This is a genomic window from Mycobacterium colombiense CECT 3035, assembly GCF_002105755.1.
GTDB lineage: Bacteria > Actinomycetota > Actinomycetes > Mycobacteriales > Mycobacteriaceae > Mycobacterium > Mycobacterium colombiense.
On sequence record NZ_CP020821.1, the window covers coordinates 2005900 to 2236585 of the forward strand.

Annotated in this window: 185 protein-coding genes, 1 tRNA gene and 11 pseudogenes (2 of these 197 running past the window's edge); 93 read left to right on the plus strand and 104 right to left on the minus strand. The window is 66.1% G+C overall.

Annotated features, from left to right (window positions below; genetic code table 11):
* Positions 1-808, minus strand: the 5' portion of a protein-coding gene (locus B9D87_RS09250) for an ABC transporter ATP-binding protein (RefSeq protein ID WP_007770347.1). It extends 1235 nt beyond the left edge of the window; only the first 808 of its 2043 coding nucleotides appear in the window; the start codon lies at positions 806-808; its stop codon lies off the left edge, out of view.
* A 109-nt stretch (positions 809-917) separates the two neighbouring features.
* Here B9D87_RS09250 and B9D87_RS09255 point away from each other — a divergent pair, with 109 nt between their 5' ends.
* From B9D87_RS09255 to B9D87_RS09265, 3 genes and pseudogenes are all read left to right on the plus strand, one after another.
* A complete protein-coding gene (locus B9D87_RS09255) occupies positions 918-1406 on the plus strand; it encodes a MarR family winged helix-turn-helix transcriptional regulator (RefSeq protein ID WP_007770346.1) in 489 nt (162 codons plus the stop codon).
* Between the two features lie 132 nt (positions 1407-1538).
* Positions 1539-3982: pseudogene (locus tag B9D87_RS09260) on the plus strand (ATP-binding cassette domain-containing protein).
* Positions 3983-4081: 99 nt separating this feature from the next.
* The gene (locus B9D87_RS09265) at positions 4082-6034 is read left to right on the plus strand and encodes an acyl-CoA dehydrogenase family protein (protein WP_007770344.1); all 1953 of its coding nucleotides are present in this window, start codon (positions 4082-4084) and stop codon (positions 6032-6034) included.
* Here B9D87_RS09265 and B9D87_RS09270 read toward each other — a convergent pair.
* Both B9D87_RS09270 and B9D87_RS09275 read right to left on the minus strand, forming a co-directional pair.
* The gene (locus B9D87_RS09270) at positions 6024-7433 is read right to left on the minus strand and encodes a nitrate/nitrite transporter (RefSeq protein WP_007770343.1); all 1410 of its coding nucleotides are present in this window, start codon (positions 7431-7433) and stop codon (positions 6024-6026) included. The two genes, B9D87_RS09265 and B9D87_RS09270, sit on opposite strands and share 11 nt — an antisense overlap.
* Positions 7434-7758: 325 nt before the next feature.
* Positions 7759-8226 (minus strand): LppP/LprE family lipoprotein, encoded by a 468-nt coding sequence (locus tag B9D87_RS09275; RefSeq protein ID WP_040630140.1) that lies wholly within the window; start codon positions 8224-8226, stop codon positions 7759-7761.
* A gap of 329 nt (positions 8227-8555) precedes the next feature.
* On the opposite strand from B9D87_RS09275, the gene B9D87_RS09280 reads away from it, so the two are divergent.
* From B9D87_RS09280 to B9D87_RS09295, 4 genes are all read left to right on the plus strand, one after another.
* The gene (locus B9D87_RS09280) at positions 8556-12797 is read left to right on the plus strand and encodes a bifunctional nitrate reductase/sulfite reductase flavoprotein subunit alpha (RefSeq protein ID WP_007770341.1); all 4242 of its coding nucleotides are present in this window, start codon (positions 8556-8558) and stop codon (positions 12795-12797) included.
* A gap of 110 nt (positions 12798-12907) precedes the next feature.
* Entirely contained in the window at positions 12908-13138 is a 231-nt protein-coding gene (locus B9D87_RS09285) for a hypothetical protein (RefSeq protein ID WP_007770340.1), read from the plus strand.
* Positions 13139-13313: 175 nt separating this feature from the next.
* Positions 13314-14657 (plus strand): MBL fold metallo-hydrolase, encoded by a 1344-nt coding sequence (locus B9D87_RS09290; RefSeq protein WP_007770338.1) that lies wholly within the window; start codon positions 13314-13316, stop codon positions 14655-14657.
* 94 nt (positions 14658-14751) lie between these two features.
* The gene (locus B9D87_RS09295; RefSeq protein WP_007770336.1) at positions 14752-15333 is read left to right on the plus strand and encodes a rhodanese-like domain-containing protein; all 582 of its coding nucleotides are present in this window, start codon (positions 14752-14754) and stop codon (positions 15331-15333) included.
* A 23-nt stretch (positions 15334-15356) separates the two neighbouring features.
* Here B9D87_RS09295 and B9D87_RS09300 read toward each other — a convergent pair whose 3' ends face one another.
* The 11 genes and pseudogenes from B9D87_RS09300 to B9D87_RS09350 form a co-directional block, all read right to left on the minus strand.
* Positions 15357-15854: a CAP domain-containing protein gene (locus B9D87_RS09300; protein ID WP_007770335.1), complete on the minus strand. Its 498-nt coding sequence runs from the start codon at positions 15852-15854 to the stop codon at positions 15357-15359.
* A gap of 14 nt (positions 15855-15868) precedes the next feature.
* Positions 15869-16480 carry a hypothetical protein gene (locus B9D87_RS09305; RefSeq protein ID WP_007770334.1) on the minus strand — a complete coding sequence of 204 codons (612 nt, stop codon included), beginning with the start codon at positions 16478-16480 and terminating at the stop codon, positions 15869-15871.
* Entirely contained in the window at positions 16477-17148 is a 672-nt protein-coding gene (locus tag B9D87_RS09310; protein WP_007770333.1) for an Rv1363c family protein, read from the minus strand. Before B9D87_RS09310 ends, B9D87_RS09305 begins: the two co-directional genes overlap by 4 nt.
* A gap of 15 nt (positions 17149-17163) precedes the next feature.
* Positions 17164-18635: pseudogene (locus tag B9D87_RS09315) on the minus strand (MCE family protein).
* Positions 18636-19757: an MCE family protein gene (locus tag B9D87_RS09320; RefSeq protein WP_007770331.1), complete on the minus strand. Its 1122-nt coding sequence runs from the start codon at positions 19755-19757 to the stop codon at positions 18636-18638.
* Positions 19754-21102: pseudogene (locus tag B9D87_RS09325) on the minus strand (MCE family protein). The gene B9D87_RS09320 and the pseudogene B9D87_RS09325 overlap by 4 nt, the downstream one beginning before the upstream one ends.
* The gene (locus B9D87_RS09330) at positions 21099-22283 is read right to left on the minus strand and encodes an MCE family protein (protein ID WP_148664693.1); all 1185 of its coding nucleotides are present in this window, start codon (positions 22281-22283) and stop codon (positions 21099-21101) included. Before B9D87_RS09330 ends, B9D87_RS09325 begins: the two are co-directional and overlap by 4 nt.
* Complete coding sequence (locus B9D87_RS09335) at positions 22280-23308, minus strand: MCE family protein (protein ID WP_007770324.1); 1029 nt, start codon at positions 23306-23308, stop codon at positions 22280-22282. Before B9D87_RS09335 ends, B9D87_RS09330 begins: the two co-directional genes overlap by 4 nt.
* Positions 23305-24572 (minus strand): annotated as a pseudogene (locus B9D87_RS09340) (MCE family protein). Before B9D87_RS09340 ends, B9D87_RS09335 begins: the two are co-directional and overlap by 4 nt.
* Positions 24573-24576: 4 nt before the next feature.
* Positions 24577-25425, minus strand: a complete 849-nt coding sequence (locus B9D87_RS09345) for an ABC transporter permease (RefSeq protein ID WP_007770322.1) — start codon at positions 25423-25425, stop codon at positions 24577-24579.
* Entirely contained in the window at positions 25422-26162 is a 741-nt protein-coding gene (locus B9D87_RS09350; protein WP_068272349.1) for an MlaE family ABC transporter permease, read from the minus strand. The genes B9D87_RS09345 and B9D87_RS09350 overlap by 4 nt, the downstream gene beginning before the upstream one ends.
* A 596-nt stretch (positions 26163-26758) precedes the next feature.
* Between B9D87_RS09350 and stf0 the strand changes: the two genes are divergently transcribed.
* The 3 genes from stf0 (at position 26759) to B9D87_RS09360 (ending at position 28975) form a co-directional block, all read left to right on the plus strand.
* Entirely contained in the window at positions 26759-27562 is an 804-nt protein-coding gene (gene stf0, locus B9D87_RS09355; protein WP_007770319.1) for a trehalose 2-sulfotransferase, read from the plus strand.
* A gap of 136 nt (positions 27563-27698) precedes the next feature.
* Complete coding sequence (locus B9D87_RS27005) at positions 27699-27851, plus strand: hypothetical protein (protein ID WP_167540306.1); 153 nt, start codon at positions 27699-27701, stop codon at positions 27849-27851.
* Entirely contained in the window at positions 27845-28975 is a 1131-nt protein-coding gene (locus tag B9D87_RS09360; protein WP_040630128.1) for a YeiH family protein, read from the plus strand. The genes B9D87_RS27005 and B9D87_RS09360 overlap by 7 nt, the downstream gene beginning before the upstream one ends.
* A gap of 62 nt (positions 28976-29037) precedes the next feature.
* Here the strand turns inward: B9D87_RS09360 and B9D87_RS09365 are convergent, their stop codons facing one another.
* Together B9D87_RS09365 and B9D87_RS09370 are read right to left on the minus strand one after the other, a co-directional pair.
* Positions 29038-31050 (minus strand): family 2A encapsulin nanocompartment cargo protein cysteine desulfurase, encoded by a 2013-nt coding sequence (locus B9D87_RS09365; RefSeq protein ID WP_007770314.1) that lies wholly within the window; start codon positions 31048-31050, stop codon positions 29038-29040.
* Positions 31037-31960, minus strand: a complete 924-nt coding sequence (locus B9D87_RS09370) for a family 2A encapsulin nanocompartment shell protein (RefSeq protein ID WP_007770313.1) — start codon at positions 31958-31960, stop codon at positions 31037-31039. Before B9D87_RS09370 ends, B9D87_RS09365 begins: the two co-directional genes overlap by 14 nt.
* Positions 31961-32325: 365 nt before the next feature.
* Here B9D87_RS09370 and B9D87_RS09375 point away from each other — a divergent pair, with 365 nt between their 5' ends.
* The 6 genes from B9D87_RS09375 to B9D87_RS09400 all read left to right on the plus strand — a co-directional run bounded on the left by B9D87_RS09375 (position 32326) and on the right by B9D87_RS09400 (position 39063).
* On the plus strand, positions 32326-33612 hold the full coding sequence (locus B9D87_RS09375) for a thioester domain-containing protein (RefSeq protein WP_007770312.1): 1287 nt from the start codon (positions 32326-32328) through the stop codon (positions 33610-33612).
* A complete protein-coding gene (gene cysK / locus B9D87_RS09380; RefSeq protein ID WP_007770311.1) occupies positions 33613-34545 on the plus strand; it encodes a cysteine synthase A in 933 nt (310 codons plus the stop codon). It abuts the gene before it with no gap.
* Positions 34546-34547: 2 nt separating this feature from the next.
* The gene (gene cysE, locus B9D87_RS09385) at positions 34548-35231 is read left to right on the plus strand and encodes a serine O-acetyltransferase (RefSeq protein ID WP_007770309.1); all 684 of its coding nucleotides are present in this window, start codon (positions 34548-34550) and stop codon (positions 35229-35231) included.
* A 213-nt stretch (positions 35232-35444) separates the two neighbouring features.
* The gene (locus tag B9D87_RS09390; RefSeq protein ID WP_007770306.1) at positions 35445-36560 is read left to right on the plus strand and encodes an LLM class flavin-dependent oxidoreductase; all 1116 of its coding nucleotides are present in this window, start codon (positions 35445-35447) and stop codon (positions 36558-36560) included.
* On the plus strand, positions 36557-37681 hold the full coding sequence (locus B9D87_RS09395) for an LLM class flavin-dependent oxidoreductase (protein ID WP_007770304.1): 1125 nt from the start codon (positions 36557-36559) through the stop codon (positions 37679-37681). The genes B9D87_RS09390 and B9D87_RS09395 overlap by 4 nt, the downstream gene beginning before the upstream one ends.
* The gene (locus tag B9D87_RS09400; protein ID WP_040629732.1) at positions 37678-39063 is read left to right on the plus strand and encodes an NtaA/DmoA family FMN-dependent monooxygenase; all 1386 of its coding nucleotides are present in this window, start codon (positions 37678-37680) and stop codon (positions 39061-39063) included. The genes B9D87_RS09395 and B9D87_RS09400 overlap by 4 nt, the downstream gene beginning before the upstream one ends.
* 29 nt (positions 39064-39092) lie before the next feature.
* Here B9D87_RS09400 and B9D87_RS09405 read toward each other — a convergent pair.
* Positions 39093-39165: transfer RNA gene (locus B9D87_RS09405), tRNA-Asn, on the minus strand.
* Between the two features lie 147 nt (positions 39166-39312).
* On the opposite strand from B9D87_RS09405, the gene B9D87_RS09410 reads away from it, so the two are divergent.
* Positions 39313-39591: a hypothetical protein gene (locus B9D87_RS09410; protein WP_007770301.1), complete on the plus strand. Its 279-nt coding sequence runs from the start codon at positions 39313-39315 to the stop codon at positions 39589-39591.
* Here the strand turns inward: B9D87_RS09410 and dnaG are convergent.
* The 3 genes from dnaG to B9D87_RS09425 form a co-directional block, all read right to left on the minus strand.
* The gene (dnaG, locus tag B9D87_RS09415) at positions 39575-41530 is read right to left on the minus strand and encodes a DNA primase (protein WP_007770300.1); all 1956 of its coding nucleotides are present in this window, start codon (positions 41528-41530) and stop codon (positions 39575-39577) included. The two genes, B9D87_RS09410 and dnaG, sit on opposite strands and share 17 nt — an antisense overlap.
* A 29-nt stretch (positions 41531-41559) precedes the next feature.
* Positions 41560-42177 carry a superoxide dismutase[Cu-Zn] gene (gene sodC, locus B9D87_RS09420; RefSeq protein ID WP_007770299.1) on the minus strand — a complete coding sequence of 206 codons (618 nt, stop codon included), beginning with the start codon at positions 42175-42177 and terminating at the stop codon, positions 41560-41562.
* A 66-nt stretch (positions 42178-42243) separates the two neighbouring features.
* Positions 42244-43521 carry a deoxyguanosinetriphosphate triphosphohydrolase gene (locus B9D87_RS09425; RefSeq protein WP_007770298.1) on the minus strand — a complete coding sequence of 426 codons (1278 nt, stop codon included), beginning with the start codon at positions 43519-43521 and terminating at the stop codon, positions 42244-42246.
* Positions 43522-43665: 144 nt separating this feature from the next.
* Here B9D87_RS09425 and B9D87_RS09430 point away from each other — a divergent pair, with 144 nt between their 5' ends.
* Entirely contained in the window at positions 43666-45657 is a 1992-nt protein-coding gene (locus B9D87_RS09430; RefSeq protein WP_007770297.1) for a TPM domain-containing protein, read from the plus strand.
* 175 nt (positions 45658-45832) lie between these two features.
* On the opposite strand, the pseudogene B9D87_RS27930 reads toward B9D87_RS09430, so the two are convergent.
* The 3 genes and pseudogenes from B9D87_RS27930 to B9D87_RS09445 all read right to left on the minus strand — a co-directional run.
* Positions 45833-45992 (minus strand): annotated as a pseudogene (locus B9D87_RS27930) (hypothetical protein); the annotation flags it as partial.
* Between the two features lie 517 nt (positions 45993-46509).
* Entirely contained in the window at positions 46510-47736 is a 1227-nt protein-coding gene (locus tag B9D87_RS09440; protein WP_007770295.1) for a PPE family protein, read from the minus strand.
* A gap of 251 nt (positions 47737-47987) precedes the next feature.
* Complete coding sequence (locus B9D87_RS09445) at positions 47988-49379, minus strand: glycine--tRNA ligase (RefSeq protein ID WP_007770290.1); 1392 nt, start codon at positions 49377-49379, stop codon at positions 47988-47990.
* Positions 49380-49570: 191 nt separating this feature from the next.
* On the opposite strand from B9D87_RS09445, the gene B9D87_RS09450 reads away from it, so the two are divergent.
* Together B9D87_RS09450 and B9D87_RS09455 are read left to right on the plus strand one after the other, a co-directional pair.
* Positions 49571-49999, plus strand: coding sequence for an ArsR/SmtB family transcription factor (locus B9D87_RS09450; RefSeq protein WP_099047328.1), 429 nt, complete (start codon positions 49571-49573; stop codon positions 49997-49999).
* Entirely contained in the window at positions 49996-50391 is a 396-nt protein-coding gene (locus B9D87_RS09455; RefSeq protein ID WP_007770286.1) for a Fur family transcriptional regulator, read from the plus strand. Before B9D87_RS09450 ends, B9D87_RS09455 begins: the two co-directional genes overlap by 4 nt.
* A 4-nt stretch (positions 50392-50395) precedes the next feature.
* Here B9D87_RS09455 and B9D87_RS09460 read toward each other — a convergent pair whose 3' ends face one another.
* From B9D87_RS09460 to recO, 3 genes and pseudogenes are all read right to left on the minus strand, one after another.
* Complete coding sequence (locus B9D87_RS09460) at positions 50396-50824, minus strand: hypothetical protein (protein WP_007770284.1); 429 nt, start codon at positions 50822-50824, stop codon at positions 50396-50398.
* Positions 50824-51668 (minus strand): annotated as a pseudogene (locus tag B9D87_RS09465) (decaprenyl diphosphate synthase). The gene B9D87_RS09460 and the pseudogene B9D87_RS09465 overlap by 1 nt, the downstream one beginning before the upstream one ends.
* A gap of 64 nt (positions 51669-51732) precedes the next feature.
* Positions 51733-52530: a DNA repair protein RecO gene (gene recO / locus B9D87_RS09470; protein WP_007770280.1), complete on the minus strand. Its 798-nt coding sequence runs from the start codon at positions 52528-52530 to the stop codon at positions 51733-51735.
* A 61-nt stretch (positions 52531-52591) separates the two neighbouring features.
* On the opposite strand from recO, the gene B9D87_RS09475 reads away from it, so the two are divergent.
* Together B9D87_RS09475 and B9D87_RS09480 are read left to right on the plus strand one after the other, a co-directional pair.
* Positions 52592-54070 (plus strand): amidase, encoded by a 1479-nt coding sequence (locus tag B9D87_RS09475; protein ID WP_040629731.1) that lies wholly within the window; start codon positions 52592-52594, stop codon positions 54068-54070.
* Between the two features lie 28 nt (positions 54071-54098).
* Positions 54099-55556, plus strand: a complete 1458-nt coding sequence (locus tag B9D87_RS09480) for an aminotransferase class I/II-fold pyridoxal phosphate-dependent enzyme (RefSeq protein WP_007770277.1) — start codon at positions 54099-54101, stop codon at positions 55554-55556.
* A gap of 88 nt (positions 55557-55644) precedes the next feature.
* Here the strand turns inward: B9D87_RS09480 and era are convergent, their stop codons facing one another.
* Genes era through hrcA form a run of 8 tightly spaced genes read right to left on the minus strand, consistent with a single transcriptional unit; the run spans position 55645 to position 63896 of the window.
* Positions 55645-56544, minus strand: coding sequence for a GTPase Era (era, locus tag B9D87_RS09485; protein ID WP_007770275.1), 900 nt, complete (start codon positions 56542-56544; stop codon positions 55645-55647).
* Positions 56537-57847, minus strand: coding sequence for a hemolysin family protein (locus tag B9D87_RS09490; protein ID WP_007770267.1), 1311 nt, complete (start codon positions 57845-57847; stop codon positions 56537-56539). The genes era and B9D87_RS09490 overlap by 8 nt, the downstream gene beginning before the upstream one ends.
* 12 nt (positions 57848-57859) lie before the next feature.
* A complete protein-coding gene (locus B9D87_RS09495; protein ID WP_007770265.1) occupies positions 57860-59128 on the minus strand; it encodes a hypothetical protein in 1269 nt (422 codons plus the stop codon).
* Positions 59125-59658, minus strand: coding sequence for an rRNA maturation RNase YbeY (ybeY, locus tag B9D87_RS09500; RefSeq protein ID WP_007770263.1), 534 nt, complete (start codon positions 59656-59658; stop codon positions 59125-59127). Before ybeY ends, B9D87_RS09495 begins: the two co-directional genes overlap by 4 nt.
* A gap of 20 nt (positions 59659-59678) precedes the next feature.
* Positions 59679-60737, minus strand: coding sequence for a PhoH family protein (locus tag B9D87_RS09505; protein ID WP_040629730.1), 1059 nt, complete (start codon positions 60735-60737; stop codon positions 59679-59681).
* A gap of 56 nt (positions 60738-60793) precedes the next feature.
* A complete protein-coding gene (locus B9D87_RS09510) occupies positions 60794-61642 on the minus strand; it encodes a 16S rRNA (uracil(1498)-N(3))-methyltransferase (RefSeq protein WP_007770260.1) in 849 nt (282 codons plus the stop codon).
* Positions 61643-61658: 16 nt separating this feature from the next.
* A complete protein-coding gene (gene dnaJ / locus B9D87_RS09515; protein ID WP_007770259.1) occupies positions 61659-62807 on the minus strand; it encodes a molecular chaperone DnaJ in 1149 nt (382 codons plus the stop codon).
* Between the two features lie 57 nt (positions 62808-62864).
* Entirely contained in the window at positions 62865-63896 is a 1032-nt protein-coding gene (hrcA, locus tag B9D87_RS09520; protein WP_007770255.1) for a heat-inducible transcriptional repressor HrcA, read from the minus strand.
* A gap of 237 nt (positions 63897-64133) precedes the next feature.
* On the opposite strand from hrcA, the gene B9D87_RS09525 reads away from it, so the two are divergent.
* The 3 genes from B9D87_RS09525 (at position 64134) to B9D87_RS09535 (ending at position 66027) form a co-directional block, all read left to right on the plus strand.
* The gene (locus B9D87_RS09525; RefSeq protein ID WP_007770254.1) at positions 64134-64448 is read left to right on the plus strand and encodes a type II toxin-antitoxin system VapB family antitoxin; all 315 of its coding nucleotides are present in this window, start codon (positions 64134-64136) and stop codon (positions 64446-64448) included.
* Between the two features lie 77 nt (positions 64449-64525).
* Positions 64526-65122 carry a carboxymuconolactone decarboxylase family protein gene (locus B9D87_RS09530; protein WP_007770253.1) on the plus strand — a complete coding sequence of 199 codons (597 nt, stop codon included), beginning with the start codon at positions 64526-64528 and terminating at the stop codon, positions 65120-65122.
* Positions 65119-66027, plus strand: a complete 909-nt coding sequence (locus tag B9D87_RS09535; RefSeq protein WP_007770252.1) for a sigma-70 family RNA polymerase sigma factor — start codon at positions 65119-65121, stop codon at positions 66025-66027. Before B9D87_RS09530 ends, B9D87_RS09535 begins: the two co-directional genes overlap by 4 nt.
* Here B9D87_RS09535 and B9D87_RS09540 read toward each other — a convergent pair.
* The 10 genes and pseudogenes from B9D87_RS09540 to B9D87_RS09585 all read right to left on the minus strand — a co-directional run bounded on the left by B9D87_RS09540 (position 66021) and on the right by B9D87_RS09585 (position 88764).
* Positions 66021-66542 carry an MTB12 family secreted protein gene (locus B9D87_RS09540; RefSeq protein WP_007770250.1) on the minus strand — a complete coding sequence of 174 codons (522 nt, stop codon included), beginning with the start codon at positions 66540-66542 and terminating at the stop codon, positions 66021-66023. The genes B9D87_RS09535 and B9D87_RS09540 overlap by 7 nt on opposite strands.
* 309 nt (positions 66543-66851) lie before the next feature.
* Positions 66852-67388, minus strand: a complete 537-nt coding sequence (locus tag B9D87_RS09545; RefSeq protein WP_007770248.1) for an MTB12 family secreted protein — start codon at positions 67386-67388, stop codon at positions 66852-66854.
* A 227-nt stretch (positions 67389-67615) separates the two neighbouring features.
* On the minus strand, positions 67616-67831 hold the full coding sequence (locus tag B9D87_RS09550; RefSeq protein ID WP_007770246.1) for an MbtH family protein: 216 nt from the start codon (positions 67829-67831) through the stop codon (positions 67616-67618).
* Positions 67812-69098 carry an NADPH-dependent L-lysine N(6)-monooxygenase MbtG gene (mbtG, locus tag B9D87_RS09555; RefSeq protein WP_007770244.1) on the minus strand — a complete coding sequence of 429 codons (1287 nt, stop codon included), beginning with the start codon at positions 69096-69098 and terminating at the stop codon, positions 67812-67814. The genes B9D87_RS09550 and mbtG overlap by 20 nt, the downstream gene beginning before the upstream one ends.
* Positions 69095-73534: a non-ribosomal peptide synthetase gene (locus B9D87_RS09560; RefSeq protein WP_007770242.1), complete on the minus strand. Its 4440-nt coding sequence runs from the start codon at positions 73532-73534 to the stop codon at positions 69095-69097. Before B9D87_RS09560 ends, mbtG begins: the two co-directional genes overlap by 4 nt.
* Positions 73531-80120: pseudogene (locus tag B9D87_RS09565) on the minus strand (amino acid adenylation domain-containing protein). Before B9D87_RS09565 ends, B9D87_RS09560 begins: the two are co-directional and overlap by 4 nt.
* Before the next feature lies 1 nt (position 80121).
* A complete protein-coding gene (gene mbtD, locus B9D87_RS09570) occupies positions 80122-83166 on the minus strand; it encodes a mycobactin polyketide synthase MbtD (protein ID WP_007770240.1) in 3045 nt (1014 codons plus the stop codon).
* On the minus strand, positions 83166-84494 hold the full coding sequence (locus tag B9D87_RS09575; RefSeq protein WP_040629729.1) for a beta-ketoacyl [acyl carrier protein] synthase domain-containing protein: 1329 nt from the start codon (positions 84492-84494) through the stop codon (positions 83166-83168). Before B9D87_RS09575 ends, mbtD begins: the two co-directional genes overlap by 1 nt.
* The gene (locus B9D87_RS09580) at positions 84491-85252 is read right to left on the minus strand and encodes a thioesterase II family protein (protein ID WP_007770238.1); all 762 of its coding nucleotides are present in this window, start codon (positions 85250-85252) and stop codon (positions 84491-84493) included. The genes B9D87_RS09575 and B9D87_RS09580 overlap by 4 nt, the downstream gene beginning before the upstream one ends.
* A gap of 8 nt (positions 85253-85260) precedes the next feature.
* On the minus strand, positions 85261-88764 hold the full coding sequence (locus tag B9D87_RS09585; RefSeq protein ID WP_007770237.1) for a non-ribosomal peptide synthetase: 3504 nt from the start codon (positions 88762-88764) through the stop codon (positions 85261-85263).
* 105 nt (positions 88765-88869) lie between these two features.
* Between B9D87_RS09585 and B9D87_RS09590 the strand changes: the two genes are divergently transcribed.
* Positions 88870-90516, plus strand: a complete 1647-nt coding sequence (locus B9D87_RS09590) for a (2,3-dihydroxybenzoyl)adenylate synthase (protein ID WP_007770236.1) — start codon at positions 88870-88872, stop codon at positions 90514-90516.
* Positions 90517-90553: 37 nt separating this feature from the next.
* Here B9D87_RS09590 and B9D87_RS09595 read toward each other — a convergent pair whose 3' ends face one another.
* Positions 90554-91099, minus strand: coding sequence for a TetR/AcrR family transcriptional regulator (locus B9D87_RS09595; RefSeq protein WP_415623562.1), 546 nt, complete (start codon positions 91097-91099; stop codon positions 90554-90556).
* Positions 91100-91329: 230 nt separating this feature from the next.
* Between B9D87_RS09595 and B9D87_RS09600 the strand changes: the two genes are divergently transcribed.
* Positions 91330-92349 (plus strand): zinc-dependent alcohol dehydrogenase, encoded by a 1020-nt coding sequence (locus tag B9D87_RS09600; protein ID WP_040629726.1) that lies wholly within the window; start codon positions 91330-91332, stop codon positions 92347-92349.
* A gap of 12 nt (positions 92350-92361) precedes the next feature.
* Here B9D87_RS09600 and B9D87_RS09605 read toward each other — a convergent pair whose 3' ends face one another.
* The 4 genes from B9D87_RS09605 to B9D87_RS09620 form a co-directional block, all read right to left on the minus strand.
* Positions 92362-93423 carry a 3-deoxy-7-phosphoheptulonate synthase gene (locus tag B9D87_RS09605; RefSeq protein WP_007770229.1) on the minus strand — a complete coding sequence of 354 codons (1062 nt, stop codon included), beginning with the start codon at positions 93421-93423 and terminating at the stop codon, positions 92362-92364.
* A gap of 284 nt (positions 93424-93707) precedes the next feature.
* Positions 93708-94325: a TetR/AcrR family transcriptional regulator gene (locus B9D87_RS09610; RefSeq protein ID WP_007770227.1), complete on the minus strand. Its 618-nt coding sequence runs from the start codon at positions 94323-94325 to the stop codon at positions 93708-93710.
* Positions 94326-94416: 91 nt separating this feature from the next.
* Entirely contained in the window at positions 94417-95100 is a 684-nt protein-coding gene (locus B9D87_RS09615) for a maleylpyruvate isomerase family mycothiol-dependent enzyme (protein ID WP_040629724.1), read from the minus strand.
* Between the two features lie 170 nt (positions 95101-95270).
* Complete coding sequence (locus B9D87_RS09620) at positions 95271-96608, minus strand: PPE family protein, SVP subgroup (RefSeq protein WP_007770223.1); 1338 nt, start codon at positions 96606-96608, stop codon at positions 95271-95273.
* Between B9D87_RS09620 and B9D87_RS27010 the strand changes: the two genes are divergently transcribed.
* On the plus strand, positions 96565-96825 hold the full coding sequence (locus B9D87_RS27010; RefSeq protein ID WP_167540304.1) for a hypothetical protein: 261 nt from the start codon (positions 96565-96567) through the stop codon (positions 96823-96825). The genes B9D87_RS09620 and B9D87_RS27010 overlap by 44 nt on opposite strands.
* A gap of 142 nt (positions 96826-96967) precedes the next feature.
* Here the strand turns inward: B9D87_RS27010 and B9D87_RS09625 are convergent, their stop codons facing one another.
* Positions 96968-98626, minus strand: coding sequence for an NAD-dependent malic enzyme (locus tag B9D87_RS09625; protein ID WP_040630120.1), 1659 nt, complete (start codon positions 98624-98626; stop codon positions 96968-96970).
* Positions 98627-99572: 946 nt separating this feature from the next.
* On the opposite strand from B9D87_RS09625, the gene B9D87_RS09630 reads away from it, so the two are divergent.
* From B9D87_RS09630 to B9D87_RS09650, 5 genes and pseudogenes are all read left to right on the plus strand, one after another.
* Entirely contained in the window at positions 99573-100964 is a 1392-nt protein-coding gene (locus B9D87_RS09630) for a condensation domain-containing protein (RefSeq protein ID WP_007770221.1), read from the plus strand.
* 30 nt (positions 100965-100994) lie between these two features.
* Positions 100995-102641 carry an ABC transporter permease gene (locus B9D87_RS09635; protein ID WP_040629722.1) on the plus strand — a complete coding sequence of 549 codons (1647 nt, stop codon included), beginning with the start codon at positions 100995-100997 and terminating at the stop codon, positions 102639-102641.
* Positions 102641-103984: a hypothetical protein gene (locus B9D87_RS09640; RefSeq protein WP_007770219.1), complete on the plus strand. Its 1344-nt coding sequence runs from the start codon at positions 102641-102643 to the stop codon at positions 103982-103984. Before B9D87_RS09635 ends, B9D87_RS09640 begins: the two co-directional genes overlap by 1 nt.
* A gap of 17 nt (positions 103985-104001) precedes the next feature.
* Entirely contained in the window at positions 104002-105231 is a 1230-nt protein-coding gene (locus B9D87_RS09645) for an Rv1490 family membrane protein (RefSeq protein ID WP_007770217.1), read from the plus strand.
* A gap of 135 nt (positions 105232-105366) precedes the next feature.
* Positions 105367-106005 (plus strand): annotated as a pseudogene (locus tag B9D87_RS09650) (GAP family protein); the annotation flags it as partial.
* A gap of 61 nt (positions 106006-106066) precedes the next feature.
* Here B9D87_RS09650 and B9D87_RS27815 read toward each other — a convergent pair.
* Positions 106067-109240 (minus strand): SDR family NAD(P)-dependent oxidoreductase, encoded by a 3174-nt coding sequence (locus tag B9D87_RS27815; RefSeq protein WP_367648971.1) that lies wholly within the window; start codon positions 109238-109240, stop codon positions 106067-106069.
* On the minus strand, positions 109207-117129 hold the full coding sequence (locus tag B9D87_RS09655; RefSeq protein WP_367648968.1) for an SDR family NAD(P)-dependent oxidoreductase: 7923 nt from the start codon (positions 117127-117129) through the stop codon (positions 109207-109209). The genes B9D87_RS27815 and B9D87_RS09655 overlap by 34 nt, the downstream gene beginning before the upstream one ends.
* 363 nt (positions 117130-117492) lie before the next feature.
* Between B9D87_RS09655 and B9D87_RS09660 the strand changes: the two genes are divergently transcribed.
* Complete coding sequence (locus tag B9D87_RS09660) at positions 117493-118899, plus strand: condensation domain-containing protein (protein ID WP_007770213.1); 1407 nt, start codon at positions 117493-117495, stop codon at positions 118897-118899.
* 169 nt (positions 118900-119068) lie between these two features.
* Complete coding sequence (locus tag B9D87_RS09665) at positions 119069-120142, plus strand: PE-PPE domain-containing protein (RefSeq protein WP_040629719.1); 1074 nt, start codon at positions 119069-119071, stop codon at positions 120140-120142.
* Between the two features lies 1 nt (position 120143).
* On the opposite strand, the gene B9D87_RS09670 is transcribed toward B9D87_RS09665, so the two are convergent.
* Positions 120144-123134, minus strand: a complete 2991-nt coding sequence (locus B9D87_RS09670; RefSeq protein WP_007770205.1) for an MMPL/RND family transporter — start codon at positions 123132-123134, stop codon at positions 120144-120146.
* 110 nt (positions 123135-123244) lie between these two features.
* Positions 123245-124216 carry a ParB/RepB/Spo0J family partition protein gene (locus B9D87_RS09675; protein ID WP_080598523.1) on the minus strand — a complete coding sequence of 324 codons (972 nt, stop codon included), beginning with the start codon at positions 124214-124216 and terminating at the stop codon, positions 123245-123247.
* A gap of 340 nt (positions 124217-124556) precedes the next feature.
* Between B9D87_RS09675 and B9D87_RS09680 the strand changes: the two genes are divergently transcribed.
* The 3 genes from B9D87_RS09680 (at position 124557) to B9D87_RS09685 (ending at position 126743) form a co-directional block, all read left to right on the plus strand.
* Complete coding sequence (locus tag B9D87_RS09680) at positions 124557-124826, plus strand: hypothetical protein (protein WP_007770202.1); 270 nt, start codon at positions 124557-124559, stop codon at positions 124824-124826.
* Between the two features lie 147 nt (positions 124827-124973).
* Complete coding sequence (locus B9D87_RS27710; RefSeq protein WP_274517465.1) at positions 124974-125102, plus strand: hypothetical protein; 129 nt, start codon at positions 124974-124976, stop codon at positions 125100-125102.
* A gap of 771 nt (positions 125103-125873) precedes the next feature.
* Positions 125874-126743, plus strand: a complete 870-nt coding sequence (locus B9D87_RS09685) for a hypothetical protein (RefSeq protein WP_040629715.1) — start codon at positions 125874-125876, stop codon at positions 126741-126743.
* 118 nt (positions 126744-126861) lie between these two features.
* Here the strand turns inward: B9D87_RS09685 and B9D87_RS09690 are convergent, their stop codons facing one another.
* Together B9D87_RS09690 and B9D87_RS09695 are read right to left on the minus strand one after the other, a co-directional pair.
* Positions 126862-127476 (minus strand): nitroreductase family protein, encoded by a 615-nt coding sequence (locus tag B9D87_RS09690; protein ID WP_040630118.1) that lies wholly within the window; start codon positions 127474-127476, stop codon positions 126862-126864.
* 44 nt (positions 127477-127520) lie between these two features.
* Positions 127521-128666 carry an NAD(P)H-dependent amine dehydrogenase family protein gene (locus B9D87_RS09695; RefSeq protein WP_007770198.1) on the minus strand — a complete coding sequence of 382 codons (1146 nt, stop codon included), beginning with the start codon at positions 128664-128666 and terminating at the stop codon, positions 127521-127523.
* A gap of 62 nt (positions 128667-128728) precedes the next feature.
* Here B9D87_RS09695 and B9D87_RS09700 point away from each other — a divergent pair, with 62 nt between their 5' ends.
* Together B9D87_RS09700 and B9D87_RS09705 are read left to right on the plus strand one after the other, a co-directional pair.
* Complete coding sequence (locus tag B9D87_RS09700) at positions 128729-129637, plus strand: enoyl-CoA hydratase (protein WP_007770197.1); 909 nt, start codon at positions 128729-128731, stop codon at positions 129635-129637.
* A gap of 43 nt (positions 129638-129680) precedes the next feature.
* Positions 129681-130097: a PaaI family thioesterase gene (locus B9D87_RS09705; RefSeq protein WP_007770196.1), complete on the plus strand. Its 417-nt coding sequence runs from the start codon at positions 129681-129683 to the stop codon at positions 130095-130097.
* Here the strand turns inward: B9D87_RS09705 and B9D87_RS09710 are convergent.
* A complete protein-coding gene (locus B9D87_RS09710) occupies positions 130076-131095 on the minus strand; it encodes an acyl-CoA dehydrogenase family protein (protein ID WP_007770195.1) in 1020 nt (339 codons plus the stop codon). The genes B9D87_RS09705 and B9D87_RS09710 overlap by 22 nt on opposite strands.
* A 105-nt stretch (positions 131096-131200) precedes the next feature.
* Here B9D87_RS09710 and B9D87_RS09715 point away from each other — a divergent pair, with 105 nt between their 5' ends.
* On the plus strand, positions 131201-132361 hold the full coding sequence (locus B9D87_RS09715) for an acyl-CoA dehydrogenase family protein (RefSeq protein WP_007770194.1): 1161 nt from the start codon (positions 131201-131203) through the stop codon (positions 132359-132361).
* On the opposite strand, the gene B9D87_RS09720 is transcribed toward B9D87_RS09715, so the two are convergent.
* A complete protein-coding gene (locus tag B9D87_RS09720; protein ID WP_007770193.1) occupies positions 132350-133147 on the minus strand; it encodes a TetR/AcrR family transcriptional regulator in 798 nt (265 codons plus the stop codon). The two genes, B9D87_RS09715 and B9D87_RS09720, sit on opposite strands and share 12 nt — an antisense overlap.
* 270 nt (positions 133148-133417) lie before the next feature.
* On the opposite strand from B9D87_RS09720, the gene B9D87_RS09725 reads away from it, so the two are divergent.
* A complete protein-coding gene (locus B9D87_RS09725) occupies positions 133418-134605 on the plus strand; it encodes an amidohydrolase family protein (RefSeq protein ID WP_007770192.1) in 1188 nt (395 codons plus the stop codon).
* A 16-nt stretch (positions 134606-134621) separates the two neighbouring features.
* Here the strand turns inward: B9D87_RS09725 and B9D87_RS09730 are convergent, their stop codons facing one another.
* The 4 genes from B9D87_RS09730 to B9D87_RS09745 are packed head-to-tail and all read right to left on the minus strand — an operon-like array spanning position 134622 to position 138610.
* Entirely contained in the window at positions 134622-135446 is an 825-nt protein-coding gene (locus B9D87_RS09730) for an enoyl-CoA hydratase/isomerase family protein (RefSeq protein ID WP_007770191.1), read from the minus strand.
* A 42-nt stretch (positions 135447-135488) separates the two neighbouring features.
* Complete coding sequence (locus B9D87_RS09735; RefSeq protein WP_007770188.1) at positions 135489-136568, minus strand: hydroxyacid dehydrogenase; 1080 nt, start codon at positions 136566-136568, stop codon at positions 135489-135491.
* Between the two features lie 28 nt (positions 136569-136596).
* Complete coding sequence (locus tag B9D87_RS09740; protein WP_007770180.1) at positions 136597-137712, minus strand: TauD/TfdA family dioxygenase; 1116 nt, start codon at positions 137710-137712, stop codon at positions 136597-136599.
* A gap of 43 nt (positions 137713-137755) precedes the next feature.
* On the minus strand, positions 137756-138610 hold the full coding sequence (locus tag B9D87_RS09745) for an HpcH/HpaI aldolase family protein (RefSeq protein WP_007770177.1): 855 nt from the start codon (positions 138608-138610) through the stop codon (positions 137756-137758).
* A gap of 36 nt (positions 138611-138646) precedes the next feature.
* On the opposite strand from B9D87_RS09745, the gene B9D87_RS09750 reads away from it, so the two are divergent.
* Together B9D87_RS09750 and B9D87_RS09755 are read left to right on the plus strand one after the other, a co-directional pair.
* Complete coding sequence (locus B9D87_RS09750; protein WP_007770175.1) at positions 138647-139792, plus strand: acetyl-CoA acetyltransferase; 1146 nt, start codon at positions 138647-138649, stop codon at positions 139790-139792.
* Positions 139792-140226 (plus strand): Zn-ribbon domain-containing OB-fold protein, encoded by a 435-nt coding sequence (locus tag B9D87_RS09755; RefSeq protein ID WP_007770173.1) that lies wholly within the window; start codon positions 139792-139794, stop codon positions 140224-140226. The genes B9D87_RS09750 and B9D87_RS09755 overlap by 1 nt, the downstream gene beginning before the upstream one ends.
* On the opposite strand, the gene B9D87_RS09760 is transcribed toward B9D87_RS09755, so the two are convergent.
* Entirely contained in the window at positions 140216-141739 is a 1524-nt protein-coding gene (locus B9D87_RS09760) for an AMP-binding protein (protein ID WP_080598522.1), read from the minus strand. The genes B9D87_RS09755 and B9D87_RS09760 overlap by 11 nt on opposite strands.
* 107 nt (positions 141740-141846) lie before the next feature.
* Between B9D87_RS09760 and B9D87_RS09765 the strand changes: the two genes are divergently transcribed.
* Positions 141847-142713, plus strand: a complete 867-nt coding sequence (locus B9D87_RS09765) for an SDR family NAD(P)-dependent oxidoreductase (protein ID WP_040629711.1) — start codon at positions 141847-141849, stop codon at positions 142711-142713.
* Between the two features lie 10 nt (positions 142714-142723).
* Here B9D87_RS09765 and B9D87_RS09770 read toward each other — a convergent pair whose 3' ends face one another.
* Positions 142724-143557 carry an enoyl-CoA hydratase/isomerase family protein gene (locus tag B9D87_RS09770; protein WP_007770166.1) on the minus strand — a complete coding sequence of 278 codons (834 nt, stop codon included), beginning with the start codon at positions 143555-143557 and terminating at the stop codon, positions 142724-142726.
* A gap of 92 nt (positions 143558-143649) precedes the next feature.
* On the opposite strand from B9D87_RS09770, the gene B9D87_RS09775 reads away from it, so the two are divergent.
* The 11 genes from B9D87_RS09775 to B9D87_RS09825 all read left to right on the plus strand — a co-directional run bounded on the left by B9D87_RS09775 (position 143650) and on the right by B9D87_RS09825 (position 154112).
* Positions 143650-144900 (plus strand): hotdog family protein, encoded by a 1251-nt coding sequence (locus B9D87_RS09775; protein WP_007770165.1) that lies wholly within the window; start codon positions 143650-143652, stop codon positions 144898-144900.
* A 4-nt stretch (positions 144901-144904) separates the two neighbouring features.
* The gene (locus B9D87_RS09780) at positions 144905-145711 is read left to right on the plus strand and encodes an enoyl-CoA hydratase/isomerase family protein (RefSeq protein WP_007770164.1); all 807 of its coding nucleotides are present in this window, start codon (positions 144905-144907) and stop codon (positions 145709-145711) included.
* A 17-nt stretch (positions 145712-145728) separates the two neighbouring features.
* Entirely contained in the window at positions 145729-146988 is a 1260-nt protein-coding gene (locus B9D87_RS09785) for an acyl-CoA dehydrogenase family protein (protein WP_007770163.1), read from the plus strand.
* Positions 146985-147800, plus strand: coding sequence for an enoyl-CoA hydratase/isomerase family protein (locus tag B9D87_RS09790; protein ID WP_007770161.1), 816 nt, complete (start codon positions 146985-146987; stop codon positions 147798-147800). The genes B9D87_RS09785 and B9D87_RS09790 overlap by 4 nt, the downstream gene beginning before the upstream one ends.
* Positions 147797-148597, plus strand: a complete 801-nt coding sequence (locus B9D87_RS09795) for an enoyl-CoA hydratase/isomerase family protein (RefSeq protein ID WP_007770160.1) — start codon at positions 147797-147799, stop codon at positions 148595-148597. Before B9D87_RS09790 ends, B9D87_RS09795 begins: the two co-directional genes overlap by 4 nt.
* Entirely contained in the window at positions 148594-150045 is a 1452-nt protein-coding gene (locus B9D87_RS09800) for a class I adenylate-forming enzyme family protein (protein WP_007770157.1), read from the plus strand. The genes B9D87_RS09795 and B9D87_RS09800 overlap by 4 nt, the downstream gene beginning before the upstream one ends.
* Before the next feature lie 359 nt (positions 150046-150404).
* Positions 150405-151064 (plus strand): hypothetical protein, encoded by a 660-nt coding sequence (locus B9D87_RS09805; protein WP_040630109.1) that lies wholly within the window; start codon positions 150405-150407, stop codon positions 151062-151064.
* A 73-nt stretch (positions 151065-151137) separates the two neighbouring features.
* Complete coding sequence (locus B9D87_RS09810; protein ID WP_052002502.1) at positions 151138-151500, plus strand: hypothetical protein; 363 nt, start codon at positions 151138-151140, stop codon at positions 151498-151500.
* A 1-nt stretch (position 151501) separates the two neighbouring features.
* Entirely contained in the window at positions 151502-152107 is a 606-nt protein-coding gene (locus tag B9D87_RS09815) for an SDR family oxidoreductase (RefSeq protein WP_007770152.1), read from the plus strand.
* Positions 152104-152862, plus strand: coding sequence for an SDR family NAD(P)-dependent oxidoreductase (locus B9D87_RS09820; RefSeq protein ID WP_040629709.1), 759 nt, complete (start codon positions 152104-152106; stop codon positions 152860-152862). The genes B9D87_RS09815 and B9D87_RS09820 overlap by 4 nt, the downstream gene beginning before the upstream one ends.
* Before the next feature lie 56 nt (positions 152863-152918).
* Positions 152919-154112: an amidohydrolase family protein gene (locus B9D87_RS09825; protein WP_007770148.1), complete on the plus strand. Its 1194-nt coding sequence runs from the start codon at positions 152919-152921 to the stop codon at positions 154110-154112.
* 85 nt (positions 154113-154197) lie between these two features.
* Here B9D87_RS09825 and B9D87_RS09830 read toward each other — a convergent pair whose 3' ends face one another.
* From B9D87_RS09830 to B9D87_RS09845, 4 genes are read right to left on the minus strand one after another with little or no spacing between them, the layout of a single operon-like run.
* Positions 154198-155751 carry a class I adenylate-forming enzyme family protein gene (locus B9D87_RS09830; protein ID WP_040629708.1) on the minus strand — a complete coding sequence of 518 codons (1554 nt, stop codon included), beginning with the start codon at positions 155749-155751 and terminating at the stop codon, positions 154198-154200.
* Positions 155752-155753: 2 nt separating this feature from the next.
* Positions 155754-156956: an acyl-CoA dehydrogenase family protein gene (locus tag B9D87_RS09835; protein ID WP_007770144.1), complete on the minus strand. Its 1203-nt coding sequence runs from the start codon at positions 156954-156956 to the stop codon at positions 155754-155756.
* Entirely contained in the window at positions 156953-157918 is a 966-nt protein-coding gene (locus B9D87_RS09840; RefSeq protein WP_007770143.1) for an acyl-CoA dehydrogenase family protein, read from the minus strand. The genes B9D87_RS09835 and B9D87_RS09840 overlap by 4 nt, the downstream gene beginning before the upstream one ends.
* A gap of 7 nt (positions 157919-157925) precedes the next feature.
* A complete protein-coding gene (locus tag B9D87_RS09845) occupies positions 157926-159122 on the minus strand; it encodes an amidohydrolase family protein (protein ID WP_007770141.1) in 1197 nt (398 codons plus the stop codon).
* 342 nt (positions 159123-159464) lie between these two features.
* Between B9D87_RS09845 and B9D87_RS09850 the strand changes: the two genes are divergently transcribed.
* Together B9D87_RS09850 and B9D87_RS09855 are read left to right on the plus strand one after the other, a co-directional pair.
* Positions 159465-160580 (plus strand): acyl-CoA dehydrogenase family protein, encoded by a 1116-nt coding sequence (locus tag B9D87_RS09850; protein WP_007770137.1) that lies wholly within the window; start codon positions 159465-159467, stop codon positions 160578-160580.
* On the plus strand, positions 160577-161479 hold the full coding sequence (locus B9D87_RS09855; protein WP_007770135.1) for a TIGR03619 family F420-dependent LLM class oxidoreductase: 903 nt from the start codon (positions 160577-160579) through the stop codon (positions 161477-161479). The genes B9D87_RS09850 and B9D87_RS09855 overlap by 4 nt, the downstream gene beginning before the upstream one ends.
* Before the next feature lie 7 nt (positions 161480-161486).
* Here the strand turns inward: B9D87_RS09855 and B9D87_RS09860 are convergent, their stop codons facing one another.
* Complete coding sequence (locus B9D87_RS09860) at positions 161487-161933, minus strand: nuclear transport factor 2 family protein (RefSeq protein ID WP_007770133.1); 447 nt, start codon at positions 161931-161933, stop codon at positions 161487-161489.
* Positions 161934-161983: 50 nt separating this feature from the next.
* On the opposite strand from B9D87_RS09860, the gene B9D87_RS09865 reads away from it, so the two are divergent.
* The 3 genes from B9D87_RS09865 (at position 161984) to B9D87_RS09875 (ending at position 164381) form a co-directional block, all read left to right on the plus strand.
* Positions 161984-162613, plus strand: coding sequence for a cysteine hydrolase family protein (locus tag B9D87_RS09865; RefSeq protein WP_007770132.1), 630 nt, complete (start codon positions 161984-161986; stop codon positions 162611-162613).
* Positions 162614-162714: 101 nt separating this feature from the next.
* The gene (locus tag B9D87_RS09870) at positions 162715-163908 is read left to right on the plus strand and encodes an amidohydrolase family protein (RefSeq protein WP_040629707.1); all 1194 of its coding nucleotides are present in this window, start codon (positions 162715-162717) and stop codon (positions 163906-163908) included.
* Positions 163905-164381, plus strand: coding sequence for a MaoC family dehydratase (locus tag B9D87_RS09875; protein ID WP_007770130.1), 477 nt, complete (start codon positions 163905-163907; stop codon positions 164379-164381). Before B9D87_RS09870 ends, B9D87_RS09875 begins: the two co-directional genes overlap by 4 nt.
* 24 nt (positions 164382-164405) lie before the next feature.
* Here B9D87_RS09875 and B9D87_RS09880 read toward each other — a convergent pair whose 3' ends face one another.
* Positions 164406-166802, minus strand: coding sequence for a CaiB/BaiF CoA transferase family protein (locus tag B9D87_RS09880; protein WP_040629705.1), 2397 nt, complete (start codon positions 166800-166802; stop codon positions 164406-164408).
* Positions 166799-168259 carry an aldehyde dehydrogenase family protein gene (locus tag B9D87_RS09885; protein WP_007770126.1) on the minus strand — a complete coding sequence of 487 codons (1461 nt, stop codon included), beginning with the start codon at positions 168257-168259 and terminating at the stop codon, positions 166799-166801. The genes B9D87_RS09880 and B9D87_RS09885 overlap by 4 nt, the downstream gene beginning before the upstream one ends.
* A gap of 255 nt (positions 168260-168514) precedes the next feature.
* On the opposite strand from B9D87_RS09885, the gene B9D87_RS09890 reads away from it, so the two are divergent.
* The 8 genes from B9D87_RS09890 to B9D87_RS09925 are packed head-to-tail and all read left to right on the plus strand — an operon-like array spanning position 168515 to position 175266.
* The gene (locus B9D87_RS09890) at positions 168515-169687 is read left to right on the plus strand and encodes a cytochrome P450 (protein ID WP_007770125.1); all 1173 of its coding nucleotides are present in this window, start codon (positions 168515-168517) and stop codon (positions 169685-169687) included.
* Entirely contained in the window at positions 169687-170883 is a 1197-nt protein-coding gene (locus tag B9D87_RS09895) for an acyl-CoA dehydrogenase family protein (RefSeq protein WP_007770124.1), read from the plus strand. Before B9D87_RS09890 ends, B9D87_RS09895 begins: the two co-directional genes overlap by 1 nt.
* Before the next feature lie 5 nt (positions 170884-170888).
* Positions 170889-171440, plus strand: a complete 552-nt coding sequence (locus B9D87_RS09900; RefSeq protein WP_007770123.1) for an FAS1-like dehydratase domain-containing protein — start codon at positions 170889-170891, stop codon at positions 171438-171440.
* Positions 171440-171853, plus strand: a complete 414-nt coding sequence (locus B9D87_RS09905; protein ID WP_007770121.1) for a Zn-ribbon domain-containing OB-fold protein — start codon at positions 171440-171442, stop codon at positions 171851-171853. Before B9D87_RS09900 ends, B9D87_RS09905 begins: the two co-directional genes overlap by 1 nt.
* Before the next feature lie 20 nt (positions 171854-171873).
* Positions 171874-172992 (plus strand): acyl-CoA dehydrogenase family protein, encoded by a 1119-nt coding sequence (locus B9D87_RS09910; protein WP_007770119.1) that lies wholly within the window; start codon positions 171874-171876, stop codon positions 172990-172992.
* A complete protein-coding gene (locus B9D87_RS09915) occupies positions 172989-173441 on the plus strand; it encodes a MaoC family dehydratase (protein WP_007770118.1) in 453 nt (150 codons plus the stop codon). Before B9D87_RS09910 ends, B9D87_RS09915 begins: the two co-directional genes overlap by 4 nt.
* A complete protein-coding gene (locus B9D87_RS09920; protein ID WP_007770117.1) occupies positions 173438-174607 on the plus strand; it encodes a lipid-transfer protein in 1170 nt (389 codons plus the stop codon). The genes B9D87_RS09915 and B9D87_RS09920 overlap by 4 nt, the downstream gene beginning before the upstream one ends.
* A 20-nt stretch (positions 174608-174627) precedes the next feature.
* Positions 174628-175266, plus strand: a complete 639-nt coding sequence (locus B9D87_RS09925) for a TetR/AcrR family transcriptional regulator (protein WP_007770116.1) — start codon at positions 174628-174630, stop codon at positions 175264-175266.
* 17 nt (positions 175267-175283) lie between these two features.
* On the opposite strand, the gene B9D87_RS09930 is transcribed toward B9D87_RS09925, so the two are convergent.
* The 4 genes from B9D87_RS09930 to B9D87_RS09945 all read right to left on the minus strand — a co-directional run bounded on the left by B9D87_RS09930 (position 175284) and on the right by B9D87_RS09945 (position 179010).
* A complete protein-coding gene (locus B9D87_RS09930; protein ID WP_007770115.1) occupies positions 175284-175835 on the minus strand; it encodes a hypothetical protein in 552 nt (183 codons plus the stop codon).
* A gap of 49 nt (positions 175836-175884) precedes the next feature.
* Positions 175885-177117, minus strand: a complete 1233-nt coding sequence (locus tag B9D87_RS09935) for a cytochrome P450 (protein WP_007770113.1) — start codon at positions 177115-177117, stop codon at positions 175885-175887.
* Positions 177114-178346, minus strand: coding sequence for a CaiB/BaiF CoA transferase family protein (locus B9D87_RS09940; RefSeq protein ID WP_007770111.1), 1233 nt, complete (start codon positions 178344-178346; stop codon positions 177114-177116). Before B9D87_RS09940 ends, B9D87_RS09935 begins: the two co-directional genes overlap by 4 nt.
* A gap of 133 nt (positions 178347-178479) precedes the next feature.
* Entirely contained in the window at positions 178480-179010 is a 531-nt protein-coding gene (locus B9D87_RS09945; protein ID WP_040630098.1) for a nuclear transport factor 2 family protein, read from the minus strand.
* A 111-nt stretch (positions 179011-179121) separates the two neighbouring features.
* Between B9D87_RS09945 and B9D87_RS09950 the strand changes: the two genes are divergently transcribed.
* Positions 179122-180732 carry a class I adenylate-forming enzyme family protein gene (locus tag B9D87_RS09950; protein WP_040630095.1) on the plus strand — a complete coding sequence of 537 codons (1611 nt, stop codon included), beginning with the start codon at positions 179122-179124 and terminating at the stop codon, positions 180730-180732.
* 53 nt (positions 180733-180785) lie between these two features.
* Here B9D87_RS09950 and B9D87_RS09955 read toward each other — a convergent pair whose 3' ends face one another.
* Genes B9D87_RS09955 through B9D87_RS09970 form a run of 4 tightly spaced genes read right to left on the minus strand, consistent with a single transcriptional unit; the run spans position 180786 to position 184955 of the window.
* Entirely contained in the window at positions 180786-181535 is a 750-nt protein-coding gene (locus B9D87_RS09955) for an alpha/beta fold hydrolase (RefSeq protein ID WP_007770107.1), read from the minus strand.
* A complete protein-coding gene (locus B9D87_RS09960) occupies positions 181532-182635 on the minus strand; it encodes a hypothetical protein (protein ID WP_007770106.1) in 1104 nt (367 codons plus the stop codon). The genes B9D87_RS09955 and B9D87_RS09960 overlap by 4 nt, the downstream gene beginning before the upstream one ends.
* 54 nt (positions 182636-182689) lie before the next feature.
* Positions 182690-183757 carry a spirocyclase AveC family protein gene (locus B9D87_RS09965; RefSeq protein WP_007770105.1) on the minus strand — a complete coding sequence of 356 codons (1068 nt, stop codon included), beginning with the start codon at positions 183755-183757 and terminating at the stop codon, positions 182690-182692.
* A gap of 1 nt (position 183758) precedes the next feature.
* The gene (locus tag B9D87_RS09970) at positions 183759-184955 is read right to left on the minus strand and encodes a cytochrome P450 (RefSeq protein ID WP_007770104.1); all 1197 of its coding nucleotides are present in this window, start codon (positions 184953-184955) and stop codon (positions 183759-183761) included.
* Between the two features lie 342 nt (positions 184956-185297).
* Here B9D87_RS09970 and B9D87_RS09975 point away from each other — a divergent pair.
* Both B9D87_RS09975 and B9D87_RS09980 read left to right on the plus strand, forming a co-directional pair.
* A pseudogene (locus B9D87_RS09975) lies at positions 185298-186076 on the plus strand (SDR family oxidoreductase).
* Positions 186077-186091: 15 nt separating this feature from the next.
* Positions 186092-186895: an SDR family NAD(P)-dependent oxidoreductase gene (locus B9D87_RS09980; protein WP_007770101.1), complete on the plus strand. Its 804-nt coding sequence runs from the start codon at positions 186092-186094 to the stop codon at positions 186893-186895.
* Between the two features lie 72 nt (positions 186896-186967).
* Here B9D87_RS09980 and B9D87_RS09985 read toward each other — a convergent pair whose 3' ends face one another.
* Genes B9D87_RS09985 through B9D87_RS09995 form a run of 3 tightly spaced genes read right to left on the minus strand, consistent with a single transcriptional unit; the run spans position 186968 to position 190324 of the window.
* Positions 186968-187963 carry a hypothetical protein gene (locus B9D87_RS09985; RefSeq protein ID WP_040629704.1) on the minus strand — a complete coding sequence of 332 codons (996 nt, stop codon included), beginning with the start codon at positions 187961-187963 and terminating at the stop codon, positions 186968-186970.
* A gap of 42 nt (positions 187964-188005) precedes the next feature.
* Positions 188006-189070, minus strand: coding sequence for an NAD(P)H-dependent amine dehydrogenase family protein (locus tag B9D87_RS09990; protein WP_040629703.1), 1065 nt, complete (start codon positions 189068-189070; stop codon positions 188006-188008).
* Positions 189071-189085: 15 nt separating this feature from the next.
* Complete coding sequence (locus B9D87_RS09995) at positions 189086-190324, minus strand: cytochrome P450 (RefSeq protein WP_007770095.1); 1239 nt, start codon at positions 190322-190324, stop codon at positions 189086-189088.
* A gap of 116 nt (positions 190325-190440) precedes the next feature.
* Between B9D87_RS09995 and B9D87_RS10000 the strand changes: the two genes are divergently transcribed.
* A complete protein-coding gene (locus B9D87_RS10000) occupies positions 190441-191514 on the plus strand; it encodes an NAD(P)H-dependent amine dehydrogenase family protein (protein ID WP_007770093.1) in 1074 nt (357 codons plus the stop codon).
* Here B9D87_RS10000 and B9D87_RS10005 read toward each other — a convergent pair.
* Positions 191506-192651 (minus strand): ABC transporter substrate-binding protein, encoded by a 1146-nt coding sequence (locus tag B9D87_RS10005; protein WP_007770091.1) that lies wholly within the window; start codon positions 192649-192651, stop codon positions 191506-191508. The two genes, B9D87_RS10000 and B9D87_RS10005, sit on opposite strands and share 9 nt — an antisense overlap.
* 151 nt (positions 192652-192802) lie before the next feature.
* Between B9D87_RS10005 and B9D87_RS10010 the strand changes: the two genes are divergently transcribed.
* The 6 genes from B9D87_RS10010 to B9D87_RS10035 all read left to right on the plus strand — a co-directional run bounded on the left by B9D87_RS10010 (position 192803) and on the right by B9D87_RS10035 (position 198784).
* Positions 192803-193435, plus strand: a complete 633-nt coding sequence (locus tag B9D87_RS10010; protein ID WP_007770089.1) for a TetR/AcrR family transcriptional regulator — start codon at positions 192803-192805, stop codon at positions 193433-193435.
* Between the two features lie 121 nt (positions 193436-193556).
* Complete coding sequence (locus tag B9D87_RS10015) at positions 193557-194837, plus strand: amidohydrolase family protein (RefSeq protein WP_007770086.1); 1281 nt, start codon at positions 193557-193559, stop codon at positions 194835-194837.
* A gap of 2 nt (positions 194838-194839) precedes the next feature.
* Positions 194840-195634: an SDR family oxidoreductase gene (locus B9D87_RS10020; RefSeq protein ID WP_007770084.1), complete on the plus strand. Its 795-nt coding sequence runs from the start codon at positions 194840-194842 to the stop codon at positions 195632-195634.
* A complete protein-coding gene (locus B9D87_RS10025) occupies positions 195628-197100 on the plus strand; it encodes an aldehyde dehydrogenase family protein (protein WP_007770082.1) in 1473 nt (490 codons plus the stop codon). The genes B9D87_RS10020 and B9D87_RS10025 overlap by 7 nt, the downstream gene beginning before the upstream one ends.
* A gap of 25 nt (positions 197101-197125) precedes the next feature.
* On the plus strand, positions 197126-198289 hold the full coding sequence (locus B9D87_RS10030; protein WP_007770080.1) for an NDMA-dependent alcohol dehydrogenase: 1164 nt from the start codon (positions 197126-197128) through the stop codon (positions 198287-198289).
* Between the two features lie 105 nt (positions 198290-198394).
* Positions 198395-198784, plus strand: a complete 390-nt coding sequence (locus B9D87_RS10035) for a hypothetical protein (RefSeq protein ID WP_007770078.1) — start codon at positions 198395-198397, stop codon at positions 198782-198784.
* A gap of 263 nt (positions 198785-199047) precedes the next feature.
* Here the strand turns inward: B9D87_RS10035 and B9D87_RS10040 are convergent, their stop codons facing one another.
* Both B9D87_RS10040 and B9D87_RS10045 read right to left on the minus strand, forming a co-directional pair.
* A complete protein-coding gene (locus B9D87_RS10040; RefSeq protein ID WP_007770076.1) occupies positions 199048-200220 on the minus strand; it encodes an Rv3169 family protein in 1173 nt (390 codons plus the stop codon).
* On the minus strand, positions 200217-201158 hold the full coding sequence (locus B9D87_RS10045) for a metal-dependent hydrolase (RefSeq protein WP_007770075.1): 942 nt from the start codon (positions 201156-201158) through the stop codon (positions 200217-200219). Before B9D87_RS10045 ends, B9D87_RS10040 begins: the two co-directional genes overlap by 4 nt.
* Before the next feature lie 135 nt (positions 201159-201293).
* Between B9D87_RS10045 and B9D87_RS10050 the strand changes: the two genes are divergently transcribed.
* A complete protein-coding gene (locus B9D87_RS10050) occupies positions 201294-201863 on the plus strand; it encodes a TetR/AcrR family transcriptional regulator (protein ID WP_007770073.1) in 570 nt (189 codons plus the stop codon).
* On the opposite strand, the gene B9D87_RS10055 is transcribed toward B9D87_RS10050, so the two are convergent.
* The gene (locus tag B9D87_RS10055; protein WP_007770072.1) at positions 201860-202699 is read right to left on the minus strand and encodes an alpha/beta fold hydrolase; all 840 of its coding nucleotides are present in this window, start codon (positions 202697-202699) and stop codon (positions 201860-201862) included. The two genes, B9D87_RS10050 and B9D87_RS10055, sit on opposite strands and share 4 nt — an antisense overlap.
* A gap of 83 nt (positions 202700-202782) precedes the next feature.
* On the opposite strand from B9D87_RS10055, the gene B9D87_RS10060 reads away from it, so the two are divergent.
* On the plus strand, positions 202783-203847 hold the full coding sequence (locus B9D87_RS10060) for a phosphotransferase family protein (protein WP_007770071.1): 1065 nt from the start codon (positions 202783-202785) through the stop codon (positions 203845-203847).
* A gap of 133 nt (positions 203848-203980) precedes the next feature.
* Positions 203981-205148 (plus strand): annotated as a pseudogene (locus tag B9D87_RS10065) (IS256 family transposase); the annotation flags it as partial.
* 273 nt (positions 205149-205421) lie between these two features.
* On the opposite strand, the gene B9D87_RS27015 reads toward B9D87_RS10065, so the two are convergent.
* Together B9D87_RS27015 and B9D87_RS10075 are read right to left on the minus strand one after the other, a co-directional pair.
* The gene (locus B9D87_RS27015; protein WP_080598521.1) at positions 205422-205628 is read right to left on the minus strand and encodes an Lsr2 family DNA-binding protein; all 207 of its coding nucleotides are present in this window, start codon (positions 205626-205628) and stop codon (positions 205422-205424) included.
* Between the two features lie 139 nt (positions 205629-205767).
* Positions 205768-206586 (minus strand): alpha/beta fold hydrolase, encoded by an 819-nt coding sequence (locus B9D87_RS10075; protein ID WP_080598520.1) that lies wholly within the window; start codon positions 206584-206586, stop codon positions 205768-205770.
* Here B9D87_RS10075 and B9D87_RS27020 point away from each other — a divergent pair.
* Together B9D87_RS27020 and B9D87_RS10080 are read left to right on the plus strand one after the other, a co-directional pair.
* Complete coding sequence (locus B9D87_RS27020; RefSeq protein ID WP_167540303.1) at positions 206486-206698, plus strand: hypothetical protein; 213 nt, start codon at positions 206486-206488, stop codon at positions 206696-206698. The two genes, B9D87_RS10075 and B9D87_RS27020, sit on opposite strands and share 101 nt — an antisense overlap.
* Positions 206695-207519 carry a helix-turn-helix domain-containing protein gene (locus B9D87_RS10080; protein WP_238553407.1) on the plus strand — a complete coding sequence of 275 codons (825 nt, stop codon included), beginning with the start codon at positions 206695-206697 and terminating at the stop codon, positions 207517-207519. The genes B9D87_RS27020 and B9D87_RS10080 overlap by 4 nt, the downstream gene beginning before the upstream one ends.
* Positions 207520-207558: 39 nt before the next feature.
* On the opposite strand, the gene B9D87_RS10085 is transcribed toward B9D87_RS10080, so the two are convergent.
* A complete protein-coding gene (locus tag B9D87_RS10085) occupies positions 207559-207765 on the minus strand; it encodes a hypothetical protein (RefSeq protein WP_007770066.1) in 207 nt (68 codons plus the stop codon).
* Between the two features lie 171 nt (positions 207766-207936).
* Here B9D87_RS10085 and B9D87_RS10090 point away from each other — a divergent pair, with 171 nt between their 5' ends.
* Positions 207937-208275, plus strand: a complete 339-nt coding sequence (locus B9D87_RS10090; protein WP_202950000.1) for a GNAT family N-acetyltransferase — start codon at positions 207937-207939, stop codon at positions 208273-208275.
* A 119-nt stretch (positions 208276-208394) separates the two neighbouring features.
* Here B9D87_RS10090 and B9D87_RS10095 read toward each other — a convergent pair whose 3' ends face one another.
* From B9D87_RS10095 to B9D87_RS10150, 12 genes and pseudogenes are all read right to left on the minus strand, one after another.
* Complete coding sequence (locus B9D87_RS10095; protein ID WP_040629700.1) at positions 208395-208760, minus strand: DUF732 domain-containing protein; 366 nt, start codon at positions 208758-208760, stop codon at positions 208395-208397.
* A gap of 60 nt (positions 208761-208820) precedes the next feature.
* Entirely contained in the window at positions 208821-209492 is a 672-nt protein-coding gene (locus tag B9D87_RS10100; RefSeq protein ID WP_040629699.1) for a CAP domain-containing protein, read from the minus strand.
* A 343-nt stretch (positions 209493-209835) separates the two neighbouring features.
* The gene (locus tag B9D87_RS10105) at positions 209836-210507 is read right to left on the minus strand and encodes an Rv1363c family protein (RefSeq protein ID WP_007770056.1); all 672 of its coding nucleotides are present in this window, start codon (positions 210505-210507) and stop codon (positions 209836-209838) included.
* A complete protein-coding gene (locus B9D87_RS10110) occupies positions 210504-211121 on the minus strand; it encodes an Rv1363c family protein (protein ID WP_007770055.1) in 618 nt (205 codons plus the stop codon). Before B9D87_RS10110 ends, B9D87_RS10105 begins: the two co-directional genes overlap by 4 nt.
* Positions 211122-211210: 89 nt before the next feature.
* Positions 211211-212665, minus strand: a complete 1455-nt coding sequence (locus B9D87_RS10115) for an MCE family protein (protein ID WP_007770054.1) — start codon at positions 212663-212665, stop codon at positions 211211-211213.
* 1 nt (position 212666) lies between these two features.
* A complete protein-coding gene (locus tag B9D87_RS10120) occupies positions 212667-213809 on the minus strand; it encodes an MCE family protein (protein ID WP_007770053.1) in 1143 nt (380 codons plus the stop codon).
* Positions 213806-215194 (minus strand): MCE family protein, encoded by a 1389-nt coding sequence (locus B9D87_RS10125; protein WP_085977790.1) that lies wholly within the window; start codon positions 215192-215194, stop codon positions 213806-213808. The genes B9D87_RS10120 and B9D87_RS10125 overlap by 4 nt, the downstream gene beginning before the upstream one ends.
* Positions 215191-216526: pseudogene (locus tag B9D87_RS10130) on the minus strand (MCE family protein). The gene B9D87_RS10125 and the pseudogene B9D87_RS10130 overlap by 4 nt, the downstream one beginning before the upstream one ends.
* A complete protein-coding gene (locus B9D87_RS10135) occupies positions 216523-217551 on the minus strand; it encodes a virulence factor Mce family protein (protein ID WP_007770046.1) in 1029 nt (342 codons plus the stop codon). The pseudogene B9D87_RS10130 and the gene B9D87_RS10135 overlap by 4 nt, the downstream one beginning before the upstream one ends.
* A gap of 44 nt (positions 217552-217595) precedes the next feature.
* Positions 217596-218903 carry an MCE family protein gene (locus B9D87_RS10140; protein ID WP_007770045.1) on the minus strand — a complete coding sequence of 436 codons (1308 nt, stop codon included), beginning with the start codon at positions 218901-218903 and terminating at the stop codon, positions 217596-217598.
* 4 nt (positions 218904-218907) lie between these two features.
* Positions 218908-219759, minus strand: a complete 852-nt coding sequence (locus tag B9D87_RS10145) for an ABC transporter permease (RefSeq protein WP_040629696.1) — start codon at positions 219757-219759, stop codon at positions 218908-218910.
* A complete protein-coding gene (locus tag B9D87_RS10150; RefSeq protein ID WP_007770043.1) occupies positions 219756-220469 on the minus strand; it encodes an MlaE family ABC transporter permease in 714 nt (237 codons plus the stop codon). Before B9D87_RS10150 ends, B9D87_RS10145 begins: the two co-directional genes overlap by 4 nt.
* A 329-nt stretch (positions 220470-220798) precedes the next feature.
* Between B9D87_RS10150 and B9D87_RS10155 the strand changes: the two genes are divergently transcribed.
* A complete protein-coding gene (locus B9D87_RS10155) occupies positions 220799-221497 on the plus strand; it encodes a TetR/AcrR family transcriptional regulator (RefSeq protein ID WP_157373214.1) in 699 nt (232 codons plus the stop codon).
* A gap of 374 nt (positions 221498-221871) precedes the next feature.
* Here the strand turns inward: B9D87_RS10155 and B9D87_RS10160 are convergent, their stop codons facing one another.
* Positions 221872-222480 carry a TetR/AcrR family transcriptional regulator gene (locus B9D87_RS10160; protein WP_007770041.1) on the minus strand — a complete coding sequence of 203 codons (609 nt, stop codon included), beginning with the start codon at positions 222478-222480 and terminating at the stop codon, positions 221872-221874.
* Positions 222481-222505: 25 nt separating this feature from the next.
* Positions 222506-224071: a class I adenylate-forming enzyme family protein gene (locus B9D87_RS10165; protein WP_007770040.1), complete on the minus strand. Its 1566-nt coding sequence runs from the start codon at positions 224069-224071 to the stop codon at positions 222506-222508.
* Between the two features lie 109 nt (positions 224072-224180).
* On the opposite strand from B9D87_RS10165, the gene B9D87_RS10170 reads away from it, so the two are divergent.
* Positions 224181-224672: a nuclear transport factor 2 family protein gene (locus B9D87_RS10170; RefSeq protein WP_101896838.1), complete on the plus strand. Its 492-nt coding sequence runs from the start codon at positions 224181-224183 to the stop codon at positions 224670-224672.
* 85 nt (positions 224673-224757) lie between these two features.
* Here the strand turns inward: B9D87_RS10170 and B9D87_RS10175 are convergent, their stop codons facing one another.
* Complete coding sequence (locus B9D87_RS10175; protein ID WP_007770038.1) at positions 224758-225216, minus strand: MaoC family dehydratase; 459 nt, start codon at positions 225214-225216, stop codon at positions 224758-224760.
* An 83-nt stretch (positions 225217-225299) separates the two neighbouring features.
* Here B9D87_RS10175 and B9D87_RS10180 point away from each other — a divergent pair, with 83 nt between their 5' ends.
* From B9D87_RS10180 to B9D87_RS10205, 6 genes are all read left to right on the plus strand, one after another.
* Entirely contained in the window at positions 225300-225725 is a 426-nt protein-coding gene (locus B9D87_RS10180) for a Zn-ribbon domain-containing OB-fold protein (protein WP_007770037.1), read from the plus strand.
* 113 nt (positions 225726-225838) lie between these two features.
* Positions 225839-226993, plus strand: coding sequence for a thiolase family protein (locus B9D87_RS10185; protein WP_040629694.1), 1155 nt, complete (start codon positions 225839-225841; stop codon positions 226991-226993).
* On the plus strand, positions 226990-228096 hold the full coding sequence (locus B9D87_RS10190) for an acyl-CoA dehydrogenase family protein (RefSeq protein ID WP_040629693.1): 1107 nt from the start codon (positions 226990-226992) through the stop codon (positions 228094-228096). The genes B9D87_RS10185 and B9D87_RS10190 overlap by 4 nt, the downstream gene beginning before the upstream one ends.
* 30 nt (positions 228097-228126) lie before the next feature.
* Positions 228127-229272: an acyl-CoA dehydrogenase family protein gene (locus B9D87_RS10195; RefSeq protein ID WP_007770034.1), complete on the plus strand. Its 1146-nt coding sequence runs from the start codon at positions 228127-228129 to the stop codon at positions 229270-229272.
* Positions 229273-229316: 44 nt separating this feature from the next.
* Positions 229317-230459 carry an acetyl-CoA hydrolase/transferase C-terminal domain-containing protein gene (locus tag B9D87_RS10200; protein WP_052002450.1) on the plus strand — a complete coding sequence of 381 codons (1143 nt, stop codon included), beginning with the start codon at positions 229317-229319 and terminating at the stop codon, positions 230457-230459.
* Positions 230456-230686 carry the 5' end (the start) of an SDR family NAD(P)-dependent oxidoreductase gene (locus tag B9D87_RS10205; RefSeq protein ID WP_040629691.1) on the plus strand. It continues 672 nt past the right edge of the window, so only the first 231 of its 903 coding nucleotides appear in the window; the start codon lies at positions 230456-230458; its stop codon lies beyond the right edge, outside the window. The genes B9D87_RS10200 and B9D87_RS10205 overlap by 4 nt, the downstream gene beginning before the upstream one ends.

A 230686-nucleotide genomic window follows, 5' to 3' on the forward strand; every position in this document is an offset into this window, starting at 1 on the left:
CGCCGGTCACCGCGATGTGTTCGCCGACCTGGACATCGAGACTGACCTCGCGCAGCGCGTCCTGCTCGGCGCCCGGGTACCGGAACCGCACCTTGTCCAACCGCACCGGCACCGGCCCCACCGGACTGCCTTGCGTGCGCGCGTCATCGGTGGCGTCCAGCTTGTGGACGTCAGGGATCTTGCGCATCCGCTCGAGGAGGCGGGACAGTGCCGACCAGCTGATGAACGCGACGATGACGACCAACAGGACCATGTAGGGGAAAATCAGCAACGGCCAGTGCTGGATCCCGTCGGCGACGTACCGCTTCAACCCCGCACCGACGCCCTGCAGGTGGACCCAGTTCAGGAATGCCGCGACGCCGTTGGCGTTCGCGGTGATGACGTCGAAGAACAAGTGCCGCAGCCGGGTCAGCACCGCCAGCACCGCGACCCATCCGGCGCCCCAGAGCACTCCGGCGGCCAGCGCCAACAGGGCGACCGTCGGCAAGCCGCGGCCTTTGCGTTTGACGATGCCGCACAATCCGCCCACCCAGGCGCAGTCGATCAGCATGAACAGGCTGCCCAGCCCGGCGATCAAGAAGGCGATCACCCCGCCGGCCACCGTCGCCGCGATCAGCGCTCGGGGCCGGTAGCGATAGGCCAGCAGCCCCATCGGCACGGTGCCCAGCACGCCGAGTCCCTGAGCGAATGGGATTACCGCGGCCAGGATCTCGATCGCCGCGCAGAGGGCCCCCATGACCGCGGCCTGTGCCAACTCATTCGGCCGCAGCGCCCCTTCCTTCGATCGCCGGAAACGCAGCAAGGTCACTTGGGCGATTCTGCCAGCCGGAAGAAGGGGTGTCCGCTGAAGATGGCGTTTTGCGCGGCACGCGTCGTCCTTCCGGCCTCGCTTAGCAAAGCTATGCAACCATGGATACATGGACAACGTCGTCGATGCCGCAAACCTCGAGGGAGCGCAGGGACTGGGGGCCGACCTGCTCGCCGTGGTCGCGCGGTTGAACCGCATGGCCACCCAGCGCATCCAGATGCCCTTGCCGGCCGCGCAGGCCAGGCTACTGGCCACCATCGAAGCCCACGGCGAAGCCCGCATCGGTGACCTGGCCGCCGTCGACCACTGTTCGCAACCGACGATGACGACGCAGGTGCGCCGCCTCGAGGAGGCGGGCCTGGTCACCCGGATGGTCGACCCCGGTGACGCGCGTGCGGTGCGGATCCGCATCACGGCCGAGGGCCGTCGCACGCTCAACGCGGTTCGGGCCGACCGCGCCGCCGCGATCGAACCCCAATTGGCGCTGCTCGACGACGCGGACCGGCAGGTGCTGAGGCAAGCGGTCGACGTGTTGCGCGGGCTACTGGACAACGCTTCGCTTGCCACCTCGCTTTCGGGCCGCCGCAACCCGCTGTGAGCGGTGCGCCGCTGGCGGTTGAAGCTCGGGCGAGGGTAGACACTTAAGCGAGCGCGGCGACCGGCGCCTCCGGGCGGGGCGGCCCTGAAGCCGAGACCACATCGAGCTGACCGGTGACGAAAGGTGGCGGCCATGCCGACCGAGGCTTCGGCCCTTCCGGCCTCGCTGACCGTATGGGCCGGATCGGCGCGGTATGTCTTCACCCCGGGCCGCGACGTGATCGTGGGCTACGGCCCCGGGTGTGACATTCCGCTGCCGGCTCCGGGCGGGCCGTCTCAGCCCCCGCCGCCGCGGGTGGACGTGATCCTGCGGTTCACGGGTAGTCACTGGGTGGCCATCGATCTGAGCCGACGCGGCATCTTCGCCGGCGGATCGCGGGTGTCGACACTCGAGATCCGCGACGGCCTGGGGATCAGCATCGGGGATCCACAGCACGGTCCGCGCCTGGTCTTTCAAACCGCGGCCTCGCCCGGACCGCCCGGGCCTCCGCCACCGGCGGGCCCGGCGTATCCCCCGCAGGCGCCTCCGGTTCCACCGGGCGCGCCACCGCCGGGTCGTCCGAACGACCCCGACCCGCGGGTTCCCACGCAGAGCGCCACCCGGCGGATGCCCGTGGTCACGCCCCCGCCGCCCGCCGCCCAGCGGCCTGTCCAGCCCGGCCCTCCGCCACCGCCGCCGCCGGGTGCGGTCCCCCCGCCCCCGGCTCAGCCACCGGCTCCGCCGGCGCCTCCGCCCACCGCGGAACCCGAGCCGCACAAGGGCCCGAGCCTGATCGAGCGGATGGTGACCAGCAAGCTGCGCGCCCAGCGCCCCTCCTTCCGCACCGAGGAACCCAACTCCACGTTTCGGCTGCCGCTGCAAACCGCGTCACGCACCACCGGCGTGACCGCCTACCGGCTGGGGCTGACGGTCGATGGCCGCGAGACGCTGTCGGGCATCTCGTTCACCGCGCGTCCCGGCGCCATGACCGCGGTCATCGGGCCGTCGGCCGCGCGCAATTCCGCGCTGCTCGCGCTGCTGGCCGGCACCAGAAAGCTCAGCGCCGGGCGCGTCACCGTGGACGGACACGACGTCCACGCCGAGCCGGAGTCCATCCGCACCCGCATCGGGGTGGTCGCCCGCGACGACCGGCTGCACCGGCAGCTCACCGTCGCGCAGGTGGTGGAATACGCCGCCGAACTCCGGCTGCCGCCGGACACGGTGCCCGAGCAGCGCGACCGCGTGGTCAGCCAGGTTCTCGACGAACTCGGGCTGGCGCCGCACCGGGACACCAGAATCCGCAAACTCCCGCCCGAGGTACGCCGGTGCGCCGCGCTGGCTGTCGAACTCGTCAGCCGGCCAGGCCTGCTCGTGGTCGACGAACCCACCGCCGGACTGGATGCGGCGCAGCAGCGCCACGTCATGGCGATGCTGCGGCACCAGGCCAACCTCGGCTGCGCCGTCGTGGTCGCGATTTCGGCGCGCACCTCGCTCACCGATGTGAACGCGTGCGACCAGGTGATGGTGCTCACCGGCGCGGGCAAACTCGCATACCTCGGAACGCCCCTGCAGATCGAGTCCGCGATGGGCACCACCGACTGGTCACGGGTGCTGGCGCAGGTCGGCGCCGATCCCGAGGGGCCCACCGCGCCTTCCGTGCGCGCCCGCAGACGGCGGCGGCCACCCCGCCAGAAGTCGCGGCGCCCGGTCCGCCGCCGCGCGCGCTGTCCAGAAGCCGGCAGATCCGGTTGCTGGCCCGTCGCGAGGTCCGCCTGCTTCTCGGCGATCGCAGCTACCTCGCCTTCCTGGTGATCCTGCCGTTCGTGCTGGCGGGGCTCGCGCTGCTGGTCCCGGGCGACGCAGGCCTGACGCGACCCGACCCGGGCAGCACGAACGCGCACGAAGCCATCGAGATCCTGGCCGCCCTCAACATCGCCGCGGTGATCATCGGCACCGCGCTGACCATCCGCACGGTTGTGTGCGAGCATCGCGTCTTCCGCCGCGAGCAGGAGATCGGCCTGTCCGCGCCCAGCTACCTGACCGCCAAGATCACCGTGTACAGCCTGGCCGCCGCCGTCTGGACGGCCGTCGTCTTCGCGATCGTCGTCGCGGTCAAGGGCGAGCCCGGACGGAGCGCCGTCCTGCTGCACAACGCCACGGTCGAGCTCTACGTGAGCGTGGCCGTCACCGCGATCGTCTCCGCGGTCATCGGCCTCGCGCTGTCGTCGCTGGGCAAGTCGCTGCGGGAGGTCCTGCCGCTGGTGATCCCGGTGATCCTGGCGTCCGCACTGTTCAACGGGAGCCTGGTGCAGCTGGTGGGCGTGCTGGGCCTGCAGCAGATCAGCTGGTTCGTCCCGGCCCAGTGGGGTTTCGCGGCCGCGGCATCCACCACGAACCTGCGCAGGGTCGACTCGCTGGCCGCCAACGCCGTGACGTGGACCCACTACAGCGGCTGGTGGGTGTTCGACATGGGGATGCTCGTGCTGTTCGGCGTCATCGCGGCCGGAGTCGCGCTCTATCGGCTGCGGTCGCCCCTCGGCGAAAACCGCGGCCCGTCGCCGGACCCGGCGCCGCAAGCTCGTCATCCCGAGCGCTGAGTCTGCCCGCGCCGGCGGCTGTGGGCCGCCGCGAAGTTTCGTTCGGCGAGCCGTCGGCGATGTTCGCCGCGACGCGAACCGCCCATTACTGTCGGCTTTATGGCGCCTGAAACGACAACCACTGCCGAGCATCTGCGCAACACCCTGGACGGGCGGTGGCGCGACGTCAGAAACCGGATGCGCGACACGCTCACCGAGGACCTGTTCCGCCCGCACTACACCCCGAATACCGTGATCGCCCGCACCAAGGTGGCGGAGCAGATGCGCATCATGGCGGCCTTCGGCGCGGCCGCCGACAGTTTCAAGAAGGAACACGGTGGCACCGGCGACGTCGGCGCGGCGATCACCATGATCGAGATGCTGGCGATGTCGGACCTGTCGCTGATGGTGAAGGCCGGTGTGCAGTGGGGCCTGTTCGGCGGGGCCGTGGAAAACCTGGGCACCGAGCGCCACCACGAGACCTACGTGCCCAAGATCATCAGCCTGGAATTGCGCGGCTGTTTCGCGATGACCGAGACGGGACACGGCAGCGATGTGCAGTCGCTGGAGACCACCGCGACCTACGATCCGCAGACTCAAGAGTTCGTCATCGACTCCCCGACCCCGTCGGCCCGCAAGGACTACATCGGCGGCGCCGCCGAAACCGCAACCATGGCAGCGGTTTTCGCGCAACTGATCACCACCGAGGACGGTAAGCCGGTCAATCACGGTGTGCACTGCGTCCTGGTGCCGATCCGCGACGAGGACGGCAACGACCTGCCCGGCGTCACCACGTCGGACTGCGAGTACAAGGGTGGGCTGCCCGGCGTCGACAACGGGCGCATCGTGTTCGACCACGTCCGCGTCCCGCGGGTCAACCTGCTGAACAAGTACGGCGACGTCGCGGCCGACGGCACCTACAGTTCGCCGATCGAGAATCCCAACCGCCGGTTCTTCACCATGCTGGGCACCCTGGTCCGCGGGCGGATCACCGTGGGCGGCAGCGCGGGCGCCGCAGGCCGGGTGGCGCTGGATATCGCCACCCGATATGCGTTGCAGCGCAGGCAGTTCAGCGCACCCGGTGACGGTTCCGAGGTGCTGATCATGGATTACCTGGTGCACCAGCGGCGACTGTTCCCATTGATCGCGAAGTCATACGCACTGCAGTTCGCCCAGAACGAGCTGGTCAGCAAGTGCCACGACGTGCAGAGCGCAGACGCCCCCGACGCCGACGAGCAGCGCGAGCTGGAAGCGCGTGCCGCCGGGCTGAAGGCGGCCAACACCTGGCACGCCAGCCGCGCGATCCAGGAGTCCCGCGAGGCGTGCGGCGGCGCCGGCTACATGGCCGAGAACAGGCTAATCGGGCTGCGGGGTGACACCGATGTCTTCACCACGTTCGAGGGCGACAACCACGTGCTGACACAGCTGGTGGCCAAGGAGCTGCTGACCGCCTACGCCGACGACATCAAGAGCATGAGCCCGGTCGAATGGGTTCGCTTCGCCGCCAACACCGTTGGTGAACGCGTCGTGAAACGCACTGCGGCAGAGGCGATCATCCAAACGATCGTGGACGCCCGTCAGGACAGCGAGGAAGAGGGCAGCCTGTTCAACCGCGGCACCCAGATCAAGATGTTCGAAGACCGCGAGGAATACCTGCTCGCATCCGTGGCGCGCCGGTTGCAGGCGAAATCCAAAGAGATGTCCGAATTCGACGCGTTCAATTCGGTCCAGGATCACGTGCTGCACGCGGCCAGCGCCCACATCGACCGCGTGGTGCTGGAAGCGTTCGTGGCGGGGATCGACGCATGCCCCGACGAGCAGGCCCGCGAACTGCTCGGCATCCTGTGCGACCTGTACGCGCTGTCGGTGATCGAGGACGACAAGGCCTGGTACATCGAGCACCGCTACCTGTCCACCGAGCGCGCCAAGGCGGTCACCCGCGGGATCAACGACCGCTGCCGGGCGCTGCGCCCGCACGCCGAGACCGTGGTCGACGGTTTCGGGGTACCGGCGCGGTTGCGTGACGCCGAAATGCTGCACCCGGAGAACTTGTCCGAGGCCCTCACGAGCTGACGGGCTGCTCGGCGATCGGCATCCGCGCGGGTGCGGGGGCCGCGCGCTGCGGCCGCACGTACCTCACCCAGGTCAACAGGGCCGCGGCGACGTAGCAGATCATGAATGCCCAGAAGGCCGGCGTCTCGGTGCCCGTGGTGGTGTAGGACTCCCGCAGCGCCAGGTTGATCACCATGCCGCCCAGCGCACCGAACGATCCGGCGAACCCGATCAAGGCCGCCGATCTGACCCGTTCCCAGTGGCGGCGCTCGGTGTTGTCGAGGTCCAGCGCGCGGCTGCGCTCGGCGAAGACCGAGGGGATGAGCTTGAACACCGAGCCCTTGCCGACGCCGCAGAAGATGAACAGGGCGATGAATCCGGCGATGTAGCCGGCGGTGGTGTAGATCGACACCGGTGCGCCGGGGCCGCGGGTGAGGTCGTCGTGGGTGCTCACGGCCACCAGGAACCCGCCGGCGGCGATCATCGCGACCAGCACGGTCAGCGTGACGCGGCCGCCGTCGAAGCGGTCGCCCAGCTTGCCGCCGATCACCCGCGCCACCGATCCGAGCAGCGGTCCGATGAAGGCGATCTCCGCGGCGTGCAGGGCCGCTTGCGCGTGAGTCTGCCCGCCGGCGATCAGGTTGTGCGCGATCACCTGGCCGAACGCGAACGCGAACCCGATGAATGACCCCGAGGCGCACATGTAGAGAAACGAGATCGCCCAGGTGTCGGGCACCGCGAGCACGGAGCGCACGTGCGCGACCTCGATGAAGTGATCCAGGTTGTCCATGAACAGCGCGGCGCCGACGCCGACGACGGCCAAGAGCACCAGGTAGACGGCGCACACCCAGTACGGAGCCTGGTTACCCGCCGTGGCCAGTACGACCAGCCCAACGGCCTGGATGCTCGCCGCGCCCAGGTTGCCGATCCCGCCGGTGAGGCCCAGCGCGAAGCCTTTGCGACGCTGCGGGAAGAAGGATTCGACGTTGGCCAGCGAGGCCGCGTAGTTGCCGCCGCCCAGGCCGGTGAGCGCGGCGCACACCAGATACGGCCACAACGGCAGCCCGGGGTGCGCCAACAGCACGATGGCGGCCACGGTGGGGATCAGGAGCACCAACGACGACAACACCGCCCAGTTGCGGCCGCCCAGCCGGGCCGTGGCCATGGCGTACGGGATGCGCACCAGCGCCCCCACCAACGCCGCGGTGGCGCCCACCAACAGCTTGTCACCGGTGGAGAAACCGTAGACGGCCTGCGGCATGAACAGCACCATCACCGACCACAGGTACCAGATCGAAAACGCGACATGCATGGTCGCGATGGACCAGATCAGATTGCGCCGGGCGATGACCTTGTTACCGGCTTCCCAGGCCGCGCCGTCCTCGGGGTCCCAGTGCGAGATCCGTCGTGACCACCCCATCAAACCTGCCTTCCAGCCTCAACGCGTACAGGCGTCACACGGATGCCGGGCCGCCCGGCGGCCGGCCCGTGTCGCTGGCCGCCCGGTGGCACCCGGCACCGGCCGCCCAGGATGACAGGACTTCCCAAGCAATCCCGCATCGTGTGATGAGAATTTCCTGAATCAACGACGTGCGGGTTCGGCGCCGCCGCGGCCGGGCCGAAACAGCTTCGCCCCGAGCGGTTTTGAATCCCGGACCGCCGCGGGACGCGACGATACCTGTTACACAACGCGATTGGTTCTCGGCGAGGGCACGGGCGCGCGGGGAAGTCATTGCTGTGAAACGTTATTGATTCGGAACCTTGCCCAGGGTTTGCAGCTTGCCGTCCGGGCCGATCCGGAACTTCACCGTTCCGATCCCGGTGGGACAGCACAGCTGATCATTTCCCTTCTGCCACTGATATTGAACGGTGACGGTGTCCTCCGAAGGCGGTAGCACGGTTATATACGGCTTCGGGTTCGGAGTGGGGCTGCCGAGCGGCGTGTTGTGGTCGAAGAACAGCAATTGCTGCGGACTCGATTCGCTGGCGATCGTCGGGATGATCTGCACCCAGTGCAACCGGCAGTTTCGCGTGTGTCCCCGGCCCATCTCCACCCAGATGGTGCCGGGGACGGCGATGGGAACCGCGGTGATGGCCCGACGCACGGTGTCGGCCGTGGGTCCATCGGAGTCCTTGCAGGTGGCGGGTCGGGCCTGCGGCGGCGCGGGAGGCTTCCAGCCGCAGCCGGAGGCCAGCAAAACCAGGAAGATCACAATGAGCTGACGCACGCGGTGAGCTTAGCGAAGACTGTGAATGTCCCATCGGTTTGGTCAAAAACCCCGTTCCGAGAAGCGTTTCGAGAGTTGCCCTGAGTAACCTCAACCGGGACGGGCGGTCAACGGTGACCTGCACCAACGCGATCCTGGGCCATGAATTCCCCCGGCGATTTCACACCGGCGCGTTGGCCGTTGAGAGGAAGAAGTAAACCGGGGGAAATTTCGGGCAGCGATGCCGAAACATGCCTGCTCCACAATGAACTCACCTGATACGGAGCTAACCCGTACGCACTCGACGGAGGGACGTAAGCGTGGCTGCGGAGTCCATGGCGCCTGAGAACGCCGTGAACACCATGTGCGCTTACTGCGGCGTCGGTTGCGGCATGGTGTTGCAGATCACAACGGATCCGAAAACGGGCCGCGATCACGTCGCCAAGTCGGTTGGGAACAAGCAACATCCGGCCAACTTCGGCCGGTTGTGCACCAAGGGTGCCACCACCGCGGACATGCTCGCCGCGCCGGGCCGGATGGACTCGGCGCACGCGCGGGCCGACCGTGGCGAACCACTCGAGCCCATCGACATGGACCGGGCGATCTCCCAGTGCGCGAAGCGGTTACGGGCCATCATCGACGAGCACGGCCCGGACGCCTTCGCGATGTACGTCTCCGGCCAGATGTCCATCGAGGCGCAGTACCTCGCGAACAAGCTGACCAAGGGCTTCGTCGGCACCAACCAGATCGAGTCGAATTCGCGACTGTGCATGGCCAGCGCGGGTTCTGGTTACAAGCTGTCCCTGGGTGCGGACGGACCGCCCGGGTCCTACCAGGACTTCGAGCATGCCGACGTCTTTTTCGTCATCGGCGCGAACATGGCCGACTGCCACCCCATCCTGTTCCTGCGCATGATGGACCGGGTTAAGGCCGGCGCAAAGCTGATCGTGGTCGATCCGCGCCGCACCGCGACCGCCGACAAGGCCGATCTGTTCCTGCAGATCGCGCCGGGATCGGATCTGGCCCTGCTCAACGGGCTGCTGCACCTGATCGTCGAGAACGGTCACACCGACGCCGATTTCATCGCCGAATTCACCGAAGGCTGGGAGGTGATGCCCAGTTTCCTGGAGCAGTACACCCCCGACACAGTCAGCGCGGTGACCGGCATCCCCGAGCAGGACATCCGCGCGGCGGCCCAGATGATCGGCGAGGCCGGCAATTTCATGAGCTGCTGGACGATGGGCCTCAACCAGAGCACCCACGGCACCTGGAACACCAACGCCATCTGCAACCTGCACCTTGCCACCGGCGCGATCTGCAAGCCGGGCAGCGGCCCCTTCTCCCTCACCGGACAACCCAACGCGATGGGCGGTCGCGAGATGGGTTACATGGGGCCGGGATTGCCGGGCCAGCGTTCGGTGGCATCCGACGACGACCGCGCATTCGTCGAAAACCTGTGGGGCATCCCGCGCGGCACGCTGCGCACCGAGGTGGGCAGCGGCACCATCGACATGTTCTCCCGGATGGCCGACGGGCAGATCAAGGCGTGCTGGATCATCTGCACCAATCCCGTTGCCTCCGTTGCCAACCGGAAGACCGTGCTGGCCGGGCTGGAGCGCGCCGAATTGGTGATGGCCCAGGATGCGTTCCTCGAGACCGAGACCAACGAATACGCCGACGTGTTGTTGCCGGCGACCCTGTGGACGGAGTCCGAAGGGGTGATGGTCAATTCCGAGCGCAACATGACGTTGTTCCAGCCCGCGGTCCGGGCGCCCAGCCACGCCCTGCCGGACTGGCAGATCATCGCCCGGATCGCCTGCGAGATGGGCTTTTCCGAGGCGTTCAGCTACAACTGCGCCGAGGAGGTCTTCGAGGAGATCAAGCGGTTCTCGAACCCGAAGACCGGCTATGACCTGCGTGGCGTCAGCTATGAGCGGCTGCGTCAGGGCCCCCTGCAGTGGCCGTGCGCACCGGAGGGCGACGGCGACCGAAACCCGATCCGCTATCTCAACGACGGTGTCAGCCAGACGCAGTTGGTCCGCGAGGACGGCAGCGTGCCCCGGCTGGCCTTTCCCACGGCGACGGGCCGCGCGGTGTTCTTCGCCCGCCCGCACCTGCTGCCCGAGGAAATGCCCGACGACGACTACCCGTTCCTGCTGAACACCGGTCGCCTGCCCCACCAATGGCACACCATGACCAAGACCGGCAAGGTCGCCAAGCTCAACAAGCTCAATCCCGGGCCTTTCGTCGAGATCCACCCCGACGACGCCGCGCGCCTGCAGGTCAGCGACGACGATCAGGTCGAAATCGCCTCCCGCCGCGGCCGTGCCGTGCTGCCCGCCCTCGTCAGCGACCGGGTGCGGCCCGGCAACTGCTTCGCGCCGTTTCACTGGAACGACTCCTTCGGCGAATACCTGTCGATCAACGCGGTCACCAACGACGCGGTCGACCCGATCTCGAGCCAGCCGGAATTCAAGGCATGCGCCGTCACGCTGACCAAGATCGCGGTCGCTGAGCCCGTTTCGGGCGCCGAGACGCCGGCACCCACCGACACACCGGAACCCGCGCCCACGGAGGTACGAGAAATCAGCGTGTCACAAGTCGACGCCCTCGGCGAATTGCTGGGTGTGGCAACACAACCCAAGCCGGAGTTCAACGAGCTCGGCCGCTCATACCTGGCCGGCATGCTGTCCGGGCTTCGCTCGGAGGCCGGGCGCCGCGCCGGCGGGGTGCCCACCCTGCCGCTGAGCGCGCCGTTCGATTCCAGCACCCGGCTGTGGGTGGACGGCCTTCTGGCGGGCCTGTTCTCGCGCATCGACGGGCCCCAGCCGGTGGGCATGCCCGAGGGCTCCCAACCGACGCCGCTGACGGCCGCCGGGCAACCGCCTACCGCGCCGGCCGACGCGAAGCCCGCGGCCGAGCGCGCCCCCATCGTGGTGCTGTGGGCGTCGCAGACCGGGAACGCCGAGGAACTGGCCGCCGAGATCGCCGCGCAATTGGGCGCCGCCGAGCTTCCGGTCACGCTGCAGAGCATGGACGACTTTCCGGTGGGCGAGTTGGCGGCGACGAAGGAACTGTTGTTCGTCACCAGCACCACCGGCGACGGCGAGGCGCCCGACAACGGCGCCGGCCTCTGGCGGGCGCTGACCGGCGAGGGTGCGCCGCGATTCATCGACACCCGCTACGCGGTGCTCGCACTGGGCGATTCCAACTACGACGATTTCTGCGGTCACGGCCGCAAACTGGACGCCCGGCTGGCCGAGCTGGGGGCGACCCGCATCGCAGATCGGGTGGATTGCGAACCCGACTACGACGACAGCGCGGCGAAGTGGGTGGGCGGCGTCATCGACGCGCTGACCAAGACGCCCACGTCGGTCGGCGGCGACGGGGCCGCGGTGGCGCCGGTCCGCACTTCCCCGGTCGCGGCGCCATCGCACCAGAACGGCCACGCGACAAGCGCCTACAGCAAGAAGCATCCGCTGATCACGGGCATGGTCCGCAACACGGTGTTGAGTCAGCCGGAATCGGCAAAAGACGTGCGGCACTTGGTGTTCGACCTGCCGGAAGACTCCGTCACCTACGAGGCCGGCGACGCGCTCGGGGTGTGGCCACGCAACAGCGACGAGTTGGTCGACGAATGGCTGTCGGTGACCGGGCTGAACGGCCAGACCCCGGTCGAGGTCGGCGAGCACGGCCTGATGTCGTTGCGCTCCGCGCTCACCGAGCGCATCGAGATCGCCCACATCAGCCGGGACCTGGTGCGGTTCGTCCAGGAGCGAACCGGAGACCCGACGCTCGCGGAGCTGCTGAAGCCGGAAAACAAGCGCGCACTCGCGGATTGGACGTGGGGGCGCCAATCCATCGACCTGCTGTCCAAGCTGCCGGTGTCCGCGTCGGCCCACGAGTGGCTGCGGGTCCTCAAGCGCCTTCAGCCGCGGCTGTACTCGATCTCGTCGAGCCCCAAGGCATGTCCGGGGGAAGTTCACCTGACGGTGTCCCCGGTGCGGTTCAACTTCCAGGGTGTGCCGCGCCGCGGGGTGTGCTCGACCTACCTGGCCGACCGCTCCCCCGGCGACCGGGTCGCCGTCTACCTGCAGCAGTCGAGCAATTTCCGGCCCCCGAGCGACTCGGACACGCCGATGATCATGATCGGCCCCGGCACCGGTATCGCGCCCTTCCGCGGATTCCTGCAGGAGCGGCGAGCGCTCGGCCACACCGGCCCGAACTGGCTGTTCTTCGGCGAGCAGCACGCCGCCACCGACTTCTACTACCGCGACGAGCTCGAGCAGATGCGCGACGACGGGTTCCTTACCGAGCTTGACCTGGCGTTCTCCCGGGACCAGCAGCAGAAGGTCTACGTGCAGCACCTGATGCGCAACCGTGGCGCGCAGCTGTGGAGCTGGCTACAGGACGGCGCCCAGCTGTACGTCTGCGGCACCGCCGATCCGATGGCCAAGGACGTCGACCGGGCGCTGTGCGAGATCGCGGCCGAATTCGGCAAACTCGAACCCGAGGCGGCAAGGGACTACGTGCAGTCGCTGAGCGCCGACAAGCGCTACCACCGCGACGTCTACTAATCCCCCAGAAGGCCCGTAATACAGCCGAAACGCAGTGCACCCGCGGCTGAAACATCGCCGTCGCACCATGTGCTCAACGACTGGTGCGTACTCGATGAAGGGGTGCACGCATGGCGACCGAGGACCGCCTGGGTGACCAGGAACTGCCGGCGGAGCAAGTCACCTGGGCGGGATTGCCCGTCAACCTGGATTTCGCGTTCTCCCAGGCCCAGCGCGACAAGGTCTACTCCCAGCACCTGATGCGCCAGCGCTGGTGCACGTTGGGCAACGGCGCAGCGGCACGCGACGGCGGCACCGCGGCCGAATCACAGCCCCTCGATGCCGACCGCGTGATCGGCTGAGCCACGACCGAGGCTGCGCGGGCGAACGCCCCGGCCCACTACCGACTGTGCAAGCGGCGGACAACATGCCGCCGCGATTGTCAATCGAGCATCGCCGCCATGGTCGTCGCACGCGCGCGTGTTGAGCGCTCCGCACGTACCTTCGGGCAAGGACGGTGGACGGGGCACAGGCATGGTGAACGTATCGATCATCGAGACGTCCGGGTTGGGCGATCGCAGCTATTTGGTGAGCGACGGCGAGGTAGCGGTTGTCGTGGACCCACAGCGTGACATCGATCGAGTACTGGAACTGGCGGGCGACCTGCGGATCACCCACGTGCTCGAGACGCACATCCACAACGACTACGTGACCGGCGGCCTGGCGCTGTCGACCGCGACGTGTGCCGAATACATTGTCCCAGCCGGAGAAGACGTCGAGTTTTCCTGCCGCGCAGTCCACGGCGGCGACCACATCGACAGCGGCGGCATCCATCTGGAAGTGTTGCTCACCCCCGGACACACGCATCATCACATCAGCTATGTGCTTCGCGACGAGTCCGGCGACACGGTCGGAGTGTTCACCGGGGGTTCGATGCTCTTTGGCAGCACCGGAAGGACGGACCTGCTCGGAGACGAGCACGCCGAGGAATTGACTCGGCTGCAATACCATTCGGTCCGCCGCCTCGCCGACGAATTGCCGCCGTCCACCCCGGTCTATCCCACCCACGGCTTCGGCAGCTTCTGCTCGGCCGCCCCCGCGGACGGCGACGATTCCACCATCGCCGAACAGCGCCGCACCAACCCCGCACTGACCCATGATGAGCAGGACTACGTCGACGAACTGCTCGCCGGCCTCGCCGAGTTCCCGGCTTATTACGCCCATATGGGCGTGATCAACAGGGAAGGGCCTGCGGCACCGGATCTCTCGCCGCCCTCGCTCGTCGACCCGTCCGAGCTTCGGGCACGGATCGACGCCGGCGAGTGGGTGGTGGACTTACGCAACCGGACCGCGTTCGCGACCGGACACCTTTCCGGCACATATGGATTCGAGCTGTCAGGCTCCTTCGTCAATTACCTAGGCTGGCTGTACGAATGGGGCGCGCCGCTGACCCTGATCGGCGATGACGCCAAGCAGATCGGCGACGCCCAGCGCGAGCTGTCCCGCATCGGCATCGACCGGCTCACCGGCAGCGCCAGCGGTGACATCCACGACATAGCAGGCGATGAAGAGCTGCGCAGCTACCGAGTTGCCGACTTCGGGGAACTCGCCGAAGTGCTCGGCGATGACCGTGTCCTGGTGCTCGATGTCCGTCAACGCGCGGAATTCGACAGCGGTCACATCCGCGGCGCGGTCAACGTCGCATTGCACGAATTGCCCGAACGCGTCGATGACCTTCCCTCCGACCGCGAGTTGTGGATCCACTGCCTGAGCGGTTATCGCGCGTCGATGGCCGCCGCCCTGCTCGACCGGCGCCATCGCCCCGTCGTGCTGATCGACGACAGCTACGACAATGCCGAAAAACTAAAACTCACAAGCTAGCTCGCCGTCCGGGAAAAATTCACTTTGAACAAAAGCCTGTAGTTCGGCGCGGGCGCGGGTAGTGCTAAGTCACCACGACGACGGGAGCCAGACAATGACCGCACCCAGTGCCGACGTCATCACTTCGCCAGAGCTGCGGGCGCTGCTGGACTCAACCAAAGCGCCGCGCGTCGTCGACGTGCGGACCCCCGCCGAATTCGAGGCCGCACACATCGCCGGCTCCTACAACGTCCCGATCGACGTGGTGGATCAGCACGGTCCCGAGGTCGCCCGGCGCCTCGATCGTGATCACGACATCGTGCTGGTGTGTCGTTCAGGCCGGCGTTCCACCAACGCGCAAACGCTGCTGCGAAAGGCGGGACTGACCGGCGGGCGTGTCCTCGAAAACGGGATCACCGACTGGGAGGGCCGGGGGTTCGCCGTCGAACGAGGGGCGCAGCGATGGGAACTCGAACGCCAGGTACGCCTCGTCGCGGGATCGGTCGTGCTTTCGTCGGTCCTCGGCAGCGTTGTCGTCCCGCGGCTCAAATGGCTGGGCGCCGCGATCGGAGCGGGGCTGACCTACGCCGCGATCTCCAACACCTGCGCGATGGCGACGGCGCTGTCCAAGTTGCCGTACAACCGCGATGCGACGTCGGATACCGCGACGGTCCTATCCCGACTGGATGGCCACTGACGCGTCGAGCGCCCCTTTATCGCTTACCGCTTGGGCTGGTCCGGCTGCCCGTACACCGCCACCACCACGGTGCGGTCCATGCTGTTGTCCGACCACACCCCGATGGCGGTATTCGCGCAATCGCGGATGATCGCCATGTCATCAGGGTTGTGATACCACTGGTTGACCAGTTCCAGGCTGCTGATGGCGATGGCCGGGTTGATGGCCACCGTCTCGGCGGCCCTACCCCGGAAACCCGCGGCGTTGGCGCGGTCTTGTGGCGTCGAGCCGTCGGACCCGATGTCGTCGTTGATGTTTCGGTTGTTGATCATGTCCTCGGCGTGCCACTCGGCGGCGAGTGTGAGCGCGTTGTTCCTGATGACGTCGTTCGTGCAGCCCGCCTGGTGCTGCAGGGTGTAGACGGCGGACACCACCGCGCTGTTGAGCCGCTTGTTGTCGGCGTGCGCGGCGGGCACCGCCACGACGGCCGTCCCCAGGAGGACAACGCCAGCGGCCGACCAGGAGCGCACCGAGACTTCCATGGCGGTTGCCCGGATCACACGGGGTCGAAGCGCGACACCAGCCACCGTCCGTTGACCTTGTCCAGGGTCACCCGCACGACGGGCTGGGTGTCGGTCGGGGCGTCCGCGCCGATGGTCACCGTCTGATCGACGTACACCAAGGCCACGGCGTGATTCGCGGTCGCCGAAACAGAGGCCGCCGCATTGGCTTTGGCGACCGACGAGATGTGCTTTTCCTTGGCACCGGGCACCACAACCTGGCGGGTCAGCTCGGCGTAGGCATCCTTGAACTCACCGGTGAGCCGTTCGCGCGCCGCGGCGAGCTCCTTGTCCACCGTCTCGGCGTGATAGGTCAGCAAGGTGACCGCGTCGTCGCGGGCGGCCTGCACAGATTCGGACCGGGCCCGGGCGAGGTCGTCGGCCGCCCCCGCCGACCACTTGAGGTACCCGGCGCCGAGGGCCAACACCAATGCCAGGGCGGGCAATATCCCGTGGGCGAACACCCGTGACCACACGATGTGGCGCCTTCCCTGCCCGGCCGTGGGCTGCGACTCGGCGGCACCGGATTCCTGTTGTGCGCCTTCGGTTGTCGAGTCCGGTTCGTCGTCAATGGTATCGACGTTCAGGTCTTCCTTCAGTGTCGTCATGGCACGAACACCACGTTGGATACCTTGGCGTCGTCGCCGACGGATCGGACCTCGATTCGCATGCGCCATTCCCGCGGCGCCTCCTCGCCTCCGGCGGTGCGGGACTTCACCGCGACCGCCACCAAAACCTGGGCGGAGTCGCCGCGTTGGGATTCCAGTCCGGCATCGGTAACCGTCCCTTCCGATTTCGACTGCGCCGCCTTGACAACCTCCATGAACGGTTTGGACCGCTGTTCGAAGTCGTCCCGGAATGCGCCGGTGGCCAGGTCGAGGATTCGCTGCACGTCGGCGTCGACCCGGGTGTAGTTGATCGTGGTGAGGTTCACCGCGCCCTGACGGGCGGTTTCGACGTACAAGTGCTGCCGGGCCTGGGCGTCGTGCTTCTGGTAGGCGCGGTATCCGAGCCAGCCGCTCAGACCGGCCAGCGTCGCGACGATGAGGCCGCTGGCCACCAACGCCGATCCGGTGCGCGACAGCCGCCGCCGTCGGGCAATCTCCCTCCACCGCGCGAGCCTGCCCGCGGGTGGATTCGCACCGCCGTCGCCGTATTCGGAGTGGATCTTTTCAGCCTCTTCGGCGCCCGCCGAGTCAATGTCGAATGCGACGTCGGATGCCGTTGGCTCGTCGGCATTTTCCTCGGCCGTCGTGGTATCGGGTTTGTCCGCCATGGTGCTCCTTAACTTTCAGGGTTGCGGGACGAGGAGTGATTGCCAGGTTTTGGCGCGGGGGTGCGCCAGGTCCGACTCGGTGTACCTGCGCCCGTCCGGGCCGACGTATTCGCCGGTGGCCGGGTCATAGGTCGCCACCGCTACCGGCGCGGGCGGTGGCGCGGTGCCGCGCGGCGGTGGCAGCCGCGGATCCTGGCCCGGTGGATACTGCGGGACGCCCTGACCGCTGGTGGTGGCGTTGGGGTCGCCCTTCCAGTTGTAGCCCTCGTTGAGCGGCACGTAGTCTTCGTCGCTCTCGCACAGTTCGACGGTGGGCGCGCGCTTCCACGGCTTGCTCTCACACGGAATGTTGCGCACGCCACGCACATTGAACTCGGAGTCCTGCGGCACCCGGCAATACAGGTCGGCCGCGGGCCGGTCCGGGGCGTCGACGCTGGCCGGCGAGCGCCGCTGCGCCGGGGCAGGTATCCGGTCGTGCAGGGCGGCGGCAGGTTGAGGTTGAGGTTGAAGTCCAGCTGGGCACCCCGGTACTCCTGCTTGGTGTTCGAGCTCGGCACGATGATCGCGGCCATGGCGGCGATGCCCTGCGGCAGCAGCACCAGAAGTTGTTCGATGTCGTGGCGGTAAACGACGGCGATATCGCCAAGGCTCACCAGGTTGGCGAACAACACCGGCAACGCCGGCGACACCCGGTCCAGCATCGCGCGGCCTTCCTCGATGCCGGAAGTGCCCTGCGTCAACAGATCTCGGACCGCGGCGTCCTGCGCCTTGAACTGCGCCATGATGGCCGCGGTGTGGCTCGCCCACGTGGCGATCGCGCCGGACGTCTGTACCTGCGAGTCGAGCACCGGCGGTGACTGGTCGATGAGGGCGGCCAGCGGGTCGACGGTCCGGCCGCCGGCGATCGCCAGCGCGGTCGACCCGTCGACGATGCGGGACAGCTCCGACCCGAGGCCGCCGACCGCCCGGTTGGTCTCGTCGATGACGGTGCGCAGGTTGTCCCGTGGAATCGCTTGCAGCGCACGGTTGGTCATGTCGAGCAGGCGCCCGATGTCGACGGGGACGTCGACATGTCCGGCGGTGATGACGTCGCCGTCGCGCAGCGTCCGGGATTGGTGGCCGTCCCGCTTGCCGGGCTGCGGCGTCAGTTCGATGTACTGCTCGCCGATCGCCGAGCGACTGTGCACCGACGCCTGCACATCGGAGGGCACCTCGACCCCCGATCGCATGGCCAGCACGGCGCGCACCCCGGTGGCGGTGACGCCGACGGACTTGACCTGGCCCACGTCGGTACCGCGGTAGGTGACCACCGAGGTCTCGTAGAGCCCACCCGATTGCGGCAGGTCGACGGTGACCTTGTACTCCCCGATCCCGAACAATGTGGCGGGCAGCTTCATAAAGTTGAATGCCATCGCGCCACAGGAAACGACGGTCACCAGCGTCAGAATCGACAGCTGGATCCACGTCCGGCGATTCAACCGAAGCACTCAGTACCCCCCGAAGTGGTACGGATAGGTCAGCGGGTTGCCCCCGGTGACCGGGCTCGGCTGCATGCCGATGGTGCGGCCCCACTGCAGTTCGAGTTGGGTGAGGTTGCCCTCCCACCGGGAGCCGGTGAACAGACCCTGGTCGATGCGGCTCAACGTCAGGTCGACGACCAGGGTGAGGTTGGCGTAGTCGCCGCGGAACCAGTTGCGCACCGTGGACGCGGGCCACGGGTAGCTCGCCAGGCCGTCGAGTCCCCTGGTGAGCGAGGGCCCCGCGTCGGCGAGCGACCGCAGCACCGGTGCGATGTTGCGCAGGTTGTTTACCAGGGATTCGCGGCTCTGGTGAACGGTGTCGGCGGCGATCGCACTGAATTTGCCGACCTGATCGATCGTGTCGGCGATCTTCGCGCGCTCCTTGGCCAGGACGTCCAGCGCTTTGGGCACCGACGTCAGCGCTTTGTCGACGACGGGGTCGTTGGCCGCGACCTGCCCGGCCAACGCATTGAGATTCTCGGCGGCGGCGATGATGTCGTCGGTCTGGTCGTTGGTTTTGGCGATGAACTCGTCGATCTGGCCCAGCAGGCTGCGCATGTCGTTCTCGCGGCCGGCGAACGCCTTGGCGACGGCCTGGGTGATCTCCTGCAGCTGCCCGATGCCGCCGCCGTTGAGCAGGATCGACACCGAGGCCAGCGTCTGCTCGGTGGTGGGATACAGGCCGGCGCGCGACAGCGGGATGACCGACCCCGCCGTGAGTTGGCCGACCGGGCGCTCGCCGTTGGGCGGCGCGAGTTCGATGTGCATCGAGCCGAGCAGGCTGGTCTGTCCGAGCTTGGCGGTCGAATTGGCCGGCAGGTGCACATCGCCGTTGATCCGCATGGTGACCAGCGCGTGCCAATCCTGCAGCTCGATCTTGGTGACGTTGCCGACGTTGACGTCGTCCACCCGGACCCGGGTGTTCTCCTGGATGGTGACCACGTCAGGCATTTGCGCCTGGATCGTGTACGACCCGGGTCCCCCACCCTCGGTGCCGGGCAGGCTGAACGAATTCAGGCCGCGCCAGCCGCACGCCGACAGCACCCCGACGCACATCAGCGCGAGGACCGTGGTTACCGCGCGCCTCATGACGGCCCCGTCGGAAGCATCAGGTTCTGCAGCACCTCGATGGAGTTGGACGTGGCATTCGGTGCCGGCGGCTCGACGGGCTGCGGCTGGTCGGCGGGCGCGGGCTGCTCGGGAGTGGCGCCGGCACGGCATCCGGCGGGGCGGCCGCGTCGGGCGGGGGTGGGGGCGTGTACCCGGGTCGCAACCAGTCCTCGCTGTAGGTGATCTCGCTGGGGCGGGCCTGCGTCCCGACGAAGGGGTTGATGCCCACCGGAATGTAGTTGTAGATGCGGTTTTTGATGATCGGGTTGAGGTACTGCAGGCACAGCTTCGATACCCGGGCCAGCCGCGCCCGCGACGCCGCCTCGATCGAGCTGCAGATGAACTGTGGGATGTCGGCGAAGTTGTTGAGCGCCAGGATGCCGGTCATCGCGCTCTGCGCCGGCTGGTAGATGTTCAGGAAGTTCTGGAACACCGTCGGGGCGATGTGCAGGATCTGCTTGATATCGCCGCGGCTGTCGTTGAGTGCCGTGGTGATCGAACCCAACCGGTCGAATGTCACGCCCGCCGCCTCGCGGTTCTCGGCCAGGAAATCGCGCACGTCGGTGAGCGCCCCGTCCAGGGACTTCAAGGCGTTGCCGACTTCGTTGGGAGTGTTCGACAGCAGCGTCGTCACGCCGGCCAGGTTCTGGTTGAACGACGCCAGCAGGTCGCTGCTGGAATACAGCGCGGACACCAGCAGCTGCAGGTTACGCACGGTGCTGAAGATGTCGTCGGCGTGGTCACCGAGCGCCGAGATCGCCTCGGACAGCTTGACGACGGTGTCGCGGGCGGTGTCGCCCTGGCCGCGCACGTTGTCCGCGGCCGAGTCGATGAACTCGCCGACAGAGTTGACCCCGCCCGGGCTGGTGGGTTGCAGGGCATCGGTCAGCTTCTCCAGCTGCTTGCGGAAGTCATCCCATTCGACCGGAACCGCGGTGCGGCTCAACGGGATCGAGGAGCCGGCGGCAAGCTTGGGTCCGCCGGAATAGGCCGGCACGAGCTGGACGGCCCGAGAGGTCACCAGCGACGGCGACAGGATCGCGGCGCGGGCATTGGCCGGGATCCCATACTGCTTGTCGACCGAGAACGTCACCTTGGAGCTGGCCGGCTGGGGCTCGATCTTGTCGACCACGCCGACGGCGACCCCGAGAATGCGGATCTCGTCACCGACGAACAGACCGTTGGCCTCCGCGAAATACGCCGAGTACGTGTTCTTTTCGACGTTCTTCCACAGCTCGCCGCCGACCAGGAATGACGCCGCGGCCAGCGTCAGGATCAGGCTGGCGGCGGTCACTTTGCGCAGGGCGCCTCGAGACAGGTTCATGGGGAATCGAAATCGTGTGGCGAGGGCGGCGGAATTGTCCGGATGGGCGGCGTCGACGGCGGCGGCGACGGCGGCTGGGACCACAGCGGCACCGGCGCGTTCTCCGGCGGCACGGGCGGCGTGCCGGTGGGCGGGTCGACCGCCTCCGACGGCAGCTTCTGGTTGGGGTCCAGGAACCGGTCGTACATGTCCGCGTCGAGCACCGGGCCGCCGATCTGGCCGGGAACCAGGTTGGCCACGTAGGCCTTGAAAAACGGTCCGGATCCCAGGCATTCGCCGAAGGACATCGCGTACCGCTTGAACTTGGGCAGCGTCTTCTGAATGTCTTCCTTGCGGTTGTCCAGGATCCCCAGCACGCCGTTGAGCTTGTCGAGGGCGGGCTTGAGCTGGGTGCGGTTATCGTTCACCAGGCCGGAGATCTGATGCGAGACCGAGGTCAGGTTGTTCATCAGGGCGTCCAGCGAGTCTCGCTCGTCGAGCAGCGCGGCCAGCAGGGCGTTGGAGTTCGCCACCAGCCCGGCGATCTGCTGGCTGCGCTTGCCCAGCACCGTCGAGACCTTGTTGGCGTTGCCGAGCAGGCTGCGCAGCTGCGCGTCGCGGCCGTTGAGGGTGTCGGAGAACCGGGCCACCCCTTCCAAGGCGGGCCTGAGGTTGGACGGCGTCGCTTTGAGGGTGTTGGCCAATGTCGTGAGGGCCGTGGACAGTTGGGCGGTATCCAGGCCGCTGATCGTGGTCGTCAGGTCGCCCAGCGCGTCGGGCAGCTCGTACGGCGAGGTGGTGCGTTCCACCGGGATGGTGCTCGACAGTTGCCCGCTCCCCCGCGGAGTCAGCTCGAGCATCTTGGCGCCCAGGATCGTCTCGGTTTTGATCGCCGCCTCAGTGCGGTCGCCCAGCTCGACGCCCTTACGCACGGTGAAGCCCACCCGGACCTTGGTGCCCTCTAGGCGCAGGTCGGATACCCGGCCCACCCCCATGCCCGAAACCCGCACGGTGTTACCGGGTTTGATGCCGCCGGCCTCGGCGAAGTAGGCCGCATAGTCGTCGGTGTCCTTGATGAACGGCAACTTGTTGTACTGGAAAGCGACAACGGTCACGCAGGCCAGAATGACGGTTCCCATCACACCCAGCACGAAAGGGCTTCGGCGGTCGGTCGTTTTCACCCCGGTCAGTTTCAGCTTCATCGCGGCGTGCACCGCCCGCTGGGCTGGCCCAACAGCTTGACGAAGATCGGGTTGCCCCCCTTACCGTTCAGCTTGAGCAATACCTCGCAGAAATAGAAGCCGAAGTAGTCGCCGTTCAGGCCCTGACGGGCGAGCACTTGATAGATGTCCGGAAGGTCCGTGAGTAATTTGTCGACGTATTCCTTGTCGGAAAGCACCTGCCCGGAAACGCGATCCGTTTCGTGCACAACGTCTTTGATCGGCTGACGGGACTGGGCGAGCAGGTCGGTGATCGAACCCGCGGCCGCGTTGATGTAGGCGAGCCCGGTGGAGATGTCGTTCCTGCGCTGCGCCAGTCCGTCCACCAGCTGGGCCAGCTTGTCCACGCCATCGGAGAACTCGTGGTCACGGGTGGCGAATGTGTGCAGCACGGTGTTCAGGTTGGTAATCAGCTGGCCGATCAGCTCGCTGCGCCCGGCCAGGGTCGAGGTCAGGATCGACGTTTGGGAAAGCACCGACGCCAACGTCCCGCCCTGGCCCTGGAAGATCCGCAGCAGTTGGCCGGACAGGGCGTTGACCTGATCGGGGTCCAGGGCACGGAACAACGGGCGGAAGCCACCGATCAGGGCATCGATGTCGAGCGCGGGCGACGTCCGCGCCAGCGGAATGGTCGCGCCCGGCGGCAGCCGGCGCGGCGGCCCGGGGCTCTCCTCGAGCGCGAGATAGCGGTCACCGATCAGGTTTTCGTAGCGCACCACGGCCCTGGTGCCCTCGCTGAGCCGCACGCCCTTGTCCACCTCGAAATCGACGGTGACCGTGCCGTCACGGTGCAGGCTGAGCTCGCCGACCTTGCCGACTTCCACCCCGGCGATGCGCACGAAGTTGCCCGACTTCAGACCGGAGATGTTGGTGAAGATCGCGCGATAACCCGTGCGGTCCTCGAAGCGCAACTGTCCGAACACCGCGATGAGCGCGAAAGTGAACAGCAAGCACACCGCCGTGAAGGCGCCGACGCGCAGGATGATGCTGGATAGCTTCCTTCTCATGGCGGTGGCTGCCCCCGCGCCAGAAGTAGCGAGGCCCCTCCGGCGGATTCTTGGTGGTCGGGAACCAGTTGGCCCACCACGGATTGCCCGCGGCCACGTTGGTGCGGATTTCGTTGGGGGCCGCCCCCCAGCCGGTATCGGTGACCAGCGCGCGCACCGGGAAGTTCGCGCTGGGGTCGGGCAGCGAACCACAGCTGGGCTTACCGCCCGGGCCACCAGTGGCGTTGACCTTCGGCAGGTGTTTGGGGAAGCGGTACGGGTCGTCGCCGAACAGCAGTGCCGCGTCCAGGATCACGGAGTAACCGTTGCCGCCCAATGCGTCTCGGCCGCCGTGGTCGACATACCACTGTGCGCCCTGAAAAAGGCACGTGTAGGTCGGGGAGTATTTCTCCAACAGCGCCATGGTGGGGTCGAGCAGGTTCATCGACCGCACGATGTTTGATTCGCTGCGTCCGATCACGTTGATGCCGGTCTGGCTGAAGCCGATCGTCGACAGCAACAGCGAGTCCAGCGAACGCTGGTCGTCCGTGATGGTGGCGCTGGTCGTCGTCGCCGAATCAAGGATGGACAGGATGTTCTGTGCCGCATCGGAATAGATGGCGGTGGTCTTACCGAACAGCCGCCAGTCCTTTCCGATGGTGTCCATCCGCGGGTTGACGGTGAGCAGCACGTCATTGGCATCGGTGATCGCCTGACCGATCCGATCGCCCTTACCGCGCACCGATTGCGCGAAGGCCGACAGGATCGAGTTCAGCTTTGCCGGGTCGAGCGCCTGGACCACCGATTGCAGATTCTCGAACACCGTGTTGACCTCCACGGTGACGTTGCGCGAGTGCAGCAACGCGCCGGGCTTCAGTGACGTGGCGCTGGGGTGGTCGGGCACGATCAGGTCGACGAATTTGGAGCCGAACGCGGTGGTCGACTTGATCTCGGCCTCGAGGTTGCTCGGCAGATACTTGAAGGCGTCCGGTTGTATCTTCAGTTGCAGTCGAGCCGTTTTCACGTCGGTGCCGATCGACGCGACTTGGCCGACCTGGACGCCGCGCAGCTTGACCTTGGCGCCGTCTTCCATCACCAGCCCCGCCCGGTCCGAAACCAGCGTGAGCGGCACGAAGGCCTGGAATTTGCCCGAGAACGACGCCGCCGTCAGCGCGATCAGCCCGCCGATGAGGATGAACAGCGTGGGCGCCCACCAGATCGGGTCAATCTTGCTGCTGCGGGTCCTGTTTCGCTGGAATGCCCCGGCCGCGGTGTGATCACTCATCCGGTCATCCCGACAGATTGAAGTTGCCGGACTGGCCGTAGACGGACAGCGAGATCATCAGGCACACGAACGCCGTGACGATCATCGACGACCGCACCGACCGGCCAACCGCTTCCCCCACGCCCGCCGGGCCACCTGTCGCGGTGAAGCCGTAATAGGTGTGCACCACCATCACGCCGGCGGCCATGGTCAGCGCCGCCAGGAACGACCAGAACAGGTCGGTGGGTCGCAAAAAGGTTGCGAAGTAATGCTCGTACACCCCGCGTGACTGGCCGTACACGTAGATCGTGAGGAACTTCGCCGCGATGAACGACATCAGCACGGCGACGGCGTACAGCGGTATGACGACCAGGATGCCGGCGATGATCCGGGTGGACGCCAGGTAGGTGACCGCCCGGATACCCATGACTTCCAGCGCGTCGATCTCCTCGTTGATGCGCATCGCACCCAGTTGCGCCGTCGCGCCCGCGCCGATCGTGGCGGCCAGCGCCAGACCGGCCGTGCAGGGCGCGATCATCCGGACGTTCAAAAACGCCGAGAGAAACCCGGTCAGCGCTTCGACGCCGATGTTGGACAGCGTGTCGTAACCCTGCACGGCGACGAGCGCGCCGGTGGTCAACGTGAGGAAACCGATGATGCCGACCGTGCCGCCGATGACGGCCAATGCGCCTGTGCCCATTCCCATCTCGGCGATCAACCGCAGTAGTTCTCCGGGGTAGCGCCGTATCGCATCGACGGTGGCGGTCAGGGATTGCCCGTAGAAGGCGGTCTGCTCGCCCAGCTTTCGGGTGGAACCCGTCAATCGGAGGCCAAGGGTGTCGAACCACGACGGTTCGCGCGCGGCATCGGTCATTTGGCCGTCACCTTCACACCGAGCGCGGTGGTCAGGATGTTGATGAAGAACAAAGCCATGAACGAGAACACCACGGTCTCGTTCACCGCGTTGCCCACGCCGGTCGGGCCACCGCCCACCGACAGGCCCTTGTAGCAGGCGATCAGCCCGGCGGACAGCCCGAACAGGGTCGCCTTGATCAGCGAGATCACCACCTGCGGCAGCCCGGTCACCAACGTCATTCCCGCGACGAATGCACCGGGCGTGACGTGCTGGACGAAGACTACAAAGATGTAGCTGCCGGTCAGCCCGGTCACCGCCACCACCGAGTACAGCAGGACCGCGACGAACGTCGCCGCGATAATGCGCGGAACCACCAGCGCCTGAATCGGATTGACGCCGATCACCTTCATGGCGTCGATTTCCTCACGGATGGTGCGTGCGCCCAGATCGGCGCACATCGCCGTCGACCCGGCGCCCGAGACGACCATTGCCGTGACAACAGGTCCGACCTGGGTTACCGAGGCCAGTCCGGCACCGGCGCCGGAAAGATCGCCCGCACCGATTTCGACCAGCAGGATGTTGAGGACGAACACGATGAGCACCGTGTACGGGATGGACAACATGATGGTCGGGAAGATGGAAACCCGGGCGACGAACCAAATCTGCTCAAGAACTTCACGCCACGCCCAGGGCCCCCGCACCGCGGCAACCAAGGCCTCGGCGCTGAGCAAGAAGAATTGGCCCAGCGCGTTCATGGGCTTCGCGAAAGTCGAGACGCTCACGCCGCTTGCCCGACCCAATGGCGGTGCTTGACTCAACTCGACCCCCATCCTCGTAACGACGCTTATACGTTCGTAATGTGCTGGCTTCAAAGCAAACAGCACTGTTTACCTGCGCCACTTGTCTGCTCGAGCGCATAGATGAGGGAATGTACGGGCAAAGCGATGCCCGGCGTCAGGTTTGCAATCAATAAGAAGAAATTGTGGGCAGCGGCCGCTAAGCCTGCGCCAACGCCCACGGAGATCCCGCATGTCAGCGAGACGGCCGGAAAACAGACCGATGCCCGGTCGGTGGCGCACGCAATCGACGGGCCCCTAAGGCGGGGAAGCCTGGGCATTTACCGGAAAGAACGTGCGACGCAGCACTTCTCAACGCGGCACGGCAAGCGCCGCTGACGCGGCTTTCCGTCCGCTCCGAAACCAGATGAGCACCCACGGCCACCGTCCCGTTCGGCTGTCGTCGCCGTACGCCACAGTTCGGGTAAGTCGAATTCCGGGCAATGGTTTCCTTCACCCTGACCGTAATCGCGCGACCCCGGATAGAAATCGCTGGTTCTGGATACACTCTGCCGGTGACCAAAAGCCCGTCGTCATATCTGGTGTTGGCGTCGCAGCGCAGCGGCAGCACGCTGCTGGTCGAGTCGCTGCGCGCCACCGGGGTGGCCGGCGAGCCGCAGGAGTTCTTCCAGTACCTCCCGTCCACCAGCCAGTCCCCCCAGCCGCGGGAGTGGTTCGCCGGCGTCGAGGACGAGTCGATCCTGAACCTGCTCGACCCGCTGGATGTCGGGACGCGGGACCTGGCGCCGCCCGAGATCTGGCGCGCCTACATCCGTACGGTCGGGCGGACACCGAACGGGGTGTGGGGCGGCAAGCTGATGTGGAATCAGACGCCGCTGCTGCTGGACCGCGCGAAGAACCTGCCGGATCGCAGCGGTGACGGCCTGCTGGCGGCGATCACCGACGTGGTGGGCGAGCAGCCGCTGCTGATCCACGTCTACCGGCCCGATGTGGTCTCGCAGGCGGTGTCGTTCTGGCGGGCGGTGCAGACGCGGGTCTGGCGGGGCAGGCCCGATCCGGCGCGCGACGCCCGCGCCACCTATCACGCGGGAGCGATCGCCCACGTCGTCACCATGCTGCGCGCGCAGGAAGAGGGCTGGCGGAACTGGTTCGCCGAAGAGGACATCAAGCCCATGGACATCTCGTATCCGGTGTTGTGGCGCAACCTGACTCAGGTGGTGGGCTCCATCCTGGAGGCGTTGGGGCTGGACCCGCAACTGGCGCCCGACCCGGTACTCGAGCGCCAGGCCGACCAGCGCTCCGACGAATGGGTGGACCGCTACCGTGCCGACGCCGAGAAGCACGGCCTGCCAACCTGATCGAACACCAGATCTAAATTCAGCCCGAGCCAATCACTTGGACGTCGCGCCCGCGGACGTCACGATTCGGAGTCGACGGGTGCGGCGCAGAGGCGCCGCCATTGGCGCTTGAGGAGCGGTCATCGTGGGTGAAGGCGTGCCAACTGACGGAAAGGATCCCGACGCTTCGCAGCGGCCGGATTGGGCGGCCCGGCTCGGCTCGGTCTCGGTGGACTGGTGGGCGACCGCGGTGGCGGGTGTGATCGTCGCGCTGGCCGTGGCCAACGCCCTCCCGAAGATCCCCTGGTGACCGGCGTGAGCACCGTCCAGGTGGAGCCCGGCGAAGCGTCGGAGGAAGCCACCTTCACCAGCACCCGCCCGCTCGAGTATGTGCCCGGCATCCTGCTGCTGATCGGCGTCGGGGTGTTGGGCAAGTACGCCCAGATTTGGTGGAACGCGCTGGCCAAGCACGAGCACTGGACCGTGCCCGACATCGAATACGTGTTGTGGGCGATCGTGATCGGGTTGCTCATCACCAACACCGTCGGCCTGCACCCGATATTCCGGCCCGGCGTGCTGACCTACGAATTCTGGCTGAAGGTCGGGATCGTAGCGCTCGGTTCGCGGTTCGTGCTGGGCGACATCGCCAAACTCGGCGGGATCAGCCTGGTGCAGATCCTGGTGGACATGACCATCGCGGGAACGATCATCATCGTCGTGGCCCGCGCGTTCGGGTTGTCTGGCAAGCTCGGCTCGCTGCTGGCGATAGGTACCTCCATCTGTGGGGTGTCGGCCATCGTGGCGGCCAAGGGAGCGATCCGGGCCCGCAACTCCGATGTCAGCTACGCGATCGCGGCGATCTTGGCACTCGGCGCGGTGTCACTGTTCGTGCTGCCGCCGCTGGGGCACGCGATCGGTCTCAGTGACCACGAATTCGGTTTGTGGGCGGGGCTTTCCGTGGACAACACGGCCGAAACGACCGCCACCGGGTATCTGTATTCAGATCATGCCGGCAAGATCGCGGTGCTGGTGAAGTCGACCCGCAACGCGCTGATCGGGTTCGTCGTGCTGGGCTTCGCGCTGTTTTGGGCGGGCCGGGGAGAAGCCGACGAGATCGCGCGCGGCGCCAAGGCCAAGGCCGCGTTCCTCTGGCACAAGTTCCCGAAGTTCGTGCTCGGCTTCCTGGTGGTCTCGGCGATCGCCACCGCGGGCTGGCTGACCAAAGGCCAGACCGCCAACCTCGCCAACGTCTCCAAATGGGCGTTCCTGCTGACCTTTGCCGGTGTCGGACTCAACACCGACATCCGTGCGATCGCGCGCACCGGGTGGCGGCCGCTGGTGGTCGCGGTCATCGGGCTCACCGTCGTCGCCACCGTTTCGTTAGGCATCGTGCTGCTGACGTCACGCGTATTCGGTTGGGGCGCAACAGGCTAAGGGTTTCGGCGCCCCAGCCGGGTTGCGCTATGCACCCGGCTGGGCGGACGCTCGGCACGCCGTCAGCCGACGTTGGTACCGCCCTCGGCGATCCGGCGCACCGCCTTCAGGAACACGTCGATTTCCTCAAAGGTGTTGTAGAAGGCGAACGACGGACGAACCGTGGCCTCCAGTCCCAACCGGCGCAGGGCGGGCTGCGCGCAGTGATGGCCCGCACGCACAGCGATGCCCTCGGCATTGAGCGCCTTGCCCACCTCGAGCGGCTCGTGGCCCGCCAGCACGAAGGACAGCACGCTGGCCTTCTCCTCGGCGGTTCCGACCAGGCGCACACCCGGAATATCTGCCAGCCGCGGCGTGGCGTACTCGAGCAGCGCGTGCTCGTAGGCGGCGATGCGCTCCACCCCCAGCCGTTGCACGTAGCGCAGCGCCTCGGTCAGCCCGACGGCGTCGGCGATGTTGCCGGTGCCCGCCTCGAACTTGGTCGGCGGTCCCTGGTACAGCGACCGTTCCAACGTCACATCGGCGATCATGTGACCGCCGCCCTGCCAGGGCGGCGTCTCGGTCAGCGCCTCCTCGGTGCCATAGAGCGCGCCAATCCCGGTGGGCCCGTAGATCTTGTGGCCGGAGAACACAAAGAAGTCCGCACCAAGCTCGGCGACGTCGATCGGGATGTGCTGAATCGACTGGGCGCCATCGATGAGCACCTTTGCGCCGTAGCGGTGACCCAGCTCGACGATCTTGTCCACCGGCACCACCGTGCCCAACGCGTTGGACACCTGGCTGGCCGCGACCAGCTTGGTCCGCGGTCCCAGCAGCTCCTCGAAGTCGCTGAGCAGCAGGTTACCCGCGTCATCGATCGGAGCGACTTTGAGGATCGCGCCGGTTTTCTGCGAAATCAGCTGCCAGGGAACGATGTTCGCGTGGTGCTCCAGGTGGGTGATGACGATCTCGTCACCGGGCTGCAGATGCTTGCCGCCCCACGCATGCGCCACCAGGTTGATCGCCTCGGTGGTGCCGCGCACGAACACGATGTTGTCCGAGCTCGGCGCGCCGATGAAGTCGGCCACTGTGTCGCGGGCCTCTTCGTAGGCATCGGTGGCGCGAGCCGCCAGCTCGTGGGCGGCGCGGTGGATGTTCGAGTTCTCGTGCGCGTAGAAATGCGCGAGCCGGTCGATGACCACCTGTGGCTTCTGCGTGGTCGCGGCGTTGTCGAACCAGATCAGCGGTTTTCCATTGACGACCTCCTTGAGAATCGGGAAGTCGGCCCGGACCGCATTGACGTCGAAAACCTCGTGGTCGTCCGGAAACTGTGGCGCCGGAGCGGCTTTGGTCAAGAAGTGGTAGTCCCGTTCGTCACCGTCCGGCGCATTCGACGCGGGCGCGTCGGACCAGCCCAGGTCGGCGACCGACGGCGCGTCGGGCAGCCACGACGGCTCCGAGCCGCGCGGACCGACCGGCACGGTCGGAGCCGTCCCGGCCAGCACCCCGGGCACCGTGGGCACGATGCCGCTGGGCACCGCGAACGCGCTTAGGCCGCCGCCCAACCACGGGGCCGTCGCGGCCGAGGCGTCCGGCACTCCCCCGCGCGGGGCCACCGGCACGGTCTGCGGCGGGGCCTCGGGCTCGGCGGACGTGGGAGCCGGGAGGTATATGTCGGAGACACCCAACCGGGGAATCGGCGACGCGAAAACGTCGGCCCCGCCGGCACCCGCCCGCCCGGCGGAGGTCGCCGCGGTGGCATCGGGCACGCTGCCGCGCGGGGCCACGGGCGCGGCTTGCGGCGGGGCTTCCGGTGCGCTGGACGTGGGGGCCGGAACGTAGACGTCGCGGCTGCCGACCAGCGGGACCGGGCCGGGGTAGACGTCGGCGGTGCCGCCGGCGCCCTGCCCGGCCGAGGTCGCCGCGGTCGCATCCGGCACCCCGCCGCGCGGGGCGAGCGGGGCCGACTGCGGCGGACTGTCGGGGCCCGGCCGGATGCTGGCCGCATAAAGCTGGCTGGCCAGCGCCGCGAGTTCCGCAGCGCTGATGGGCAGGTCGCTTTCGGCGTCTACCGCTCGGTACTCACTTGTACTCATGGAACTGGTCCACGGCGACGTCGTCGAGCACGGCGAGCGCATCGTCGGTCAGGACGGCCAAGGACGTGTACAGCGTGACCAGGTACGTCGCGATCGCCGACTGGTTGATGCCGGTGAAACGCACCGACAGACCCGGCGCCTGCTCCCCGACCAGACCGGGCTGGAACAGACCGACCACGCCCTGACGCTCCTCGCCCGTGCGCACCAGGATGAACTTGGTCTTGCCATCCTCCACCGGCACCTTGTCCGACGGGATCAGCGGAATGCCGCGCCACGTGATGAACTGCGCACCGAACAGGCTCACCACTGGAGGCGGCACGCCTCGGTAGGTGGCTTCCCGGCCGAACGCGGCGATACCCAGCGGGTGGGTGAGGAAGAAGCTGGGGGTCTTCCACACCTTGGTGATCAGGGCGTCGAGGTCGTCGGGCGCGGGGGCGCCGGCGAGCGTCTGGATGGTCTGCTCGGGCGTCGCCTGCGCCAGCAGCCCGTACTCGGGGCTGTTGATCAGCTCGAATTCCTGACGTTCCTTGATCGTCTCGATGGTCAGCCGCAGCTGCTGGGCGATCTGGTCGTGCGGGCTCGAGTACAGGTCGGACACCCGGGTGTGGATGTCCACCAGGGTGGAGATGCTTCGGAGCGTGTATTCGCGCGGGCTGGTCTCGTAGTCGACGTAGGTCTCCGGCAGCGGTTCGTCGGTGCCGGCGCCCGCTTCGACCTTGATTGCGACCTGCTCGGGGTTGACCACCCGGTTGACCCGGTAGATACCGGCTTCCACCGGGACCCAGCCCAGCAGATGCAGCAGCCAGCGCGGCGTGATCGTGGAGAGCTGGGGGACGGTCTTGGTCGCGTTGGCAAGTTGCCTGGCAGCGAGGTCGCCAAGTGTCTGAGACTCGTTTTGAGCCGACGTCATCGAAGTCCTTTCATACGTGAACTGCGGCCGGGGTCGGGCGGATCTATCGTCCCCCACCAGAAGCGGGTCCGCGCGCCGAGCCTAGGCAACAGTAGGACGTGGCCAGAAGGTTTACAGCCGGGCTGAGCGAAACGAGCGAAAAGCGCCGATGCCCTATAGTGGGGACATGCAACACCCCGTACAGCTGCGCTCTGTCCCGTCGCGCTGCGTCGACTGTTGTTGCTGTTGTTGTTGTTGATTTCCGCTAGCCCTCTGACGCTGTAGAAATCCCCGCGCTAGCCCATTTCCGGGCGGTATCGCCGGGTCATTGCCCGGCGGCGTGCAGACGCGGGCCCGTGGCAAGCCTTGCAGGAAGACAACGACCCATGACGATTCTGTCCGAGCCCAGCCGTGCGCTGGCACCGGTGGCAACCCGCCGGCGTTCCGTGGTCCGACCGGCCACCGCGCTCAACCGCATGACCCGATACCGGGGTGGGACGTATTCCCACACCGTCGACCGGGTTGTGTTCACCGATGGCAGCTGGGCGCGCACCGACCTGATCAGGCTCAACCCGAACGTGCGCGCCTACTCGCTGGATATCACCGGCATCGCACCGCAACACCCGTCGCGCTACCGCGTCGACACCTGGTCCGCGCTGCCGCATCTGCGCACGTCTGGCCACGAAGCCAAGGTCGACTGGATCCTGCGGCATTCTTTTCCTATCCGCTCCACCGCCGAACTGAGCCGGCAGGTGCGCGAGGCCGGTTATCCGCTGGGACCGGCCAACATCAACGAACACGAGGCGATCGCGGCCACGCAGGCCGCGATCTGGTTCTTCACCAATGGCATGGCGTTGGACACCCGGCCGCTCAACGTGCCCGTTGCGGTAGACCGGTCCGCCGGACCGGTGATCACGTTCGAGTTCGACGGTGCACCACAGCTCGGCGGCTATTCGGTCTGGACCGCCTCGAACGGACAAGCCACTGTGGGGTTGCAGAAGTCAGCCAATCGCGTTGACTGGCATGATGTTTCCGGCTCGCAGCTGAACGTGGGCCCCGGCGAGGGCCGTTATCAGCGCACGCTGGGCGAGGGCAGCACGCTGTCGTCAAGCAGTCACGGCCGCGGCGGGCGCGGGTACCGTTACTATCGGTTGGTCGCGCGATCCGAGACGGGCACTGCGACGATCGGGCACGTCAGCTTTCGGCTCACGGGTGCGCGCCACTACCGCAACGCCGACAAGGTCGTGCATCTGTACAACTACCTGCTCGCCCAGGCGCGAAAGGCCGCTTACGAGACCGAGGAAGCCCTGCTGGTCGATCACCACGCCGCCGCGGACTCGGGGCTCATCGGCCCGTTTCAGGTGCGAATCCCGCTGATACTCAGCGCGAACGACGGTCACGAACTCGTCGACGCGGACGGCTTCGCCGTCGGCGGCGCGATCGAACCCGGCGCGGATTTCTACGTGCGTCAGGCGTCCGGAAGTTCGGGAATAACGCTGACCGCGAAAACCGTTGGCGATCTGCATGGACGCGTGCTCACCGGGGTCGCGCTGGATGAAGCGTCGCAACGCTTTACCCCCGTAGCGCTAGCCATCCCCACCGAGATGAACATAGAGTTCGATATTAGCTGGCAGGCACAGGCCTGGTCCTACGTCGTTGGAGACAATAGGTAGATGAGCATCGCGGAGAACGTCACGGAATTGATCGGTAACACCCCGCTGGTCCGGCTGAACCGGGTCACCGAAGGTGCGGTCGCCGACGTCGTCGCCAAGCTGGAATTCTTCAACCCGGGCAACAGTGTCAAGGACCGTATCGGGGTCGCGATGATCGACGCGGCCGAGCAGGCGGGCCTGATCAAACCGGACACCATCATCCTCGAGCCCACCAGCGGCAACACCGGCATCGCCCTGGCGCTGGTGGCGGCGGCCCGCGGCTACCGTTGCGTGCTGACCATGCCGGAGACCATGAGCATCGAGCGGCGAATGTTGTTGCGCGCGTTGGGCGCCGAGATCGTTCTGACGCCCGGTCCGGACGGCATGCCGGGCGCAATCGCCAAGGCCGAGGAACTGGCCAAGAGCGACCAACGGTATTTCGTGCCACAGCAATTCGAGAACAAGGCCAACCCCGCGATCCACCGCGCCACCACCGCCGAAGAAGTGTGGCGCGACACCGACGGCAAGGTCGACATCTTCGTCGCCGGCGTGGGCACCGGCGGCACCATCACCGGCGTCGCTCAGGTGATCAAGGAGCGCAAGCCGTCGGCACAATTCATCGCCGTCGAGCCGGCCGCGTCGCCGGTGCTGTCCGGCGGACAGAAGGGACCGCACCCCATCCAGGGCCTCGGCGCCGGGTTCGTCCCGCCGGTGCTCGCGATGGACCTGGTCGACGAGGTGATCGCGGTCGGTAATGAGGAATCCATCACCCTGGCGCGGCGGCTGGCCGCCGAAGAGGGACTGCTGGTCGGCATCTCCTCGGGGGCGGCGGTGGTCGCCGCCCTGCAGGTGGCCCGCCGGCCCGAGAACGCCGGAAAACTCGTCGTCGTGGTGCTGCCCGACTTCGGCGAGCGGTACCTCAGCACGCCGTTGTTCGCCGATCTGGCCGATTAACCATGCTCGAAACCATCCGACGCGACATCCGAGCGGCCAGGGAGCGCGATCCGGCCGTTCCCACCACTTTGCAGGTGATCTTCGCCTACCCGGGCGTGCATGCCATCTGGGGTCACCGCATCAACCACTGGCTGTGGCAGCGCGGCGCCAGGCTGGTCGCGCGTATCACCGCCGAAATCACCCGGATGCTGACCGGCGTCGAGATCCATCCCGGTGCCGTGCTCGGCCCCGGTCTGTTCATCGACCACGCGACTGGTGTGGTGATCGGGGAGACCGCCGAGGTGGGTGAGGACGTGACCCTTTATCACGGCGTCACCCTCGGCGGCAGCGGCAGGGACACCGGAAAACGCCATCCCACCATCGGTGATCGGGTGACGATCGGCGCCGGGGCGAAGATTCTGGGCGCGATCAAGATCGGTGACGACAGCCGCATCGGCGCGAATGCCGTTGTGGTCAAAGAGGTTCCGTCGTGCTCGGTGGTCGTCGGGGTGCCCGGGCAGGTCATCAGCCGCAGCCGGCCCGGCAGCCCGGACGACTCGATGATGCCCGACCTCGTCGGCGTCAGCCTGCAATCGCTGCTGACCCGGGTGACCCGACTCGAAGCCCGCGCGGACGGCGCCCAGAGCAATCACGTCATCAGGCCTCCCGAGGCCGGAGTCTGGCACGGCGAGGACTTCTCCATCTGAGCGGTGAAAGGCCGTGGAGCCCAGCTCAACACGCCTGATCGCCGGTATCGGCCACGCTGCACAGAATCCCCACCGGCGCCTCGCACGGGGGTGAGCTCGGCGAAGTATTACTCACGCTGAACTTAACCCGGTGACGGAATGCATCGCCATCCGCAGCGTTGCACAGTGGGTTATGACCACAACCCGCGACCGCGACAATTTCGGGGAACGATCATGACCGAGCTGCATCTGGCGGTGGGTCTGGACGGCTACGGTTGGCACCCGCACGCCTGGCGATACGCGTTCGCGCGCAACGCGACCGGTGGCGGGCAGCTCAGCGGTCGCTACTGGGCGACGCTGGCGGGCATCGCCGAGCGCGGGCTGCTGGATTTCCTGACCGTCGACGACAGCCTGGACGTGCAGCCGGGCCGCCGGGCCGAAATCTCCCCCCGGCGCCTGGCCGGGCGTGCCGACGCCACGCTGGTGGCCGCCCGGATCGCACCGGTCACCAAGCACATCGGCCTGATTCCCGTTGCCACCGTCACCCACACCGAGCCGTTCCACATCTCGAAAGCTATTGCGACGCTTGACCATATCTCGCACGGCCGGGCCGGCTGGCAGGTGCGGGTGAGCCCGACCGCGCACGAAGCGGCGCTGTTCGGCCGGCGGCCCGCCCCCGGTGCCGACGAACTGTTCGACGAAGCCGCCGACGCGGTGGAGGTGGTGCGCCGGCTGTGGGACAGCTGGGAGGACGACGCCGTCATCCGCGACGTTGCGACCGGTCGCTACATCGACCGCGACAAGCTGCACTACATCGACTTCGCCGGCGAGCACTTCTCGGTCAAGGGACCCTCGATCACCCCGCGGCCACCGCAGGGCCAGCCGGTGGTGGCGGCGCTGGCCCACGGCAACTACGAATTCGCCGCGACCAACGCCGACCTGGTGTTCGTCACCGCGCACGACGAGGGCTCGCTGCGTGCGATCCTGGCCGATGTCGGCCACGCCCGTCGCGCGGCGGGCCGCGAGATCGGAGTCTATGCGGACCTGGTGGTGTCGCTGGCCGACGATCCGCTCGCACCGGCGGCGGCCATCGCCTCCGATGCGCACGTATTCACCGGCACCGCAGACGATCTGGCAGATCTGCTGCTCGGCTGGCAGGACGCCGGAGTCGACGGCGTGCGGCTGCGGCCCGCGATCAACGCCGTCGACCTGCCCGCCATCGTCGACGAGCTGGTGCCGCGACTGCAGCGCGCCGGGCGATTCCGTACCGGCTACCGCGACGGCGAGACGCTGCGCGAACGCCTCGGCCTGGCGCCCGCACCGAATCGGTACGCGGCGGTGCCGTCATGACCGTCACTCCCCTGTCGATCCTCGACCTCGCGCCCATCAGCGCGGGCAGCGACGCCGCGACGGCACTGCGCAACACGATCGACCTGGCCCAGCATGCCGAGCGCTGGGGCTACCGGCGCTACTGGCTCGCCGAACACCACTTCGTCGCGGTGGCCAGCTCGTCACCGGTGACGCTGATCGGCCAAATCGCCGCGGCCACAGAGCGAATCCACGTCGGGTCGGCCGCGGTGCAGATCGGCCACACGACGGCGCTCGCCGTGGTGGAAAGCTTCGGCATCCTCGACGCGCTCTACCCGGGCCGCATCGACATGGGGCTGGGCCGGTCCGGGCAGCGGCGTCGAGAGGCGGCCGCGTCGCCTCCGGCCGCCGCACCCGAACGCGCGCCCACACCGTGGCGTGAGGTGGCCGGCGTCGTCGTCCCCGCGCCCTTCGACCAGACGCCGCTGATGAAAAGCGACAGGATCCGGGCTCAGGCGTCGGCGCTCGCCCAACCGTGTGCGCAAGCCCCAGACTTCGCCGAGCAGCTGGCCGACATCGAGGCGATGCTGGACGGCACCTACACCGTCAACGGCCATGAGCTGCACGCCGTTCCGGGCGAGCACGCCCAGTTGACACCGTGGGTCTTCGGCAGCACCAGGGGACAAAGCGCCGAGGTGGCCGGCGCGCGCGGGCTGCCGTTCGTCGCCAGCTACCACATCACGCCGGGCACGGCGCTCGACGCGATCGCCGCCTACCGCAACGCGTTTCGGCCGTCGGCCCGGCTCTCCGAGCCGTACGTGGTGGTGTCGGCCGACGTCGTGGTGGCCGAGGACAGCGCGACCGCGCGCCACCTCGCGACCGGTTACGGCCGCTGGGTGCACTCCATCCGCAGCGGCCACGGCGCGGTCCCCTACCCGGACCCCGACTTCTGCGAGCCGTTGACCGACGAGGAGCAGGCGCTGGTGGCCGACCGCACCGCAACGCAATTCGTCGGAAATCCGGACGAGGTGGCCGACCGGCTCGAGCTGCTGCGCCGGGCCACCGATGCCGACGAACTGGTAATCACCTCCGTGACGCACCGGCACGCCGACCGGCTGCGCTCACATGAACTGATCGCCAAGCGATGGGGGCTGACCGGATGAGCGTTCGAGAAGCGGCCCGCCGCAAGCAGATACATCTGGGCGCCCACTTCCCCGGGGTGAACAACACCACGGTGTGGTCGGATCCCAGCGCGGGCAGCCAGATCGCATTCGAATCGTTTGTGCACCTTGCCAAGACGGCCGAGCGGGGGTTGTTCGACTTCTTCTTTCTGGCCGAGGGGCTGCGGCTGCGTGAGCACCGCGGCAAGATCCACGACCTCGACGTCGTCGGCAGGCCCGACACCTTCACCGTGCTGGCCGCGCTCGCCGCGGTCACCGACCGGCTCGGCCTGGCCGGCACCATCAACACCACGTTTAACGAACCCTACGAGGTGGCAAGGCAATTCGCGACGCTGGACCACCTGTCCGACGGGCGCGCGGCCTGGAACATGGTCACCTCCTCGGACGCGTTCACGGGCGAGAACTTCCGCCGCGGCGGCTTTCTCGCGCACGCCGACCGTTATCACCGCGCCGAGGAGTTCATCACGGTGGCGCGGAAGTTCTGGGACAGCTGGGAGGCCGACGCCGTGGTGGCCGACGTCGACGCCGGAATCTATGCCGATCCGGCCCGCATCGGCGTCGTCGAGCACCGCGGCCCACAATTCGGCGTCCGCGGCGTCGCCTCGCTGCCCGCGGGGCCGCAGGGCCACCCGGTGCTGCTGCAGGCCGGCGACTCCGACGACGGCCGCGACTTCGGCGCCCGGCACGCCGATGCGCTGTTCACGCTGCACGGGTCGCTCGAGGCGGGCCAGCGCTACTACGCCGACGTGAAGGGCCGCGCCGCCGCCTACGGGCGGGACCCCGGCCAGCTCAAGGTGCTGCCCGGCGCGACGTTCGCGCTGGGTGACACCCCCGCCGAGGCGCAGGACAACGCCCGCCACATCCGCGAGCAGCAGGTCAGCGGCCCGACCGCGATCGCTTTCCTCGAACAGGTGTGGGGCCTGGACCTCTCGGCCTACGACCCCGACGGGCCGCTGCCCGACGTCGACCCCGTCGAGAACCCGGACATCACGCGCGGGCGGGTCCGGCACGGCGACCCCAAGACGGTCGCCGCAACCTGGCGGGCCCGAGCGGAGACCGAAAGCCTGTCGATCCGGGAGCTGATCATCGAGGTGACCAGCCGCCAGCAGTTCGTCGGGACTCCGCAGCAGGTCGCCGAGGAGATCGACCGCTACGTGCAGGCGGATGCCTGCGACGGCTTCATCCTGGTGCCGCACCTGACGCCGCACGGCCTCGACGAGTTCGTCGACAAGGTGGTGCCGCTGCTGCAGGAGCGCGGTAGCTTCCGCACCGAATACCGCGGACACACCCTGCGCGAGCATCTGGGTCTGTCACCCACGCCGGGGTGGACGGCAAATTCGGCCGGCATCGCGATTGGTCAATGAGAGCCGGCAGAGCGGCACAGTGGACGTTGCTCCCCCGCCTGGACTCGAACCAGGAACCCTTCGGTTAACAGCCGAATGCTCTGCCAATTGAGCTACAGGGGACTAACCCGATCGCGGGACGACTCTAGCGTACTGGCACGACCGCACCCAACTGCGGACCAGTGGCGATCGCAAGCGCGGCGTAGCCGAGCGCGCGTGCACCCCGGGCGGTGAGGCAGGATGGAGCCATCGATAGTCGGGAGGAACGTTTTGATCCGGTATGTCGTGGTGCTGGGACTGGGTTACGTGCTGGGCTCGAAGGCCGGGCGTCGCCGATACGAGCAGCTCGTCGGCACGTATCGCGCGCTGACCAGCAGTCCGGTGGCCAAGTCGATGATCGAGGGGGGACGCCGCAAGGTCGCCAATCGGATCTCCCCCGACGCCGGTTTCGTCACGCTGACGGAGATCGACGACCGCACGGCCATCATGGAGCGCGACGTCGAAGGTTCGGCCGACGACGCGCTCGCGCCGTCTAATCGTCGCCGCTAGCCTGCTCCAACAGGCTGCGCCGGTAGGACTCCATCGCCACCAGGTCGCCGAATAGGGCGTGATACTCGTCGCCCTGCTCGATCGGCGACATGCGCTGCAGCTTCGACTTCACCTCGGCGATCTGCCGGCCCATCCACACCTCTTGCAGCCGGGCCAGGACGCCGCCGATGTAGCGCGGCAGCTTCTCCTCGTCGACCTGGATGGCCTCCACACCCAGCTCGCTGGCCAGCCCGGCCGTCAGGGGCGAGGAGGCCTGGTCACGCACCGCCTCGATCCACTGCGCGCCGCTGATCCCGCTCGATGTCCCCCCGGCGGTCTCGATCGCCGCGCGGATGGCCGCGTACCCGGGATGGGTGAAGCTCTCGACGGTCAGGGTGTCGAACACCGGGCCCGCGAACGCCGGGTACTGCAGGGCCGCCTTGAGCGCCTCCCGCTGTGGCCACAGGGTGGGGTCACGCGGGTCCGGACGGCCGGCGGTGGCCTGGGTAGCGGCGGGCGCCGACTCGGCCGCGCGGCGGGCAGCCTTGGGCGGGGAACCGCCGCGGGCCTGGGTGTGGGAGCTCTTGGCCTGGCTGCGCACCCGGTCGATCACCTGGGCGACGTCGTCCCAGCCGACCCACCCGGCCAGCTGCCGGGCGTACTCGTCGCGCAGCGTCGGGTCCTTGATCTGGCTCACCATCGGCACGCAGCGGCGCAGCGCGGCGACGCGGCCCTCGGCGCTGTCCAGGTCCATCTCCGCGAGCGCCGAACGGATCGCGAATTCGAACAGCGGGGTTCGCCGCGCCACCAAGTCGCGCAGCGCCCCGTCGCCGGACTTCAGCCGTAGATCGCACGGGTCCATGCCGTCCGGCGCGACGGCCACGAACGACTGCCCCGCCAGGTTCTGCTCGCCGCCGAAGGCCTTGAGGGCGGCGGCCCGCCCGGCCGCGTCACCGTCGAAAACGTAGATCAGTTCGCCGCGAAAGAAGCTGTCGTCCATCATCAGTCGGCGCAGCATCGACAGGTGCTCGTCGCCGAACGCGGTGCCGCACGAGGCGACGGCGGTGGTGACCCCGCTCAGGTGCATCGCCATCACGTCGGTGTAGCCCTCGACGACGACCGCCTGATGCCCCTTGGCGATGTCGCGTTTGGCCAAGTCGATGCCGAACATCACGTTGGACTTCTTGTACAGCAGCGTCTCGGGGGTGTTGATGTACTTGGCTTCCATCGGATCGTCATCGAACAGCCGCCGGGCGCCGAAACCGATCACCTCGCCGGCCGAACTCCGGATGGGCCAGAGCAATCGGCGATGGAACCGGTCCATCGGTCCGCGCCGCCCCTGCCGCGACAGGCCGGCCGCCTCCAGCTCCTTGAACTCAAAACCCTTGCGCACCAAGTGCTTGGTCAACGAATCCCAGCCCGAGGGCGCGAAGCCACAACCGAAACGACGGGCCGCCTCGGCGTCGAAGTTCCGCTCGGTCAGGTACTGGCGGGCCGGTGCGGCCTCGGCGGATTCCAACGCCGCCGCGTAGAACTCCGCCGCGGCGGCGTTGGCCGCGACGAGCCGGCTGCGGCTCCCGCGGTCGCGCTGCACGCTGGTCGCCGGGCCGGAGTAGTTGATGGTGTGCCCGATCCGGTCGGCGAGCAGTTCGACCGCCTCGACGAAGCTGACGTGTTCGATCTTCTGGATGAAGGCGTACACGTCGCCGCCCTCACCACAGCCGAAGCAGTGGAAGTGGCCGTGATTGGGGCGGACGTGAAACGACGGCGACTTCTCGTCGTGGAACGGACACAGGCCCTTGAGCGAATCGGCGCCGGCACGCCGCAATTGGACGTAATCGCCGATGACTTCGTCGATGCGCACCCGCTCGCGGATGGCCGCGATGTCGCGGTCGGGAATCCGGCCGCGCCCCCGGGCACGGCCGTCGCCCTCCGCGCGTGAACCTGCCGGGCTGGACATCGGCTCAGTCTAAGGCGCGACGGCGAAAGCTAGCCGGTACCGATGACGCCGCAGGCGACCCGGTCCATCGCGTTCTCGGTGTCCTGGGCGCCGTGCAGCATCAGCGCGGTCTTGTTGCCCGCCAGCAGCTCGTCGCGGTTGAACGAATCGGTCGTGGTGACCAGGTACGCCGAGCCGTCCTGACGGACCTCAAGCGACGTCAGGTCGCCGCTTTCCGGCTTACCGGTGTGGCCGGGCGCCTGGTAGTGGCCGCCGGCGGACAGGAAGTTGCCCGGTGCGCCGCCGGTGGGAGCCACCGAGTTCGGCTCGCACTTGCCGATCTCGTGCACGTGCAGGCCGTGGATGCCGGGCGTGAGGATGCCGGGCGCCGTCGTCTTCACGGTGACGGTCACGTAGCCGCCGGTGAAGTCGAAGGTCGCGGTGGCCGCGGAGCGACCATCGGGTGTCTTCAGTTCCGCGCTGAGCGAGCCGCCCGCCGGTGCCGGGGTGGTGGTCTCGCCGGACGACGTCGGAGCGGCACTCTTCACCGGCGGGGTGGTGCCCGGCTGGGTGCTCGCATGCTGCGGTGAACTGCAGGCAGTCATGGCGACGACGGGCAGTCCCATCAAGAAGGAGGCCACAAAGGGCGAGCCGCTGAATTTCTTCATGTCGGGCAGCCTAACTCGCGGCGGCCCCGCCGATTCCCGGACCGCACGACTTGATGCCCGCCGCGACTACGGAGCGGCCTGGCGGACGTCGATCCGTTCGAGCCGCCCCTCGGTGAACGAGGCGATCTGATCGACGATGACCCGCCACCTCGCGCCGTCGTCGGCCGCGGTGTTGAAGGCCGCAGCAAAGACCGGATCGAGCGTTCGGGGTGCCCCGGCATACAACCAGTGCGCGACCCGGTGGATGCGTTCGCGCTGCCCGGCCTGGGTCTCCTGATGCCGCGGATCGGACATGATGAATTGCAGCGCCAGTATTTTCAGCAAGGCGACCTCGGCACGCACCAGGTCGGGAACCTGCAACTCGGCCCGGTAGCGCACCAGCGGCCCGGGTCCCGCCGCCGCGCGGGTGGTGGCAATGGCCGCCGAGGCGAACCTGCCGACCAGCTCACTGGTCAACCGCTTCAGCGCGACCGAAGCGGCGAGCGTGGCGTCGTACTTGCCGACGGCGGCGACCACCGGCAGGGCGGCGAGCCGCCGCGCGGCCGCCATGAAGTCGTCGGCCCGCACCCGGGAGAACTCGGTCTCGCCCAGTTTGGCCAACGCGGCGGCCTCGTCGTCGTCGGCGAGCACCCGCAGGTCGATGCGCTGGGACACCACGCCGTCCTCAACGTCGTGCACCGAATACGCCACATCGTCGGCCCAGTCCATGACCTGCGCCTCCAGGCACATCCGGCCCTCGGGTGCGCCCGCCCGAACCCACGCGGCCGGCTCTCGGTCGTCGTCGTAGAACCCGAACTTGCGCGTCCCGTTTCCGAGTCCTTCGCCGCGGCCCCACGGATACTTGGTGACGGCGTCCAGCGACGCGCGAGTCAGATTCAGTCCCGCGCTATTACCTTGTCCGTCAAGGACTTTGGGCTCCAGACTGGTCAGGATTCGAAAGTTCTGGGCGTTGCCCTCGAAGCCGCCGTAGTCCGCCGCGACCTCATCCAGCGCCCGTTCACCGTTGTGGCCGTAGGGCGGGTGGCCGATATCGTGGGCCAGTCCCGCCAGCTCGACCAGGTCGAGGTCGCAGCCCAGCCCGATCGCCATCCCCCGCCCGATCTGGGCGACCTCGAGCGAGTGCGTGAGCCGGGTGCGCGGCGTGTCACCTTCTCGCGGCCCGACCACCTGGGTCTTGTCGGCCAGCCTGCGCAGCGCGGCGCTGTGCAGGACGCGCGCGCGATCGCGGGCGAAGTCGGTGCGGTGCTGGCCCTCGGTGCCCGGCAGACCCGCAGTCTTCGGCGCTTCGGCCACGCGTCGCTCACGGTCGAAGTCGTCGTATGGGTCGTGCTGATTCCTGGTCACCGACGCACAGTCTGCCAGGGAATGCCCGCCGAAGTCCGGCCCGGCTCAGGCCCGCCGGCGTGTGTCGCGGCGAGGCCGTGTCCGACCGCCCCGGCCCCTCATCAGGCCTATTGGCCTGCATCGTCGCCGGGCTAGATTGGCCCTATGCGTTGCACCGCTCGACTGATCGCCGCGATCGCGACGATCCTCACGGTCGGCTTCGGCGGCGGCCTGCTCCTGGCGCCAGCCGCCGGCGCGCAACCACCGTTCCGGTTGGCCGACTACATCACTGACCCCGCGGGAGCGCTGTCGGATTCCGGGCACAGCGCGGTCAGCTCCGCCCTCAACAAGCTGTACACCGACCGCCACATCCGGCTGTGGGTGGTCTACGTCGACAACTTCTCCGGGCAGACCCCGACCGGATGGGCACAACGCACCGCCAGCAGCAGCGACCTGGGCGACTACGACGCGTTGCTGGCCGTCGGCACCACCAGCCGCGAATACGCCTTCCTGGTGCCCTCGACGATCAAGAGCATCAACGCAAACCAGGTCGACAACTTGCGGCGCAACAGGATCGAGCCCGCCCTGCACAACGGCGATTGGAGCGGCGCCGCCGTCGCGGCGGCCAACGGGCTCGACGCCTCGCCCGGTTCGTCCGGCCGGGTGGCGCTGCTGGCCGTGCTGGCGGGCATTCTTGTCTCGTTGGCGGTCCTGTTGCTGGTGATGCGCTATCGGGGTAAGCGCCGCAGGGCCGCGGCGCTGGCCGCGGCACGCCGAGTCGACCCCACCGACGCCGATGCGCTGGCCGCGGTGCCGCCGCAGGCACTCGACGACCTGTCCCGCGCGCTGGTGGTGGACGTCGACAACGCCGTACGCACCAGCGCCAACGAATTGGAGCTGGCGGTCAGTGAATTCGGTGAAGCCCGCACCCAGCCGTTCACCCAGGCCGTCACCAACGCGAAAGCCGCTCTGTCCCAAGCATTCACGATCCGGCAGCAGCTGGACGACGAGACACCGGAGACGCCGGCGCAGCGCCGCGAATTGCTCACCCAGGTGATCGTCTCGGCGGCGCGCGCCGACCGCGAACTGGAGTCACAGACCGAGGCGTTCGAGAAGCTGCGAGATCTGGTGATCAACGCCCCCACCCGGCTGGACTCGCTGACGCAGCAGTATGTGGAACTGACCAGCCGCATCGCGCCGGCCGAGGAGCGACTTGCCCTGCTGCACAAGGATTTCAGCGCTGTGGCACTGACTTCGGTGTCGGGCAACGTCACGGCCGCCAAGGAGCGCCTGGCCTTCGCGGACCGCAACATCGGCAGCGCCCGTGGACTTGCCGCCCAAGCAGTCAGCGGGCAGCAAGCCGGTCTGGTCGACGCGGTCCGCGCCGCCGAGTCGGCGCTGGGCCAGGCACGGGCGTTGCTCGACGCGGTGGACAACGCGGCCGGCGACATTCAGCACGCCATCGACCGGCTACCGTCGGCGATGACCGACATCCAGAACGACATCGAGCGCGCGAACGAACTTCTGAAGAAGACGCCGAGCGCCAAAACCGCGCATGGCGGCGATCTGGTCGTGGCACGCGACGCGGCCGTCAGGGCCGTCGAGAGCGCGCGGGCCGGCGCATCCGACGATCCCCTGGGCGAATTCGGTCAGCTGACCAAGGCCGACGCCGGCCTCAACGGGCTGCTGGCCACGCTGGCCCAGGAGCAGGCCGCCGCCGAGCAGCTGAACCGGTCGATGGAGCAGGCGTTGTTCACCGCAACGTCGAGGGTGCGCGCGGTGTCGGACTACGTCGACACGCGCCGGGGCAGCATCGGGCCCGAGGCGCGCACCCGGCTGGCCGAGGCCAGGCGGCATCTGCAAGCTGCGGAGGACAAACGGTCGACGCTTCCGACCGAGGCGATCGCCCATGCCAATGCGGCGTCGACACTGGCCGCCACGGCGCAGGCCCTGGCCAACGATGACGTGCAGCTGGCGCAGCGCGCCTACATGGGCCGTGGCGGCAGCGACATGGGCGCGATGCTCGGCGGCATCATCATCGGCAACGTGCTCAGCGGAGGCATGCGGGGCGGATTCGGCGGCTGGAGCCCAACCTCGTTCGGCGGCAGCGCGGGTTCGTCCGGCGGCGGTTTCATGGGTGGCGGCGGCCGATTCTGAGCAGCGCCGGACGCCGGCGATCGCGGTTGCTTCGGGTTTCTCCGGTGTCAGCCGGCTGCCGGCGAATGCGGTATCACGCCCGGGCTCCGCGGCACGGTGTCGCCGTCCCACCCGGTCCACACACCGTCGGCAACGGCCGTCGGGCGGGGAACGTCGGCCATTTCTTCGGGAGCTTCGGCACCGGCGTCCGGCTTCGGAGCCCAGTGGTCGTAGTCATCCGGTGGGACGACCACGCCCCACTTGAGTGGAACCGACAGGCCACCGAGCATGCCGGACTCACCTCGAACTGCCGACACCGTGTCATCCGGCAACGGCGAACCGAGAGGCAATAGCACCCCTGCCCCCTTCCACAGCCGATAGAGCGTTCGGGCGCTGTGGCGAATCTATTTACACCAACCGGTTCACATCGTAAGACAAAGTGAAGAAAATTTGCGGGAATTGCCAATTTTCGTTTTTTGGCACGTGCCCAACAGCGGGCCGCCCATCGCCGGGTCCGCGACGGCAGCCACCGCGCGCCGCGCCCCGCGTCGTCGATGTCGCGTGCCGGCGCTCGACTCGAGGCGTGGTGCGACGCGATCGCCGAACCGATTCCGTTGGTGGGCAACGCTTTAACGCTGCCACCAAGCTGGCACGCCGACGAGTGGAAGAGGTTGCGCGGCGCGTCGCGACAGTCGGGCGCGGCGGTACCGCAGCCGACGGAGTGCGGCGGCCGGGAGTTTTTACCAGACGCATCGAATGAATTCGCGCGTCGCGATACAGCGCGTGTCGCCGCGCCTGCCCCGCATAACCGAAAGTATTGAATTCACGCTCCATTGCACAATATTCACGTCTGCAACAGCAGCACCGCGGGCGCTAGCCCGGGCGGTTGCGCGGAACGACCTTCGGGCGAGACCTCACCACCTGAGCGCGGGTTCCGCGGTCTTCGCCCTCGGGCTTCTTGTCGCCGACCGGCATCGCGGCCATCGGCACGCCGCTGCCCGACCCGGTACCCGCCGCGACGGCCGGCGTCCCGGCGCCCACACCCGACATCGCCGGGGTGGCAATGTATGCCGGCATCGACCCTTCCCACGCGGCGGGCACCGACAACGACCCGATGAACCGCGCGCCACCCAGGCCCGCGGTCGCAACGCCCAAGGCGCCCAACCCCCCACCGGCCAACGGCTGCAGGTCGGACAGCGCGCTGCCCGAACTGTGTGGCGCGCTCAGCGGCGCACTGGCCGCGTTGACCAACGCCGGTGCCAGCGTCGGTGCCGACGCCGGCGCCGCGGCGGGTCCGGCGGGGCCGGCGCTCTGGGCGAGCGTCACCATGGGCGTCATCAGCGCCGTCGCCGGGTACATCCCCGCCTGCGCCACCGTCGTCAAGGTCGCCACCGGCGTCGACGAAAGCAACGAGACGGCGGGCGAGAGCGCCCCCAGCACCGACTGCAGCTCGGAGGCGAACGCGGTCCCCAGTGAGGACAGGCCCTGGAAGAACTGCGACGCCAAACTCAGGGGCGCCGTCACCAATCCGGCCAGGCCCGCCAGGTCGGCGGTCGGTGCGCTACCGCCGAGGGCCGCCGGTGGCACGCTGAAGTCCGGCAATGCCTGGGCCATCGATTGAGCCCCGGCGTGATAGCCCAGCATCGCCGCCACATCCTGCGCCCACATCTCGACGTATTCGAGTTCGGTCTGTGCGATGGCCGCCGTGTTGATGCCGAAGAAGTTCGTCGCGATCAGCACGAGCAGCCGGGCCCGGTTGGCCAGCACCTCCGGCAGCGGCACCGTCGCGACCAGAGCACCCTCGTAAGCCAGCGCCGCGATCCGGGCCTGCAGGGCCGCCACTTCCGCTTGTGCCGCAGCGATTATCAGCCATTCGACGTAGGGCGCCGCGGCCGCCGTCATCGACATCGAGGACGGCCCCATCCAGGCGCCACCGGCCAAATCGGAAACCGTGGTGTGAAACGACGAGGCCGAGGATGACAGCTCCACCGCCAGTCCATCCCACGCCGAGGCCGCCTCGAACAGAGGCCCGGCCCCCGGGCCGCCAATTATCAAGGCCGAGTTGATTTCAGGAGGGAAGAACACAAACGCGGGAATCATTTGCAACCCCAACCGACCGAGTCAACGGCTCCTACCCCGGACGGCCCGACATCCGCCCGCGGCCATTAGCTATCTACTTATGCCCCACAGGGATCCTAAGGCACCCTCACCGCGAAGACCGGACTTTTAAACAAACCTTATTTCGGGAAATGCGGCGCGGGTGATGGCGCATCGGCGCCCGTCCCAAACCGTCAGACGTGCGGCGGCGCAACGGGACAGACAATATACAAGACCGCGGCGCTGCCGGCCGATTAACAGCCCTTCAGGCGCGCCGCCAGATAATCGGACACGGCATTCATCGCGACGCGCTCCTGGGACATGTCGTCGCGACGGCGCACCGTCACGGCGTTGTCCTCGAGGGAGTCGAAATCCACCGTGACGCAGAACGGCGTGCCAATCTCGTCCTGGCGCCGATAACGTCGCCCGATCGCGCCGGCGTCATCGAAATCGATATTCCAAAACTTGCGCAACTCGGCGGCCAGGTCGCGCGCCTTCGGACTCAGGTCGACGTGACGCGACAGCGGAAGGACCGCAGCCTTGACCGGAGACAGCCGCGGATCCAGGCGCAGAACCGTGCGTTTTTCCATCTTGCCCTTGGCGTTCGGGGCTTCGTCCTCCACGTACGCGTCGATCAGGAACGCCATGAACGACCGCGTCAGGCCGGCGGCCGGCTCGATGACATACGGGGTGTAGCGCGTGTCGGTGACCTGGTCGTAGAACGACAGATCGACGCCGGAATGCTTTGCGTGCGTCGACAAGTCGAAATCCGTGCGGTTGGCGACACCTTCCAGCTCGCCCCACGGATTACCGGCGAAACCGAACTTGTACTCGATGTCCACGGTGCGATCGGAGTAGTGCGACAGCTTGTCGGCGGGGTGCTCGAATAACCGTAAGTTCTCCGGATCGATGCCCAGGTCGACATACCATTGCAGCCGGGTGTCGATCCAGTACTGATGCCATTCCTTCGCGGTCGACGGCTCCACGAAGAACTCCATTTCCATTTGTTCGAACTCGCGGGTTCGGAAAATGAAGTTGCCCGGCGTGATCTCGTTGCGAAAACTCTTGCCGATCTGGCCGATACCGAAAGGCGGCTTCTTGCGGGCGGTCGTCACCACGTTGGCGAAGTTGACGAAGATGCCCTGCGCCGTCTCCGGGCGCAGATAATGCAGGCCCTCCTCGGTCTCGATCGGCCCCAGGTACGTCTTGAGCATCATGTTGAACTCGCGCGGCTCGGTCCACTGGCCCGGCTCGCCGGTCTCCGGGTCGCGGATGTCGGCCAGGCCGTTGGGCGGCGGGTGTCCGTGCTTGGCCTCGTAGGCCTCGATGAGATGGTCGGCGCGGTAGCGCTTGTGGGTGATCAACGACTCGACCAGCGGGTCGTGGAACACCTCGACGTGACCGGAGGCCACCCACACCTGGCGCGGCAGGATGATCGACGAATCCAGGCCCACCACGTCGTCGCGACCGCTGACCACCGAGCGCCACCACTGCCGCTTGATGTTCTCTTTGAACTCCACGCCCAGCGGGCCGTAATCCCAGGCCGACCGGGTGCCGCCGTAGATCTCCCCCGAGGGGAAGACGAAGCCACGCCGTTTGGCCAGGTTCACTACGGTGTCGATGACGGACGCCACGGGGCGGTGCACTCCCTTTCCGGGTTCGGGCGGGCACGCGCGGCGGTCAACCGCGGTGCGCAGAGCATCAGTCATGGTAGCGATCGGCGCCGCGCTCTTTGACATGCGTCATCATGCATGTGACAGTGGATGGCAGCCGATAACGATATTCAATGGCGGACACTTTCCCACTACCTGGCACTTCTCGAGGTGATGCCGCTCCCATGATGACGTCCCCGTCACCTTCCGCATCGATGCCGGCCGCCGACGACGGCGACTCGGACCCCGGCGCGGTCGCCCACGATCACGACGCGCTCGGCGCCGCCGGACACTCCGGGGTCACCGCCTACCCCGTCCCGCCGCCGCGAGACATCCTCGACGCCGCCGGTGAGCTGTTGCGCGCGCTGGCCGCACCCGTGCGGATCGCCATCGTGTTGCAGCTGCGGGAGTCCCATCGCTGCGTGCACGAGCTGGTGGATGCGCTGGGCGTGCCCCAGCCGCTGGTCAGCCAGCACCTGAAGATCTTGAAGGCGGCCGGGGTGGTCACCGGGGAGCGGTCCGGTCGCGAGGTGCTCTACCGGCTCGCCGATCATCACCTCGCGCACATCGTGGTGGACGCCGTCGCGCACGCCAGTGAGGAGCCGCGCCCATGACCGGAACCAGCGTCCGCTCCACCCGGCAGCGCGCGGCGATCTCCACGTTGCTGGAGACGCTCGACGAGTTCCGCTCGGCCCAAGAGCTGCACGACGAGCTGCGCCGCCGCGGCGAGAACATCGGCCTGACGACCGTCTACCGCACGCTGCAGTCGATGGCCGCGGCCGGGATGATCGACACGTTGCGCACCGACACCGGTGAATCGGTGTACCGCAGGTGTTCCGAGCACCATCACCACCATCTGGTGTGCCGCAGCTGCGGCGCCACCATCGAGGTGGGCGATCACGAGGTCGAGGAATGGGCGACGGAAGTGGCCGCCAAACACGGCTTCTCCGACGTCAGCCACACCATCGAGATCTTCGGCACCTGTTCGGACTGCGGGGGCCGGTAGCCGGTCAGGCCGTCAGTTTCCGGCGTATCCCGGCGCCGGTGTCCAGCACCAACAGGATCAGCGTGCGCAGGGCATCGTCGGTGAGGCCGCCGCCGGGGAAGTTGTAGCGCAGCATCACATCGGCGCTCTTCGACGCACCCTTGCCCGAATTGCGTTGCACGGCCTTCTCATTGATCTTCTCGATCAGGCTGACGCTACCGAAATTGCTGTCCCGGGCCTCCTTGGCCACCTGCTCGCTGATCTTCTTGGTCAGCGGCAGGTCCCACGCCAATATCTGGGTGAGCGACACCAGATCGAGGCCCTCGGCGATGTTCACCACCCGCAACGAGGCGATGGTGCCGTCGTGGCGCACCGTGACCGCGCCGTCGGCCTCCTCCTCGAGCGGGAGGACGTCGCCGAGTATCGACGCCAGGCGCTGCTGCAGCGAGGGCACTACGCGCTCCCGAATCTGCGGTTGCGGGAAGCGTATTCCTCACACGCCGCCCATAGATCGCGGCGGTCGTAGTCGGGCCACAGCTTGTCCTGAAAGACGTATTCGGCGTACGCCGCCTGCCACAACATGAAATTGCTGGACCGGTGCTCCCCCGAGGTCCGCAAGAACAGATCCACGTCGGGAATGTCGGGCCGCTGCAGGTGATGCGACACCGTCGACTCGGTGATGCGCTCCGGATTCAGCCGACCGGCGGCGGCCAGCCGCGCGATTTCCTTTGTCGCCTCGGCGATTTCGGCACGACCACCATAGTTGACGCAATAGTTGACGGTGATGACGTCGTTGTCCTTGGTCATCTCCTCCGCGATCGCCAATTCGTTGATCACGCTGCGCCACAGGCGCGGCCGCGAACCCACCCACCGGATCTTGACCCCGATCGTCTTCAGGTTCACCCGGCGCATGCGCACCACGTCGCGGTTGAACCCCATCAGGAAGCGGACCTCCTCGGGGGAACGCTTCCAGTTTTCCGTGGAGAAGGCGTAGAGGCTGAGCCATTTGATGCCGAGTTCGATTGCGCCGCAGACGATGTCGATGACCACCGCCTCGCCGGCCTTGTGGCCGTCGGTGCGGGTCAATCCCTGTTGGGTGGCCCAGCGGCCGTTGCCGTCCATCACGATGGCCACGTGGTTGGGCAGTCGATCGGCCTCGATTTTGGGCGGGCCGCCTTGGAGATGTGCTGCGGCGGCCGGGACGGCCCGCCGTCGGGGGACGGCGGCAGCTCCGGAAAGACCACCGGCCAGGTCGACTTGTCGGGAAACACCGGATAGTCGTCGGGGGCGGGGGGCAGCTGCGGGAAATCGGCTGATGCCGTGGCACGCTCGGCCTTTCGGGCGGAGCCGCCGGCCCAGAGTTTAGCCACAGTCCATATCCTGCCCGATCAGCGCCGCGCGCTGGTCGGCGATGGTCCGGTCGACGTGATACGTCCGTTCCACGAGCGGCAGCGTCTTGAGTTGCCGCTCCAGATGCCACTGCAGGTGCGCGGCCACCAGGCCGCTGACGTAGTTGCGGTGCGATTGCGGCGTCTTCTCGGCGAAGTCCCAATCGCCGTCGTGCAGCGCGGACATCAGATCCAGCACCCCCGGCGGCGGCGTCGTCGAACCGGCCGGGCGGCAGTGCGTGCAGACGCTGCCGCCGGCGCCGACGTGGAACGCCCGGTGGGGACCGGGTGTGGCGCAGCGGGCGCACTCATTGAGCGCGGGCGCCCACCCGGCGATGCCCATCGCGCGCAGCAGGTAGGCGTCCAGCAGCAGGTCCCGGGACCGGCGGCCGTCGGCCACCGCCCGCAACGCGCTCACCGTGAGCCCGTGCAGGGCCGGGGCGGGCGCGCGCTCCTCACCGGCGAGGCGCTCGGCGGTTTCCAGCATGGCGCAGCCGCAGGTGTAACGGCCGTAATCGTTGACGATGTCGGTGGCGAACGCGTCAATGGAGACGACCTGGGTGACGATGTCGAGGTTGCGGCCGGGATGCAGCTGCGCGTCGATGTGCGCGAACGGCTCCAGCCGCGCACCGAATTTGCTGCGGGTGCGGCGCACGCCCTTGGCCACCGCGCGGACCAGCCCGTGATCACGAGTCAGCAAGGTGACGATCCGGTCGGCTTCGCCGAGCTTGTGCTGGCGCAGCACAACAGCTCGGTCTCGGTATAGCCGCATCACAATAGTTTTGCACCCCGCCGCGACATTATGGGTATCCGCGCCGTTAGTCTCGTACCCCGTGATTGGCGCTTCTGGGTCGGGTCCCGGGTCCATTTCCGGATCCGGCCACCGGCGCCTGCCCACACTCACTGACCTGCTCTATCAGCTGGCCAGCCGCTCGGTGACATCCACCACACTGGTGGGTCGCTCCCTGCACGCCATCCACGCCAGCCAGCCCACGCTGAACGCCTTCCGGGTGGTGCTCACCGAATCGGCGCTGGCCGACGCGGCGGAGGCCGACCGGCGCCGCGCGGCCGGTGACACCGCCCCGCTGCTGGGAGTCCCGATCGCCGTCAAAGACGACGTCGACATCGCCGGGGTGCCCACCGCCTTCGGGACCGAGGGCTCGGTCGCGCCCGCCACGCACGACGCCGAGGTGGTGCGCCGCCTCAAGGCGGCCGGCGCGGTGATCGTCGGCAAGACGAACACCTGCGAACTCGGGCAATGGCCGTTCACCAGCGGGCCCGGTTTCGGCCACACCCGCAACCCGTGGTCGCGCCGGCACACCCCCGGCGGATCGTCGGGCGGCAGCGCGGCCGCGGTGGCGGCCGGGCTGGTCACCGCGGCGATCGGCTCCGACGGCGCCGGCAGCATCCGCATCCCGGCGGCGTGGACGCACCTGGTGGGCATCAAGCCGCAACGCGGACGCATCTCGACCTGGCCGTTGCCGGAGGCATTCAACGGCATCACGGTCAACGGCGTGCTCGCCCGGACCGTGGCCGATGCGGCGCTGGTGCTCGACGCCGCCTCCGGCAACGTCGAGGGCGACCGGCACAAGCCGCCGCCGCTGACCGCGTCCGACTATGTGGGCAAGGCGCCCGGCCCCTTGAACATCGCGCTGTCCACCCGGTTCCCGTACACCGGCTTCCGGCCGAAGCTGCACCCGGAGATCCTGGCCGCGACGCGGGCCGTCGGCAAGCAACTCGAGTTGCTCGGCCACACCGTGGTGCCCGGCAACCCCGACTACGGCATGCGGCTGTCGTGGGACTTCCTCGCCCGCTCCACGTCGGGCCTCCGCGATTGGGAGGAGCGGCTGGGCGACGGCGTCGTGCTGGACCCCCGAACCCTGTCCAACCTTCGTCTGGGCGCGGTGCTGGGACAGGCGATCCTGCGCAGCGCCCGCCGCCACGAAGCGGCCGACCAGCGCCGGGTGGGGTCGATCTTCGACATCGTCGACGTGGTGCTGGCGCCGACCACGGCGCAACCGCCGCCGCTGGCGCGCGCCTTCGACCGGTTGAGTGGCTTCGGCACCGACCGCGCCATGATCGCGGCGTGCCCGCTGACCTTTCCGTGGAACGTGCTGGGCTGGCCGTCGATCAACGTCCCGGCGGGCTTCACGTCCGAGGGCCTGCCGATCGGTGTGCAGCTGATGGGTCCGGCGAACAGCGAGGGCATGCTGATTTCGCTGGCCGCCGAGCTGGAAGCCGTCTGCGGGTGGGCGAGCGAACAGCCCCAGTCGTGGTGGGACCAGACCACCGATGCGCCCGGCGTCAATTAACCGCCGATAACCGGGGTACCCGTCCGTCATGGACCAATCGACCGCACCCCTGCTCGATGCGCTGGCCGATTATCGGGACAAGAACCGGTACGGATTCACGCCGCCGGGCCACCGGCAAGGCCGCGGCGTCGACGATCGCGTCCTGGCGGTCCTGGGACGCGAGCCGTTCCTGGACGACGTGCTGGCCAGCGGCGGGCTCGATGACCGCAGAACCAGCAACGGATACCTCAAGGACGCCGAAGGCCTGATGGCCGACGCCGTGGGCGCGAAGGCCGCCTGGTTCTCCACCTGCGGCAGTTCACTGTCGGTCAGGGCGGCGATGATGGCCGTCGCCGGCGGCGACGGCAGCCTCCTGGTCAGCCGCGACAGCCACAAGTCGATCGTGGCGGGGCTGATCTTCTCCGGTGTGCAGCCGCGCTGGATCACGCCCCGGTGGGATGCCGAGCACCACTTTTCGCATCCGCCCTCGCCGCGGCAGGTCGAGCAAGCCTGGGACAAGCACCCCGAGGCCGCCGGTGCGCTCGTCGTCAGCCCCAGCCCCTACGGCACCTGCGCCGACATCGCCGGCATCGCCGAGGTGTGCCATCGGCGGGGAAAGCCGTTGATCATCGATGAGGCGTGGGGTGCGCACCTGCCGTTTCATCAGGACCTGCCGACCTGGGCGATGGATGCGGGCGCGGACGTCTGTGTGGTGAGCGTGCACAAGATGGGCGCGGGTTTCGAGCAGGGCTCGGTGTTCCACCTGCAGGGCGACCTGATCGATCAGGACCGGCTTTCCGGCTGCGCGGATCTGCTGATGACCACCAGCCCCAACGTCCTGCTGTATGCGGCCATGGACGGGTGGCGCAGGCAGATGGTGCAGCATGGTCACGAATTACTCGGTGCCGCACTGGATTTGACAAGGCGGGTGCGCGAGGAGATCGAACTCATTCCCGACGTGCAGGTGCTCGACGAGGAACTGCTCGGTGCGCAGGCCTCCCATGACCTGGACCGGATGCAGGTGCTGATCGACGTATCGGCCACGGGCACATCGGGTTACCAGGCCGCCGACTGGCTGCGCGCGCACGCGCACATCGACACGGGCATGAGCGATCACCGTCGCATCCTGGCCACTTTGTCCATGGCCGACGACAAGGAAACGCTCGGACGTCTCACCGATGCCCTGCGGGCATGGCGAACCGCGGCCGACGACTTCGAACCGCCGCCGCGCATCGCACTGCCCTCGCCGGCGGAGCTGCAATTGGAGACCGTCGAGCTGCCGCGGGATGCGTTCTTCGGGCGGGTCGAGGTGATACCCGCCGAGAGCGCCGCCGGCCGGATCGCCGCCGAACAGATGACGCCCTATCCCCCGGGCATTCCCGCCGTCGTCCCCGGCGAACGTCTCAATGACGCCGTGCTCGAGTACCTGTGCTCGGGCGTCAACGCCGGCATGAACGTTCCCGACGCCGCGGATCCGTCGCTGCAAACCGTCCGGGTGCTGGCCTGACGAGCGATCCCGCGCAGTTCATGGTATGTGGCCTTTCCCTGATGCGCTGGCACCGGCGCTAGCACGCTGCGCGCAACGGCTGCACCCGCTAAAAGCCCAGTCGGCCAAGCTGTTTGGGGTCGCTCTGCCAGTTCTTGGCGACCTTGACGCGCAGGTCGAGATAAATCTTTGTGCCCAGCAGCTTTTCGATCTGGGCGCGCGCGGCGGTGCCGACCTCCCGCAGCCGGGCACCACCCTTGCCGATGACGATCCCCTTCTGGCTGTCGCGCTCGACGTAGAGCAGGGCGTGCACGTCGACCAGGTCGTCGCGATCCTCCCGCGGAGTGACCTCGTCGATGACCACCGCCAGCGAGTGCGGCAGCTCGTCGCGGACGCCCTCGAGCGCGGCCTCCCGGATCAGCTCGGCCATCAGGACCTCTTCGGGTTCGTCGGTCAGCTCCCCGTCTGGGTAGTACGCCGGGCCGGGCGGCAGCGCGGCGGCCAGCACCTCGATCAAGATGTCGACCTGCGCGCCGGTCACCGCCGACACCGGCACGATCTCGGCCGAGTCGCCGACCAGCTCGCTGACCGCCACCAACTGCGCGGCCACCCGGTCCCTGGGCGTCTTGTCGATCTTGGTGACGATGGCGACCAACGTCGTCTTCGGCGCGGTCGCGCGGATCTGTTCGACGATCCACCGGTCTCCCGGACCGATCGCCTCGTCGGCCGGTATGCACAACCCGATCACGTCGACCTCGGAATAGGTGTCGCGCACCAGGTCATTGAGCCGCTTGCCCAGCAGGGTGCGCGGCCGGTGCAGGCCCGGCGTGTCGACGAGGATGATCTGGAAGTCGTCGCGGTGCACGATGCCGCGGATGGTGTGCCGGGTGGTCTGTGGCCGCATCGACGTGATCGCGACCTTGGTCCCCACCAGGGCGTTCGTCAGTGTCGACTTCCCGGTGTTGGGACGGCCGACCAAACACACGAAACCGGAACGGAATTCAGTCATGCTGCTCGGATTCCTCGCCGTCGGATGAACCGTTGGAGTCGACCGGGCTGAGCAGCACGGTGTTGATCCGCACCCTGCCCCGGTGGTCGGTGCCGCCTTCGGCCTGCAGCCGCAGACCGTGTGACACCACCTCGGCGCCCGGCAGCGGCACCCGGCCCAATTCCAGGGCGAGCAGGCCGCCGACGGTGTCGACGTCGAGATCGTCGTCGAACTCCACGTCGTACAGTTCGCCCAGGTCCTCGATCGGCAGCCGCGCCGATACCCGGAAGTGCTTGTCGCCCAAGTCTTCTACCGGCGCCGTCTCCGCCTGGTCGTACTCGTCGGCGATCTCGCCGACGATTTCTTCCAGCACGTCTTCGATGCTGACCAGGCCGGCGATCGCGCCGTACTCGTCGACGAGCAGCGCCATGTGGTTGCGGTCGCGCTGCATCTCCCGCAGCAGCGAGTCCAGGGGCTTGGAGTCCGGCACGAAGACCGCCGGCCGCATCACCTTGGACACCGGCGGGGTCCGGCCACCGTCGCCGGACAAAACCGTCTGCTGGACAAGGTCTTTCAAGTACACGACGCCGACGATGTCGTCGACGTTCTCGCCGATCACCGGGATGCGGGAATGCCCGCTGCGCACCGCCAGATTGATGGCCTGGCTGGCGAACTTGTCGCTTTCGATCCAGATCATCTCGGTGCGCGGCACCATCACCTCGCGGGCCGGGGTGTCACCGAGCTCGAAGACGGACTGGATCATCCGGCGCTCTTCCGCGGCGACCACGCCGCGCTGCTGGGCCAGGTCGACGACCTCACGCAATTCGATCTCGGAGGCGAACGGCCCGTTCCGCAGCCCGCGCCCGGGAGTGACCGCGTTACCCAGCACCACCAGCAACCGGCTGATCGGCATCAACAGCCACGAGATCGCCTGCAGCGGAAGCACCGTCGTCAACGCGATGGAGTAGGCGTTTTGCCGGCCGAGGGTGCGCGGACCCACCCCCATTACGACGAAGCTGGTCACCACCATGATCGCCGCGGCGCCGAACAGGCCCCAGCGCAGCCCGAAGTTGTCGTAGAGGAACACCACCAGCAGCACCGTCGCGGTGATCTCGCAGGTGATCCGCAGCAGCACCACCAGGTTGATGTAGCGGGGCCGCTCCGACATCACCTTGGACAACGCCACCGCGCCGGGCCGCTCGTCGCGCACCAACTCCTGGACCCGGGCCAGCGACACCGTGCTGATAGCCGCGTCGATCGCCGCGAACAGGCCGCCCAGCGCGATCAGCGCGACCGCGCCGAGCAGCTCAGACCAGCCCGTCAATTGTCGACATACCTAGGCGTCAGCGTCCTGCTCCTCGGTCCGGCTGCGGCGCGCGAGCAGCCAGGCGATCAGGCCCACCACCACGGCGAAGCCCCCGAAGCGCAGCGCCAACGTCCAGCCGGACTGGTTGGGTTGGTTGGGCTCCTGGTGGTGCACGGCGAGCAGCACCAAGAAGCTGCCGTCGTCGGTCGGGCCGACACCCGGCGTCGGCTGGGTCTTGATCACTCGGATCTGCGCGGGGGCGCTGCTGGAGTTGTCGATCTGCCCCCAGGCCAGGGTGGAGTCGTCGAGCAGGAAGGTGTCCTGGCCGCCCGCGGGCTGGCTGCCGTCGTGACCCACCACCGACACATGACCCACTTCGACGGTCTCGCCCTTGGCGGGGACGAACACCGTGACGTTCTCATACAGCTTCGGGGGCGCCGGCGGCTTGTAATCGGGTGGCGGCGGGCCGTTGTATCCGTTCAGCGGTATCGAGCCCCCGCCATAAAAGCTGCCGGCCGCCACGTAGCTGTCGCCGACCGCGGTGAACGGGACGACGCCGACGGTCGTCGCGTCGAGCACCATCCGCGCTCCGCGCGGCAGGTAGGCCTGCTGGTAGGCGCCGTTGTAGAAGTAGCGGAACGTGATCGGCTGATTCAGCGGGTTATAGATGGTCGGGCGGCGGTAGGCGTCGTCGTAGTCCAGGTAGTCCCAGTGCCGCGGGCGGACGAACTTCTGATCGTCGACCTTGAGGATGTCGACGTTCTCCCGGTGCGAACTCACGACGTTCTGCACCTGCTGGTTGAAATCGATCTGGGTGGGCGGCTTCGGCGGGTTGGCAGGGTCGACGCGCGTCACCGGGGCGGCCTTGGCCGCCGCGATCGCCAGCGACGGCGCCTCCAGCCCGCGTGGCGGTGCCACCACCGGGGCGTTCCGTGGTGCGTCCGGGCCCGGCGGCGGGATCTCGAGCACCGGGACGTTCTGACCCGCGTTGGGCGGCGGCAGGACAAGCGGGTTCTGCGCCGGCGGCGGCATCGGCGGGGGCTCGTAGACCGGTATGGGGACTTCCGGCGCCCGCGTCGGCGCGTTGCTCGGTGGCCCCGCCACCCCGCGGTGATCCTCGTTGCACACGTTCGCGGTGTGGTAGGCGTTCACGTAGAACATGCAGTGCTGGCAGGCAACCGGGTTCGATCCCGCGCCCGCACACGGCGCCGCCTGCGCCGCCGAATCGGTGGTGGTGACCAACACCGCCAACGGTGCGAAGGCGATGGCGGCGGCCGCGAGAATCTTGAGTGCCCTCAATTGTCGAAATACCTTGACTTGTCGAGCAATCGGCGGTCCCGCTCCTCTTGGCGGTCCTGGCGGTAGGCCTCGACCTGATCGGCGACCCACTCTTCGAGCAGCCGGTCTTGCAGTGCGAACATCTCCTTCTCCTCGTCCGGCTCGCCGTGGTCGTAGCCGATCAGGTGCAGCACCCCGTGGATGGTCAGCAGCGCCAGCTCGTGGCCCAGGCTGTGTCCCGCCGAGGCGGCCTGGCCGGCGGCGAATTCCGGGCACAGCACGATGTCGCCCAGCATCGAGGGGCCGGGCTCGGGGGCGTCCGGACGTCCGCCCGGCTCCAGCTCGTCCATCGGAAAGCTCATCACGTCGGTCGGGCCGGGCAGATCCATCCAGCGCATGTGCAGGTCGGCCATCGCGGCGGTGTCCAGCAGCACCATCGACAACTCGGCCGCCGGGTTGACGTCCATCTTGGCGATGACGAACCGCGCGACGCTGATCAGTTCGGCTTCGGAGACGTCGATACCCGACTCGTTGGACACCTCAATGCTCATAAAACCCGCTCACCGCACCATCATCGACGACCGCGCGAGCCCGTCGCCCGGCGCGACGCCCGGTTCATCGTCAGACCGGGCTCTTCAAACTTCGCATAGGCGTCGACGATCTCCGAGACCAGCCGGTGGCGGACCACATCCACGCTGGTCAGCTCCGAGACGTGGATGTCGTCCACGCGGTCCAGGATTTCCATCGCCGAGCGCAGCCCCGACTTGGCGCCGCCGGGCAGGTCGACCTGCGTGATGTCGCCGGTGACAACGATCTTCGATCCGAAGCCGAGCCGGGTCAGGAACATCTTCATCTGCTCGGCCGTGGTGTTCTGCGCCTCGTCGAGGACGATGAACGCGGAATTCAACGTCCTACCACGCATGTAGGCCAGGGGGGCCACCTCGATGACGCCGGCGGTCATCAGTTTGGGGATCAGCTCGGGATCCATCATGTCGTACAGCGCGTCATACAACGGCCGCAGATACGGGTCGATCTTCTCGCTGAGCGTGCCGGGCAAAAAGCCAAGGCGCTCACCGGCTTCCACGGCCGGGCGGGTCAAGATGATGCGGCTGACCTGTTTGGTCTGCAGGGCGTTGACCGCCTTGGCCATGGCCAGATAGGTCTTGCCGGTGCCGGCCGGTCCGACCCCGAAGACGATGGTGTTGGCGTCGATGGCGTCGACATAGCGCTTCTGGTTGAGCGTCTTGGGCCGGATCGTCTTTCCGCGCCGGGACAGGATGTCGAGCGTCAGCACTTCGGCCGGTGACTCGTTGTCGGTGCCGGCCAGCATGGCGACGCTGTGCCGGACCACCTCCGGGGTCAACGACTGTCCCCCGGCGACGATGGCGACCAGCTCGGAGATCACCCGCTCGGCGAGCGCGACGTCGGCGGGCTCACCGGCGACGGTGAGTGCATTGCCACGCACGTGCAGGTCGGCGTTCAGGCTGCGCTCCAGGGCCCGTAGGTTCTGGTCCGCCGAACCCAGCAGGCCCATGACGACATCGGGCGGAACGTCGATGCTGCTGCGAACCTGAGCAGAGGCCGGGACGGCGCCGGCTGCGTCAGCAGCGCTGGTCTCGCGGGGCGTCACGTGGCTCTCGATGCCTGCTTTCTCGGCTTGTCGGTGGGTTGCTGGGCCGTCTCAGTCTACGCCGAGGGCCCGGGTTGGTCAGTGTTCAGCAACGTACTCGACGACGGGCCGGTGTCGCGAACCTGCAGCGTGTGGCCGTTTGCCGGAATGTCGCCGCGCCGGTCCCAGCGCGGCGTCAGGACGCCGAGCGCGCCCAGGGCCACCGCCGCCGCTGTCGACGTCCGCAGCACCTGGGGACCGAGCCGCACGGCCGCCGCTCCCGCGTCGGACAGCGCCGCCATCTCGTCGTCGGCGATCCCACCTTCGGGGCCGACGACGAGCAGCAGCGATTTCGCTTGTGCCAGCCCGATATCGGCCAGCCGGTCGGTCGCCGACTCGTGCAGGGCCAGCGCCGTCGCCCCGGCGGCCACCTCGTCGCGGATACGCCGCGTCAGCTCCGCGGTGGACAGCACGCCGTCGACCGGCGGGATGTGGGCCCGGCGGGATTGCCGGGCCGCGGACCGGACGACGGCACGCCAGCGACGCAACCCCTTGTCCACCCGGTTGCCCTGCCAGTTGGCCACGCACCGCGCGGCCTGCCACGCCAGGAACGCGTCGGCTCCGGCCTCGGTGGCCAGCTCGATGGCCAGCTCCGAACGTTCCGACTTGGGCAGCGCCTGCACGACCGTCACGGCCGGGGACCCCGGCGGGACGTTCCAGCGCTGCAGCACCCGAGCGCGCAGGCCGTCGCGCCCGGCGTGCTCCACCTCGCAGTGGGCCAGGGCTCCGGCGCCGTCACCCAGCACGAGTTGCTCGCCGGGACGGAGCCGCCGCACGGTGGCGGCGTGAAAGCCCTCGTCACCGCCCAGCACGGCGAGCGAGCCGGGCTGCGGCAGATCGTCGAGGTAGAACAGGGTCGCGACCATGCGCGCGCCTTCGCGGCTAGCGTCCGGTGAAGGTTTCGCGGAGTCGGCTGAACAGGCCGCCGCCGGCGTGGGTCGAGCGGACCTCGGGCACGTCGCGGCTGCGGCGCGTCTTGAACTCGCGCAGCAATTCGGTGTCGCGGTGATCGAGCCGGGCCGGAACCACCACTTCCACGTGCACATGCAGATCGCCGCGGGTGCCGGACCGCAGGTGCGGCATGCCGTGGCCGCGCAGCGTGATGACCGACGCCGGTTGGGTGCCGGGCGGGATGGTGATCTCGCTGACGCCGTCCAGGATGGCGTCGACGGTGACGGTGGCGCCCAGCGCCGCGTCGGCCATCGGCACCGAGACGGTGCAATGCAGGTCGTCGCCCTCGCGGACGAACACGTCGTGGGGCTGTTCGTGCACCTCGACGTAGAGGTCACCGGCCGGCCCGCCGCCGGGCCCGACCTCGCCCTGGGCGGCCAGCCGCACGCGCATCCCGTCGCCGACACCGGCGGGGATCTTGACGCTGATCTCGCGACGGGCCCGCACCCGGCCGTCGCCCATGCACTGATGACACGGGTCGGGGATGACGACGCCGACGCCGCGACAGGTCGGGCACGGCCGCGAGGTCATCACCTGTCCCAGCAGCGAGCGCTGCACGGTTTGGACCTCGCCGCGGCCGCCGCAGGTGTCGCACGGCACCGGCGCCGAATCGCCGTTGGTGCCCTTGCCCTGGCATCGGTCGCACAGCACCGCGGTGTCGACGGTGACCTGCTTGGTGACGCCGGTGGCGCACTCCTCGAGGTCGAGCCGCATCCGCAGCAGCGAGTCCGAGCCCGGCCGCACCCGCCCGATCGGGCCGCGAGAGGTCCCGCCGCCGCTGAAGCCGCCGCCGAAGAAGGCCTCGAACACGTCGCCCAGGCCGCCGAAGCCGGCGCCGAAGCCGCCGCCCGCCGCGGCCGCGCCCTCCATCGGGTCGCCGCCCAGGTCGACGACCCGCCGCTTCTCGGGGTCGCTCAGCACCTCGTAGGCGACGCTGATCTCCTGGAATTTCGCCTGCGCGGCCGCGTCAGGGTTGACGTCGGGATGCAGTTCGCGCGCCATCTTGCGATACGCGCGCTTGATCTCCGCGTCGCTGGCGTTTCTGCTCACGCCGAGTAGCCCGTAGTAATCGCGTGCCACGCTTGACTCTCCTATACCTGGTCTTTCCCCGCGCCTACCGACCCTGCGGGTGCGCGTTCATCGAGCACCCAGGACTTCGCCGATATATAGGGCAACCGCAGCAACGCTGGCGATAGTTCCCGGATAGTCCATCCGGGTGGGCCCCAGCACACCCATTCCCCCGTAAACGGTGTCGGAGGTGCCGTAGGCGGTGGTGACCACGGAGGTGCCCAATATCTGCTCGGCGGCCGTCTCGTGGCCGATGCGCACCGTCACCTTACCGGCTTCCTGCTGGGCGGCCAGCAACCGCAGCACCACCACCTGTTCCTCCAGCGCTTCCAGGATCGAGCGCAACGAGCCACCGAAATCGGCCGCGTTGCGGGTCAGGTTGGCGGTGCCGCCCAGCAGCAGGCGCTCCTCGGTGTGTTCGACGAGGGATTCCAGCAACACCGTCGCCGACCGGCCGACGGCGTCACCCAGGCCGTCCGGGCTGCGCAGCTGCCCGGCGAGGTCGGCCACCGCGACCGAGGCGGCCGACAGCTTCTTGCCCACCAGCGCCTGGCCGAGCATCTCGCGCAGCTGGGACAGTTCGTGCTCGTCGATGACGTCGCCGAGTTCGACGACCCGCTGGTCGACCCGGCCGGAGTCGGTGATGACGACCATCAGGAGCCGGGCCGGGGTCAGGGCGATCACCTCGAGGTGGCGCACGGTGGACGACGACGCCGTGGGGTACTGCACCACGGCCACCTGCCGGGTCAGCTGCGCCAGCAGCCGCACCGCCCGGCGCAGGACGTCGTCGAGGTCGACCCCGGACTCGAGGAAACTCTGGATCGCCCGGCGTTCGGCCGAGGACAGGGGCTTGACGTCGTCGAGCCGGTCGACGAATTCGCGGTAGCCCTTCTCGGTGGGCACCCGCCCGGAACTGGTGTGCGGCTGGGTGATGTAGCCCTCGGCCTCCAGCACCGCCATGTCGTTGCGGACGGTGGCGGACGAGACGCCCAGGTTGTGGCGCTCCACCAACGCCTTGGAACCGATCGGTTCCTTGGTGGCGACGAAGTCCGCGACGATGGCGCGCAGCACCTCAAACCGACGGTCATCGGCACTTCCCACCGGCCGCCACCTCCTTCGATACCGCCTTGACCGGATTCATTTTACGGGCTCTTGCGGCGCCGACCGTTATCAGCGGCGGTTCGGCGGACTCGGCGGCCGCGGGGTCGTCGGCGCGGAAAGGGCGGCGGCGCCCGGACGACTTTCTTCGCACGCATCGGTGCTGTCGAACGCCGCTGCCGCTAGCCTTTCCAGAATGAACCGGTCGGGCCGCAGCAATGAGTCGGGAAGGGCCGGCCGATGATTTTCAAGGGCGTACGCGACGGCAAGCCGTATCCCGAACACAACCTGTCCTACCGGGATTGGTCCCAGATCCCGCCGCAGCAGATCCGGCTCGACGAATTGGTCACCACCACAACGGTGCTCGCACTGGACCGCCTGCTCTCCGAGGACTCCACCTTCTACGGCGATCTCTTCCCGCACGCGGTGCGGTGGAAGGGCATCACCTATCTCGAAGACGGCCTGCATCGTGCGGTGCGCGCCGCGCTGCGGAACCGCACCGTGCTGCACGCCCGCGTGTACGACATGGATATGCCGCTGGGCGCGCCCGGCTAACGGTCACGTTCGGGCTTCGTCGCGTGTCGACCTAGTAGGGACGTTGGTCAACGACACGACTTGCCAGGAGGATCGCCATGCCACGGCTGCAAGGAGTCTCCGACCGCGACGCCGGCCTCGGCGCCAAGATCGCCTTCTTTTTCACCAAGCGCAAGCTCGCGCAGATGACCGGGCTGGAAACCGCGGGGATGCTGGAGCCGCTGCGGATGTATGCGCACATCCCGCGATTGCTCAACGCCTACGGCAAGTTGGAGCAGGCCGAATCGAAGCTGGACGTCCTCAGTCCCCGCCAGCGGGCGCTGGCCGAGTTGAAGGCGGCGACGACGGTGCGCTGCGAATACTGCATCGACCTCGGCTCACAGATCGCGCGGCGCTGGGGCATGACCGACGAAGAGCTGTTGGCCCTCGCCGATTATCAGAACGCGGCGTGCTTTTCCGACGTCGACAAGCTGATCCTGCGGTACGCCACCGCGATCAGCCGCACTCCGGTGGAGGTGAGCGACGAACTGTTCGACGCGCTGCGCGCGCACTTCGACGCCGCGCAGCTCGTCGGCCTGACGCACGTGATCACGCTGGGCAACCTTCGGGCCCGGTTCAACATCGCACTCGACATCGGGTCGTCGGGCTTTTCTGGTGACCGGGTGTGTGCCTTACCCGAGACCGATCGGCCGTGACGAAGCCGGACGCGTCACTGGCGGCACTGTCGGCACGCTTCGAGGCGGCCCGACCGCAGCTGGGCGCTATCGCCTACCGGATGCTGGGCTCGATCGACGACGCCCAGGATGCGGTGCAGGAGGCGTGGCTGCGGTTGAGCCGCACCGCCGGATCCGGCGGCGGGGACGGCATCGCCAACCTGGACGCCTGGCTGACCACGGTGGTGGCGCGCATCTGCCTGAACCTGTTGCGCGACCGCCGGACTCACGGCGGCGAGGAGTTGGTCGGTCATGTGCCGGATCCGGTCGTGGAGGCCGAGGGCGAATTCGATCCCGAGCACCGCGCGATGCTGGCCGACGCCGTGGGGCTGGCGCTGTTCGTGGTGCTGGATACCTTGCCGCCGGCCGAGCGGCTGGCGTTCGTGCTGCACGACGTCTTCACCGTGCCGTTCGATCAGATCGCGGCCATCGTCGACCGGACGCCGGAGTCGGCCCGCAAGCTGGCGAGCCGGGCACGACGCCGCATCGAGCAGGCCGAGCCGGTGCCCGACGGCGGGTTGGCCGCGCAACGCGAGGTGGTCGACGCGTTCTTCGCGGCGGGGCGCAGCGGCGACTTCGACCGCCTCGTCGCGGTGCTCCATCCCGACGTGGAGTTGCGGGGTGATTTCGGCGCCGCCGCGGCCGTCTTCCGCGCCCGGGGCGCGGCCTCGGTGGCCAAGCTGGCCCGCGGTTACGCGGGCCCGGAGCGGGAGGTGCGTGCGGCGATCGTCAACGGCGCCGCCGGCGCGGTGATTTTCATCGCCGGCCGGGCGGCGTCCGTCATGGGTTTCGTGGTGCGCGACGGCCGGATCCGCGCGATCGATGTGCTCGCGGATCCGGCCCGCATCGCCCGGTTAGACCTGCGCGCCGTGCGCGCAGGTCACTGACCGGCGGCCTGCAGCAGCTCCATCGCCGACGCGCGCGACAGCACCCAACCGCCCTGATTGACGAAGGTGACGTTCTGCGTGACCGGCGACGGCAGCTTGGGGCCGGACACCGCGACGTCGGCCGTCGCCGAACCGGCCGCGGCCGGCTGGATGTTCGTGACGTCGAACGACAGCGGCAGGTCGCCGTTCTTGGCGGCCTTCTGCAGCTTCTTGTCCGCGACGTGCGCTTCCATGCCACTGATGCCGCCCTGGACCAGGTTGCCCTTGCTGTTGAACGAGACGTTCGGGTCGGCGAGGCTGTTCAGCACGCCCGTCAGCTGATCGGGTGTCGGCACGTTGGCACCGGCAACCGGCTGCGCCGGCGGCGGATCCTGCGGAAGCGGCGCACCGACAGTGGCGAGCCGCACCCCGGCAACCAGCGAACTCGGCGTCGCGACGGAGGCCACGCCGGCGGCGGCGCCCCCGACGATGGCCAGCGCCGCCACCCCGGTGGCAATGGTCTTAACGGTCTTCATGGTTCCCCCTTCGGTGGGCACGGATTCGACGCAAGGTTGGCAATCCGCACCGCCTGTCACGGCGGCGCGGACGGTGTTGGTGTGCCCGTTGCGTCTGGTATTTCGTGTCTCGGCATCGATACGTTACGGCGACCCGATGTGGAAAAAACCAGAGCACACTGTGCGCCCGCTGTGCGGGGACGTGGGTGGGTGCGCCGGCAGGCGACAGGTCACCAGGGGAACTGAAAGGCAAAACCCCATGCGCCGCCTTGCGGGGCGCATGGGGTCTGCTTGAACTGTCGCTGCTGCTCGGCGAATTCGCCGAACCGCCTAGTTCATCGCCGTCGCCGCCTGAATCAGCGCGATCGCCGCGTCGTGCTGCAAAACCCAGTTTCCGTTCTGGTTGACGAACACCAGGTGCTTGTTGACCGGCCCGGCGAACTTCGGGCCCGTGATGCCGACGTCGGCCTGGGCCATGTTCGGGCCCGCCGGCGCGATGTTCGTCACGTTGAACTGCTCGGGGAAGTTCCCGTTCCGGTAGGCCTTCCGCAGGTCGTGGTCGGCCACCATACCCTCGTTTTGAGGGATGCCGTTTTCAACGAGGTTGTTCTTGTCCCGGTAGTTGACGCCGGGGTCGGTTACCTGGTTGCAGAGGTTGGCCAGTTGATCCGCCGCCGGCAACTGCCCCGGCGCACCCGGCGGCGGGGGCGGAGGCGGCGGCGGGTCCTGCGGCAGTGGCGCGCCGACCGCAGCCAGTTGCACCTGATCCAGACCGATCGGTGCTGCAATGGAAGCCACACCGGCGGCGGCGCCGCCAATGACGGTCAGTGCCGCCACGCCCGTGGCAATGGACTTCACGGATTTCACAGGTCCCCCTTCGATGCACATGGACCGGGGCGGAAATCCTGCGGACGGCCGCACACGGTCACACGTCTCCATGGTTGAAGATGGTGTAAGTGTGCCCTGTGACTCGGCGTTTTGTGTCTCGAGTCGGTCACGTTACGACGACGCTACGGTCGCGACGTGTGAAAACGCGGTAATTGTTTTGTGCCGCAAGTGGGTAGCGACGAATTGACGCCCGCGCAGACCCCCTGTTACTCCGCGGCGAGCGCCTGGATCAAACTCTTGGGCCGGATGTCCGACCAGTTCTGTTCCACGTACTGCAGGCAGTCCGCGCGGCCGGCCTCACCGAACGCCACCCGCCAGCCGGCCGGTGTGTCAGCGAAGGCCGGCCACAGGCTGTGCTGGTCCTCGTCGTTGACCAGCACTACGAAGGTCGCGTTGTCGTCGTCAAAGGGGTTGGCGCTCATCGTGTCTCCTTCTCACGGGATACTTGGACGGGCTGACGGTGGATCCCAACACCCGGTCGGATAGCAGTCCAAGGCAGCTCAGGTTCGGAAACCCGGGGCCCTGGGTGAGTCCTGACAGGTTCGGCAGGAACAACTTCGGTGTCACGTCGGTGACGGCCAGGTCATAACCTATCGCCTCCTGCAGCCGTTCCGAAGTCAGGGGCCCGCCCAGACCGAGTTCCAGCAGATCGAGCGCGTCTTGGCTGAATAGCGGTGCGAACCAGAGCGAGTCGGCGCCGGAGCCATCGATGACGAGATCGAACCCGTGTACCGTCTCCAGATTCTCGCTGCCGCGGTTGGTGGACAGCGTCAACCGGATCTGCCCCTCCTTGCCCACCGCGTGGGCGACGCGGCCACGCAGGTGGTGGATGCGATCGTCGGCCAGCAACGCTTCCTGCACGTTGGACGAAAACACCCCGCGGTCGGTGCGGGCCAACGCGTCGCGGCGTTCGGCAAGCGTGAGGGCGGGCCAGTTGGTGGGATCGGAGAACAGCGAGTTCTCGAAGAATCCCTCGCCGCGGGTGAACAATGTGGCCTGCGGCGAAATCACGGTGATGCTGGAAACCCGGTGCCGGAACAGCTCATAGAGCATCGCCGCCGCCGTCTCGCCGCCGCCGACCACCGCGACGCGCTCCGCATTGATCCGGTCGTGGTTGGCGGCGCGGTCCCAGAACTGGGCGATCGACAGCATGCGGGGATTGCCGGGAAGCAAGGACTTTTCGGCCTGACCGGGGCCGGTGATCATCAACGCATCGGCGTGCACGGTGGTCTCGTGCGTGTGCAGCGCCCAGCGGTCGCCGGTGATCGCCAATCGTTCGACGTCACCGTGCACGACGCTCATGCCGACGTGGTGCGCGACCCAATTCAGGTACTGGCTCCACCGGCGATGCGTCGGCGCCGGCCTGCCGCGGTCGATCCACTCGGCGAACGACGCCGTCGCGATCAGATAGGACTGCCAGCTGTAGCGGGTCATCCGCTCATCGAGCTCGGCGTTACGGCGCGGCACCAGCGCCGAGCGGTACGGAAATCCGACGTCTTTTTCCGGGCTGGTGCCGAGCCGGTGCGCGCCGTCGGTCCACCCGCCGCTGGCTTGCCAGTTCGCCGCGACGCCGATCCGCTCCACGGCGACCACGTCGGGAACTTCGACGCCCATTTCGCGCAGCGCGAAGGCCTTGGCCGCCACGGCCACCGCCTTGGCGCCCGCGCCCACGATCGCAAGTGTGCTCATCTCACCATCTCCCGCAGCGAATCGACCCAAAGTTCTTGTAGCACAGTGATATCGGTGTCATCGAGAATGTCGGGCAGGGCACGCCACTGTGCGGCCAGAACCCGCTCCCCGTCATAGGTCAGCACCATCGCGGCGATGGTCAGCTCGTGGCGCACCGCCAGGTCCGGCTCCGGCACCGGCGATGACCCGGCGAGCAGCTCGCGCTCGAGCCGCAGTCCGCTGCCGCCGTCGGTGTGCGCGGCGCCGAGATAATTCAGCAGCAGCTGCGGAGGCGCATAACAGGCGAGCCGCTCGGCGGTGTCGTCCCGTAGGTAGCGCAGCAACCCGTAGTCGAGTCCGTCGCCGGGGATGGCCGCCAACTCCTCCCCCACCTGGCGCGGATCCGTCGAACCGAGCCGCACCGGGTAGATCGAGCTGAGCAACCCGACCGTGTCACCGGTATCGATCGTGTGCGCGCCCGGCCCGTCCACCAAACTGTCGGCGCGGCCGTGTGTTTCGAGTGCCAGCAGCGGGGGTGGGGTGGCCTGGCCGCGCATCTGGCGCCAGCGCGTCACCGTCGCGGCGGTCGCGGCCACCAGCAGCGTGGGGAGCGGTAACCCCGGCTCCAGCAGCCGACGGGTGACGTCGGCGTCGGTGGCGGCGTTGCGGACGATCAGGTCGCGAGCGCGATCACGGCTTGGGTCGACGCGGCGGGCACCGAGGTCGGGATCGCCGCCGTCCAATTGGGACGCCCAGAATTGCACCGTGTCCAACCGGTGCGCCCGGGCGGTGAGCGCGTCGCCCCAGCGCCGATAGCTGGTGTGTTCGCGGACCGGCGCCGGCGAGTGGCCGGTGGCCGCGGCCGTCAGGGCGGCACCGAGTTCACCGAGGACCACCCGCCACGACGCGGGATCCAGCGCGACGACGTGCGCCGCGAGCAGCAGCACGCTCTCCCCCGCGGGCGGCCGCAACCACACCGCGGACAGCAGCGTTCCGCGCTCGGGGTCCAGGCGGTCGACTGCCTGGGCGACGTGTGCGGGTACCACCGCGGCCAGATCACCGGCCACCGCAACCTCTTTGACGACGTCGACGATGTCGGCGGCGGGCACCGGCACCAGGGTCATGGTGGAGCGGTCCACCTGGGTGCGCAGCACCTCGTGGCCCTCGACGATGCTTGCCAAGGCCGCGTCCAGCTGCTCCCGGCGCAGCGTCTCGGGCAGCCGGATGGCCTCGGTCTGAGCCAGGCGGCGTGGGTCGCCGAATTCGTAGAGCCATCGGCCGTTGGGCAGCAACGGCATTGGTCCGGATCCGGTGTCCGCGTGCCGGGCGGCGGCGGTGGCCTCCGAGTCGATCGCCTCGGCCAGTTCGCGGACATTGCTGCACTCGAGGATGAGCCTGGCGCGCAACGCAATTCCGCGTGCGCGGGCCGCCTGTACCACAGACAACGCCATGATGCTGTCCAGGCCCAGCTGCAGGAAGTCCGCGGTCACGTCGATGCGCGGTAGCGCGAGCAGCTCGGCGAGCAGTTCGGCCAGCGCTGACTCGGTGGCGGTCTCCGGCGTCGCCGCGCCGGCTTCGGACTCGGCGTGGTCGAGGGCGGCCAACGCGGTCTCGTCCAGTTTTCCGTTGGGAGTCAACGGGATTTCGTCCAGCAGGACGATGCGCTGCGGAACCATGTAGCGCGGCAGCCGGGTGCTGAGCATGCCCCGCAACTCCGACGGCGTGGGCCGACCGGCCGCCGGGTCGGTGGCGGCGTACGCGGTGAGCCGCGCGACGCCGCGGCGCTGCTGCACCAGCACCCCCGCATGCCGCACGGCCGGGTGCGTTTCGAGGACGGCCGCGATTTCGCCGGGTTCGACCCGGTGGCCGCGGATCTTCACCTGGGCGTCGGCGCGTCCCACGTAGTGCAGTGCGCCGTCAGGCATCCGGCGCACCAGATCGCCGGTGCGATACATCCGTTCGGCCGGCGCGAACGGGTCGGCGACGAAGCGCGCCGCGGTCTCGGGAGCGCGGCCCAGGTAGCCACGGGCCAGCTGGGCGCCGCCCAGATACAGTTCGCCGGTGGCTCCGCACGGCACCGGGCGCAGCGCGGAATCCAGCACATAGCCCCGGGTGTGCCGGGTCGGGCGCCCGATGGCCGGTTCGTCGTGCTCGGCGATGGCGGCGACCACCGCCTCCACCGTGGTCTCGGTGGGTCCGTAGCAGTTGTACGCCGCCATCGACGATGCGCTGCACGTGTCGCGGATCCGGGCCCACGCCGCGCTGCCGAGCGCCTCGCCGCCCAGCGCCAGCACCGCCAGTGGCGCCTCGGTCAACAAGCCGAAAGCCTGCAGTTGGGCGAACATCGACGGGGTGGTGTCGATCATGTCGATGCCGTGCGCGGCGATCAGCGCGACGAGCGCCTCGGCATCGGTCTGGGTCTGCTCGTCGACGACATGCACAGCGTGCCCGTCGAGCAGGCCGACCAGCGGCTGCCACGCGGCGTCGAAGGCGAACGACCAGGCGTGGGCGATGCGCAGTGGCCTGCCGAGTTTTCTTGCCGCGGGCCGCAATACGCGGTCCAGATGATCGTCGGCGTAGGCGCCCACGGCGCCGTGGGTTCCGATGACGCCCTTGGGTTCTCCCGTCGTACCCGAGGTGAACACGACGTACGCGGCCTGCGCGGCTAAGACGTCGACGGGGTGGAAGTCCTCGTCGTTCGGTTCGGCGGCGTCCAGCAGCTGCTCGGTCAGCCGTTCGTCCAATACGATCGACGCGCCCGATTGGCGCAGGATCGAGTCCACCCGTGCGGGCGGCATTCCCGGCTCCATCGGCACGCACATGCCGCCGGCCTTGAGCACGGCGAGTATCGCGATGATGTACTGCGGCCCGCGGGGCAGCCGGATGCCCACCGGCGTCTCGCGCTTGACACCCTGGTGGGCCAGTCGCGCGGCCAGCCGGGTGGAACGAAGATCCAGCTCGCGGTAGCTCAGCGTGCCCCCCGCCCAGCTGACCGCCGGGTTGTCCGGTGTACGGGCCGCGACACCGGCGAACCGGGCATGGATGCTCAACGGCGACAACGGAGTTGCCGCGCCGGTGGCCCGCAGCGGGTCGGCCTCGTCGTCCAGCAGGACGCTGATGTCGCGCAGCGGACGGTCCCAGCCGTGCAGCAGCCTTTCGGCGGTGGTGAGCACCCGCCGCCCGAAGGTCGCGGCGGGAACCGCACCCAGCGCTCCGTCGATCGCCTCGATCAGCACGACCAGCTCGCCGCCTTCCATGTGGGCGGCGAGCGCGATCGGGAAATGCGACAGGGTCTGCAGGGCGGAGGGCCGGAAAGTCGCTCCGCCGGCGGTCAATTCGCCGCCCGCGGTCAGCCCGTCCATCGGGAAGTTCTCGTAGACCAGCAGGGTGTCGAACATCTCCCCGACCCCGCCGAGGGCGCGCAGCTGGGCATGCCCGAGATGGCTGTGCTCGCGCAGCAGGGCCGCGTCGCGCTGCACGGCGCGGCACTGCTCGCCGGCCGTCGCGGCCGGGTCGAGCCGCACCCGCAGCGGCACGGTGTTGATGAACAGGCCGACCATGGTCTCGACGCCGGTCAACTCCGGCGGCCGACCGGAGACCGTCACCCCGAAAACCACATCGCGGGTGTCGGTAAGGCGCGACAGCACCAGCGCCCACGCCATTTGCATCAGGGTGCTGACGGTGATGCCGCGCGATCGGGTGTCCTCGACCAACCGCGCGGTGATGTCGGCCGGCAGTCGCAGCCGGGTGGTGCGCGGCAGCGCCACCTGCTTCCCGTCGGTCGCCTCGATCGACCCCAGCGCGGCGGCCAGCAGGGTGGGGCCCGGCAGTCCGGCCAGGTGCTCGCGCCAGACCCGTTGGCTGGTCTGCGGGTCGCGGCTCGCCAGCCAGCCGATGTAGTCACGGTACGGCCGCGGCGCCGCGGGAAGCGCCGACAGATCACCGCCGGCCTGGTAGAGGATCATCATCTCGTTGACGAACACCGGTAACGACCATCCGTCGATCACGATGTGGTGGGCGGTGAGCACCAAACGCCATCGCGCGCCTGGCAATTCGATCAGCAGGAAGCGGATGGCCGGGCCACGTTCCAGGTCGAACGGTCGTCGGCGTTCGGCGGTTTCCAGCGCCGGCACGCCCTCGGGTGCCGCGGCGACCAGTCGCCAGGGCAGCTCGACGTGGGACGGCACGATCTGTACCGGTCGTGGGATTCCCCGGCTGAAGAAGCTGGCCCGCAGGTTCGGGTGCCGCACCAGCATCTGCTCCGCGCACTCGCGCAGCAGTGCGACATCGAGTTCGCCGGAGATGTCGGCCGCGATCCCGATGACGTACGGGTCGTCCGCCGCGTCACTGTCGGCGAATTCGGCGAGCGTGGTCAGCGAATACAGGCCCTCCTGCAGCGGGCTGAGCGCCATCACGTCCTCGATGTCGGGCGCGACATCGGTTTTGGCGGCGGTCATGTCGTGCCTTCGCGCGACGACGAGAAGAGTTGCGTCACCGCGGCCAGGTCCGAGGGCGACAACCCGGAGGTGCTCATCGGTTCGAAACGGGTGTCGGCCGTTCCCTCGTCCTGTTCGATGACCGCCCCTTCGTCGCCCATTGCATCGAGCGCGGCGGCCAACTGCTGCACCGTCGGGTTCTCGAAGATCATGCGCGGGCTCACGGCCAGGCCGGCCGCCCGGGCCCGCGAGGCGAGCTGCACGGACAGGATGCTGTCGCCGCCGAGGGTGAAGAAGTCGTCGAAGCGACCGACGTCGGGGGTCGCGAGCAGTTCCGCGAACACCGTGGCCAGCGCCCGTTCGGTGTCGGTGCGCGCCGGTTCGGTCAGCCCGCCGGTGCTGACCGACGGAGGCGGCAGGCCGGGTCGATTCAGCTTGCCCGACTCGGTTTTGGGCAGAACGTCGAGCACGGTCAGCGACGACGGCAGCATGTAGCCGGGCAGGGTCGTGGCGATCGCCGCGCGCACCTGCCCCGCGAACGCCGCCTTCGCGGCCTCGTCGGCGAGCGGACGTTGCGGCACAACGTATCCGGCCAGCGAGGTGCCGCCGTGCATCTCCCAGGTGCGGGCCGCCGCGGCGGCGACACCGCCGGCGCCCGCCAGGGCCGCCTCCACCTCGGCCAACTCGACGCGGAAGCCGCGCACCTGTACCTGGTGGTCGGAGCGTCCGACGAACTCGAGCCGGCCGTCCTCGGTCCACCGGGCCAGGTCGCCGCTGCGGTACAACCGCGAACCGGGCTCGGCGCCAAAGGGATTGGCGACGAACCGGGCGGCGGTCAGCCCCGGGCGTTTCCAATATCCTCGAGCGAGCTGGTCACCGGCGTAATACAGCTCGCCCACCACGCCGACCGGCACAGGACGCAGCCCGTCATCGAGCAGGTAGGCCTGCGCCCCGGAACCGGCCTACCGACAAGCGGATTCGGCGGGCCCAGCCGCCCACGGGACACCGCTCCCGACGTCTCGGTGGAACCGATGTTGTTCAGCAGCTCGGTGCCGGCGCCGTCCTGGTCGGCGCACACCGACACCAGGCGCTGCAGCAGCGCCGTGCTCACCGGCTCCCCTCCGCACACCAGCCGCGACAACGCGCGCACGGACTCGGGCCGGCTGTCCACCAGCGCCGAGACCAGGCTGGGCACCGCGGTCACCTGGGCCACCGAATGCCGGCTCATCAAGTCCCCGAGGGCTTCCGGGTCGCGGTGTTCGGCATCGTCGGCCAGGATCATCGTCGCGCCGGCCGCCAGGCCGGCCAGCATCTCCATGCCGCCTTCGAGAAAGGTGATCGAGGCCTGCGCCAGCCGAACGTCATCGGTTCGTGGCGGGTAGTGCCGCAGCTGCCAGCCGAGCCGCGCGGCCATCGAGCGATGCGTTCCCACCGCGCCTTTCGGCTTGCCGGTGGACCCGGAGGTGAAGACCAGATACATCGGGTCATCGGGGTGCGGCAGTCGCGCATCCGTCGACAGCGGATCCACGTCGTCGCTGTCGACCACAGCGCATACCTGTGGATCGTCCAGCGAGATCAATTCGACCCCGGGCACCTGCGGCATGGTCTCCACGGCTTCGACCGTCGCGACCACGACCGGAGGTCGCACGTCATCGAGCATGAATTGCTTTCGCGCCGAAGGGTATCCGGGATCGATGGGGAAGTATCCGGCGCCGGCTTTCATGATGGCCACCAGCGCCACCACCAGCTCGATGCCGCGCCGGGTCGACAGTCCGACCAGCGACCCGGGGCCCACCCCGTTCTTGACGAGCAGCGCGGCCAGGTTGTCCGAACGGCGGTGCAGCGCGGGGTAATCGATGTGCTGCGCGCCGCACCGCACCGCGATGCGGTCGGCGCCCAACGCCCGGCTGGGTTCCAGCAGTTCCGGAATGGTGCGCGGCCGGTCGTGCGGCGGCCGCTCGCCGCGGCTCCAGTCCTGCAGAATGTGGTGCTCTTCGGTGGCATCGATCAGGCGGACGTCTCGCAGCGTCTGATCGATGTCCCCGGCGAATTCGGTGAGTACGCGGGCCAGCCAGTCGGCCAGCCGCTCGATGGTGGTCCTCGCGTAAAGCTCGGTGCGGTAGATGACATTGCAGTTGTAGCCGATGTCACCGGAGCCGTCGGTGCCGAAGAAGTTGACGCTCAGATCGGCATGGGCCATGTCGAAGACGGGGTCCAGCGAGGTGCACACCGTGTCCTGCTCGCCACTGCCCGGGGCCGCGGTCTCGATGACCCGGGTGGCAGACAGGTGATCCCGGACGTGCACCACAACCTGGAACAGCGGGTTGCGGGACAGTGAGCGCACCGGGCTGACGCTGTCGACGACGCGGTCGAACGGCAGGTCCTGGTGGGCGTAGGCGGCCAGTGCGGTCTCCCGGGCCCGCTTGAGCAGCTCGCGCAGCGTCGGGTTGCCGTCCATGTCGTTGCGCAGCACCAGAATGTTGACGAAGAATCCGATCAACTGGTCCAGCTCGGCCTCGGTGCGCCCGGCCACCGGCGTGCCCAGCGGAATGTCTGTTCCCCCACCGGCTTTGTGCAAGACCACGGCGACGGCCGTTTGCAGCAGCATGAATTCGGTGATGCCGAGCTCGCGACACAGCTCGCCGAGCTTGGCACGGGTGGCCGAGTCGATCTGGAAGTCGACGGACTCCCCTTCGCCGCTGGGCACCGGTTGGCGGGGAAAGTCCGGGCGCAGACCGGTGTCCTCCGGCATCCCGGCCAGCTGACGGGTCCAGTACTCCCGCTGGTCGGCGGCGATGGCGGATTCCTGGCCGCTCGCTTCGGAATCCAGGCCCAGGAACGTGCGCTGCCACGCCGCATAGTCGGCGTATTGCACACGAAGCGGCGCCCAGGATGGCGCCTCTCCGCCACGCCGGGCCCGGTAGGCCGTCATGACGTCGGAGAACAGCACGCCCGCCGACCAATGGTCGGAGGCGATGTGGTGCACGACCAGCGACAGCACGTGCTCGGCTGTGTTCGCGATGCGCAGCACCGCGACCCGGATCGGCAGTTCAGCGTCCAGTTCGAAGCAGTGGCACCGCTCGACGTCGAGCTGCCGCTGCAGCCAGGCGTCGTCGGGTCCCTCCTCGCGGCGCACCGGAACCGCGACGCCGGCCGGTTCAACGACCTGATAGGGCACGCCGTCCAGCTCGACGTAGCTGGTGCGCAGGATTTCGTGCCGGGCAACGACATCGCCGACGGCGGCGATCAACGTATCGATGTCCCACGGTCCGGTCAGCCTGGCCGCAAACGGAATGTTGTTGACCCGGCTGGGGCCGTCCACGCGGTAGGCGAACCAGCTGCGCAGCTGCGACGCCGAGAGCGGCATGGGTTCGTCGTGCGCCGTGGTGATCAACCTGGGCCGCGAGGGCGTCAGTGCGCCCGCACTCAGTTGGTCGATCCGCTCGGCCAACGCCCCGACCGTCGCGAGTTCGAACACGTCGCGGATGCCGATCTCCACGCCGCACTCCGCGCGGATCGCGGTGACCAGCTTGGTGGCGACCAGCGAGTGGCCGCCCAGTTCGAAGAACGAGTCGTCGACGCCCACGCGTTCGTGGCCGAGCAAACCGGAAAACAGTTGCGCGATGCGCCGTTCGGTGGGCGTGGTGGGGTCGCGGTACTCGGTGCCCGCCGCGATCTGGGGTTGTGGCAGCGCGGCGCGGTCGATCTTCTGGTGCGCGGTGATCGGGATCTCCTCGAGCACCACGTAAGCGGCCGGGGTCATGTAGTCGGGCAGCGCGGCGGCCACCCGGGCCCGGATGCGCTCCACCTCAACGGTTTCCGTGCCCGCGCCCTGAGCCGGCGTCACGTATCCGACCAGGCTCTTGCCCAACTGGGGCAGGTCCATGGCCAGCACGACCGCCTGCCCGACGCTGGGGTCGACCGAGATGGCGGCCGCGATCTCGCCCAGCTCGATGCGGAAACCGCGGATCTTCACCTGCTCGTCGGCGCGACCGACGAACTCGATGTCGCCGTTGGCGTTGCGGCGGGCCAGATCACCGGAGCGGTACATCCGGCCACCGGGCGTGAACGGGTCGGCGACGAACCGCTCGGCCGTCAACTGCGGCCTGCGGTGATAGCCGTGCGCGACATGTGTTCCGGCGATATAGATCTCGCCGATCACGCCCACGGGCACCGGCTGCAGCGCGTTGTCGAGCAGATAGACCTGCGTGTTGATCTTGGGCCGGCCGATCGGCACCACCCGGGTGCCCTGAGCACCTTCGACCGGGTAGCTGGTGCAGTTCACCACCGTCTCGGTCGGTCCGTAGAAGTTGTGCAGCGACGCGTCGAAGGTGGCGTGGAACTTGTCGGCGATCTCGCCGGGCAGCGCCTCCCCGCCGATGGGCACGCGCCGCAGGGTCCGCCACTGGCTGACGCCGGGCAACGACAGGAACAGTCCCAGCAGCGACGGCACGAAGTGCATCGAGGTGATGCCCTCGCGGGCCAGTAAGTCAGTGAGGTAGCCGATGTCGCGCAGGCCGTCGGGCCGCGGAATCACCAAGCGTGCGCCCATGATCAGCGTGCCGAAAATCTCGCCCATCGACACGTCGAAGCTGGGCGAGGCGACCTGCAGCAGCCGATCGGTGTCGTCGATGCGGTATTCGTCGCCGAACCAGACGAAGTACTCGGCGATGGGTGCGTGCGGCACCGGCACGCCCTTGGGCAGCCCGGTGGAACCCGAGGTGTAGATCAGGTAGGCGGTGTTGTGCGGGCTCAGCGGTCGGATCAGCGCGGTGGGCGCGCTCGCCGGATAGCGCGCCGCATCGGTAACCGGTTCGCGCAGCACCAGTTTCGCGTCCGCGTCCTCGAGAATGAAGCTCAGCCGGTCTTGCGGGTAGGTGGGATCCACCGGCAGGTAGACGCCGCCCGCTTTGAGCACCCCGAGCGCGGTGATGACCAGTTCGGGGGACTTGTCCAGCAGCACCGCGACGCGATCCTCGGTGCCGATTCCCTGCTCGATCAGCCAGTGCGCCAACCGGTTCGACTCTTCGTCGATTTCCCGGTAGGGGTAGGCGCGCCCCTCGTACACCACGGCGACGGCCTCGGGCGTCAGCCTTGCCCGGCGGCTGACCAGCGCGGGCAACGTGCTGGCCGGGGTGACGAATTTCTCGCCGGTCGACACCGCGCGCAACCACTCGGCGTCGTCATCGCTCATCAAGGCGCACGCCGAGATGTTCGCGTCGGGGTCGGACAGCAGGCCGTCCAGCAAGGCGGCGTAGTGGCGCAGCAGTTGCTCGACCAACTGCTGATCCATCACCTCGACCAGGTACTCGGCCTCGACCAAGCCGGCTCCGGAGCCGTCCGGGGTCCGGTCCAGCTCGACCATCAGGCTCAACGGCAATTGGTTGAAATGGCCGCGCAATTCGCCGCGCTCGCACCGCACGCCCGGCGGGCAGAAGCCGGCGCCGTCGGGCTCGCGTTGTCCGAAGCTCACCCGGGTCATCCGGTCCGCGCCATGCCGGCGATCGGGATTCGACTCGCGCACCAGCCAGTCCAGGTCCGCGCGCGAATGAGCGAAGGCGCCCACCGCGTCCTCCCGGGTTTCGGCCAGCAACTCGCGGAACGTCTGGTGCGGGCGCGGCCGCAGCCGGATCACCACGGTGTTGCCGTAATACCCGATGACATCCTCGGTGCCGAGGCCGCGGTTGAGCACCGGGGCCGCCACCAGGAAGTCGGTCGACTGCGTGTACCGGTGCACCAGCGCGGCGAACGCGGCCATCAACACCATGTACGGCGTGGCGCCCGTCTCGCGGGCCAGCGCCGCCGTCCGCGCGACGGTGTCCGCCGACAACTGCGCGACGGCGCGCTGCGCGCGCCAGGCGGTGGGCACCACCGAACCGTTGGGCCCGGGCAGCTCGAGGGGCTCCGGGAGGTCGGCCATCCGCGGTCGCCAATAGTCCAGGTCCGCCTGACGAATGGCGGTCGCATCCGCGGCAGTGTCCCTGCGCACCTCGCCGTGCGCGAAACCGGCGGGGTCGGTGTATGCGCGGGTCAGGTCGGCGAAGAAGGGCGCCCACGAGCCGTCGTCCCAGGCGATGTGGTGCGCGGTGATCAGCAGCATCAGTTCGTCGTCGGCCAGTCGCGCCACCGTGACCCGCAGCGGTGAATCTTTGCTCAGGTCGAATGGCCGGCGAAAGTCTCGCTGCGCCAGCACATCCAGTCGTAGCCGGCGCGCCTGGTCGGCCAACCGGGCCAGGTCGTGTTCGGCCCATTCGGGCCGCAGGTCCGCGCGCATCACCGGGTGCGGGTCGCCCTCGCCGTCGGTGGCGTAGGTCGTATGGAGCACCGGGTGTCGCGCGGCGACGGCGTCGACCGCGCGGTGCAACCGCGCGATGTCGACGGTGCCGGATAGACGGTAGGAAACGCAGATGTTGAGCAGCGCGCTGTCGGGATCGACGGACTGCACGAACCACATCCGGTGCTGGCCGACCGACATGCGTGGCTGGTCGTCGGTGGCGACGCTCGAAGCGGCCGTCGCCTTGGCCAGGCCGCGCTCGGCGAGCTTGCGGCGCAGCAGTTCCAGCCGCTCATCGTCCAGACGGGTGCTGACGCCGGTGGTGTCTGTCACGCTAGGTGTCCAACCTTTCTAGCATCGCGAGCGTTGATTGGTGCGCACCATTGGCGGCTCCGGTGCGCTCGAAGGACGGCGGCGCCGCCGGGGCGCCGGTTGAGTCGGCACACAGCGCGTCGATCAGCTCGGCCATCGTGATGCCGCCGAGCATGCGGGAGACCGGAACCGAGTTGCCCACGGTGCGGCGCAGCCGCTTACGTAAATCGAGTGCGAGCAACGAGTCCACGCCCAGGTCGATCAGCGGCGTGCCCGGGTCGATCGCCGGCGAGTCCCCCAGGTGCAATGTCGCGGCCAATTCGGCTCGCACGATGTCGGCGAGGGGCTTCGCCGCCGCACCCTCGCGGTCCCCGGCGTCGTCCGCGCGTGTCACGGCGAATGGCATTGGCATGCCCTGGCTTTCGAAGAACACCTGCAGCCGCTCGAAGTCCGCGTCGAAAATCAGTGGATCGCCCTCGTAGCGATACAGGCTGGCCTCGATGGCCCGTTGCGGCTCCATCGCCACCAGGCCGGAGCGCTCGGTGCGGGTGATCTCGTTACCCACCACCACCCCGGCGCCGTGCCACAGGCCCCACCGGATCGCCGTGCAGTCGCGGCCCGTAGCGCGCAGCTGGGCGGCCAACACGTCGAGCATCCGGTTGGACGCCGCGTACGCCGCGTGGGTGTAGCCGCCCCAGACGCCGAATACCGAGGAGCAGGCCAGGATCCGGCAGTCCGGCCGCAGCGGCCACACGTCGGCCAGCATCGCCAGTCCGCGGACCTTGGCCGCGCAGACCGCCGCCACATCCGAGCCGGTGAGTTCCGCGCGCGAACGGGCCTGGGCGATGCCCGCGGTGTGGATCAGCAGCGACGCGCCCGCTGGATGCTCGGCGGCGACGGCGGCCAGCGCGGCGCGATCGGTGATATCGCACTGCGGCGCCCGCACTTCGGCGCGGTACCGGTCGGCGAGCTGCCGCAGCACTGTCGGGTCGACGCCGTTGCGGCTCAACAGGGTGACGGCCCGGGCGCCGCGTTCCAGGCAGTACCGGGCGTACTGCAGGCCGATGGCCCCGCTGCCGCCGGTGATCACCACGTCGGCCATGGCGGCGGCATCGAGGGGCCGCGGGGTCGCCGGTACGCGAGACGCGCGGAACGTCCGGAGGTGGCGTCGCGGTGATTCGTTGCCCCGCAACGCGACCTCGGCCGGCTCGCCGAGCAGCACCTCGACGACGGCTTGTGCCGTGGCGGCGTCGACATCGCGGCGCGCGAGGTCCAGATGCCCGAATGCCTGGTCCGGGAACTCGAAGCCGACGCTGCGGTGCATGCCCGCCAGCGCCGCCTGTGCCGGAGAGACGCTGGCGTCATGGCCGTCGACCTGTTCTGCACCAACGGTGAGCAACCAGACGGCGCGGCATCGCGGCCCGATGAGCGCGGGGTAATCGGCTAGGCCCGCATCGGGCCGGCCGGCGATCTGCTCGATCGCGGCGGTGGCGTCGAGCTGATCGAGTTCCGGGGCGATCACCACGAGGACTTCCGCCTCACTCGGTGACACCAGTCGGCAGCCGTCCTGTGCCGCAACGGCATCGACGAGCCGCTGCGTCGGTGCGCCCTCGCCGAAGAAGCCGACGTCCACGGGGCTCGCGCTCGGTGTGATCGGCTCCGCCGCCGGCTGCCAGTCCTCGACGGCGACGGTGAGCGCCGGTGTCGGCGCCGGTTCGTTTGGTTGTTCGGGTGCCGCCCACAGGTGCACCGCCCGCATCGGCGCGTTCGGGAATCCCCGCAGCGCCGCCCGGTCGGCCATCGGGAGCGCGTCGGCCCACCGGCAGCCGGGGTCAGCGGCCGCGACGGCGACGATGCTCGCGGACAGCGAATCGGTGATGGGTCGGTCGCGATGCCCCGAGCCGACGATGACTATCGACTCGTCGTCGACGATGTCGCCCAGCGGGTAGAGCAAGGACGGGTGGGCGGAGAGCTCCACGAAGGTGTCGGCCCCGCGGGCGCGGGCATGTTGCACTGCGAGGTCGAATCGCACGGTGCCACAGAGGTTTTCATACCAGTAGGCAGAGAAGTCGGTGCCATCGCCCAGTTCGGTGCCCAGCGTGGAGCCGATGAACCGCACCGGGCCGTCCCGGAACACCGACTTCGGCGTCAGCGCGGCCAGAGCCGCCCGCAACGGTCGTAGCGCACTGGTGTGACCGGGATAGTCCACGGACAGTTGTTGGCTGAAGATCCCGCGCTGTTGGGCCAGCGCCGCCGCGGCGGCCACCGCCTCGTGATCGCCGGCGACCACGGTCGACGACGGCCCGTTGACCGCCGAGACCTCCAACCAGCCGGGTGTGTCGGCCAGCAGCGCTTCCGCGATGTCGAGGCCGGTGCCGAGGACCGCCATCGCGTAGCGGCCGGTCAGCTGGTCGACGACGCTGGCGCGGGCCACCACCAGGGCGACCGCGTCCGGCAGCGAGATCGCTTCCGCCACATAGGCCGCCGCCACCTCGCCGAGGCTGTGCCCGATGGTCATGTCGGGCAGCAACCCACAGGATCGCCACGCTTCGGCCAGGCTCACCGCGTGGGTGAACTGTGCACCCTGGATCTCGGGGCGCGACCAGACGCGCTCCCCGTCCCCGACCAGATAGGGCAGCGGAGAAGGGAATCCGCCGGATGTGAACGCCTGCGCGCAGCGGTCGGCCGCCTCGCGGTAGGCCGGCAGCCGCCGGTAGGCCTCGGCGCCCATCGCCTGCCACTGGTTGCCCTGGCCCGGGAAGACGAACGCGATGCGCGGCGGTGTCGTCTTGGCGGAGCGCGAGACCAGCTGGTGTTCGTCGCCGCGCGCGATCGCGGACAGCGCCGCCACGAGTTCGGTGCGGTCGGCGGCTCGCAGCACCGCGCGGTGGCGTCGCATCCGTCGCAACCGCAGCAGGGTGGAGGCGACCGCGGCGGTCGGGTCCGCCGAGTCGTCGATGCGGCCCACGTAGTCGGCGATCGCCGCGGCGTCCCGGCGGATCAGCTCGGGGTCGTGCGCGCTGAGCGTCACCGGGACGCGCCCGTCCGGCAGCCCATGGGTAAGCATCATGCGACCTCGGGGACGGAGACGATCAGGTGTGCATTGGTGCCGGCGATCCCGAAGGCGGACGCCGCGGCGGTGCGCTGCCCCTCGATGGCCGGCCACGGCGTCAAGGTCTGCGCCAGCCGCAAACCCTGTTTCTCCCAATCGATTTCGGGGCTGGCGTCGCCAGCGTGCAATGTGGGCGGCACGGCGCCGCGTTCGGCGGAGACCAGCACCTTGGCCAGGCCCAGCGCACCCGCGGCGGCCAGCGAGTGGCCCACGTTGGACTTCACCGAGCCCAGCAGTGCACCGGAGCCGGGTTCGGTATCGCCGTAGGTCTGGGCCAGCGAGCGCAACTCGGTCCGGTCGCCGAGCCGGGTGCCCGTGCCGTGCCCCTCGATCATCCCCACCTCGTCGGGCTTGATCCCGGCCTGGCTGATGGCCCGCTGGAACAGCCGCACCTGGGCATCGCCGCTGGGCGCGCTCAGACCGGCGCTGCGCCCGTCCTGATTCATGGCGCTGGCCCGCACCTCGGCGAGGATCTGACGGCCGGCCCGCAGCGCCGCCGACTTCCGTTGCAGCACAAACATCGCCGCTCCCTCGGCCCACACGGTTCCGCTGGCCTGCGCGCTGTAGGGGCGGCAGTATCCGTCGTCGGAGAGCGCGTGTTGTTTCGAGAACTCGACGAAGAAGCCCGGCGAGCCCAGCACGTTGACGCCACCCGCGATGGCCAGATCGCAGTCGTCGTTCTGCAGCGAGCGCACCGCGACATGGAAGGCCACCAGGGCCGACGCGCACGACGAGTCCAGGGTCAGCGCCGGCCCGGTCAATCCCAGGGTGTAGGCGATGCGGCCCGAGATCACGCTGAGCGCGGTGCCGGCCAGCAGATGACCGCTGTGTTCGGAGAACTTGGCCATCTGGGGCCCGTATCCCGTGGCCGAGGCGCCGACGAAACAGCCCACATCGTGCCCGGCCAGGTCGTCGGGATTGATGCCGCTGTTCTCGCACGCACGCCAGGCCACCCGGAGCGCGACCCGCTGCTGCGGATCCATGACGACAGCCTCGCGGGGCGAGATGCCGAAGAACTCGGGATCGAATGTGGTTGCCCCGGTGAGGAAACCGCCTCGGTCGTGGATCTCCTTGAAACCGCTGCGGCGCGAGCCGGCAAGCAGTTCGCGCACCGCCCAACCGCGGTCGGTGGGAAACGGGCCCAGCGCCTCGCGGCCGTGCGCCAGCAGATCCCAATAGTCGTCGGCGGTTTCGATGCCGCCGGGCGCTTCGACGCCCATGCCCACGATCACGACCGGGTCGGCGCGCTGCGCGTCGAACCCGCCCTCAGACATTGGTATCACCCGGCATTCACCTGCGCGGCGATCGCATCGACATGGTCATAGACGTAGAAGTGGCCGCCGTCGTACAGCGACACGGCGAAGGAGCCGGCGGTGTGCCTCTCCCACTGCCGCAGCACGCCGGTGGCGATGCGGTGGTCGTCATGGCCGCCCAGCACGTGAATGTCGGCGCCGACGCGGACGTCGGGGCTGGGCGCATAGCCATTGAAGGCCTGGTAGTCGGCGCGCACCGCGGTGGTCAGCAGTTCGGAGAACTCTTCGTCGGCAAGCAGTTCGGGGTCGGTGCCCCCCAAATCGGCGATATCGGCCAGCAGCCCGTCGTCGCTGGTCGGCAGGTCGGGCATGTCGGCGACGACGCATGGCGGCGGACCGGCCGACACCCACAGTTTCTGCACGGCCGTGCCGTGCGTTTCGGCGACGCGGGCGAACTCGAAGGCGACGACGGCGCCCATGCTGTGCCCGAACAGCCTCAGCGGCGCAACGCCGGGCCATGGCGCGGCCTGGAAGAGGCTGACGGCCAGGTCGTGCACGCTGTCGTGAGCGGGTTCGCCGAGGCGGTCCGCCCGCTGCGGGTACTGCACGATGTACGTGTCGCCGCCCGCGGCCAGCGCCGCGGCCAGCACCCGATAGCTCGCGGCCGCCGCCCCCGCGTGCGGAAAGACTACGGTGGCACCGGTGGATGGTCCGCCATTGCGGCCCGGGGTCAGTTTGATCCAGGACGGGAACGTGGCAGACACGGCGATCAGATTATTCAAGGTCATTGCGCTATCTACGATTTCGCGGTTTGCTGAGAGGCGGCCAGGACCGATTCGGCGTCCATGCCGATCACTTCGAGGTACAGCTCGGCGACCTGCTCGAGCCGGTCGGGGTCGTTCTCGCCGGCGCTGAGCACGGCGGCCAGCGCGGCCACGGTTCGGTTGGCGAAAACGTCGGCGACCATGATGCCCGGCGCGTCCAGCCAGGCCCGAATCCTCGCCACCGCCTGGGTGGCGAGCACCGAATCGCCGCCGAGGGCGAAGAAGTCGTCGTCGACTCCGACGTTGTCCCGGCCGAGCAGGTCGCCGAGGATCATTGCCAGCGCGGATTCCAACGGGCTCGACGGTGCGCGGTGGCCGGGCCGCTGTGCCTGCGAGACGGCCGCCTCCAATTCGCGTGCGACGGAACGGCGGTCGAGCTTTCCGGCATCGGTGAAACCGATTCGCTCCACCACCGCGATGTGACGCGGGATCATGTGCGCCGGGACCAGGTCGTCAAGACACCGCCGAATCCGCTCGCCGGTCAGGGTCATGTCGTCGGTACACACCTGCGCAGCCAGCACGTCGGATTCCCCGGACCCGGCGATCAGGGCGGCCACCGCGGTCCGCACCCCGGGCACGCGCCGCAACGCGGTCTCGATCTCACCCAGCTCGACCCGATACCCGCTGATCTTGACGCGGTGGTCGGCGCGGCCGACGAATTCGAGGGTGCCGTCCGGCCAATAGCGCACCAGATCGCCGGTGCGGTACCAGAGTCTGCCGCCATGCTCGACGAAGCGCTCCGCGGTGAGATCGGGACGTCCGCGATAGCCGCGCGCGATGCCGCGCCCGGACACCCAATATTCGCCGGGGACCCAGTCGGGGCAGTCGGCGCCGTTGTCGTCGACGACGCGGCAGGCGTTGTTGGGCAGCGGGACGCCGAAGGGCAGGGCGGTCCAGTCCTCCGGTATCGCCTCGGTGACCTCGAAAATGGTGTTGTGCACCGGGGTTTCGGTCGCACCGCCCAGTCCCGCGAAGCGCAGGTTGGGTGCCTCGGCTTGGAGGCGGCGCACCACCTCGGGTCGAACCCAGTCGCCTCCGGTGGGGATCACCCGCACCGAGGACAGCCGCCCGCGGCCGACCTCGATCAGCATCTCCAGCCAGCCGGGCATGAAGTGGAGCACCGTGACCTTGTGCGCGTCGATCAGCCGGGCCCAGGCGTCGGGATCACGGCGCTGTGCCTCGTCGACCACCACGATGGCCCCGCCGGTGCGCAGGGTGACGAACACGTCCATCACCGAGATGTCGCCTTCCAGCGTCGACAGCGCCAGGCATCGATCCGCGGGGCCGATCTCGAAGTGGCGGCCGATGAATTCGACCGTGTTCATGGCCGCGTCGTGGGTGACCTCGACGCCTTTGGGCTCGCCGGTGGAGCCCGAGGTGAACAACACGTAGGCCAGATCGCTGGGATCGACTCGCGCTGAGGAGATTTCGGCGCCGGGACGAATGTTGCCCAGCACGTCGGCGAGGACCAGTTCGGGCACCGGCAAGGACAACGGTTGTCCGCCGCACACCAGGGCAAGGCTCACCGCACCGGTGTCGAGGATCCGCTCGGCGCGATCGCGCGGCTGGTCGACGCCGATCGGCAGGTACACGGCGCCGACGGACAGGATGCCCAGCAACGCCGGAATCTGCTCGGCGGTCTTGGGACCCATCACCGCAACGGTGTCGCCGGCCGCGATGCCGGCGGTGCGCAACGCCGCGGCCACGGCCAGCGCCTGGTCGCGCAGCTGCGCGTAGCTGAGGTCGCCGGAACTCGCGAACACCGCGGGGGCGTCCGGCTGCCGCTCGGCCTGCCGGAAGAACCCGTCGTGCAAGGCTTCCCCGCTGGGTTCGGCGGTGCGGGCGTTGGCCGCCTCGCGCACCCCGCGCTGCGCCTCCGGCAGTGCCGCGGGGCCCGGGGCGTCCCAGGAGTCTTCGGCGTAGGCCAGCTGGAGCAGCTCGTCGATGTGGTAGCCGAACATGGCGTCGATGACGCCCGGTGGGAACATGCCTTCGCGCACATCCCAATTCACCAGGACGCCGCCGTTGAACTCGGTGACCTGCGCGTCGAGCAGCACCTGCGGCCCCTGGGAGATGATCCAGCCGGGGGTGCCGAATTGGTCGGTCACGTTGCGGCCGAACAGTTCTCCAAGCCCGAGTGCGCTGGTGAAAACCACGGGCGCGAGCACCTGGGTACCGCGGTGACGGCTCAGGTCGCGCAGGACCGAGAGCCCGGGATAGGCGGAATGTGCTGCGGCCGTGCGCATCGCGGCCTGCACCACCTGCGCCCGAGCGGCCGCGGTGCGCGCGCCGACGAGATCGATGTCGAGCAGCAGCGAGGAGGTGAAGTCGCCGACCAACGAGTCGACGTCCGGGTGCAGAGGCTGGCGCCCGAACAGCGGGACGTTCAACAGAAAGCGCGAGGTGGTCGACCAACGCGCCAGGGTGTTGGCGAAACCCGCGGCCAACGCCATCGCCGGGGTGATGCCGCGCCGCTGGGCGCGGGCAAACAGCGCATCGCGGGTTTGCGGGTCCAGCCAGTGCCAGCGCCGGGTGCTGTGGTTGCAGCCCCGGGCACCGATCGACGGCAACGCCGGCGGGTCCGGCAGCTCCGGGAGGCGCTGCTCCCACCACGCCCGGTCCGCCTCGCGCGCGGGTTGTGGCTGTGCGGCTTCGGCCTCGACGGCTTGACGGTACTGCCGGTAGGTGTAGTTCAGCTCCGGCAGATCCTGGCCGCCGTAGACGGCCGCCAGATCGGCCATCAGGGTGCGGTAGCTCATCGCATCGGCGGCCTGCATGTCCAAATCGACGTGCAGCCGCGACCGCCCGCCCGGCAGCAGCGTCACGGCCAGTTCGAACACCGCGCCGTCGAGCTGCTGGTGGGATTTGGCGTCGCGGATCGCGGCCAACCGCCGCTCGACGTCGTCGGCGCTCAGCGAGCGCAGATCCTCGACGCTGACCGCGAACTCGCCGCTCTCGTCGGCCGGGGTGATGCGCTGGGTGCCGTCGGGGAGGAATCGGACCCGCAGCATCGGGTGGCGACGCGCGAGCTCGGTGGCCGCCGCGCGTAGCCTCTCGGGGTCGATCGGGCCGCCGTCGAACTCCACGTAGAGGTGCCCGGCGACCCCGCCCAGCTGCTGGTTGTCCTGGCGGCCGACCCACATCGCGTGCTGCATCGGGGCGAGGGGAAACGGCTCGTACGCGCCGGACGGCTCGGCGCCGCCGGGCGCCGCGGCGGGAAGGGCTTGCCGGTCGGTGGCCTGCCCGCCGGCGGAGACCAACCGGGCCCAAGCCTCGACCGTCGGGGTTTCGGCGAGCGTCGCGAAGTCGACGTCGATGCCCTGGCGGCGCCAGCGCCCGGCCAACGTCATGATCCGGATGGAGTCCAGGCCCTGGCCGATGAGGTTGCTACCCGGCTGAACTGCATCGACGTCGACGCCGAGCAATTCGGCCACCTCCGCCCGGATGTCCTCCGAGCGTGCCGAGGCGTGCACCACAGACCCTCCCTGAATTAGCACAGGCTGCCCTAATTTTTTGGTTACCCTATCCTTACTCCCTGCGTCCCCGCTACTAGCCCCGTTCGAAGCCCCGCTGAAGGAGCCATGAGCCCGAACACATCGCAGCCGCCGGCCGACGTTCTCGACGGGTTCGTGCCGTTCCCCGCTGATCGGGCCGCCGCCTACCGGGCGGCCGGCTACTGGGCGGGACGGCCCCTGGACGCGATCCTGACCGACGCGGCCCAGCAATGGCCCGACCGAACTGCCGTCGTCGACGCGATGGGCGACACTGGCCTCAGTTACGCGGACCTCGACGACCAGGCTAACCGCGCGGCCAGCGGACTGCGGGGCGCGGGTATCGCGCCGGGCGACCGGGTGTTGGTGCAGTTGCCGAATGGCTGCCAGTTCGCGGTGGCGTTGTTCGGGCTGTTGCGCGCGGGGGCGATCCCGGTGATGTGCCTGCCCGGTCACCGGGCCGCCGAGATGGGGCATTTCGCCGCGGTGAGCGGGGCCACCGCGCTGCTGATCGCCGATACCGCAGGCGGATTCGACTACCGGACGATGGCGCGGGGGCTCGTCGAGCGATGCACCGCGCTCGAGCACGTCATCGTCGACGGCGACCCGGGACCGTTCACCTCGTGGGCGCAACTGCGCGATCGGGCGGTCACCGGCGCGCCGCTGTCGGCACCCGACCCGGGATCGCCTGCGCTGCTGCTGGTTTCGGGCGGTACCACGGGCATGCCGAAGCTCATCCCGCGCACCCACGACGATTACGTCTTCAACGCGAGGGCCAGCGCCGAACTGTGCGGGCTGACCGGTGAGGACGTGTATTTGGCGGTGCTGTCGGCGGGCCACAACTTCCCGCTCGCCTGCCCGGGTCTGCTCGGCGCGATGACCGCCGGCGCCACCACCGTTTTCGGCACCGATCCCAGCCCCGAGGCGGCCTTTGCCGCCGTCGCGCGCCACGGTGTCACGGTGACCGCCCTGGTGCCGGCGCTGGCCAAGTTGTGGGCCCAAGCGTGCGACTGGGAACCCGTGACACCGAAGACGCTGCGGCTCTTACAGATTGGTGGCGCCAGGCTGGAACCCGAAGACGCCCGTTTGGTGCGTGCCGCCTTGACCCCCGGTCTTCAGCAGGTGTTCGGGATGGCCGAGGGGCTGCTGAACTACACCCGGCTCGATGATCCCGCGGAACTCACCGAGCACACCCAGGGGCGACCGTTGTGTCCAGCCGACGAACTGCGCGTCGTCGATGCGGAGGGCAAGCCGGTGCCTCAGGGCGAAGAAGGCGAACTTCTGGTTCGCGGGCCGTACACGTTCAACGGCTACTTTCGTGCCGATCGCGACAACGAACGCAGCTTCGACCCCGACGGCTTCTTCCGCAGCGGCGACGTGGTAAGGCTGCGCAACGACGGCTATCTGGTGGTCACCGGTCGGGTCAAAGACGTGATTTGCCGTGGCGGGGAGACGATTTCGGCGGCGGATCTGGAAGAGCAGTTGCACGGCCACCCGGCGATCTTCTCGGCCGCCGCGGTCGCGCTGCCCGACCGCTACCTGGGCGAGAAGATCTGTGCGGCGGTCGTTTTCAACGGTCCCGAACTGACGCTCGCGGAGGTCAACGGCTATCTGGACCAGCGTGGCGTGGCTGCGCATGCCCGCCCCGACGTCCTGGTGGCGATGACGTCACTGCCCACCACCCCGATCGGCAAGATCGATAAAAAGGCGATCGCCGGCCAGGTTTCCGCGCGATAAGCATCAGCCCGGCCCGGGCTGACCACGTCTGCCGGCGCTAGTCGAGGAGCTCGCCAACGATCCGGACGAGTTCGGCCGTGGCCTGATCGAGGGGCTCGATGGTGCGCTGGGCGCGACACATCGCGACCGTGCCTTCGACGGCCGCAACGACAAGCGTGGCAACGCGTTGCGCGTCGAGCGCGCTGGCGCCGTGTTGCTGCATCGATGTGGCCAGCAGCGCAGTCCAATTGCCGAAGGCGGCAGCCGCGGCCTCACGCGGCGCGGACTGTTCCTCAGGAAGGTCTTCCACCGAGACCGCCAGCACCGGACAGCCGGCATGAAAATCGCTATCGAGCACCACTTTTCGCCATATCGCGAGGAACGCCTGCAGTCCGGCCAGCGGCCCCGCGCTCAGCTCTTTGGTCAGGATCCCCGTGGTGATCTCGTCGGTCCATCGCACGGCCTCGGTTGCCAGATCGTATTTGCCGCCCGGGAAGTAATGATAGGTCGAGCCCAGCGGGGCCCGGGTGTGCTTGGCCAGTTCGCGGACACTGGTCGCGTTCAGCCCGCGGCGGCTGATCATATCGGCGGCCCCGGCAACCATTCGTGCGCGGGAGCCCGATGTGTTCTCGGCCACTGTTGGCACCCCTCCTTGCTATGACGACCGTTATAGCTTAGCGTGGGTCGCGTTATAGCGAGTGTTATAACTGGCGCGCCAGCCGGCCGCCAGAAGAAGGGCGGGCCCGATCACAGGGGAAGCCTTGCCCCCCAAGGCATTCGGCCAGTGATCGCCAGTAAACGCCCGCGTGCGCCAGCCAATTGCAAGGAGCCTTTGTGAAGAGTCTGATGTTCGTCGGATCCCGGCAGCTTCGCTTCGACGAGGTCGATGCGCCCACAATTGTCGACGCGGCTGATGCCTTGGTGCGTCCACTCGCGGCCACCACCTGTGACCTCGATCATGAGGTGATCGCCGGCAAAACGCCATTCTCAAACGTCGGCCCATTCCCGCTGGGCCACGAATGTGTAGGCACCGTCGTCGAAGTCGGCCCCGAGTGCACCACTGTCGCCGTGGGAGACATCGTCGGCGTGGCCTGGCACATCGCCTGCGGCGCCTGCGCGCAATGCAAACTCGGCCATCCCGCCCGGTGCCTGCACCACGGTGACGCTCAGTACGGCCTTCCTGTCAACGGTTTCTGGGGCGGCACGTTCTCCGAGCTGATCAGGGTCCCCTACGCCGATTACAACCTGGCGCCGCTGCCCACCGGGATCGACCCGGTCCACCTGGCCTCCATAGGCGACAACCTCGCGCTGGGGTGGGAGACCGTGATGCCGACCATCACCGGGATCGCCGACCCACAAATCGCAGTCTTCGGCGGGACACGATCGATCGGCCTGTACTGCGTGGACGTGGCCGTGCACTGCGCGGGCGCACGAACGGTCTACTACGACGACGACTGCGAGCGGATGGCCATCGCCGAGAAACTCGGCGCCGTGGTCCACGACATCAACGGCAAGCGCGAGAAAGACTTTCACCTCGCAGTGGATGCTTCGGCAGATCCCGACCGGCTCCGCAAAGCTCTGCTATCCGTGGTCCCCGAAGGACACGTCAACAGCGTCGGCATCTACTTTCAAGACCTGGCATTGCCAATGCTCCAGCTCTACCTGCGCGGTGTGCACTTCCACAACGGCAAGGGTCACGCCCGGCCCAACATGACTCCCACGCTCGACGCCGTCGCCGCCGGGATACTGCACCCCGAACTGATCACCAGCGGAACCTACAACTGGGGCGAGATCCCGGAGGTCCTGACTTCCAGGGATGCGGGCAGCAAACCGGTCTTCGTGCTGGACGACTGACCTCGCCGGCGGTCAGCCCATCGCCGCGTACAGGTCCGTAAGCAGGCCGGCCGTGGTCGGGAAGTCCATGCACTGATCGGTCACGGATTGGCCATAGGTCAGCTCGCCGCCGAGCGACTGCGCGCCTGCCACCAGGAAGCTCTCCAGCATCAGACCGGCGATACCGCGCTCGCCGGCGCCCAAGCGCGCGGCCACCTCGGCGGTGACTTCGGCCTGCCGCACATGGTCTTTGGCGGAGTTGGCGTGCGAGCAGTCGAGCATGACCTGCGCGGAAAGCCCGGCCTTCCCCAGCCGGTCAATGGCGCCGGCCACCGACGCCGCATCGTAGTTAGGCCCCGCAGTGCCGCCCCGAAGGATCACATGGCAGTCGGGATTGCCCATGGTCTGCACGACGGCCGCGCGACCGACGTTGTCGGTGCCGAAGAAATGGTGCGGTGCCGCAGCGGCTTTGACGCCGTCGATGGCGACCTGGATGTTGCCGTCGGTGCCGTTCTTGAATCCGACTGGCATCGACAGCCCGGACGCCAACTGACGGTGCACCTGCGACTCGGTGGTCCGGGCACCGATGGCGCCCCAGGCGACGGCGTCGGCGATGTATTGCGGACTGGTGGGCTCCAGGAATTCGCATCCGACCGGCAGGCCCACGTCGATGATGTCAAGCAGCAAACCGCGCGCGATCCGGATGCCACGTTCGACGTCGAAGCTGCCGTCCATGTTGGGATCGTTGATCAAGCCCTTCCAGCCGATGGTGGTACGCGGCTTCTCGAAGTAGACCCGCATCACGATCTTCAGCCGATCGGCGTACTCGGCCGCGAGCGGCGCAAGCCGGCGCGCGTAGTCGAGCGCGGCGACGGGATCATGCACCGAGCACGGACCGACCACCAGTAACAGCCGGTCGTCACCACCGGCCAGGATCGCCGAGATCTCCTCGCGATCGCGCTGCACGGCCTGGGCACGCCGGGCCGTCAGCGGCAGCTCGGTGCGGATCACGGCCGGCGCCGAGAGCTCCCGGAACGAAACGATCCGATGATCGGACGTATCGATGGTCGCCGTCTCACAATTGGTGATGGACATGGAGGGTGTGTGCCTTTCTCTGCTGGCTCCCAGGGCACGCCCGCTGGTTCCCGATGCCCTGAAAAACGAAAAGCAGCGACCTTGCGGTCACTGCCGGGCTCCGGGTATCAGTCGTGCGGTTGCGTCAACCAGACGCTGCATCGCTGGCTCCACCCGGAGCCACGATAAAGCGCCAATACGCGCGCACGCCGATATTCACGCCCGCAAAGATACCACGCGGCGCTGGCACGCCTGACAGCTGCCCGTTTTCGGCCCTCAGTCATCGCCGCGCACGTGGCGACGGACTAGCCAACTCCGTTGGCGCGCAACGCTTCGAGCAGTCTGTCCATCACCGCGCCGGCGTCCGCACGCGCCTGGCGTTGATCGTCGGCGCGGGCGATGTAGAGCGTCGCCTCGCGCAGTGCGCCCATGATCGTCAGCGCTGTCGCCTCGACGGGCTGGCGGGGGATGCTGCCGGACTCGATGGCGTCGGCGAGCAGCCCGGTGACGAATCCGATGTTGTAGCGGTGCCCGATGTCGCTCCAGCGTTCCCATCCCAGCACCGCCAGGGCCTCGAGCAACACGATGCGCTGGATCTCGGGTTCGGCGCATGCGTCCAGCCACAGCCCCGAACACAATCGCATGATCTCGACCGGATCCGAGTGCCCCGCGGCGGCGACGGCCTCCCCCATCCGGGCTGCCATCTCCCCCTCCACCTGCTCGAAGACCGCCGCGAACAGCTCCGTCTTGTCGGCGAAGTGGTGGTACAGGGCTCCGCGCGTTACCCCCGCGTCGCGGACGATGGTTTCCAGGGACGCGTCGGCGAATCCCACCGACGCGAACAACGGCCGGGCGGCACCGATCAGCGCATCCCGCGTCTCCGCCGCGCGTTCCGCTTGCGTGCGGCGACCGCCCTTCGCCATCGACCCTTACCTTTCACACCGCCCCGCGCATTGTCATACATACCGCATGCAGGTGGTGGATTACGGTACCGGCGCGGCGGTGTGCGTCTTCTCAGAACACCCTGAGCCGGCGCACGATGTCCAGCGCTGACGGGTCTCCCTCGGCCCGCACGCCCAAGCCCTCCCAGGCGCCGCGCTGGGTGACCCACCGCACGAAGGCCTGGGAATCGGACGTGATGCGTGCCGCGGTGTCGGGCTGGCCGCCAAGACGCAGGGTCCGGGCGCACAGCCCGTCGAGGCAGATCTCGACGCCCGCGGGTAAGTCGTTGAGCAGGTCGACATTCTGCTGGGGCAGTGCCGCTTCGATCCAGTCGAGCGTGGGTGCGAGTCGCAGTTCGTCGACCGGTGGCGGGGCTCCCTCCAATGGCCCATTTGGAGGAAACAGATCGTATCGAGTGTGAATGAACGCCTCGAAGACGAACGTTGTCGGCACCACCGAGGCCGGGTAGGTACCGACGTCTCCTATCGGTATGTCGACGTCCTGGCCCTCGATCGCCGCGAGCACCTCCAGCCCTCGCGCGCTGACCGATTCATAGTCCGCCACAACCTCTTTGGGGGTCATCGAGCGCCGCGAGTCGACATAGAGATCCGCCGCGCGTTCGGCGGGCATTCCGCCGGGGCTGGGCAGCGTCGACGGGTCGACCGCTAACCAGAAGCTGCATGCCATGTGCGACACCAGGTCCTGCACCGACCAGCCGGGGCAGCCACTTTCCTTCGCCCACAACTGATCCGGCATTCGCGAGCAAAGTTCCAACACGATTCGGCGTTCTTCCGCTATGGCGTCGAGCGTGGCACTCATGAGACCCCTCTTCCAGATACATACTGTATGTATGAACATACACACTGTATGTATGAAGTCAAGGCCGAGCCAATGACCGGTGGCGACGGGATTTGGCCGCGTCCGGGTCAACCGGTACCGAGGAGGCGTTGCTTTTGTTCGGCGAACTCGGTGTCGGTCAGCGCGCCGGTGGCTCGCAGTTCGGCGAGCTTTCCTAGCACGTCGGTGATTTCGCGTAGCTCGGCGGCGGTTCCGGTCGAGGCGTGCCGCTGCGGTTGCCCGCTCTCTGGTGCGGTCGCTCCCACGGGGACCGGGCGGCCGGTCGTGTCGCCCACGCCGGCCGGTTGGCGACCCCGGGAATCGGGTGTGCCGCGGCCGGACATCGCCATCAGTGGCGCACCACCGAACAGCGGCATCTGGCCGCTGAACAGCCCGGAACCCGCACGACCCGCCGGAACGGCGCCGGCGGCGGGCGACTCGAGCGCGGTGAGGCGCACCTCCGGCGCCGCCGTGGACCAACCCTGCGGCACCGACATGCCGCCCAACGAGTTCGCCCGTCCCATGCCCGCGGATACCGTCGTCGCTTTTCCGGGCGAGCGCGAAACAGCCGGGGCTTCCGGCTTTTCCGGCGCGGCCTTCAACTTCGTGCCCGGCTCCACGATTTTGTGTTCGGTGTCGGAAATGAAGCCCGCCGCCCCGGATACCCCGATCAGCCCGGTGCCATTGCCAAGGAATGCGGAGCCGAGCGACACCAGGTTGTACGGGTTCATGAAACTCGACAAGTCGCTCAGCCCCGAAGAGGCCGTCGAGGACGTCGTGAGGCTCTGCAGCGCGTTCGGCACCGCGGACATCGCATTGCCCGACAGCGCCGACTGCACGCGCCCGGCCGAGGTGCCGGCGGCCTGTGTCGTCGCGGCCGTCTGCGCGGCCAGCCCGCCCTGGTTGGTCGTCTGCTGAGGCGGGGTGAACGGTGTCACCTGCGAGGCCGCCTGCGAGGCACCGGCGTAGCCGTACATCGCGGCGACGTCCTGGGCCCACATTTCGCCGTAGGCGACCTCTGTGGCCGCGATCGCCGGGGTGTTCTGGCCCAGCAGATTGGTCGCGACCAGGGACGACAGCTGGGAACGGTTGGCCGCGATCACCGACGGGTGCACCGTCGCCGCGTACGCCGACTCATAGGCCGTCGCAGCGGCTTTGGCCTGAGCGCCGGCCTGCGTGGCCTGCTCAGCGGTGGCGTTCAGCCAGGCCACCTGCGGTGCGGCCGCGGCCGCGGTGGCCGCCGCGGACGGCCCCTGCCACGGCTCGGCGGTAAGTCCCGAGATCACCGACTCGATGTTGGCCGCCGCGGTGTGCAGCTCGCTGGCGAGCTCATCCCACGCCGCCGCTGCGGACAACAGCGACCCCGCGCCGGGGCCTGCATACATGCGGCCGGAATTGACCTCCGGCGGCAATACCGCGAAGTGCATCGAGTTCCTCTGGGATCGTGGGGGCATCGGTCATCTGACCCCCGCTCACGTTCCCTTTGGTACCACGCGCTTTCAATTCTCAATCCTTCAGCACAACATCGGCGCGGGCAGCGACGCTCCCCCACACGATGTGCCGATTGCGCTGCTGCGCTGGCCTTTCCATGCGGCGGCCAAAGTCATTGCCCACGGCCAGGACTGGTGCATAGGCGGAAAGTGAACATCCTCACACCGCAGTCCGGTACCCGCGACCGGCGGTACGTCGCTTCGACAGTCGAAGTGATCGCCGGATGAGACTCACGTGGCAAGGGGTGGCGGATCGACTCGATTGCGGGCGTCACGTTCGCACGAGGCGCGGTCGTTCACGGCGTCGCGGATGGGGGGTATTCGGGGACCCACCGCACCTGCGCGATGCGCTCGGTGAGTTCGGCGTCGCTGCGCCTCGGGGCGACGCCGTCCGCGACGGCCTGCGCGGCGACGGCCTGCGCGATCCGCACCGCGACATCGGGCACGTCCGACCATGCGGGCAGCAGCGGCTGGTCGGGGTCGGAGAGGGCCGGCGAGGCCTCGCCCAGGGTTTCGGCGGCGACCCGCATCATCTCGTCGGTGACACGCGTCGCCTGAGCCGCGGTCACCGCCAGCCCCATCGCGGGGAAGATATAAACGTTATTGCATTGGGCCACCGGGCGTTCCACGCCGTTCCGGTGAAGCGGCGCGAACGGTGAGCCGGTGGCGATCAGGGCCCGCCCGTCGGTCCACTGATCCAACTCCGCCGGGTGCGCCTCGGCGCGGCTCGTCGGGTTGGAGAGCGGGAAGATGATCGGCCGCTCGGTCTTGCCGGCGAGCTCGCGCACGATGCCCTCGGTGAAGGCGCCCGCCGCGGTCGACAGGCCGAGCAGCACACCCGCGTCGACACGGTGCACGACGTCGGCGAGCTGGGCGGGTCCCGAAAGACCCCAATCCGCGACGCGGTCGGCCGGCTGGGCGAATCCGCGCTGCGCGTCGGACAGGTCGGTGCGGTCATCGGTGAGTAGCCCGACCACGTCGACAACCCAAATACGCTGGGAAGCATCCTTTTCGGACAAACCTTCGGTCATCATCTGCCGTCGGATCATGTCGAGCACTCCGATGCCGGCCGAGCCGGCGCCGAGCATGATGACCTGTTGCTGCGACAGCGGGCGGCCGGCGACTTTGGCGGCGCCGTGCAGCGCTCCGACGGTGACGGCGGCCGTCCCCTGGATGTCGTCGTTGAAGGTGAGGAGCTGGTCGCGGTAGCGGGCCAGGATGGGCAGCGCGTGCGTCGTGGCGAAGTCCTCCCACTGCAGCAGCACATTGGGCAGCTGCTTGCGCACCGCGGTGACGAACTTGTCGATGAACGCGTAGTAATCGTCGTCGTCGATGCGCCGGTGCCGCCAGCCCAGGTATTGGGGATCGTCGAGAAGTTCGCTGTTGTCGGTGCCCACGTCGAGCACGATCGGCAGGGTGCGCGCGGGATCGATCCCCCCGATCAGGGTGTACAGGGAAAGCTTTCCGATCGGGATGCCCATCCCGCCGATGCCCTGATCGCCCAGGCCGAGGATGCGCTGCCCATCGGTCACCACGATCACGTCGACGTCGCGCTGTGGCCGGTTGTCCAGCACCTCGTCCAGACAGTCGCCCTCCGCGTAGGAAACGAACAGCCCTCGGGGCCGCCGGTAGATCTCGCTGAAACGCTGGCAAGCCTCGCCCACTGTGGGGGTGTAGACGATCGGCAGCGCCTCGGGGATGTGATCATGCAACACCCGGTAGAACAGCGTTTCGTTGCGGTCCTGCAATGCCCGCAGGTAGATGTGTTTGTCGAGATCATCGCGCCGAGTGGAGAATTCGTGCCAGCAGTGCTCGGCTTGCTGCTCCAGGGTCTTCACGGTCGTGGGCAGCAGACCCAAGAGCCCCAGCCGCCGGCGCTCGGATTCGGTGAAGGCCGTGCCTTTGGTGGTCAACGCATCGAACAGCCTGGCCGTACCGCGGAGCTCATCGGGCATCGTCGGCATCCGTTCTTTCGAAGATTCACGGTGACGAGAAACGACGGGTTGTCCCGACCATCATCGGTCATCGCAGGACGCCCTGTCTGCGCGTCGGGACGGTGTGCCCCCGACGTCGTCGCGGCGGTCTGAGCTCACCGTGAAGGCAACGGCGTGCCGAACACCGGCCTTCGCCGCTGATCCATCTGACGCGCAAAGATTTCCACGGTGCTGGGAATTCGAGCTCGCGGTTACCGCGTAGCGCGCACGTGACAAGGTTCACCACGTCGGGCCGAACGGATAGCAGTTTGCTGCCGGGGCCGGGGTCATCGCCGGACCGGCGCACTCAGGTTGGCATTAGCAGGGCCGTAGGGCCCAGTCTCGCTGCCCTTTTGGTAATCGATTGGTCGTTTGCCCGGATCACCGGTGCGAGGAATCTTTCGTTGACACTATTCCAATACCGACATACATCACGATATGGTAACTGAGGCGCCGTTTTGGCAGGCCTGGCAGCGTCAGGCGAGGTCTCCCCAAGATGGCGCTCGCTCTACGGGTGGGAATCGACAGGTTGGGTCGTCACGTCGAGATAAATGGTTGTTTGACTGGTCGTTCCGTGTTAATGAAGCGCGCATTAAATGACCATGGATTGTCGACTACCTCACGCGAGCACACATTCGGTTGACAGAACTTGTTGATGGTAACTCCGGCCCGAAAGGGGAATTTCATGATTGCGCCGCGGGATCGCCGGCAAGTCATTTATTTGCCCTGCTCGACAGCGTGGCGACCGCCGACTGAAACTCCAACGAGCTCAATCTCCGGCGTGTCTGGATCCTCGCCGCACGCCGTAGACCACTTGCTGGGCCCGCGGAACTCGATCGCTTCGGCAACCGACTTACTCAGCGATTCACGCGCGTTGCCGTTAAGGTCATCCGAACCGGTGTCGCCAGCTGACGGAGAAAGGTAGCGCATGTTCTTGGGCACGGTTGAGGACTGGACAGCCGAGGGCACAGTCGTCTCCTGGTATCCCACGGCCGCCACGTATCGGCGCGCCGCCGAAGCGCAGCACCACCCCGCCCCGGTGAGTTATCAGCAGGCGCAGCATCTCCGCTATTACCGACGCCAGGTCAGCCGGGGCCGTGACATCCCCCGGTTGTGCATCGGGGCGTGGGAGATCAGCGGCATCTGCGATATCGATGCGATGACCCAAGCCGTGAACAGTCACCTGCGGCGGCACGATACTTACCACGACCGTTTTGCCTTCGGGGATGACGACGAGGTCCTTCGCTATGTCATCCCCGACCCGGAGGCCATCACCCTGGCACCGACCGATCTCGGCAGGATGGCGCCGAACCAGATCCGCAAACTGCTTCTCGATACGCCCGACCCGCTGCAATGGGACTGCTTTACCTTCGGCATCATTCAGGCCCAGGACCGGTTCACCATCTTCATCGCCGTCGACCACCTGCGTGCCGATGGCATGTCGGCGGGCGTGATCTTTCTCGACATCCAGACGATGTACTTCGCCGCGCTGCAGCGGACGGAAAACCCGCTGCCGCCCGCCCCCAGCCATCGCGAATACAGCGCGAACCAGCACGCCTACACCCGAGGACTGAGCGAGGACTCGCCCGAGATCCAGTCGTGGCGGGCCTTTCTCGCGGCGAACGGTGGGGCGCTACCGAAATTTCCGCTGGAACTGGGTGAGTCGAACGCCGACACGCCTGGCGCCATCGACGTATTCGACCTGATCGATGACGACCAGGGCCGCCGGTTCGAAGCGGTGTGCCGTGCGGCGGGCGCGCGTTTCAGCGGTGGCGTGTTCGCCTGCGCCGCGCTGACCGAGCACCGATTGACGGGCGCCGCAACGTATTTCGGCCTCACACCGTTCGACAATCGGCGGGAGCCCACGTACGCCACCGCGGTGGGCTGGCTGGCCAGTTTCGTCCCGTTGGCGATTCCGACCGCCGGCGCGTCCTTCGACGAGGTGGTCAGCGCCGCGCAGGCGTCTTTCGACGGCAACACCGCCTTGGGCGCCGTGCCCTACTACCACCTGCTCGAATCCACCGATCCGTCGTCGAGCCCCATCGAGGTCCCGGACCGTCCGGTCCCCATGCTGTCCTACATCGACATCCGGAAGTTGCCGTTCGGTGACTACTTCGACGGCTTGCGCGCCGGCGTGTGGGGCGATAACCGGCTATCGGAGACGGTGTGCATGTGGGTCAATCGCATGCACGACAAAACACAGCTGGTGGTCGCCTACCCGGGCACCGACGTCGCCCGCAGCTCCGTCCTGCGCTACGTCGAGACGATGCGTGCCGAGTTCACCCGGGTGTCCGACGCCGGTCTGCGCATCGATGCGTGATGTAGTTCCCATCCCGCCCTGGGTCTCGGTATGAGTGCCCTGGTGGCACTGACTTTGCGGACGGTGTCAGCCTCTCGGCGCGACGCCGACCTACTCTTTGCGGCGCTGGCACCGGTGGGCTGTTTCCTGGGCTTCACCCTGGTGCTCGGCGGCCTCATCCACACCGGACCGATGAGCTATCCGCAGTACGTCGTTCCGGTGGTCATCGTGCAGGCGATGCTGTTCGGGGCCATGACCACGGCCGACCGGGCCGCACGAGACCGGTTGTCCGGCTTCGGTTCCCGACTTCGCACCCTGCCGGTTTCCGCGGCGGTGCCGCTGGGCGCGCGGATGCTCTATTGCCTGACACGCGCGATCGTCGCGTTGGTCGCGGCCATCGCGGTCGGATGGTTGTTCGACTTCCGGATGGAAGGCGGCCCGGGCGACACGGTGCTGTTCGTGATCATCGTGGTGGCATTCGCGATGGCGGTCTGCCTCGGCGCGGACGCCTTGGGTTCCCGGGCCGGCTCCGTCGAGTCATCGAGCCAATTGCTGCTTCTCCCCCAACTGGTCCTGGTCTTGTTGTCCACCGGCATCGCTCCGGCGGAATCGTTCCCGACATGGCTCGGTCCGTTCATTCGCAACCAACCGGTGTCTCAGGTCACCGAGACGCTCCGCGGTCTTGCCACCGGTCATGTCACCGGCCGGGATCTGGCGGTGACATCGGCGTGGTGTCTTGGCCTGCTCGGACTCTTCGGCGTTCTCGCGGTGCGGATGCAGCGGCGCGTCAGCGCAGGACGCTCCGGCTCACCGCTGATCGTTCGCAGGGCGCGTCACGACGAGTTGCCGGGTCGCGATGCGCCCACGGATCGCACCCGGCCGACCGTCAGCGCCGTTACACGGCAAGAGATCCCGTGTGCTACATCGCTGACCGCCTTCGTCAGCCATAGCGCTTCTGAGGCGGGACGGCTGCTGCGCCGCTGGCGCCGCGACCCGATTGTCGCAGTGCAAGCGCTGCTGTTTCCGACCTTTCTCCTCATCATCTACAAACTGCTGGTCGGCAAATCCGTCCTGGCCACCACCGGACACGACAGCCTGTACGGGCTGGTCCCGATGTGCGCGGTGGTCGGCGCGGTGTTCGGAACCCTCGGCGCGGGTTTGGCTTTGCCGTCGGAGCGCGAGGCCGGCGTGCTGACCAGGCTGTGGGTGCAGCCGGTTCATCGGGCCAGCACCGTGGCCGGGCGACTGGTCGCCGAGGCCGCGCGGACTATCATGTCCGCCCTCGTTCTGACCGCCTTCGGAATCGCATTGGGTCTGCGCTTCAACTACGGATGGATCGCGATGCTGGGTTTCATCCTGATGCCCGTGGCGATTTCGGCCGGCATGGCGACATTGGTCATCGCCGTCGCTGCCCGCGCGGACGGCAAGGCGATGGTGACCTGGCTGGGTGCGGGGTGCGTGGTGCTGCTCTTCCTGAACACCGGTGTGGCGCCCGCCGAGGTGTTTCCGGGCTGGCTACAACCGGTGGTGCGGTTCTCGCCCATCTCTCCGACGATCGAGGCGATGCGCGCGCTCGCGGAGGGCGGTCCGGTGCTCTCGCCGCTGTGGCAGGCGGCTTTATGGGGCGGCGTTCTCGTCGCGGTGTTCGCGCCGGTGGCGGTGCGCGGGTATCGCGCCGCCGCCGAGGCGGGGTGCTAGTGGCGCGGCTGGCCCTGCTGGACCAGGCCGCCTTCCTGCGGTTGCGCGCCACCGGTCAGGGCAGCACCGTGCAATCCACGTGGATCTACGACCGCGACGTGAACATCGACGAACTGCGGACCTTCAACGACAATCTCGGGGCCGGCCTGCTCGGACGCCGAATCGAGCGCTCGCCGCTGCCGTTCGGGCGTCATCGCTGGGTGCTCGACAGCCGCTCGCCCGACATCGCGTGGGAAGCGCGGCGACCGCGGGGCGAGATCGGCGCATGGCTCGAGCGTCGCGCACAGGTGGGCGTCGATCCCGAGCGCGGCCCGGCGTTTCATCTCGGTGTCCTGCCGTTGGACGACGGCGGCGCGGCGGTCACCCTGGTGGCATCGCACTGCGTGGTCGACGGCCTCGGGCTGGTATTGGCCGTCGCCGAAGCGGTCAAGGGTGAACGACGCAATCTTGGCTATTCGCAGCCGAATTCGCGTGGGCGGGGGCGCGCCGTGCTGGAGGATCTCGTCGACGCCGTTCGCGCCCTGCCGGCGGCGATCCGAGCGCTCATCGCGACGCTGCTGCTTTTGCTCAGGGTCTCCTCCGATCAGCGGGGGCAGCCTCGGGCGCCGCGGACCGGCGGCCCTGTCCCGGTTGACGACGACCCGAATACCTCGCCGTCGGTGACGATCCAGACCGACGCCGCGGTGTGGGAGGCGCGAGCGCGCACGCTGAACGGAAGCGGCAACGCACTTTTCGTCGCTTTCGCCGCTCGCCTGGCTTACCGGATGGGCAGGGTGCTGCCCGACGGGAACTCCGTGACCGTGGTGCTTCCGGTCAGCGACCGCACCCCCGGCGACGACCGCGCCAATGCGCTGACCTCGATCACGCTGACCGTCGACGGCGCCGCGGTGGCCAGAGACTTGAGCGGCGTCCGCGCCGACGTCAAGAGATCGCTGACCGCCCTGGAGCGCCAGCCCAACGAAATGCTCGCCGGACTGCCGCTGATCCCGTTCACGCCACGCTGGTTGGTGCGGCGCGCCGAAGGCATCGCCATGTCGTCCGGCCAGCTGCCGGTGGGGTGTTCCAATCTCGGGAGCCTCGACAGCGCCGTTGGGCGCATCGACGGCGCGGACGCCGCCGAGGTCTCCATGCGCCTCGCGGACCAGGGCATCACCCCGGCCCGCATCGAGCAGGCACGGGGCCAATTGTTCTGCGGCACAGGCACCGTCAACGGCAGCCGGTTTCTCACCATCGTTGCGTATCAGAGCGGCGCCGGCGGCGCGACGGCCACCCGCGAGCTGGCGTGCGCCGCGCTCGCCGACCTGCAGCTGTCCGCCACCACCGTGCATGAGGGCCGGATCTGACGGTGAACGTAGGCGTTATGGTGGATCCCCGTGCCCTGAACCGACTGGTGGGTATCGGCGCCGCCATCGCGGCGTGGACCGCACTCGTGTTGTGGTGCGCGGTCAAGGTCGTTCCGCTCGACGTGTACTGGATGTCGTATTACGCCGCCGACTACACGCACGGTTTCGTCCGACGCGGGCTCGCCGGTGAACTGGTTCGGCTGGTCCCGAACCACTACTTCGGGGCCACGCTCGGCCTGCGCTGGGTGTCGACCGCGGTCTACCTGTGCGCGCTGGCCGCCGTCGCGGGCGTGGTGCTGTCGCACCACTATCGATCTGAGCGCCGGCTGATGGTTGCCATGCTGATTCCGTTGCTGCCGTTCGGTGTTCCGTTCGCGGCGTTCTCGGCCCGCCCCGACCTGTTCGGTGCGGCGGCCCTGGCGCTGTTCAGCTCGGCGTTGATGCTCACGCGTTCTCGCCCCGTGGCGATGGGTTGGTGCGCGGCTTACGGCGCCGTGATCGCGGTGCTGACGCTGATGCACGAGGCGATAGGGCTGCAGTTCGCCCTGGGGACGGTGCTGGCGATCGTCGTCCTCGGCGGTGCGCTGGAATCAGGTCAGCGCCTGGGCGCGCTCCTGGCCGTGACCCCGGGTGTGATCACCACGGCCGTCGTTGCGGCGTTCGGTCGCCACGACGTCGCGTCACGACTGTGTGCTGCCGTGCCGCATCACCGGATGCCAAACCCCTTCGCGACGGTCACGTCGCCGGAGACGCTGCTGCGCTTCGTGCTCGACGGGCGGTCCAGTCAGACGGACTACCACGACTGGGTGTGCCGCAATGTGACGCCGAACTACGACAACGGCATCTCGGATGCCATTCGCACCGTCGGTCATATCGGAGCACTCGGCCTCACCGTCTCGTTGCTCTTCGGCGCCGCCGCGGTCGCCGCGACGTTGTGGGGGCTCCGCGAGCTTTCCGGCGTGCCCCTGCGTGCGTTCGCCGAGTCGTTGCGGGGCCGGGTGGCCTGGGTTGCCGCCGGGCTGTTGCTGGTTATCCCGGTCTTCCTCACCGGCTACGACTGGACCCGCTGGCTGACAATCATCGCGTTCGACGTCGCGGTCGTGTTCATTCTCTTCGCCGCACGTCGACCGGAGATGGACCAAGCGCCCACACCAAAAACCCTGCGGCTGTTCGTTTTCCTCGCCATCGCATTCGCACTGATCCCGGTCGGCGCCGTCCCCGGTTTCGGCGGCCCGCTGATGGTTTGACCGACCCCCTTCTCCGAAGGGGTTTACGGCCATGCACGCGTTGTGTTCCAATCCAGAAGTGGCACGGCCCATTCCAAGCATCCGACTATCCGGCTGGCCTGTGCTAGCGGGTTCGCCTGCAATCCACCAGCCGCCATGTTGATCACCCTGATCGCGATGGCTTTCGTTGTGAGCCTCGAGCCATTCCGGATCGGCATGACGGTCCTGATGCTGAACAGGCCCAGGCCGATGCTGCAGCTGCTGTCATTCTTGGGCGGCGGTTTCGCGATGGGAATGACGGTGGGGCTGCTTGTGGTGTTCGTCTTTCGACGCACGCTGCTGGGGTCTACCTATTTCACATTGCCCCGGGTGCAAATACTGATCGGCGTGTTCGCGCTACTGCTCGCCGCCACACTCGTCGCGATGGACCGCACGCACCGTTCGGGCCCGCAGCCGGGAATGCTCGCGACGCGGGTCCAACAACTGCTGAACGGGCGTTCGCTATGGATCGCAGGCGTCGCGGGCCTCGGCATCGCGCTGCCGTCGGTGGACTATCTGGCCGCGCTGGCCGTGATCTTGGCCTCCGGTGCCACGGCGACGACACAGGTCGGGGCGCTTCTGGTATTCAATTGTGTCGCCTTCGCTCTCGTGGAGATTCCGCTCCTTTCCTACCTGCTGGCCCCGCAGGCGACGCACGCGTCGATGGTCGCGCTGCATGGCTGGATCCGATCACGGCGTCGCATCGAGGTCGCCGCGCTGCTGGCCGCGGTCGGCTGCGTCCTGCTTGCGATCGGGGCGCAAACCTGTGACCGGACGGACTGCCCAGCACCGCCGGACGTGTTGTGCCGCACCGGCATTACGCCGGTTCGGGCAGACCGACGACCTCCGCCTCGCCCGACGGTAGGTCTGTCCCAGAGGCCGACTCCGGTACCTGATCGGCCAGGTACTCGGCGAGGGACCTGATCGTCGGGTAGTCGAACACCGCGGTGGCGCTGATGGTGAATGCGCCGCCGAACTGGCCGTACAGCCGGTTGCGGAGTTCAACCGCCATCAGTGAATCCGTGCCCAGGTCCAGGAATCGGCTGGTTGCCGCCGGCGGTTGCGCGAGCCTGAGGAAGCTCTGCACTTCGCGCTGGAGGAATTCGGTGAGGAAGTCGGCCCGTTGCGCGTCGGGTACCTCGTGCAGTTGGCGCAGCAACTCACTGTCACCCTGCGTCGCCTCCGCGGCACTGGGCAGGACGTGATCGAGAAGCGGTGGGCGAGAGCCGCCCAGCATTTTCGCCGCGCGCTGCCAATTCGCCTTGATGACGACCGCTTGCGCGGTGCCTTGGCCGAGAACCTCGCCGAGTGCGCTCAGCGCGGCCGTGGGCTCCAGCGGAATCATGCCCTGCGCGCCGAGATTGGCACGCGCGGCGTGCGAAGTGGCCATGCCACCCTTGGCCCAGGGTCCGAAGTTGACGGCGACCGCGGGTAGACCCCCCGCTTGGCGTTCGGCGACGAGCCCGTCGAGCAGCGCGTTGGCGGTCGCGTAGTTGGCCTGCCCCGGTGATCCGAGCACGCTGGATGCCGACGAGTACATGATGAAGAACTCGAGGTCGTCGTCCATCGTCAGCAGATGCAGGTGGTAAGCGCCAAAGGCCTTGGGTGCCAGGGTGGTGCGGAATCGATCCGGGCTCTGCTGCGGCAGTAGCCCGTCGTCGAGCACGCCGGCCAGGTGTGCCACCCCCGCGAGCGGCGGCAGCTCTGCCCGGATCCGCGCTATCAGCTCTCCGGCCTGGACCTCGTCACCGACGTCGGCCGTAAAGGTGTGGATCCGGCACCGGTAGCGCTCCATGATGGTGGCGATCGCCGCTTGTGCGTCCGCGTCGGGCAGACGCCGACTGGTCAACACGATGTCACCCGCGCCGAGCTGGGCCAGATAGGAGGCCGTCTGCAGGCCGAGCGCGCCGAGGCCACCGGTGATCAGATAGCTCCGATCGCCGCGCGGCTGCAGCGGCCTCGGCATCTGCACCACGATCTTGCCGATGTGGCGCGCTTGCTGCATGCGGCGGAAGGCCGACTTAGCCTCCGTCAACGGGTAGATCTCGGCACGCACCGGCATGATCTCGCCGCTGGCCAGCGCGTCCGACACCTCGCCCAGCAGTCCCCGAATGCGCTCGGGGTCGGCCACGATCGTTCCATCCAGCGCAACGATCTCGTAGTCGATATCGGGGCGGGCCTGCGCCATCTGCTCGCGCGTCCAGATGTCCCGCTTGGCGATTTCGGCGAACCGCCCACCTTGGGCGGTTGCCCGCACGGTCGCCTCGACGAAGCCCTCGTTGGTCAGGCTGTTGAGCACCACGTCGACGCCGGCACCGCCGGTGTCTGCGAGGATCTGATCAGCGAAATCCGTACTGCGCGAGTCATAGACGTACTCCACCCCCATTTTGCGGAGCATCGCGCGTTTGTAGCTGCTGGCGGTGGCGAACACCGTCGCGCCACACTGGCGCGCGATCTGGACCGCGGCCAGTCCGACGCCGCCGCTGGCGGCATGCACCAGCACCCGATCACCGGGTCCCAACCTGGCCCAGTCGAAGGCGAGCCGGGCCGTGAGTGCCGCAGCGGGTATCGTCGCCGCGTCCACCGCGCCCGTGCCGTCCGGCACCGGCGCCAGCAGCTGGACCGGCACGTTGACCCGGCTGGCGAACGCTCCGGGCATGAAGCCCATCACGCGCTGGCCCACTTCGAATCCGGTGACGCCGTCGCCCAATTCGGTGACGATGCCCGACAGGTCACCACCGATCAGTCCCGGATCCCCCGGATATAGTCCGAGCACATTGAGCACATCCCGGAAGTTGAGGCCGGCCGCCTCCACTCGGATCTGCACCTCTCCGCCGGCGGGCGGTGCCACTTCGATCTCCTTCAGGCGCAGATTGTCGATCGCACCGCGTTCGGTCGGCGCCAGGACGTAGTCGGTAGCGCGCGGCATCGGCAGATAACCGCTTCGCGCCCACGGCAGTAGCCGCGGTACCAGGAATTTCCCTTGCCGCAAAGCGAGTTCGGGTTCCTCGAGGGTTGCGCCGGCTGCGCCGCACAGCTTGGCCAGCCAGTGCACGGTGTCCTCGGCTCCGTCGTGGTCGACGAGATGGCAGCGCAGCCTCGGCTGCTCGGCGATGATCGTGCGTCCGAGCCCCCAGAGCGCCGCCTGCGCCGGGTCGACCGGCTCACCGGATTCGGCCGCCACCGCGCGTTCGGTGATGATCCACAGTCCCCCGGTGAGTTTCACCGTCTCGTCCGTCAGCGCGGCCTGCACGGCACTGAGCAGGCTCGCGACCTCGGCCTCCAGCCGCGCGGTGAATTCGGCACTCGATTCCGCCGCGTCTGGTTGCCGGCTGCTGCGCCAGACGATGCCGGAGACCGGTGCGCGGTCGGAAGCCTGTGCGAACAGCCGCTGCCAGTGCTCCGGATCGGCGGCCGGATCGAACCGGATGCAGGCGGGCAATTCGGTTGCCAGTTCGTCGTATCCGGAAATCAGCCACGTGCCGTCGGCGTTCTCGGCGGCGTCATCCGGCGCGACCGGTGGCATCTCTTCCCAGCCGAGCGTGTACAGCAGCCGAGTGGCATCGCCACCGAGCCCGCGCAGCAATGCTTCGCGCGGCGCGCGCTTCACCGTGAACTCACGGATCCCGCCCAGGTGGCGGCCATCCCGGCCCACGAAATCGAGGTTGAAGACCAGCGTCTCCCCGTCGAGACCGCCGTTCTGCCGCCGCGCAATGCAGTAAAAGCGTTGCGGCATCCGCTCACTCAGCGTCACCCGCCCGTAGCGCAGCGGCAAGAACAGATCGGGGACGGTACCCCGCTCGCTGGCCTCCATCAGCGACGGGAAAGCCGGGAATGCGACTCCGGTGCACAGATCCAGCAGCACCGGATGGACCGGCTCGTTCCCGAGATGTTCGGCGAGTTCGTCGCCGATGGCGACATCGCCGATCGCCTCGCCGTCACCGATCCACAATGATTTCAGCGAGGTTGACCAGGTGGGCCCCAGGCCAATTCCATGTCGTTGAAGGTGTCGAACAGCTGCTGCGGACGCGTCCGGTTCAGCCGCTCGATTGCCACCTCGATGGAATCCGCCGGATCAACAGCCGGCTCTTCGTCCACACCGTCGACGACAGTGCCATCGGCGTTCAACGACCACTCGGCATCGCGAACTCCGTAGGTCCGGCTGTGCACGCGGAAGGTCCACCCGCCGCCGTCTTCAAACGGGTGCAGGGTCAGCTGAACCTCACGAGACGTCTTCTCGCTCAATATGATCGGTTCATAGAAGAAGACGTCCTGCACCCGCGCCGGCGCGCCTACCGCCGCAAGGGCCATGGCCGCGTAGGTGGCACCCGGGACGACGACCGTGCCATAGATGACGTGATGCGCAAGCCAAGGCTGCGATTTGACCGACAGCCGGCTGGTGTACACGGAGTCCCCGGAGGCCAGATCCTTTGCGCTACCAAGGATTCCGGATACGGCGGCGCCACCGACATCGACACCGGCGATACCCGACGTCTTGGGCCAGAAGCGACGGCGCTGGAACGGGTAGGTGGGCAGTTCGACCCTGCGGCCCGGCAGCTGTTGCCGCGCAGCGAAGTCGGTCCGGTGCCCGGCGATGTACGCGGTGGCGAACGCTTCGGCGATCTGCCGTCGCGCATCGACGCCCTTGCGCAGGGAAACGATCGCACGTGGCGCGTCCGCGGATTCCGGCCAGGCCTGCAGCGCAGCCGCGGTCAGAACGGGCTGAGGACCGATCTCCATCACCACCGAGCAGCCCAGCGCCGCTGCGGTGCGGACGCTTTCGGCGAACTGCACCGGCTGGCGCGAATGCCGCCGCCAATATTGGGCATCCAGCGGGGTTTCCGACGTGAGCACCGCGCCGGTGCGGTTGCAGATCAGCGGCCGGGTCGGCACGGCGAATCGGACCCGCTCCGCGCACGCCTCGAATTCGTCGAGCACCGGGTCCAGCAGCTCCGAGTGGAACGCGTGACTGGTCTCCAGCCAGGTGCATCGGATCCCATCGTCGCTGAAACTGGCGACAATCTGTTCCAGATCGCTGCCCGGACCAGACAACACGGTATTGCGGCCATTGTAGGCAGCAACCGAAATCCGCCGGAACCCATCGGCGAGTCTCTCCACGTGCTGGGCGTCTGCGAATACCGCTACCATTCGGCCGCCCTCGGGCAGGCTGCCGAACAAGCGACCGCGTTCGGCGATCAACCGCGCCCCGTCCTCGAGGCTGAACACGTCGGCCACACACGCCGCCGCGTACTGGCCGACGCTGTGCCCCAGGACGACATCGGGTTCGATGCCCCACGACTGCCACAGCCGGGCCAGGCCCATCTCGACGGCGAAGAGCGCCGGCTGCGCAAAAGAGGTGTGCCGCAGTGTTTCTGCCGCTTCGCCGTCGGTGCCGAGCAGCACCTCGAGCAATGGTCGCGGCAGTATCGGATCAACGGCTTGGGCGCATCGTGAGACGGTGTCGGCGAACACCGGCTCGCTGTCGAACAACTCACGCGCCATCCCGAGATACTGGCTGCCTTGCCCGGTGAACAACCAGGCCGTCGTCGGCGGGTCGGTGCACTCGCCGCGCACCACGCCGGGCCGCAGCCGGTTCTCGGCCAGTTCGGCGAGCAGTTCTCGAGCCAACGGAACCGAATCCACGACCAACGCGCCTCGGTGTTCGAAATGCGAACGCCCCACGCCGGCGGTGAAACAGACGTCGGCGATGTCGACGTCGGGGTGCGCCTCCAACCAAGCGTCATATCGTTGCGCCAGCGCCACCAGCCCTTCAGCCGATCGGGCGGACAAGGGCAACACGCTGACCGGTTGCTGCTGGGCGTCGGAGTCCGGCGCCGTGGTGATATCGGGTGAGCCGTCCTCGGTCGAGTTGTCGTCCGGGATCGCCGGTTGCCGGGGCGCCTCCTCGATGAGCACATGGGCGTTCGTCCCGGTGAAGCCGAACGAGCTGATGCCGGCGCGGCGTGGCCTGCCGTTGGTCTGCCACGGAGTCGGCTTGTCGACGACCTGCACCGGCAGCGAGTCCCACGGAATGTGCGGCGACGGTTGCTCGAAGTGCAGATTCTGCGGCAGCACTTGGTTTTGCAGTGACAGCACGACCTTGACCAGGCCGGCGACGCCCGCCGCCGACTCGAGGTGGCCGATGTTGGTCTTCACCGATCCCATCAGCAGCGGGCGGTTCGGCTCGCGATCCGCGCCGTAGACGGCCGCAGCCGCCTGCACCTCGATCGGGTCACCCAGCGCCGTGCCGGTTCCGTGTGCCTCGAGATAATCGACGTCCCGGCCGCCGATACCGGCACGCTCCAGCGCCGCGCTGATAAGTCGTTGCTGCGCACCGCCGTTGGGCACCGTCAGGCCGCTGGACGCGCCGTCCTGATTGACCGCGCTGCCCCGGATGACCGCGCAGATCTGGTCACCGTCACGCTGCGCGTCGCTCAGCCGCTTGAGGACCAGAATTCCGCATCCCTCGCTGCGCACATAGCCGTCGGCGGCGGCGTCGAAGGTCTTGCAGCGGCCATCGGGAGACAGCATCCTGGCGCGCGACGCGGCGACGATGGACGCCGGGCTCAACAAGACATTGACGCCACCGGCCAGCGCGAGATCGCAGTCACCGGAGTGCAATGCCTGGCAAGCCTGATGGACGGCCACCAGCGACGAACTGCACGCGGTGTCGACCGCCACCGCCGGCCCTTCCAGACCGAGCGCGAAGGCAACACGGCCGGAGATGGCGTTGAGCGCGTTGCCCGTGATGAAGTGGGCTTCGATGGTCTCGATCGAATCGCTGGACAGCAGGTGTGAATACTCGTTGGCGGCGACCCCCACGAATACGCCACTTCGACTGCCGCGTAACGCCGCTGGGGAATATCCGGCGCGTTCCAGGCCTTCCCACGCGATCTCCAGCATCAGCCGCTGCTGGGGATCCATCCACACAGCCTCGCGTGGGGAGATGCCGAAGAATTCCGGATCGAAACCGTCGATCCCGTCGAGGTATCCACCACAGCGCGTATAGATCTTGCCCGGTGTCTCTTGGTCCGGATCGTAGAAATCGTCGATGTCGAAGCGGTCATCCGGGATCTCCCGGATCGCGTCGACACCGCCGGACAGCACCTCCCAGAATGCATCCGGATCCGGGGCGCCCGGGAAGCGGCAGGCTACCGCGACGATCGCGATCGGCTCATCGGTGAGGGCCGTCGTTGGCGAGGGCCGCGCCGGAGCCGGCGGGGCTGCCGAATCGACGGCCGCCCCGGCGGACGCCGCGGCGTTGAGGCCAAGCACGTCGCCGAGCAGGTAGTCGGCCACGTCGACCAGGCGCGGGTAGTCCATCGCGAGGGTCGCCGGCAACTCGGAGCCCACGGCGTGCTCGACGCGGCGGCGCATCTCCACGGCCATCAGCGAATCCATGCCCAGGTCAAAGAATCCGGCGTCCTCGCGGATCTCCGCCACATCGATCCGTGTCACCTCCGCGACGACGTCGCGCAGATACTCCAGCACGAGCTTTTTCCGCTGCTGTACCGGGGCGACGGTGAGCCGTTCGACCAATCGTGTGGTGCCGGAGGGCGCCGCAACGGCCGCCGAGGCGGGCACCTCGGGTTCCAACTCAGCCAGGAATGATCGCTTCCCCGAAAGCTGGTAGAGCGGCAGGAAACGGGACCAGTCGATCCGGGCGACGACGCCTTGCGAAATCCCTTGCTGTGCCGAGGCCACCATGAGATCTGCCATCCCCGCCAGCGCGTCGGCGGGCGGCAGCGTCCGGACCCCGCGCTGGTCCAGCCGCGCGCGGGCGTCCTCGTCGGCCATACCCGCCGACCACGGACCGAAGTTGACGCTGATGTACTTCTGCTCTCGCAACCGGTCGGCCAGCCCGTCCAGAAACGCGTTGGCCGCGCTGTAGGCGGTCTGGCCGAAGCTGCCCCATACCGCGGCGATCGAGGAAGTGCTCAGGAAGAAGTCCAAACGCATGTCTGCGGTCGCTTCGCTCAAATGCCAAGCGCCCCAGACCTTTCCGGCGAATACGCGGTCGACTTCGGCATCGCCCAGTTCGCTCAGGGGGGTGGTGCCTATCTCGCCGGCGGCATGGACGATGCCGGCCAGCGGCGGCAGTTCGGCCTGCACGGTGGCCAACAGGCGAGCGACATCGTGCGGGTCGGCCACATCGGCGGCGATGACGCGAAATTCGCTGCCGTAGCGTTCGCTGAGCGCATCGATGCGTCGTTGCGCGGCGTCGCCCGGAGCACGCCGACTCGTCAGTACCAGATGCCGGGCGCCGTGGCCGGCCAGATATCCGGCGATCTCCAGTCCGACCGAGCCCAGCCCGCCGGTGACCAGATATGTCGCGTCGCCGCGTAGGACTAGCGGCGTTGCCAGCGGCTGCCCTACGCGCCGCGTCAGCCGGGGAACATAGACGGCCTGATCCCGCAGCGCGACTTGGTCTTCCCTGGTGGCCGTGCCGCCCTGCGCAGCCACCACATTGATCAACCGTGACCACTCGTCGGCACTACCGTCATGCAGGTCGGCCAGTCCACCCCAGACCTGCGGATGTTCCAGCGCGGCGGCGCGGCCGAAACCCCACAGGCAGCTCTGCACCGGCGACACGGTGTCGGCGCCGGTGATCCGCTGCGCATCGCGGGTTAGCAGCCAGATGGGTGCTCGGAGTTCCGCGGCGGCGGCGGCTCGGAAGAGTCGCCGGGTGCCGCCCAGGACGCGGTGTTGCATCCGCAGGAGCGACCGCATCGATGGTGCGGTGTCCGATTCGAGCGCCGCGAAATGCACGATACGCAACGCCGGGTTATCCGCAACCGCCGCTCGCAACGCGGCTTCGAGCCGTTCCTCGTCCGCGTCCGAGGCCGGCAATCCGAGAATTTGGTGCCGGTGGCCCTGCGCGGTCAGCGCGTCGACCAAGGGCCGTACTGCCTCCCCATCGTCCCCGATGAGCAGCCAGCCGGGGGCCTCGCCGGGCTCCGCAACTGCGGCCCCGGTGGCCGGAACAGTGGATACTTCCCAGCGCATCTCGTAACGCGCGTCCGTCACGGACTGCGCATTGCGCTGCCGGTTATGCTGTATAGCAAGCTTTTTCAGCACATCGACGGTGTGTTGATTGTCGCCGTCGCCGTCCAGCAGCGCGGCGAGTTCCTCGATCCGGTCATCCTCGAGTAGCCGGACGGCCTCGGTCCGCATGGTATCCGTCTGGGCGGGCCGAACCCGCTTGTCACGGAACCAGTATGGGCGACGCTGGAATGGATAGGTGGGCAGGTCGAGCTTGCGCGCCGGTTCCCGCTGGAGGGCGGTGAAGCGAGGAAGATGACCGGCGATGTACGCGGCGGCAACCGCTTCCGTGATCTGGCGGTGGTCGGCGCCGTTTCGGCGCAACGACGCGATTGCCTGCGGTGCCGTCGCCGGATCGGGCCATGCCCGAAGCGCCGATGCGGTGAGCACCGGTTGCGGCCCAACCTCCAACAGCACCGCGCAACCGAGGTCGGCCAAAGTTGCTGCACCCTTGGCGAATTCGATCGGCTGACGCGCATGGCGGCGCCAGTACTGGCCATCGAGCCTCGCGTTCCTGCCAAGGGCCGCCCCGGTGCGGTTGCACACCAGGGTCCGTTGCGGGGCAGAGTAGTCGAACCGGCTTGCGTACGACTCGAATTCGTCGAGGACCGGATCCAGCAGCGCCGAATGGAACGCGTGGCTGGTCTCCAGCCAGTCGCAGCGAACACCGTCGGCCACCAACGACCCCACCGCCCGGTCCAGGTCCTCCGCGGGGCCCGACAGCACGGTGTTGGCGCCGTTGTAGGCGGCAACCGACAGCCGCGGGAATTCGTCGGTGAAGGCCTCGACCCGGTCGGCGGCGGCGAAGACCGCCACCATCCGACCGCCTGCGGGCAGGCTGCCGAACAGGCGCCCGCGCTCGGCGAGCAACAACGCCCCGTCCTCGAGGCTGAACACGCCCGCGACGCACGCCGCCGAATACTGTCCCACGCTGTGGCCCAGCACCACGTCGGGTTGCAGACCCCACGATTGCCAGAGCCGCGCCAGGCCCATCTCCACCGCGAACAGCGCGGGCTGGGCATAGCTCGTCTGCCGCAAGGTGTCTTCACCGTCGGCGTCGAATATGACGTCCAGTAACGGCCTTTCGAGGACATCGGCGAGAGCCGCCGCGCACCGGGTCATTGTCTCGGCAAACACCGGTTCGGTTTCGTACAACTCACGGGCCATGCCGGCGAACTGGCTGCCCTGACCGGGAAACAACCACGCGGTCTTCGGCGTGTCGGCGCACATTCCCCGCACCAAACCCGGTGCCGGGCGGTCGTCGGCAAGCGCACCGAGCAATTCACGCGCGGAGTCGGTCGAATTCACCACCAAGGCGGCGCGGTGCTCGAGGTGGGAACGGCCCACCCCGGCGGTGAAGCACACATCCGACAGGGTGGCCTCCGGATGAGCGGCCAACCAGTCGCGGTAGTCCTCGGCGAGCTGCACCAACGCCGCTGGGCTACGCGCCGACAGCGGTAACACGCTGAAGCGCCGGTCATCGGGGGGCGCGGGCGGCGCCGCGGCGACGCGGTCCACCGTGGGAGCTTCTTCGACGATGACGTGGGCATTGGTGCCCGAAAAACCGAACGAACTGACCCCGGCGATGCGGCGTCGACCGTTGCGTTCCCAGGTGACAGGCTCGTCCACGACGCGCACCGGCAGCCGATCCCAGGGAATATGCGGCGAGGGGTTGCGGAAGTTCAAGTGTTTCGGCAATTGCTCGTGTTCGAGCGAGAGGATGACCTTGATCAGGCCGGCGATACCCGCCGCCGCTTCCAGGTGCCCGATGTTGGTCTTCACCGATCCGATCAGCAGCGGCTGGCCGGCATCGCGCCCGTCACCGAGCGCGGCGGCCGCGGCCTGCACTTCGATCGGATCGCCGAGCGATGTCCCGGTCCCGTGCGCCTCCAGGTAGCCGACGTCACCGGCCGCGACGCCGGCACGCTCCAGTGCTTCGGCGATAACACGTTGCTGGGCAACACCGTTCGGCACCGTCAAGCCGCCCGATGCGCCATCCTGATTGATCGCACTGCCACGGATCACGGCGCGAATCCGGTCGCCGTCGCGGATCGCGTCCTCTAGGCGCTTCACCACGATGACGCCGCAACCCTCGCCGCGCACGTAGCCGTCCGCGGCCGCGTCGAACGTCTTGCACCGGCCGTCCGGAGCCAACATCCGCGCTTGCGAAAAAGTGATCATGGTTCCCGGGCTGATCAGGACGTTCGCGCCGCCTGCCAGCGCCAGGTCGCACTCCCCCAGACGCAGCGCCTGGCAGGCCTGATGGATCGCCACCAACGACGAGCTGCACGCCGTGTCGACGGTGACCGCCGGTCCCTGCAGCCCTAGCCGATAACTGATCCGGCCCGCTCCGGCCGCGCCCGACGTCCCGATCGCCGTATACGCCTCGATGTCGCCGTAATCCAGCTCGTCCGATATCATTCCGAAGTAATCGTGGGTGGACAAGCCCATGTACACGCCGGTCTTGGTGTTCGCCAGACCCATTGGTGCGGTGCCGGAATGCTCCAGCGCTTGCCATGCCGTCTCCAGCAGCAGCCGATGCTGCGGGTCCATCATCTTGACCTCGCGCGCCGACACCCCGAAAAACGCCGCGTCGAACCCCGCTACGTCATCGAGGAAGCCCGCCCGGCGCGTCGCGATCCGGCCGGGCGTTTCGGGATCCGGGTCGAAGAATTCCTCGACATCCCAGCGATCCGATGGCACCTCCGACACCGCATCGCGCCCGTGTCGCAAGACATCCCAGAATTCATCGGCGTCGGCCGCCCCCGGTACACGCACTGAGTAGCCAACGACCGCAAAACCCGACGCCTGCTTCATCGGATCTTCGACGGATGCCATGCGGATGTCCTCTCTGCCATGGGTGATGAAAACTCGATCCCCGCGGAGTGGGGCTCGTGAACTCGGGGCTGTGTTAGGTCTGGACGACTTGTAGGCGACACGGTGCACCACACGCAATCCCGGTTGCGCACAAGCTAATCGCCCGATGGAGCGTATGACAAGTACTTCACTGTGATGGTGTCCGACAAAAACCCTGGTGCGGTCGGGAGGCTGAGTTCCAGGAGAATTCGGGCCTTTCCGCAACCCCTCGCAATCTGTAAGTTGTTGCATTGCCGTCCGGGTATGCCAAGTTCAACGCCCGGCGCGTCACCTTGATCTCGCTACCAACCCAGCCGAACTGCGGTTATCCACGAGGGAGAAACATTGCGAATCGGGAATATCACGATCGGTTCAATCGGCGACTGGGAGCTGAGCTGCGGCCCGGTCACCTCGTGGCATCCGACAGCAGCGGCTCTTGAATCGGCTCGGCGGGCCCCGGTCAGCTCAGTGCCCGCCACCTACATGCAGACCCAACACCTTCGCGGCTATTACGAACGAAAGGCCGCCGGTCTGGACTATTCACGGCTGCTGGTGGCCACGTGTGCGATACCGGGTGAATGCGATATCGACGTTATGACGTACGCACTCAACGCGTATCTGCGTCGCCACGATACGTACCGAAGCTGGTTTGAGTACGACGGAACCGGTGAGATCGTCAGGCATATCATCGACGATCCCGCCGACATCGAATTCGCGCCGACCACGCACGGAGAAATGACGATCGACGAGTTGTACGAGCACGCGGTCGCCACACCGGATCCGTTGCAGTGGGGTTGCTTCAGCTTCGGGGTGGTCCAGGCCGACGATCACTTCACGTTCTACGCGAGCATCGATCATGTGCATGGGGACGCGTCGTTGATCGGTATCACGATGCTGGAGTCCTACGCGATGTATATGTCGTTGGCGGCCGGCAACGGGCCCCTGCCGCTGCCCGATGCAGGCAGCTACCACGATTACTGCGTGCAGGAGCACCGGGATACGTCGGCTCTGACCGCCGATTTGCCCGATGTACGCGCGTGGATTGATTTCGCCGAGAACAACAACGGCAGCCTCCCGGAGTTCCCGCTTCCGCTCGGCAATCCCATGGAGGCGACGGACAGCGCGATGATCACCGAAACCCTGCTTGACGCGGAACAGACGGAGAGATTCGAATCCGCCTGCACCGCGGCGGGCGCTCGCTTCATCGGCGGCGTGTTCGCCTGTATCGCCTTGGTGGAGCACGAGTTCACCGGTGCCGTCACCTACTACGGGCTGACCCCGAGGGACACCCGCCGCACATCGGAAAACTTCGTGACGCAGGGCTGGTTCACCGGCCTGGTCCCGATCACCGTCCCCATCGCGGCGGCATCGTTCAGCGAGGCCGCGTGGGCGGCGCAGGCGTCTTTCGATTCCGGCCTGAGTTTGGCGAAGGTGCCCTACTACCGGGTGTTGGAATTGGCGCCATGGTTGGACTGGCCTCGACCGAACTTTCCGGTGACGAACTTCCTGCATGGGGGCGCCGCTCCCCTCAATGCGGTGCTCACCGCCGAGTTGGGCGGTGCGAAGAACATCGGGATCTACTCCGACGGCCGGTACTCCTATCAGCTGACCATCTACATATTCCGGTACGGCGAGGGCACGATCATGGCGGTGATGCACCCTGACAACCCCATTGCCCAAAAATCGGTCACACGTTACGTGGAAGCGATGAAATCCGCGTTTACGCAGGTCGCCGATCGCGGGAATTGGTGATCTGACAGGGAACGCGGGCGCCACAAGGCGTTTGGCCGGTCCTGACGCCGCTGAAGCGCGCTACGTCGACAGGCCCTACCGCACGTCACATCGGCGAGTCCGCAAGGGCCCGAAACGAATTAACAGCGTGTAGTGTGGCGGCGAGTACGGGCTATCCGGGAGTGGACAAGTGAAACGAGCATTCGCAACGGCACTCGCGGCGCTGCTGACGGGTTCGGTTGGTGGGTTCGGACCCAGCGTGGCAAGCGGAGACCCGGAGTTCCCCTGGCCGCCGCCGGGCCCGTCGCCAGTGGGTGCCGATGCCACCGCCAGGGTTGTCTACGCAGTCGGCGGTGCACGCCCGCCCGGCATCCCCTGGTACGAGTACACGAGCCGCGCCGGGTCCGGGTACTTTCCGAACGCCAAACGCGAGATCGTCGAGTATCCCGCTGGAGCCCTCTACGGCTGGGTGCCCCAAGAGCTGTTTCCCGGGCCACGAGACAAAATGTCCGTAGGCCAGGCGATCGATCAAGCTGCGGACAGCCTGGATCAGACCGTTCGGAACGCAACCGAGCCGGGTGCCGTTGTCGCTTTGTCGCAAGGAAACCTCGCGCTCGACCAGGAACAGGCGCGGCTGGCCAACGACCCGAAGGCACCACCGCCAGACAAGCTGCAGTTCACGACCCTGGGCGACCCGGTCGGAACCCACGCATTCGGGGCGAGTTTTGCGTCCGGCATCTTCAAACCCGCTGACACCATCCCGTTTATCGGCTACACCATGCCTCAACCGGTCGAAAGCCAGTACGACACCAACAGGATCGTCGCCGCATACGACGGTTTCGCGGATTTCCCCGATAGGCCGGACAACCTGCTGGCCGACCTCAATGCGGTGGTTGCCACGACGGTCGTGCACACCCCTGCGGCGTTCACCGGCCCCGGAATTGTGCCACCGCAGAACATCCGGACGACGGTCAATTCCCGAGGCGCGAAGACGACGACGTATTTGGTTCCGGTGAACCATCTTCCGCTGACGTTGGGGCTGCGCTACCTCGGCTGGTCCGACAACCTGGTAAACCAGATCGATGCGGCATTGCAGCCCCAGATCGATGCGGGGTATTCCCGCAACGACAACCTCCTTACCCGGCCCGTCTCCGTGGATCCGGTCAACGGCATGGATCCGGTAGGCGTCCTGAGCCCCGGCGAACGCGACTCCATCGAAAACCTCTTCGCCCAGATTCGCGCGGTCTTCCCGCCGCCCGGCTGATTCACCCGTCTGCGGCCACGGCTTGAAAGACCGTAATCTTCTTGGCCGTTGCCTGCTCCGGCGCGCGTAGCCATGGTCGCGCAGGCCACCAGCTCGCCCGTCCCAGCAGTGTCGCGATGGCCGGCACCGTAATGGTGCGCACCACGAAGGTGTCCACCAAGATGCCGGCCCCGATCACGAAGCCGGATTGCACGACGGCTCCAATGCTGGAGAACAGCAGACCGAACATGGATGCCGCGAAGATGAGGCCGGCGGCGGTGATCACTCCGCCGGTGGAACGCACGGTCCGGATGACGCCGGTCCGCACACCCGTCGGCGACTCGTCGCGCAGCCGTGACGCCAGCAGCATGTTGTAGTCCGCGCCCACCGCGACCAGCACGACGAAGGTCAATCCGGGTACGCTCCAATGCAATTGCTGCCCCAGGATCACCTGGAACAGCACGACCCCGATACCGACGGCCGACAGATAGGAGAGCATCACCGACCCGACCAGGTACAGCGGCGCGACGATCGCGCGCAGCAGGGCGATGAGGATCAGTAGCACCACGATGATGGTCACGACCGCGATGAGCTTGATGTCGCGGTCGTAGTAGTCCCGGGTGTCGCGCAGCGTGACCGGGTACCCGGAGATCGAGATCGAGGCATCCGACAGCGCGGTGTTGGGTTGCGCCCCCTTGGCGGTGGCCAGGATCGCGTTGACCTGGTCCATCGCGGCGGTGCTGAACGGGTTCAGGTCGGTCTGGATGAAGTAGCGCACCGAATGGCCATCCGGCGAGATGAACGTCCGCGCAAGCCTTTTGAAGTCGGGCGTATCGAGGGCTCCAGGCGGCACGTTGAAGCCGGCCATCGATGGTTGTGACGCGTCGCGGCCCATGTCCATCAGGAAACCGGAGGCCTGGCCGAGACCGGCCCCCATTCGGGTGACCTGATCGACGAGCTGCTGCACACCGTCGGCCACCTGTCGCCCGGCGCTGGCCAGGTCGTTGGCGCCCTTTTGCACCGTGGCGATCTGCGAGCGCGCCGCACCGGGGTTGTCCAGTCCCAGCCGGTGCAGCGACGCGAGAGCGCCATGGAGGGTTTGTCCGAGACGGTTCACGGTGGCGGCCAGCGTCTGAGACGACTGCGTCGACTGCAATTGGTGGAACAGGTCGCTGATGCGGCCAAGGGTTCCGTCGTCACGGGCGGTGACCAACCGGTGGAATTGGGCTCGGGCCCCGCTGCAGACCGAGCTGGCGTCACACACCACGCTGGTATCCAGCGCCGCGACCACGGCGTCGATCCACTCGAAATTGCTCATCATGGCCGAGAAATTGATCTGCAGCGTGTTGCCGAGCACCCGGACACTGCTGACAAGCTTTGTGGCGGTGTCGATGTCGCCTAGCGTCGTGCCCCCACCGAACAAGGCCGACACCGTTGCCAGGGCATCGACCAGACCACTGACGCCCCCGATCGCCTGACCCACTTGCGTGCGCACGTCACCGAGCTTGTCGGCCAACAGTCCCGCACCGGAGGACAACCGGTTCAGGTCGCCGGCGTGCCTGTTGATCAAGCTCGACGCGCCGCCCAGTTCCTTGCCGACCTGACCGGCCTGATAGGTCGCCTTGGCCTCCTCCAGCGAGCGTCCGGTGGGCCGGGTGACCCCGCGGACCATGGCGACACCCGGGATTTGGCTCACGCGTTGGGCCAGCTGCTCCAAGTCGGCAAGGGCGCGTGGGGTGCGCAAATCTTGCGCAGAGGAGATGAACAGGTATTCCGGAATCATCTGGTTCACCGGGAAATGGTGTTCCAGCGCCGCGTATCCGAGCGAACTGCCGGCCGAGGCGGGTAGCTGCTTGCGGTCGTCGTAGTTGAAGCCCACCAGGGTCGTGCAGGAGGCCGCGGCGATCAAGACGATCAGGCTGGCGGCCAGATAACGCGCGGGCCGGCGCACGATCCGCACCCCGGCCCGCCGCCAGAACACGGTGGTGCGCTCCGCACGCGGCGCGATCCAGCCGCGCGGGCCGGCCACCATCATGATCGCCGGCAACAGCGTCACCGCGGCCAGAAGCGCTACCGCGATCCCGATCGCCAGCGCGGGGCCCACCGTGGAAAATAGACCGAGGTTCGCAAACCCCATGCCCAGGAAGGTGATTCCCACCGTCCCCGCCGACGCCGCGATCACTTTGCCGATGGACGCCATCGCCCTTTTGACGGCCCGCTGCGGGTCCTCACCGCCCCGGACGTAATCGTGATAGCGGCTGATCAAAAAGACGGCGTAATCGGTTCCCGCTCCGGCGATCATCGCGGAGAGCAACACGATCATCTGGTTGGACACGGCCATACCGGTCAGCACCGATACCCCGGATACCACCGCCTGCGCCGTCAACAGGGAGGCGCCAATCGTGATGAGCGGCAAGAACATCGTGATCGGGTTGCGGTAGATGACGACCAGGATGATCAACAACAGAACCGCGATCGCCAACTCTATGGAGACACGGTCCTTTGCCCCGGCGTCGGTCAGGTCGGCGACCGTGGCGGCGGGCCCGGTGAGGCTGGCTTTCAGCGTCGACCCGTGCGCGCTCGCCAGCGTGTGTTGCACCAGCGCCACCACGTTGTTGTAGGCGCGATAGGACTGCGGTGTGCCCAACTCTCCGGCCAGTCCGACCGGCACCACCCACGCCTTGTGGTCCTTGCTGCTCAACACCTCACGCAACGGCGGCATGCTCAGGAAATCCTGCAGCATCACCACGTCTCTGGTGTCCTGGCGCAGCCGGTCCACCAGTGTGCCGTACAGGTTTTCGTCGTCGCGGCCCAACCCCTTGTCGTCGCTCAACAGCACGATCAACACGTTTTCCGAGCCCGCCTCGTGGAACGCCTGGTTGATCTGTTTCGCGGTGACCGTCGACGGCGCGGCAGCGGGCAGGATGGCCACCGGGTGCCGCGCGGACATCTCGGCCAACGACGGCACCGCCATCGGCAGCACCAGTGCGAGCAGGGCCCAGCACCCGATCACTACCAATGGCCACCGCGCGACCAACCCACCTAGCCAGCCGAAAATGCGTTCATCCTCTCAGGGCGTCGCTTGGCCATGACTTTAGCGTGCTTCGCGAAAACCATTGAGAACTATACGGTTTCGAATTTGTTCGCGACCTCTTGCCAAGCGCACGCGTTTCTCCTGGCGATCTCGGCGACGGTGCCCGAACAGTGGACCGGAATGTTTTCGGCGATCGCGTTGACGGCGCCGATGGCAGCCATGTCGGTGGATAGTAGTCGCACGAGCCTTCTGCCCCGGTCGGAGAACCTCACCGCCGGGTCGTTTCTCAGCCGCTCGAGGAGATCGTGGTCGGGGGCCCCGCGATGCCTGCCATGTCGACCGCCGGCGGATGTGTCCTGCGAAGCGTGACCGTCCGGTTCCGGACGAGAGCTCGACGTTTTCGCAAGGCTATCGGGCAGGGGGTTTTCGCCTCTTTCGAAGCGCGCCCGCACGTCGCGCGCGGTGCTGACGGAGACGCCTGCGGTACGCGCGATCTCCCGCAATGACGCGGCCGGGTTCGTCGACAGGAATTCCGCGGCGCGCCGCCGACCGTTGATCGGGCTGATGGGACGAGATTTTCCGTCACGTCCGAGCCGGACGTCTAAGTGGGAATCTTCCCCAGTTAAACACTTGCGCAACATGGCGACCGTTTTGTTCGACACCCCCGTGAGCACGCCGATGGAGCGATCCGAGCGATGCGGATTCGCCAAGAGGATGCGTCGCGCCGCAGCCTTTCGTTCCGAAAGGGTGAGCGGTAGGCCGTGGGTGACGTTCAGGTGCACAGCGAGCGCGAACGCTTCGGCGTCACTGCCTTCGAAAAACTTTGCTGCTATCGAGTCGTGACCCCGCAACTGCGTGGCGCGCAACCTATGCACGCCGTCGATCACCCGCATCGATGTACGGTGAATCACTATGGGAGGCAAGGGAACCGGTGATTGCGCCAAGATCTCGATATGGCGTTCGTTCGCTTTGATCTTCCGGGGCGAATGCGAACTGTGAATTGCTGCTATAGGAACGTTCTCAACCGGCAGAGAGTGCTCTCGAGATAGCCACTCCGCCATCGGACACGCTGGCACCCGATCCCCCTTATCGTATTGGCGCACTAAGCGGAGCGCCCATCAATGTCGTGGTTGCTCGGCACGATGCTGTCGGTCGACCCAGGCATCAGCCAGCCATCACCGCTCAGGATTGGCATGACCGGTTTGATCTCTGTCTTTTCCGCACCGCCTTCACGACGAACTGTCTGCCCCGACCTGGATCCAGCTGTGCACACAGATTCCTGGCCGGCGGCCTGGCATGTTCGACACGGGGCGCAGTCGACGGGGGCGCGCCGACGGCCTCTTCATCGCGTAGTCGCGATGAAGCCGCGATAGAGTTCGCGCGTGACAGGGCGGGCCCACCGTGGTCGGCAGACTGCGGGGCGTTGAACCGCTGGACGAGCTGGTCGTCGCGGGGAAAACCCTTGCGGTGAGCCTGTTCACGATCCGCTACTCCGTTTCGGGAATCTCGAGCAACGAGAATCCACCTCTCACAGTCGAGTATCAAATTTCCATAGTGCAGCGTCGGCGTCAATTAATTTCGGGGACCAATCGCCGGTTCGCCATCGCGGCCGACATGGAGCCGGAATCGGTGCGGGCGCGCGAGGACATGTACTGGCGAATCATCACGTAGAGCTAGGTATCCCGCTGCTGTGCATCATTGCCGCTCCTGTTTTGGTACGAGCAACATGCTTACTCCATCGAAGCAAGATGGACACACATACATCTTCGGCGGCCGCAGCTTCCGGGGTCCGTCGCACCGCCGGCAAGCAGTCCCCAGATGGCCCTTGTAGAGGAGAAGGTTCTCGACATCGGCGTTGCCTGGCTTGTCGCCACAAAACGTGGCGTGGATGACCTGCGCCATCTACGGTTCGAGTTCCGCAAGCTGAGCACGGATCACGTTCCGTAGCTCTTCTTGCCATGGCGGACGGTGCTCGAAGCGGACGTAGTCATCAGCCCAGACCCGCACGGCCCTGTCTTCTGCCGACGGACTACCGATCGTGTAGCCGCCGTCACGCAGGGGTGCTCCGATCGCGCGTCTGGCCGGGGCGACCGGGCCGGGCCTCACGGCGGATGGCGCGCGATGGCAGGCTGCGCATACCGGCGGCAAAGCTATTCCGTTCGCTGTGGCCCACTGCTCAAGCTCCGCCAGCTGTCCCGCGCAGATCTTCACGTACTGCTTTGTCGCCGCGCTTCCGCCTCGAATCTGATGGGTGAGCGTCCGGCACGCAGCCAGGTGCAGCTTCGCCTCAGCCGGGTTGTGGCTACGCGCGATGTTGAGTACGACCCCGGGCGGGGTTCGCGTCGAGCCACATGCGATAGCCGCTGTCGTCATCGCGGAATTCGCGCGCGCTCATCGTGTCATCTTCGATCTCGTGCCATGCGACACTCTCACCGGGTGCCCGGTACCGCGCCGCAACGAGCGACAAGATCCGCGGCTGCGCTCCAAATCGATTGACTGTCAACTGGGTTCATCCGGCGCCCGGTCGCGTTCGGCCATAACCCGAGACGACTACCGTTCGATACCTTGTTCATATCTGGGGAGCCTGTGCGCAAGGATGCCCCAGGGCGGTTCGGGCTTGTCCAATAGGGGTCGGTGAAAGCGCTGGGATCGGTTACGAGTGCAGTTTGCCTGTAGAACACTCCGCGGGTATTCGCTCGCGCTTGTCAAGATGAGAGGGTGACGATGCTGCACGGAACACTTGCGACCGTCCTGACGGCCGTCGTGGTGGCATTTATTGCCGCCAGTATGTTGCGGTCGCTTAAGAACGTGGTTCGTCACGAACGTCTCCGCCAGGAATACCGTCAAACAGTTCTGGCGATGCGCTGGTGGATGATTCCGGCGGCAATTGGCCAGCTCACCATCGTGATTGCCGTTTACATCGCGCTCGTGCGCATATTTCCGCTGCTTGGATGGGGTTGGTGGCGGATGCTGGGCAATAGCGGCAACGTCGGTCTCGCGCAGACGGGCCAGAGCGGGTTGATCTGGAAAGTGGTGGGGGTTGGGGTGCCTATTGTCGTGGCCGCTGTGGTTCCGTGGTTGGCCCACGCTGAAGAGCTGGCGTTTCGGCATCGAGCTGAACAGCAAGGTGTCCGCCGAAAAGTGACGAGGCAAGTCACGTTCGGGTTGACCCATTTTTGGGCGGGAATACCGATCGCGGCTTGCCTAGCGCTGACCATTAGCGGGCTGTACTTCCTGATGGTGTACTTACGCGCCATTGCGGCACTCGGCCCCGAGCTGGAAGCGGCGCGCCAAATGCCCCAGTACGAACGCCTGCCCTACCCTGCGCTGCCCGCCAACCTTAAAAGTAAAGACCCCGACGCCTGGGCGGAATTGCAGAGAGAACGTGAACGGGTACGCACAGAAAATGAGCGACGACGCAACGAATGGGCTGACACCCTTGGTGAGCAGATATCAGCTAGTCGTGACTGTGTTGATCAGGTGAGACGACGTGCGGTCGCCAAGTCCGCCGCTGCGCATGCGGTCAGCAATTGGGTGTTGATCGCCCTGCTCGTGTTGTTCCTCGTGCGGCGAGCGCTAGTGAGCTAGCGGGAAGTCACGGAAGCTCCGCGATGCCCGAACGGTGAAGTATCACAGCGGGTTTCCGGGCGCCAGCGTGATCACGTAGTTGCATGACCGACCCACCCGCCGTGAACGAAACGGTGGATCACCGGATGGCGTCGCTCATCCAGGGCTGATCCCAACGATCAATCGCCGCCACCTGGTCAAGCGACTTGCGCCGCACCGGGTGGTGACCGCCCTTGGGCCAACCCACCGTGAGTAGAGTCGCGATCTTCCAGTCGTCGGGGATGCCGACCATGGATCGCAGTTGGTCCTCGCACGACCCATGCCACAGGGTGATCGCGGCGCCAAGGCCTTGCGCGCGGGCCGCCAACAGGAAGTTCTGGACGGCGGGAAAGATCGACCCGCCCTGCTGTAGCTCGGTGGTTCCCCGCTGCGGCTGGACACAGAACAGCACCAGCACAGGCGCCGCACCACCAACGCTCATGTGCTCGGCCATCGCTCGCAAAACGCGCGATTTGGGGTCGTCCGCCTCGTTCTCAGGCATCGAAAAGCCATAGAACTCGGCCATAACGTCCCACGTCTGATGGGCCGCCGCCGTGACCACCTCGCGCAGGCAACCAGATCGCAGCAGGACGAACTTCCACGGCTGCTGGTTGCCTCCGGACGGAGCCCAACTCGCCGCGCGCAGACAGGTTTCCACGGCCTCGTCGGAAACCGGCTCGTCGCGATAGCGCCGCACCGAAGACGCGGTACGCATGACCTCCCAGAGATCCGCAGGCGTCTGCGGCACCGGTTGCCCGCTCACGGCTTCGCCTTCGCGGGCAGCAGACCGTGCCACGTTCCGCCGCGCACCGGACCGGTGACCAGAGGCAGATCGAGGGTGGACAGCAAGCCTGCCGGGGCGGCGATCACGGCCGGGATGGCGTTGAGTTCGCGCATGACAGTCGCATAGGTCAGGCCGCGCATGTTGTTGCCGCGACCGTGCATCTCGATATCGACGGTATAGGTGGGCAGACCGTCGACGATGACGCGGTAGCCACCGTGCGGCGATGGATGTCGCGGCCAATCTGGCGCGGAACCCTCGCCCATGCGAGTGATGTGTTCGAGTAGAACGCGTTCCTCACCGCCCACGATGCCGGCGAGCTTGAAGCGCATACCTCCCACGGTGCCCGGCTCGATCCATCCCGACGCAACCTCGTATCGCCGAGTGGCCAACCATTTTTCGAGGGATATCTCCACGCGGTCGAGCGGGAGACCCATGCCGTTCGCGACGAGGTGGACGGTCGGTCCCCACAGCGCGCCGAGGCGCTCGGTGTCGAAGAGCGCGGCCGGATAGTCGGGGACGTGCCCGAACCCCATGAAGTCGAACATGATGTCGGGTTGATTGATGGGGCCGTAGTCGAGTATCTCCTGCATCGTGACGCTGTCCACACGACTGCTGAAACCTGTCATCGTCAGCGCGATCACATCGTTCGCCCAGCCGGGGTCGACGCCGCTGTTGAAGAAGCTGGTGCCGCCCTCCGCGCAGGCCGCCTCGAGCAAATCGACGGTTTCCTTGTCGGCAGCGGGCGGATAGCACATCGGCACCAACGAGGTACACACCACGTGCTTGCCCGCTCGCAGGCAGCGCGCAATGTCCTGTGCCGCTTCGTGGTAACGGTAGTCACCCGACGCGAAGTAGGCCACCACATCGGCGTCCACGGACAGTGCGCTATCAATGTTTCGCGTGGCCATGACACCGGTCGCGGGCATTCCGCACAAGTCGCCGGCGTCCTTGCCGTCCTTGGCTTCCGCATGCACCACCACGCCGGCCAGCTCCAAGCCGGGGTGCGCGATGAGGGCACGCAACGCGCCGGTGCCGACCTGCCCCGGACCCCACAGGATTACTCGTGGCTTGCCTTGACCATTCGCCATCGGGCCCCTTCCGGTCATCACCTGCCGGTCCATGAGAACATAGCTTCTCATATAGAGATAACACCATTACCGGATGCAGACGAAAGGGGCGAACGGTGGGCGATTACGAATTCTTGAAGTGGGAGACGTTCGACGAAGGCAGGATCGTTCGGATTTCGCTGAACCGCCCCGACCAGCGAAACGCCCAGAATCGGGGGATGCTGGTCGAACTCGATGACGCGTTTGCCCGCGCCGAGTCCGATGACACCGTCCGCGTCGTCGTGCTGGCCGGCGAGGGCCCGATGTTCTCGTCCGGCCACGACATCGGCTCCAAACAGGCGCGTGCCGAGTTCAGTCCGGGCGCCGGCCAGCACCCCACCGTGACCATCAACGGAGGCACGCGGGACGGCGCGGAGCGGACCATGCTGCAGGAATGGCACTACTTCTTTCAGAACAACCTGCGCTGGCGCAACCTACGCAAGATCACGATCGCCCAGGTGCACGGCGACGTGTTCTCGGCAGGTCTCATGCTGATCTGGGCCTGTGACCTCATCGTGGGGAGCGAGGAGGTGCGCTTCGCCGATGTGGTGGGGACACGGCTGGGCATGTGCGGCATGGAATACTTCGGCCATCCCTGGGAATTCGGACCCCGCCGCACGAAGGAACTCATGCTCACCGGTGACGCGATCGGGATCGAGGAGGCCTACCGGCTCGGCATGGTCAGCAAGATCTTCACGCGCGACGAACTCGCGGAGCGCACGTTGGAGCTGGCGCGGCGCATCTCGAAGGTCCCCACGATGGCGGCCCTGCTCATCAAGGAGTCGGTAAACCAATCAGTGGACAACATGGGTTTTTACAATGCGCTGCAATCGTGTTTCGCACTGCACCAATTGAATCACTCGCACTGGGCCCAGATCCGCGAGGACAAGCTCCCGACCGCGGGCGAAGAGCAAGGGGTGCCGAACTGGCGAACCGCTCCCCCTGTTGTGTTGGCGGTCAAGGATCAGGTCCGGTCCGGCGCCTAACGTTGTGGCGGTGAACAATAACTCACCCGAGGCGCCACGCCCGATGAACGTCACCGTGCCGGGGCATCTCTTCGCGCAGCTGCCGTTCTACGACGTCGTCGATACCGATGATTCGGTGGTCGTCGACCTGCGCAACCGACCGGATCTGACGAACCTGCGCGGCGCGCTGCAGGGTGGACTCGTCGCCACGCTCATCGACATCGCCGCCGGGCGCCTTGCGGTCAAATACGCCGGCGATGGCGGCGGGGCGGGAACCGCGGACATGTCAATCCACTTCCTGGCACCCATCGTCGATGGCCCCGCGCGCGCTACCGCCACGTTGGTGCGCGCGGGGAAGCGGATGATCGTTGTCGGCGTCGACGTCTTCGACGTTGGCCGAAACCGGCTCGCGGCCCGCGCCACGCTGAGCTTCGCGATCCTTGCACGCCGCAACCCTGTTCACGTTGCGGCGGCCCCGTAGCGCGCATCGGCCACCCGGTCCAACGCGACGGCAGGTTCGCCGAAAACCATTGCCCATCCCCGGACCCGGCGATAGTAGAGCTGGATGTCGCCCTCCATGCCGAACCCGTACCCGCCGTGGATGTGCAGGCTACGCCGCGTGGCATCGCGCGCCGTCTCATAGGCGAACGCGAACGCCATCGCGGCCAGCTCAGGCACGCGTTCGGGCTCATCGGCGAATGCGCACGCCGCCTTGAGCCCCAGCAGCCGCGCCCCGTCGGCGGCAGTGGCGCTGTCGGCCAGCGGGTGGGACACCGCTTGGAAGCTTCCGATCGGGGCTCCGAAGGCGTGCCGTTGTTTGGCGTAGTCGACACCGATCTCGACTGCCTTCTTGGCCGCACCCGCCAGCGCGGCAGCCGTGAGCATGAGCCACAAGTCAAGAGCGCCGCAGAACAGATCGCGCGCCTGCGTCCCGGCGACGAGGACGATGGGCTCGTCCTCAAGGGAGATATCCGCCAGCGGCAATGACGCGAGGTTTTCCACCGCGACGCGGTTCTTCCCGATGGGCACCACCAGCAATCGTCCGTCGGCAAGAGCGATCACATGGTCTGCCACCGCCCCGCCCGGAACCAGTGGCAACCGGCCATCGCGCACGGCGCGCGGCGCGAACGTGACCAGCTGGTCACCCGCCATGGCCGCGCTCAGTAACCCTGCGCCCGCCTCGCCGGAGTCGGCCAGCAGTCGCGCGGCAACCTGCGCCTCGATAACAGGCGCAGACGCGACCGCGCGACCGAACTGCTCGGCGATCAGCGCAAGTTCCAGTTCGGAGGCACCCCACCCACCGGCCGCCTCACCGACCGCCATCTCGACTGCACCTGTCTCCCGCAGTGCTTTCCACAACTTGTGATCGAAGCCCGACGGCTCGGCCGCCCGCACTCTCTCCGAGGTCGACTCACGCGCAAACAGCGCGGCGAAGGAATCCACCAACTGTCTCTGTTCGCCCGTCAGGCTCAGGTCCACGATTACCGTCCCATCACGTGCGGATATGGTTACTCTCAAAATTGAGATTATCATTATCGACCATGCCGCCCCCGGGGCCCGTACGACGACAGATTGGCCTGATACATGCATTTTCAGCTCGCCGCAGATACCGCGACCTACCGCGACGGCATCCGTGCTCACCTTCGGGACATACTCACTCCCGAATTCGAAGAGCGCATCTATCGCAGCGGCGTCGCGCATGACGACGGGTTCGCCAAAAGCCTGGTCGAGAAAGGCTATTTCGCTCCGGCCTGGCCCGTCGAGCTCGGTGGGCAGAACCGCAACGTGTGGGACGATCAGGTCCTCAAAGAGGAACTCATGCGTTTTGACGCGCCGCTCTACCTGTCCGAGACAACCAGGATGGTGGCATCGATTATTCGCGCGGTCGGCACCCCGGCGCAAAAGGATCGAATTCTGGCCGGCGCGATCAGCGGCGACATCACCATCGCCCTTGGCTTCACGGAACCCGAGTGCGGGTCGGACGTCGCGGCTGCCGCCACCAGGGCCGTTCGGGACCGCGACGAGTGGGTGATCAACGGTTCCAAGATGTTCACCACCAACGGTCACATCGCCGACTTCATATTTCTACTCGCGCGCACGAGCCCGGATAAACCGAAACATCAGGGGCTCACGATGTTTCTGGTGCCGTGTGACTCCGATGGCTTTGCGGCACAGGCGGTCTGGACACTTTCCGGGGAACGCACCAATATCACCTTCTACAGCGATGTCCGCGTCGGCGACGAGTGGCGGATTGGTGAAGTCGATGACGGCTGGCGGGTGCTCGGGCTGTCGTTGCAGGACGAGCACGCATCCGGCTGGGGCCCGCATCTGATCCGGTTGCTGGACCATGCCGAACACTGGGCAACCACCAGCCAGGAAGACGACGGCTCGGCACCCATCGCGAAAACCGATGTGCGGCGCCGGCTGGCCCGCATCGCGATGGAGACCGAGGTGTCGATGCTGCTGCAGCGACGGTGCGTGTGGATGTTCGAACAGGGCGACGTCCCGGTGGCCGAGGGACCGATGTCCAAGGTATTCAGCACCGAGGCGCTCGAACGGGCCAGCCAAGACGTGGTCGAACTCGTCGGCGCCGACGGCTTACGCAGCTACCTCGAACCGAGCGCTCCCGAACGCGGACGGTTCGACCACTCATTGCGGTTCTCGTTGGGCACCACGATCTATGCGGGTACCAGTGAGGTTCAGCGCACCATCATCGCCCAGCGCGGGCTCGGCCTACCCCGTTAGTTTCTTTGGCCGTCCGCCCCGACCGGTGGATGCCGCGCGCGAGGCCGCCTTGCGCGCGGGCTTGGTCTTGACATCCGGGGCAGGCGGCGTGACGGCTTGCTTACACCACGCCCACAATTGGTCCTCGGTCAGCTTGGATCCCTTGCCGCCCAGATGAAAAACACCGATCTGAGCGAGCGCGGTGAGCGTCGTGTTCAGCAATGTGGTCAGCTGCGCGGGGGTCAGGTCGGTGCGTACCAGGCCGGCCCGAGCACACGAGGTGATGATCTTCGTCAGGAGCTTCAGATGCGGCTCCCACACCTTGGCGAAGTCGTCCGGCCGCTCGATCTCCAGGCTCAGGTTGTAGATCGTCATGACCCGGCCGCCGACAGCTTCCGACGACTCCGCGCGCGACAGCACCCCCCGGCAGAAGGCCTCGAGCTGCTCCATCGGACCGTCGGCCGCGGCGACATCCTGCCTGATGTCCTCGGTGAACTGACTTGTCACGTTCTCGTACAGCGCCAACATGAGTTCTTCTTTGCCCGCGAAATGTTGGTAGAAAGCGCGGAGACTCAGGTTCGACCTGTCGATGAGCGTCTGGATCGTGAAGTCGGCCTTGCCTGACTCCTCTACCAATTCGAGCGCGGTGGCCAAAAATCGCGAACTGCGGGCGAGGGCACGCGCTCGCGCGGTACTCAACCGCCGCTCGATCGTGCGTTGCTGCCACGTGCCGGGCAGCTCGACCTCGGTATCGACCAGTTCTAGGCCGGTTTCGGAGTCGGAACCGGCAGGCTTCTTTGTAGGCATAATGCGCTAAGAATACGCGTCCGACATGGAAAATGTACGATCTACCTATACGTGTATGTTGATTCTCACTTCGCGTAAGTCACTGTTGCCGGCGCGGCGGCCTTTCCGTCAGGGCTCGGTTGGCGTCCCGCACTAGCGGGGCACGTGGCCGCCCGGAGGTGCCCGGGCACACGAGGCGGACCCGATGCGGTACCGTGGAAACGGTCATTCTCATTTCCGTCTCAGTGTGCCACGAATGAAGCCACGGGCCGTTCCCGAAGGAGTGCAGCGTTGAGCGCAGATATCCTAATCGTCTCGCCGGACGACCATCTGGTGGAGCCGGCCGATCTGTGGACCAGCCGGCTGCCGGAGCGCTATCGAGACATCGGGCCGCGGATAGTTCGCACCCGCGGGCGCATGGATCCGTCCGTCACGTCCGACGTCGCGTTTGTCGAGGATGACGAGGGCCGCGACGCGGACATCTGGCACTACGAGGACGCGGTTATCCCGATCCCCCTCATCAGTGCGGCCGCCGGCTACGAGATCGACGAACTCACCACCGACCCGATCACGTACGACGAGATGCGGCCGGGCTGCTTCCGTCCGGCGGACCGGCTCGCGGACATGGATATCGCCGGCATCGAGGCGTCGGCCTGTTTCCCCAATACCCTCGTCCGTTTCTGCGGTCAACGCTTCCTGTACGGCAAGGACAAAGAGCTCGCGCAGCTCTGCGTCCAGGCCTACAACGACTTCCAGATCGACGAGTGGGGCGGAAGCTCGAACGGTCGGTTGATCCCGCTTGGCATCATCCCGCTCTGGGACGTCGAACTCGCCGTCAAAGAGGTCGAACGGGTGGCGGCCAAGGGCATGCATGCCGTGTGTTTCTCGGAGCTGCCCGCTCGTCTCGATCTGCCGTCCATTCACAGCGGCTATTGGGACCCGTTCTTCGCCGCATGCGAGCGAAACCAGGTCGGGATCATGCTGCACATCGGGTCGAGTTCTTCACTCACCAAGTCCTCCCCCGACTCGCCGCACGTCGTGACGAGCGCACTGATGGCGGTCAATTGCACTATCGCGCTGGTCGACTGGCTGTTCTCCGGCAAGCTGATGCAATTTCCCGACCTCAAGCTCGCGTTCGCCGAGGCGCAAGCGGGTTGGATCCCCTACTACCTGCAGCGTGTCGACGAGGTCTGGGAGGACCGGCGGGCGTGGGGCGGGATCCATCCCCTGCTGACCGAACCGCCCAGCAGCCAGGTACCCGGCCGAGTGTGGTTTTCCACCTTCGGCGATCCGGTCGCCTTCCGCATCCTGGATCTCGTCGGTGAGGACCAGCTCATGTTCGAAACCGACTACCCGCACAACGACACGAACTGGCCGCACAGCACCGAGGTCGCCAATAAGGCGACGGAAGGCTTGGACGAGGCAACCAAGCGAAAGGTGCTGTCCACCAACGCGAAGAACTTCTTCGGGATGGCCTAGCACGGTTTCCCAACCGCTAACGGGCCTTCCAGTCCGGCTTGCGCTTCTCGAGGAAGGCGCGCGGGCCCTCGATGGCGTCTTTCGTCAGGGCCACCTTCATCCGGTAGTTCTCGGCGAGCAGCTCTGCCTCGTAGATGGGCATCGTCAGCCCTTTGCGCACGGCCATCCGTGAACCCCGGACCGCCAGCGGCGCATTCGAATTCACCACGTCGGCAATCTCCCAGGCGCGTCCCATGAGTGCTTCGTGCTCGACCACCTCGGTGAAGACACCTAAGTCGTATGCGCGCTGCGCGTCAAGCTTTTCGTGCTTGCCCATCAAGATCAGCCGCATCGCCACCGGTAGCGGAAGGATACGGGCGAGCCTGACCCCCTCACGGCCGGATGTCACGCCGATGCTGACATGTGGATCCATCAATGTCGCACGTTCGGAGGCGACGGTGATGTCCGCCGTGGTCACGAGGTCCATTCCCGCACCGCAAGCGATGCCGTTCACCGCGCAGATGATCGGCTTGGTCATTTGCAGCCATGGCGGCGTGGCCTCCTGCGGCGCATCCCACTGTCGCATCGAACTGAGAATGGGCTCGCCCTGGTTATCGATTCCCGCCGCGTTCTCCATGTCGTGGTCCGCCGCCTTGTTGACATCCGCCCCGACGCACAAGGCGCGGCCGGCACCCGTGATGATCACCGTCCAGATATCCTGCGACCGTTCGATTTCCGCATAGGCCATGGTCAATTCGGCGATCATCTCGTCGTTGATCGCGTTGAGCACCTCAGGACGGTTGAGGGTCACACAAGCGGTATGACCCCTGACCTCGACCTCGATCGTGTCGTAGTGTGTCACCCGGTCAGGCCCTCCTCTCAGCGCATTCGGGAGCGATCGATTTCATTCGGCGGCCGCGGCGGCCCGGGCGGTCGGGTGAACACCGAGGATGTCGTGGAACCTGTCGCAGTAGCGAGGCCAGACATCCGGGTTCAACAAGCGAGGGGGCATCCGGCCTTCGAAGATCGTCTGCCACTGAGTGGCGGTCGCCACGGCGATGTCCCGCGCCGCCTCCACGGTGATGCCGGCGGTGTGCGGTGTCGCAACGACGTTGTCGAGCCGAAGCAGAGGGTTGTCCTGCCGGGGCGGCTCTTCGTGGAATACATCGAGACCCGCTCCAGCGATTCGACCGTTGACGAGCGCGTCGAACAACGCCGCCTCGTCATGGACCGGGCCGCGGGCCGTGGTGATGAAGAAGGCGGTCGGCTTCATCGCGGCGAACTGCGTTCTGCCGATGAGCCCGTGCGTCTCTCTGGTCAGTGGACACGTCACCTGTACGAAGTCCGACCGCTCGAGCAGCTCGCCAAGCGACACGCGCCGCACACCGCGGGTCCGTGCGGTCTCGTCGTCGAGGTAGGGGTCGAAGACCAGCACCTCCATGCCGAGCGGCGCGCACAGCTCGACGAGGCGGCCACCGATGGCACCCAGCCCGACGACACCAAGCGTCTTGCCGAGCAGTTGACTTCCCCGCAGGGACTGCCGGTCACCGAGCGGGCCGCTGCGCAACACCCGGTCGGAGACGGTGATCTTCTTGGCGAGGTCGAGCATGAATCCCAGTGCGTGCTCGGCCACGGCCTCGGCACCCGGCCCGGAGTTGTTGCACACCGCTATCCCCGCGCGCGTGCACGCATCGACGTCGATGACGTCATACCCGGCCCCGGCTGAGCAGACGGCGAGCAGGGTGGAACAGCGCGCGATCAGTGCCTGCCCGGCCAGCCACTGCGCACCGTCGGCCACCGACGCGACATCGGTTCGGGTGGCGACTTGATAGCCGTGTGCGGATTCCAATGCTGCCCAACCTTGTTCGGCGGGAGCTTTCAGATCGAGCTTGACGATATCGATTCCGGAAAGTTCCAGGATGTCCCCCGCGGCGGGGTCGGTCCACCGCTCGACGACCAACCGCGGTCGTGGCGCATCGGTCATCTGCCCGGCACGCCTTTCGCGCCTGCAGTCATGGCCGAGCCTTGGGCTTGGCCTGCGCCGCCTTGAACATGTCGGCCAGCGCGGTGTCGACGTTGCGGTAGTCGTTGCGCGCGACCGCGCCGTCGCGTCCGGGCACCACGTCGTATCCGAGCCGCAGATCCTTGTTTTCCATGTGGAAGTACTCGCGACCGATCGGTAGACGACGATCCTCGCGCGGGACCTCCATCCAGGCGCGCAGGAAACAGCGGGCTTTCTTCGGGTCGTTGCTGCTGACGAAGTCCGACCGGGAATGACACATCGCGAAATTGTTGGCGACGGCCGCTTCCCCGGACTCCAAACGGAATTCGACCTGCTGGTCGACGAGTATGTTGCGGAGCAGTTCGACGGCCTCTTCTTGCTTCGGGGTGAATTCACGACCGAGGGTCTTCATCGCCGGCAGGATGCTGCTGTAGGTGAAGTTGATGCAGATGCGCCCGTTGATTTGGGAGAAGACGGGCACGTCATAGGGGGTGATATCGGGCTGGTCATCCGGTTGTTCGCTGCGTCGGTGGTGCGGAAAGCCTTGATAGAGCACGTCTAGCAGGTCGGGACGCTCGGCCAGGATTCGGTTGTGCGCAGCGGGCCCGCTCGCAAACTGGCTTTCGCCGCCCTGGGCCGCCGGGTAGACGCACAGCAGCGCCAGGATGTCGGCGGCATCGTTGTGCATGGCAAGTTCGGCGCGAGACTTCGTGCCGCGCGCGGGCTGGATTCCGCCGGGCAGGATCTCTTCCTGCACACGCACCATGCGGTGGCCAAAGGAATTGTTCGACACCAAATAGCCCAGATGCGTGCAGAACGCCCAGTAGATGCGTTCGAGGTCTTCAATATCATGCTGATCGACTGGAAAGCCCCGCACGCATGCCAGGCCTTTGCCGAACATCAGGTCCTGGTAGAGCCGTCTTAGATCGTCGTCGAGGTCTGGGTGTCGAGCATCCTCCGGCGTGATGTCGTCTCGGTCTTTACCCGCGGTCTTGGCCAGGATCGATTCCAGGGCAGCCACATTGCGGGCGGACAGGTCGAAGGCGAAGTCTTCCTTGCTCGCGAAGTCCGCGCCGGTCCACGCCATGGGGTCGGTGACGCGTTCGGTGTAGATGGCTGTCGGCATCCGGTCCTCCTGGTGGATTGGCGTCGCTCTCGGCTACTCGGTGTCATTCGGCACGCTCGTCATCGTGGTGGTTCTGCAGTTCGCGAAGCGCTTGCGCACGCGTTGTGGCCGCCTCGGTCATCATCCCGATGTCAGTGCCCGCCGAGATGAATCGCAAACCGACTCCCACGAATCGATTCAGCAGGTCAACTGACTTTATTCCGGCGATGCCGAGCGCCACGCCGTGACTACGACAAGCCGCCGCGACCGATTCTACTGCATGGTGGAAATGGGCATTCTCATACTGCCCGTGGATGCCCATCGCGGCGGTCAGATCGCTCGGCCCGATGAGGATCATGTCGACACCATCGACCGAGGCGATGGAGTCGGCTGCCTCGACCGCCTCGGGAGTCTCCACCATCACCGCCACAACGGTGCGCCGTTCCAGCAACTCCACCAATTCCGGCGCTTCTCGCGGTGCGTATCCGCTGACCGCATTGGGGCCAGAGATGGACCTGCCGCCGATCGGCGGAAAACGCGCGGCCTGAACTATCCCTTCTGCATCTTCCTTCGAATTAATATGTGGCACAATGATTCCTACAGCTCCCCCGTCCAACACCCTCGCGATGACGCTGGGATCGTGGGACGGCACCCGCACCAGGCCGGAAATTCCCGCGCCGAGCGCGCTCATACACAGCATCTGGGCGGTATCGAGCGACGTGGATGTGTGCTCGAGATCGACGTACACGGCGTCGTAGCCGCATGCGGCCGCAACCGCGGGAATGTCGGGAGTGCGCGAGCTGAGCAGCGCCAGGCACAGCACTAGCGCCTCTCCGCGCAACGCGTCCCGCAACGCCTTTGTCATAGGCACACGGTAGCGGACCGAGAATAACGTTTCCACAATATCGTCAACGGCCATTATCGGCCGCGGTCGCCGATGTGATAACGATTAGCTATGCCGTCGAACCGCGTCGCCATCGTGGGCGCAGCCCTGTCCGAGTGCGGTCGGGTGCCCGACAAGACCGCCATGGCCCTCATGGCCCAGTCGTCGCGACGGGCCGTCGCCGACGCCGGGCTCACGAAGGAGGACATTGACGGGTTCGGCGGGCACGGAACGTTGCTTCCCCCTGCGGAAGTCAGCGAGTACCTCGGCTTACGGCCTACCTGGGTCGATGCGACCAATGTCGGCGGGTCTTCGTGGGAGGTGATGGCCTGTCATGCCGCCGCCGCGATCGCGGCCGGGCAAATCGACACCGCTCTGCTGACCTACGGATCGACCGCACGCTCCGACGTCAAGCGACGAGTACGGGCGTCGGCCGCCGCGATGGGAACCGGTGGCGCGCTGCAGTACGAGGCGCCCTACGGCCCCACTTTGATCGCCAAGTACGCTATGGCGGCCAGGCGCCACATGATCGAATTCGGCACCACCGTCGACCAGCTGGCCGAAGTCGCCATCGCAGCCCACGAGTGGGCGGCCATGAACGACAACGCGTTTGAGCGAGACCGCATCACTGTAGGGGACGTCGCGGCGGCGCCAATGTTGGCCGATCCCTTCACCTCCAAGCATGTGTGCCTGCGTACCGACGGTGGCGGTGCCGTCGTGCTTGCCAGCGAGCGCGTGGCCCGGGATTGCGCGAAGGAACCGGTTTGGATTCTCGGAGCGGCCGACGCGACGTCGCACGTGAGCATGAGCCAATGGTCCGATTTCACGACGTCACCGGCCGCGCGCTCGGGTCCACCCGCGTTCGCGCGCGCAGGCGTCAGCCCGAGCGACATCGATGTATGCCAACTCTACGATTCGTTTACCTCTACCGTGCTGCTGACCGTGGAAGATCTGGGTTTCTGCGCCAAGGGCGACGGCGGGCCCTTCATCGAGTCCGGCGCGCTTCGCCCCGGCGGGGCGCTTCCGACCAACACCGACGGCGGTGGCCTGGCTTCCTGTCACCCGGGTATGCGGGGGATGTTCCTCATGGTGGAGGCGGTAAGGCAGTTGCGCGGCGAATGCGGACAGCGCCAGGTCAGCGGGGCCGCGTTGGCGTGCGTCCATGCCATGGGTGGTTTCTTCACCCACAGCGCCACAATGATTCTGGGGAGGCAGTGATGACGGCTCCTGATCGTCCCACGATCGACGCCGACGGCCGAGCATGGTGGTCGGCAACGCAGGACCGCAAGGTGATGGTGAACGCCTGCCGGGCCTGCGGTCAGACGTCGTTGTACGCCAGGCCATTCTGCCCGCACTGTTGGGGCGAGGACGTCGAGTTGGTGCAGGCCACCGGTCGCGCACGGCTCTACACGTGGAGCGTCGTGTACCAAAATTCCGCCCCGTTCGACGCACGCACGCCGTACGTGCTGGCGATGGTGGACCTCGAGGAGGGGCCGCGGTTGATGACGACCGTGGAGGATTGCCGCATCGAAGATTTGCGCGCCGACATGGAATTGATGATCGCCTTCCGCGACGACGAGGACGGATTCGTCGTCCCCGTCTTCCGTCCTGCTGCAGGCGAGGCTCCGGCGGCAGCACCCCTCACCCCGTAGCGACGAGACGGTCGGCGAGCGACCGCTCCCGCCCAACCGACCTTGCATCGAGTTTGGTGCGGTCGACCTTGCCGTTGGCGTTGACCGGAAGAGGCTCGTTCCAGAACACGAGCTCTTCGGGCAGTTTGTATTTCGGAAGTCCTTCCGCGACAAGAGCACGGGCGACTTCAGCGAGCGACATCTCGATGCCGGGTTCGAGCACGACGGCCATGGCCAGTCGCTCACCCGTGGTGGAGTCCGGGACGGAGTAGGCGGCACATTCGCGTACGCCGCCTATCCTCGAGACGGCTTCCTCCACTTCGGCGGCCGGGATCTTCAGCCCGTTGCGAATCACGATGTCCTTGATCCGACCGATGATCCGCACCCGCCCGTCTACAACCTCTGCCACATCGCCGGTACGGAACCACTCGCCCTCGAACGCCTGTTGATCGTCCTCGGCATCGATGTAACCGAGAAAAGTGTGCGGACCCTTGATGCAGCACTCGCTGGGTTCGGCCAGGGAACCGACCCGCACCTCGACCTCACCGAGGGGCACTCCGTCGTCGGCGTGGCGGACTTCTCGAGGCTCGGTTCGCAGGCCGGAGGTACTGACCGGGACCTCCGAGGAGCCGTAGGCGCGCATGACGACGATGCCGAAATCGTCTTCGATGCGTTCGACGATTCGCCGGTCCAGCATTGTGCCGCCCAGATACACCGCACGTAATGGCATGACGGCGTCGCGGGTCATCGCCTCATCGAGCATCCGGTCCAGCAGCCGGTCCGGGCCCCCATACCAGGTGGCACCGGACGTGACCAGGAGGTCACAGGTCGCCGACGGATCCCAGCGATCTTCGAGGATCACCGGTACCGCCAGCATCGGGCCGATGAACAGGGCTTGCAGCACGCCCGTCACCGATGCCAGCGGGCTGATCAGAAAGATCCGGTCGTCGGCGCCGAGTCCCGCTGCGGCAATGTAATTCGCCGAAGCCTTGGCCAACGTGCTCAGCGAGTGAATCACGCCCTTGGGCCGAGAGGTCGTCCCCGAGGTGTAGAGCACAAAACACGGCTCATCTGCCGGCCGCACCGGGCGGACGGGCCGGTCGGTGGCCGTTCGGTCATCGGCACCGCAGTCAATCCAACGACAACTCCGCGCCAACTCCGGCTCGGCGATCTTCGCCCAGTTCGGCGCAGCGCCGTATTGCGCACCGGTGCATGTGAGGATGTCGGCGATCTGCGTGGCGCCGGCATTACGCGGCACGAGCAGAACCACCGCATCGACTCGCAGCGCAGCGTGGATCGACACCACAGAATCCACGTCGTTACCGACTACCAGGACGAGCGCGCTTCCCGGAGCAACGCCGGCATCGACCATCGCGTGAGCGACCGAATCGACGCGCTTGTCCAGTTCACTGTAGGTCAGTTCGGAGCCTCGATCGATCACGGCGACGCGATCCGGGTGCCGAGACGCGATCGATCGCACCACGTCGCCCGGCTCCGGCCTCCAGAAGCCTGCCGCGCGATAGCGGGACCGCACTTCGTCGGCGCGCCGCCGCGCGTGTCCTAGCAACCCAACCGGGCCAGTCATGGTTTTCCTCCGATGCAAATGATCGCTCTCGATTAAGCAAATGTAACCTCTCCTGCATGCATGCAATGACTTTCGACGACCAGGTAGCCATCGTCACCGGCGCCGGCGGCGGGCTCGGCCGCTGCCATGCGCTCGAACTCGCCCGGCGCGGTGCCCGGGTTGTGGTCAACGACCTCGGCAGTTCGGTGGACGGCAGCGGCTCATCGAGCTCGGCGGCCCAAGCCGTGGTCGACGAGATCACCGCGGCCGGGGGGACCGCGATCGCCAACGGCGACTCCGTAGCCACCGAGGAGGGCGGCGCGGCGATCGTGGCGACCGCGATGGAGGCCTTCGGGCAGGTTGATGTGCTGGTGAACAACGCGGGGATCCTGCGCGACGCCGCGTTCAAGAACATGACCGCCGATCAGGTCGACGCCGTCATGGCTGTGCATCTCTCCGGAGCGTTCAACGTCACTCGGGCGGTGTGGGCGGTCATGCGGGCGCAAAAATACGGCAGGATCGTCCAGACAACCTCGGGCACTGGGCTTTTCGGCAATTTTGGCCAGGCCAACTACGGCGCCGCCAAGATGGGTCTGGTGGGCATGATGCACGTCCTTGCCATCGAAGGCGCCCGCAATGGCATTGCCGTCAACGCCATCGCGCCCATCGCGCTGACACGAATGACCGAGGACATCATGGGCGAAGCCGGCAAAGCCATGCAGCCAGAGCTCGTCACGCCCGTTGTGGTCTATCTGTGTCATCGGTCATGTGACCGCACTGCACACATCTATTCCGTGGGGGCGGGGAAGGTGTCACGGGTGTTCATCGGTGTCACCAAGGGAATCGAGGACACGGCGCTGACGGCCGAGTCGGTGGCAGAGTCGATCGACGACATCGATGACACCGCCACCTTCACCATTCGCGGTGGGCCCACGGCAGGCTGACGCCTTGAGGTCAGCGGCCGAGGAACTTGGGCGTGCGGCGTTCGGCGAAGGACGCAAGGCCTTCCTGGAGGTCCGCCGTGCGCGACACCACCTCCTGCGCCCACGCCTCCTGCTCGAATGCGCGATGCCGATCGGACTCCGACGACACCGACAACAGCCGCTTGGTCAGCGACAGCATCACCGTCGGCCCCGCGGCCAAGCGGCCGGCGAACTCCTCGGCGACCGCGTCGGTGTCTTCCGGAGCGGTCACGCGATTGACCAGGCCGAGCCTTTCGCACGCGGCCGCATCGACCGGCTCACCAAGCATCAGCAGTTCGGTCGCCTTGCGCAGGCCCACGATCCTCGTCAGAAGGTGGATGGCACCGGAATCCGGCAGAATCCCACGATGCACGAACGCCTCGACAAGCCTTGCCTCCGTTGACATGACGACCAGGTCGCACGCCAGAACCAGACTGGCGCCCGCCCCGGCGGCGGTGCCCTTGACCGCCGCGACAACCGGCTTGTCACAATCGAGGATGGAGGAGACCAGCCGCTGCCAACCCTGCTGAAGCATCCGCGCGATGTCGCCCGGACGCCGGGATATCGCCTCGGCGGCGGCCCCCGCGCCCTCCGGCCGCGGCGCGAGTCCAGCACCTGAGCAGAAGTGCCGACTACCCCTGGCGCTCAACAACACCGCGCGGACATCGGGGTTGTCATTGGCCTGCACGAAAGCCTCCGTTAGGGCATCACGTGCCAACGGCGACAACGAGTTTCCCGCTTCCTGGCGATCAATTGCCACCCGAGCGACGCCGTCGGCGCCGATCGCACACACGATTCCGGATGCTTCGTCTGACATCTCGTTCACCCCTGCGTTAACGGCGTTTCCGTTTTTCGGGTATCTTAATTTCCACCTTGTCCGGGCTACTACACGGGCCGCCACAACGAGGAGGCAATCCGATGGGGCAGACGGGCCTGATCACCGATGAGGGATTGGCCATGTTGCGGGCTACCATCGGCATCGCCGTTCCACACACGCAGCCGCCGCACTACTACCGCCCCAACGAGGACACGTTTCGTCACGTCGCCGAAAGCTATGGTGACGCCAATCCGTTGTGGGCCGACCCCGAATACGCCGCGAAGTCTGTGTGGGGCGAGTCTGTCGCCCCACCCGCTCTCGTCGGCGGCGACACGCTGATCGGGGAGGACGAAGTCACGACGCTCTCGGACGAGGACCGCGCACTGACCAAGGGCGACCCACTGCGCGGGGTGCATGCCTTCTACGCCTCGTCGGCTCGGGAATGGTGGGCGCCGCTGCGCGCCAACCACCGCGTCTTCAGGCGCAATGCCCTGGTGGCCGCGCTCGACAAGAGCAGCGAGTTCGCCGATCGCGCCATCCACGAGTGGTCGGCCCAGGTCTTCCGCGATGACGAGGGCACGATCCTGGGCGGCCAATACCGCAACATGATTCGCACGGAGCGCAGCAAGGCACGCGGCCGAAAGAAATACGACGCCGTCGAGCTCAAGACCTGGACCGCCGACGAGATCGCCGAGCTCGACGAACGCTATGCGCGCGAAAGCCCGCGCGGTGCCGAACCGCGGTGGTGGGAAGACGTCAACGAGGGCGACGAGCTAGGGTCGCTGACAAAGGGGCCGCTGACGGTCACCGACATGGTCTGCTGGCACGTCGGCATGGGCACCGGCATGTACGGCGTGCGACCGTTGAGATTGGCGTGGCGCAACCGGCAACGCATCCCCCGCTTCTATACGCCCAACGAATACGGCGTTCCCGATGCCCAGCAGCGCGTGCACTGGGAGCCGGATGCCGCGCGCGACGCGGGCAATCCCACGACGTTCGACTACGGGCGCATGCGCGAAACTTGGCTCATCCACTTGTGCACGGACTGGATGGGTGACGACGCCTGGCTGTGGAAGCTCGATTGCGAGTTTCGTCTGTTCAATTACGTCGGTGACGTGCACACCATCACCGGCACCGTGACCCGCAAGTACCTCGCCGACGGTGAACGTCCCGCCGTCGACCTCGAACTCGCGGCGACCAACCACCGCGGCCAGATCACCGCACCCGGACACGCGACCATCCTGTTGCCCAGCCGCGACCGGGGCCCCGTGCGCCTGCCCGAGCCACCGGGCCGCGCGGACAACCTGAGCGAGCTGCTGGCCGCCGTCATCGAACAGTTCGCCGAGCGCTGAGCACATGAGTTACCCCAGTGTCCCTGGCCTTCTGGCCGAACAGCAGGGCCCGGTCCTGCGGCTGACCCTCGACCGCGCCGAACGCCGCAATGCCGTCAACGACGCCATGCTCGACGCGATGATCGCCAATCTGGCCGACGCAGGCATCGACGAATCGGTGCGGGTGATCAGGATCGACGCCAACGGTCCGGACTTCTGCGCAGGCGCGGACCTGATCGCCAACAACGCGAAATCCGAACGGAAACCACGCGTGGGCAGCACGCAGCGCCGCCTACCGCACAAGGCTAACCGGCTGATTCCGTTGATGCTGGAGACGCAGGTGCCCATCGTCTCCGTGGTCCGCGGTTGGGCGACCGGGCTGGGCTTTCACCTCGCGCTGGCGTCAGACTTCTGCGTGGCCGCCGACGAGGCCCGGTTCTGGGAGCCCTTCATGGCCCGCGGCTTCACCCCGGACAGCGGCGCGGCCTGGTTGCTGCCACGGCTTATCGGACTGGTACGCACCAGGCAACTGCTGATGCTGGGCAGGGAAATCACCGGAGCCGGCGCCGCCGAGTGGGGCATCATTCATGGCTCCTATGCCTCCGACGAATTGGCCTCGGTTGCAGGGCAACTCATCGAGCAACTGGCTCAAGCTCCCACGGTTTCGCTGGGGCTCACCAAGTGGCTGCTGCACAGCGGCAACGGCCTCGATCTTGACCGCCATCTCCAGAATGAGGCGCTTGCACTCGAATTATCGAGTCGCAGTGACGATTTCAAGGAGGGCCTGGCGGCGTTCCGCGACAAGCGTGACGCGCAATTCTCGGGCCGTTGAGGAATGCCGAAAAGACCATGACACAACTACCGATCACCCAGGACACCCCGGTTGACGTTGCAGTCGCCGTAGTGCGGCAATGGATCGACGCCGAGGTTCCGGCCGCGTGGCGTTCGGCGGCGGCCGAGGGGCCCGCCGCGCTACGGGCCGTTCGCTCCCCCGCCGACTACCGGAGGTGGTACCCCGAGTTCGCGCGCACAGGTCTGGTGGCGCCTACGTGGCTTCGCGACCACGGTGGCCTCGGCGTCCACAACGAGGTCGCGCGCGCAATCGAAGGCGTGCTCGCGCCGTTGCGTCTCGCGCGACTCAACCCGCTGGGGCTCAACAACGCCGCCGCCGCGTTGTTCAGTCACGGGACGGAGGAACAGCGCCGACGTTTCCTGCCACCGATCGTGCGTAACGAGGAGAAGTGGTGCCAGTTGTTCAGCGAGCCGGGCGCGGGGTCGGACCTCGCGTCGCTCGCCACCAGGGCCGTACGCGACGGCTCGGGAGACGACGCAGGCTGGGTGATCTCCGGCCAGAAGGTATGGACCACGTGGGCCGACGAGGCTGATTTCGCGATCCTGTTGGCGCGGACCGATCCCGACCAGCCCAAGCACAAAGGCATCACCTACTTCCTGCTCGACATGCGTCAGCCGGGTGTCGAGGTGCGACCGCTTCGCCAGATCACCGGCGAGGCCGAATTCAACGAGGTCTTCCTCGACGGAGCGCGGGTGCCGGACGCCCAGCGCGTCGGCGCCGTAAACGACGGCTGGCGCGTCAGTGCCTCGACGCTGTCCAGTGAGCGACAGATGGTGTCGGGCTCCGGTTCGGGTGGGATGGGCCGCCTCGGTGGCTCGAGCGCCGATCGGCTGATCGCACTCGCCAAGGAGACCGGACGATGGGGCGATCCGGTGATCCGGAACAAGGTGATGCATTTGTGGGCGCAAGAGCAGGTCCGCGGCTGGACCAACGAGCGTGTGCGCGCAGCACTTTCAGCCGGGCAGTCACCCGGCGCGGCGTCCTCGATCGGCAAGGTGCACCAGGCCACCCTCAATCAGCAGATACAGGACCTGATGGTCGATCTGCTGGGTACGGATGCGATCGCCTGGCCCGCCACCGACGATCCTGACCTGCTGCCCCGCGACGTCCACGGCATGATGCGCAGCCTCGCCAACGGAACCGAGGGTGGCACCACCGACATCAACAAGAACATCCTCGGCGAGCGTGTCCTCGGGTTACCCAAGGAGCCTGACCCCTGGAAAGGCAAACCCTGGAAGGACATTCCCCGCTCATGACGGGCTATCAACGGGTGATCGTGACGAAAGGCGACGGGATCGGCTGGCTGATTCTCAACCGGCCCGACGCGGGCAACGCCTTCGACGCCCTGATGCTCGACGAACTCGAATCTGCTTGGGCCGACCTCGATTCCGACCCCGACGTCCGCGTCATCGTCAACGCCGCCAACGGCGGGGCGTTCTGCACCGGAATGGATGTAGTCCAGGTCGCGCGTGACAAGGAGGCTATGCGGCTTCACTCCCGCCGAACCAGAGACGCCGAGCTGAAGATCTCGTCCTGGCACTGCGACGTCTGGAAGCCGGTGATCGCCGCGGTCAATGGGGTGTGCGCCGGGGGCGGTCTGCATTTGGTGGCCGACGCCGACATCGTGATCGCGGCCGAGGGCGCGTCGTTCGTCGACCCCCACGTGTCGATCGGCCAGGCAGTCGCCTACGAGGCCATCACGCTGCTGCGCAAGTCCCCGATGGAGGCCGTGCTTCGAATGACGCTGAGCGGCAGGAGTGAACGCCTCTCGGCTCGGCGCGCTCACCAGTTGGGGATTTTGTCGGAGGTCGTGCCGCCCGATCGACTTCGTGCAGCGGCGGGGCGCCTCGCGGCCGCGATCGCCATGAATTCGCCTACCGCGATGCGCGCCACCAAGAAGGCCCTCTGGCGCTCCTTGGAAGTCGGAATGACGCAGGCCCGCAGCGATGCGGCCGCCGAGATCTGGCGGCTGCGCAACCACCCCGACCACGCCGAGGGCGTCCGGGCGTGGCGCGAGAAGCGCGTGCCGCAGTGGCAACCGCTGCCAGATGTCGCGGAGGTGTCATGACATACCAGAGGCTCATCGTCGAACGGCGCGGCCCGGTCGGATGGATCATCAACGATCGCCCAGATCGCCTCAACGCCTACGACGTCGTGATGCGGGAGGAATTCCCGAGGGCCTGGGCGGAATTGAACACCGATCCCAACGTCCGCGTCATCGTGCACACCGGAAACGGGCGGGCCTTCCAGGTCGGCGCCGATGTCGAGGAACTCGATGGCGAGGCCGTGCTGCAGTTTCAGGAGACCATGCGCACGCTGGACCTGAAGCTGACGGCCTGGCACTGCAACGTCGGCAAGCCGGTCATCACCGCCGTCAACGGGGTGTGCGCCGGCGGCGGGCTGCACTGGGTGGCCGACGCCGACATCGTCATCGCGTCGTCGGATGCGACCTTCGTCGATCCGCACGTGTCGATCGGACAGGTCAGCGCCCTGGAAACCATTGCGCTGATGCGCAAGATGCCGGCAGAGGCCGTGCTGCGAATGGCCTTGGTGGGTAGCCATGAACGCCTCAGCGCCCAGCGTGCATACCAGCTCGGCATGATCAGCCAGGTGGTCGATCCGCCCGATAGGCTGCGCGAGGTCGCCCAGGAGCTCGCCGAGAAGATCGCGCGCAATTCACCGGCCGCGATGCGCGCCACCAAGCGGGCGCTATGGGGCGCGCTCGAATACGGGCTGACGGATGCGTGCCGAGAAGGCGCGAAGCACCTGACCTCGATGTGGGGGCACCCGGACCAGAACGAGGGACCGCTTGCCTTCGCGGACAAGCGAACTCCGAGTTGGGCTCCGCTGGAGGCCGATTCGTGAGTCTCGTCGACCTGCTGGACGGCCTGCCCGAGGTCGCCGTGCACACGCTCGATGTCGATATGTCGCGCGACGAGCTCAGGGCCAGCGCCGAACGGCTCGGGACATTGCTTGCCGGATGCGGACTGGCTATCGGTCAGGTGGTCGCCGCGATGCTGCCCAACGACGCCACCACCGTCGCCGCGCTGTTCGGCACGTGGCGCGCCGGCGGCGTATACACACCACTGAACCCTAGGGCGGCAGATGCGGAGATCGTCAGCCAGCTCGAGACCCTGCATCCCGTCGCCATCGTCACGACTCCCGAACTCGCCGAACGCTTCACGACGTTCGGGTTGCCGGTACTGCGGGGCAAGGACGGGTCGTGGTCAACGACCGCCGGGGCTCGTAATCCCATCGATCCTCGGCAGTACGACGCTGATGTGGCCCTACTGCAGTTCACGTCAGGCACCACGGGTCCGCCAAAACCGGTGCCGCTTCGTCACACCACGGTGCTCGATCTGATCGACCGGCTGCTGACCAAACTCCGCGGCACGAAATCCGCCACGGACAAGCCGAAGCGCCCGCCGATGCCCAACCTGGTGCCGTTGTCGTTGTCGCTGTGGGCCGGCATCTATCAAGTGTTGTTCGCGTTCCGGGCCGGCTCGGGCGTGGTGCTGATGGACCGGTTCTCTCCGGCGGATTTCGCGGCGCTGGTCAAGCGCCACCAGCTTCGCTCCACGGTGCTGCCGCCCGCGGCGCTCACGATGGTTTTGCACGACGACTCGGTTACGGACCTCTCGCCGTTGAAGATCGTGCGGTCGATCACCGCTCCCCTGTCACCCGTTCAGGCGGTCCGGTTCCGGGACAGGTTCGGGGTCATCGTGCTGAACTCCTACGGCCAGACCGAACTTGGGGGTGAGGTGGTGGGCTGGTCTGCCGCCGATGCGCGCGAATGGGGCGAGACCAAATTGGGTTCGGTCGGCAGGCCGTTGCCCGGCATCGACGTCACGATCGCCGACGACGAGGTGATGGTCCGCACGCCGACCACATCCGCTCGGAAGATCGATCCGGCCTTCTTGGACCGGCTCACCGACGACGGCTGGTTCCACACCGGCGACCTCGGCTGGTTTGACGACGACGGATTCCTGTGGCTCGACGGTCGAGTGTCGGACATGATCAATCGCGGTGGCCTCAAGGTGTTTCCCGGGACGGTGGAGGACGTGCTTTTGGCCGCCGACGGCGTGCGGGAAGCCGCCGTGGTCGGCGTTCCCGACGAGCGGCTCGGGGAGGTGCCGTGGGCATTCGTTGTCAGAGGCGACGAGTCGGTCTCCGAAGCCGGCCTCGTGTCATGGTGTCGAGATCGTCTGACCCCGTATCGGGTTCCGGTACGCATCGTGTTCGTCGAACAGCTGCCCCGCAACGATGTCGGCAAGGTGGTCAAACGCGACCTGGCAGCGCTCGCGGGCACCTGACGCCCACCCCGCATCGGATGCGGAAACGACTGTTCTCATGATTGAGAGTGATGCTAACGTCTGGGGAAAGGCGTTGCTTCGACCGGAGGGTCTATGTGGCAGGAACTGATCCGCATCGCGGTGACCTGGGTAGTGATGTGCGGGCTGGTCGCCTTCTTTTACTGGATGCTGGCCAACATCGGCACGTTCTGACAAGCGCGGGAGTGACCGTGGACGATCAGGATCGACGACGGAAGCGCGGCTTGATCGCGTTTCAGATCTTCATCTACGGAGTACTGATCGCGATGTTTGTGATCCAGCTCCAGATGTATTTCACGAGGGATTGGTAATCGATCGTGAGTCCAACCCCCTCGCTCGCCATAGACGAGCACGATGCACAGACCCGTGCTATTCAACGGCGCGCGGATCGCTGGTGCATCGCAGGTACCGCAGTCATGGGCACCCTCGTCCTCGGAATCGTCGGACTGCCGGTGTTTTGCCGAGGCATCTATCTTCTGAGAAAGGCGCAGCGCGAAGGATTGTCGGTGCGGCCGATGATGGTCACGCTCATCGGTTACGTCATCATCCTCGACGCCGCGCTGAACAGTATCGGCTGGGCGCTTGATCTATTCGCCAACCACGCTTTGATCACGCGCACGGTTTTCACGGCATGGGGCAACTTGATCGACGCCGGCTACTTCTGGCACTACAACGAACTCTGGATCGGCGGAGCCAGCGCCCCCGGCGAGAAGGCCTGGGTCATGGTCTGCGTGTTGATCGTGTTCCCGATGCGCATCGCCGCTGCCATCGGTCTGCTTCAAATGAAGCGGTGGGGGCACCAGTGGACGATCGTGACGTGTTGGTTCGGAGTAGTCGTGTGGACCGGTTACATCTTCAACATGACGCTGTACGCCGACGTCCGATATGCGGCAGTCGGGCTGCCGGTTCTCGGCTGGTGGGCGTTCAACATCTTCTACGTGACGCCGTTCCTCGCCATTCCGTATCTACACACCGTCAACCGAGAGATCTTCTCCGACTAGCATCGAAGGGGCCGTCGTGTCTAATTCCGCTGTGGAGCCGGATGTTACGGCTGAATCGCTGGCGATCGGAACCATGCCGACGTGGGCGCGAATGCACAAGTGGCTCAAACGCGGCCTGTACGTCTGTCTATTCGGGTTGGTGCTCGAGGGCTCGTTGACCGTCCCGGTGATGGCAGTCTGGTATGGCTGGCCGACGCTGTCACTGACCGAGATTTGCAGTGAGCTCATGAAGGTCCGCTTCTCCGACGACAGTCTCGAATGCCGGCAGCCCTACCCGCTCGGCGGACCTCCGTTCGGTGGCGCACCTGAAGCGGCCGGTCAGCACACGGCACGTGACGACTGGGGCATCCAACCCAAGCCGCGGTACGCAAGAATCGGGTTCCGGGAATTGGTGACAATTCACGATGAACGCATAGCTCGCCAGTCGAGCCGGTGACGTGGCCCCGTCCATCGCCGTCTTGGGGTTGGCCGACGACTTGACGCGCGGGCTGGCAGACAAACTCGACGCGATCGTCGTGGAACCAGAACGGGTTCTGCCATCAGACATCACCGGCGCGGTCGTGGTCGTCGCTACCGATCCTCCCCAGCGACCCTCCGATTTGGTGAGCCTTAACGGCGAAGATTGGGATCGCATAGTCGATGGCATGATGTGGCACACCCTCACTGGGTTGCAACGAGCGCGCTCCGCCTTTACCGCCGACATGAGGCGAATCGTCGTAGTCGTACCGACGATCGGCATGGCGGGAGCAGCCCAACTGGTGGCCTACACCACCGCGCTGGAAGGCATCCGGGCGATGGCGAAATCTGCAGCGCGGCAATGGCTGTCGCAAGGGGTTTTTGTCAACCTCGTCGCGGCTCCGCTGCGCCTGTTCGCTCCTGCGATGGACGGGGTCTCCGCACACCTCGCTGCCGCGGTGCGCTACGACGACTCGACGCTTCTCCATTCGGTTGCCGCAGCGGTGGCGTTTCTCTTGCGCCCCGACATCGGCCACGTGCTGGGTGAGACGATCGTCGTCGACGGAGGGGCGCTGATGCTGCCATGAGCCTGCGTGGTCTCACAACGCTAGTGACGGGTTCGGGCGCCGGCGTCGGCCGTGGCATCGCACTGGCTCTCGCGGCGGCAGGAGCGCACGTCGTCGTCGCCACCAGATCCGAGGCGGGATCTGCCGTCGCCGATGAGATCACCGCACGTGGGCACGAAGCGACGTGGGCACGATGCGATGTGACCGACAGCGAAGCCGTCGCCGGTGCAATCGATCTGTCGTTGGCGACCACCGGCCGACTCGATGCCGTCGTGCACAATGCCACGAGCAACGTATCCAGCCAGCCACACCAACTGGCTGACGTCAATCGTGCGCTTTGGGCGGCGCACTACTCGGTGTCATTGCGCGGAGCTTACTACTGCGCCACGTCCGCATTTCCCGCTTTGAAGAAGCGGGGCGGAACATTCCTCGTAATGACCTCGCCCGCCGGCATCGAAGGCAGTGCGACACTGCCGCTCTACGCCACGATGAAGGGAGCGTTACGCGGATTCGCCAAGAGCCTTGCGCGTGAGTGGGCCCCTCACCGCATCACGGTGAATGTGGTTTCGCCGCTCGCCTACTCACCGTCGATGACTGCGGCGATCGAGGCCGATCCGGCGATGGGAGAAAGGCTGGAACGCCAAATACCGCTGGGACGCATCGGAGACCCTGAACGCGATGTCGGCTCAGCCGTCGCGTTCCTCGTCGGCCCCGCCGCACGCTACATCACCGGTCAGACGCTGGGTGTCGACGGTGGGCATTTCATGAACCTCTGAGCCCGGTCGTCGACGGATACAACCGTTTGCTATCTTGAGAATCTACATTCTCTCACATGCTGGAGGCGCGGGTGAACGACAACAAGGCAGTAGAAGTCTGGGACGCCGACAATCACATGTACGAGACCATCGACGCCTACACCCGGTATCTGCCGGAGAAGTACTCCGAGGCACTGAAGTTCATCGATGTCAACGGCCGCAAGAAGCTGCAGATCTTGGGCACAGTCACCGAGTGCATCCCCAACCCGACATACGAGGTGATCCCTACCCCGGGCGCTTGGTCCGATTACTTCCGGGGCATAAACCCAGAGGGCAAGACATTGCGCGAACTCGCCGAACCGATCCGCTGCCCCGATGAGTTCCGCCGGCCCGACCTACGCCTGGCCCTGATGGACCGGCAGGGCGTCTACGGTGCCGTGATGTTCCCGACTACAGCAGGCATGCTCGAGGAAAGGACCAAATCTGACACCGAGCTCACCCACGCGGTCACGCATGCGTTCAATCGTTGGTTACTCGACGACTGGACGTTCAACTACCAGGACCGAATCTTCCCCGTTCCGGCAATCTCGCTGAACGATCCCGTGCTGGGCGTCCAGGAACTCGAATGGTGCCTGAACAATGGCGCCCGGACGGTACTGATCCGGCCCGCACCCGTTCCGCGCGAGGACGGCACGTCGCGGTCACCGGCGCTGCCGGAGTTCGACGATTTCTGGCGACTGGTCGAGAATTCGGGTATCTCGGTGCAGATGCACAACTCGGACTCCGGCTATGAGCGCTACGTCGACGACTGGGAGGAAGCTACGGAGTTCAACGGATTCGCGCTGAGCAAGCTACGGGGTTTCATCTACGAGGAGAGCCGAAACATCTTCGACACTCTTGCGGCGTTCATCGCGCACGGGGTCTTCGAGCGCTTCCCCGGGGTACGCATCGGCGTGGTCGAGAACGGCGGCTCGTGGGCACACCGCCTGTTGGATGTGTTCGACCGCGTATACCGCAAGAGGCCATACGACTTCAGCGAGCATCCCTGCGAAGTCTTCCGCAGACACGTGTGGATCAATCCGTTCCACGAGGAGGACATGTCGCACCTCATCGACATCCTGGGTGCGGATCGCGTGATGTTCGGCTCGGACTACCCGCATCCCGAGGGGCTGGCCGAGCCCGCGGATTTCGTCAAGGAGCTCGAGGATCTTCCGGAGGACACCAGGGCGCGAGTGATGGGCGGCAACCTCAAGGAGCTCATCGGTGTCTAGCCGAGTCCGACAGACCGCTTCAGATACAGCTACGCCGGATGCGCACCGAGGGACGGTGCCCGCATGTCGAACCGGAGTGTGAACATCAAGTTTTGCTCCCAAACCGGGCCCGCAATTCGGTTTTGAGCACCTTGCCGGTGAGGTTGCGGGGCAGCGCATCAACGACTTCGAGTCGTTCGGGGGTCTTGTGCTTGCTCAGGCCTCGCGCTTGACAGTGTTCGAACACCGACGAGAGCGTCACCGCCGCGCCAGGGCGCGCCACGACGACGGCGCATACCCGCTCGCCGGTCCGCTCATCGGGCACGCCGATGACCGCGACGTCGGCCACTGCCGGGTGACTCGCCAGTATGCCCTCGATCTCGAGCGCCGAGATGTTCTCCGCATTGCGGATGATCGCATCCTTGATTCGGCCGGTGACCACCAGGTTGCCGTCGTCGTCGATGCGGCCCAGATCCCCTGTGCGAAACCATCCTTGCGCATCGAAGGCGTCGGCGTCCAAAGATGGGTCGACGTAGCCGAGGAAGCATTGCGGCCCCTTGAGCCGCAGCTCTCCCACCGCTCCGCGCGGGACCTGCTGTTCCGTTTCGTCGACGACCCTGACCGCAACGCCCGCCACCGGTTTGCCAACGGTGTGATCCAGCAGTTCCGCAGGGCCATTCGGCGCCTGGGACGTGGCGACCGGAAATTCGGTCAGGCCCCAGGAATTGGCCACGCCGTCCACCGAAAGTGTTTGCCGCACTTGACGACCAAGCTCAGGGGTGATCGGCGCGCCGCCGCCGACGCATCCACGCAGGTCCGGGTAGAGCGGTTCCCCACCATGTTTCGCCTGTGCCGCCATGAAGGCGACGAAGAAGGGGGTCGCGCTGCCCAACAGGGTCGGCCGGTGCGCCGCAATGGCCAGAGGTGTCTCGACCGGGTCGAAGGCGTCGAAGAGCACCAACCTCATGCCGGTAAGCAGGCCGGCGGCCAGCATGGCGGCGCCGCCGATATGCGAAACCGGGAACGCGATCGGGTTGACGTCGCTGCTGGTCGCCCCGACGATCCCGATAACCCCGGCCGAGCCGGCGATGACCGAGCGGTCGCAGTGGCGTGCGCCTTTCGGTGCCGCCGTCGTGCCTGACGAGTAGTAGATCCAGCGCGGATCCTCGTCACCACGTGGCGGCGGCGGCAGCGCCCCCGGATCGCCGACAGGCAGCCGGAGCTCGTCGGTGATCGGCGCGTCGTGGTCGATGACGACGACGGACATGGGCCTCTCACTGGCGAGGCGGTGCGCGAGCGAAATGTGGTCAAAGCCGCGCCATACTCCCGGCACGATGAACACTTCTGTCGCTAGTTGCGTTGTAGCAAACCGTAATTCGCTTTCGCGCCAGATCGGCAGCACCGGGTTCTGGACGGCGCCAAGGCGCGTCAACGCCGTCATGACGACCATCGTCTCCAGTGTGGTCGGCAATTGCCACGACACCACCGTGCCGGCGCCGATGCCCCGCTGCGCGAGCGCCGCCGCACACGTCAGCGCGGAGTCCCGCAGCTGCGCGCAGGACAGGGTGCGCCCGTAGTCATCCGCGAGGACCACCCAGTCGGGGTGTGCCCGCGCTGCGGTCTCCACCAGCGACCAGTACGTCTGCGCGGTGCGATGCATGCTCACCGGCTCGGCAACCCCAGTCGGCGCTTGGCAAGAATATTGCGCATCATCTCCGAGCTGCCACCCGATATCGTGTAGGCGCGCGACCATAGCCAGCATTCACGCAACCTCTGTTTGGCCTTCTGAAGTTCCTCGTCCGCAACATCGGTGACCGTCGCAGACGCTGCCAGCTGCGCGCCATAGGCCGCGACGCGGTGATAGGTCTCGGCGAAACTCAATTTGGCGATCGAGCCGTCACCCGGTCGTTCTTCGCCCGATGTCAGGCGCTCCACATGATCGTCGATGAACGCCTTGGCCACCTCGACCTCCACGGCCAACTCGGCGACCTCCTGGCGGACGTCGCCGCGCTTCAACGCCGGCGCACCGTCCCCATGCGCGTGCCTGGCCACCAGGACGAGGTCATCGATCAGCAGCTCCAGCAGGACGACGTTCCCGCCGATGCCGAATCGTTCAAAGTCCAGGCCCGCCATGATGATCGGCCAGCCTTGGCCCACTTCGCCGATCAGGCTCTCCGCGGGCAGGGTCACGCCATCGAGAAATACTTCATTCACCTCGATCGCCTCGTTTATCGTCCGGATTGGGCGAACTTCGACTCCGGGCGTCGACAGCGGCACCGCGAACACCGACAAGCCGTGGTGGCGCGACGACGCCGGGTCGGTGCGGATCAGGGCGAGGCCCATGTCGGCCCAGTGGCCGTCGGTTATCCAGATCTTCTGCCCGTCGATCAACCAGCTGCCATCGATTTGCCGCGCACCGCGGCTGCGCACCGCGGCAATGTCGCTGCCCGCGTCGGGCTCGCTGAGCAGCTGGCACCAGACATGCTCACTGCGCCGGATAGGGGGAAGCAGGGTTTGCTTCTGCTCGGCAGATCCGAAGTGCAACAGGACGTGTGCGGCCAGGTTGACCTGGTCGACGGGCCGTGGCGCGCGGGCGCGCAGTATCTCCTCACTCACGATGCGGTCGTGCAACGGGTGGTGATCGGCGCGACCGCCGTTTTCGACCGGCCAGTCCGCCCCGACAAACCCCGCCTCGAACAATCCCGCAAACCAGGCCCGCAGCCGGGCTTCCTGTTCGGCGGTCTCGGGCGCTCGGTGACCTTCGCGCGCCTCGATCGCCGGCGCATGTCGGGCGATGTGTGCCCTGACGCGCTCCCTGAACTCCGCCAGCTGCGTGTCGGTGGGTCGCGCCCCGAAAGCGCTCACCAGCCGGACACCTCCGCCAGCAGCGCCCGACTCGACCGCGCCGTGCCCATCAGGTGAGCGTTGGTAAAGACACGACGCAGCTCGTGGTGCAGCGGGTACTCCCAGGTAAACCCGATACCGCCGGACAGTTGCATGCACTCGTCCACTGCGGCGGTGGCTTTCGCCGCGACGAATGCGTGCGCCGCCGCCGTCAGCGCGGTCGCCCTTTCGTCGGCGCAGGCGATCGCCCGCGCCGCCCTCATGACGACGGCGCGCGCCTTGACCTCGAAGACCAGTAGTTCGACGAGTCGGTGCTGAACCGCTTGGAAACTCGCGATCGGCGACCCGAACGCGACGCGCTCCTTGAGGTATGCCGTCAGGCGTTCAAGGGTCATTGACACGGCGCCAACGGAGTCGGCGGAAACGAGGAGGCGAGCCGCGTCGACCAGGACGCCCGCCCGCTCGGGCGGTCCGATCAGGGCGCCGGGCGCGTCCGCGACATCGAGGCGCCATACCGGCCTGGTGACGTCCAGCAGATCGGCGTCCAACTCGAACCTCGCGTGATCCAGGTCGCCCAACAAATGAACCCCGTTGCGCCCCAACAGGACGACAACGTCGATGTCGTCCCGGATGACCCGCACGGAGTGGTCAACACAGGCGAAGCCCGCCGTCACCGAGCCGGCGAGCAAGCCGGGCAGCAACTGTTCCCTGATCCCCTCGGGGGCGCGGGCAAGCGCCGCGGCGGCCATCGTCGTTCCGAACCATGCCGACCCGTCCTGCGCTCGCCCGAGTTCCTCGGCCACGACGCACGTCTCGACCGGACGCCAGCCGGCGCCACCGATGGCCTCCTCGACGAGCAGGCCGGTCCAGTCCATCGCCGCAAGGTCCTTGACGGATCCCGTCTCGGCACGTTCGGCCAGGAACTCTCGCGCCGATGCCCTCAGCAGGTCGAGGTCGACGTTGTCTGAGTGCTGGTCCGCCATGCCGCTGCTAACTCCGGGAGAGCAACTGGTCGGCGTTGTCGCGCATGATCCGTCGCTTGGCGGCGTCGTCGAGCGGGTCGAGCAGCTTGGCGAACTCGGCCGGCACGGCAAGGCCTTCGGCGTGCGGGTAGTCCGAGCCCATCACCAAACAGTCGTCGTATCCCAAGCCGGCGACTATCGCCGGTATGTCGTCCTCGGGGTAGGGCACGACACGGACGTGACGGCGGAAGATCGCCGACGGCCGCTCGGTCAGCTTCCCGCCGATCCACGGGCCGTTACGGCCCATACCGCGGCTCTTGTCCATGTGCCTGACGAAGAACGGCACCCATTCCGCTCCGTGCTCGGCGACGAGGACGTTCAGACCCGGGAAGCGGCCGAAGAGGTTGTCGAAGATGAGCGCCGACAACGTTTCCTCGATGGGCCGCTGGCCGTACACGTTCATCCACTGCCATGCCGACATGTGCCAGGAAGCGGGGTCGGAGTTTTGCCCCCAGGCCGGCGAGATCGCATTGAAGTACCAGAACGGCATGATGTGGAACACCAAGACGCAGCCGGCCTCCTGCAGGCGCGCGTAGATCGGGTCGAAGTACGGGTCGCCGGGCGATCGGCCGTAGGCCGGCCCAGTGGGCAGCAGCACGAACTTGGCGCCCTGGGCGATGATTGCCTCCGTTTCTGCGATCGCAGAATCCAAGTCGCGCAACGACATCAGCGCCGTGGCGTAGATCCGGTCCTCGTAGTTGAAGCCCCATTCCTCGTCAAACCATCGGTTGAACGACCGAAGATTCGCATACAGCGCCGCTGTGTCGTCGACGTAGTGTTCGGCGGCCAGCGCCATTCCGCTTGGATAAATGACCATGCGGTCGATGTTCTGCTCGGCCATGACGGCCAGGCGCGCGTTGCGCTCGATGAATTCCGGTTGCATAGGCTGCGGCTCGTAGGACTCCTCGGGGTTGCCCGATCCCATCTGCTTGAGCATCTCCTTGAGCGAGCCGGGCCGGTAGGCGACGTCGAGACCAAGCCCACCTTCGCTGTTGAAGGTGGCCACTCGGCGGCCCGCAAGGATCACCTCGACGCCGTCCGCCCCGCGCACCGTGGTGATCGCCCGGTCCTGAAACTCCTCCGGCAGATAACGGGTGAACGCATCCCGTGTCTCGTAGCAGTGGGTGTCGCAGTCAAAGATGCCGTAGTCGAGTTTCGTCGTCACCGCTTCGCTCCTTCGGGGGCGAGAATGCTTATTCTCTATTTTCACAAAACATACTATCCTGATCCGGAAATGGCTATCCCGGTCGGGATAACCAGCTGCCCGCACGAGTGGCGCGCCGGCCCGGCCGCCACCGCACCAAGGAAGACATGAGCCCACCAAAACCGATGACGGACAATGCGATCGGCTGGGCGCCCGTGACACTTCGAATCACCGCGCTCGGCAGGGCAACTCTCACAGCGGCCGAGATGCGCTCGAGTGCAATATCCGCGACCGGAATCTCCGGGGTCCGCTGCGCGTCCCCCGAAACCATGGACGGCCCCGAACCCACGTTGGAGGACGTGCGTGCCGACAAATGAGCTCGATGACCTGCGCGGCGTCGTGCGCGAATACCTGGCCGCGACGTCACCCAGCGAGACCGTTCGCAGGTTGATGGCGACGGATACCGGCTACGACGAGGTTTCGTGGCGCCAGATGGCGGGCGAGTTGGGCCTGCACGGCATCGCGGTGCCGGAGCGATGGGGTGGGGGCGGCGCCGGCGTGGTCGAGCTTGCGGTGGTCTTCGAGGAAATGGGGCGCGCGCTGTCGTGTTCTCCCTTTTTCGCCACGGTAGGGCTGGCCACCCAAGCCATTCTCGCCAGTGACGACGACGCTGCGGTGGAGCAGCTGATTCCAGGGTTCATCGACGGCTCTAGTACCGCGACGCTGATCCTCAATGGCCGGCTCGGCGAGTGGGACCCCGACGCCGTGACGCTGCGGGCTGACCGCACCCGCAGCGGTTATCGGATCCACGGTGAGGCACCGCTGGTGATCGACGGTCACACCGCGGACGTCGTCCTGGCGGCGGCGAGAACAACCGCAGGCATCTCGTTGTTCGCGGTACGCGCCGGGGCACCGGGTCTTCGTCGCACACTGTTGGCGGGGCTCGACCGCACCCGCAAAGTGGCCAGCGTTCAGTTCGATGATGCTCAAGCAGAGTTGATCGGAAGGGACGGGGAGGCCGCGAGTTTCCTTGCGCGGACGTCGGATCTCGCCCTCACCGCGCTGAGCGCCGAACAGGTCGGTGCAGCGCAACGCTGCCTCGACATGGCCGTCGATTACGCCAAGAACCGAATTCAGTTCGGGCGGCCCATCGGCAGTTTCCAAGCCGTCAAGCATCGATGCGCGGACATGTTGGTTCAGGTGGAGGGCGCACGGTCGGCCGCGTCGCATGCGGCCGACGCAGCGGCAACCGATGACCTGCCAACCGCAGCGTCGGTCGCCAAAATGGTGTGTTCGGAGGCCTTCATGCAGGTGGCGCTCGACAACATGCGCATCCACGGCGGCATCGGCTTCACCTGGGAGCACGACGCCCACTTGTTCGTCCGACGCGCCAAAGCAACCCAGTTGATCTTCGGCGCGCCCGACTACCACGCCCAGCGTTTGGCCGCGCTGGTCTCCGGACCGAAAGGACCCTTGTGACCGTCTCCTTCTCCCTTGAACTGCCCACGCAGCGTGTCGAGGCAGTCGATGAGTTCGTAACCGCCGAAGCCATCGCCGACGTAGCACGGGTGGCCGAGGCAAGCGGATTCGCGGCCGTACACGTCACCGATCACCCCGCACCCGACGCCAAGTGGCTCGACCACGGCGGCCACCACGCCCTCGACCCGTTCGTCGCCTTGGCATTCGCCGCCGCCGCAACCACCGACGTCAAGCTGTTGACCAACGTCTACATCGCCGCCTACCGCAACCCGTTTCTCGGCGCCAAGTCGATTCAAAGCCTCGCGACGCTCTCGAAGGGGCGGCTCATCCTGGGGACCGCTGCGGGTTACCTCAAGCCCGAATTCAAAGCCCTTGGAGTCGATTTCGACAACCGCGGCGCTCTGCTCGACGAGGCGCTCGACGTGCTGGACAAGGTGCTCACGGGTGAGGACATCGCCTACGAAGGAAGCTCCTTTTCCGCGCGTGGTGTTCGCCTGCGCCCGCTGCCGTCGAGCCCCCCTCCGGTGTGGGTCGGGGGCAACAGCAAGCCTGCCGTTCGGCGGGCGGTATCGCGCGCTCAGGGATGGGCACCGTTCAACACGTTCGGCTACGCTGCTGCGTCGCGCACCGCAGAGATTTCGACGATCGCCGAGTTGAAGCTGGCCATCGACTGGGCCAAGGAATACGCGGCCGAAATCGGCCGCACCGCACCATTGGACATCTGCTTTTCCGCGGGAAATCTGTTGGATGACAGCAGATCAGCCGACGAGCGTCATGCGACGATCGAAAGCCTTGCCGCGGCCGGGGTCACCTGGCTCACCGTCGCGCCGGCGGGTACCGACCGAACCGAACTCATCGACCGTTCGCGCGCCTTCGCCAAAGAATTCATCACGCAATGACGGTTCCTCAGGCCATCCGGCTGTTGGCCGCGAACGCATCCACACCGATCTTGCGATGAGCGAACAGCCACCGGCCGTCCGTGGGGACGAGGACATCGCGGTAGCGGCCCCAATGGTCGAGCCCCACCTCAGTGTGGACGGCAAAGTAACTGCTGACCTCAACCCTGTCGCGGGCCACCGATGCGAAGTTGATGCTGGACACGTGGTGGCGGACGTGAGTCGGTGGCTGCCGCGCCGGCGGGCCCGGCTGCGAAGGCCGCGTCATCGCCGCACCGAGGCCGGCCTCGATTTGCGCGGGCCCGGTCAGTGGCTCGGCACCGCCGGTGAATTCCAGCACACCATCGTCGCAGAAGCATGCTGCCAGTGCGCGGAGATCGAATCGATCGGTGGCGGCGGTGTAGTCGGCCAACGTCTGCCGTACCGACTCCCTCACTTCGAGCTCCCAAATCTCCATCGGCCCTCCTCGTGGAAATTGCTTCACCGCACACGATAACGTGTATTCTCATGCCCCAACCCAGCCTCCGCGAACTGCTTGATCCCGCCACCACCGCACTCGTGACCCAGGAATGCCAAGGCGGGGTGATAGGCCCACAGGCCGGACTACCGCTGCTCGCCGACGAGGCGCGCCGCGAGGCCGTCCCCAACATCGCCACACTGCTCGATGCTGCCCGAGCGGCGGACGTCACCGTCGTGCACTGTCTGATCCAACGGCGTGCTGACGGCCGCGGCTCCAATACCAACGCACGGCTGTTCGCGGCGGGCAACTCCTTTACCGCCGACCTCACTCCGGGTAGCTCGGGCGCCTCGGTCCTGCCGGAGTTGGGTCCACGCGATACCGACCTCGTTCTGACCCGAACCCATGGCGTCGGCCCGATGTGCGGTACCGATCTCGATTCCGTGCTTCGTAATCTCGGCGTCAAGACGATTGTCGGAGTTGGCGTTTCGGTCAACGTGGCGATCACGAATTTCGTCATGGACGCGGTCAACCGGGGCTATCAGTTCGTCTTACCGCGGGATGCGGTGAGTGGATACCCGCGTGAGTATGCCGATTCGATCATCGACAACACCCTGTCCCTGCTCGCCACGGTGACCCGGTCCAGCGCCGTCGTCGACGTGTGGAATGGATTGAAGTAGAGCGCCGGGACGACCCCGATCTGGATGTTGCGCCCTCAGGATGATAACGTCGTTCTCATATAGCGTAAATGATCATATTCGCTGCTCAGGAGGAAAGTTCAATGTCTTCCCGTTCCTTGCCGTACCCGGTTTTCGATATCGACAACCATATGTACGAGACGACGGATGCCCTCACGAAGTACCTGCCGAAAGAGCATCGCGGGAAGGTCGGTTACGTCGAGGTCAATGGCCGTCCGAAACTCGTCGTCAAGGATCACATCAGCCATATGATCCCCAACCCGACCTTCGCGCGCGTTGCCCGGCCGGGCAGCGCCGAGGACTACTTTCTCGGCAACAACCCCGAGGGCCTCAACTTTCGTGAGTTCGTCGGCCAGGCAATGGATGTCATTCCCGCCTATCAAGCTCCGGCGCCCCGATTGGAGCTGATGGACGAACTGGGCCTCGACCAATGCGTGATGTACCCGACGCTCGCCAGCCTTATCGAGGAGCGCACCACCGACGACGTCATCCTCACCCACGCGATCATTCACGCGCTCAACGAGTGGATGCACGAGCACTGGACGTTCAACTACCACGACCGGATCTTCGCGACCCCCGTCATCTGCCTGCCCCTGGTGGATGAAGCCATCAGGGAATTTCACTGGGGCCTCGAGCACGGCATGAAGACATTCCTGGTGCGGCCCGCACCCGTGCCCAGCCGCTTCGGCGGCTCGCGCTCCATGGGGCTGCCCGAGTTCGACCCGTTCTGGGAAGAGGTCGTGAACGCCGGCATGCCGGTCACCATGCATGCCTCGGACAGCGGGTACCAGAAGCACCTCATGGAGTGGGAGGGCGGGGACGAGTACCTGTCCTTCAAGCCGAGCGCGTTACGTGAGGTCGTGATGGGTCACCGCGCCATCGAGGACACCCTCGCCGCGATGATCTGCCACGGCGCCCTGTCCCGCTTCCCGGATCTGAAGATCTTCTGCGTCGAGAACGGCAGCGGATGGGTGCGCAATCTGCTCGAACAGCTGAACACCGCGTACAAGATCATGCCCAAGGAGTTCGACGAGCACCCGGTCGAGGTTTTCAAGCGAAACATCTACATCCATCCGTTCCTCGAGGACGACCTCAAGGGGATTATCGACATCATGGGCGAAGATCACGTGATGTTCGGCTCCGATTTCCCGCACCCCGAGGGTATCGGTGACCCGCTGAGCTTCGTCGACCGGCTTGATGGGGTATCGGAGACTGCTAAGGCGAAGATTATGGGCGGCAACGCGATTGAGCACTTAGGCCTGAAGGTGCCGGCATGATCGAGGCCCCCGTGTCCCCGACGGTTTACGACGGAATCGCCGACTTCGAGGCTCACGTCGGCGAGCACCTCGGTTTCAGCGGTTGGCGGCAGGTCACTCAGAAGGAAATCGACCTGTTCGCGGAGGCGACCGGTGATCATCAATGGATTCATGTCGATCCGGAGAAGGCGGCCGCCGGCCCGTACGGCAAGACCATTGCACACGGTTATCTGACATTGTCGCTGGTACCCATTCTCGTGCAACAGATCTACCGGGTGACAGGATTGGCGATGCAGGTCAATTACGGCAGCGACAAACTGCGCTTCCCCGCACCGGTACCGGTCGACAGCTGGATCAGGGCGGGCGCGGAACTCGTCAGGGTGGACCGCAATGACAAGGGCGGCAGGGCCACGGTCCGCGTCACCGTCGAAGTCGAGGGCAGCGACCGCCCGGCGTGCGTCGTCGACACGATCGCCGCGATGGTCGACGCCTGATCTGACGCGCGCGGCCATTCGCGCCTACGCGTTGAGCACGCGTTCTCCGATGACTCGTTGTTCACGCAGCGAAGCAATCTCCTGGGCAGACAGGCCCAGTGCCCCAAGCACTTCGGAGTTGTGCTGCCCGAGGGTCGGCGCCGCGGTCCGGTGCTGGTGCGCGGGTCCCGGCGAGATCCGGAATGGCCACCCGGGAAATCGATGTCGCCCAGTGATCGAATGGTCCAAATCCTGATAGAAGCCCCGCGCATCGAGCTGCTCGACGTCATACATCTGATCGGCCGGCAGGAGTCGTTCGGCCGGCACACCCCGCCGGCCGAACGTGGCGACGACCTCCGCCGCGGTTCGCCCGCACGTCCAACTCGTCAGAACCTCGTCGAAGTCGTCGTGATTCTCCCGGCGCGCTGCTGCGTTGGCAAATCTCGGATCGCCGCACAAGTCCGAGCGGTCGATGGCGTCCAATACCGCAAGCCAGTCCGCGTCATCACGCACGGAGAGCGCGACCCACTCGTCGGCATTGCTCGTCGTGTAGACGCCCTGGGCGTACCAACGGTGACGATTTCCCTCGCGGGGCCGCACCGATCCCGTCAACGAGTATTCGATGACGGGTTCGGCGGTCACGGCCGCGCCGACCTCGATTTGCGCGACCTCGATCAGCTGCCCCGCACCGGTGGATCGCCGATGTTCGAGCGCAGCCAGCAGCGCCACACACGCGTGTACGCCGGCGATCGGGTCGGCCGGCCCCTGCAGGTTGCAGGGCGGGCCTTCCGCATAACCGGTCGCGGCCGACATGCCTGATACCTGTTCGATATTCAGCGCCCAGCCCACGTAGTCACGCCACGGACCCTCCAGCCCGAATCCCGGCATCCGCACCATGATCACGCCGGGATTGAGGCGCACGATGGAGTCGTAGTCCAGCCCGAATTGTTCGACCACGCGCGGCGAGAAGTTCTCCACCACCACATCGGCTTCGGCGGCCAGACGCAACGCCAGCTCGCGGCCAGTCGCGGAGGTGAGGTCGAGCGTGATGTCGCGCTTGTTGAGATTGGTTCCCTGCCATAGTGGGCCCCGCTCGTACCAGTCGTCGCCCTCACGCAACAGCGAGCCCGAGTAACGATGTCCATCGGGTCGCTGGATGGACTCGACCTTGACCACGTCGGCGCCGAACGCACCGAGGTAGCACGTCAGATACGCGCCCGCCCAGAAAGTGCTCAAGTCGAACACCTTCAAACCCGCGAACGGCAGCGAGATGTCGGGGACGTCGCCCGACCAGCGGGGTTCGCCGCGCTCGCTCCACGTCGGCTTCACATCCGTCCGGACGGTGGGAGCGGGCAACGGCGGCGGGACCGGAGTCTTCGAAAGCCGGAACGGCGCACCTGGTCGCGTGAATCGCCATGCATCACAGGCCGACTCGATGAAGAATCCTCGCTCGGCATACTGGGGACAGCCCAGAATGGTGTCCCCCTCGGTGATCGGTGCCGCGGGGATTCGCATGGCTTGACTCAATTCGACCAGGTCAGCAACGGACATCGAGTCAAGGAAGGGCTGGGCCTTGGCGAAGAACTCGTCGCGCTCAGGGCCGCCGAGCATGATGGCGAGCTGATGGTCACCGAACTCGGGCAGCCCGACCATTGCGCACACGTCCAGCCAGTGCTGGCCGGTCAGGCAGTTGATCCCGATCCAACCGTCGGCGGCGTGCACGATACCCAGCATCGGCGCCGCTTTGGAATTTGTTGGCAGGCCGAGACTTTTCAGGCGTGCGGCCATCAGCATGGGGTAAGGCAGCGTCGACAACAGCGACTCGAACATCGACACGTCTACCTCGACCGGCCCGTTCGTTTCTGCCGCAGCGACGCGGAGTGCGGTGAGCGCACCAAGGGCGGCGTAGCCGCCGGCGATGTATTCCGGGATGCGCGCACCCGCCTGAACGGGCGCCCGGCCGGGCTCGCGCACATTGACCCAACCCGCCGCCGCCTGCAGGGTCAGCGACGTCGTCACCCGGTCGCGCAGCGGCCCCTCCTGACCGAAGCTCGAGATGCGTACCACGACAAGGTTCGGGTTGATGCGGTCAAGAGTGTCCGTGTCCAGCCCCCACTGCCGGCGCTCGGGTGCGCCTGCGGGCAGGTCCTCGACGAGCACATCTGCCCGGGCGATGAGGTCGTGGGCCACGGCGATGTCATCTTGGTGTGCGAAACCGAGTGTGACGCCGCGCTTTCCAGCGTTGAGGTATTCAAACAGTCCGCTTCGGTCCGGATCAGGATGTCCAGACGGGAACGGACCCCAGCGCCGGAGTGGGTCGCCTGAGGGAGTCTCGATTTTGCACACATCGGCGCCGAGATCGACGAGTAGCTTCGTGCAATAGGGGCCCGCGATCTCAGAGGCCAGCTCGACGACTCGCAAGCCCGTCAGCGGCCGGTTCACGCGGGTATCCCGATGGCCTTGGGTTCCATGTAGGCCCGCAGCCCCATCACACCGCCCTCCCGACCGATTCCGCTCTGCTTGAAGCCGCCGAACGGCGCGTCTCCGGGAATCGTGCCGTTGATCGAAACCTGTCCGGTCCTGATCCGGCGGGCGACCGCCACCGCGCGGTCGATATCGGTCCCCCACACCGCACCACCGAGCCCGTAGGACGAATTGTTGGCGATGGCCACGGCGTCGTCGTCGTCGCGATACCGCAACACCGTCAGCACTGGGCCGAACACCTCCTCCTGCGCGATGTGCGAATCGGCGGATGAATCGGTGAGTATCGTTGGCTCGAAGTAAAATCCGCTGCTCAGATCCTTCGGGCGGGCGCCGCCGGCCACCACGAGTGCACCGTCGGCTTCGGCGCGTTTGACGAATCCCTCGACACGGTCGAGGTGCTCGCGGCTGATCAACGGCCCCATGGTGACCGCCGGATCGACCGGATCGCCGATCACGACCGCGCGGGACAGCTCCGCAAGCCGGCCCACCACCTGGTCGTGGAGCGTAGCGGGAAGCAGCAACCTGCTGTTGAGAATGCAGGCCTGACCCGCGTGCATCGTGCAGCCCTCGAACAGCAGCCGCTCCAACAAATCGTCGCTTATGTCGACGTCGGGCAGCAGGATGGTCGCCGACTTGCCTCCGCACTCCAGCAGCACGCGCTTCATGGTGGTGGCCGCGCCCGCCATGACATCGCGGCCGACGGCAGAGCTGCCGGTGAAGCTCACCATGTCGACCCGGGGATCCAGGGTCAGGGTTCTGCTGGCCTCGACACCGGTCGGTGTGACCACGTTGACGACGCCGGCCGGGATGTCCGTGTCCTCGTCGATGATCCGCGCGAGGGCGAGTCCCGCCAGCGGCGTCAGCGGAGAAGGCTTGAGTACGAGCGTATTTCCCGCCGCGAGCGCTGCGCCCAGCTTCATGACGTTGAGCGTGTGCGGAAAGTTCCACGGCGTCATCGCCGCCACCACACCGAGTGGTTCATAGCGCAACAGCGTCGTGCCCGCCGCGCCCCACGCATCCATCGGTGCCTCGGCCGGCTCCGTGGCGAGCTCGGCGGCATGACCAACCATGAAGGCGGGACCATCGACGTGAATCAGCCGCTCATTTGCTGAACAACCCCATTCGGCCTGCGCCAGGGCATAGATCTCCTCGCTCCTGGCCAGCAACGCATCGCTGAGCTGTTGCAGGCAGCGGGCCCGTTCCGCGGGCGCGGCCGCCGGCCACGGCCCCGTGTCGAACGCCGACCTGGCGGCTGCGATCGCCTGCTGGACCTGAGCCACGCTCGCATCGGGCGCCGTTTCGATCACCGTCTCAGTGGCGGGGTTGATGACGTCGTAGCGCCCACTGTCCGGCGCGATCCATTGGCCGTCGATGTAGTGCGCGTAGCTGTCAAGAAGGGAACGCGACCCAGCCATCCTGTTTGCCTTCCTGACCGCTGATCGTCGAGCGGCGCATTCGACGCCTCGGAAGAACTTACATACTCAACCCGTGTGTACACGCTCGGCCGCAACGCCGTCAACGGCTAACACGCTTAATTTTCCGCTAGATATGCCCTGATTGACAGATGATCGGGCTTTACTGTAGACAGCTTGAGAACGGACATTCTTAGGCAATATGTCTGACGAGCTCAGCGTCAAGGAAGGCATGCTGTGCCCACTACCACTGTTCCCTTGCACTCACCGGACTTTTACGCCGGCGACCCCTACCCGATCTACCGAGAACTCCGCAACACGACACCCGTCGTGTGGAATGACGTCACGAACTTCTGGGCCTTATTGAAGTACGAGGATGTCCGCTACGTCTCGGGCCACCCGCTGGCCTTCTCGTCGACGAAGGGCATCACCATCCCGGATCCCACCCAGCCTGAACCCGTTCAGGAGGGGAACCTGATTTTCACCGATCCCCCCCGTCACCGGCAGCTTCGCAAGCTCATCAACTCCGGCTTCACCCGACGCCAGGTGCAGTTGCTCGAGCCCAAAGTGCGCCAGATCGTGAAGGGCATCGTCGACGGTGTCGACCCGTCGCGGGAGTACGAATTCGCCGAGGAGATCGCCGCACCTCTTCCCACCCGGATGATCGCGGAGATGCTCGGCGCCCCGCCCGAAGACTGGGAGCAGTTCCGAGCGTGGTCGGACGCGGCGGTCGGCACCGCCGACCCCGACATCGAACTGGACTCGATCGTCGCGCTCGGTGAGCTCTACGAGTACTTCACCAAGCTCATCGCCGCGCGGCGGTCGGGCGAGGTCAGCGGGCAGGACGATCTGCTGAGCATCCTGGCCGCGGCCGAGGTGGATGGCGAGCGGCTATCCGATGCGGATCTGCTCAACTTCTCCTTCTTGCTACTGGTCGCCGGCAACGAAACCACCCGCAACCTCATCGCATTGGGCACGTTGGCCCTGATCGACCACCCCGACCAGTTCGCGCTGCTGCGATCGAACCCGTCCCTGCTACCGAGTGCGGTCGAGGAGATGCTCAGATACACCAGCCCGGTTACCCACATGGCCCGCCGCGCCACCGAGAACATCGAGATCCGCGGCCAGCAGATCAAGGCCGGCGACACCGTGGTCATGCTGTACGGCGCCGCCAATCGCGACGAGGAGATCTTCGGGTCCACCAGCGAAGAGTTCGACATCACCCGTAATCCGAACCCGCACATAGCATTCGGGGCAGGCGAACACGCTTGTCTGGGTGCGCAGCTCGCCCGCCTGGAAGCCAGAGTGATGTTCGAGGTGCTCCTGGGCGCCTACCCCACGATCGAGCTCACCGGCGACGTGTCCCGACTTCGCGCCACCATGGTGCCCGGGGTGAAGCGGATGCCAATCCGATTGGGGACGGGTACCTGATGGACTTCGACTACACACCCGAGCAGGAACAGCTCCGAAAGGACTACCGCACCCGCCTCGAGGCGGTGATGACCCCGGAGCGCCGCGCTGCCGTGGCCAACCTCACCGAGGGCGGCGCTGCGATGACCGAGTGCAGGCGCGCGCTCGGCGAAGCCGGGCTGCTCGGCGTCGCCTGGCCGGTTGAATACGGTGGTGGCGGCCTGACCGCCCTGGAGCAGTACATCTTCTCGGAGGAAGCGCGCAGGGTCAACGCACCGTTGCCGTTTGTCACCCTGAACACCGTCGGGCCCACCCTCATTCAATACGGAACCGACGAACAGAAGGCCAAGTTCCTCCCGGCGATACTCAAAGGCACGGTCGATTTCGCGATCGGCTACTCGGAGCCCGGCGCCGGCAGCGACCTCGCGTCGCTGCGTACCACCGCGGTACGCGATGGCGACGAATTCGTCATCAACGGTTCCAAGATGTTCACCAGCGGCGCGGAGTTCGCCGACTATATCTGGCTGGCGGCGCGGACCGATCCAACCGTCAAGAAACACAAGGGGATCACCCTGTTCATCGTCCCGACGGACTCACCCGGTTTCTCTTGGAAGCCGCTGCATACCATGCCGGGGGTTTCCACGTACTACACGTTCTACGACGACGTCCGGGTACCCGAGAGCGCCATCGTGCTCGGCGAAAACCAGGGCTGGACACTCGTGACGAACCAGCTCAACCTCGAACGCGCCGCACTCGGCAATCTCGGCGCCCTGGAGCCGCTGTTCGCCAAGACGCTCAAATGGGCATCGACGACACCGCTCGACGACGGCATGGTCATCGATCAGCCCTGGGTGCAGCAGGCCCTGGCCCGAGTCGAGGCGCAAGTCGCGGCCTACCGGCTGCTGAACCTGCGCGTCAACGCCACCATGAGCTCTGGCGCCCTCGGGATGGGCGAGGCCTCTGCGGCAAAGGTATTCGGCACCGAGCTCACCCAGCAGGTCGCTCGCGAACTGCTGGAAGTGGTGGGACAGGCGGGTGTGCGCAAGGACTCAGCGGCCCCGCTCAAAGGAGAGCTGGAGAGCGCATACCGCCTGGCGGTCATCAACACGTTCGGCGGCGGAGCCAACGAGCTTCAACGCGACATCATCGCCATGGCCGGTCTCGGGATGCCGCGCGCTCCCCGGGACATGCGGGCCGCATCGGAGAAAGGAGCCTGAGACCGATGACGGAGACAACGAAGGACGACCTGCGCGAGCGCCTCGACGCGCTCATCGGGACGCCCACCGACGGAGTCGGCAGACCCTCCCGCGCGCCTGATCCGGTGAATGCGGCGATGATCCGGCACTGGGCGTACGCGTTGGACGACATGAATCCCGCCTACCTCGATGCCGAGTTCGCGGAGAACTCCCGCTACGGTGCCCTGGTTTCCCCGCCGGTGATGCTCCAGAGCTGGACGATGCCTCCGCCCAAGCTCGCCGGCATCCATGAACGCGGTGGCGTGCCGATCGAAATCAAGAAGAACCCGCTGCAATTCCTGTCCGACGCGGGCTACACGGGCATCATCGCGACGAACTCGGAGTTCGAGATCGAACGTTATCCGCGCGTCGGCGACGAGATCACCGGTGAGACGGTTTTCGACTCGATCTCCGACGAAAAGACGACGGCGATGGGCAAAGGATTCTTCGTCACGTGGGTGACCACCTACCGCGATCAGAACGGGGACGTCATCGGCCGCCAATGGTTCCGCACGCTGCGATTCAAGACGGGAAGCTGATGGCCACCCGACTTGCCCCGTCGATCAGTCCGGACACCGAATTCTTCTGGTCGGGCCTCAAGGACGGCAAGCTTCTGATCCAGCGATGCGCCGACTGCAACACGTTGCGGGTGCCACCCCGTCCGATGTGCGGCAATTGCCAGTCGCTCAACTGGGATTCCATCGAATCCACCGGCCGGGGAACGGTTTACAGCTTCGTGATGCCGCAGTACCCGCCGCTGCCCTTCCTCCAATACCCCTACGTGGTGGCCCTGATCGAGCTCGAGGAGGGTGTGCGCATCGTGTCGAACATGTGCGACATCGAGCCCGCCGCCATCGAGGTCGGGCTGCCCGTCGAGGTCTTCTACGAGAAGTTCCAAGCCATCCCGAGCGGCGACGAGCTGGTGCTGCACCAGTTCCGGCCCGCACGCTGAACACGAGGCACCAGGCGAACATGGACTTTTCCTTCACCGAAGAACAAGAAACCGTCGGCAAGGTAGCCCGGCAGCTCTTCGAGCACCGCGCCACGCCCGAACACCTGACCGACCTGGAATCAGGCGAGCACCGCTACGACCGTGCGCTGTGGCGTGAGCTGGCGTCCTCGGACTTGCTGGGCATCGCGCTGCCCGAAGCTGTCGGCGGCAGCGGTGGCAGCTTTCTCGACCTCGGCGTGCTACTCGCCGAAGTCGGCTGGAGCGTCGCGCCGGTCCCGGTCTACGCGACCCTCGTACTAGGCGCGGATACGATTGCGCGGCACGGTGACTCGAGTATTCAGCAGCGCTACCTTCCGAGGGTGGTGGACGGCGACGCGATCCTGACCGCCGCACTCGCCGAACCCGGAAATTCCGATCCGGCCGCGCCGCGCACCATCGCACGTGCTGATGGCGACGCCTGGAACTTGACCGGCGCGAAGGAACTCGTGCCCGCGGCGCAGCTCGCCGAAGCCATCGTGGTGTCGGCACAGGCGGATGACGGCCCGGGCCTCTACGTCGTCGATACGGCAAGCGGAGACAACAATGGCGTCGTCGTCTCGTCGGTAAGCACCACCAACGGCGAACCCTATGCCGACGTCGAATTCGCCGGCGCTATCGGCCACCGCCTCACCGGAACCGGCGGGCCGGACGCCGTCAGCTCGCTGTACACCCGCGCGCTGCTCGGACTGTGCGCCATGCAGGTCGGCGTGACCGAGCGGGCGTTGAAGATCGCCGCCACCTATACCAGTCAACGCGAGCAGTTCGGCAGACCGGTCGGCTCATTTCAGGCTGTGCAGCAGCGGCTGGCCGATGCGTTCATCGACGTCGAGGCGATACGGTGGACCACCTGGCACGCGGCCTGGCTGATCGCGGAAGCCCGGCCCGCGGCCCGCGAGGCCGCCATCGCCAAATTCTGGGCCGCCGAGGCCGGAGCGCGGGTCGTCGCGTCGGCCCAACAGGTCCACGGCGGTATGGGCATCGACGTCACCTATCCGCTTCACCGCTATTTCCTGTGGGCCAAGCAGATTGAGCTGTCGCTGGGATCGGCCCCTCAACAACTCGCCCGGCTCGGCGCAGCATACTCGGAAGGAAACAAATGACCTCCACCGTCGACCGCACCACCACGCTCACTTGGAACTCCATCGTCGTGGGCGACGAAGTCACCCCGATGGACGTTCCGGTGACCACCACACTGATCGTCGCCGGTGCCATCGCATCCCGTGACTACATGCCCGTACACCATGATCGCGATTTTGCGAACTCCCAGGGATCCAAGGACATTTTCTTGAATATCCTGACGACCAACGGACTTTGCGTGAAGTTCCTCCATGACTGGGCCGGCCCCGAGGCGATGATCAAGAAGCTGTCGATTCGTCTCGGTGTTCCGGCATACCCCAACGACCCGATGCGATTCACGGGGTCCGTCACGGACAAATCGTCGGCCGACGGCGAAGGGTTCATCGAGGTCACCTTCAAGGGCACCAACAGCCTCGGCGACCACGTCTCCGGGACCGCGGTGCTCAGTCTGCTCGAAGGCGTGGATGCATGAGCGACGGTATCGGCGGCAAGGCCGCCCTCGTCGGGATCGGCCAAACCGAGTTCTCCAAGGAATCGGGCCGCAGTGAGATGCAGCTGGCCTGCGAGGCAGTCAAGGCCGCCATCGACGACGCCGGCCTTCGTCCCGCCGACATCGACGGCATGGTCACCTTCAGCGTCGACGACAACGAGGAGATCGAGGTCGCACGCAATGTCGGGATAAGGGATCTGAGCTTCTTCACCAGGGTCCCGCACGGCGGTGGTGCGGCCGCGGGAACGGTGATGCAGGCCGCGATGGCGGTCGCGACGGGCGTGGCAGAAGCGGTGGTGTGCTATCGCGCGTTCAACGAGCGTTCCGGTTTCCGCTTCGGCGGCGCCGGCCGCCAGGCGGGCGTGACGCCGCTATGGATGGCGCCCTACGCGCCGTTTGGATTTATGACGCCGGCCGCCTGGGTCGCGTTGCACGCCCAGCGCTACATGACCACCTACGGCGTCACAAATGCCGATTTCGGCAAGATCTCGGTCATCGACCGCAAGCATGCCGCGAACAATCCCGACGCCTGGTTCTACCAGAAGCCGATAACCATTGAGCAGCATCAACAATCGCGGTGGATCATCGAGCCTGTGCTGAGATTGCTCGACTGCTGTCAAGAAAGCGACGGGGGCGTTGCCATGGTGGTGACGAGCGTCGAGCGAGCGCGCGACCTTGCCAAGCCGCCCGCCGTCATTGCGGCGGCCGCGCAAGGCGCCGCCTACGACGGCGAGGTGATGACCAGCTATTACCGAGAGGAGATCACCGGCCTGCCGGAAATGGGCGTGGTCGGCGACAAGCTGTGGCGGGATTCGGGCCTTAAGCCGCAAGACATTTCGACGGCCTTCCTCTACGACCATTTCACGCCGTTCGTCTTCACCCAACTCGAGGAACTCGGCTTCTGCGGTCGCGGGGAAGCCAAGGACTTCGTCTCGGTCGAGGAATTGTCGCTGGGCGGCAGGATGCCGATCAACACCAACGGTGGACTGCTCGGCGAGGCCTACATCCACGGCATGAACGGCATCACCGAGGGTGTCCGCCAGGTGCGCGGCACGTCCCACAATCAGGTGGACGACGTCGAACACGTGCTTGTCACGTCGGGTACCGGTGTTCCGACCAGCGGGCTGATCCTCGCGCCGGATCACTGAGCGGGCAAAGCCAGTTCCAGATGACGCACGCGACGGCTATCGACACCCGCGAGGTTCTCATCTCGGCCGCTTTCGCCTGCTTCCGAACGCAGGGGTTGCGGAAGACGACGATCGTCGACATCGCACGTGTCGCAGACGTGTCCCGGAGCACCTTCTACGAGTACTTCCGGGACAAGGAGACGATTGTCGAGGCGTGCGCGGAGGCGGCGTCTCAGGGCTTCTATCGCAGGCTGGCCAAGGCGATCGACCGCCACGGCGGTAGCACCCTGGAGGAAAAACTGGTTCGGGCAGGTGTTTTCGTGACTCAAGCCCGGCGCGTGGTGGAGCCCGAGTCATATTTCGACCAAGACGAAGTCAGCCTGATGTTGACCAAGAATGCGTCGACCCTGCTACGGGAATGCAGCGAGTTCCTCGCACCGTACGTCTCGGCCGCTCGATTGACGGGTGAGGTCCGCAATGACCTCGATATCCGGTCTGCAACCGAGTGGTTTGCGCGAATGTTGTTCTCGCTGTTCACCACTCCGTCGCCCTACCTCGACATGGGCGACGACCAAGTGGTCGCGGACTTCGTGCGGCCCTACGTTGTGCGCGGCTTCCTGGATGCCGGGCGTCGGAGCACCATGCGGGCCAACTTGGCCGGCGCGGGAGGATCAACCTAGTGTCCAGCGGCCGGACGTCAGCCGGCGATGCTACCTTCGCGCAGAAAGTTGACGGTGTAGTCCTGGTACGTCAGGCCGTCACGATCGAGGCCTATCAGGTCGACGAATGGGTACCACTCCCGTGAGTCGACGAACCAGTCCCACCGACTTATGTGGCCCTCTTCGTTGGTCCACACGTAGTCCCATTCTTCGAGCCTGAGCACCGTCCCGTCAGACAGCGTTCCCGCATAGGTGTCGCGGACTGCGAACCCCCAATCGGCAGCCTTGCAGTCGAACGGGGTGACGATCCGAAAGTCGGGCATGTGCTTCCACCACATGCGCACTTCGCACGTGAGCATGTCACCGTCCGGCGCGAATTTCTGCATGGCCGCCAGCACCTGCTCGGATGCCAGGTCGGCCATGAGGTTCTCGGCACCATTGTTGAACAGGGGGCACATCATCACGGCGTCTGGTGCGTAGATCCACTCGTCACCGTAGGTAACCTTTCCGGTCTCCGGCGCCTTCGCATAGGCCTCCCATTTCGCGTGGGCCATTCTGCGGTGCCGGGCCGTACGGTCGGACATCATCATCTCCAGTTTCTCGAAGGGTTGAGGCGCCGTGTGCTATGTCGCCGACAACTCAGTCCGCCTTGCGAACCGGCACATTGGACCACCCACACACGTTGGACATCGCCACCCGGCGCAACCCGCTGCGATCGACTTCGTACTCGGGCAGCAGATCGAGCAGCGCCTCCAGCGCGATGCGGCTCTCCATCCTTGCGAGCGCCGCCCCCAAGCAGCTGTGCACGCCGTACCCGAACGCGAGATTGAAGCCCATCTTGCGGTCCCTGTCGATATCCAACCGGTCGGGATCGGGGAACATCCGCTCATCGCGCGTCGCCGAGCCGGTGACCAGCAAGACGGCGCTTCCTTCGGGAATTACTCTGCCGTGCAACATCACATCGCGGGTGGCGGTGCGGACCTGGTACTGCGACGGTGCCTCGTAACGCAACAATTCTTCGACCGCCGCCGGAATCTTGCGGCGGTCCTCCTTCAGTTTTCGCCACTGGTCCGGGAAGTCGGCGAAGGCGACCATGGCGTTGCCGATGAGCTTGGTGACGGTCTCTGCGCCGGCCCCCCCGAGCATGGTCGCGAATCCGGTGATGTCCACATCGGTGAGCTTCTCCACCTGTCCGTCGCGCTCGATCTCGGTCTCGATGAGCCGGCTGATCATGTCGTCACGAGGTTCTGCGCGGCGCTGCTGCACCAGGTTGTAGTAGTAGATACCGGTTTTCGTCGATGCTTCGAAACCTTCTGCGGTGGTGGCGATCTGACCCGGACGACGTTCGAGCAGCAGATCGAGCCAGCGCCGAATCTGTTCGCGGTCCTCCTTCGGCACTCCCAACATGGTGGTAATGACCTCGTTCGGGAACAGGGCCGAGAAGTCGGCCACCACGTCGAAGGACGTCGGGTCGAGCGCATCGATCCGCTCGTAAACCTTCTCGCGCACCATGTCTTCCAGCGCCGCGATGGCGCGCGGGGTGAAGACGTTGCTCACCAGCCTGCGCATCTTTTGGTGTTCGGGGGGATCCATCGAGATGATCACCTTGGGCACCGGCAGCGCGTCGTCGTGCGCCTTGACCATGTCGAGCGTGGCCCCTTTGGCCGACGAGTAGGTTTCGTGATCCTTGGTGGCGGGCGCTACGTCCTCATAACGGGTCAGGGCCCAGAAGTCCCACTTTGCGTTGTAATAGACGGGGGCCGAGTCGCGCAGGCGCCGGTAGGTGTCGAACGCCCCGTTGAAGAAGTCGTCCGAAAACGGGTCAAAGTCGGCAGGGTCATCAGCCGTGATCTGTGCCGGAGTTGCACTCATAGGATCGCTCCGGATTCCTTGTAGTTCGCGATGGTGTCCCAGTCCAAACCTGCCTCCATCAGTACTTCTTCGGTGTGCTGGCCGTGTTCGGGTGCGCCCGGCGGGACCACGGCCCGTTCGTCGAACTGGACGGGGTTGGTGGGCAGCGAATACGGCGAACCATTCATCGTCGTGGTGCTCGCGACATAGCCGTTGGCGGTCACCGCCGGGTCATGGCACAGCTCTCCCGGTGTCTGCACCACCCCCCAGGCGCCGGAAATGCCGGCCAGCTGTTCGCGCCATTCGTCCAGAGTGCGTCTCGCAAACACCTCGTCCATGAGTGCGATCAGTTCCGTCCGATTGGCGAATCGCGATGCCGGATCGGCGAATCGCTCGTCACCGATCAATTCGGGGAGACCGATGGCACGCATCGCTTCCGCGTAGAACTTGTCGAGTTGCAACATCATCAGCTGGACGTAGCGGTTGTCCTTGGTGCGGTAGGTCCCCACCAATGGATTGGGTGCGTCGGCATGGCCGAACTTCGGGATCGAGCTACCACCGTGGATCTGGCTCACTGCGACATCGGGACTGAGGTTCCACGCCGCGAGCCCGAGCAGGGAGACATCCACCACCGACCCGTGGCCGGTCGTCGCCTTCTTGTACAACGCGGCCGCGATCCCGCCCGCGATCGCCATGCCTCCGAGCAGATCTCCGAACGCCGGGCGCGACCGCACCAACTCGTCTGCGCCTTCGGTGAGCACGGCGGCGATGCCGCCGCGGGCCCAATAGGAGACGCCGTCATAGCCAGGTTTGTCCGAATCGGGACCCTTCGGGCCGTGGCCTGACCCGCGCACGTAGACGATGCCGGGATTCGCGGCTCTGATGTCGTCGACGTCGATGCCCATCTTCTTGCGGCGACTCGGCAGATAACTGGTGAGGAAAACGTCGCACGTAGCGGCGAGTTTACGGATGACATCCTGACCGTCGGAAGTGCTCAGATCGACGCCAATCGACTTCTTCCCCCGATTCGGGATCTCGATCATGTAGTTGACCGTGCCGCCGCCCTCATCCACGATGCCCATCGTGACGAGGCCACGCTGAGGGTCACCGCCCTCGCGCGGCTCGACCTTGATAACTTCGGCGCCCCACTCCGCCAGGACGGCGCCGGCCGACGGTACGAAGGTCCATGCGGCAACCTCCAACACGCGGACACCATTGAGCACTTTGTCTACCGAAATGGTGGCCTCCATTGATCGCGGTGGTACGGGTGCGAGCGCACCGGCGGGTCAGCAATGGCGGAAACGCCTGCTTGCATTAAACGAGAATGTCAGTTTCGGAAGGGTTTGTAAACCGCGACGGCAGCGCGGCAGCCCGCGCCGGATGCTATGGGCGCGTCGACAGACGTCCCGGAAGCCCAGGGTCGCCGTCGGCCCAAAAGGCCCGCCAGGTGGGCATGCGATGGGGCATGGCCGCAGGCAACGTGATGTCGGTCGGCCAGCGCATGAACTCCGGTCCGGGGCGCTCGGTCACATCGACTGAGTACCAAGGGTGCTCCCGCCGTCTGACGAAACGCCACTGGCCGTCCCTACGCTCGTACACGTCGTCATAGCGCATCGTGATCACGAACCACCCGTCGCCGTCCTCGTGTTCGGCTCGGCAATACACAGATCCGATGGCGTGGTCGTCGTCGACGAAGTCGAATTGATGGCCGCAGATCAGGTGGATGCTGCGGTAAAAACGCCGAAGTACCCGGTCGTACCAACGCCTCAACGCATCCCTGCCGCGGCCCTCGGCTCCGGCGTCGACATCGTCGACGAACAGCGCCACCAGCTCACCGAGATCGCGCGCGTCGAGCGCCATGGCGTAGCGGCTGGGCAGCTGACTGATTGCGAGGCTCGATTCCAGCCGGTCCAACCGATCGTCGCCGGCCCAACGATCCGCTTCGGTGACCATGGCGAAATTGTAAGCCGTAGACAAACGAGAACCTATGTTCTCGTTTTGCGCAAATCCTACTATCCTGCGGTCATGCCCTTCCCGAACATCTTGCCCACGATTCCTGCTCTGGTGAGGTCCTCCGCGGCACGCTTCGGGGACAAGCCCTTCCTCGTCGTGGGCGGGCAGGAATTGACCTACCGCGACCTTGACCGCCGTTCAGCTGCGCTGGCGGTCGCCCTGTTGTCCGAGGGGATAGGCAAGGGGGACCACGTCGGTATCTTGATGCCCAACAGCGTCGACTGGGCATTGACGTGGTTTGCCGCCACACGCATCGGCGCAGTCGCGGTGCCGCTCAATACGTTCTATAAGGCGTCCGAACTCGCCTGGACCGCGCGACACGCTGATCTGCGCGCGATCTTGGCGTCATCGCGGTTTCGCAACCACGACTTCGTGGACCGATTACAGGAAGCCCTGCCCGGGCTGGCCGAGCAGCGCGATCCTGGCCGCATCGCGGTACGAAAAGCTCCGTTCCTGCGGACCGTTGCGGTGTGGGGCGCATCCGATCAGCCGTGGATGACAGCGATCGACGGTGATCGCGAAATGTCGGCCAGCGACGCCGACTTCCTGGTCGACGTGGAATTGTGTGTGACGCCAGCCGATGACGGCGCCATCATTTACACCTCGGGCAGTACCGGTGACCCGAAGGGGCCCGTGCACAGCCAGGGCACCCTCGTCCGGCACACCTACAATCTCACGTTCATGTACGGCCTCACCCACGATGACGTGATGTTCACAGCCATGCCCTTCTTCTGGGTGGGAGGACTGATCACGGGGCTGCTCGCGGTGATCCACCACGGCGCGACGCTGGTTACCCAACCCGCGTTCGACGCGGCAGAAGCGCTGGAATTGATGGAGCGACACCGCGCGACGATCACGCTGGGCTGGCCGCAGCAGGGCAAGACGTTGGCCGAGCATCCCGAGTTTCCGGCACGCGACCTGAGCTCGGTGCGACGCACCAGCATGCCGGCGATGGTGCCACCCCAGCGTCAGCCCAAGGGCTCTAGTGGCCTGGGAATGACGGAGCTGTGTGGCAATCACATCGGGGTCGACCCGTACCTGCCGCAGCCGCCCGATCGGTCCGAAACCGGCGGTCCGCCAATCGAAGGGCTACATCATCTGCTCGTCGACCCCCAGACGGGACAGCCGGTGCCGGTGGGTACGCCCGGCGAGATCTGGGTGCGCGGGTACTCGTTGATGCAACGCCTGCACAAGCGTGAGCGCGAGGAGGTGTTCACCGCTGACGGCTACTACCGCACAGGCGACTGCGGCGTCGAATACGACGACGGTTGGATCACATTCACCGGGCGGTTGGGCGACCTGATCAAGACGGGTGGCGGCACCAACGTCACGCCCAGCGAAGTGGAATTGGCGCTGGCCGAGTGCGATGGCGTACTCGAGGCGTACGTGGTCGGCGCCGAGACCGACGCCGGAACGGTAGTCGCCGCGGCCGTGGTGCCGTGCGGCGAATCGGCGCCAGACGGCGAGTCCTTGCGCGCGCAGTTGCGTACGCGGCTATCGGCGTACAAGGTACCGAGGTTCATCTGGGTCACCGCAAAACGCGACCTCCCGTTCACCGCGACGGGCAAGGTTAAGAAGTCGGAACTGGCGCAACAGCTCAGCGAGATGCTGGCACGTCCCTAGGAGGTGAGTCGCACGATTAGCCGTCAGCCCGGATTACCCTGACCGCCCGACTATTAGGCGTCTTCGTGGTCATCAGCGTCAACGGTATGCCGTGCAGCGCCTCTGCGATCCCCTAAACCCAGCAGCACCGCGCTCAGTTCGGCCGGGCGGGAAAAGAAGGGTGAGTGGCCGCCGTCCAATTCGACGACCTGTGCCCCGATCCTGGCGACCGCATTGCGCCGGGCCCACGACTCCCCCACCGCGCGGTCGTCCCGCATCAGCACGTAAGTCGACGCCGTATCGGGCCAGCGGCTGATCGGACACCGCTCGGTGAACACGGTGAACGATTGGTACCTCAGTTCGTCGAATGCATGACGTGCCAACGATTCCGGGCAGTCATGGTAGAAACCTTCCCGCACCGACTCCCAGGTAAGGCCGAACGGGCCGTCGCCATGCTCGTGCGGCTCGGGAAATGTGATCGCGTCGGGGTTGGCGCCAAGGTGTTCGAGGAACGACTGGCCGGGGACGGGCAGTAGCCCACCGACGAACACCATGTGGCGCACCGGGTACAAGGTGGCGATGACGGGTGCGCACAACCCCGAGATGGAGTGTGCGACAACGACAACGTCCTCGGGAGCGCCGTCAACTTCTCGCTCGATCGCATCGATCGCCACTTGCGCCCACTTCAGCGCTCCCGCCGAGTCGTCGTCGACCGGAAGATCTGGTGCGATCGCGCGGTGGTCTCGCCGCCGCAACTCTGTACGCACCGCATCCCAGCAGGAGCCGTAGTGCAGCCCGCCGTGCAGCAGCGCGAATACGGTCACCGTCGGGTGCGGGAGAGGCGGCTAACGATTCCGGCTCCGGCCAGCGGTGCTTCGATGACGCCCGGCGGCGCGGCCACCACGCACGGAATGGCGTTCACCGCAGCCATGGCGGTGGCCGTGATCCCCGGATTGATCCGCTGATCGCTCGACTGTTCCAAATACAGTTCCAGGCTCATACTGGGGTCGCCTTCAACACGAAAAACCATGCCGCCCTGTCCCTCGCGCGAAGGTTTGGGCCACCGTTCGGGCCACGGGGTGGAACTCACGGTCGCGAAGTATTGCACCGCCACCACTTTTCGGTCACCGACCACTCCGGCCAGCCGCCAGCGGTGCCCACAGATTGTGCCCGCCGGCACCACGGCGAGGGCCGTGGGCAGATCGGCCGGGGCCAACACTGTCTCCCAGTCGAGCTCTACGCCGTCGAGTTCGATGCCGAGCAGGTCCGCGATATAGCGCACGACCGTCTCCCAGTCATGATTCACCTTGCCCGAGGCTATGCGGACCGGGACGTGGCCGTCCGGTTTGCCGAAACCCATCGACTCATGTAGCACATCCCAAATGGGATAGGCCTTGTCCAAGTCGACCGCGTATTCATCCATCCGGTACGAGGTCACCCTACCCGCGCCGGAGAGCAGGGCGGTCGGAAGATTGAGGCTGATGAAGCCGGGCTCACTACCGGTCGCGTAGAACGTCGAATGACCCTTTTTGGTGGCTGAATCGAGCAGTGCACGCCAGTGATGCGGCGCGGCGTCCGGGTACACCATCGGAATCGTGGAAATCGTCACGACATCGATCCCCGACTCCAGCAGCGCGGCGATGTCCGCGATTGCGTCTTCCTCTCGGCGAACCGCTGTTGCGCAGTAGGACACGCAATCAGGCTTGAGCGCAATGATTTCCGCCATGTCTGCTGTTGCGGTCACTCCCACGGCGTCGACACCGCAGAGCAGGCCCGCATCGGCTCCGACCTTGCTCGGCGTTGAAACCTTGACGCCGACGAGATCCAGGGCCGGGTCAAGGATCGTTGCTCGCAACGCTTCTCTTCCTGTGAGCCCCGTCCCGATGTGGACGACACGGTACCGATCGACGGCGTCATCAGTCATCGCCGCTCCTTCCGCTCACAATCAACCGAGCCCGTACGACTCGAACGAAGTGGATCACTTGTAGAAAGGCCCCGGCTTGCCCGATTTCTCGAGATGTCCGTATGGGTCGTATACCTTGACATTCGGATACGGGTTCTGCTCGTACGCGGGTGACGACAGTCCCGCGGCGCGCAGGCCGGCCAGCACCGCCAGCGGTACGGCAAAGGACACCAGGCCCACCGCAACCGAAGCGAGCAGCTGGCGCGTCAGTGTCACCTCATTGCGGCCCGGTCGCGCCGGAATCCGACGGGCGATCCGGGTGATCAGCAACAGTTCGCCGCCGTCGTCGCGGACGCACATGACCGCGACCATCGCGAAGATGAACGAGTCGTACACCGCCATGACGATCGGGAAATGGATGTGGCCGATCTGCAGGGTGGGTCCCACCGCCTCGGAGTAGTAAAAGATCCCGAATCTCAACCAGGTGAACTGAACGAGCCCGTTGAGCGGTATAGAGATAAGGAACGCGCCGAGGAAGACCGCAGCGAGGCGTTGGTGCGCAAGCCAACTGGCGCGCCGGAACATCGGATCCAGGAAGCGGTCATGCAGTTGGAGGATTCCCAGCCCACTGAGGAGGTAATAGGCCGCATAGCCCCCGAGAAATGACAACGCGGGCTCGAGATTCGGCGCAATCCTAATATACGGCCACGACAGCGGGAAGTGCAGCATGCGCGGGTCGAAGATGGCGAATGTCGCCCAGTTGGCCAATGGATCCATAGCGCCGGTGATCAGACCGGCGAACGCGATCACCACGGCCCAATGCACCCTGCGCTGTCGTACCGACAGCCACACCAACGATCCGATCAGACCGATCGCCAGCGGGATGGAACTGGAGGAGACCACCAACGGCCAGTTGTCGAACCCGAGGAACGGCGGATATGGCGCCGGGCCCGGAGTGGGGTTGGTAATCCGGGGATCCCCGTGGGTACCGGTTTGAACGGTTGAGACGGTCAATATCGCGAACGCCAGGTAGGCGACGATGAAAAGACCCCACCCGGCCCGGGCCGGCAGCGAGGACGTCCCGGTCGCGTCAACCGGCCCCGTGCGGCCCGATTCAATCTCGGGGTCAACGGTATTCGTCATGTCATAGCCTCGCCGGTAGGGTGGCCCAGCCCCGGACGCTGGTAGTGTGCGCGCGCTGTGCCTTGTCATAGTCGACCTCCCAGTCCGGCCACCGTGACAGGACCTCCTCGAGCGCGACCCGCGCCTGCACCCGCGCCAGCGCGGCACCAAGACAGAAATGGATGCCCTGCCCGAAGGACAGATGCGCCGCCTTCCGGTGGATGTCGAACCTGTCCGCGTCGGGAAACTGACGTTCGTCGCGGTTGGCCGAACCGTTGAGCAACAGCATCACCGACCCCTCCGGAACCTGTTGCCCGTAGTGCTCCGCGTCACGGGCGACGTAGCGAGCCTGCACCGGTGACGGCGCTTCGTAGCGCAGAATCTCTTCGACCGCACCGGGTATCAGGCTGAAATCGGCCGCCAGCTCGCGGCGCTGTTCTGGATGGTCGGACAACAGCGCCCCGGCGAATCCGATCAACCGGGTCGTGGTTTCGTTGCCCGCACCCACAACGGTTCCGGTGTAGGTCAGCACCTCCTGACGGGTCAGTCGGCGCCGGGAGCCGTCGGGTTCATCGACCTCGGCATTGACCAATTCGGTCATCAGGTCGTCGGAGGGGTGCTCATAGCGCCAGTCGATGAATTCTTCGAGCATCGAGCCGGTTCGGGTGAGCATGTCCGCAGCGACGTCACCCGGTCCGTCGGCATCGAGTGCGAGCAGCCGATCCGTGCGTTGGCGGATGGCAACCTGACGGTCTTCGGGAATCCCCAGCAGGTAGCCGATCGTGCGCATCGGCATCCACGCCCCGAGGTCGGCGATGAAGTCGAATGTGTCTGCCCCCGTGAGGGGCTCCAGCGCGCGCCGACAGAACTCTCTGGCAAGCGGCTCGACCGCTGCCATACGGCGCGGCGTGAACACTCCCGACAACAGCCGGCGATGGGCGTCATGAATCGGAGGATCCTCAAACAGAATCACCCCCGGTGGCACTTCGAGCCCATTGAGGATGACTTCGACGATGGTGCCCTTGCCCGATCGGTAGTCATTCCAATTGGTGAGCTCGCGCGCCACGTCGTCGTACCGGCTCAGTGCGTAGAATCCGTATTTCTCGTTGTGGTAGAGGGGGGCCGCATCGCGCAGCCGCTTCCACACCGGGTAGGGATCATCGTCGATCTCGAAGTCGAAGGGGTCGTAGTACGGCTCGCCGCTCACGGTTTGCGTCACGCAGTGGCCCTTCCTACCTCGCGTCGAGACACACCCTCGACCTGTTGAGAATAGGTGTTATCGCGAAACGCAAACAAGCTTTGTGTCCGGTTTGGGTCCGACTTTTCCGCCACCTCGGCCGGTTTGCCCGCGTTCGCGTGCTGACGTGCCCGTTCGCCCCGAATCGTCGAGCCGCCCTATCCGCGCCGATCGGCGGAAGGCGGCACCCTTGCCGTTGCACCGGCCGACGTGCCCGAGTAGGACCTAACCGACCCAGCCATGAGAATAATAATTCTCGTATGCGAGAATCGGGGTAACGTCGGCGCAGTCGTCCACCACGAAATCTCCCGAAGGAAGCAGAGTATGAGCGACCGGCACTCCAGCATCGCGGGGACGCGGATGTTGATCATCGGGGCATCGTCCGGCATCGGACAGGCATTGGCCCTTGCGGCGCACTCCAGGGGCGCAACGGTGGCACTCGCCGCGCGGCGGATAGACCGCCTGACAGAACTGGCCGACCGACTCGGCGGATCGGCACACGAGCTCGACGTGTCCGATCCGCGCGCCATCGAACACGTCATCAGCCAGGTCGTTGCCAATTTCGGGAAGATCGACGCTGTCGTATTCACCAGTGCCGCGGTGCCGTTCGCGCTGATCGAAGAGACCGACGTGGAGACCTGGCTGCACGCGTACGCCGTCAACGCCGTGGGGGCCTCGCACGTACTGCGAACGGCCCTCCCCCACTTGGCCGACAACGCAACGGTCGTCATCGCGTCGAGCCACGACGTAGGCCGCCCCGCCCGGGTGTGGCGGCCTACCATGCGAGCAAGGCCGCGCTCGACGAGATCCTGCGCTCCTGGCGGGCCGAACATCCCGAGCTCGCCGTGATCCGCGTCAGCGTCGGCCCCACTTGTGACACCGAGATCCTACGCGGAGCAGACCGCGATCTGCTCGCTGATCTATACCGGTCTTGGGCGCGCGGTGGCCAGATTCCGGAAGAGATGTCGACCGTCGATGACGTGGCCAACGCAATGCTTTCTCTGATCGCCATGTCGCACGCCAACCCCACCGTGGTCAGCGAGATCGTCCACCTGGCTCCCCGGATCATCAAGGGCCAGCAGGCATTCCCCGGTAGCCGGTAGAGGAAGGATTGCCCGATGGACCTAGGCTTCCACGGCGCAACGGCGGTCGTGACCGGAGGCAGCAAGGGGATGGGGCTGGCGATAGCCGAGAGTCTCGGCGCCGAGGGCGCTTCGGTGGCGATCATGGCACGCGGCCACGCCGCGTTGGACTCGGCTGCGAGGAGGATCCGCAGCGCGGGCGCTCCCGAAGTGCTGACGATCAGCGTCGACATGTCGGATCCCGAGTCCATCGTATCGGCGTTCGCGTCCGTTGGGCATGCCTGGGATAGCCTGAATGTGCTGGTGCACACCGTCGGTCCGAACGCGGGCGCGTTCGAAGATCTCGACGACGACGACTGGTACGCCGCATTCGATCTCGGTACGCTCTCCGCTGTGCGCTCGGTGCGGGCCGCGCTGCCACTGTTGCGATCGGCGGATTGGGCTCGCATCGTCACCCTCTCGGCGCACTCGATCCAGCGCCAGAGCTCGCGGCTGGTCGCCTACACGGCCGCCAAATCGGCGTTGTCGAGCTTCACCAAGAACCTGTCTAAAAGCCTTGGCGCCGAGGGTATCCTGGTCAATTGCGTGTGCCCCGGTACGATAGTGACGGCTAGCTTCACCGAGGTCTTGCGGGATGTGCTTGCCGCCGACGGGCTCGACTCATCGGATCCGAAGCATGTGATGTCCTGGGTCGAGAAGACCTACGGCCATCCCTGCGACGTCGGTCGCGCCGGGTTGCCCGAAGAGATCGCATCCGCAACCGCCTATCTGGCGTCACGGCGAAACGGCTACGTGACAGGTGCCACCGTCAACGTCGACGGTGGCTCCGACTTCGTCTGACCATGGGCCAACCGTTCTCAGGTCCAGGCGAACTCGTAGGTGCACCCGATGCCGCGTTGCCGGCCAACGTCATCAGTGGAGCCCGCGGGCCAGCGCGAACATGGCGGTGGCCGCATCGAGCAGCTCCGGTGTCAGCATACTTCCGGTGTACTCGACCCAGCACCAGCTTCGCGCCGGTCGCACACCCGATGACGTGCTTGTCACGGAACCGAAGACGTGCAGCGGGCTGCCGCTGGATTCGAAGGAGAAGCTGTACGAATCGGTGCCGATGGTCGCCTCCAGCGCTGTCATCCGTCCGGCGTTGTTGAACGTCGGCTCGGCGGCGATGTCCTTGTGCACCGTGGTGACACCGTCTTTGAGCTGATAGCCCGGACCGAAATCCACACCTTCGCGGCCCTGCCAGAAGCTACCACCGCCCAACTGTCCATCGTCGAACTCATGCAGCCAGGAAACCCACATACCTTGCAGGTGCCGGGCGATGGGAAGTTCGGTGTACACCTTCTTCGGCGGTCCGTACGCGAAGTCCTGATGGGCATAGCCTGACACCTCGATACCGTCAACCGTGCCGGTGGCGTACATCAGCTCGTGGCGGTAATACACGTCGTCGTCGATGCCGTCCTGTGCCGGCACGTGCGTGAGGACGATGTCGCTGACCGTCCGCCCGTGTATCTCCCATCGATTGCCGGCGTCATACCAGTGGAACTCGTTGGCATCGCGGTCGATCCGTCCACTCGGATACGACAGCTTCACAGCCTGGCCATCATCGACGTACTGCAGCGGTTCGAACCAGTCGACCGTCGAGTACTCGAGGTAAAGGTGCGGCGCCTCGACGTCAAGGCTTTTCGGCAGCGATCGAAATCCACACACCGGGGATACGACGTGGGTCATTCCGGTGAGGAAGTCGTCACATCCCCGCACTCCCCAGTAGTTCTGGCCGGATGCGTCGGCGACGACTGCGCCGAGCCAGATTCCCGACAGCCCCATGCCAGGACGCGGGACCCATTCGCGGCGGTAATGGTCAAGGGTTGGTCGGTCGCGAACAACCTGGAAATCAACTGATTTGAGCACTCAACTCTCCTCGCGAGGTCACGGCGGACGCAGGCTAGGCGCCTATGTGGTGGGTAGGACGCCGCGCTCGGTCCAGTGCGCGACGAACGGGGTGATCGTCGACAAGTCGTAGAGTCCCGGCTCGGCCGCGATAACGGCGGGGATGGCGTTGATGGCGTGCATGGCGGTGGCCAGACAGCCCTGCTCGGCGTGATCCTGGTCGTGGGACCCGATCACGAGTTGCAAGGTCATATTGGGCTTGCCCTCGAAGGTCACCGCGTAACCGATCTCCGTCGGCCAGTCGGGGGCCAGGTCGTCGGCCATCCTGGTGAGGTGTTCGACGGCGAGTGTCGTCTCGCCGCAGTCGGCCACCACGCCGAAACGCATGGCGCCCACGGTTCCTGCCGGGATCTTTCCCGCAGCCACCGTCAGCGCCCTGGGCGTCGTCACGACCTCGCGAAAGCCCTCGATGGACCGGATATGGAGTCCGAGCGCCTGCGCGAGGACGGTCGCGCTGCCGAGCCATGCGCTCGCTGCATAGTCGGTGTTCGTCAGCAACGGGGTGGGATCATCCGGCGCATGACCGAACCCCATCGCGTTGAAGATCAGGTCGTGGCTGGCATAGGTCGAGTAATTCAGTACCTCCCGCACACTGATCCGACTGGTGCGCTCGGTCAGCCGGGACAGCACAGGGGCGAGCGACTCAGCGACGAAGCCCGGGTACAGGCCCAGCCCGAGAAACGACGAACTGCCGGCGCGGCAAGCTTTTTCGATTGCATCTGCCAGCGATTCATGCAGAGAGCGGGGATGCACAAACCGACTTCCGGTGGCCACCACGTTTTTGCCGGAGGCCAACAGATCACAGACATCGGCGAAGCAGCCCGGCGTGTCGGTCTCCACTTTGCCCATGTAGAGCACCACGTCAGCATCGGTAGCGATGATGGCATCGCGATCGGCAGAGGTCAGCACCCCTGTTTCGGGCATTCCGCACAGGGTGCCCGCATCGATCCCGGCTTTTCCCGGGTCGTAGACCCGTACGCCGGCCAGTTCCAGGTCCGGCCGACTCAGGATGTGCCGCAATGACATTGCTCCGGTCACCCCGGTAGCCCATTGGATCACGCGAGTCATGTCAGGCGATCCCCTCTAATCCCACACGACGTCGAGGCGTGGTGGGGAACGAAACATCGTGCCTGTTACATAGGGCGCCGGAGCATCGGGGTCGAGTCGCAGCCCTGGAAGTTCGTCGAGCAGCGCGTTGAAGATCTTGGTGCTCTCCAACCGCGCCAGGTGCATTCCCAAGCACACGTGCGCACCGTGGCCAAAACCGATGTGGGGCTTGCGGTCCCGAAAGATGTCAAAGGACTCGGCGTTCTCCCATCGCGTCTCGTCGTGGTTGGCGCTGCCGAGGTTGACCATCATCGTCGAACCCTTGGGGATATGGAGCCCGAAGAACTCGGTGTCGGCAGTGACCTCCCGGATGAAGTTGAGCAGCGGCGTCTCCCACCGGATGCCCTCCTCGATCGCCTGCGGCAACAGGCCGCGGTCGGCGCGCACCGCGGCGAGCTGGTCGGTGTGGGTCAACAGGGCCAACGCGAGGCTGGCCGTCGATCGCGACGTGGTCTCTGCCCCCGCGGGCAGGAGATTGCGCATGAATCCGTAGATTTGCTCATCCGACATTGTGACGCCGTCGATCTCGGCTTGGGACAGGATGGTCACCATGTCGTCCTTTGGCGACTTGCGCCGATCGGCAAGGACTCCGACGAAGTACTCCTTCATCTCCGCCGAAGCCTTCATCGCCGTGTCCATGTCGGCGCGAAACCCAAGCAGGTCGATGGCCAGCCGGTGGAACTCACCGATATCGGCCTCGGGCAACCCGAGAAGGGCGGCGATGATCCGGACCGGGATCGGCATGAACACCGCACTGACCAAGTCGGCGCGCTTGTCGTCACGGAATTTCGCGATCGTGCGATCCACGAGGGGTCCGACCAGTTCGGTGTCCCAGCGATTCATCGAGGACCTGGCAAAAGCGAATTCGTGCAGCCTGCGGTACGTCGCGTGCTCGGGCTCCTGCATTTCCAGGATCGTCGGGCCCTGCAGCGGTCGCACCATGTCCTCGTAGATTCGGGTGCTGAACGTGATGTTGTCGGTGAAGACGGCTTTGACCGCGTCGAACGAGTATGCAGTGAATGTCTTCGTGCCGTCGGATCCGTCCTCCGGAACGCCCATCTCCGGCCAGCCCGGGTGAACGGGCGCCTTCTGGCGCAGCTCGCGCAGCAGCGGGTACGGGGTCGCATCGCCGTCGGCGCCCATGCCGGCGTTGAACTTCTCCTGCGCCTCGCGGATGCGTTGCTCGATGTCGTCGGTAACCGCAGGCTCCGCCACGTGCCACCTCCCGAACGGCGGTTCAACATACAGCTTGTCGGTTGCAAACCTACATGATGTAGGTTGAATGAACCAGAACCTCGGGGAAATCCGAAAGCGCAACACGGAGCATTCGATTGGTCATTCGAGTCGTTCAATGGGCGACAGGCGCGGTCGGCCGCGCCGCACTGCAGGAGCTCATTGAGAACCCGCATTATCAGTTGGTGGGTGTGCTGGTGTACGACCCGGCGAAGGCCGGTCTCGACGCGGGCGCACTCTGCGGGTTACCACCAACGACGGGTGTGATCGCGACCGCGGACAAAGACGAGATCATCGACCTGCGTGCCGACGTCGTTGTGCACGCGGCCAGCAAGGCCCATGCCGTCGAGACGAACGCTGAGGACATCTGCCGCCTCCTCGCGGCGGGCAGCACCGTCATCACCACGACGTCGTACAACCACCTGCCCACCTACGGCGCGGAGACCGAGGCAGCCTTCGCGAGGGCGTGCCGGCAGGGCGGGTCCCGCTTCCACGCGGCGGGCGAGAACCCCGGTTTCATGCTCGAGCGACTGGTCGCGACCGTGACCGGGTTGAGTAAATCCATCGAACGCATCGACCTCTACGAGGCCACCGACGTATCAGCCGTAAGCAGTCGACCGATGCTCGTCGACCTCATGGGCATGGGCAGGCCACCAGAAGATGTCAGCATTGACTCCCCGATCATCACGAAGCTCGACATGGCCTACCGCCAGGCTCTCAATGCCACGGCTGACGTCTTTGGGATCACCCTGTCGCACATCGATGTGGAGGTCGACGCCACCACGCTGCCCCACGACATCGAAGTCCTCGCCGGCACGATCGAGGCGGGAGCAGTTGTCGGGCAGCGCTTCTCATGGATCGGTCACTGGTCGGGACGCCCATTGCTGGCCATTCACGAAGAGTGGGTTCTTACCCGCGACCTTCCCCAGTGGGGTATGACGCCACTGGGGCCCGGCGAGAAGGCGCCGCTGATCCGCGCGGTCATCAAAGGCGAGCCGAGCTTTGAACTACAGCTCGACGTGGCATTCGACGGCGCGACACCATCGGGCCAGCACGCCATGCCTGGTCACCTGATGATCGCGATGGGCGCGGTTCGCGCCATTCCCTACGTGCTGGCCCAACCACCCGGCATCGTGACAGCACCGGTGTTCGGCGCGATCCAACTAGGTTGAGACGCAAGCGACCGCACGCGCGATGTGGTCGCTGGGCGCCGCATGGAAAACGTGCGCGCTGCCGTCAGGCAACACCCGCCGGGCCACGAGATAGTCCGACCCCATCCAGCCCTGTCGGATGTACCGGCCAAACCGCAAGAACGTCCCCGGCGCGCCGCTGGCCGACGGAACGAGCTTCACCTGCTCCATTCCGTTCTTCACACCTTCGCCGGTCAACGGGCGCGCCGCCGCGAGCGCACGCACGATTACGGTGGCTGCGTCGTGCGACAGGCCCGGCATCGAGTGCTGCGGACGGCGGCCATATCGTGCCTCGAAGCGGTCCAGGAAGGCCTGGCAGACGGTATTGCGCTCGTCGTAGCTGTCCAGGCCGATCCAGCCGGACAGGTGCCGCATCCACTCGGCGTTGATATGCGCCATTTCGAATGCCGTTGTCGTGTATCGCGGCGGATCCCAGCCCGCGGCCAACAGCGCATCCGTGAAACCCCACAAGCCATGTCCGAATCCGACGTGCACCAGCGCGTCGGGTTGCGACGCGCGCAACGCCGTCACCGTCTCTGACTTATCAGCCTCGACCTGGGGAATCGCGACGGTCGCAACGACCTTCAAACCCGCTGCATCATAAGCTTTTTGAGCGAAAGCGAGATACTCTTTGCCAATGAGCGACGACTCGTAGGCGATGGCGATGCGCGACCGACCATCGCCGATCATTACCGCGGCCAACATCACCGGCTCTTCAGGCATCGAGCCGTTGTTCAGCGCGAAACACCAGTCGCCGAGAGCCCCCTCCGAACCCGACAGGGTGACGATCGGAACCCGCGCGGTGGCATCGACGTGGGATCGCAGCGGCACCACGTTGTCCGACACCCAGGGCCCGAAAATGGCCAGACAACCCTCCGCCACGAGCTCGTCGAAGGCCCGTTCGACCGCAAGATAGGTACCGTTGGGCAAGCCCACCACATCGCGGATGACCAGTTCGATGGGCCGGTCGATCAACCCGGAGGAAAGGGCTTCGTCCATCACCAGCCGCAGCGCGTCGCGGCTGTCGTTGTCGGTGTCGCCCGTGGTCGGATAGTCGTTGAGCAAGCCGACTTTCAGGGGGGCGACCGACCCGTACGCGCGAACGTCATCGTCTGCCATAGCGGCAACATACCGGATGAAGGTTGTCGAGATCGATGGGCGCGCAGCATTCCTGCGCGGTGGAAACAGACGTTTACGGAAAACGACGCGATTTGAGGCAATCCCGGCCCACCACTCAACATACAGCTTGAATGTTGCTACGATCATCGGCATGGCGCAACGCGGTGGGGCGGACGACGATCGGCGCGCGCGTGGCGAGCGGACCCGTCGCGACCTGATCGAGGCGGGCCGGGAATTGTTCGTAGAACGCGGATTTTTCAATACGAGCATCGGCGACCTCGTGACGAAGTCGGGCGTCGGCACGCGCGGCGCCTTCTATCACCACTTCAAAGACAAGGCCGAGCTGTTTCGCGCCGTCTTCGAAGATGTCGAGAACGACCTCACGCTTCGCTCCATCGCCGCTCCCCCGCCCGGCGCCGACCCATGGGAGCGGCTCACGAGCGGCCTGCATGGATTTCTCGAGGCGGCGACCGAACCCGCAGTGCAGCGGGTCATGCTGATCGACGGACCGGTGGTGTTGGGCTGGCAGACTCTGCGCGAGATCCAGGAGAACAACAGCATCGCCCTTATCAACGACGTTGTCCGCGAAGCGATCGCCGCGGGCATCATCGACGACCAACCCGTCGGAGAGCTGACCCACATGTTGGTCGCGGCGCTCGAGGAAGCCGCACTCTTGGTTGCGCATGCGGCAAACCCCACCAAGGCGCGCCGTCGAGCCGCCAAGGTCCTCGACCGGCTGTTGCTCTCGTTTGCCGTCGAGCCCCGAAACTCATTGCGGCGGTGATCATCCCAGTCAACGCAGATGGCCTAGCGCCGCGGTGGTGAAAATGTCCATTTCCATAAATTGTATATAGATCCTCCGCCTAGCTGATAGCCTCGCTCTCAACCTCTGCACAAGGAGACCCATGCAGCCCGAAGACATGATCCTGGTCAGCGTCGACGACCATCTGGTGGAGCCCCCGGACCTGTTCAAGGGCAGGATCGCCGCCAAATACGCCGACGAGGCGCCGCGAGTCGTCCGCCAGCCCGACGGCTCCGAGGTCTGGACCTTCAACGGCGCGATCATTCCCAACATCGGCCTCAACGCCGTGGCGGGCCGCCCACGCGAGGAGTACGGCATCGAACCCACCGCTTTCGACGAGATGCGGCCGGGGTGCTACGACATCCACGAGCGAGTCAAGGACATGGACGCCGGCGGTGTGCTCGGTTCGATGTGTTTCCCGTCCTTCCCCGGTTTCGCCGGCCGGCTGTTCGCCACGCATCCCGACAAAGACCTCGCCCTCGCCGTCACCCGGGCGTACAACGACTGGCACATCGATGAGTGGTGCGGCTCCTATCCGGGACGGTTCCTGCCGATGGGACTCCCGGTGCTGTGGGACCCGCAGCTGTGCGCCGCGGAGATCCGCCGCAATGCCGAGAAGGGCTGCCACTCGGTGACTTTCACCGAAAATCCGGCCACCCTGGGCTTCCCGAGCTTCCACGACGAGTACTGGGATCCGATGTGGCGCGCGCTCGCGGACACCGACACGGTCCTCTCGGTTCACCTGGGGTCGTCGGGCAAGATCACGATGACGGCGGACAACGCTCCCATCGACGTCATGATCACGCTGCAGCCGATGAATGTCTGCTCGGCGGCCGCCGACCTGCTGTGGTCGCGCGTCATCCAGGAATTCCCCCAGGTCCGGTTCGCCCTCTCCGAGGGCGGCACGGGGTGGATCCCGTATTTCGTCGACCGGCTCGACCGCACTTACGAGATGCACCACCTGTGGACGGGCCAGGACTTTGGCGACCGGCTGCCCAGCGAAGTCTTCCGGGAACGCTTCCTGACCTGCTTCATAGCCGATCCAATCGGTGTCAAGCTGCGCCACGACGTCGGCATCGACAACATCGCTTGGGAATGCGATTATCCACATTCGGATTCGTCGTGGCCCGGGGCCGCCGAGGAACTTGCGCTCGTCATGGCGGGTGTGCCCGACGACGAGGTCAACAAGATCACCTATGAGAATGCCTGCCGGTGGTATTCGTTCGACCCCTTTGAACATCGAACTCGCCAGCAGTGCACGGTCGGCGCCCTGCGCGCCGAGGTCGGTGACCACGACGTCGAGATCCGCAGCTTCGACCACGGCCGGTTCGAACGCACCGCGGGCGCGACCCTCGCCTCCGTCAGCGCCAAACTCGATGTCTGACAATGGCTGACAAGGCACAGCCACCGTTACGGGTCGCGGTCGTCGGCGCCTCCGCCGGTCTTGGCCGATGCATCGGCACCGGACTGGCTCACCGAGGCGCGCGTGTTGCTCTGCTGGCGCGCCGATACGACAGGTTGGTCGACGCCGCCAGGGACGCCGGTAACGGCGCGGTGGCCGTCGCCTGCGACGTCACCGTGACCGACGCATGCCAAAAGGCCATGTCCGAGGTGGTCGCCGCGCTCGGCGGCCTCGACGCCCTGGTGTACACGACCGGCATGGGCGTGCTGGCGCCACTGCGTGAGGTGACCGCAGAACAATGGGCGCAGTTGTTCGCGACCAATGTCACCGGCGCCTCGCTGGTCACCGCCGCCGCCGCGCCGTACCTGGCCACGGCGGCCGGCTCGGCCGTGTACCTGTCATCGCTGAGCGCCTCCTACACGACACCGTGGCCGATGCTGGGGGCCTACGCCGTCACCAAGGGTGCGCTGGACAAGCTCGTCGAGGCGTGGCGCATCGAACACCCGGAGATCGGCTTCACCCGTCTTGCCGTGGGCGACAGCCTCGGCGGCACCGGCGACGCGCAGACCGAGTTCAACAAGAGCTGGGACCCCAACGCGCTGGAATCGGCCATCAAGTACTGGATGGAGAACAAGTACATGCTGGGCGGTCTCGTCGACGCCGAACACCTGACCGAAGTCGTCCATTCCGTCATCCGTTGCGGCAACAGCAGTTTCATCCCCTCCCTCACACTGGCCCCGCGCGCCTCCGACGCAGTGAAGGAACTCCGGCAATGGTGAACCACGAATCCCGAATGCTCATCGACGGCAAGCTCGTCGAGTCCGAAACCGGGCGGCAGTTTGACAACATCAATCCGGCGACGGAAGAGATCCTTGGCGCCACCAGTGACGGAACCCGCGCCGACATGGAACGCGCAATCGCCGCGGCGCGGCGCGCGTTCGACAACACCGAGTGGTCACGCAGCGGCGAAGCGCGCGCCGCCGCACTGCGTCAACTCCAGACGGCGCTCGAGGAGGAACGTGAGGCGCTGCGCACCGAGCTCGTCGCCGAAGTGGGCTGCCCCGTGTTGTCCACGTACGGACCACAGCTCGACGTGCCCCTGAACGAGGCATTGACCTGGCCCGCCGACATGATCAGTGAATTCGCTTGGAAGCGAACACTTCCCGACAAAGACGCATTCGGTATGGGCAGCCTCACGACGCGCGAGGTCTGGAAAGAGCCGGTCGGTGTCGTCGGTGTCATCACGCCGTGGAACTTCCCGTTCGAGATCATCCTCAACAAGATCGGCCCCATCCTCGCGATGGGCAACACCTGCGTGCTCAAACCCGCCCCGGACACGCCGTGGAACGCCACCAGGATCGGCCGCATCATCGCCGAGCGCACCGACATCCCGCCCGGCGTGATCAACATCGTGCCATCGTCCGATCACCTCGTCGGGGAGGTGATTTCGACCTCACCGTTGGTCGACATGGTGGCGTTCACCGGATCGACGGCCACCGGCAGGCGCATCATGGCCGCCGCCGCCGAGACCGTCAAACCCACCTTTCTCGAGCTTGGCGGAAAGTCCGTGTACCTCGTCCTGGACGAGGACGGCGATATCAGCGGCGCGGTCGGCGGTAGTGCCTTCATCTGCATGCACGCCGGCCAGGGCTGCGCAATGCCCACCCGCCTGCTGGTGCCGAACTCGCGTTACGACGAAGCGGTCGAAATCGTCACGGCCGCGATGGAAAACAACAAATACGGCGACCCCACCGATCCCTCGGTGCTGCAGGGCCCGGTGGTGTCCAAGAAGCAGCATGACCGGGTCCTGGGATACATCGAGAAGGGCAAACAGGAAGGCGCCCGTCTGGTTACCGGGGGCGGCGTGCCCAGACACCTGCCGAAGGGCTATTTCGTCGAGCCGACCGTGTTCGCGAATGTCGACAACAAGATGACCATCGCGCAGGAGGAGATCTTCGGACCCGTGCTCTCGGTCATCGGATTCGACGGGGACGACGACGCCGTGCGGATCGCCAACGAATCGATCTATGGCCTGTCGGGAGTGGTGTTCGCCAACGACCTCGACCGCGCCAAATCCGTGGCCGGCCGGATCAGAACCGGCACGCTCGGCATCAACGGCGGCCTCTGGTACGGCGCAGACGCGCCGTTCGGCGGCTACAAGCAGTCGGGCGTCGGTCGGCAATGCGGCATCGAGGGACTCGAAATCTTCACCGAGACAAAAACTGTCGGCTGGCCGGCTTCCTGAGCGGACCCCTAGCGAAAGATGCGCGATGAAATCGAAGGCAGCAGTCCTGCGCGGTGTCGGTGAAGACTGGGAAGTCGCCGACGTAGAACTCGATCCGCCGCACGCGGGTGAAGTGCTGGTCAAGATGGCCTATGCGGGGATCTGTCACTCCGACGAGCACTTCTATACCGGCGACAGCGTGCCGACCGCGGAGATGGAAGAGATGATGCGGGCATCCGGCCTTGCGGTGCCTGAATGGTTTCCCATGCTGGGCGGGCACGAGGGCTCCGGCATCGTCGAAGCGGTTGGCCCCGAAGTGAAGACGCTCAAGCCCGGCGACCACGTGGCCGTCTCGTTCCTGCCCGCCTGCGGCAATTGCCGATGGTGTACCAGCGGCTACACCTACCTGTGCGATGTCGGCGCCGACATCTACGACAAGGCCATGACCACCGACGGCACACGCCGTCGACACCTGGGCGGCGAAGACCTCATGGCCATGATGCAGGTCGGCACGTTCTCCGAGTACGTGGTGGCCTCTGAGCGCTCGCTGGTCAAAGTTCACGACTGGATCCCCCTGGAGGCCGCCTCCCTGGTGTCCTGCGGCGTGACGACTGGATTCGGGTCCGGATCGGTGGCGGCAGGCACCCAAGCGGGCGACACCGTCGTCGTCGTCGGCGTCGGTGGAATCGGCATGAATGCCGTGCAGGGCGCGAAAGTTGCCGGCGCCAAGCACATCATCGCCGTCGATCCCAACGAGTTCAAACGCGAGATCGCACCGACGTTCGGTGCAACCCATACCGCTACCGACACCGGCTCCGCGCTGGAACTGGTCAAGGAAATCACCTGGGGCGTGATGGCCGACCGGGTCGTCCTGACTCCCGGGATCGTGCCGGCGGACATGGTGATGATGGCGATGATGTTGCTGCGCAAGGGTGGAACCTGTGTGCTGACCGGGATGCCGAAGATCACCGACCTGATGGTGCCGATGGTACTGACGGACATGGTCAGCTCGTGCAAGACCTTCAAGGGTGTCCTCTACGGAGAGATGAACCCACGGGAGGCCATGCCGAAATTGCTGTCGATGTATGAGGCGGGGTTGATCAAGCTCGATGAGTTGGTTACGCAGAAATACAAGCTCGACGACATCAACGAGGCCATGAAAGACCTTCGCGCCGGCAAGAACATTCGTGGGGTGATCGCCTTCGAGTGACGGCGTCCATCACGTGGCGCGTTGCAACAGCGCGAAGCGGGACGGCACTCCGCGACCCGTGCCCCGGCGCCGGAGAGCACCGCCTCAAGAAAGGGGAACGACGCGATGAGCATGCCGGACATGGAGGCGCAAGGACCATTTCGGATGGATCCAGCAGTTGCCGTATGGTCGCTCGTGCGAGAGTTGATTGAGCAGCAACGCTCACTCGCCCAACTGGAGCAAACGCTCGCCGCCGTCAAAGCCGAGCATGCCGATAACCTCGACGAAGTCGTCAGCCTCAGTTACGACCTGAAAAACCTCAGCGATCTAGCCGGCCTGCGGAGGCTTTGGTACTCGAAACGCCTACCCAGCATCCTTGCCAAACTTGCGGTAGCACTCGAGGCGCACGAAAGGTTCGGCGATCACGCGTTGTCCATCGATGACCCCGTCGACGCCGAGCTATGGAGAAGCAAATATTTCGTCGCCATGGATGACTTGACCGTCGCCATGCCCTGAAACGGGTCACCGACGAGCGGAACCTCGTCTGCTGCCGGTGCTTGGGTGGCGATGCACTGCGTTGATCATCGCCTGTAGGTTCTCAAACTACGTGGCGGATCGCGTTGCCTCTACCTGCATGCCTTCACGATTCTCATCAAAATGGCGGATGCGTTTTTCTCATCTTCGTGGCGGATCCTAAAACCAGCACCGTTTTGGAGGACCCACCGATCTCCATTCTCGACCGGGGACACCCCCCGGGGCGGCTCGGTTGAGAACAACCCTCACAGGAATGAGTTCTCCGCGGTCAGGCCGCGCTCGGGAAACGCGCCCAGCGCGAACGTCTCGGCGTTGCCGAAGCCTGTTCCTCCGCCCACGGGATCATCAACGCGCACAAGCAGATCGCGCAACTGGTGTAGCTTGCGGGCGTTCTCGGGCTTGTCGGCGTCGGTGACGTGGCTACCCTCAACCCTCTCCTCACCGACCCACTGGCCATACACCCAGTCGTTCCACCCGTAGTAACCCGCGGTGCCCAGATGAAAGCCACCCGCGCCCGCGGCGGTGACGGTCAACGGCCGCCGGGTCCCGTCGCTGTCGATGAGGGTGACCGTTCCGTGCGTGAATCGGCGAGTGTCGTCCTGAAAGTGCAGATCCTGTTCGACCGACACGAACCGGTGCGAGGCGCCGTCATCGTCCTGCTGCTCTGCCTGACAACGGATCTCGAGGAAGCCATCGCCCCGCTCCTCCTGGTACATCACGAACAGCGAGTAGCGTGAACCGTCGGGCCGCGTCATGGTCATCGGCAGCCAGGTCATGAACATCTGCTTGATCTTCCGCCCGCCGCGCGGCAGCCCGGGTATCGGCTTGCCGACTCCCGGCCGCAGACCCCACGAGTGATCCCGGAACGAGATCCACTCATCGGCCTCGATCTCGGTGCGCGTTCCCTGAACCTCGACCCAGCCCGAGGCGACGCCGATCTGGTGATAACGCAACACATTGTGCGTCACGCGGTAGCCGTCGGGGCTACGGTCGGGCCAGGGATCCTCCAGCGCGGGGGCGAAGCTGCCCCGCAGCTCCACGTCGAAGGCGATCGGGGCGTGCTCAGTGTGATCGAGACTCACCTGGATCGCTCGCAACGGCTCCACCACGCGGTAGTGGACGGGGCCGACGTCGGTGCTCGCAGGATTCGACGACAACCGCCGCCCGGCACGCACCGTCCACTGTTCGGTGCCGCGGCACACACCGGCCGCCCCGTCGAACACTCCGCGGTTGGTGTACTTGCCGACTCCGAGGACGACCTGCAATGAGTTGTCGCGGGCGTGCGCGATCGTCCAGATCTTCTCGGTCCACGAAGGGTCGGACTGGCTGACGGTAGCGAACGTGTCGACGATCTGGTGGGTCAGCAACTCGTCCTCGGGAACCAGGGCGCCGTAATTCGTTGACAGCAAGGCGGTCATGCTCCTTCAGAGGGCGGGGCCGGCCGAGCCCCTGCGAACGAGGTCATATCGGTGCCGCGGGCGTACTCGCGCATCCAGGTGCCGGCCCAGTCAGGCAACGGTTGGTCGGCGGGATTGTGGTAGGGCGTCTGCGACAGCCAGAGCCGCCAGACCATCGAGATCAGCTGACTGGTCGGCACCGCATGAAACAGCGTCGGCGGGCCATCGCGCCGCGCTCGTCGACGGCGACCGCCCGGCGCACGGTACTTGAACTCGTCATACAGGAGATTCGACAGCACGTCGCGAGCCGACCCGCCACGGTCCTCGATCGGAACGACCTCGTCGAATGTCGCCGCGACCTTCTCAGCCATGGACCCGACGTGGGCGAAAGTACGCCGGATGTGTTTGACCCGGTACCACGGACCGGGAGTGATGTGCCGGCACAGCATCAGACCGGAACTCCGGTGCTCGATCTCTTCGACGAAATGCCACATCATCAGCGACGCCACCCGCGGGTCCCCACCGCCGAAGAGCGAATCCCGGTTGTCGAGAATGACTTTGAACAACGGCGTGAACGTGGCCTCGAGATTGGCGATGTAGGCGGCGTGGAACTCGACTGGCTCACGCTCGACCAACTCGTCGTAGGCGGTGCAGGCGTCTTGGTAGCAGCGTTCGAGGTCGGGGTAGCGCTGCACCAGGGCGAGCATGTGCTTGCGATGCGCTGACGCGTGCTGGGCCTCCTGCCGCAGAAAGGCATCCGCCTCGGCCGCGACGGCGGGATCCTCGCCGAGTCTGTCCGCCGCCTTGCGGACGACGCTGACGATATAGCGCTCAAATGGCACCGCGATGAAAGTGAAGGCGTTGCAGAACAACCCGAAGTCGGGATTGGCGGGCTGCCACATGAACGGCACCGGCGCCTCGAAGTCCCACGGGATCTTGCGGATCACGAGGTTCGTCACCGGAGACCAACACCTCCCCCGTCAACCGTCTGCACGGGCTTAACATTGCTGCATCGTGTGTCTCGCACTAGCGTGCGGACACAACGAGAACGAATAGCCGTTAGTGTGACATTTGGTCCCATATATGTAAAGTAGGTGACCGTGCCATCTCGCCCGTCTGTCGACGCGGAGCAGTCGCCGCGCCGCCGGATCCTTGCGGCGACGTTCGTCGTGCTGGCGCGCGACGGGCGGCGCAAGTTGCAACTGTCCGATGTCGCCGCCGAGGCCAAGGTGTCGCGCCCGACGCTGTACCGGTACTTCGGGTCCAAGGACGGCTTGCTCGAGGCGTTCGGACTTTATGAGCAGGACAACTTCGATTCGGGGATCGCGGCGGCGATGGCGGGGCTGACCGGCGACGATCGATTGGACGCCGCGCTGAGGTTCATCGTCGAGTTTCAGAGCACCTACTCGCTGGGATCGCTCGCCGATACCGAACCCGAGCACGTGCTGCACCAGATGAAGCGGGTGCTGCCGATCATGCACGACCGTATCGCCCGCATCATTCCCGGCGAGGACAACGACGTCGCCGCCGCGGCGGTGGTGCGTATCGCGGTGTGCCACTACATGATCGCCGGGGGTAGCCCCGGGCAGTTCCTCGCCGAGCTGCGCCACGCCGCGGGCCTCGGCGCGTCGCGGCGGCGCCTGCGACCCGCTGCGGCGGGCTAGCCTGCGAGCCAGCCGGTGATCGTGTCCGCGATCGCCCGCGGCCGCTCGAGATGCAGGAAATGGCCTACCCCGTCGATGATTTCGAATGACGAGCCGGCGGCGGGAAGATGCGCTTCGACGTCGGTGAGCAGCTCCGCACCGAGGGCGCCGTCGACGGCGCCGTGCAGGTACAGGGTGGGTACTGGCGGCGGCTGCATGCTCGCGGCCGCTTCCACCTCCGCCGTCGGATCGGCAAAGTCCGGGTTGAAGGACGCCCGGTAAGGGGCGATGACGTCGGCGATGTTGTCGGCGTTGACATATCGGCGTAGCTCGGCGACGTCTTCGGTGTTGTCGTATCCCGGCGACCAGTCCGCCCACAGCGACTCGAAGAAGCCGGGCCCGATGACCACGCCCTCGGCGAGGCCCACCTGTTGGATGAACCAGATGTAGAACGACCGCTTGAGCTGGGCATAGTCGAAGATCCCGGTCGCCAGCGCGGCGGTGGGCGGAACCGCCAGCGCGACGAAACGGCTGAACGCCGCGGGGTCAGCGGCCACCGCGGCATAGCCCGCGATCGCACCCCAGTCGTGTCCAATGAGGACGGCACGGTCGTCGGCGCCGTGTTCGCGACGCACGTCACGGACGGCCCGCGCATAGGTCCCGACACTGACCGGCTTCCCGACCGGCCGGTCGTAGCCAGGCAACCACGGAGCCACCACCCGATACCCGTGCCGCACCAATTCCGGGCCGAGATGCCGCCAGGTATGGGGCGTGTCCGGAAAGCCGTGCACCAGGACGGCCAGCGGAAGCGACGTGTCCGTGATGTCGCCAAAGGTGCGCGGTGCCGGTGTGGTCATCCTGCGAGCGTATTACATACCACCCACGCAATGTAAATCTGAAATCGTTTACATCTGACGCTTTGTATGTAAATGTGGTCAGCATGGCTGGCATCGCCCTCGCACGACGCGACTTGGCCGCTACCCGGGCACAACTGCAGGCGTGGTTCGCGCACAGGTTCACCGGCAACCCTGCGGTTTCGGAACTACGCGCCGCCAACAAAGCCGCGGGATGGTCGAGCGAAAGCCTTCTCTTCACCGCCGAGATCGACGGTGAAGACAACGAGTACGTCATCCGCATACCGCCCTCCGGCGGTGGCATCTTCCCTACCTACGACTTAGGCGCACAAACCCTCACCCAGAGTCTCCTTCATGAGCACGGCATCGCAACACCGTCGCCGATCTTCTATGAACCAGACCAAAAATGGCTCGGCTCAAAATTTCTCGTGATGCCGCGCATCGTCGGACACACGCCCTCGGACACGTCCTACGCGACGCGCGGGTGGCTGCATGACGCCGGACCCGACATTCAAAGGCGCGCGCACGATTCATTCCTCGGAACGCTTGCACGCCTTCATCACGTCCCGATAGGCGAGGCGACCTGGCTGGAAAGGCCTGGCGGAGTAGGAATCGCTGCCGAGTTGGCGTGGTGGCGCGACTACATGAAGTGGGGAACCGATAACCAGGTTCCCGACCTCATGACGGAAGCTTTCGAGTGGCTGAGCCGGCACCGGCCTGACGACGCCGCGGATCTATCGATCTGTTGGGGTGACGCCCGACTTTCGAATGCGATCTTCGACGACGCCGGCGAGGTCGTCGGCGCGCTGGACTGGGAGCAGGCCTGCATATGCCCGGCCGAAACCGACTTCGCGTGGTGGCTTGCCACCCGCAAACAGATGCTGGAGATCAATGGTCTCAACCTCGACCCGGAGTTGCCCGGCTTCGATGCCCGTGCAGAAGTGATTCGACGCTACGAGCAAATGATCGGTCGACCACTCGTCGACCTGCACTGGTACGAAATCTTCGCGATGGTGCGCATGGGGTGTTGCATCCTGCGGACACAGGCGCTACTTCGCGCCATCGGGCAAAGCGATCACTTTCTGACCCGGGCGCCATTCCTGCCGGCGTGGACAATCGAAGCCATAAGAGATAACTCGCGGGGTCGATAGTGATCCGATAGAGGGTTGTTAGCCCGCGCGGCGATATTCATCTGTGGCTGAACTAAGGACATGCGGTAGAGCGATAAAGCAATGGCCTGTCAGTCGGAAGCCACCAAGTCTTCGTCAGGGACGAACCGTCCCGGAGCAGTTCGCCGATCGGGTGGATGAGAACGGGCGGCGGTTGGTGGTGCGCAACGGCTATCACGCCGAACGGACTGTGCTCACTGCGGCGGGCGGGGTCCAGGTGCGTGCGCCACGGGTCAACGACAACCGTGTCGATCCGGAAACCGGCGAAAGTAAACGGTTCTCTTCGACGATCCTGCCCGCGTGGTGCCGACGTTCGCCGCAGATCAGCGAGGTGTTGCCGCTGCTGTATCTGCACGGGCTGTCCACCGGTTATTTCGCGCCGGCCCTGGAACAGTTCCTCGGCACCGGGTGCCGGGTTGTCGGCCTCGGTGATCACTCGGTTGACAGCGCAGTGGCAGGACGAGACCAACGCCTTCGCTGCCCGTGATCTTTCGAGTGTGGACTACGTCTATTTGTGGGTCGACGGGATTCACTTGAAGGTCCGGCTGGAGCAGGAGAAACTGTGTTTGCTGGTGATGATCGGGGTCCGCAACGACGGACGTAAGGAACTCACCGCGCTGATCGACGGGTTCCGGGAATCGCATGAGTCCTGGGCGGATCTGCTGCGTGATTGCCGCCGTCGCGGCATGCGGGCTCCTGTGCTGGCGGTTGGTGACGGGGCGCTGGGGTTCTGGAAGGCGGTGCGGGAGGTGTTCCCCGAGACCCGCGAACAGCGTTGTTGGTGGCATAAGCAGGCAAATGTCCTTGCCGCGCTGCCGAAATCGGCGCATCCAGGCGCGATTGCGGCGATGAAGGAGATCTACAACGCCGAGGACGTCGACAAGGCACAGCTGGCGATCAAGGCATTCGAGATCGACTACGGCGCGAAGTATCCCAAAGCGGTCGCGAAGATCACCGGCGACGCCGATGTGCTGCTCGCGTTCTACCGTTATCCGGCCGAGCACTGGATCCATCTTCGGACAACGAATCCGATCGAGTCGACCTTTGCCACCGTCCGGTTACGGACCAAGGTCACCAAAGGCCCCGGCTCTACCCCCGCCGGGATCGCCATGACCTACAAGCTGATCGAGGCCGCGCAGAACAGGTGGCGAGCTGTCAACGCTCCACACCTGGTCGCGCTCGTCCGCAACGGCGCCGTCTTCCACAAGGGCAAGCTGCTGGAGCGGCCCATCGACATCACACCCTCCGGCCGAGAGGCGTCACACGCCACGTCGGTCGCGTAAGCACCATGAACAGCGATGGGATACTCCTGCGGCGCGCCGTCGACATCGACGCGCCGGCCGTTGCCGACCTCTGGCTGCGGTCCTTCGCGGTCGCTCTGCCGACCGTCCGCGCGCCCACGACGACGAGCAGGTCCGCCGTTGGTGGCTTCAATCTGCGTAACCGAATGCTTCATGGATTCAGTGATCCGACAGTCCGGTCGAGGCGGTGGTACTGATCCACGCCGCGCTGATGGTCGGCACGTTGCAGCGCCGACCGCCGATCACGCCAGAAAGCTAAGAAGGCTGGTGCCAGAGGAGCGTTCCTTCGGACACGGGCCTTAGCCGGCGGCAGCGTGATAAGCCTTCTACCAGCTCAGCAGCAATCCGCCCGCGGGCAGATACCTCATGCCCGTTGGCTTTGGCCCATTCTCGAATCGCTTGGCTCCGGAACCGGATTCTCGCCCAGTGGTCCGATCGTCGCCTCGACGAACCCACCGCCATCGACGTCGAGGCCTTGGCAGCACACTGCAAGAACCACGCTGTGGTGTGCCGGCGATTAGCCGGTCCGATTCGCTACCCGGAAGGCCCACTGTCATAAGGTCTTCGGGCACCCCAGCCGGTATTCCGGCCAACGTGTTGTCTATTCGAGTGCGCGGGCGAGACTTCGGGCGAGAGCAGCACAGTCCTCGAGCATCGCGATATGTCCGACTCCGCGGAGGTATTCCAGCTTGGCGCCCGGAACCGCTTCGTACTGGTGCGCCGACGCCGGGTCCCAACGAGGGTCGGAGTCCCCGAAGATCACGAAGACGGGCTTTCCGGCGTCGATGAGGCGCTGTGGCACCGACCGGGTGGAGATGTAGTCGCCGTTGGCGGCGAGAATCGCACGAAAAGCTCGATAGGACGTCCTTCGCAAGTCGGCGACAACCTCGTCGGACACTGTGATCGGGGCTGCCGCAGTCGCCGCCAGTCCGCGCCGGATCATCGAGTCGGTACGGATCGACCAGATGAGCGGCCCGATCGGCGGCGAGACGAGCGCCCGGATGATGGCCGGCTCGAGGAGAAGGGCTGCAAGACTCGGCCCGGTGCTGACCAGTATCAACTTGCCGACCAGGTCGGGACGACGCTCTACGAGGGCTGTGCCGACGTAGCCTCCACTGGAGTGACCAACGACTTTCAGATTTCGGACGCCGAGTTCGTCCAATACCGCGGCCGTCCGATCCGCCTGCTGCGCAACGGCATACGTCGAGGCCGGCTCGGACCGGCCGCATCCGGGAAGGTCGATCGTGATCACCCGATGTTCCCTGCTCAGGGACGGCACCACCCCTGCCCAGGTAGAACTGGCTGCGCCCGAGCCGTGGATGAGTAACAAGGGCGGTGCCGCCGGGTTCCCGTCGATGACGACGTGCAACCCGCGGACCGTCGTCGAGCGTCGTGTCTGCGCTGGCGTCGATTCGGTCATATCCGACAGCGTCGTCGCAGGCCGCCACGCCGTATTGGACGAATGTCACGCCATCCGCTCCGAAAGCACGCCCGCCGATCATCCGGAAACACCGTCTAACCTGGATGCATGACCGCAACGGGCCGATTGGACTGGCGTCGGGTCGATGTCGCGGTTCCGGTCCGACGACCCACTCCGGGGGTCCGGATGGCGGGTTTCCGATACCACGACAGTGCCTCGGTCGACATCACGATGATCCCGCATCCCATGGTCACGCTCCTGTTCGATCTCAGCGAGCAGGGAGTCGTCTACGATCTGCTCGGGCGCTCGGTCACGGGTGACACGATCGTCGGCCTCCATGCAGGCGCCTTACGCGTCACCGGTGCGGGCGCCGGTGACGTCCTACAGATCCGTGTGTCCCCGGTTGTCGCCGCAGCGATTATCCGCGACACCGACATCATCGGCGGCACCGTGACATTGCTGCGGGAACTGTGGGGCAGCTGCGTTGCCGCCCTGACCGCGCGGCTGCGTGCGACGCCGTCATGGGACGACCGGTTTGCTATCGCCGCAGAGTTCCTTCGCAGCCGGGCAGCCCGCGGATTCGGCGTCGCACCCGAGATCGCGTACGCCTGGGATCAGACCGTCCGCAGCAGAGGGCTGCTCCGCGTCGAGGACCTCGCCCAGGAGACCGGCTGGACGCGCCAGCGCCTGTGGTCTCGCTTCCGGACCCATATCGGAGTCTCGCCCAAGCGTGCATGCGAACTCGTACGCTTCGATCATGCCGCCCATCTCCTCGCGGCAGGGCACCCGCCTGCGCATGCGGCCGCCGAGGCCGGCTACGCCGACCAGTCCCATCTTCACCGTCGAATCAAGTCGATTGCCGATATGACCCCCACCGGTGTGGCCAGGGCGCCATGGCTTGCGATCGATGAAGTTGCCTGGCCGACAATCTGATCCCCAACGACGAGCGAACACGGGGCCGGTTCGGTTCGTTCAGACTGCCGCGCTCTGCGCCGACAACACCCCGAGCGCACGTATTGCTTCCGCGGTCTCCCGCTGGGCTTCCGCCTGTGCGAGGGCGGCGTGCGCCTGCGCCTGAGCGATCACGTTCCGTCGCTCCGCTTCGCTGACCGCCTCCGCGGCGGTCAGCCCATTGAGCAGCGCCTCGGCCCGTTGCTTGTGGGTGGTGTAGTCGTCCATCGGGCGATTCTCGCATCTTTCCCACTGCTTGAGACATCGTCCGGCTGACCCGACTGCACGTCAGACTCTCCGATCGATGCCGGAGGGATTTGCCATTTGCCAAGCCGGTGCAGCATGTCGGTGGCGAACCGGAGGTCTCGCCGGCGCGAGTCTCGGCCGAGTCCGCGCGCGGTGACCGTGTTGCCGGTCACCGCCGCCTCGGCGACGATCGCCGATCTCCTCATCCCGCACCATGAGACCTGGGTCGCGGTCCTCCCAGGCTCGGTGGTCGGGCTGCTCGCGCTCGACACAGAGGAGTTGGAACAGCTCTACCCCGAACCAACCTGGCGTGGCCGCGGCCCGGGCGACCGACTCGTCGAGCTGACCAAGCAACGCCGACCACATGGCTTGCGACTGTGGACTTCCAAATCAATACCACAGCGCAGCGGTTCTACCTACGGCACGGCTTCATCGAGGCCGATCGCACCAACGGCATACGCGACGAAGAACACCAGCCCGACATTCGCCTGATAGGGCAACAGGCACACTGATCCGCAAGTCTTGACAATATCTCCGGCTTAGTCGTCGTTTCGTTACCCGGACTCCGGGCACCGACCGATGACAAACCTGACCCACCTCATCGCGGGTGCTCATTCTCCCGGGGGCTGGTAGTGCGCGGCGGAATTTCGCAGCTGCCAGATTTCCGCCGGGCACAGTATGTTAACCGCGTACGAGACCAAGTAATTAGCCGCATACTCATCGCTGGGGGTAACGTCGCGTTTCACATCACCCATGATTTGACCGTAGCTTTCGCCCCGCGTGACGCTGTCGCAGATCCCGCGGCCGTAGCTGAGCGCGTCGTTGTTCGGAAAGTTGTAGTGCCGCCTCACCGTCACGTCATACAGGTACTCCACCTCGGGCGCTGGAGCGGCACGCGCTAGCGGAACTGGTATCAGCGCAGCCGCGCCGAGGACAGTTCCTACGACCGATGCGATCGGTACGCTGCAACGCTTCACAGCCAGCTCCTTCCATCAGATGGCACGGTGCGTGCACATCCCAGTTGTCCCTTCGCTTGGCTATTGCGGTGGGTAAGCGGGCGGTGGGTAGACGCCCCTGAGGATCCAGGCGAACCAGTTGGTGCCGAATTCCAGCTCATCGCTGGCGTCATAGTCGGGGCTGGGGTCGATCGCAGACGGGCCGGAGGCGAGGTCGACCGCCGGCGGCGCCTTGGGCGGTTGACCATAGACGGCTACTAGCACGCTGCGGTCCAGACTGTTTTCCGACCACACGCCGACTTGGCTGTAAGCGCAGTCAGACATGGTGGCCTTGTACACGGGATTGCCGTACCACTGATTGACTATCTCGACGCCGTTGATCGCGAGAGCGGGGTTGATCGCAACGGTCTCGGCTACTTTGCCCTGGTACCCGGCGGCATTGGCGCGGTCTTGGGGGCTGGAGCCATCCGAACCTAGCTCTCCGTCGAGGGCTCGGTTGTTCATGAGGTCGTCGGCATGGCGCCGGGCGGCAAGTTGAAGCTGCGGATTGCTGTTCACGTCGTGAGTGCAACCTGCTTGCCGCTGTGCGGTGTATATGTTGGCAAGCACCCCGTCGTTGAGTCGCTTGTTGTTCGGGACGAGCGTGTTGTTGTCGCCGTCGGCGCGCGCCATAGGCATCGTTAGCGCCGTTCCCGCGGTCAGGGCCAATACAACGGTCGCTGCAGGCAGTATGCGATCTAATGGGTGGATCATCCGGTTGCCCTCTCTGCGGTGATTGACGAGCTGCCGTGGTAAAGCTGCGAAGTTGCGCGATTGCGAAAAACAATGGAGGACATCATCGTTGACCAGCTGCCCGTCGCGGCGCGACTGTTAGTGGTGAACGATATCGAGAATGAGCTGGTCTTGCGTATGGTTTGCGCTAGATTCGGACCGACAAGCCTTGTCGCGAAAATTCTGCCTTTCGGTCTTTTTAGTGAATTACGCGCATGACATGATGCAGTGGCGTTGACCGGGGCTATCGAGGTGATCCCTTCGGGATAACTCGCATGTCTCAAAATCCGCAGCTTCATCGCGATTCACACCTCATGTGGCTAACTCAGATGGGTGTGAAATCGGATATGAGCCAACGGTTATCGTGCCTGTCCATCGAAACCCTAACGGTGGAGGCGGTACTCGATGGCGGGTCATTGCCAACCACGATGGTCTGATTCACGAACACCATCACCACCGCGTGGCTTGGGTTCGCTGATACCGATGTCGCGGCGGGCACGGTCGCTACCGCCGAGATTTTCTTTTGCTTTGCGCCGGGAATCACCACGTCATGGGTCAACTGGGTATAGGCGTCACGGAACTTTCCCGTGAGCCTGTCGCGCGCCGCGTCAAGGTCGTGGTCGACGGTGTCGGGGTTGTAGGACAGGATTTTGATGGTGCTTTCCGTAGCCGTCTGTACCGATTCGATTCGCGCGATTCGCGTTTCGCTTAGGTTGGTCTGCTCCCATTTCAAGTAGCCAACGGCACCCGCGAGCAGCATGACCAGGCCCGGCAGCACCCCGAACACCAGAGTCCGGCGCCACCCCAGGCGCTTGGGTCGCTTTTCCGACACGACCGCAGCGACTTCATCGTCTACCGGAGAGTCCTCGACCGACTCCTCGATATCGTCAACCGATTCACACTCCTCGTCGGCGTCGACAATTTCAGGCGCCTCATCGGGGATTCCGTGCTCATCTTGCTTGTCTTCTTGCGCCTGGCGGCGCAGCAGTCGGATCACGGCACAAACCCCACGTTCGACACCTTCACCGTGTCACCCACTTTCTGTACATCGATTCGCATTCGCCAATGCCGAGGCGACTGATCGGCGGCACCGGCGTTGGACGTGTCCACCGCCACCGCCACAAGGACCCGGGCCGAATCCCCGCTGATCGACTCCACGCCGGCCTCGGTGATGCTGCCTTGGGTCTTCGCCTGCGCTTGTTTGACCACATCGATGAAAGCCGGTGCGCGCTTCGAGAAGTCGTCGTAGAACTGCCCGGTAGCCGAGTCCAGGATGCGCTGAACGTCGGCGTTGGCCTGGGTGTAATTGATGGTCGTCAGATTCAGCGCGCCTTGCTTACCCACCGCTAGGAATCTGTTGCGCTGCAGTTCCGCCTGACGGCCCTGGTAGGTGTCGTAACCGAGCCAACCGGCCAAACCGCCAAGAGCCAGGATGGCGCCCAATCCCACCGCGACTGCGAGCCGAAAGCCCGACGTTCCGATACGCGCCGAAGCCTCGTCGCGCCTATCGACGTCGCTGTCGGCGTCGTCGTCTTCAGCCGTCGGCTCGGCGTCGGCGTCTTCAGTCGTCAGCTCCGCGTCGACGGCTGCTGCGGTATCAGCGTCGTCCATGGCCTCACGCTCCCCCGGCGCATCGTCCGGTTCGCTGGATTCCTTCACGGATCCAGTGACCGTTCGCGTCGAGGCACCGTTCGGCCCGTCTACTGTCGAGTCGGCGGCATCAGCATCGTCTGCCATTTCTGCTCCTTCGGTGCGGTGGCAGCCAGATTGGCCTGCGTGTAAGTCTGACCATCCGGGCCAACATAGGTACCCGTCGCGGGGTCGTAATCGGCAGCGGCGATCGCGGGTACCGGGGGTGGTGGCAGCGACTGTGGTGGCGAGCCAGGCGGCAACTGCGGGATATCTTGCCCCGACAGGGTGGCGTTGGGGTCGCCTTTCCAGTTGTCGCCGTTGTTGAGCGGCACGTACGATTCGTCGCTTTCGCACAGTTTTACCGTCGGTGCCCGCTTCCCTGGGACCGTTTCGCATGGGATGTTGCGTGCCCCACGCACGTTGAACATTGCATCTTGGGGTATGCGACAGTACACGTCGCCCGCAATCCGGTCAGGGTAGTCCTGGAGGGATGCGTCGCGGCGCTGCTGCGCGGGCAGGAATCCCGTGGTGCACGGCCGCGGCAGGTTCAGGTTGAGGTGGAAGCTCAAATAGATCCCTCGATATGCCGTCTTGAGATCTTGGTTTGGCACGCCGCTTCCCGCAATCTCAGAGATTCCCACTGGGAGCAGGACCAACACTTGCTCCAGGTCGTTTTGATACGTCACCGCGACCTGTCCGACGCTGACGAGGTTGGCCAGCAGGGTCGGTAACGTCGGGTTGAGACGATCGAAGAGCGCCCGACCCTCTGCCGCGGCTGACGGACCGTTGTCGAGGATGCCGGCAACCGCACGGTCTTTGTCCTTGAGCTGGGCGGTGATACGGGCCAGATGTGCGGCCCACCCCTGCACCGCGTTGCCGGTATCGGTCTGGGTGTCCAGCACCGGCTTTACTCCGTCGATCAGTGAGGTGAGATCGTTGATGTTCTTCCCCGCGTCGATTGCTACCGAAGTGGATCCCTTGATGAAGCGGGAAAATTCGGGTCCGAGGCCCGCCAAGGCCGTATTGCTCTCGTCTATGACGGTCTTGAGGTTGTCACGAGGAATGGCCTGTAGACCGCGATTAGCTGCGTCGAGCACGCCGTTGATGTCGGGGGGCACCGAGGTACGGCTGCGCGGGATCACGTCACCGTTCCTCAGCGGCCGCGCCGTCGCACTACGCGGCACCAGAGCGACGTATTGTTCGCCCACCGCAGTCTGGCTATGCACCTGGGCGTCCAGATCCGACGGGATGGCGATATCCGAATTGAGCGACAGTTCAGCCTCCACCCCGGTGTCCGTCAGGTGCACGGCCGTGACTCGGCCGACCTCTGTGCCGCGATAGGTGACGTTGCCGGTCGCATACAAGTTGGCTGCCTCAGGAAGCTCAATCTTGATGTTGTAGTGGCCGATACCGAATAACAGCGACGGCAGCCGCATGTAGCCCAGGCCGATAATGGTCATCGCGGTGATCGAGACGGCGGCGAAAACAGCCAGCTGGATCTTGATTTTTCGAGTCATATTCATTTTACGGCCCCTGGTCCCATCGATACGGCGCAACCAACGGATCGCCGGCCGTGTAGGGGCTGGGCATCTGGCCGATCGTGCGGCCCCACTGCATCTCGAGCTCGGTAAGATTGCCTTCCCACCGAGTGCCTGTGAACAGGCTGGCGTCAATTCGACTCAGAGTCAGATCGATGACCGCCGTCAGATTGGCGTAGTCACCACGAATCCACTTGTCCAGCGTTTCGTTGGGCCATGGGTAGGTGGCCAGTTGGCTCAACGAGCGGGTCAAGGCCGGGCCGGAGTTGGCCAACGATTCCAAAACTGGTGCCAGTTGCCGTAATTCGGAAACCAGGCTGGTCTTGGTTTGGTCTACGGCCTTTGCAGTAAGCGCCGCGAATTTCCCGAGCCGATCGACCGCGTCGACGAGTTGTGCCCGCTGGCCGTTGAGCACCGCGAGCGCGTCGGGGATTGTCCTCAGCGCGCGGTCGACCACAGGTTTATCCGCGGCGAACTGGCCGACCACATTGTTGAGTTTGTCTGTGGCGGTGATGATGTCGCCGGATTGATCGTTCAAATAGGTGACGAACTTATCTAGTTGAGCGATCAGGCTCCTGAGATCTTGCGCGCGGCCGGCGAATGCGGTGCTCAGCGCCTGGGTGATGTCCTGAATCTGACCCAGACCTCCACCGTTGAGCAACAGCGAGATAGCCGACAGCGTCTGTTCGGTGGTCGGGTACATGCCCGCGGAAGCCAGTGGGATGAGTGAACCTTGGTGCAACTTTCCCCGTGGAGCTACGCCGGTCGGGGCTGCCAGCTCGACATAGACCGATCCGAGCAGGCTGGATTGACCGAGCTTGGCGGTGGCGTTTGACGGCAGGTCGACGTCCCCGGCGAGCTGCAATGTCAGGAGGGCGTGCCAGCCCTGACGCTCGACCTTGGTGACATTACCCACGGTCACGTCACCGACGCGGACGCGCGAATTCTGTTGCAGCGTACTGATATCGGGTAATTGAGCCTGAACCGTGTAAGAGCCCGGCCCTCCTCCGGCGGTACCCGGCAGAGGTAACGAATTCAGGCCTCGCCAGCCGCAGCCCGACGGGATGACCGCAAGCACCGCGGCCAGCAGCACTGTGACCGCGATTCGGTTTCGACCAACGCTTGTCACGAGCCTGCTCCCGAAGGCACCATCAGTCCTTGCAGTCCAGCGGCGGGATTCGTCGCCTCGCCCTGCGCAGGAAGCACACTCGACATGGCGTTTGGCGGCGTAGTGGTGTCGGCAGGCGGCGCAACGGGGGCCGCCACCGGTGGCTGTGTCCCCGGCGGCACCTGACCTTCGTCGGGAAGGGCGCCTTCGTAGTGGTCCCTGACGCGTCCGGGCTCCGTCAGTGGGCGAAGCCAATCTTCGCTGAAGGTAACTTCATTGGGCCGGGCAATGGGACCGACGAAGGGGTTGCCGCCGAGCGGAAAGAAGTTGTATTGACGGTTTTTCACGATTGGTGCCAAATACTGTACGCAGAGCTTGGCCGCCTTCTCATTGTTGAGCCGGGACGCCGCCTGAATCGCGCCGCAAAGAAAGCTGATCGGGTCAGAGAAATTGTTCGCCGCCAGGCTGCCGGTGAACGCGCCGTAGGCCGGGTGGTAGATGTTAACGAAGTTTTGGAATGCCGTCGGCGAAATGTGCAGCGTTTGCTTGATGTCGTCCAGGCTCTCCGTCAACGCCTTGGAGATCGAGGTGAGCTTGTCAAAGGTAGTACCCAGCGGCTCGCGGTGCTCCGCGACAAACGACTGCACGTCGCGCACAGCGGTATTCAGGTCTCGAGCGGCATTAGCGATCGCATCGGGATCGTCGGCCAGCAGCCCCGTCACCGAGGCGAGATTGCGGTTCAGTTGCCGCATCAGGTCGGTACTCGACTGCAGCGCGGACACCAGGGTCGCCAGGTTTTTGACGGTGCCGAAGATATCGTTACTGTGATCGCCTAACGCCGAAAATGCCTGCGAGACTTTGATCAATGTGTCGCGGATGTTTGATCCTTGACCGCGCAGGTTGTCAGCGGCGGTGTTGATGAACTCGCCGAGCGTGCTGGTGCCGCCCGGCTGGGTTGGCTGCAGGGTTGCGGTCAATTTCTCAAGTTGTTTGCGTAGGTCGTCGAATTCCACTGGCACGGCGGTGCGTTCCTGCGGGATGACCGCCCCGTTGCTCATCGTGGCACCACCGGTATAGACCGGGGTGAGTTGAATTGCTCGCGCCGTCACCAAGGTAGGCGAAACCACGACGGCTTTTGCATCGGCCGGAATCTTATATGTGTCGTCGACGTCGAAGGTGATCTTCGCCCGCATCGGCTCGGGCTCGATCTTTTCGATCTTTCCTACCGGTACGCCGAGAACCAGTACGTCGTCACCCGTGTAAACGCCGTTGCTGTTGTCGAAATACGCGACTATGCGTGTCTTTCCGACACCGCTGAGGTTGAGCGCTGCCGTCGTGACGCCGCCCACCAGCACCACCGCGAGCAGCACGCCCAACGCCGCCCTGACCTTGCGAGACGATGTCATTGGCTCGCTCCCGCGGACGGCGCCGGTATCTCACCTGGGGCGGGCACATACACCGGCGACGGAGTCGGCTCGGGCACCGAAGCCATGCCCGGGGGTGCGGGCGCGGGCGGGCCCGGGGCGGACCGCCCGGCGCGGGGCCGGGGGTGGTTCGCGATAGGGATAGCAGCCCGGGCCCGGCAGTGGACACGGATGGTCGCCCGGGTTGCCGGTGATCGCATCGGGCAGGGTACGGCGCGGTTCGCCGCCTTGACCGGTACGCGGGTAGGGCATGGGAAGCGGAGGGGTACCAGCCTGACCGGTGGGCGGATCGGTGCGCTGCGACGGCAATAGCACGTGGGGATCTACGCCGAGATCGGAGAAAGCGGAATCGATGAATGGCTGAACGAACTGGCCGGGCAACAGATTGACGACGTAGGCGTTGAAGAACGGGCCGGATGACACCGACTCTCCCAGTGACATCGCATACGCGTTCAGCAATTTTACGGACTTCTGGATGCGATCCTTGCGGTTGTCCAGGATCGTCAGGACCCCGTTGAGCTTGTCCAGCGCCGGATGCAGCTGTGTTTGGTTCTCGGCGATCAGACCCGACAGCTGCTTACTCACTGCTGAGAGATGGTTTGCGATTTGGTCTAGTGCGCTGCCTTGGGTCAGCAAAGATGCCAGTAGCGCGTTCGTGTTGCCGATCAGACTGACGATTTGGTCGCTGCGGTGGCCCAGTACCGTCGTCGCCTTGTTGGCGTTGGTGAGTAGGTTGCGTAGCTGCTCATCTCGTGCATTGAGGGATTGGGAGAAGCGCGAGACCCCCTCCACGGCGATCTTCAGATCGGGTGGGCTGTCTTTGAAGGTCTGCGCCAGCGTGGCAAGCGAATCGGATAGCTGGCCGGTGTCTAGACCACTGATCGTTTTCGTGAGGTCGCCCAGCGCGTCCGAAAGCTGGTAGGGGGAGGTGGTGTGCGCGAGCGGGATGGTCTGGCTGAGCCGGCCTGGTCCGCGCGGAGTGACCTCGAGAATCTTCGTGCCCAGCAAGGCATTCGTCTTGATGGCGGCCTCCGTACGATCGCCCATCCGGATGTTGTCGGCAACCTTGAAGGTCACAAGCACTTTGGACCCGTCGAGTTTGATGCCGGAAACTTGTCCCACCCGATAGCCCGACACCTGGACGGCCGCGTTGTTCTTCAGCCCTCCGGCTTCGGCGAAATACGCGGTGTAGGTCTTGCCTTCGGAGAAGAACGGCAACTTGTCGTATTGCAATGCCGCGAGGACTAGTACGAAGACGCCGGCCAGTCCCACGGCTCCGATGATGAAGAGGTTGCGTTCGGAGAAGCTTTTCATTTCGGTGTGCACCTGCCGGTGGACTGCCCGGCCACCTTCACGTACACCGGCTGGCCGCCCTTCCCGTTCAATTTCAGGATCGCGTCACACAGGTAAAAGCTGAAGAAGTCCCCGTGCAAGCCCTGGCGCGCGAGAATCGCGTACTTCTCCGGTAGGTGGTCCAGCAAGTTATCTAGGTAGTCATGGTCGGCCATGATTTGCCCTGCGGTTCGGTCGGTTTGGTGGACGGTTTCCTGCAGCGGCGGACGTGCCTGCGCCAGCAGGTCGGCGACCGACCCGGAGGCCGCGTTGAGGTAGGCCACGCCATTCGTGATGTCACCGCGATGGTCCGCGAGGCCCTTTGTCAACTGCGACAGCGACGTTACGGCCTTGTCAAACTGGTTGGTCTGGTCGCCCAGTGAACCCAGCAGCGTATTGAGGTTAACGATTACCTGGCCGATCAGCTGGTCGCGATCGGCCAATGTGTTTGTCACCGAGGCTGTTTGCGCGAGAAACGAGCCGATAGTAGCCCCTTGGTCTTGGAATACCTGGATGAGCTGGCCTGTCAGGGCATTGACCTGCTCCGGGTCAAGGGCGCGCAACAATGGGCGGAAGCCACCAATAAGGGCCTCTAAATCCAAAGCGGGCTGCGTTCTTTCGATCGGGATGGTTTGCCCCTGCTGGAGCTGCCGGACCGACCCGGTTCCCTCCTCGAGAGCCAGGTATCGATCGCCGACCAAGTCTGCGTAGCGGATGACAGCCCGGCTGCCCTGGGTTAGCACAACCGAATCGTCAGCGGAGAACTGCACGGTGACGGTGGCGTCGTCGTTGACGGCGATTTTCTTGACCTTGCCCACCTCCACACCGGCGATGCGCACGAAGTTGCCGCCGCGAAGACCGGTGACATTGGCGAAGACGGCGTTATACACCTTCTCGTGTTGATACCTCAATTGACCGAAGACCGCGATGATCCCGACGATGCCCAGGACACATACCAACATGAAGATGCTGAGACGCCACAGGATGCCGGAGAGGCTTTGTCTCATCACGGATTCCTTCGGTTAGAAGCGGTTACGGGGCGGTGAGATTTTTAGGGCGCCGGTCCGGGCGGCGGCGGTTGCGGCAGCGGCAGCGGCAGCGGTCCGGGTGCGGGAACTGCGAGCCCGGGTGAAGGTGGCCCCTGGCAGCGAACGCTCGGCGGTTGGGGGGTGGCCCTGGTCACCTGGAAGTATTGGATATAGCAAGGATGGCCCAGCCCGACATTGGGCCGGATGTCCATGCCCGTGCCCCAGCCGGTGTTTGTCACCAGGTAGCGCACCGGGTAGTTCTTGGCCACGTCGGGCAGCGATCCGCAGCTCGGTTTGCCCCCAGGCCCGCCCCGTGCAGCGACGATTGGCAAATTGTCTGGGTACGCATAAGGGTCTTCGCCGAACATCAATGCGGAGTCGGTGATCAGGCTGTAGCCGTTAGCGCCACCGGTGGCGTTGTAACCGATGGTGTCAAGGAAATGCTTTGTTCCCACTAGCAGGCATGTGTATTCGGGGCTGTACTTCATCAGAAGGTTCGTGGTGGGCTCAAGGATGTTTACGGCACGAATGAGGTTGTCTTCGTTGGGACCAATGGTATCGATACCGGACTGTGCGAGCCCAATAACATTGAGCAGCAAGGATTCCAGGGATTTTTCGTGGCCGGCCACCGTCGCACTGGTTGTGCTGGCGGCATCGAGGGTAGCCAAAATGTTCTGCGCGGCCGCGCCGTAGGTATCGCTGAGCGCGCCCACGGCACGCCAGTCCTGCCGGATGATATCGCTGCGAGAGTTCACGGCCGTGAGCACCTCATTGCCGGCTGTGATCGCTTCACCGATCCGCTGCCCCTGGCCGCGCAGTCCCTCGGCGAGCGTGGTGAGTACCGCGTTCAGCTTGGACGGGTCAATCTGGTGCAGGAGGCCTACCAAATTCCCAAAGACAGTATTGACCTCAGTAGCGACGTTGCGAGAGTGCAACACATCACCCGCTGAAAGCCTTCGGGGACTAGGGTTTTCGGGATAAACCAGTTCGACGAATTTGTTGCCGAAAGCACTCGTGGCCTTGATTCGTGCCTCGACGTTGGCGGGAATATATTTAACCTGGTCCGAGTCGATCTGCAGCCTGAGACTCACCGGCTGCTTACCGCCGGAAATGGCCGCGACCTGTCCGACATCGACTCCACGCAGCTTGACCTTGCTGCCCGCCTCCATCATCAGGCCGGCGCGGTCCGACGTAAGTGTTACCGGCACATAAGAATTGAACGATCGGTTGAATAGTGCCATACAGAGCACGATCGTCGCGACCACACCGACGACGAGGGCGGCGGTCCACCACGCCTGATGTATCCGGTACTCGCCAGGTTTACGTTTCATGACGTCATTCCGCGAGGTGAAAGTTGCCAGTGTGGCCGTAGATAGCCAATGAAGCGAACAGGATGACAAACACTGCGACGACCAATGAAGCGCGCACTGCGCGCCCGACCGCTTCACCCACGCCGGCCGGGCCTCCCGTGGCCGTGTATCCGTAATACGTGTGCACCAGCATCACCACGACGCCGGAGACGATCACTAGCAACACCGACCACAGCATGTCGGTGGGGTTCAAGAAGGTGTTGAAGTAGTGGCTGTAGACACCCGATGATTGTCCATACACCGCGACAACGGACTGAGAGGCTACGAAAGACGTCAGTAGCGCAACACAGTAAAGGGGTATCACTACCACCACGCCCGCGAGCACGCGTGAGGACGCCAGATAGGAAACCGACCGAACGCCCATCACCTCCAGGGCGTCGATCTCTTCGTTGATGCGCATGGCGCCCAGCTGCGCGGTCGCGCCGGCTCCGATGGTGGCCGCTAGGCCGACGGTGGCGATCAACGGGCCGGAAAGGCGAACGTTGACATAGGCAGACACGAAGCCCACGAGGGCGTCAACGCCGACGTTCGCCAAGGCGTTGTACCCCTGAACCGCCACAAGAGCACCAGCGGATAATGTCAAAAATCCGACGATTACCACCGTCCCGCCAACCAGGACCAATGCACCTGTGCCCAAAGCCATCTGGGCGATGAGACGCAATACCTCCACCTTGTAGTTGCGCAACGCGTCACTGGTGCTGCGCAGCGTACTGGCATAGAACTGTGTCTGCAGGCCGACAAGGTTCCACTCCGCCGCAAACCTCTTGACTGACAGCGCAATACGCCCAAACAAGGGGCTGGGCACGGCATGGCTCATTTCACGCTCACCTTGACCCCGACGGCGGTGGCGACGACGTCGATGGCAAACAGCGCCATAAACGTGTAGACCACCGTTTCGTTGACCGCGTTACCGACGCCGGCTGGGCCGCCAGCCACGGTTGTGCCCTTGTAGCAGGCGATCAAACTCGCCGCCAGTCCAAACAGAGTGGCCTTGACCATCGCGATGATGACGTCAGCCAGACCGACGATGAGGGTCAGACCGGCCACCCATGCCCCCGGCGTGACATGCTGAATGAACACCGAGAACCCAAACGAACCGGTCAGCCCGACCAGCGTCACCAACGCTGAAAGCATCAACGCGACAAGGGTGCCGGCCAGTACCCGCGGCACGACCAGAGCCTGGATGGGGTCGATTCCCATCACCCGCATCGCGTCTAGTTCTTCGCGGATCGTGCGAGCGCCTAAGTCAGCACACATCGCGGTCGCTCCTGCCCCGGCCACGACTAGCACGGTGACAATCGGTCCGATCTGGTTGACCGTGCCAAGCGCGGCCCCGCTGCCTGAATAGTCGGCCGCGCCGATCTCGACAAGTAGCACGTTGAGGACGAACACCACCAAGGTGGTGAACGGGATCGACAGCAGCATCGTCGGCAGCAGCGATACCCGAGCCACGAACCAGGTCTGCGTGAGGAACTCGCGCAGAGCGAACGGCCGCCTAAAAACTGCCACGAACGTATCCAGGCTCATCGCGAAGAGTCCACCGACAGCGCGCACGGGCTTGCCGACGAGACCACGCGCAACGGAACTTAAGGCGGTCAACCAGCACCTCCCTTACAGCGTATTGGACGTGGCAATAATTAACCCCGTCTTCAATCTCAGTGGGCGTATTCCAAGGCGACTGTGATCCTGAATACAAACAGTCGCCGCTGAACGTTACACCACACAATTCCTGGGGAGCAACAGTTCGAGCGTCGGTTCCGATTGCCAGTTAGAGAGACCTAGTCGATACCAGGTGCTGTTTGCTGTTACTGCCAACAGCTGCCCCGATGCCGGCTTCTCTGAGGCTGAGCACTCGCATGGCGCTGCGCGCCTATGACAGACTGTGCCACGTGACTCGCCGTCGATCGGCCGCCTCCCTGCCCAGTTACCGGCCGGTGCCCACGCGGGATCGGATCGAAGCGACGCGGCGAAAGATAACCGCAGCGGCGGTACACGCGTTCCGCGTCCGGGGGTACTCGGCGACCACAATGTCGACCGTTGCTGCGATTGCAGGAGTGTCGCCACGCACGCTTTATCGATATTTTGGCAGCAAAAGCGAACTATTCATGGCCACTATTGCAGAGGCCACGTCAGAATTTCTTTATCTGCTATCCATCGAAATGCATAGCTTATCGCTACGTAATGCCATTATTGCGGCCTTTGAACACGCGCAAATCGATATCAACGAGGAAAGCCGCGAAATGATGCGCCTGGCCTCGGCCGACGAGAAGATCTGGCGGTTTTTCCTCGGCGCTACCGGGCGCATTCAACCCAAGCTTGCAGTGACGCTGCGGTCCGCGACACCCGGGCAACAAGGCGAAGGTTCGGCCGACGAGATGTTCTTCTACGACATCGCGGCGAGCGCCCTAACAGGCGCGATTGCCACCGCATACCGCCGGTGGGCAGTCACGCCCGGCTCGGAATTGCCCGAACTCGTCGCGGCAGCGATCGACATCGTTTTACCCATACTTCCGACGCACGCGCCACCGAGATACCCCGCGGGCAGCTCGTCATAAGCAGTGAATAAATCTAACTGATTTTGCTCACGCTTCACATTTGCAGGTCATACCGTTTACTCGCCCAGCCAGACGGCAAACGCCCTAAGCCGTCCCGCGGCGATGCCCACGTATTCCGGGCGGACAACTTGTTGGTGATTGGCTACCAAGCGACGCTTAAATGTATATCCATTTATCTACTTCCTGCGGTGGTGCCGAGAGGGGTCGGACAAGCTGCGCTCATGGTGATTGTGCCGCCACCGCGGGCGGACGACTTCACCACTCAGCCGGCCGGCCATCCCAGGTCGCAGTAATCGGTGGCTGATCCCCTAAACGCGTCGCTCTCACGATCGTGGACCGCATCCAGTGACAACCTGGCCGCGTGCCGGCCCGTCCTACTCCCCTCCCCGGAGAGTGCACAGAAACGTCGTTATGATGCGGCCTTGCGCTGCCGCCGACAGCGGTCGTTGGCCGCGAGAGGCGACAGACCTCATGAACACGACACCCACCAGCGCGTCGGACGCCCAACGGCAGTCAATGTGGGCTGGCAGCTCACCGTCGTCAACGGCACGTCGCAGGAGCCCCGAAAGCCGGGAGGCCGCCTTTGTCATCACCTTGTCCTGGTATGCGGCGAACAGTTCGGGGTGCTTGGGAGCATCAGCCACAATTCGCATTTGGAGCGCCAGTAGGGTTGGGTCCATCAGTTCGACGATCCGCGCGACGATCGCCTTCAGCTCGCCCTCGAACGGTGCCTCGGGATTGGGGCGTGGCCATTCCAGGATGCGCTCGACGGTCTCAAGGATCAGCGCATCACGCGTCGGCCAACGCAGCAGCAAACTCGGACGGGCCACGCCTGAGCGTCGTGCCACGCTGCGCACACTGAAACCCTCGAACCCCGATTCGGCTAGCTCTATGGTCGCGGCCTGAAAGACGCGCTCTTCAACCGACGGGTCGCGCGGCCGGCCGCGCTGTTGCCCCTCATCGACGTAGGGCTTCGACGGCATGGTGGCAACAGTACCGGCGGGGCGCCTAGTTACCATCGATCGCCCCGAACCATTCGACGATCGCAAACTTCTTCGGCTTGCCCGATGCGGTCATCGGTAGTTCGTCGACAAAACGCCAACTTGTTGGGCGCTTGTAACGCGCAAGGTGTCGCTCCACCCACGCCGAGAGTTCGTCCGCGGATACCGTCGCGCCCGTCCGGGGGACCACCGCCGCCGCGACGATCTCCCCCCAATCCGAATCCGGCAACCCAACCACCGCCACTTCGGCCACTCTTGGATGAGACTCGATGACCTCCTCGACCTCGCGCGCGTAGATATTCTCCCCGCCGCGCACGATCATCTCCCGCAGCCGGCCATGGAAATACAGTCGCCCCTCGACATCCAGCGCCCCCAAATCTCCGGTGTGTAACCAACCTTCATCGTCGATGGCCTTGGACGTCGCATCCGGCAAGTTGAGATAACCGACCATTCTCACCGGCGTGCGCACGCAGATTTCGCCGATCTGGCCCACATCGGCGGGCGATCGCGTTGCCACGCCCAGTATTTGTATTTCGCGGTGCGGTAGGGCGCGACCGACCGTATGGGCCTTCATCCAAGCCGGATCGTCCAGGCGGGTCGCCGTGATCACGGGCGCTTCACTTTGCCCGTACATGACGGCCACCCGTGCCCCGAAGTGACTCTCGAGGCGTGACACCAAAGTCACCGGAATTGATGCTCCCCCAAGCATCAATACGCGGACATCGGGCAGCTTCACGTCAGCGAAGCTCGGATCGTCGAGGACTCTCGAATACATTGTTGGCACGCCCGCAAGGATCGTTGCGCGGCTCGATGCCGCGGCCTCGACGAACCCTTGAGCCGAGAATTCATTCATCATCACGTAGGTGGCACCGATGCGTGCGAGGGCGAGGGCGTGGGCAATCAATGCCCCGACATGATGTAGCGCCGAAGGGCTGCAGCATGTCTCGTCGTCGCCCGGTTCGAGCGTGGCGATGAGTGTCGACGCGGCGTTTACACACGCGCGGTGCGCAAGCATCACGCCTTTGGGTGTTCCCGTTGTACCCGACGTGTACTGGATGACGAAGGTGCTCTGCGGTGCCACCGCGCCGATAGCACCGGTGGCCGATTGTGTCGCGGAAATCCAGTCGTCGACGTCCCAGAGGTGTTGGATATCAACGATGTTTAACCGAGCGACGGCCTCAAGTAGGTTGCGGCCGCGGTAGTCGCGCGCCGCCAGCACGATGCTTGCGCCGGAGTCCATGAGGATAGCCCGCACCTCTCGCTCCGTCAGGGCGGGATTGATCGGTACGAGCGGGCGACCCGACAGGGCCACCGCCCACAGCGACAAGTACCAACCCTCGCTGTTGGGCGCGAAAATTGCGATGGGGGTGGGGTCGTCTGCCCGAAGTTGCGCGGCGCCTGACGCCGCGCTGTCCCAGACCTGCTTCCATGTCAACGTTTTCAGGCCGGTCGGGGTTGGCCACCGAATTGCTGCGCGATCAGGCCAGCGATTCAGCGCCTGGGACAGCAATGATCCCACCGTGGCCTCTTGCCACTGGGTTAATGCCTCGACGGACACACCATCGCTGATCATGAGCCGACGACCACTTGTATATAGTCCATACTGGAACATATTATCGGCCAGTGTCCTTCGTCAATGAACCAAAAGCGGCCCGGTTTGTCGATGGTGGTTGCGCGCCCGGATGCTGATTCCTGAACCGACGGCAGCAACCGCCGCAGATATGATGGCCATCCAGCAGTTGGCTGTCGGCTATGCAGAGGCCATCTCCCGCGGCGACATCGACGAAGCCGTACAGGTCTACGCGCCAGACGGGGTCTTGGCCTCGCCCACAACCGAAGACGCGGTCGGACACAGCGCGATCGCCGCGGTACTGAGAAGGACAACCGGTGATCTCGAACTGGTCTTTCAGACCGTCCATCTCGGACTGGTGTATGTCGACGGCGACCACGCGGCCGCCCGGTTCCCCATCACCGAGTGGGCCCGGCGGCGCGGCGACCAACGCCCCATTCAATTTCTCGGACTCTACGAGGATGATGCGGTACGGCTCACCGAGGGATGGCGATTCAGCCGCCGCCTGTTGGTGCCGCGAACTCTGGGCAGGCCGGACGGGCTGTCTGGCCGGATCGTCCCATACGACGGGCTGCGGCCGCCGAGCGCGTTCGGCGCGCCTTAGTTGCTACCGCCTGCGACCCGCGCCGCCGGACACCCGCACGGCATCGGTCGTGACTTTCATCGCCGCATCGGTGGCACCCGTGACTTCAGAAGACCAATCGGGTGACCACTTCGGCGACCGCGGCGGGCTTTTCGGAACCTTCTAACTCGATGGTATGGCGGACCGTCATATCCACGATGTTCTCAGCTGCCCGTTTCGTATCGATCACCTCGCAGCGGTCCCGGACGCGCGATCCCGCCGTAACCGGTGCCAGGAACCGAACTTTGTTCAGGCCGTAGTTGATGCCCATCTTGCGGTTGACGACGGAGTAGGTCTGTGTGCTCAGGACGGGTATCAGCGACAAGGTGAGAAATCCGTGCGCAATGGTCGTGCCATAGGGGCTTTCGGCGCTGGCCCGGTCGACGTCGATATGAATCCATTGCAGGTCCTCGGTGACCTCGGCGAATGCGTCGATGCGCTTCTGGTCGATTTCCTTCCATTCGCTGACGCCCAGCTCTTGACCGACCATGGCGATCGCATCGTCGATGCCGTTGATCACCTTCACGTGCGACTCCCCCTCCAGGTACGGGTCAGTTATCTGTATAACTATATACATCACGAGTCCGGTACTAACGATGGGCGGCAGATATGAGTGCACTGATTGCGCAGGACTTGTTCCGGGTGGAGGGCGAACGGGCCGTGTTGCTCGGGTCCCGACGAACATCCGTTGGCGTGGTGAAGTTTCCCGCGGAGAGACCCGAGTTGTTCGATGCCAGGCCGGAAATACAGCGAGACATCGTTCCAGTCGAGTTGTCGACAACGGGAACCCTTTTCACGTATACGACGCAAGAGTTCGCGCCGCCTCTCCCCTACCGGGGCGACCGTTCGCCGGAGCATTTTCAGCCCTACATCGTCGGGTACATCGAGCTGCCGGAAGGACTACTCGTCGAGACGCTTATCGTCGGGGTCAACGCGGGTGATCTGCGGATCGGTCAACCGATGCGCTCCACCACCACCACGGTGCGATTCACCGACGGGCAGGACTACCTGACGTACGCGTTCACGCCGGCGTAAGCGCCGGCCGGCTGCCGGCCGGACTCCGATTCCAGTCCCGGCCTAGACCGCTGCAGCAAAATAGATATATAATTAACGTGTTAACGCTCGCAATGGAGGGTGCAGGGTTCGCCATGGGTAACCAACCAGAAGTCGCCATCATCGGAGTCGGGATTCACCCGTTTGGCCGTTACGCCGACCGGTCCGCTCTGGAAATGGGTGCCGTTGCGGTGTCCAGAGCGCTCCGCGATGCGGGTGTTGATTGGGACAAGATCGGGAGCCTCTACGCGGGCAGTCTCGAAATCGCGAACCCGGAAGCGGTCACGGGCCTCGTCGGCATGACGGGCGTGCCCGCGCGCTCGGCCCTAACTGGCTGCGCCACCGGCAATACGTTGTTGACCCTCGCTGCTCGCGACATTCAACTAGGTGAGTCCGAACTGGCGGTGGCGGTCGGGCTGGACAAGCATCCACGGGGTTCGTTCGGTGCAGACCCGGCGAACGCGGGACTGCCGCAATGGTACGGCGACCAGGGAATGTTCCTCACCACCCACTTTTTCGGTCACAAAATCACCCGGTACATGCATGACCACGGCATCAGCGAGCGAACCTTGGCCAGGACCGCAGCGAAAAACTTCGCAAACGGTGCGCGCGCGCCGCACGCTTGGCGCCGCAAGCCGATAAGTGTCGATGAGATTCTGGCCTCGCCGACGGTCAATGCGCCGCTACGGCAATACATGTACTGCAACCCGAACGAAGGCGCTGCAGCTGCCGTGCTGTGCCGCGCCGAAGTGGCGAAGCGTTACACCGATACACCGATTTACTTGCGCGCCAGCGGATTCCGGAGTCGTCGCGACGGGGCATTCGAGCTGCTTAGGACATCGATCGAGCTACCGCTGGTCGAAGGCACAACCGCTCGGGCCGCGGCCGCGGCTTACGAATCGGCGGGCATCGGCCCCGAGGACATCGACGTCGCGCAACTGCAGGACACCGACGCCGGCTCAGAGATCATCCATCTGGCTGAGACCGGGCTGTGCAAGGACGGTGAGCAGGAGGCGCTGCTTGCCGATGGCGCCACCGAAATAGGCGGCCGCATCCCGGTGAACACTGATGGTGGCCTCATCGCAAATGGCGAGCCGGTTGGCGCGTCCGGGCTGCGACAAGTCTATGAGCTAGTCCACCAGTTGCGGGGCACCGCGGGCGACCGCCAAGTCCCGAACGGGCCCCGGGTGGCGTTGGCGCAACTGTACGGATCACCGGGAAGCGCGGCGGTTGCGATCTTGAGCCGATGAGCGCATTGTCGCTCGACGAGCGCCAAGAACTCGGCCAGGCGGTGCGTGCTGCGTGCGCGCGATTGTGCTCCGAGGAGCGGGTGCGCCGAGTGGCGTATGAATGCGGCGGGTTCGACGCGGAGCTGTGGACGGTGTTGTGCGGGCAGGTCGGTGTTGGGGCCATCGGCATGCCGGAAGATCTGGGCGGCGCGGGTTTCGGCGCGTCGGCGCTGGCAATTGTGGCGCATGAGCTCGGCCGGACGCTGGCGCCCGTTCCGTTTCTGGCATCCGCGGTGCTGGCCACGGGATTGCTCGTCGAGGCGGGTGCATCGCCGGCGCGGTTAGAACAGCTTGCCGAGGGTAAGCGCGTGGCGGCTGCCGTGATCACGGGTGACGGTGGATTCTCGGCTCGACCTGGGGCGACATTCGAGGCACGCCAACGGTCCGGCGAATGGCGAATCGACGGCAAGGCACGTCATGTTCTGCATGGCACGGCCGCGGACGATCTGGTGGTCGTTGCAATGGTCGACGGGAAACGGGCGATCTTTTTGATCGATACCAGCGCAGCCGGCGTGGTAATCGAGCCCGAGGAGGTCTTGGACTCGACCCGCCCAATGGCATCAATAGCGTTGTGTGATGTAGCCGCCGAAGAACTCACCGCCAACGGGCCAGTGGACGGCTTAATCGACCGGTGCCTGCGCCGCGCGCTCGCCGTGCTGTCAGCCGAACAGGTGGGCGCGTGTGAACGCATCCTCGAGATCGCCACCGAATATGCAAGGACGCGAGAGCAATTCGGGCGTCCTATTGGTTCGTTCCAAGCGATCAAGCATCGCTGTGCTGACATGCTGGTCGAACTCGAATTCGCCCGTTCGGCCTCGCAGGCGGCCGTCGAATGGGCGGATGGCGGTGGGGACGATTCCTGGCGGGTAAGTATGGCCAAGGCCGTGTGCTCCGAGGTGTTGCGCAACGCCGCGCATTCCAACATGCAGATTCACGGCGGCATCGGCTTCACCTGGGAAGGCTCCGCGGGCCTCTACATGAAGCGCGCGCGGACCGACGAGGTTTTGTTTGGGTTGCCGGGCGAACATTGGGATCGGGTAGCGACCGAAGCCAAGCTCTTTTAATCGTCACTCACCGACAAGGATTCGATCTTCATGGACCTGCGGACCGTTGCCCGCGACGACCTCGGCGAGCTACGACGCCAAATCCGCACGTTTCTCGAAAACGCACCCAGGCCCGCACGCCTGCGCAACTACGGAGCGACGCCGACCTCGGCCGACATCGAAGCGGGTCGGAAGTGGCATCGATATCTCGCCGACCGTGGATGCACGTGCTTGCACTGGCCGCGCGAATATGGCGGTGCTGCGGCACCTGTCGCACTGCAGGCAGTGTTCGCAGAGGAGTGCGCCTACGCCGACGTCCCTCGGCAGGTGAGTATCACCGGGCCCGATCTGGTTGGCCCCGTGTTGATCCAGTTCGGGACCGAATCCCAGAAGCGACAGTTCTTGGAGCCGATTCGCGACGGTGACCACGTGTGGTGTCAACTGTTCTCCGAGCCTGGAGCAGGCTCCGATCTCGCCGCCGTGAAGACCCGCGCCACGAGGATCGATACCGGCTGGCGCATCGACGGACAAAAGGTCTGGTCTTCTGGAGCGGCTTTCGCCGACTACGGACTTCTCTTGGCACGCAGTGCATCCGATAAGCACCGCGGTTTGTCGATGTTCATCATCGACATGAAGAGTCCCGGCGTCACTGTGCGGCCGCTGCGCCAGATCGATGGCGAGAGCAAGTTCAACGAGGTGTTTTTTGACGGGGCCGAAGTGCAGGACGATGCGCTGATCGGTCAAGTCGGTCAGGGCTGGACCATCGCACTGGCGACGCTCGGTCGGGAGCGCTTGACGCTTGGATCGCAGGCGGTCGGCATGTTCCGCACACACCAACGAATGGTCCAGGCCGCCCGTGACCGGGACATGCTGAATCCGGTGCTGGCGCGGTCATTGACCAAGCTATGGGCCCGGATGTGGCTGCTGCGGTACACGTGGCAGCGCGCTATCGGTGACGGAAACCTCGCATCATCTGCCTTCTCGGTGCTCAAATTGATGACCTCAGAGACCGATCGGGATCTTGGGGATCTGGCAACCGAGGTCCTAGGCACTGACGCATGTGTTGATCCCGGCGATGACGAACTCGTTCAACACATGCTGGTCGGTCACGCGCAGACGATCCTCGGTGGCACAAGCGAGATTCAACGCAACATCCTAGGTGAAAGACTGCTCGGCCTGCCGAAAGAACCCCGGTGACCGGTCCCCTGACACAGGCCTTTTCTGACGCTCTGCGCCCCGGTATGACCGTCGTCCTGGGCGATGGGGCCGGAGCCGTCAACCGACTCGATGACGGCACGCTGGTCGCAACTGCGCTGAGCGAAGCCGCGCGCGCGGTGGGCTCCGTTCGCCTCGTCCTGGGGTGGTTGCCGCAGCCGCTTCATGGCCTGGACCCGGACGCCTTCAGCCAAATAATCGTGCTCATGCCAAGCGGTGGTGCCCGTAATGTATTGCACCACACGGCATCTCGGTTTATACCTACGCGCCTGGCCGCGATACCGGCACTACTGGGTGGGCCGCTGCGTCCAGACCTCCTTGTCACCCGGCTGGCTGTCGATGGCGGCTTACGGTTCGCTACCGAGGTCTCCTACCAGAGCGGCCTCATCCGGGCGGGCATTCCCGTCCTCGCCGTGGCCGCCAGCAACACACCGGTGGCCAGCGCCGAAGACCCGATCGACGACAGCCAAGTCGAAATCATCGGAACAACTAGCGAATCGCCCGCGGTCGTGCACCGCGAACCCGACGCGGTGCACGAAGCGCTGGCCGATGCGGTACTGCGGTTCGTGCCCGCCGGGGCTCGACTGCAGTACGGGCCAGGACCGCTCGGCACGGCCCTGCTGCGGCGGGCCACCGTACCGCTGCGCATAGACACCGGTCTGCTCACCGACGCGGTCATCGAACTCGACCGGCACGGGCTGCTCATCGGAGAGCCCTCAGCGACATACCTGGTGGGCACGGACGAGCTCTACGACTGGGCGGACCGCCGGCGCATTCTTCGCGGCATTGATTACACCCACGACCTCACGCGACTATCTCGCGGGGAACCGTTCATCGCCATCAACACCGCGGTCGAGATCGATCCATTCGGACAGGTCAACGTCGAAGGGGCCGGTGGGAAGGTCATCGGCGGCATCGGCGGACATCCCGACTACTGCGCGGCAGCGCGAATCAGCCACGGCGGATTGTCCATCATCGCGGTGCCGACACGCACCAACGGGCGATCGCCGCTGGTCGAACAACTCAGCCGACCGGCCTCAACACCCGCCCATGACGTCGACCTCATCGTGACTGAGGCCGGCCACGCCGACTTGCGCGACGCCGACTACTCGCAGCGCCGAAAGCTCATCACCGAACTGTTCTGCGCCTCAAGGGAGATGCCAGCATGAGTCCACTCGACGGCCGCGTCGTTCTGGTCACTGGAGGTGGGCGGGGTCTTGGCCGCGCCCACTGCCTGGAGTTGGCCGCACAGGGCGCCGCCGTGATAGTTAACGACCCCGGCGTAGGCCGCGACGGCAGTGGCGGCGGTGACGGACCGGCCGCCGCAGTTGTCGCCGAGATTGAGCAGGAAGGAGGCAAGGCCGTCGCCCATACCGGCTCGGTCGCTTCATGGGAC

Excerpts from the sequence above, each read along its gene's own strand:
- B9D87_RS09900 (WP_007770123.1), top strand. The coding sequence starts at position 170,889 with ATGACGGAGACAACGAAGGACGACCTGCGCGAGCGCCTCGACGCGCTC.
- B9D87_RS10030 (WP_007770080.1), top strand. The coding sequence starts at position 197,126 with ATGAAATCGAAGGCAGCAGTCCTGCGCGGTGTCGGTGAAGACTGGGAA.
- B9D87_RS09370 (WP_007770313.1), bottom strand. The coding sequence starts at position 31,960 with ATGACGTCGGCTCAAAACGAGTCTCAGACACTTGGCGACCTCGCTGCC.
- B9D87_RS10115 (WP_007770054.1), bottom strand. The coding sequence starts at position 212,665 with ATGAATATGACTCGAAAAATCAAGATCCAGCTGGCTGTTTTCGCCGCC.
- B9D87_RS09395 (WP_007770304.1), top strand. The coding sequence starts at position 36,557 with ATGACCGTCACTCCCCTGTCGATCCTCGACCTCGCGCCCATCAGCGCG.
- B9D87_RS09330 (WP_148664693.1), bottom strand. The coding sequence starts at position 22,283 with ATGAAGCTGAAACTGACCGGGGTGAAAACGACCGACCGCCGAAGCCCT.
- B9D87_RS09745 (WP_007770177.1), bottom strand. The coding sequence starts at position 138,610 with ATGGCCGTTGACGATATTGTGGAAACGTTATTCTCGGTCCGCTACCGT.
- B9D87_RS09735 (WP_007770188.1), bottom strand. The coding sequence starts at position 136,568 with ATGACCGATGCGCCACGACCGCGGTTGGTCGTCGAGCGGTGGACCGAC.
- era (WP_007770275.1), bottom strand. The coding sequence starts at position 56,544 with ATGACTGAATTCCGTTCCGGTTTCGTGTGTTTGGTCGGCCGTCCCAAC.
- B9D87_RS10085 (WP_007770066.1), bottom strand. The coding sequence starts at position 207,765 with ATGGACGACTACACCACCCACAAGCAACGGGCCGAGGCGCTGCTCAAT.
- B9D87_RS09635 (WP_040629722.1), top strand. The coding sequence starts at position 100,995 with ATGAGTGCCCTGGTGGCACTGACTTTGCGGACGGTGTCAGCCTCTCGG.
- B9D87_RS09925 (WP_007770116.1), top strand. The coding sequence starts at position 174,628 with ATGACGCACGCGACGGCTATCGACACCCGCGAGGTTCTCATCTCGGCC.
- B9D87_RS09695 (WP_007770198.1), bottom strand. The coding sequence starts at position 128,666 with ATGGACCGGCAGGTGATGACCGGAAGGGGCCCGATGGCGAATGGTCAA.
- B9D87_RS09265 (WP_007770344.1), top strand. The coding sequence starts at position 4,082 with ATGGCGCCTGAAACGACAACCACTGCCGAGCATCTGCGCAACACCCTG.
- B9D87_RS09440 (WP_007770295.1), bottom strand. The coding sequence starts at position 47,736 with ATGATTCCCGCGTTTGTGTTCTTCCCTCCTGAAATCAACTCGGCCTTG.
- B9D87_RS09820 (WP_040629709.1), top strand. The coding sequence starts at position 152,104 with ATGAGCCTGCGTGGTCTCACAACGCTAGTGACGGGTTCGGGCGCCGGC.
- B9D87_RS09255 (WP_007770346.1), top strand. The coding sequence starts at position 918 with ATGGACAACGTCGTCGATGCCGCAAACCTCGAGGGAGCGCAGGGACTG.
- B9D87_RS09860 (WP_007770133.1), bottom strand. The coding sequence starts at position 161,933 with ATGGAGATTTGGGAGCTCGAAGTGAGGGAGTCGGTACGGCAGACGTTG.
- B9D87_RS09790 (WP_007770161.1), top strand. The coding sequence starts at position 146,985 with ATGACGGGCTATCAACGGGTGATCGTGACGAAAGGCGACGGGATCGGC.
- B9D87_RS09310 (WP_007770333.1), bottom strand. The coding sequence starts at position 17,148 with ATGGCGGACAAACCCGATACCACGACGGCCGAGGAAAATGCCGACGAG.
- B9D87_RS09870 (WP_040629707.1), top strand. The coding sequence starts at position 162,715 with ATGTCTTCCCGTTCCTTGCCGTACCCGGTTTTCGATATCGACAACCAT.
- ybeY (WP_007770263.1), bottom strand. The coding sequence starts at position 59,658 with ATGAGCATTGAGGTGTCCAACGAGTCGGGTATCGACGTCTCCGAAGCC.
- mbtD (WP_007770240.1), bottom strand. The coding sequence starts at position 83,166 with ATGCTTACCCATGGGCTGCCGGACGGGCGCGTCCCGGTGACGCTCAGC.
- B9D87_RS10135 (WP_007770046.1), bottom strand. The coding sequence starts at position 217,551 with ATGAGACAAAGCCTCTCCGGCATCCTGTGGCGTCTCAGCATCTTCATG.
- B9D87_RS09630 (WP_007770221.1), top strand. The coding sequence starts at position 99,573 with ATGTTCTTGGGCACGGTTGAGGACTGGACAGCCGAGGGCACAGTCGTC.
- cysE (WP_007770309.1), top strand. The coding sequence starts at position 34,548 with ATGCTCGAAACCATCCGACGCGACATCCGAGCGGCCAGGGAGCGCGAT.
- B9D87_RS09765 (WP_040629711.1), top strand. The coding sequence starts at position 141,847 with ATGCATGCAATGACTTTCGACGACCAGGTAGCCATCGTCACCGGCGCC.
- B9D87_RS10185 (WP_040629694.1), top strand. The coding sequence starts at position 225,839 with ATGGGTAACCAACCAGAAGTCGCCATCATCGGAGTCGGGATTCACCCG.
- B9D87_RS09300 (WP_007770335.1), bottom strand. The coding sequence starts at position 15,854 with ATGGAAGTCTCGGTGCGCTCCTGGTCGGCCGCTGGCGTTGTCCTCCTG.
- B9D87_RS09550 (WP_007770246.1), bottom strand. The coding sequence starts at position 67,831 with ATGAGCGCCAACCCCTTTGACGACGACAACGCGACCTTCGTAGTGCTG.
- B9D87_RS09690 (WP_040630118.1), bottom strand. The coding sequence starts at position 127,476 with ATGCGTACCGCGTCTTCGGTGCGGCGCTATCGCGACGAGCCGGTTTCC.
- B9D87_RS09810 (WP_052002502.1), top strand. The coding sequence starts at position 151,138 with ATGCCGACGTGGGCGCGAATGCACAAGTGGCTCAAACGCGGCCTGTAC.
- B9D87_RS09990 (WP_040629703.1), bottom strand. The coding sequence starts at position 189,070 with ATGACTCGCGTGATCCAATGGGCTACCGGGGTGACCGGAGCAATGTCA.
- B9D87_RS09965 (WP_007770105.1), bottom strand. The coding sequence starts at position 183,757 with ATGACGAATACCGTTGACCCCGAGATTGAATCGGGCCGCACGGGGCCG.
- B9D87_RS09620 (WP_007770223.1), bottom strand. The coding sequence starts at position 96,608 with ATGCACTTCGCGGTATTGCCGCCGGAGGTCAATTCCGGCCGCATGTAT.
- B9D87_RS09865 (WP_007770132.1), top strand. The coding sequence starts at position 161,984 with ATGCCCCAACCCAGCCTCCGCGAACTGCTTGATCCCGCCACCACCGCA.
- B9D87_RS09345 (WP_007770322.1), bottom strand. The coding sequence starts at position 25,425 with ATGACCGATGCCGCGCGCGAACCGTCGTGGTTCGACACCCTTGGCCTC.
- B9D87_RS09365 (WP_007770314.1), bottom strand. The coding sequence starts at position 31,050 with ATGAGTACAAGTGAGTACCGAGCGGTAGACGCCGAAAGCGACCTGCCC.
- B9D87_RS09960 (WP_007770106.1), bottom strand. The coding sequence starts at position 182,635 with ATGACTGATGACGCCGTCGATCGGTACCGTGTCGTCCACATCGGGACG.
- B9D87_RS09590 (WP_007770236.1), top strand. The coding sequence starts at position 88,870 with ATGAGCCCGAACACATCGCAGCCGCCGGCCGACGTTCTCGACGGGTTC.
- B9D87_RS27015 (WP_080598521.1), bottom strand. The coding sequence starts at position 205,628 with ATGGCGGTGGGTTCGTCGAGGCGACGATCGGACCACTGGGCGAGAATC.
- B9D87_RS09285 (WP_007770340.1), top strand. The coding sequence starts at position 12,908 with ATGGCGACCGAGGACCGCCTGGGTGACCAGGAACTGCCGGCGGAGCAA.
- B9D87_RS09280 (WP_007770341.1), top strand. The coding sequence starts at position 8,556 with ATGGCGCCTGAGAACGCCGTGAACACCATGTGCGCTTACTGCGGCGTC.
- B9D87_RS10145 (WP_040629696.1), bottom strand. The coding sequence starts at position 219,759 with ATGAGCCATGCCGTGCCCAGCCCCTTGTTTGGGCGTATTGCGCTGTCA.
- B9D87_RS09930 (WP_007770115.1), bottom strand. The coding sequence starts at position 175,835 with ATGATGATGTCCGACCGTACGGCCCGGCACCGCAGAATGGCCCACGCG.
- B9D87_RS09455 (WP_007770286.1), top strand. The coding sequence starts at position 49,996 with ATGACCGGAACCAGCGTCCGCTCCACCCGGCAGCGCGCGGCGATCTCC.
- B9D87_RS10055 (WP_007770072.1), bottom strand. The coding sequence starts at position 202,699 with ATGACCACACCGGCACCGCGCACCTTTGGCGACATCACGGACACGTCG.
- B9D87_RS09625 (WP_040630120.1), bottom strand. The coding sequence starts at position 98,626 with ATGCCCGATGAGCTCCGCGGTACGGCCAGGCTGTTCGATGCGTTGACC.
- B9D87_RS09715 (WP_007770194.1), top strand. The coding sequence starts at position 131,201 with ATGCATTTTCAGCTCGCCGCAGATACCGCGACCTACCGCGACGGCATC.
- B9D87_RS10035 (WP_007770078.1), top strand. The coding sequence starts at position 198,395 with ATGAGCATGCCGGACATGGAGGCGCAAGGACCATTTCGGATGGATCCA.
- B9D87_RS10015 (WP_007770086.1), top strand. The coding sequence starts at position 193,557 with ATGCAGCCCGAAGACATGATCCTGGTCAGCGTCGACGACCATCTGGTG.
- B9D87_RS09785 (WP_007770163.1), top strand. The coding sequence starts at position 145,729 with ATGACACAACTACCGATCACCCAGGACACCCCGGTTGACGTTGCAGTC.
- B9D87_RS09875 (WP_007770130.1), top strand. The coding sequence starts at position 163,905 with ATGATCGAGGCCCCCGTGTCCCCGACGGTTTACGACGGAATCGCCGAC.
- B9D87_RS09895 (WP_007770124.1), top strand. The coding sequence starts at position 169,687 with ATGGACTTCGACTACACACCCGAGCAGGAACAGCTCCGAAAGGACTAC.
- B9D87_RS10025 (WP_007770082.1), top strand. The coding sequence starts at position 195,628 with ATGGTGAACCACGAATCCCGAATGCTCATCGACGGCAAGCTCGTCGAG.
- B9D87_RS09320 (WP_007770331.1), bottom strand. The coding sequence starts at position 19,757 with ATGAGGCGCGCGGTAACCACGGTCCTCGCGCTGATGTGCGTCGGGGTG.
- B9D87_RS10060 (WP_007770071.1), top strand. The coding sequence starts at position 202,783 with ATGGCTGGCATCGCCCTCGCACGACGCGACTTGGCCGCTACCCGGGCA.
- B9D87_RS09980 (WP_007770101.1), top strand. The coding sequence starts at position 186,092 with ATGGACCTAGGCTTCCACGGCGCAACGGCGGTCGTGACCGGAGGCAGC.
- B9D87_RS10160 (WP_007770041.1), bottom strand. The coding sequence starts at position 222,480 with ATGCCGTCGAAGCCCTACGTCGATGAGGGGCAACAGCGCGGCCGGCCG.
- B9D87_RS09335 (WP_007770324.1), bottom strand. The coding sequence starts at position 23,308 with ATGAGAAGGAAGCTATCCAGCATCATCCTGCGCGTCGGCGCCTTCACG.
- B9D87_RS09350 (WP_068272349.1), bottom strand. The coding sequence starts at position 26,162 with ATGAACGCGCTGGGCCAATTCTTCTTGCTCAGCGCCGAGGCCTTGGTT.
- B9D87_RS09935 (WP_007770113.1), bottom strand. The coding sequence starts at position 177,117 with ATGAGTGCAACTCCGGCACAGATCACGGCTGATGACCCTGCCGACTTT.
- B9D87_RS09780 (WP_007770164.1), top strand. The coding sequence starts at position 144,905 with ATGAGTTACCCCAGTGTCCCTGGCCTTCTGGCCGAACAGCAGGGCCCG.
- B9D87_RS09645 (WP_007770217.1), top strand. The coding sequence starts at position 104,002 with ATGGTGGATCCCCGTGCCCTGAACCGACTGGTGGGTATCGGCGCCGCC.
- B9D87_RS09905 (WP_007770121.1), top strand. The coding sequence starts at position 171,440 with ATGGCCACCCGACTTGCCCCGTCGATCAGTCCGGACACCGAATTCTTC.
- B9D87_RS10190 (WP_040629693.1), top strand. The coding sequence starts at position 226,990 with ATGAGCGCATTGTCGCTCGACGAGCGCCAAGAACTCGGCCAGGCGGTG.
- B9D87_RS09775 (WP_007770165.1), top strand. The coding sequence starts at position 143,650 with ATGGGGCAGACGGGCCTGATCACCGATGAGGGATTGGCCATGTTGCGG.
- B9D87_RS09580 (WP_007770238.1), bottom strand. The coding sequence starts at position 85,252 with ATGACCTTGAATAATCTGATCGCCGTGTCTGCCACGTTCCCGTCCTGG.
- B9D87_RS09295 (WP_007770336.1), top strand. The coding sequence starts at position 14,752 with ATGACCGCACCCAGTGCCGACGTCATCACTTCGCCAGAGCTGCGGGCG.
- B9D87_RS09705 (WP_007770196.1), top strand. The coding sequence starts at position 129,681 with ATGAACGTCACCGTGCCGGGGCATCTCTTCGCGCAGCTGCCGTTCTAC.
- B9D87_RS09825 (WP_007770148.1), top strand. The coding sequence starts at position 152,919 with ATGCTGGAGGCGCGGGTGAACGACAACAAGGCAGTAGAAGTCTGGGAC.
- B9D87_RS10195 (WP_007770034.1), top strand. The coding sequence starts at position 228,127 with ATGGACCTGCGGACCGTTGCCCGCGACGACCTCGGCGAGCTACGACGC.
- B9D87_RS09940 (WP_007770111.1), bottom strand. The coding sequence starts at position 178,346 with ATGGAGGCCACCATTTCGGTAGACAAAGTGCTCAATGGTGTCCGCGTG.
- B9D87_RS09525 (WP_007770254.1), top strand. The coding sequence starts at position 64,134 with ATGATTTTCAAGGGCGTACGCGACGGCAAGCCGTATCCCGAACACAAC.
- B9D87_RS10200 (WP_052002450.1), top strand. The coding sequence starts at position 229,317 with ATGACCGTCGTCCTGGGCGATGGGGCCGGAGCCGTCAACCGACTCGAT.
- B9D87_RS09885 (WP_007770126.1), bottom strand. The coding sequence starts at position 168,259 with ATGGCTGGGTCGCGTTCCCTTCTTGACAGCTACGCGCACTACATCGAC.
- B9D87_RS10150 (WP_007770043.1), bottom strand. The coding sequence starts at position 220,469 with ATGAGCCTGGATACGTTCGTGGCAGTTTTTAGGCGGCCGTTCGCTCTG.
- B9D87_RS09450 (WP_099047328.1), top strand. The coding sequence starts at position 49,571 with ATGATGACGTCCCCGTCACCTTCCGCATCGATGCCGGCCGCCGACGAC.
- B9D87_RS09305 (WP_007770334.1), bottom strand. The coding sequence starts at position 16,480 with ATGACGACACTGAAGGAAGACCTGAACGTCGATACCATTGACGACGAA.
- B9D87_RS09530 (WP_007770253.1), top strand. The coding sequence starts at position 64,526 with ATGCCACGGCTGCAAGGAGTCTCCGACCGCGACGCCGGCCTCGGCGCC.
- B9D87_RS09910 (WP_007770119.1), top strand. The coding sequence starts at position 171,874 with ATGGACTTTTCCTTCACCGAAGAACAAGAAACCGTCGGCAAGGTAGCC.
- B9D87_RS09615 (WP_040629724.1), bottom strand. The coding sequence starts at position 95,100 with ATGCCGGATCAGTTGTGGGCGAAGGAAAGTGGCTGCCCCGGCTGGTCG.
- B9D87_RS10155 (WP_157373214.1), top strand. The coding sequence starts at position 220,799 with ATGGCGCTGCGCGCCTATGACAGACTGTGCCACGTGACTCGCCGTCGA.
- B9D87_RS09795 (WP_007770160.1), top strand. The coding sequence starts at position 147,797 with ATGACATACCAGAGGCTCATCGTCGAACGGCGCGGCCCGGTCGGATGG.
- B9D87_RS09840 (WP_007770143.1), bottom strand. The coding sequence starts at position 157,918 with ATGGCGGACCAGCACTCAGACAACGTCGACCTCGACCTGCTGAGGGCA.
- B9D87_RS10110 (WP_007770055.1), bottom strand. The coding sequence starts at position 211,121 with ATGGACGACGCTGATACCGCAGCAGCCGTCGACGCGGAGCTGACGACT.
- B9D87_RS27710 (WP_274517465.1), top strand. The coding sequence starts at position 124,974 with ATGGCCCTTGTAGAGGAGAAGGTTCTCGACATCGGCGTTGCCTGGCTT.
- B9D87_RS27020 (WP_167540303.1), top strand. The coding sequence starts at position 206,486 with ATGAGTAACAAGGGCGGTGCCGCCGGGTTCCCGTCGATGACGACGTGC.
- cysK (WP_007770311.1), top strand. The coding sequence starts at position 33,613 with ATGAGCATCGCGGAGAACGTCACGGAATTGATCGGTAACACCCCGCTG.
- B9D87_RS10005 (WP_007770091.1), bottom strand. The coding sequence starts at position 192,651 with ATGGCAGACGATGACGTTCGCGCGTACGGGTCGGTCGCCCCCCTGAAA.
- recO (WP_007770280.1), bottom strand. The coding sequence starts at position 52,530 with ATGCGGCTATACCGAGACCGAGCTGTTGTGCTGCGCCAGCACAAGCTC.
- B9D87_RS09830 (WP_040629708.1), bottom strand. The coding sequence starts at position 155,751 with ATGCATCGCACCGCGCAGACGTACTGGTCGCTGGTGGAGACCGCAGCG.
- B9D87_RS09560 (WP_007770242.1), bottom strand. The coding sequence starts at position 73,534 with ATGACCGCCGCCAAAACCGATGTCGCGCCCGACATCGAGGACGTGATG.
- B9D87_RS09510 (WP_007770260.1), bottom strand. The coding sequence starts at position 61,642 with ATGGTCGCGACCCTGTTCTACCTCGACGATCTGCCGCAGCCCGGCTCG.
- B9D87_RS09430 (WP_007770297.1), top strand. The coding sequence starts at position 43,666 with ATGCGTTGCACCGCTCGACTGATCGCCGCGATCGCGACGATCCTCACG.
- B9D87_RS09595 (WP_415623562.1), bottom strand. The coding sequence starts at position 91,099 with ATGGTTGCCGGGGCCGCCGATATGATCAGCCGCCGCGGGCTGAACGCG.
- B9D87_RS09390 (WP_007770306.1), top strand. The coding sequence starts at position 35,445 with ATGACCGAGCTGCATCTGGCGGTGGGTCTGGACGGCTACGGTTGGCAC.
- B9D87_RS10125 (WP_085977790.1), bottom strand. The coding sequence starts at position 215,194 with ATGACATCGTCTCGCAAGGTCAGGGCGGCGTTGGGCGTGCTGCTCGCG.
- B9D87_RS10020 (WP_007770084.1), top strand. The coding sequence starts at position 194,840 with ATGGCTGACAAGGCACAGCCACCGTTACGGGTCGCGGTCGTCGGCGCC.
- B9D87_RS10180 (WP_007770037.1), top strand. The coding sequence starts at position 225,300 with ATGAGTGCACTGATTGCGCAGGACTTGTTCCGGGTGGAGGGCGAACGG.
- B9D87_RS09375 (WP_007770312.1), top strand. The coding sequence starts at position 32,326 with ATGACGATTCTGTCCGAGCCCAGCCGTGCGCTGGCACCGGTGGCAACC.
- B9D87_RS09270 (WP_007770343.1), bottom strand. The coding sequence starts at position 7,433 with ATGGGGTGGTCACGACGGATCTCGCACTGGGACCCCGAGGACGGCGCG.
- B9D87_RS10100 (WP_040629699.1), bottom strand. The coding sequence starts at position 209,492 with ATGATCCACCCATTAGATCGCATACTGCCTGCAGCGACCGTTGTATTG.
- B9D87_RS10165 (WP_007770040.1), bottom strand. The coding sequence starts at position 224,071 with ATGATCAGCGATGGTGTGTCCGTCGAGGCATTAACCCAGTGGCAAGAG.
- B9D87_RS09920 (WP_007770117.1), top strand. The coding sequence starts at position 173,438 with ATGAGCGACGGTATCGGCGGCAAGGCCGCCCTCGTCGGGATCGGCCAA.
- B9D87_RS09655 (WP_367648968.1), bottom strand. The coding sequence starts at position 117,129 with ATGGCATCCGTCGAAGATCCGATGAAGCAGGCGTCGGGTTTTGCGGTC.
- B9D87_RS09740 (WP_007770180.1), bottom strand. The coding sequence starts at position 137,712 with ATGCCGACAGCCATCTACACCGAACGCGTCACCGACCCCATGGCGTGG.
- B9D87_RS09675 (WP_080598523.1), bottom strand. The coding sequence starts at position 124,216 with ATGGCGGAGTGGCTATCTCGAGAGCACTCTCTGCCGGTTGAGAACGTT.
- B9D87_RS09540 (WP_007770250.1), bottom strand. The coding sequence starts at position 66,542 with ATGAAGACCGTTAAGACCATTGCCACCGGGGTGGCGGCGCTGGCCATC.
- B9D87_RS09750 (WP_007770175.1), top strand. The coding sequence starts at position 138,647 with ATGCCGTCGAACCGCGTCGCCATCGTGGGCGCAGCCCTGTCCGAGTGC.
- B9D87_RS27010 (WP_167540304.1), top strand. The coding sequence starts at position 96,565 with ATGCGGCCGGAATTGACCTCCGGCGGCAATACCGCGAAGTGCATCGAG.
- dnaG (WP_007770300.1), bottom strand. The coding sequence starts at position 41,530 with ATGTCCAGCCCGGCAGGTTCACGCGCGGAGGGCGACGGCCGTGCCCGG.
- B9D87_RS10140 (WP_007770045.1), bottom strand. The coding sequence starts at position 218,903 with ATGAAACGTAAACCTGGCGAGTACCGGATACATCAGGCGTGGTGGACC.
- B9D87_RS09610 (WP_007770227.1), bottom strand. The coding sequence starts at position 94,325 with ATGGCGAAGGGCGGTCGCCGCACGCAAGCGGAACGCGCGGCGGAGACG.
- B9D87_RS10075 (WP_080598520.1), bottom strand. The coding sequence starts at position 206,586 with ATGACCGAATCGACGCCAGCGCAGACACGACGCTCGACGACGGTCCGC.
- B9D87_RS10010 (WP_007770089.1), top strand. The coding sequence starts at position 192,803 with ATGGCGCAACGCGGTGGGGCGGACGACGATCGGCGCGCGCGTGGCGAG.
- B9D87_RS09400 (WP_040629732.1), top strand. The coding sequence starts at position 37,678 with ATGAGCGTTCGAGAAGCGGCCCGCCGCAAGCAGATACATCTGGGCGCC.
- B9D87_RS09605 (WP_007770229.1), bottom strand. The coding sequence starts at position 93,423 with ATGTCCATCACCAATTGTGAGACGGCGACCATCGATACGTCCGATCAT.
- B9D87_RS09755 (WP_007770173.1), top strand. The coding sequence starts at position 139,792 with ATGACGGCTCCTGATCGTCCCACGATCGACGCCGACGGCCGAGCATGG.
- sodC (WP_007770299.1), bottom strand. The coding sequence starts at position 42,177 with ATGAAGAAATTCAGCGGCTCGCCCTTTGTGGCCTCCTTCTTGATGGGA.
- B9D87_RS09915 (WP_007770118.1), top strand. The coding sequence starts at position 172,989 with ATGACCTCCACCGTCGACCGCACCACCACGCTCACTTGGAACTCCATC.
- B9D87_RS10080 (WP_238553407.1), top strand. The coding sequence starts at position 206,695 with ATGACCGCAACGGGCCGATTGGACTGGCGTCGGGTCGATGTCGCGGTT.
- B9D87_RS10040 (WP_007770076.1), bottom strand. The coding sequence starts at position 200,220 with ATGACCGCCTTGCTGTCAACGAATTACGGCGCCCTGGTTCCCGAGGAC.
- B9D87_RS09480 (WP_007770277.1), top strand. The coding sequence starts at position 54,099 with ATGGACCAATCGACCGCACCCCTGCTCGATGCGCTGGCCGATTATCGG.
- B9D87_RS09720 (WP_007770193.1), bottom strand. The coding sequence starts at position 133,147 with ATGCCTACAAAGAAGCCTGCCGGTTCCGACTCCGAAACCGGCCTAGAA.
- mbtG (WP_007770244.1), bottom strand. The coding sequence starts at position 69,098 with ATGAGCACACTTGCGATCGTGGGCGCGGGCGCCAAGGCGGTGGCCGTG.
- B9D87_RS10170 (WP_101896838.1), top strand. The coding sequence starts at position 224,181 with ATGCTGATTCCTGAACCGACGGCAGCAACCGCCGCAGATATGATGGCC.
- B9D87_RS09950 (WP_040630095.1), top strand. The coding sequence starts at position 179,122 with ATGCCCTTCCCGAACATCTTGCCCACGATTCCTGCTCTGGTGAGGTCC.